The organism is Klebsiella sp. 2-CIP_Kleb., assembly GCF_050378715.1.
Lineage (GTDB): Bacteria > Pseudomonadota > Gammaproteobacteria > Enterobacterales > Enterobacteriaceae > Klebsiella > Klebsiella quasipneumoniae.
Genome location: NZ_JBNRLG010000005.1, coordinates 55,918 through 286,603, shown reverse-complemented (window position 1 = coordinate 286,603; position 230,686 = coordinate 55,918). Strand labels below are relative to the sequence as shown.

The window sequence follows — 230,686 nt, the reverse complement described above, 5'->3', positions numbered from 1 at the left end:
AATGTGCTGCTGGTGGGCGACTCGCTGGGAATGACGGTGCAGGGTCACGACTCCACCCTGCCGGTCACCGTAGAAGATATCGCCTATCACACCCGCGCCGTCCGCCGCGGCGCGCCGAACAGCCTGCTGCTCGCCGATCTGCCGTTTATGGCCTACGCCACGCCGGAGCAGGCCTTCGAAAATGCCGCCGTCGTGATGCGCGCTGGCGCCAATATGGTCAAACTCGAAGGCGGCGCCTGGCTGGCCGAGACCGTGAAGATGCTGGCGGAACGCGCGGTGCCGGTTTGCGGCCATCTCGGCCTGACGCCGCAGTCGGTGAACGTCTTCGGTGGCTATAAAGTGCAGGGACGCGGCGATGCGGCGCAGACCCTGTTTGAAGACGCGTTAGCGCTGGAAGCGGCAGGCGCGCAACTGCTGGTGCTGGAGTGTGTCCCGGTCGCCCTGGCGAAACGCATCACCGAAGCCCTGACCATTCCGGTGATCGGTATCGGCGCGGGCAACGTCACCGATGGGCAGATCCTGGTGATGCATGACGCTTTCGGCATTACCGGCGGCCACATTCCGAAATTTGCCAAGAATTTCCTTGCCGAGGCGGGCGACATCCGCGCCGCGGTGCGGCAGTATATTGCCGAAGTCGAATCCGGGGTCTATCCGGGCGAAGAACACAGTTTCCATTAAGGAGTCTTGTTGTGCTGATTATAGAATCCGTGCTGCTGCTGCGTCAGCATATCCGCCGTCTGCGTCAGGAAGGCAAGCGTATCGCGCTGGTCCCGACGATGGGCAACCTGCATGATGGTCATATGAAGCTGGTTGATGAAGCCAAAGCCAGCGCGGACGTGGTGGTGGTCAGTATTTTCGTCAATCCGATGCAGTTTGACCGCGCCGATGACCTGGCGCGCTACCCGCGCACCCTACAGGATGATTGTGAAAAGCTGAACAAGCGTCATGTCGATTTTGTCTTCGCGCCGACGCCGGCGGAAGTCTACCCACAGGGCACCGAAGGCCAGACCTATGTCGACGTCCCCGGCCTGTCCACCATGCTGGAAGGCGCCAGCCGCCCGGGCCATTTCCGCGGCGTATCGACCATCGTCAGTAAGCTGTTTAACCTGGTTCAGCCTGACGTCGCCTGCTTTGGCGAGAAAGACTTCCAGCAGCTGGCGCTTATCCGCAAGATGGTTGCCGACATGGGCTACGATATCGATATTATCGGCGTGCCGATCGTCCGCGCCAAGGATGGCCTGGCGCTAAGCTCGCGTAACGGCTACCTGACCGCCGACCAGCGCAAAATCGCTCCCGGCCTGTATAAAGTGCTGAGCGCGGTGGCGGAAAAACTGGCCGCCGGCGACCGTCAGCTCGACGAAATCATCGCTATCGCCGAACAGGAGCTGAACGAGAAAGGTTTCCGCGCCGACGACATTCAGATCCGCGATGCCGACACCCTGCTTGAACTGACCGACGCCAGCCAGCGCGCGGTCATCCTGATGGCCGCCTGGCTCGGTCAGGCCCGCCTGATCGACAACCAGATCGTCACGCTCGGTCAGTAGACAGCGGGTAAAAATCGGGCAATACTTGCCCGGGCTTTTCTCAGGGCGGACGTCGTGTCCGCTCTGCTACATTAAGGTTGAAGGGTAGAAGTTATGATGCGTAATATGCTGCAGGGCAAGCTCCACCGCGTAAAAGTGACGCAGGCTGACCTGCACTATGAAGGTTCCTGCGCCATTGACCAGGACTTCCTGGATGCGGCCGGTATTCTGGAGAATGAAACCATTCACCTCTGGAACGTCACCAACGGCAACCGTTTCTCCACCTACGCCATTGCCGCCGAGCGAGGCTCCAGAATCATCTCCGTTAACGGCGCCGCCGCGCACTGCGCCAGCGTCGGCGATATCCTGATCATCGCCAGCTTCGTCACCATGTCTGACGAAGAGGCGCGCCGCTGGCAGCCCAACATCGCCTACTTTGAAGGCGACAACGAAATGAAGCGCCAGGCAAAAGCGATTCCGGTGCAGGTCGCCTGATGACCACGGCGCCGCACTCAGGTGCAGCGCCGAAGTTTACCCCTGCGGCTGGTTACTGATCAGCCGCGACATCGTCTCCAGCGAATCCGTGCGTAAGATATATAACCGCTTTAGCAGAAACGGATTGTCCCCCGGCTTCACCTTCCCACGCACCGTCGTCACCGCCATATGAAACCCGGCGTCATTCGCCGCCTGCACCGCCGTGGCGTTATAGCCGCCGAAGGGATAGGAAAGGTAGAGCACATGTGGATTAAACTGGCTCAGCGCCCGACGCGAGCGGGCAAAATCAAACAGAAGATTATGGTAGTTGCGGCTGAATAAGATCGGCCGCCGGCTGGCGTCCACCCGGTGGAGAAAGTGGGTATGCGACTGAATGTCAAAGACGTCCTGGATCTGCCGGAGCTCAGAAATGCTCATGAACTGCAGCGATTTCGGATCCCATTGCTGCGGATGACGCTTAATACGCGATGAAATAATAAAGGCGGTGGCGTGGAAGCCATACTGTTTCAGCACCGGATAGGCGTAGAGATTTACCGATTTCAAGCCGTCATCGAAGGTGATGGCGACTGCCCGCGCCGGAAGGTTGATTTTATTGCGCACGTAGCCTTCCAGCTGATAGAGGGTCAGCGTGGTATAACCCTGATCCCGCAGCCAGGTCATCTGGTTATTAAAGGCGCGTACCGAGGTGGTGGTCGAGGTATGGCGGAAACGGGTGTTCTCTTCGTCACGCAGAATATGGTGATAGGTCAGCACGGGGATCCCGTTATCCTCCTGCGCATCCAGACTGCTGACCCACGCCAGCCGGTCGCCAATGCGGATCTGAAACCAGGTCTGATTGAGCCGGTCCTTCAGCTTGCTGAGGATCGGATAGCGCAGATTATTGGCCAGCGTGCCGAACGGCGCGCTGCTCACTGAGGGAGCGTCATAGAGCGGCGTATCTTTCCAGGTGAGTAAATTCTGGTTACTCAGCGGCTTATTGAGATCCCCAAGACGGTCCTCCACCCGCTGCTTACCCTGCACTGGTTCCAGATGACCCTTGTCAATAAACCCGGTGCCGAAGCCGAAGCGAAACTCATAGTAATCAGCCGCCGTCGGGACAACCGCGAGGATTTGCCCGGCACGCACATTGCCGACGCTGACCACATGGTTCCCCACCTGCGCCCAGATAACCGCGTCTTCGGTGGTTTGCATATAGCGCACAGGCTTGCCCTGCTGGCTAAGCAGACTGGCGGAGGCGCTGAGTGAGGTCAGTAAAAGAAGCAGAGTAAAAAATCGGGCAAGCATGCGCATCGAACCGGTAAACCATCAACGGCGGTTATTGTAACAAAAGCGGCATCTGTCCCGCTGCTTAATTTCCAAAAGTATCATGACGCAACCGGAACGGGGGGTTCTTCTGCTGCTGATGCCACAGGCTGCTCACCATCGGACCGCCCGCGCTGACGATAGCCTGGCGAAACGCCTCGCTGCTTAACGTATTCCGCAGCAGATACATTCGCTCAAGTAATGAATAGCTGACGCCGGAGATCACTTCGCAGTGGGTATGTTTGTGGCTCATCAGCGCCGCGGCCCGATAAGGCGCCGCGCCGGTTCTGTCGGTAAGGAAAATGACCCCGTCCCCGGAGTCGGTGGCATGCAGCGCATCGCACATCATCCGGCTCAACATATTGCTGCTGAGATTGCGCCAGTAATTGACCGCCCGGCACTGGGCCAGTGGACCAAATTTTTGTTCAAGACGATCCAGCATCTCCTGCGCCAGCTCATCGTGGCAGGTAATGACCCAACCAAGCATGCTTCCCTCCTTAGCCAGCCAACAATGTAGCAAGGGGAAGATGGCGTATCGGTGATGGCGGTCAAAGATAAGCGGTTAGCGCTTCGCGTATTGGCGTCCGGAAGCGCTAAACCGTGATGAGTATCAGCTACGCAGGCCGCGGCCGCGCTGGATTAACGACCAGCAGAGGAGATAGAAGGCGACGATGAAGACCACCAGCACCGCAAAGGTGGTCACCAGCGGCACATCGTTGATACCGAGGAAGCCGAAGCGGAAACCGCTGATCATGTAGACGATGGGGTTCAGATGCGACAGCCCCTGCCAGAACGGCGGCAGCAGGGTCAGCGAGTAGAACACCCCGCCGAGATAGGTCAGCGGCGTCAGCACAAAGGTCGGGATCAGGCTGATGTCATCGAAGGTCTTAGCAAACACCGCGTTCAGCAGCCCGGCCAGCGAGAACAGCACCGCGGTAAGGAGCAGCGTCAGGGCGACAAACAGCCAGGAGTGAACCTGGAACGGCACAAAGAACAGCGACACCGCGGTCACCAGGATGCCCACGCACAGCCCGCGCGCCACCCCGCCGCCCACGTAGCCGGCGATAATCACGTGCGTCGGCACCGGTGCCACCAGCAGCTCCTCAATGTTGCGCTGAAACTTGGCGCTGAAGAACGACGAGGCGACGTTGGCGTAAGCGTTGGTGATCACCGCCATCATGATCAGGCCCGGCACGATAAACTGCATATAGGTAAAGCCATGCATCTCGCCGATGCGCGAGCCGATCAGGTTGCCGAAAATCACGAAGTACAGGGTCATGGTGATCACTGGCGGCACCAGCGTCTGCACCCAGATGCGCATAAAACGATGGATCTCTTTGGTCCAGATGCTTTTCAGCGCGACCCAATAAAGCTGCATCATGCTGACTCTCCTTTTCGCTCATGCACCAGGGTGACAAACAGCTCTTCCAGACGGTTGGCTTTGTTACGCATACTCAGTACCTGCACCCCCTGGGCGCTCAGCTGCGCGAAGACGCTGTTAATCCCCTGCTCGCGCAGGACCTCCACTTCCAGCGTCGAGGTATCGACCAGCTGATACTGGTAGCCCTCGAGCTTCGGCACCGGGCTTTTTGGCGCGAGGTCGAGAATAAAGGTCTCTGACTTCAGCTTCGACAGCAGCGCTTTCATCGAGGTGTTTTCCACCAGCGTACCGTGCTGGATGATGCCGATGTTGCGGCACAGCATTTCGGCCTCTTCGAGATAGTGGGTGGTCAGAATAATGGTGGTTCCGCGATCGTTGAGATCCTTGAGGAAGCCCCACATCGAGCGGCGGAGTTCGATATCGACGCCGGCGGTCGGCTCGTCGAGGATCAGCAGCTTCGGCTCATGCATCAACGCGCGAGCGATCATCAGGCGGCGCTTCATCCCGCCGGAGAGCATCCGCGCGCGTTCGCTGCGTTTTTCCCATAGATCGAGCTGTTTTAAGTACTTTTCGCTGCGGGCGATGGCTTCTTTACGCTCAACGCCGTAGTAGCCCGCCTGGTTAACGACGATCTGCTGCACGGTCTCGAACGGGTTAAAGTTAAACTCCTGCGGCACCAGGCCAAGCTGGCGCTTGGCGTTGACGACATCTTTCTCCAGATCGTAGCCAAAGACATTGACCTGACCGGAGGTTTTGTTCACCAGCGAGCTGATGATGCCGATCGTCGTGGATTTTCCCGCCCCGTTCGGGCCCAGCAGGGCATAGAAATCCCCCGCTTCAACCTGTAGGTCGATTCCCCGCAGAGCCTGAACCCCGCCGGGGTAGGTTTTTTTGAGCTGTTTTAATTCCAGAGCAATGGTCATTAAATATCTCTTCTCGTGTCATGACACGTCATTAACCCGCCTGACTGACGTTTGCGCTGTACTCGCGCGGCCAGCGCATCTGCAGCCTGAAGTATCACGGGTTAAGATGGTTTTAAAAAAGGTGAGCTTACCCTATATTAGCGCAACGCACTTACTTGGTTACAGGCCGATAACGTCCATGAATGATATAGATACACTCATCAGCAACAATGCACTATGGTCAAAAATGCTGGTGGAAGAGGACCCCGGCTTTTTTGAGAAACTGTCGCAAACGCAGAAACCGCGCTTCCTGTGGATTGGCTGTTCTGACAGCCGCGTTCCCGCTGAGCGACTCACCGGCCTGGAGCCAGGCGAACTGTTTGTGCATCGTAACGTGGCGAATCTGGTGATCCACACCGACCTCAACTGCCTGTCGGTGGTACAGTATGCCGTCGATGTCCTTGAAGTTGAGCACATCATTATCTGCGGCCACTACGGCTGCGGCGGCGTGCAGGCGGCGGTGGAGAACCCGGAGCTGGGGCTCATCGACAACTGGCTGCTGCATATCCGCGATATCTGGTTTAAACACAGCTCGCTGCTGGGGGAAATGCCGGAGGAGCGCCGTCTGGATACTCTTTGTGAACTGAACGTGATGGAGCAGGTATACAACCTGGGACATTCGACGATTATGCAATCCGCGTGGAAGCGCGGACAGAAAGTCACCATCCACGGCTGGGCTTACGGGATTCACGACGGACTGCTGCGCGATCTGGATGTCACCGCCGTGAGCAGGGAAACCCTCGAACAGCGCTATCGCCACGGGATCTCCAACCTCAAGATCAAGCACATCAACCACAAATAGCCTTCAGACTTAGCCACTCAGGCGCGCGCCTGAGTGGAATATTCCCTTACTCGTCCAGCAGGGTGACTTTGCCGATATACGGCAGATGGCGGTAGCGCTGAGCGTAGTCGATACCGTAGCCCACCACGAACTCGTCCGGAATGGCGAAACCGACGAACTCAACCGGGACATTCACTTCGCGGCGGCTTGGTTTATCCAGCAGCGTACAAATGGCCAGCGACTTCGGCTCGCGCAGACTGAGGATCTCACGCACTTTAGACAGGGTATTGCCGGAGTCGATGATGTCTTCCACGATCAGTACGTCTTTACCACGGATGTCTTCGTCCAGATCTTTGAGGATTTTCACATCACGGGTGGTGGACATGCCGCTGCCGTAGCTCGAGGCGGTCATAAAATCGACTTCATGCGGCACCTGCACTTCACGGCACAGGTCGGCCATGAACATAAACGAGCCGCGCAGCAGCCCCACCAGCACCATTTCGCTGCCGCTGTCCTGATAATGTTCGTTGATTTGACGACCCAGTTCCGCGATACGCGCTTTGATCTCGGATTCCGGGATCATCACTTCTACAGTATGTTTCATAAGACTAACCATTTGATTCTAAATATAAATCATCAAAGCCGCTGCTTTCGCCCCGACGATGACCGGCAAGCCATCCAGTATACCAGCAAAAAGAAATCTGCGGTGCAGGGATTAATAAAGCCATATTTGTGATTCCGATCACACTTGTTAAATCCTATAATTAATTGCAGTTAAAAAATTAACAAACACATGAGTAACTTTCTATGGCTGAAACAAAGTCTCAACAATCAAGGCTCCTGGTGACGCTGACTGCGCTATTTGCAGCGTTCTGCGGCCTCTATCTTTTAATCGGCGGAGCATGGCTGGTCGTGCTTGGCGGCTCCTGGTACTATCCCATCGCCGGTCTGGTGATGCTGGGCGTGACCGTGATGCTGCTGCGCGGCAAGCGCGCTGCGCTGTGGCTGTACGCCGCACTGCTGCTGGCGACCATGATCTGGGGCGTCTGGGAAGTCGGCTTCGACTTCTGGGCGCTGACGCCGCGTAGCGACATCCTCGTCTTCTTTGGTATCTGGCTGATCCTGCCTTTTGTCTGGCGTCGTCTGCCGGTGCCTTCCGCTGGCGCCGTAGGCGCGCTGGTCGTCGCCCTGCTGATCAGCGGCGGCATGCTGACCTGGGCTGGTTTTAACGACCCGCAGGAGATCAACGGCACCCTGAGCGCCGACGCCACCCCGGCCGCGCCGATCTCCACCGTTGCCGACGGCGACTGGCCGGCCTATGGCCGCAACCAGGAAGGTCAGCGCTTCTCCCCGCTGAAGCAGATTAATGCCGACAACGTGAAGAACCTGAAGGAAGCCTGGGTGTTCCGCACCGGCGACCTGAAACAGCCGAACGATCCGGGTGAAATCACTAACGAAGTGACACCGATTAAAGTCGGCGACACGCTCTTCCTGTGTACCGCCCATCAGCGCCTGTTCGCGCTTGACTCCGCCACCGGTAAAGAGAAATGGCATTTTGACCCGCAGCTGAACGCCGACCCGTCATTCCAGCACGTCACCTGCCGCGGTGTCTCGTATCACGAAGCGAAAGCGGATAACGCCCCTGCTGACGTCGTGGCCGACTGTCCGCGCCGCATTATCCTGCCGGTGAACGATGGTCGCCTGTTCGCAGTAAACGCCGACAACGGTAAGCTGTGCGAAACCTTTGCCAACAAAGGTATTCTCAACCTGCAGACCAATATGCCAGTGACCACGCCGGGCATGTATGAACCCACTTCCCCGCCGATTATCACCGATAAGACCATCGTGATTGCCGGCGCAGTCACCGATAACTTCTCTACCCGTGAGCCGTCAGGCGTGATCCGCGGTTTTGATGTGAATACCGGGAAACTGCTGTGGGCCTTCGATCCAGGCGCGAAAGATCCGAACGCCATCCCAAGCGATGAGCATCACTTCACGCTCAACTCACCGAACTCCTGGGCGCCTGCCGCCTACGACGCCAAACTGGATCTGGTCTATCTGCCGATGGGCGTGACCACTCCGGATATCTGGGGCGGCAACCGCACGCCGGAGCAAGAGCGCTATGCCAGCTCGATTGTCGCGCTGAACGCCACCACCGGTAAACTGGCCTGGAGCTACCAGACCGTCCACCACGACCTGTGGGATATGGACATGCCTTCTCAGCCGACGCTGGCTGACATTGAAGTCAATGGCAAAACCGTGCCGGTCATCTATGCTCCGGCGAAAACCGGCAACATCTTCGTGCTGGATCGTCGTAACGGCGAGCTGGTGGTCCCGGCCCCGGAAAAACCGGTCCCGCAGGGCGCCGCCAAAGGCGATTATGTGGCCAAAACCCAGCCCTTCTCCGATCTGAGCTTCCGTCCGAAGAAAGATCTGACCGGCGCGGACATGTGGGGCGCCACCATGTTCGACCAGCTGGTGTGCCGCGTGATTTTCCACCAGATGCGCTATGAAGGTATCTTTACCCCGCCGTCTGAGCAGGGCACCCTCGTCTTCCCGGGTAACCTGGGGATGTTTGAATGGGGCGGCATCTCCGTCGATCCGAACCGTCAGGTGGCTATCGCCAACCCAATGGCGCTGCCGTTCGTCTCTAAACTGATCCCACGCGGCCCGGGCAACCCAATGGAACCGCCGAAAGATGCGAAAGGCTCAGGCACCGAGTCCGGCGTGCAGCCGCAGTACGGTGTCCCTTACGGCGTCACCCTGAACCCGTTCCTGTCGCCGTTCGGCCTGCCGTGCAAACAGCCGGCATGGGGCTATATCTCCGCGCTGGATCTAAAAACCAACGAAGTGGTATGGAAAAAACGTATCGGTACTCCGCAGGATAGCCTGCCGTTCCCGATGCCGGTTAAACTGCCGTTCACCATGGGTATGCCGATGCTGGGTGGGCCAATCTCCACGGCGGGTAACGTCCTGTTCATCGGCGCGACCGCGGATAACTACCTGCGCGCGTACAATATGAGCAATGGTGAGAAACTGTGGGAAGCCCGTCTGCCAGCCGGCGGCCAGGCGACTCCGATGACTTACGAAGTGAATGGCAAACAGTATGTTGTCATCTCTGCCGGCGGTCACGGCTCGTTTGGTACAAAAATGGGCGATTATATCGTCGCCTATGCGCTCCCGGATGAGGCGAAATAAAACGCAAAACGGCAACGAAAGTTGCCGTTTTTTTTGTCTTTATCCCCTATTTCCACGCGCCAGGGCTATACCGCCCTAAACCGTGAATCCCAACATCATCCCGGTGTCTTCATGTTCCAGCAGGTGGCAGTGGGCCATATAGGCAAACTCCTTCGGCGCCGGATGATCAAACTTCACTAATACTTCACTCACGTCCCCTTCCACACGAACGGTGTCTTTCCAGCCGCTACGATGCGCCGCTGGCGGCTTGCCGTTTTCGCTAAGGATGCGGAACTGGGTGCCGTGAATGTGGAACGGATGTAGCATCATGTCGCCCTTGCCGGAGATGACCCAGCGTTCATACTCTCCTCTGGCGGCGGCAAACATCGGCACATTCATGTCGAAGGCTTTGCCGTTGATGCGGTTGGCGTTATGGAAATCAAACCCCTTAGCCGACGACATACCATGATTCATGCCGGACCCGTGGTTCATGTTGCTCATGTCGCCGTGGTGCATACTCCCCATGTCGCCCATCCCGCCGTGCCCCATCATGCCGTGATCCATTCCGGCCATCGCCTGATCGCCATATTTCTCCATCAGCGCCTGCATGCCCATCCTGTCAAGCATCGGATCCATCGACAGCTGGAGCTGACGCTGCGTCAGCCCCGTCAGGGACGGTAGCGCCGGCAGAGCGGCCAGGGTATCCAGCAGCTTACCGGAGGCAGGAATAACCAGCGGCTGGACGCGCAGTACCGGCTGTGGTTTATCGAAAGGCGCAATGGCCATGCCCATCTGGCTCACCGGCAGGGTCACCAGATCAAAAGGTTTACCGTCGCTGGTGTCCACCAGCACCTCAAAACGCTCCCCCATCAAGACCGGCAGTTCATTGACCTTCACCGGCTCCGCCAGCAGACCGCCGTCGCTGGCCACCACGTACAGCGGGCGCTTATCACTGGTCGCAAAATTGAGGGAACGGGCATTACAGCCGTTCAGCAAGCGCAGACGTAGCCAGCCGCGCGGGGCGGCATGTTCAGGATAGAGAGCGCCATTGGTCAACAGCGTATCGCCAAACCAGCCGACGGCGGCGCTCATGACATCCAGCTGATAATCAATTTCGCCAGCGGCGGTAAACTTCTTGTCCTGTACGATAACCGGTACATCATCGATTCCCCACTGCTTCGGCAACAGCAGGCGTCCGCTCTCTTCATCCTCGATCAGCACCAGCCCCGCCAGCCCCATCGCCACCTGCCGACCGGTGGTCCCGTGCTGATGGGGGTGAAACCAGCAGGTGGCCGCCCGTTGCGTTGGCGTGAAGCTCACCGTCCGAGTGGAGCCCGGGGCGATAACCCCCTGCGGTCCCCCGTCGACCTCGCCCGGGACCTCCAGACCATGCCAGTGCAGCGTGGTCTCTTCTGCCAGCTGGTTAGTAATGTCCACCGTGATGGTCTTCCCCTGCGTCAGCTGCAGCGCGGGCCCCAGCAGCGAGCCGTTATACCCCCATGTGGTGGCGTTCATCCCGCCAAATTGCGTTTTGCCCGCCTGGATGGTCAGCGCGATACGGTTGCGCGCATCGGCCGTCAACAGCGACGGTACCGGCAGGGCCGGGCGACTGGCTGCAAAGACCGCACGGCTCCAAAGCGGTAACGCGCTGGCCATGCTGACCGCGGCGGTCAGTTTGAGGAAGTCTCGACGTTGCATATTCACATCCTTTTATTCTGCGGGCGAATATTTGAGCTTAAACCCTACCGTAACGGGAAGGTCAAGCAGAAGAGTGAGAATAAAGATCGGCGCTGTGTAAAGAAGTATGCTAATTTGAAGCGTCGGTGATCTAACGGTAGAAAAAATGAAGACGCTTTTCAGAACAATGGTACTCGGCAGCCTGCTTACTCTCTCCGCCAACAGCTACGCGCTCAGCGAATCCGAAGCGGAAGACATGGCTGATTTAACCGCGGTTTTTGTGTTTCTGAAAAATGACTGTGGCTACCAGAACCTGCCCAACACACAGATCCGGCGCGCTCTGGTGTTCTTTGCCCAACAGAACCAGTGGGACCTGAGCAACTACGACAGCTACAACATGAAAGCGCTTGGCGAAGACAGCTATCGCGATCTCAGCGGCATTAACCTTCCGACGGCGAAAAAATGTAAAGCGCTGGCCCGCGATTCACTTAGCCTGCTGGCTTACGTCAAATAATTTCCCGCGCGGGCGGCAACGCGCCGCGCTTTTCCCCTCCTCACCCGCCTCTAATATTTACCATTATTATTTTATATAAAATAAACCTTATATATATCGCAATACATCAATCCAATAAATAAATTAAACCCGTACTAACAGCCTTTCCAGAAAAAAAACAATAAAATATCCCTAGTGATATATTGCAAAATAAAAATCAGCCTTTTAGAATCCGTTGAAAATATATCTACTTCATGGACTGAAATTGTGAATATCTCGCTGACTCTTCGTATTATTCCACTCGCCGCTATGTTATTAGCCGGCTGTAGCAATACCGCCTCTCGCCAGCAGGTAAAACCGCTCACCACTCCGCTAACGTCACAGCAGCAGGCAGAGCAGGAGCGCGCGGCTAGCGAACAAGCGCGCATTGAATCCTGCCGACAGGCGCTGGACTCGCTAAAAGAGGTTAACCCACAGCAGGCAACCAAACTCAGCAATGACTTCAATGCCTTAGTGCGTGCGGCATCACAATACAACAGCGTGCGCGAGAAAGTGGCGGATCCCACCCGGCTTGGCATTGACTCCATGTATCAGTTTAAATCCATCAAATTGTGCGCCGATATTCAGAAAACGCTAATCGATAGCCTGGTACAGCGGGGTGAAAGCAAGCAGCCATGAACAGAGCCGCCACGCTGACCCTCAACGCGCCCCTGCTGATGCTCGTCGCGGCGCTGGCGCTTTCAACACCTTTCTTCGCCGGCGCCGCGCCGGCGTTTCTTGACTACGCCCAGCAGCAAACCCAGGCGCATGAAAAAAGCGATGCTGCAACCGCAAAGCAAACGTCAGGCGATCGTCAAAATGCGGATAATAAAAAAAAGACGCCTAATACCGCGCAATTGCAAAAAAGAATCGCCAGCCAGCAGGCGACCATTGAGCAAAAAAATAAAACTATTCAGCAATTAAAAAAACAGCTTGCTAACACTCCGGCCACAGAAACCTCCATCGCGAATGAGCATGCGGCCTTAAATAACAAAATAAAAGAATTACAGATCGCCTTAACCGCCGCCACCGCGAAAAATGAGGCGTTAATTAAAAAAGAAGGCGCAGTCCAGAATACGACTCGGCAGCAAAGTCAGGCCGCCGCGCTGAAGCAGATCCAACAATTAACGTCACAGCTTCAGCAAGCCGCAGCTGAAAATAAACGGCTCAGCGCCAGCCTCACCGCTCTGAATACAGATAAGCAGACGCTGGCTAACCGGCTCGCCGCGGCAGAGAAGGCGCAGCAGACCACCCTCGACCAGGTCAAAACCCTTAACGCCGACAAACAGCCGCTGGTCAACCGGCTGGCGGCGACGGAAAAAGAGAAGCAGACCGCCCTCGACCAGGTCAAAACCCTTAACGCCGATAAGCAGTCGCTGGCTAACCGGCTGGCGGCGGCGGAAAAAGAGAAGCAGACCGCCCTCGACCAGATCAAAGCACTTAACGCCGACAAACAGCCGTTGGTCAACCGGCTGGCGGCGGCGGAAAAAGAGAAGCAGACCGCCCTCGACCAGATCAAAGCCCTTAACGCCGATAAGCAGTCTCTGGCTAACCGGCTCGCCGCAGCGGAGAAAGCGCCATCGAGCCGCGCCGATGCCGCCGTGGCGGCAAAAGATGAGCCCCCCGAGATGGCGGCCATAGTGGCGGCCTATCGCCTGCAGGCGGACAAAGATAACGCCCAGCTGCGGATGAAAGAGGATGAAATCCAGCTGCTGCGGACGCAGCTGACGGTCCCGCCGAGAAATACCACCGGCAAAACCGCCGCCAAACTCAGCGCGCCAGGTGAACAGCAGGCTTACGCCATCGGCGCCTCGATGGGTACAGAGGCGCTTAATGTCCTCACGACTCGTCGCACTCAGGGGGTTAACGTCGACGCTGGCCTGGTGCTGCAGGGCATCGAAGATGCTTTCAGCGGCCAGCTTCGCCTCGGCGAACAGGAGCGTAACAAAGCGCTGTTTGACATTTCCCAGCAGGTTTTCCAGAACCTGAATAAAATCGAGCAGAAAAACATCAGTGCCGGTAAGAAATACCAACAGGCGTTTGCGCGCAAAAAAGATGTCGTCTTTAAAGAGGGCGTCTACAGCCGTATCGATTACCCGGGCAAAGGGAAAATTAGCGGCAACGACCTGGTGACTGTGGTGATCAAAGAGATGCTGACGGACGGGACGGTGATCAATGATATGGAGGCGAAAGATCAGGCGCTCACCCAGAAACTGGATGCTTATCCCCCGGTATTTCGCGGCCCGCTAAAGCGCCTGCAGAACCACGGCTCCGTGACGCTGGTCGTCCCGCCCGACAAAGCCTATGGCAGTAAAGGGTTGCCTCCAAAGATCCCCCCAGGCGCCACCATGGTCTATTCCGTGCGGATAGTGGATAGCCAACCCGCGCCAACAAAATAGTCCCGTCCCCCCACCGCCCTCTCCGGGCGGTGCTGTTATTCCTGCCGCATTGCTGCAATAACCGCCGTGCATCCTCATCTATAGTTGTCTATGATGTTGCACTCGTTTTACGGGTGTAACAGATGTTAACGAAGGAGGAGCCTCACCGTGGCCGATAATCCACTGTGGCATGAAACGCTGCATGACCATTTTGGTCAGTACTTTAGCGTTGATAACGTGCTGTACCACGAAAAAACCGATCATCAGGATCTGATCATCTTTGACAACCGCGCCTTTGGCCGGGTAATGGCGCTGGATGGCGTCGTGCAGACCACCGAACGCGATGAGTTTATCTATCACGAAATGATGACCCACGTGCCGCTGTTGGCTCACGGCAACGCGAAGCATGTCCTGATCATCGGCGGCGGCGATGGCGCGATGCTGCGCGAAGTCTCTCGTCACCGCAGCATCGAAAGTATCACCATGGTGGAAATCGACGCCGGAGTGGTCTCATTCTGCCGCCAGTACCTGCCCAACCATAGCGCCGGCGCCTATGACGATCCGCGCTTTACGCTGGTGATTGATGATGGCGTCAATTTTGTTAACCAGACGACGCAAACGTTTGACGTGATCATTTCGGACTGTACCGATCCTATCGGCCCGGGGGAAAGCCTCTTCACCTCGGCTTTTTATGAAGGCTGCAAACGCTGCCTGAAGCCGGGAGGAATTTTCGTTGCGCAGAACGGCGTCTGCTTCCTGCAGCAGGACGAAGCGGTGGGCAGTCATCGTAAGCTGAGCCACTATTTTCGCGACGTCAGCTTCTACCAGGCGGCGATTCCGACCTATTACGGCGGGATCATGACCTTTGCCTGGGCGAGCGACAACGAGGCGCTGCGCCATCTTTCCAGCGAAATCATTCAGGCGCGCTTTCACAAAGCCAACCTGACCTGCCGTTACTACAATCCGGCAATCCATACGGCGGCCTTCGCCTTACCACAATATCTGCATGATGCTCTGTCCGCACCGTGAAGCGAAATAAGGGGGTGAACTAAATTGAAAAAATTGAAGCTGCACGGCTTTAACAACCTGACCAAAAGCCTGAGTTTTTGTATCTACGATATCTGTTACGCCAAAACGGCAGAAGAGCGCGACGGCTACATCGCCTATATCGACGAACTCTATAACGCCAATCGCCTGACAGAGATCCTGACCGAAACCTGCTCTATTATTGGCGCTAATATCCTGAATATCGCCCGCCAGGATTATGAACCCCAGGGCGCCAGCGTGACCATTCTGGTTAGCGAAGAGCCCGTCGACCCGCGGCTTATCGACCAGACCGAACACCCCGGCCCGCTGCCTGAAACCGTGGTCGCCCATCTCGATAAAAGCCATATCTGCGTGCATACCTATCCGGAGAGCCACCCGGAAGGCGGCCTGTGCACCTTCCGCGCCGATATCGAAGTCTCTACCTGCGGGGTTATTTCACCGCTCAAAGCGCTGAATTATCTGATCCACCAGCTGGAATCGGACATTGTAACCATTGACTACCGCGTGCGCGGCTTTACCCGCGACATCAATGGGATGAAGCATTTTATCGATCATGAAATCAACTCAATTCAGAACTTTATGTCTGACGATATGAAGTCGCTGTATGACATGGTCGACGTCAACGTTTACCAGGAAAATATCTTCCATACCAAAATGTTGCTCAAGGAGTTTGACCTTAAGCACTACATGTTCCATACCCGACCGGAAGAGTTGACCGCTGAAGAGCGCAAGGTCATTACCGACCTGCTGTGGAAAGAGATGCGCGAGATTTACTACGGCCGCAATATTCCTGCCGTGTAATGCCTCAAATGCCCGGCGGCGCTTGTGCTTGCCGGGCCTGGGTTCTGCGCCGGCTGGTAGCCGGGGCAAGGTACTCGTCGCGACCCGGGGATGTGCCCTGCGCACGCGACGCTTAGCAAGGCTACGCTTTTCCGCAGCCCGGCGCAAAATAAGTCATCAACGCTGCTGCATAAATTCACGATAGGCGGCAACTACCTGCAGGAAATCCTCAATGCCGCACAGAGAGAGGCTTTCTTCATCGTAGTAGCTCATCCCCTCCTCGATTTCGTCGCCGGAAAATTCCAGCTGATTGGCGCGGATCATCACCTCTTCGCCATCCAGCCACAGCGTATATTCATGTCCGGCACGCTGCCAGGAACGTTCACTGCCTTTCACGGTGCGCGCAGCCTGCTCCACTTCGTCAAGCAGAGCAAGATTGTCTTTCACCTCCTCGTTGAACCAGTGGCCAATCGCCTCATGATCCATCGACATTCGCACCTTTACCACTCCGGTAATATCGCGCAGAAATTCGTAGTCCATCGTCTTTTCCTCTGCAAGGGCAATGCGTCACCGCTGCACTGTACCCATGGAGTAATTATCGCAGCAGACCGAAAGAAAAAAAGCGTAACAGGCAGGAGGTTTGGAAATAAAAATGCCCGGTGATGCAATGTTCACCGGGCATTGGGGAGTTTGTAGCCAAACGGTCAGCCAGGCTGACCGATTGGTTTTACACCGCGGTCTGGAAGATCACGCCGTCAGCTTTTTCAGTGTACTGATCCAGCTGGTTGAAGTTCAGATAGCGATAGGTATCTTCCGCTGTCTTATCCACCTGCGCCACGAAGGTCTGGTACTCTTCCGGCGTCGGCAGTTTACCAAGCAGAGAAGCCACCGCTGCCAGCTCGGCAGAGGCCAGATAGACGTTAGCGCCGGTACCTAAACGGTTCGGGAAGTTACGGGTAGAGGTGGAAACCACCGTCGCACCGTCGGCGACGCGCGCCTGGTTACCCATACACAGGGAACAGCCAGGGATTTCGATACGCGCCCCGCTCTTACCAAATACGCTGTAGTAACCTTCTTCGGTCAGCTGCGCGGCGTCCATACGGGTTGGCGGCGCCACCCACAGGCGAGTCGGCAACTGGCCTTTGTGGCTGTCCAGCAGCTTACCGGCGGCACGGAAGTGGCCGATGTTGGTCATGCAGGAGCCGATGAACACTTCGTCGATTTTCTCGCCCTGTACGTCAGACAGCAGGCGGGCATCGTCCGGATCGTTCGGCGCGCACAGAATCGGCTCTTTGATATCCGCCAAATCGATGTCGATTACTGCCGCGTATTCCGCGTCAGCATCGGCTTCCAGCAGCTGCGGATCCGCCAGCCATTTTTCCATACCCTGAATACGACGCTCCAGAGTGCGGCGATCGCCGTAGCCTTCGGCAATCATCCACTTCAGCAGGACGATGTTGGAGTTCAGATACTCAACGATCGGCTCTTTGTTCAGCTTGATGGTGCAACCTGCAGCAGAACGTTCAGCAGAGGCATCGGTCAGCTCGAACGCCTGCTCCACTTTCAGATCCGGCAGGCCTTCAATCTCAAGGATGCGGCCAGAGAAGATGTTTTTCTTACCTTTCTTCTCAACGGTCAGCAGGCCCTGCTTGATGGCGTACAGCGGGATAGCGTGAACCAGGTCGCGCAGCGTAATCCCCGGCTGCATTTTACCTTTGAAACGCACCAGCACCGATTCCGGCATATCCAGCGGCATCACGCCGGTCGCGGCGGCGAAGGCCACCAGACCAGAGCCCGCCGGGAAGGAGATCCCGATGGGGAAACGGGTATGGGAGTCGCCGCCGGTACCCACGGTATCCGGCAGCAGCATGCGGTTCAGCCAGGAGTGGATAACGCCATCGCCCGGACGCAGCGAGACGCCGCCGCGGTTCATAATGAAGTCCGGCAGAGTATGGTGCGTGGTGACGTCAACCGGCTTCGGATAGGCCGCGGTGTGGCAGAAGGACTGCATCACCAGGTCAGCGGAGAAGCCCAGGCACGCCAGGTCTTTCAGTTCATCACGGGTCATTGGACCGGTGGTGTCCTGAGAACCGACGGAGGTCATTTTCGGCTCGCAGTAGGCGCCCGGACGGATACCGGCAACGCCGCAGGCGCGGCCAACCATTTTCTGCGCCAGAGAGAAGCCGCGGGTGCTTTCCGCCACGTCTTTCGCCTGACGGAAGACATCGCTGTGCGGCAGACCCAGCGCTTCGCGCGCTTTGGTAGTCAAACCGCGACCAATGATCAGCGGGATACGGCCGCCGGCGCGCACTTCATCGATCAGCACATCGGTTTTCAGCTCGAAGCTGGCCAGCAGTTCGTTGGTTTCGTGGTTACGCACTTCGCCTTTGAACGGGTAAACGTCAATCACGTCGCCCATGTTCAGGTTTGACACATCCACTTCGATAGGCAGCGCGCCTGCATCTTCCATGGTGTTGAAGAAGATTGGCGCGATTTTGCCGCCCAGGCACAGGCCGCCGCCACGCTTGTTCGGCACGTTCGGGATATCGTCGCCCATAAACCACAGCACCGAGTTGGTGGCCGATTTACGTGAAGAGCCGGTCCCGACCACGTCGCCAACGTAGGCCAGCGGGTAGCCTTTCTGCTGCAGGGCTTCGATCTGTTTGATCGGGCCAACCACGCCCGGCTGATCCGGTTCAATGCCTTCGCGGGCGTTTTTCAGCATCGCCAGGGCGTGCAGCGGGATATCCGGACGCGACCAGGCATCCGGCGCCGGAGACAGGTCATCGGTGTTCGTTTCGCCAGTCACCTTAAAAACGGTAACGGTGATTTTCTCTGACAGCTGCGGGCGGTTCAGGAACCACTCAGCGTCGGCCCAGGATTGCATGACCTGTTTTGCGTGCTCGTTACCTGCTTTCGCTTTCTCTTCCACGTCGTAGAAGTTATCGAACATCAGCAGGGTATGGGAGAGCGCTTTCGCGGCGATCGGCGCCAGTTTCGCGTCGTCCAGGGCATCGATCAGCGGGTGGATATTGTAACCGCCCTGCATGGTGCCCAGCAGTTCAACGGCTTTTTCAGGGGTAACCAGGGGGGAGGACGCTTCGCCTTTGGCGATCGCGGCAAGGAATCCAGCTTTAACATAGGCGGCTTCGTCAACGCCCGGCGGTACACGATTAATCAGCAGGTCTAACAGGAATTCTTCTTCGCCCGCAGGCGGGTTTTTCAGCAGTTCTACCAGCGCGGCCATTTGGGTTGCATCTAAGGGTTTGGCAACAATCCCCATGGCGGCACGCTCAGCTACGTGCTTACGGTATTCTTCTAGCACGACGGTTCTCCTCGCTTCTCATTGTCATAATGCGGCCTACACGTCTTCAATCAATCTGCTTCGGTATTGGCAGTTTGCCGCCTTGACGCATCTTGAAGGATTTAGTGGCTGGGCGATTTTCTTCACGCTCCTGTGAGACAGCAGTTTGTAGGGTAAATGCCCGATACCGCGTCGGCAGCATAGCAGGATTTTTGAAAGGTGTTAATCTGTTTACAAAAAAGCAACATTAAAATTTAGCTGAATCGTTAAGGGCAGGATATTGCAGGCTTTCTGTTCAAATCCCGCGACAAAAATTCCTTTCCACGTACAACGCCATGGGCCGATCCCAACAATCATCAATAAAAAGCCATACCGCTTACTTATACTCAGCAAACGCGCCGTTTTCGCCGATACTTTAGCGAGATGGGTTACTTTTTGGGTCAGGAGCTTCTATGTCACTGCCGTTCAAACCCCATATTATCGCCCTGCTCTGTAGCGCTGGTTTACTCGCGGCGGCGGGAACACTCTATGTGCAAAGCCGTACTCCAGAGACGGTCACTGAGCCGACGGCGCAGGCTGCGCCGGCACCCACTCCAGCCACACAGCCAGTCGCCGCGCAGCCGGTAGCCACCACCTACACCCAGGCGCAGATTGATCAGTGGGTTGCCCCCATCGCGCTCTATCCGGACAGTCTGCTGTCGCAGGTGCTGATGGCCTCCACCTACCCGGACAACGTCATGCAGGCGGTGCAGTGGTCCCAGGATAACCCCACCATGAAAGGGGATCCCGCCGTTCAGGCTGTTGCCAGCCAGCCGTGGGATCCCAGCGTTAAATCGCTTGTCGCTTTCCCGGCCCTGCTGGCGATGATGGGCGAGAATCCGCCCTGGGTGGAAAATCTCGGTAATGCGTTTTTGGCCCAGCCGCATGATGTGATGGACTCGGTGCAGCGTCTGCGTGCCATCGCCCAGCAGACAGGGACACTGAAATCCACGCCGCAGCAAAAAGTGATTGTCGCCGCAGCGGCGCCTGCGCCGGCCTCCACCTCGAAAAGCAGCACGGTAACAACGTCAACGACCAGCGCGGCGGCGCCCGCACCGACGCAGGTCATAAAAATAGAACCGACCGATCCACAGGTGGTCTATGTTCCCAACTACAACCCCTCCACCGTCTATGGTACCTGGCCGAACAGCGCCTATCCTCCGGTCTATCTGCCGCCGCCTCCCGGGGAGCAGTTTACCGATAGCTTCGTCAAAGGCTTCGGTTACAGCCTGGGCGTGGCGACCACCTGGGCGCTGTTCAGCAGCATCGACTGGGATGATGATGATGACCACCACCATCACGATGACGACTACCACCGCGGCGATTACTCGCATAACGGCGATAACATCAATATCAATGTGAATAACTTTAACCGCATTACCGGACAAAACCTGCCGGGCGACCGCGTAAACTGGCAGCACAACCCCGCCTATCGCGGTCACGTGCCATACCCCGATAATACCCTCGCTCAGCGCTTTCATCAGACCAACGTATCCGGCGGACTGAGCGCCACCCAGCATGCGCCGGTCGATCGTGAGGCGCAGCGCCAGGCGGCGATGACCCAGCTTCAGCAGCGCAGCGCGTCGACCGCCACGGCGGGCAACCTGGCGGCAAACACCGCCTCGCGCGATGCCCAGCGTCAGGCGGCCTCGGCGCAGTTGAAACAAGCCACCCAGCGCAGCAACTACCGCGGTTACGACAGCGAGCCGACATCGACCCAGCAGCGTCGAGACGCGGCGAAAGCGCAGTTGAAAAACCCGACGCCGCAGCAACAGCAGCGTAGGGAAACCATTAAGAGCCGCGAGCAGAATACTACACCGCAGCAGCAACAGCGCCGGCAGCAGCTCCAGTCTGCCACGCCAGCCCAGCGTCAGCAGACGGTCAGTCATCTGCGCGCCAGCGCCCTTAGCGGCAACGAAAGCCGCGCCCCCTCCTGGCAAGCGCAGCAGGAACGGGGACGGCAGAGTCGTCAGTTTTCCAGCGTAAACCGCGAGCAGCGCGACGGCGCCAGAGAGCGTCTTTCTGAACACCATGAACTACGCCGCCGCTGAGGATGAGCAGAATGAGAAACCCATTACCAATTGCCCTGTTCACGTTAATGCTGTCGCCGCTTGCCGCCTTCGCCCAGCAGCAGTATGCCACCCCCGAGCAGGCCGCAAGCGCGCTGGCCGAGGCGATCGGCCAGCAAAATGACGCGGCGCTGAGTGAAGTGCTTGGCGATAACTGGCAGCATTTTTTACCCCCCGACGGGATCGACCCCACTGCCGTCGACCGCTTCCAGCGCGACTGGCAGGTGAAACATGTGATTGTGCAGCAGGGTGAAAAAGCCTGGCTCGACGTCGGTAGCGAAGCATGGCGGCTGCCAGTCCCCATCGTCAAAGCATCCCAGGGCTGGCGCTTTGATATGGCGGCTGGCGAAGAAGAGATCCTCACCCGCGCTATCGGCCGTAATGAACTGTCGGCGATAGCCGCCATGCATGCCTACGTTGACGCCCAGCAGGATTACTATCAACTGAACCACCGCTGGGCGCAGAAAATCATCAGTAGCGAAGGCAAAAAAGATGGTCTGTACTGGCCCACCTCGCCGGGCGAAGCGCCAAGTCCGCTTGGGCCAGCCTTTAGCCCGACGGTTCCCGGCAGCGGCTACCATGGCTACCGCTTCCGCATTATCACCGGTAGAGATGAACAGAGCGTCGCCTTGCTGGCGTGGCCGGTGGCGTGGGGGGAAACCGGCGTGATGAGCTTTATGATCGATCAGCACGATACCGTTTATCAGGCCAATCTCGGTGAAGAGAGCGCGGCAAAGGCCCAGGCGATAACGCGCTTTGCCCCCGACGCTGACGCCGGCTGGCAGGAGGTCAACCCATAAAAAAACGCCCGGTTACGTACACGCAACCGGGCGTTTTCATTCACTTAGCCCTGGTGGGGCATCAGCGACGGATCGCCGGCAAAGGCTGGTTTCGTACTGGACAATGCCGATTCGTCAGCGCTGATGCTGCCGGAATTCGCCGCCCATACTCCTTCACTGGTCTTGGTCACTTGCTGATGCTGAGCATTCAGATCCTGGCCCATCGCCGCAATATGGGTCGTTTCCGTACCACCGCTGTTATCCGCCCACGGAATCGTGGCGTCAGCCGCGCAGGCGACACCGGATAAGCACGCTGCTGCGACCAGCGCTGTGGTTAAAAAGCGTTTCATCACACACCTCATTGATATCGTTAACTGCCTATAAGTTTACAGAGTGACTATTTACAAAGTATGTATGAGGTGTAGCGGTTTATGAATAGCGACATAGTTCTAAACATCAGGCATAAAAAAAGCGGCTCCGGGAGCCGCTTATGCTTTTTGCCTGAAAGAAAAAGTTACTTTTTCTTCGCTTTGGCGTTCGGCAGGTCGGTGATGCTGCCTTCGAAAACTTCTGCCGCCAGGCCAACAGACTCGTGCAGAGTCGGGTGAGCGTGGATAGTCAGCGCGATGTCTTCAGCGTCACAGCCCATCTCGATAGCCAGGCCGATCTCACCCAGCAGCTCGCCGCCGTTGGTGCCGACAATCGCGCCGCCGATAACACGGTGGGTCTCTTTGTCGAAGATCAGTTTGGTCATGCCGTCTGCGCAGTCGGAAGCGATAGCACGGCCAGAAGCAGCCCACGGGAAGGTGGCGGTTTCGTAGCTGATGCCTTTCTCTTTCGCTTCTTTCTCGGTCAGACCGACCCATGCCACTTCTGGCTCGGTGTAGGCGATCGATGGGATCACTTTCGGATCGAAGTAGTGCTTCAGGCCGGAGATAACTTCTGCGGCAACGTGACCTTCGTGGACGCCTTTGTGCGCCAGCATCGGCTGACCGACGATATCGCCGATAGCAAAGATGTGCGGCACGTTGGTGCGCATTTGTTTGTCAACGCGGATGAAGCCACGATCGTCAACTTCCACGCCCGCTTTGCCTGCGTCGAGGTTTTTACCGTTCGGTACGCGGCCGATAGCCACCAGCACGGCGTCGTAACGCTGTGCTTCCGCCGGCGCTTTTTTGCCTTCCATGGAAACATAAATACCGTCTTCTTTTGCTTCAACGGCAGTCACTTTGGTTTCCAGCATCAGGTTGAATTTCTTGCTGATGCGTTTGGTGAAGACTTTCACCACATCTTTATCGGCAGCCGGGATGACCTGGTCGAACATTTCAACCACGTCGATCTCTGAACCCAGCGCATGGTATACGGTACCCATTTCCAGACCGATGATACCGCCGCCCATGACCAGCATGCGTTTCGGCACAGATTTCAGCTCCAGGGCGTCGGTGGAGTCCCATACGCGCGGATCTTCATGCGGAATAAATGGCAGTTGAATCGGACGGGAGCCCGCCGCGATGATGGCGTTGTCGAAGTTGATCACGGTTTTGCCGTTTTCGCCTTCCACTTCCAGGGTGTTAGCGCCGGTGAATTTACCCAGACCGTTAACCACCTTCACTTTACGCCCTTTGGCCATGCCAGCCAGACCACCGGTCAGCTGAGTGATGACTTTTTCTTTCCAGGTGCGGATCTTGTCAATGTCAGTTTTCGGTTCGCCGAAAACGATGCCGTGTTCGGCCAGCGCTTTCGCTTCTTCGATAACTTTTGCCACGTGCAGCAGCGCTTTAGAAGGGATACAACCCACGTTCAGGCACACCCCACCGAGGGTGCTGTAACGTTCTACGATGACGGTTTCCAGACCTAAATCAGCGCAACGGAAGGCTGCAGAGTAGCCTGCAGGACCTGCCCCAAGTACCACGACCTGAGTTTTGATTTCAGTACTCATCATGACCTCTGTAATTTATATCCGGCGGGTCTGACGCTATTATTTTTACGCCCAAGTCCACCGGGACGTTCTATCCGCGTGTATTTTACAAAATTGTTAACAATTTTTAAACAACAAACGGCAAACGATTTTGTCCTTTGTTGCTGATAATCCCAAACAGCCTGAGGTTATCAGAAAAAAGCCGGCCGTCAGGCCGGCTTTTTCAATTACATCACCAGGCGGCGAATGTCGCTCAAGGTGTTGTTGATGATGGTAATGAAGCGGGCACCATCAGCACCGTCGATGACGCGGTGGTCGAAGGACAGAGAAATCGGCAGCATCAGACGCGGCACGAACTCTTTACCATTCCATACCGGCTCCATCGCGGACTTAGACACGCCGAGGATGGCCACTTCCGGCGCATTAACAATCGGCGCGAAGTGGGTGGTACCCAGGCCGCCGATGCTGGAGATGGTGAAGCAACCGCCCTGCATTTCGCCCGCCGTCAGTTTGCCATCGCGCGCTTTCTTCGAGATGGTGGTCAGTTCACGAGACAGCTCGGTGATGCTCTTCTTGTTCACGTCTTTAAAGACCGGAACCACCAGACCGTTCGGGGTATCCACCGCCACACCGATGTTGATGTATTTCTTCAGTGTCAGACGCTGACCATCTTCGGAGAGCGAGCTGTTGAAGCGCGGCATCTGCTCAAGCGCAGCGGCCACGGCTTTCATGATGAAGACAACCGGGGTGAATTTCACGTCCAGTTTACGCTTCTCAGCTTCGGCGTTCTGCTGCTTACGGAACGCTTCCAGATCGGTGATATCGGTTTTGTCGAAGTGGGTAACGTGCGGGATCATGACCCAGTTACGGCTCAGGTTGGCACCAGAAATTTTCTGGATACGGCCCAGCTCCACTTCTTCGATTTCGCCGAACTTGCTGAAGTCAACCTTCGGCCATGGCAGCATGCCCGGGATACCGCCGCCAGCGGCAGCCGCCGGTGCGGATTCAGCACGCTTAACAGCGTCTTTCACGTAAGCCTGAACGTCTTCGCGCAGGATACGACCTTTACGGCCGGTGCCTTTCACTTTCGCCAGGTTAACGCCGAACTCGCGCGCCAGACGGCGAATCAGCGGAGTGGCGTGGACGTAAGCGTCGTTTTCAGCGAATTCGGTTTGACCTTCCGCTTTCGCAGCCGGTGCCGCGGCAGGCTTAGCGGCCTGAGCCGGAGCTGCAGCCGGTGCCGGCGCAGCCGCTTGAGCCGGTGCGGCGGCAGGCGCAGCGCCTTCCACTTCGAAGACCATGATCAGGGAGCCGGTTTTGACTTTATCGCCGGTGCTGATTTTGATCTCTTTGACGGTGCCCGCGAACGGCGCCGGCACTTCCATAGACGCTTTGTCGCCTTCGACGGTGATCAGGGACTGCTCAGCAGCCACTTTATCGCCGACTTTTACCATCACTTCGGTCACTTCAACTTCGTCGCCGCCGATGTCCGGTACGTTAACGTCTTTCGCACCGCCAGCCGCAGCTGGAGCAGCCGCCGCCGGAGCAGCAGCCTGAGCAGGTGCGGCAGCAGGCGCAGCGCCCGCCACTTCGAAGATCATGATCAGGGAGCCGGTGGACACTTTATCGCCGGTGTTGATCTTGATCTCTTTCACGGTACCCGCGAACGGCGCCGGCACTTCCATCGAGGCTTTATCGCCTTCGACGGTGATCAGAGACTGCTCAGCCGCAACGGTATCGCCCACTTTCACCAGAATTTCAGTGACTTCAACTTCGTCACCGCCGATGTCCGGCACATTCACTTCTTTCGCTGCCGCGGCAGCTGCTGGAGCAGCGGCGGCCGGAGCGGCTTCTTTCTTCTCTTCCTGCGCAGGTGCAGCGGCTGCTGCACCCTCGGCGGAATCGAAAATCATAATCAGTTTGCCAGTCTCGGTTTTGTCGCCGACGGAGACTTTAATCTCTTTCACGACGCCAGCCTGCGGAGACGGGACTTCCATAGAGGCTTTATCGCCTTCTACGGTGATCAGCGACTGTTCAGCTTCAACTTTGTCGCCCACTTTGACCAGAATCTCGGTGATTTCAACTTCATCAGCCCCGATGTCCGGTACTTTGATTTCGATAGCCATTATTCTTTTACCTCTTACGCCAGACGCGGGTTAACTTTTTCTGCATCGATGTTGAATTTGGTAATTGCGTCCGCAACCACTTTCTTATCGATTTCACCACGTTTAGCCAGTTCGCCCAGCGCTGCAACGACCACATAGGAAGCATCGACTTCGAAGTGGTGACGCAGGTTTTCACGGCTGTCGGAACGACCGAAGCCATCGGTACCCAGTACGCGGTAATCGTCAGCCGGTACGTAGGTACGAACCTGCTCGGCGAACAGTTTCATATAGTCAGTGGATGCCACTGCCGGAGCGTCGTTCATCACCTGAGCGATGTACGGCACGCGCGGTGTTTCCAGCGGGTGCAGCATGTTCCAGCGTTCGCAATCCTGGCCATCACGCGCCAGTTCGGTGAAGGAGGTGACGCTGTACACGTCAGAGCCCACGCCGTAGTCTTTCGCCAGGATCTGCGCTGCTTCACGGACGTGACGCAGGATAGAACCGGAGCCCAGCAGCTGAACTTTACCTTTGCTACCTTCGATGGTTTCGAGTTTGTAGATACCTTTGCGGATACCTTCCTCGGCGCCTTCCGGCATGGCCGGCATGTGGTAGTTTTCGTTCAGGGTAGTGATGTAGTAGTAAACGTTCTCTTGTTTCTCACCGTACATACGCTCCAGGCCGTCATGCATGATGACCGCCACTTCGTAGGCGTAGGAGGGATCGTAAGAGATACAGTTCGGGATAGTCAGAGACTGAATATGGCTGTGGCCATCTTCGTGCTGCAGACCTTCGCCGTTCAGCGTCGTACGACCGGAAGTACCACCAATCAGGAAGCCGCGAGCCTGCTGGTCGCCAGCCTGCCAGCACAGGTCACCGATACGCTGGAACCCGAACATCGAGTAGTAGATGTAGAACGGGATCATCGGCAGGTTGTTGGTGCTGTAAGAGGTCGCCGCAGCCAGCCAGGATGCGCCTGCGCCCAGCTCGTTGATCCCTTCCTGCAGGATCTGACCTTTCTCGTCTTCTTTGTAGTATGCAACCTGCTCACGGTCCTGCGGGGTGTACTGCTGGCCGTTCGGGCTGTAGATACCGATCTGACGGAACAGACCTTCCATACCGAAAGTACGCGCTTCGTCGGCGATGATCGGCACGAGGCGGTCTTTGATGGATTTGTTCTTCAGCATCACGTTCAGGGCACGAACGAACGCGATAGTGGTAGAGATCTCTTTATTCTGCTCTTCCAGCAGCGGGCGGAAATCTTCCAGCGTCGGCAGCTCCAGCTTCTCAGTGAAGTTCGGCTGACGGCTCGGCAGATAGCCGTGCAGTTTCTGACGCTGAGCGTGCAGATAGGTGTGCTCTTCGGAACCTTCCGGGAAGGTGACGTACGGCAGTTTTTCCAGATCGGCATCGGCAACCGGCACGTTGAAACGATCGCGGACGTAGCGAACGCCGTCCATGTTCATTTTCTTAACCTGGTGAGCGATGTTCTTACCTTCAGCAGTGTCACCCATGCCGTAACCTTTGATGGTATGGGCGAGGATAACGGTCGCTTTGCCTTTGGTTTCCTGCGCTTTTTTCAGAGCAGCATAAACTTTCTTCGGATCGTGGCCACCGCGGTTCAGGGCCCAAATCTGCTCGTCAGTCCAGTCGGCAACCAGCGCAGCGGTCTCCGGATATTTACCGAAGAAGTGCTCGCGCACATAAGCGCCGTCTTTGGATTTAAAGGTCTGGTAATCGCCGTCAACGGTTTCTTCCATCAGCTGAATCAGCTTACCGCTGGTGTCTTTACGCAGCAGCTCATCCCAACGACCGCCCCAGATAACCTTGATAACGTTCCAGCCAGCGCCCGCGAAGATGCCTTCCAGTTCGTTAATGATTTTGCCGTTACCGGTGACCGGACCGTCAAGACGCTGCAGGTTACAGTTGATAACGAACACCAAGTTGTCGAGCTTCTCACGGGTTGCGATGGTGATCGCGCCTTTAGATTCCGGCTCGTCCATCTCACCGTCGCCCAGGAACGCGTAAACGGTTTGTTTGGAGGTGTCTTTCAGACCACGGTGTTCCAGATATTTCAGGAATTTAGCCTGATAAATCGCCCCGATTGGGCCCAGGCCCATAGAAACGGTCGGGAACTGCCAGAATTCCGGCATCAGTTTCGGGTGCGGATAAGAGGACAGACCTTTACCGTGAACTTCCTGACGGAAGTTGTTCATCTGCTCTTCAGTCAGACGACCTTCCAGGAACGCACGCGCATAAACGCCCGGAGAGATGTGACCCTGGAAGTACACCAGGTCGCCGCCATCCTGCTCATTGCGTGCGCGGAAGAAGTGGTTGAAGCACACTTCGTAGAAGGTTGCGGAAGACTGGAAAGAAGCCATGTGGCCGCCCAGTTCGAGATCTTTTTTCGATGCGCGCAGAACGGTCATGATGGCGTTCCAGCGGATCGCAGAACGGATACGACGTTCCAGATCCAGATTACCCGGATATTCCGGCTCATCTTCAACGGCAATAGTGTTGACGTAACCGCCGGTCGATGCGCCAGCAGCCACTTTCACCCCGCCTTTGCGGGCTTCAGAAAGGAGTTGGTCAATAAGATACTGAGCGCGCTCAACACCTTCTTCACGGATGACCGATTCGATCGCCTGTAGCCAGTCGCGAGTTTCGATCGGATCCACGTCATTTGGTAAACGTTCTGACATGGGGGGTATTCCTTATCTATCTAATCGTTGATTAATCTGGAACCTGTCCCATTGAACTCTTCGTTCTTCACGCTGGAACAACCAAAAATTCAATAAGACAGGTTCTGCGTTTAGTTGCCGCGCTCTAAAAATGGCGCTTAAGAACCGGAGTTCTCGTCCTTTCGTTGCTGTAAACGACGCAGTGAGCGCTCTCGACGGCTCTGCTCACGACTACGATCCAGCAAAATTTCCTCAATGAACGCCAGGTGACGGTGCGACGCTTCACGCGCCTGCTCCGGCTCCCCAGCCATTATCGCCTCGAAAATGCGAGTGCGATGGTTGCTGACCAACGGGAGCATTTCCCGCCGGGCATACAGCAATTCAAAGTTCTGACGCACGTTTTGCGCCAACATCGGCTCCATACACCTTAGCAGATGAAGCAACACCACATTGTGTGCCGCCTCGGTGACGGCGATTTGATACTGGACGACGGCGCCGGACTCAGCGTCCAAATCGCCCGACTGCTGAGCGCGTTCAATAGCCTGATGCAGCTCACGGATACGGTCGCGATCCTCATCATTGCTGCGCAGCGCCGCGTAATAGGCCGCGATGCCTTCCAGCGCGTGACGGGTCTCAAGCAAATCGAATTGGGATTCAGGGTGATCGGACAGCAGCTCAACCAGCGGATCGCTGAAGCTCTGCCACAGGCGGCTCTGAACAAACGTTCCACCTCCCTGACGACGAAGCAACAGGCCCTTGGCTTCGAGGCGTTGAATCGCCTCACGCAGCGAGGGGCGGGAAACGTCGAACTGTTTAGCCAGTTCGCGTTCAGGCGGGAGTTTTTCACCGGGGCGCAAGGTCCCCTCAAGGATCAGAAACTCCAGCTGCTGCTCTATCACATCGGATAATTTTGGTTGGCGGATTTTGCTGTAGGCCATATTCCCTGTCTCTGCCATTAGCCCGGAGTCAATTGGTCTTACCAATTTAAAGTTCGTAGCGCTAAAGTAACAAAGTATTCACCTTCTGTCCATACAGGTTTTGATTGAAATCAGTAAACGACGGACATTTTAACAACCTTACAGAAATAACATTTCAGAAATGTAACCTTGCACAAATGTTACGTTTACTCATAAAGAGGTAGCATTAACTTAATGGAAACGAAAAATTACGCTATCTGAACCGATTCAACGACCCAATAAATGAATACAAAGACAATACAATTGAATAAATAATCAAAAAGAAGCAATGCATCGGAATAATACAGAATGTGTCTATTGATGTCTTTTTAGACACATGGTCATCATCCCTTCATAAAGCAGGTGCATTCAAACGCGCTTACCACTATTCTCCCTGAGACGAAAGGCCTTTTTCTGAATTACCGCACCGCCTTCCGTAAACAAAACAATACAGAAACGGAAGTCGCTACATACACAAACACAACAATATGTGCGCGCCATCACTCAGGTAAAAAGTGGGCCACTTCGCCCAAATTTTCGCTGGCTATGCTTTCTGGCAGGGACAGCAGTGAAGCAGCAACCTGACGGATGACGTACACAAAAAATAATCACACACGAGGTTTCATATGGAAGGTCAACAGCACGGCGATCGGCTGAAGCGCGGCCTGAAAAACCGCCACATCCAGCTCATCGCGCTGGGCGGGGCTATCGGCACCGGCCTGTTTCTGGGGAGCGCGTCCGTCATTCAGTCCGCCGGCCCGGGTATCATTCTTGGTTACGCGATTGCCGGTTTTATCGCCTTTCTGATCATGCGTCAGCTGGGCGAAATGGTGGTGGAAGAGCCGGTAGCCGGTTCGTTTAGCCACTTTGCTTATAAATACTGGGGCGGCTTTGCCGGCTTCGCCTCCGGCTGGAACTACTGGGTGCTGTATGTCCTGGTGGCCATGGCGGAACTCACTGCCGTCGGCAAATATATCCAGTTCTGGTGGCCGGAAATCCCAACCTGGGCCTCAGCGGCGGTCTTCTTCATCGCCATCAACGCCATTAACCTGACCAACGTGAAAGTGTTCGGGGAAATGGAGTTCTGGTTTGCCATTATCAAAGTGGTCGCCGTTGTGGCGATGATTTTGTTCGGCGGCTGGCTGCTGTTCAGCGGTAACGGCGGCCCGCAGGCGACAGTACGTAACCTCTGGGATCAAGGCGGGTTCCTGCCGCACGGCTTTACCGGGCTGGTAATGATGATGGCGATCATCATGTTCTCCTTCGGCGGTCTGGAGCTGGTGGGTATCACCGCGGCGGAAGCGGATAACCCGGAGCAAAGCATCCCGAAAGCCACTAACCAGGTTATCTACCGTATCCTGATCTTCTATGTTGGCTCGCTGGCGGTCCTGCTCTCGCTGCTGCCGTGGACGCGTGTGACTGCGGACACCAGTCCGTTCGTCCTGATTTTCCATGAGCTTGGCGATACGCTGGTGGCAAACGCCCTCAACGTAGTGGTGCTGACGGCGGCCCTGTCGGTGTATAACAGCTGCGTCTACTGCAACAGCCGTATGCTGTTCGGTCTTGCCCAGCAGGGGAACGCACCGAAAGCGCTGCTCAGCGTCGACAAACGCGGCGTGCCGGTGAATACCATTCTCGTCTCCGCCGTGGTCACCGCCCTGTGTGTGCTGATCAACTACCTGGCGCCGGAATCCGCATTTGGCCTGCTGATGGCGCTGGTAGTCTCCGCCCTGGTGATCAACTGGGCGATGATCAGCCTCGCGCATATCAAATTCCGTCGCGCCAAACAGCAGCAGGGCGTCACCACTCGCTTCCCCGCCCTCTTCTACCCGCTGGGTAACTGGGTGTGCCTGCTGTTTATGGCCGCGGTGCTGGTAATTATGCTGATGACCCCGGGGATGGCGATTTCCGTTTGGCTGATCCCGGTATGGATCGCCGTGCTGGGCGTGGGCTATCTGTTTAAACAGAAAGCCGCCGCCACCATAAAAGCACAATAATACATCTCATCAATAATTCTCTTTGCTCTGCGCCCCTCCCTGAATGACGGGCGCAGAGCATTGTTATCTGCTTCACACTTTCCCCTCCATAGCTTTTTTATCCATATCGTCAACGCGTTCCTGCAACGTAATTCTCTCGATAGCAGCCAATAATTCTCTCCATACTGCAACGGAGAGACCGCACATGGCAGACAATAGACTTTCAATAAAAGAAAAGATTGGTTATGGGATGGGGGATGCCGGATGCAATATCATCTTTGGCGCCATCATGCTGTTTGTTAACTATTTTTATACCGATATTTTCGGTCTGGCGCCGGCGCTGGTGGGCGTACTGCTGCTATCGGTGCGCGTCATCGATGCGGTGACCGACCCGATCATGGGCGCCCTCGCCGACCGCACCCGCAGTAAATATGGCCGCTTTCGTCCATGGCTGCTGTGGATTGCTTTCCCCTACGCCCTGTTCAGCGTCCTGATGTTCACCACTCCTGAGTGGACCTATAACAGCAAAGTCATCTATGCGTTTGTCACCTACTTTCTGCTGTCGATTACCTATACCGCGATTAACATCCCCTACTGCTCGCTGGGAACGGTGATGACCGCCGATCCGAAAGAGCGCGTTGCCTGCCAGTCTTATCGTTTCGTGATGGTGGGTATCGCCACGCTGTTGCTGTCATTAACGCTGCTGCCAATGGCCGACTGGTTCGGCGGCGCCGATAAAGCGAAGGGCTATCAGATGGCGATGACCGTGCTGGCCTTCATCGGCATGTGTATGTTCCTGTTCTGCTTCGCTACCGTGCGCGAACGCATCCACCCGGCGGTACAGACCAATGATGAACTGAAAAAAGATCTCAAAGACGTGTGGAAAAATGACCAGTGGGTACGCATCCTGCTGCTCACGCTGTGCAACGTCTGTCCGGGCTTTATCCGCATGGCCGCCACCATGTACTACGTCACCTGGGTAATGGGGCAAAGCACCCATTTTGCCACTCTGTTTATCAGCCTCGGCGTGGTCGGGATGATGATTGGCAGCATGCTGGCAAAAGTCCTCACCGACCGCTGGTGCAAACTGCAGGTCTTCTTCTGGACCAATATCGTGCTGGCGATCTTCTCCTGCGCCTTCTATTTCTTTAATCCGCATGCCACCACGCTGATTATGGTGCTCTACTTCCTGCTCAACATCCTGCATCAGATTCCCTCCCCGCTGCACTGGTCGCTGATGTCCGATGTTGACGACTACGGCGAGTGGAAAACCGGCAAGCGCATCACCGGCATTAGCTTCTCCGGCAATCTGTTCTTCCTCAAAGTCGGCCTGGCGGTCGCCGGGGCGATGGTCGGATTCCTGTTGTCATGGTACGGCTACGACGCTGGCGCCAAAGCGCAAAGCGCCTCCGCCCTCAACGGCATCGTGCTGCTGTTCTCGGTTATCCCCGGCGTCGGCTACCTGATCACCGCCGGCGTGGTGCGCCTGCTGAAAGTTGACCGCACCCTGATGCGCCAGATCCAGAGCGATTTAGAGAAGCGCCGCAGCAACTACAGCGAGCTGAATGAATACCAGGAACTGAAAACCAGTGAACACGTAAGGAAAGCCTGATGAATAACTGGCCCAACCCCTTTATTGAACAGCGCGCAGATCCCTTTATTCTGCGCCACCTTAATCACTACTACTTTATTGCCTCGGTGCCGGAATACGACCGGCTGGAGATCCGGCGCGCGGCGACCCTTGAAGGATTACGCGATGCGGAGCCGGTAGTGGTCTGGCGCGCACCGCAAAGCGGGCCGATGAGCCAGCTGATTTGGGCGCCGGAGCTACATGAGATAGACGGGAAGTGGTATATCTATTTTGCCGCCACCCATACCCACGATCTGGATGCGCTGGGCATGTTCCAGCATCGTATGTTCGTGATCGAGTGCGCCGACAACGATCCGCTGACCGGCCGCTGGCAGGAAAAAGGCCAGGTGATCACGCCTTTCGATACCTTCGCCCTCGATGCCACCACCTTTATCCATCAGGGCAAACGCTGGTACCTGTGGGCGCAAAAATCGCCGCATATCGAGGGCAACTCAAACCTGTATCTCGCTGAAATGGCCAACCCGTGGACGCTAAAAGGCGAGCCGGTCATGCTGAGCAAGCCGGAGTTCGACTGGGAGTGTCGGGGATTTAAGGTCAATGAAGGACCCGCGGTGCTGGTGCATGGCGATAAGCTGTTCATCAGCTATTCCGCCAGCGCCACCGACGAAAACTACTGCATGGGGTTGCTCTGGATTGACCGGCAGGCCGATCCGCTGCAGCCGGCAAACTGGCATAAAGCCCCGCAGCCGGTGTTCCGGACCAGCTATGAAAACCGCCAGTATGGCCCGGGCCATAATAGTTTTACCCAAACGCCGGCGGGGGAAGATGTGCTGGTCTACCACGCGCGGAATTACACCGAGATTGAAGGCGACCCGCTGTATGACCCCAATCGTCATACCCGGCTAAAACTCGTCAGCTGGAGAGAGGAGGGCATGCCCGACTTCGGCATCCCGCCGGCGGATACGCTGTAGCGGTTCGGTATGCGGCCCGCTGGCGCGGGTTCTCCAGGCCGGGTCAGGCGAAACCGCCGCCCGGCAACATGCCAGGTACGGCGTCTGATATAGAACCCGGCGCCGCTGTTGCTTGCCGGGCCTGCGCAGTGTGGGTCTCCAGGCCGGATAAGCACAACGCCATCCGGCAAATAACGCCCCAGATGTGAGAGTATCGTGGCAGGTAGAGTACGAGCGCAGGCCGTTACACCAGGGTGCCGTAAATCGTCAGCAGCGCCATGATCACCACCACCACCAGCGAGGTTTTCTTGGCCATCGACACCGCGGCCTTCGGGGTCGCCACTTTATCCACGTGCGGTTCACGAGCCAGGGAATACTGCGCCAGGCGGGTCAATACCTGATACTGCGACGAATGGCGGTCGCCTAACGATGCAAACCACGCCGGGAGCGCTTTCTCTCCATGCCCCACCAGAGCATAGACAACCCCCACCAGACGCACCGGCAGCCAGTCCACAATATGCAGGATACCATCGATTCCGGACTGCAAACGATGATGCGGCGTCTGGTAACGCGCCAGCCACGTCTGCCAGGCACGCAGGACGCTATAGGCGATAAGCGTCAGCGGCCCCCACGCCCCACCGACCACAAACCAGAAGAGTGGCGCCAGGTAGTAACGATAGTTAATCCATAGCAGCGCATTTTGCAGTTCGCTAAGGTACTCGCGCTCATCACAGCCCGGGGGGACGCCGTGTATCAACGTCAGCTCGCTAGCCATCGCATCGCAGGCGCGGCTGTCATTGCGCGACGCCGCTTTCAGATAGGCATGATAGTGCAGCCGAACCTTACCGGCGCCGATGCACAGCAGGCCTAGCAAAATCCAGAACACCAGCAGCGGTACGTTGAACAGCTGCCCCTGCAGCAAGCGCTGAATAATGTAGACCACCGCGACGGCGACCAGGGTCATCAGCAGCGTTCCCGGCAACGAGAAATGTTTTATCCGGCGGAACGCCACCTCCAGCCGATGATCAAGCTGCCAGTGTTCGCCCAGTTTAAACAGGCGTTCAGCGATAAGCACCAGCAGCGTAGTAAACAGCGTCATGAGGTCTCCTTTTCGGACGGCGCGCTGAGCAGCGCACGAAATTTTTTCCAGTCAAAGGCCGGTCCCGGGTCCGTCTTGCGCACGGGCGCGATATCGCTATGGCCCGTGATGTTTGCGGCGATGGCAGGATAAATCGTGATAAGCAGATCCGTCACCGCCGCCAGCTGCTGGTACTGCGCATCGGTATACGCCAGGGTATCCGTGCCTTCCAGCTCAATACCGATGGAAAAGTCATTGCAGCGTTCACGCCCCTGATAGCTGGAGACACCCGCATGCCATGCACGCTTATCGAAAGGCACATACTGCACGATTTCACCATCACGGCGAATCAGACAATGCGCCGAAACGCGCAGATGAGCGATCTCGGCAAAGAAAGGATGCGCGTGAGGATCCAGGGTGCCGGTGAACAGCGCGTCAATCCATGGACCACCAAATTCACCTGGCGGCAGGCTGATATTATGCACCACCAATAAGGAAGGGGCCTCTTCATCCGGACGGCAGTCATGGTGCGGCGAGGGAACCCGCCGCGCGCCGACCAGCCATCCCTCGTTCAACTGCATGCGGGATCTCCTTTCGCGAACTCATGCTTCCGGGCCACACGCCGGCCCAAAGGATGAAGTGTGTATGGTACTGAAACGTCGTTCAGGTTAGCATGTTTCCCACTTCTGAATCTTATCTATCTGGAGCTTTATCATGTCGCCTCGTCGTTACAACCCCGACCGCCGCCGTGACGTGCTGCTGGAACGTATTAATCTCGATATTACCGATGCTGTCGCACACTCCCTGCGGGAAGATTTGGGCGGCGAAGTCGACGCCAGCAACGATATTAGCGCACAATTATTGCCGCAGGATGCACGCTCCCATGCGGTGGTCATTACCCGCGAAGATGGCGTCTTCTGTGGTAAACGCTGGGTGGAAGAGGTCTTCATTCAGCTCGCCGGTGACGACGTGAATATCACCTGGCACGTCGCCGATGGCGATGCGGTCAAAGCCGATCAACCCCTGTTCGAGCTGGAAGGCCCATCGCGCATTCTGCTCACTGGCGAACGTACGGCGCTGAACTTTGTGCAAACCCTCTCCGGCGTCGCCAGCGTTGTCCGCCGCTATGTCGACCTGCTGGCGGGCACCAAAACCCAACTCCTGGATACGCGCAAAACGCTGCCAGGGCTGCGAACCGCTTTGAAATACGCGGTTCTCTGCGGCGGCGGCGCCAACCACCGCCTTGGGCTGTTCGACGCTTTCCTGATTAAAGAAAACCACATCATCGCCTCCGGCTCGATCCGTCAGGCGGTGGAAAAGGCGTTCTGGCTGCATCCTGATGTGCCGGTGGAAGTGGAAGTGGAAACGCTGGATGAGCTGGAGCAGGCGTTAAAAGCCGGGGCCGATATCATTATGCTCGATAACTTCACCACCGACCTGATGCGCGAGGCGGTGAAAATCACCGCTGGCCAGGCGGCGCTCGAGGTCTCCGGCAACGTCACCTTTGACACCATCCGCGAATTTGCCGACACCGGGGTCGACTATATCTCCGTCGGGGCCCTGACCAAACATGTGCAGGCGCTCGACCTGTCGATGCGTTTTCGCTGAAGATTGGGCCTTCACGTTTCCGGCGTGAAGGCCTGAATTTGCGACCCGACTCGCAGCCGCTCTTGCTCACCATGCAATCCCGCTAAAAACCCTGGAACCCGGTTTCCCGGATCGTTTTCGTCTCCTCGCCTGTCCCCCTGAATCCCGTCACAGTGCTTCTGTCACAACAAGGAGCGACTTATGGATAAACAACGAGGTTTTACCCTGATTGAACTGATGGTGGTCATCGGCATCATCGCCATTCTCAGCGCCATCGGCATCCCGGCCTACCAGAACTACCTGCGTAAAGCCGCCCTCACCGATCTGCTGCAGACCTTTGTCCCCTACCGGACGGCAATTGAACTTTGCGCGCTCGATCATGGCGGCCTGACGACATGCGACGGCGGCAGCAATGGCATCCCCTCGCCAACCACCACGCGCTACCTCTCCGCCATGAGCGTGGCAAAAGGGGTCGTTACCCTCACCGGCCAGGAAAGTCTCAACGGACTGGGCGTCACCCTAACCCCGACCTGGGATAACGCCGAGGGCGTCACCGGCTGGCAGCGGGTCTGCACTATCACCGACAACAGCGCGCTTCAGCAGGCCTGCGAAGACGTCTTCCGCGTGAAGTGAGGGCGACAACATGAAAACAGAACAGCTGATCCCTCTCTGTCGTCGCCATCACGCCCTGCTGCTGCACAGCGATGAGCAGACGATATCCATTGCGGTGGTCGATACCCCGCCGACGGAGCTAATGGAGGCGCTACGTTTCGCGACGCAAAAACGGATCGATATTGAATGCTGGAGCCAGGAGCAGATGGATAAGCGCCTGCAAGTCCAGGAAAAGCAGGCGCTGCTGGCGCAAAATGCAGGCCCGGAAAACATCGCCGAACGGGTCAATCAGATCCTCGAGCAGGCCCTGCGTCAGCGGGCCTCCGATATTCATATCGAACCCACGGAAACGCACTTACGGATCCGCCTGCGTGTCGATGGCGTGCTACACGCCCTGCCGCTGCTGGCGCCCGAGCTGGCCGCGCCGGTTATCGCACGACTCAAAGTGATGGCCAGTCTCGATATCGCCGAGCATCGTTTGCCGCAGGATGGTCAGTTCGCGCTGAACCTCGCCGGACGGCAGCTCTCCTTTCGCATCGCCACTCTGCCCTGCCGCTATGGCGAGAAAATTGTCCTGCGCCTTCTGCATCAGGTTGACCAGGCGCTGGATCTGGAGGCGCTCGGCCTCTCATCCTCTCAGCTGGCGGCCTTCCGCCAGGCGCTGAATCAGCCGCAGGGGCTGCTGCTGGTCACTGGCCCAACCGGAAGCGGGAAAACGGTAACCCTCTACAGCGCCCTGCAGGCGCGAAACCGGGAGCAAGTGAACATCTGTAGCGTCGAGGATCCTCTGGAGATCCCCATCGCCGGGATGAACCAGACGCAAATCAACCCGCGCGCCGGGCTGACCTTTCACAGCGTACTGCGCGCCCTGTTACGTCAGGACCCGGATATTGTGATGGTGGGTGAAATCCGCGATGCCGAAACCGCTGAAATCGCGCTGAAAGCCGCCCAAACGGGTCATCTGGTGCTCTCTACTCTGCACACCAATTCCACCAGCGAAACCCTCACCCGCCTGCAGCAAATGGGCATCGCCCGCTGGATGATCTCCTCTGCGCTCTCGCTGGTTATCGCCCAGCGTCTGGTCCGCAAGCTGTGCCCCCACTGCCGGCGCAATGCCGGCAGTGCCGCCGACCTGCCGCACAGTCTGTGGCCCCGTCCGTTGCCGCGCTGGCAGGCCGCGGGCTGCGAACACTGTTATCACGGGTATCACGGCAGGCTGGCGCTGTTCGAGGTCTTGCCTGTCACTCCGGGGCTACGTCAGGGGATAGTCCAGGGGCTCAACGCCATTGAGATCGAATCTCTGGCGCGAGCCGCGGGCATGATGACGATCTTCGAAAGCGGATGTCAGGCTATTGAACAGGGCTTGACCAGCCTCGAAGAGGTGGTGCGGGTGTTGGGGATCCCCCATGGCGACTAAGCGTCTCTGGCGCTGGCGAGGCGTCGATGCGCAAGGCGCTCCTTGTCAGGGGATGCTATGGCAAGCCAGTCGTCCGGAGGTGCTGCATCACCTCCAGCAGCAGCGCATCCTGCCGTTGGCTATACGCCGCTGTACGGTGAAGCAAAGCCTGTGGCACCCGCGCTACAGCAGCGAAACAATCCGCCAGTTGGCAACCCTGCTGCAGGCCGGGCTACCGTTGGCGGAAGGGTTATCGCTGCTGGCGCAGCAGCAACCGCATGGGCAGTGGCAGGCGCTGCTTGAGGCGCTGGGCCGCGAACTGGCCCAGGGCGTGACTTTCTCTGCCGCACTGGCGCAGTGGCCGCAGGCTTTTCCGCCACTGTATCTGGCGATGATTAGCACTGGCGAACTGACGGGCAAGCTCGATATTTGCTGCCAGCAGCTGGCCAACCAGCAGCAGGAGCAGCAGCGGCTCGCCGGCAAGGTCAAGAAGGCGCTGCGCTACCCGCTGATCGTGCTCGCACTGGCGCTGCTGGTGGTGCTGGGGATGCTCTATTTTGTCCTTCCTGAATTCACTGCCATCTACCAGACGTTCAATACGCCGCTGCCGTTATTAACGCGAATGGTTATTGCGGCAGGGGACATGCTGAGCCGCGGCTGGCCGTTACTGCTGGCCTTTCTGCTGAGCCCGCTGCTGCTCAACCAGCTGGTCCGGCAGCGCGCCGACTGGCTGCTGCGTCGCCAGCAACTGCTTAACGCGCTCCCTCTCATCGGCCCCCTGATCGGCGGCCAACAGCTGAGCCTGATATTCACCGTTCTGGCGTTAACCCAAAGTGCCGGTATCAGCTTTCTACAGGGGCTGCAAAGCGTTGAAGAGACCCTGTCGTGCCCGCTGTGGCGCCAGCGCCTGGCGCAGGCCCGCGCGCTGATCGTTCAGGGGGATCCGATCTGGCAGGCGTTAAGCCGCTGCGGCGGTTTTACACCGCTGTGTCTGCAGCTCATCCGCACGGGGGAAAGCGCGGGGGCACTGGATCAGATGCTGGAAAACCTGGCGCATCATCATCGTGAGCAGACCCATCAGCGAGCCGACAGTCTGGCTGCGCATCTGGAACCCCTGATGCTGGTGATAACCGGCTCGCTGGTCGGGCTCCTGGTGGTGGCGATGTATTTGCCCGTTTTTCATCTGGGCGATGCCATTGGCGGGGCGGGAGGATAAGCAACGCTGGCACCGCGCAGGCGCCAGCGCAGCCGGTTACAGGCTATTGAATACCCGGTTCTCTTGTTCCTGAACGCGGATAAAGGTGGTGCGTTTGGTCAGCTCTTTCAGTCGCGAGGCGCCAACGTAGGTGCAGGCAGAGCGCAGGCCGCCGAGAATGTCGCGCGCGGTATTGTCCACCGGGCCACGCAGCGGCAGCTTAACGGTTTTCCCTTCCGCCGCGCGGTATTTCGCGACACCGCCCACATGGCGGGTCATCGCCGATTCGGAGCTCATACCGTAAAACAGCATGAATTTTTCACCGTTCTCTTCAACCACAGTACCGCCGCTCTCTTCGTGGCCCGCCAGCATACCGCCGAGCATCACGAAATCAGCGCCGCCGCCGAAGGCTTTCGCCACATCGCCCGGCATGGTGCAACCGCCGTCGCTGATGATCTGGCCGCCAAGGCCATGTGCGGCATCAGCACACTCGATCACGGCGGAGAGCTGCGGGTAGCCGACACCGGTTTTGACGCGGGTGGTGCAGACGGAGCCCGGGCCAATGCCAACTTTGACAATATCGGCGCCGGAGAGGATTAGCTCTTCACACATTTCACCGGTGACCACGTTCCCGGCAATAATGGTTTTTTGCGGCCAGGCTTCGCGCGCCTTCGCCACAAACTGGACGAAGTGTTCAGAGTAGCCATTGGCGACGTCAATGCACACAAAGTTCAATTGTGGGTTCTGAGAGAGGATCTGTTGCGTTTTATCAAAATCCGCATCGGAAGTACCGGTGGAAACCATCACATGCTTGAGAACGTCTGCGGATACGCTCTGGACAAACGCCTGCCATTCTTCCGCGGTGTAGTGCTTGTGTACTGCCGTCAGAATGCCAAAAGTGGCCAGCGCTTTCGCCATGCTGAAGGTGCCGACGGTGTCCATGTTAGCCGCAATAATCGGCACACCGGACCAGGTCAGGCCTGAATGTTTAAAGGTGAATTCACGTTCCAGCTCAACATCAGAACGGCTTTTGAGGGTAGAGCGTTTCGGGCGGATAAGAACGTCTTTGAAACCAAGCTTCAGATCTTCTTCAATACGCATGTGCGAATTCCTGGGGTTAATGGCATTAATGTGAGAGCACAACTCCAGTGACGTTATCATACGCACGAATCAGGCCCGCGCAAGACTGCGATTTTCACTTTTTTTACGCTACAATCGTATAAATTTACCTGGTGAATGGAGAAAAAAGCGCTTATATCTCCACCCGCCAGCGCATTATTTTTAACCATTTGATTTGCTTGATTAAAAGAAACAGAATAGCGGACGGCGCTCCCGGCTGGCACGGGGCCATCACGATAAGATCGCTCTCGCCTCTCCGGCATACTGCCCGTCCTCGCTGTCTGAATACCAAAAATACGAGCAATCCGTTTCAGGGTCAGAAGATATGGGGTACACAGTCGCGTTAACAGGCGGGATTGGCAGCGGTAAAAGTACGGTCGCCGACGCCTTCGCGCAGCTCGGGATTAAGGTTATCGATGCCGATGTTATCGCCCGCCAGGTGGTCGAACCCGGCACCCCGGCGCTCCAGGCCATTGCCGGCCACTTCGGGCCACAGATGATTGCCCCCGACGGCACGCTAAACCGCCGTCTGCTGCGGGAAAAAATTTTTGCTCAGATGGAGGAAAAAGCCTGGCTCAACGCGCTGTTGCATCCGCTGATTCAGCAGGAAACGCGCCGCCAGATGCAGGCCGCCACCTCCCCTTATCTCCTCTGGGTCGTACCTTTGCTGGTCGAAAACCGCCTGTCCAGCCAGGCCGATCGCGTACTGGTCGTCGATGTGCCAAAAGAGACGCAAATCGAACGCACCATGCTGCGCGATAAGGTCAGCCGCGAACATGCTGAACATATTCTTGCCGCCCAGGCCACGCGCGAGCAGCGCCTGGCCATCGCGGACGATGTTATTGAAAACACTGGCACGCCGGATGCAGTGGCATCGGATGTTGCCCGCCTGCACGAAAAGTACTTAACGCTGGCATTGCAGGCCGCCTCACAGGAAAACTCGTAATGCATACCCCCGTTCTGTTTGAACATCCTCTTAATGAGAAAATGCGCACCTGGCTGCGCATCGAATTTCTGATCCAGCAAATGGCTTTCCATCCGATGATTGCCAGCCATGCCGATGCGCTCCATTTTTTCCGTAACGCCGGCGATCTGCTGGATGTCCTGGAGCGCGGCGAGGTGCGTACCGATCTGGTCAAAGAGCTGGAGCGCCAGCAGCGTAAGCTCCAGTCCTGGGCAGAAGTGCCGGGAGTCGATCAGGAGCGCATTAACGCGCTGCGCCAGCAGCTCAAGCAGTCTTCCAGCACCCTGATGGCCGCGCCGCGCATTGGTCAGTTTCTGCGTGAAGATCGCCTGATTGCGCTAGTGCGCCAGCGCCTGAGTATCCCTGGCGGCTGCTGCAGCTTCGATTTACCGACCCTGCATATCTGGCTCCATATGCCGCAGGCGCATCGTGACGAGCAGGTGGCCAGCTGGCTTGCCAGCCTCGATCCTTTGGTCCAGTCCCTGAGCCTGATCCTCGATCTGATTCGTAACTCCGGACAGTTTCGCAAACAGACCAGCCTCAATGGCTTTTATCAGGATAACGGCGAAGATGCCGATCTGCTGCGCCTGCGTCTCGATCTGGCCCACCAGCTTTATCCGCAGATCTCTGGCCATAAGAGCCGTTTCGCCATCCGCTTCCTGCCGCTGGACAGTGAGTATGGGATCGTGCCGGAGCGCTTTGATTTTGAACTGGCCTGCTGTTAAGGAGATAACATGTCAGAAGAGACTATCGTCAATTGTCCGACCTGCGGCAAAAATGTGGTTTGGGGCGAACAAAGCCCCTATCGTCCGTTCTGCAGCAAGCGCTGCCAGCTGATCGATTTGGGAGAATGGGCAGCAGAGGAGAAGCGCATCCCCAGCGCGGGCGATCTCTCCGATAGCGATGACTGGAGCGAGCAGCAGCCCTGATTTGACGGCACGCTAACCCAACGCCTGTTGGGTTAGTCTCCCGACCCGGGGCTCAGCCCTGGGCGATAAGTTTGCGGATAACCGGTTCATTCGCCGGGGGAAACGCCGCCGGATCCAGCGCCTGCCGCGCCATCCACTGTCCCGGCTGCCCCTCTTTGCCCCAGGGCTCGCCTTCCCAGCTTTCCACGAGGAAAAACCACAGCGTAATGTGGCGATCGGGGAACTGATACTCCAGCTTATCAAATAGTGAAAAGGTAGTGGCCGTAATCCCCACCTCTTCCTGTAGCTCGCGGATCAATGCCTGCTCTGGCGTTTCAGCAGATTCAATCTTCCCGCCCGGGAACTCCAGTTTATTCGCCATATGGGCATCGGCGGCGCGCTGGGTAATAAAGATGTCGCCTTCTGGATTGCGAATTATCCCTACGGCGATTTGCAGTTTTTTCATTGAATCAGCTCCATAAAAAAGGCGCAGAACTCTGCGCCTTTGTTTTTTTATCAGCCCTTAGCTCAGACGGCCATGGCACTGTTTGTATTTTTTACCGGAACCGCACGGGCAAGGATCGTTACGCCCCACTTTACGTTCGCCGGTTTGTGCCGCCAGATCCTGTGCAGCGGCTTCATCATCGCTCTGATGGCTGAGCTGCTGCATCTGCGCCAGGCGCTCGGCCTCTTCACGACGTTGCTGCTCCATCGCCTCGACTTCTTCCGGCATCCGCACCTGCACTTTGCTCAGGGTGCTGATCACTTCATACTTCAGTGACTCCAGCATCGCGGCAAACATAGAGAACGATTCGCGCTTGTACTCCTGCTTCGGATCTTTCTGCGCATAGCCGCGCAGGTGGATACCCTGGCGCAGGTAGTCCATCGCCGCCAGATGTTCTTTCCACAGTGAATCCAGAGTCTGGAGCATCACGCCTTTCTCGAAGTGGCGCATCATTTCAGCGCCGACCACTTCTTCTTTACGCTGGTAGGTCTCTACCGCGCTCTGCAGAATACGTTCGCGCAGGGTCTCTTCATGCAGCTCCGGCTCTTTATCCAGCCACTCTTTGATTGGCAGGTCGAGGTCGAAGTCGTTTTTCAGACGCTCCTGCAGGCCTTCGATATCCCACATCTCCTCCAGCGACTGCGGCGGAATATGGGCATCGATAGTCGCCTTAAACACGTCTTCGCGGATGCTGTTGATGGTTTCGCTGACGTCAGACACGTCCAGCAGTTCGTTACGCTGGGTGTAAATCGCCCGGCGCTGGTCGTTGGCCACATCATCATATTCCAGCAACTGCTTACGAATATCGAAGTTACGGCTCTCAACTTTACGCTGCGCGTTGGCGATAGCCTTGGTGACCCACGGGTGCTCAATGGCTTCGCCGGGTTTCATCCCCAGTTTACGCATCATGCCGGAAACGCGATCGGAGGCGAAGATACGCATCAGGGCGTCTTCCATCGACAGGTAGAAGCGGGAAGAACCGGCATCCCCCTGACGACCGGCACGGCCGCGCAGCTGGTTATCGATACGGCGTGATTCATGACGCTCGGTACCGATAATGTGCAGGCCGCCTGCGGCCAGTACCGCATCGTGGCGCACCTGCCAGTCGGCTTTGATTTTTTCAATCTGCTCAGGCGTTGGATTTTCCAGCGCCGCGACTTCCGCCTGCCAGCTACCGCCGAGCATAATATCGGTACCACGGCCCGCCATGTTGGTAGCGATGGTCACCGCGGAAGGATAGCCTGCCTGAGCGACGATATCCGCTTCGCTGGCATGGAACTTGGCGTTCAGAACGTTGTGCTTAATGCCGGCTTTGGTCAGCTCACGGGAAACCACTTCCGATTTTTCGATCGAGATTGTCCCCACCAACACCGGCTGACCGGCTGCGGTACGGGTTTTGATATCTTCGATAATCGCCTGAATTTTTTCCGCTTCGGTCATATAGACCAGATCCGCCATGTCTTTACGGATCATCGGACGGTTGGTCGGCACGACCACGGTATCCAGCTTATAGATAGAGCTGAATTCAAAGGCTTCAGTATCGGCGGTACCGGTCATCCCCGCCAGTTTCTCATACAGACGGAAATAGTTCTGGAAGGTGATAGAGGCCAGAGTCTGGTTCTCGTTCTGGATCTCCACGCCCTCTTTGGCCTCAACGGCCTGGTGCAGACCATCGGACCAGCGCCGGCCCTGCATTGTACGACCAGTGTGCTCATCGACGATGATAACTTCGCCATCTTTAACGATGTAGTCAACGTCGCGGGTGAACAGCGCATGGGCGCGCAGCGCGGCGGTGACGTGGTGCATCAGCATAATGTTGGTCGGGGAGTACAGGGACTCACCTTCATCCATAATGCCTTCCTGTACCAGCAGCTCTTCAATCAGCACCAGACCACGTTCGGTCAGGTTAACCTGACGCGCTTTTTCATCCACCGAGAAGTGGCCTTCGCCGGTGAAGGTGTCCGAATCTTCTTTTTCCTGACGGATCAGGTGCGGAATGATCTTGTTGACCTTACGGTACATTTCAGAGCTGTCTTCCGCCGGGCCGGAAATGATCAGCGGCGTACGCGCCTCATCGATCAGGATGGAGTCCACCTCATCCACCAGCGCATAGTGCAGTTTACGCTGAACGCGCTCTTCCGGGCTGAAGGCCATGTTGTCGCGCAGGTAGTCGAAGCCGTATTCGTTGTTGGTGCCATAGGTGATATCGGCAGCGTAGGCTTCACGCTTCGCCGGCGCCGGCAGGCCGGACATGTTGATGCCAACCGTCATGCCCAGGAATTCAAACAGCGGGCGGTTATTTTCGGCGTCACGCTGCGCCAGATAGTCGTTGACGGTCACCACGTGAACGCCTTTGCCGGTCAGCGCATTGAGGTAGGCCGGCAGGGTCGCGGTCAGAGTTTTACCTTCACCGGTACGCATCTCGGCGATGCAGCGATCGTTAAGCACCATACCGCCCAGCAGCTGGACGTCGAAGTGGCGCATGCCGAACACACGCTTACTGGCTTCGCGAACGACGGCGAACGCTTCAGGGATCAGGTTTTCCAGCACTTCGCCTTTTTCCAGGCGCGCGCGGAATTCAGCGGTTTTCGCTTTCAGCTCGTCATCAGAGAGTTTTTCCATCGCCGGTTCCATACCGTTGATGATATTGACGACTTTGCGCATACGACGCAGCGTACGGTCGTTACGGCTGCCGAAAACCTTAGTTAACATTTTAATAAGCATAATAAAATCTCAAACGCCCCGCGGTGCGGAGTCACAAAAAATAGGATGGTCCGTGGTTATTTTCAGCTGAGACGTTGAGGGCCTGCGCGGATCCCCGCTACCTGGCTTATCCAGGCGCTGACGCGGAAGGCAGAATATGAGGAAGGGATATACGCCGCCTGGCGGATCACTACCGGCGGCGTACTGTCCTGCGTCAGCAGCGCGCTGAGCGTGTCGAGCAGCGCCAGATGCTGCGCCTGCAGCGGAGACGCTTCTTCCGCCACCGGCAACGCCTGCGGCGCCATGGCGAAAGAGAGATGACGAATAACGGTGCGAATGGCATGCTGATGCCAGTAGTCGACGGTAAAGTTGGGCCGGCGATTCGTCTCCAGCAGCGCCAGCTGGGAGAAATTAACTTTACTCGGGTTGTGGTTGCTGGCGGTCGCCTTTGCTGGCGTCGCGGTCGCATGGCCGTTGCTTAGCGCAGGCAGGCCGAGGCTGGCCGCGACCATCCCCAACAGGAGATGCGGCCAAAAATACCGTCTGCCAAACTGTCGCCAGCGCGTCAGCAATCCACTCACGTTCATTACCTTTCTTTGGTATACCCGTCGTCGTTCAGGCTGTCTCTTTATTGACGTTTTTCGCAGGACAACCTGATGTCCACGGGGTAAAGCAACCCGGAGAAATAATTTTGCGCTCAAATACTAACATTAATAGCGCGCTGAGGCAGCATGAATGAAGGCCGTTGCCCGGGGAAAACGCTTAATAAAGCAGCGAACGCGCGCTAATTATTACCCAGCGATCGCAGTGAAAAATAACGGGAAGAGGCTATAAAAGAAAAACGACTGGTTCCCTGGTCGGAGAGAGTACCAGGTTACCAGTCGAATTTACTGAATGGTCAGGCTTACGCCAGAACCATCGACGGTGCGCGGAACGCCATTGGCAATTTTGCGTCGTCTTCGAAGGTCACATACTCCCAGGCTTCCTGTTTTGCCAGAACAGCCTGCAGCAGTTTGTTGTTCAATGCGTGACCCGATTTGTACGCCGTGAATGCGCCGATAATGTTGTGACCACACATAAACAGGTCACCGATCGCATCCAGCATTTTGTGGCGAACAAATTCGTCTTCAAAGCGCAGACCGTCTTCGTTCAGTACGCGATAATCGTCAACAACGATGGCACAATCGAAGCTGCCGCCCAGGCACAGGCCACGGGATTGCAGATATTCGATATCGCGCATGAAACCGAAGGTACGCGCACGGCTAATCTGACGCATGAACGCATCGGCCGAGAAGTTCAGCGTATAGCGCTGGGTGCTGGCATCAATCGCCGGATGGTTAAAATCGATGGTGAAGTCCAGCGAAAAACCATTGTACGGTTTGAATTCAGCCCATTTGTCGCCATCTTCGACGCGAACCGTCTCTTTGATACGTACAAATTTCTTGGCGCAGTTCAGTTCATCGATGCCGGCGTCCAGCAACAGATAAACGAACGGAGCCGCACTGCCGTCCATAATCGGGATTTCCGGTGCATCGACTTCAACAATAATGTTGTCGATACCCAGGCCAGCCAATGCGGCGTTCAGGTGTTCAACCGTAGAAATCCGCACGTCATGCTCATTAACCAGGCAAGTACAGAGCATGGTATCACGCACAGATTTGGCATCAGCCGGAAAATCTACCGGTGGATTCAAGTCGGTGCGACGATAGATGACCCCGGTATTTGCCGGCGCAGGGCGTAACGTCAGTGTGACTTTCTTGCCGGTATGCAAACCGACACCAGTCGCCTGAACGATACGTTTAAGAGTCCTTTGTTTGATCATCGTATAATCTCGCCAATTTACCTATCCAACCGAAGTGTACACCACTATCGGGAGGCCAGTTTAGCACAAAGAGCGCAGATGCCCAACTTCCAGTCGATTCTTAATCGGCTTGCTTACGCAGGAAGGCTGGGATATCCAGATAATCCGGCTCTTTCGCGGTTTGCGGCGTATTGTCGTTCACCACTTTTGCCGCCGGCTTCTGCTCTTGCGTCAGCGGGGACATACCGTGCTGCTGGTAGCGATCCATCACCGGCTGCTGAACCTGTTTGTTGGTCACCAGGGTAATTTCCGGACGCTTGTCCATGCCGATACCGGTCGCCACTACGGTGACGCGCAGTTCGTCGTTCATATCCGGGTCCAGAGAGGTACCGATAACCACGGTGGCGTTATCCGAGGCAAATGCGCGGATAGTGTTACCCACGGTTTCGAACTCATCCAGACGCAGGTCGAAGCCCGCGGTGATGTTAACCAGCACGCCGCGCGCACCGGACAGGTCGATATCTTCCAGCAGCGGAGAAGAGATGGCCATTTCAGCCGCTTCTTCCGCACGGTCTTCACCGCTCGCCACGCCGGAGCCCATCATCGCGTAGCCCATTTCAGACATCACGGTACGGACGTCCGCGAAGTCAACGTTCATCAGACCCGGACGGGTGATCAGTTCAGCGATACCCTGCACCGCGCCTTTGAGGACGTCGTTTGCCGCGCCGAACGCGTCAAGCAGAGAAATACCGCGGCCAAGTACTTTCAGCAGCTTGTCGTTTGGGATGGTGATCAGTGAGTCAACGTGCTTGGACAGCTCGGTGATCCCCTGCTCAGCAAACGCCATGCGCTTCTTACCTTCAAAATTAAACGGCTTAGTGACCACCGCAACGGTGAGGATCCCCAGATCCTTAGCCACTTCGGCAACAACAGGCGCCGCGCCGGTACCGGTACCGCCGCCCATGCCTGCCGCGATGAACACCATGTCTGCGCCATCAAGGGCCGCACGCAGCGCTTCACGGTCTTCGTCCGCCGCATTACGGCCGACTTCCGGGTTCGCGCCAGCGCCCAGACCTTTGGTAATACCGCTACCGATCTGGATAGTCTGGCCAACAGCCGTTTTACGCAGCGCCTGCGCATCGGTGTTCACCGCGAAGAATTCAACACCCTCAATGCGCTCGCGCACCATGTGTTCAACGGCATTACCGCCGCCGCCACCGACGCCGATGACTTTAATCACCGCGTCGTTGGTCAGTTCCATAGGTTCAAACATAGTTTCTCTCCGTCTTGTGCCTGTCGCCTGAGAACGCTAATTGTCTGCGTTCTCTTAAAAAATTAAAACTCTTTTCGCAGCCAGCTGTTGAGTCGCTTAATCCACGAGCCCACCGACGCCGTCACGCGTTTTTCGACTTCCGCTTCACCACTCAGATGTGACTCTTTTCCGTAGTGCAGCAGCCCCACCGCCGTCGAATAATACGGCTCCTGGGCATAGTCCGTTAAACCGGTGATGTTCAGCGGCGCGCCAATGCGCACCTGGGTATGGAACACGCGCTGCGCACAGGCCGCCAGACCTTCAATTTGCGCCGCGCCGCCGGTTAACACAATCCCCGCCGCCAGATGGTGTTTCACCCCCTGCTGGCGGAGCTGTTCCTGCAGCTGCAGGATCTCTTCATTGACCAGATTAAGCAGTTCGGTATAGCGCGGTTCAATCACCTCAGCCAGCGTCTGACGTTGCAGGCTACGCGGCGGCCGTCCGCCTACGCTCGGTACTTCGACGTTTTCGTCTTTACCGACGATGGAACCCAATGCGCAACCGTGACGAACCTTGATGGCTTCGGCGTCGCTCGGCGGCGTCCCGAAGGCATAGGCGATATCGCTGGTCACCACGTTGCCCGCGTACGGGATCACTTTGGTGTGACGCAGCGCGCCGCCGGTATAGACGGCGATATCCATTGTACCACCACCAATATCCACCACGCAGACGCCCAGCTCACGTTCGTCTTCTGTTAATACGGAATAACTGGCCGCTAAACCGGCGAAAATAAGTTGGTCAACTTTCAGACCACAACGTTCCACCGCTTTAACAATGTTTTTCGCCATATCGTTATGGCAGGTAATCAGATGCACCTTCGCCTGCATGCGCACGCCGGACAGCCCAACCGGGTTTTTAATCCCTTCCTGGTAGTCAATGGCGTATTCCTGCGGAATCACGTGCAGGACGCGATGCTCATCGCGGACGCGAACCGACTTCGCGGTATGGACCACGTTTTCGACGTCGTCCAGCGTCACTTCTTCTTCCGAAATCGGTACCATCCCGATTTCATTCTGACAGCTTATATGTTTACCCGAAAGAGCCAAATAAACTGATGAAATCTGGCAATCCGCCATCAGTTCGGCCTGGTCGATGGCGCGCTGTACGCATTTCACCACCGACTCGAGGTCGTTCACACCGCCTTTATCCATACCACGCGATGGGCAACTGCCCACGCCGATGATATTAATCATGCCGTCGGGCAGAACTTCCCCTACTAAAGCGGCCACCTTGGCGGTGCCAATCTCCAGTCCAACTACCAGTTTTCTGTCCGTCGCCTTGATCATTGTTGTTCTGCCTGTGCCTGATTCTGTTGTTGATTAGTTTCCTCTGCGGGAGCAGGTACCCAGCCCACTGCCGCACCCGAGTCATAACGCAAATCAACGTAGCTAATCCGTTTGCCGTCGGTCTGCGCCTGCTGCTGAAGAACCGGGTAGAGTTCCATAAAGCGCTGAAGCCGTTTCATGGTGTCGCCACGACCAAGGTTGAGCTTAATGTCATTATTAAGCGTCAACTGCCAGGAGCGACGGGCGGTCATCGCCGCCACTTTCAACGTGAATTTATCCTTTGCCAGCACCTGCCCCATGTCACGATACCCTTGCAGCACTTCGTTCTCGCTGCCTTCCGGGCCGTATAACATCGGTAAATTCTGTTTGCTGGTGCGATCCGCCGGCACGCTGAAGGCATTTCCCTCTGCATCCACCATATGTTGATCATTCCAGCGCGCAATCGGCACATATTCAACCAGATGAATCTTCAATTCATCGGGCCACTGCTTTCGGACGCTCGCCTGCTTAATCCACGGCAGACGTTCAATCTGACTCTGAATGATGTTCACGTCCTGAGTCATAAAGGTGCCCGGCGAACCCAGCGCCAGGATCGCCTGGCGGATGTCATCATTGCGCGTATAGTGACGCTCGCCGGTCACCACCATCTTCGACAGCGGTAAACGCTGCGCGTCCTCCATCCAGCCAAGAACCATCCACCCGCTGACCAGCACGGTAAACAGCACCGCCAGCAGGAAAACGATCCCTGCCAGCCGCGTTCCATTACTCCGACGCGAAGAAGAAACGTCCTCTTCATGGTTCCGCGTATTCAGCGCAGCCTGCGACATATCACCCCGCCAGGTCCAGAATTCGTACAACAAGCTGGGAGAAGCTCATTCCTGCCTGACGCGCCGCCATCGGTACGAGGCTATGGCTGGTCATGCCCGGAGAAGTATTCGCTTCCAGCAGATAAAACTGGCCATCGCTGTCCAGCATGACGTCAATACGCCCCCAGCCTTTGCAACCCAGAACATTCCAGGCTTTAAGCACCAGGCTTTGAATGGCTGCCTCACGCGCTGGATCCTCCAATCCTGGGCAGAAATATTGCGTCTCATCAGAGAGATACTTCGCCTCATAATCATAGAAGGTTCCAGCCGTCTGGATACGTATTGACGGTAAAATTTCTTCACCGACGATGGCGACGGTAAATTCCGGCCCACTGAGCCATTTTTCGACTAAAACTTCATCATCATGCTGAAAAGCCAACGCCAGTGCACTCGCTAAATCACAGCTTTCGCTGACTTTCGACATCCCAACGCTGGAGCCTTCGCGGCTGGGCTTGATGATGAGCGGCAGACCCAGCGCCGCAATCTGCTGTTCGACATCAGCAGACAATCCGGCGCTAAACTGGGCGCGGGTCAGCGCCACCCACGGCGCGACCGGTAATCCGGCCCCCTGCCACAGCCATTTGCTGCGCAGTTTATCCATTGAAATCGCCGAAGCCATCACGCCGCTGCCGGTATAAGGCAGCTGGATCAGATCCAGCACCCCCTGCAGCGTGCCATCTTCCCCGCCGCGACCGTGGAGGGCAATAAACGCTTTCTTAAAGCCCAGCTTTTTCAACTGGGTAATATCGACATCGCGCGGGTCAACCGGATGGGCATCCACCCCGGCTTCACGCAGCCCGGCCAGCACCGCGGCGCCTGAATTCAGCGACACTTCACGTTCAGCGGAGGTTCCACCGAAAAGCACCGCGATTTTATCAGCCATGGCGCTCCTCCTCCGTTTTTTGCGGGATCAGTTTGATTTCAGCCAGGTGACGGGCGATTTTTCCAATGTTTCCGGCCCCCTGCACCAGCACTAAATCGTTGCCGGTCAGCACCGACGCCAGCATCGCCGCGGCCTGCGTCGGGTCGGACACCAGAATCGGGTCAACTTTACCGCGACCACGGATTGTACGGCACAGCGAGCGGCTGTCGGCACCCGGGATCGGCGCTTCGCCTGCCGGGTAGACATCGAGCATCAGCAGCGCATCGACCTGGGTCAGCACGTTGGCGAAATCATCGTACAGATCGCGAGTACGGGTATAACGGTGCGGCTGGAATACCATGACCAGATTTTTATCCGGCCAGCCGGCACGCGCCGCTTTGATAGTGGCGTCGACTTCCGTCGGGTGGTGGCCATAGTCATCGATCAGCATCGCGCTGCCCGCTTTGCCGTTGACTTCCGTCAGCGGATATTCGCCAAGGAAGTCGAAACGACGGCCGGTACCCTGGAAGCTTTCCAGCGCGCGCAGGATCGCCTGATCGTCAATCCCCTCTTCCGTCGCCACGGCGACCGCCGCCGCCGCGTTCAGCGCGTTATGGCGTCCCGGGGCATTGAGCGTCACCTGCAGCAGTTCTTTATCCTGACGCACCAGGCGGAAATGCCCCTGCGCTCCAACCTGACGGTAGTCTTCTACGCGGACGTCGGCGTCGTCGCTAAAACCGTAGGTGGTGATCTGCCGGCCGACGCGCGGCAGCAGTTCCCGGATCACCGGGTCATCCACACACATCACCGCGCGTCCATAGAACGGCAGGTTGTGCAGGAAGTTAATAAAGGTCTGCTTCAGATTCTCGAAATCGCCATGGTAGGTGTCCATGTGGTCGGCTTCGATGTTGGTAACAATGGCCACCATCGGCTGCAGGTGCAGGAACGATGCATCGCTCTCATCCGCTTCCGCAATCAGGTAACGGCTATGGCCGAGGCGCGCATGGACGCCCGCCGCTTTCACCAACCCGCCGTTGACGAAAGTCGGGTCCAGCCCGGCTTCGGCGTAAATACTGGATACCATCGCGGTGGTGGTGGTTTTGCCATGGGTCCCGGCAATGGCGATCCCGTGACGGAAGCGCATCAGCTCCGCCAGCATTTCCGCACGACGGATCACCGGGATACGCGCCTCGTGCGCGGCGACGATTTCCGGGTTATCGGCGGAAATCGCGCTGGAAACTACGACCACGCTGGCATCGCGCACGTTTTCCGGGCGATGGTTGAAATAAATAGTGGCGCCAAGCTGCGACAGCTGCTGGGTCACCGGATTCGGCGCCAGGTCGGAGCCGCTGATCTGATAACCTTCGTTAGCCAACACTTCGGCAATACCGCCCATACCGGCACCGCCGATGCCGACAAAGTGAATGTGCCGGACGCGACGCATCTCGGGCACTATGGAACGCAGTTTTGCCAAATCTTGTGTATTCATTCTTTACGCCATCAACTTCTGTATTCGGGCGGTGAAAATCACCGCAATTAGCGCGCCAAAGCTACGGCGCTGACCTCTTCTGCTACCCGCTCGGTAGCGTCCGGAATCGAAGCGCCACGCGCTCGTTCCGCCATATCCAGCAAGGTTTCCCGATCCCAGCTCGCCAGAGTAGAGGCTACCGCCTCAACCGTGAACGCCGGCTGTTCGAGAATTTTCGCCGCGCCGGCTTTTTCCAGCGGCAGCGCATTCCAGTACTGCTGACGATCTTTGTGCTGGAACGGTACAAACAGCGCCGGTAAGCCCGCAGCCGCGATTTCGCTAACCGTCAGGGCGCCGGAACGGCATACCACAACATCCGCCCAGGCATACGCCGCGGCCATATCATCAATAAATTCCGTCACTTTATGCTGCGGCTGCCCCGCGGCGGCATAGGCCTGCTGTACGGTTTGCTGGCCGCCTTTACCGCTCTGATGCCAGATGGTCACCGTATCGCCGAGCTTCGCCGCCACCTGCGGCATGGTCTGGTTCAGGACGCGCGCGCCCTGAGAGCCACCGACCACCAGCACGCGAATAGGCCCCTGACGGCCCACCAGACGCTGCCCCGGCAGCGGCAGCGCCAGCACATCGGTGCGCACCGGATTCCCGACGACGTCCGCATGCGGAAAGGCGCCGGGAAACGCCTGCATCACTTTCTTCGCAATCTTCGCCAGCCATTTGTTGGTCAGGCCGGCAATGCCGTTTTGTTCGTGGAGGACCACCGGGATCCCCAGCGACCACGCCGCCAGGCCGCCAGGCCCGGACACATAGCCGCCCATACCCAGCACCACGTCCGGCTGGAAACGCTTCATGATCGCCCGCGCCTGACGCCAGGCGTTGAAGATCCGCACCGGCGCCAGCAGCTGTGCTTTGATCCCTTTGCCACGCAGGCCGGAGATACGGATAAAATCAATCTCGATGCCGTTTTTCGGCACTAAATCCGCTTCCATACGATCGGCGGTACCCAGCCAGCGAACCTGCCAGCCCTGGTCCATTAGATAGTGTGCGACCGCCAGTCCCGGGAACACATGCCCGCCGGTACCGCCCGCCATCACCATCAACCGCTTTTCCTGACCTCTCATCGAACACCCCGTGTAAACGCCTGGGCTTTTTCCAGACGCGTTTCATAATCAATTCGCAACAACAACATGATGGCCGTCGACATAATCAGCAGACTGGAACCACCATAACTGATCAGCGGCAGCGTCAAACCTTTCGTCGGCAGCATCCCCGCCGCCGCCCCGACGTTAACTAACGCCTGGAAGCTAAACCAGATACCAATCGCACAGGCGAGGAAGCCGGAGAAGCGATGATCGATCTCCAGCGCTTTTCGGCCAATCGACATGGCGCGGAAAGCGACGAAGAATACCATTAAAAGCGCCAGTACCACACCGATATAACCGAGTTCTTCGCCGATGATGGCGAAGATAAAGTCAGTGTGCGCTTCCGGCAAATACTCCAGTTTTTGCACCGAGTTGCCGAGTCCCTGCCCCCACATCTCGCCACGGCCAAAGGCCATCAGCGACTGGGTCAGCTGATAGCCACTGCCGAACGGGTCTTCCCACGGGTTCCAGAAGGAGGTCACGCGGCGAATACGGTACGGTTCGGCGAGGATCAACAGGACCACCGCCGAGATGCCCATGCCGATAATAGCGATGAACTGCCACAGCTTGGCGCCGGCGAGGAAAAGCATCGCCAGCGTGGTGACGAACAGCACCACCACCGTACCGAGGTCAGGCTGCGCCAGCAGCAGGATGGCCAGTACGAAAATCACGCCCATCGGTTTTAAGAAGCCGCGCAGGTTGTTGCGCACTTCGTCGGCTTTGCGCACCAGATAGTTGGCGATGTAGCAGAACAGCGACAGCTTGGTGAACTCCGCCGGCTGGATGCGCAGCGGACCGAGGGCGATCCAGCGCGATGCGCCGTTTACCGAGCTACCCACCACCAGCACGATCAGCAGCATGACGATCGAGGCGATCAGCATCGCGGTACTGTGGCGCTGCCAGAAATCCATCGGCAGGCGCAGCGTCACCAGCGCGAGGACAAAGGCCAGCACAATGTACAAGCCGTCACGTTTGGCGAAGAGGAAAGGATCGTTCGCCAGGCGCTGCCCCACCGGCATTGACGCCGAGGTCACCATAATAAAGCCGATCGCCGCCAGGCCGAAGGTCAGCCACAGCAGCATCCGGTCATACATCACCAGACTGTCGTTATCTTTTGGGCGCGAGCCCATCACCCAGCCTTTCAGCGCGGCGAACAGCCAGGCGAAGATAAACATCCCCGGCAGTCGCGGCAGTCTCAACCGAGGCAAGCTCAGCTGCGGCATTCTCAGGCGTGGGAGAGAGAAACGCATCAACCTAACTCCTTCGCCAGGCGGGCAAACATCTCGCCCCGTTGTTCAAAGTTCTTAAACTGATCCAGGCTGGCGCAGGCCGGCGACAGGAGAACCATATCGCCCGCCTTCACCAGGGGCGCTATCTGACGCATCGCCTGCTCCATGGTTTCAGTTTGTACCGCCACCTCAGGACGCAGCTCGGCGAGCTCGGCGCCGTCGCGACCAAAGCAGTACAGACGGATACGATCGCCGCCAAGGTAGCGCTTCAGCGGAGTGAAATCAGCGGACTTGCCGTCGCCGCCCAGCAGCAGATACAGCGTGCCATCAAGCTGCAGGCCGTTCAGCGCCGCCTCGGTACTGCCGACGTTGGTTGCCTTCGAGTCGTTAATCCAGCGCACGCCGTTGTGATCCAGCACCAGCTGGAAGCGATGCGCCAGGCCGGTAAAGGTGGTCAGCGCCTTCAGGCTGCTGGCACGCGGCAGACCCGCGGCATCGGCCAGCGCCAGCGCCGCCAGGGCGTTGCTGTAGTTATGCTGACCCGTGATAGACATCTCTTTCACATTGAGGACTTTCTCACCTTTTACGCGCAGCCAGGTCTCGCCCTGCTGACGGTTAAGGTGGTAGTCACCGACATCGACGCCAAAGCTGATGCAGCGATCGTCCGCGCCGCGTACCGGCATGGTGAGCGCATCGTCCGCGTTGACCACGCAGGTCTTCGCATTCTCGTAAATCCGCAGCTTCGCGGCGCGATACTGCTGCAGCCCCAGCGGGTAGCGGTCCATATGGTCCTCAGTCACGTTGAGGATGGTTGCCGCCACCGCCTGCAGGCTGGAGGTGGTTTCCAGCTGGAAGCTGGAGAGCTCCAGAACATACAGCTCACGATCGGTATCCAGCAGCATCAGCGCCGGCAGGCCGATATTGCCGCCCACGCCGACGTTAACCCCGGCCGCTTTCGCCATCTCGCCCACCAGGGTGGTGACGGTGCTTTTGCCGTTCGAGCCGGTAATGGCGATGATCGGCGCCTGCGCTTCGCGGCAGAACAGTTCGATATCGCCAACGATCTCTACGCCAGCGTCCGCCGCCGCGCTCAACGAAGGATGAGCCAGCGCGATGCCGGGACTGGCGACAATCAGATCCGCCGCCAGCAGCCAGGTATCATTGAGGCCGCCGACATGGCATTCGACCGATTCAGGCAATTTATCCAGCCCGGGAGGCGCGACGCGGGTGTCCATCACGCGCGGGGTTACGCCGCGCGCCATGAAAAAGTCCACGCATGACAGGCCGGTCATGCCCAGCCCAATAATGACGACTTTTTTACCCTGATAATCTGCCATGATTAACGTACCTTCAGCGTCGCCAGGCCAATCAGCACCAGCATCAGCGAAATAATCCAGAAGCGCACGATAACGCGCGGCTCCGGCCAGCCTTTCAGTTCATAGTGGTGGTGGATCGGCGCCATGCGGAAGATACGCTGACCGCGCAGCTTAAAGGAGCCGACCTGCAGGATCACCGACAGGGTCTCCACCACGAAAACGCCGCCCATAATCACCAGCAGGAATTCCTGACGCAGCAGCACGGCGATAATGCCCAGCGCGCCGCCGAGCGCCAGCGAACCGACGTCGCCCATAAAGACCTGCGCCGGGTAGGTGTTAAACCACAGAAAGCCTAGCCCCGCGCCGACGATCGCCGTACAGACGATCACCAGTTCGCCGGCGTGGCGCAGATAAGGAATGTGCAGGTAGTTGGCGAAATTCATGTTACCGGTCGCCCACGCCACCAGCGCAAAACCCGCCGCGACGAAGACGGTGGGCATGATCGCCAGGCCGTCGAGACCGTCGGTCAGGTTAACCGCATTGCCAGTGCCGACAATCACGAAGTAGGCCAGCAGGATATAGAACAGCCCCAGCTGCGGCATGACGTCTTTAAAGAACGGCACCACCAGCTCGGTCGCCGGGGTGTCTTTCCCCGCCAGATACAGGGCAAAGGCTACCCCAAGGGCAATCACCGACATCCAGAAGTACTTCCAGCGGGCGATCAGACCTTTGGTGTCTTTGCGCACCACTTTACGGTAATCATCAACGAAGCCGATGATGCCGTAGCCGATCAACACCGTCAGCACGCACCAGACGTACGGGTTGGACGGGTAAGCCCACAGCAGCACCGACACAGTGATCGCGGTGAGGATCATGATCCCCCCCATGGTCGGGGTACCGCGCTTACTGAAATGAGACTCCGGACCGTCGTTACGAACCACCTGGCCGAAGGAGAGTTTTTGCAGACGAGCGATCATGCGCGGGCCCATCCACAGAGAGATGAACAGCGCGGTCAGCAGGCTGACGATGGCGCGAAACGTCAAATACGAAAAGACGTTAAAGCCGGAATAATATTTGACCAAATGTTCGGCCAGCCATACTAACATGTCCCAGTCTCCTGTAATGCGCGTACTACCTCTTCCATGGCGGCACTACGTGAACCCTTCACTAAAATGGTCATTATCTTATGCTCCGCCAGCAGCTCGCGCAGGCGAGCCACCACGGCGGCTTTATCGTTAAAATGTTCGCCCACGCCGCTGGCGCGGCTGATATCCGCGCTCAAGACGCCGACGCTGAGAACGCAATCCAGCCCTGCCGCTTTCGCCGCTTCGCCGACTTCACGGTGGCAAGCCGCGCTTTCCGCGCCAAGTTCGGCCATATCGCCGACCACCATCGTCCGGAAGCCCGGCATCTCTGACAGGACCTGCACCGCTGCGGTCATCGAACCGACGTTAGCGTTATAGGAGTCATCCAGCAGCAGCTGGCTCTCGGTCAGGCGGATCGGGAACAGACGTCCCGGAACGGCCTGCAGCTGCGCCAGACCGGCTTTCACCGCCGCCAGATCGGCGCCTACCGCCATCGCCAGCGAGGTCGCCGCCAGCGCGTTAGCGATGTTGTGGCGTCCCGGCAGCGGCAGCAGTACATCAACGTTACCGGTTGGAGTCTGCAGCGTAAATTCGGTGCCGTGGCTGGTGATCTGCACGTTAGTCGCAGTGAAATCGCTGTTGGCCGCATTCGGTGAGAAGCGCCACACTTTGCGATCGCCAATCACTGCCTGCCAGTTCAGCCAGTCGTTGTTGTCGGCATTGAGAATGGCGATGCCGTTTTCCGGCAGACCGGTATAGATTTCGCCCTTCGCCTTCGCCACGCCCGCCAGCGAGCCGAAACCTTCAAGGTGCGCGGCGGCAAGGTTGTTGACCAGCGCCGCTTCAGGACGCGTCAGGCTGACGGTCCAGGCGATTTCGCCCTGGTGGTTGGCGCCGAGCTCAATCACCGCGTACTGATGTTCTTTGGTCAGACGCAGCAGAGTCATCGGTACGCCGATATCGTTGTTCAGGTTGCCGGCGGTATACAGCGTGTTGCCGCACTGGCTGAGGATCGCCGCGGTCATCTCTTTGACCGAGGTTTTACCTGACGAGCCGGTTAGGGCGACGACGCGGGTCGGCACCTGCTGACGGACCCAGGCGGCTAACTCGCCGAAAGCCTGCCGGGTATCTTTCACGATCACCTGCGGGAGATCGCAGGCCAGCGGACGGCTCACCAGCAGCGCGCCGGCGCCTGCCGCTTTCGCCTGTTCGGCAAAATCATGGGCGTCGAAACGCTCGCCTTTTAGCGCCACAAACAGGCAGCCCGCTGTGACTTTACGGGTGTCGGTGGTCACCTCGTCGATAGCGATATCGCTACCCTGCCGTTCGCCATGGGCGATCGCGGCGAGCTGGCTTAACGTAAAGCGAATCATGCTACCGCTCCCAGCAGACGCGCGACGGTGACGCGGTCGGAATAATCCAGACGACGGTTACCGACGATCTGGTAATCTTCATGGCCTTTACCCGCCACCAGCACCACGTCGTTCTCCTGCGCCTGCATCACGGCGTTGGTCACCGCTTCCGCACGGCCTTCCATCACTTTTGCATGACCTGCATCGAGCATGCCGGCCAGAATATCGTTGATAATCGCCCGCGGTTCTTCGGTACGCGGGTTGTCGTCAGTGACGACCACGATATCGGCGAACTCTTCTGCAATCGCCCCCATCAGCGGACGCTTGCCTTTGTCACGGTCTCCGCCGCAGCCGAAGACGCACCACAGCTTGCCGCTGCAGTGCAGGCGCGCGGCCTGCAGTGCTTTTTCCAGCGCGTCAGGGGTATGGGCATAATCCACCACCACCGCCGGTTTACCGGGCGCGCTGAACACTTCCATACGGCCGCATACCGGCTGTAAACGCGCCGCAGTTTTCAGCAGATCGGCCAGCGGATAGCCCAGCGCCAGCAGCGTGGCCAGCGCCAACAGGAGGTTGCTAACGTTAAAGGCGCCCATCAGGCGGCTTTCGATTTCACCGTTGCCCCAGCTGGAGTCAAACTGGATGGTGGCGCCGCTGTCGTGATAGTTGACCGCGGTGGCCTTCAGCCAGCGGCCGTGGCAGTTCGGATTGATATGATCTTCCATCGACACCGCCACCGCGTCCGGCAGCTTCGCCAGCCAGCGACGACCGACTTCATCGTCAGCGTTGACGATGGCCTGGCCGCAATGGTGGGTGGAGTACAGCAGCCATTTCGCCGCTTCGTAGTGCGCCATGTCGCCATGGTAGTCGAGGTGGTCGCGGCTCAGGTTGGTAAATACCGAGGCAGCAAACTGCAGGGCCGCCACGCGGTGCTGCACCAGCCCGTGGGAAGAGACTTCCATCGCGCCGAAGGTTGCCCCCTGCTCGACCAGACCGGAAAGCACGTGCTGAACATCGACCGCAGAACCGGTGGTGTTTTCGCTCGGCACCACTTTATCCAGCAGGCCGTTGCCGACGGTCCCCATCACCGCGCTGGTTTCGCCGAGCAGTTTCGCCCATTGCGCCAGAAGCTGGGTGGTGGTGGTTTTGCCGTTGGTACCGGTCACGCCCACCAGACGCAGCTGCTGCGACGGCTGATGATAAAAACGCCCGGCCAGCGCCGATAAGCGTTCGTTAAGCTGGCTCAGGTAAATAACCGGCACGCCGTGCATTTCACGGATCTCACCGTCTTTAGCTTCGCCCTGGGCTTCAGCAATAATGGCAGCCACACCTTGCGCTATCGCCTGCGGGATATAACGACGCCCGTCCGCCTGATGACCCTGTACCGCGATAAAGAGATCGCCGGAAGCAGCCACCCGGCTGTCCAGCGTCATCTCTCGCAGAATGCGCTCCGGTGCGTTTGGCACCCATGGAGCGAGAAGGTCGCGCAAATTACGATCTGCCACCTGTTCCCTCGCCTTGATTAATTACAAATTCACTTTTTTCGCCCGTTGCCAGCGCATCCGGCTCGATGTTCATGGTGCGCAATACGCCGCCCATGATGGCACCGAACACCGGCGCGGAAACGGCGCCACCGTAGTATTTACCTGCCTGCGGGTCGTTGATCACCACCACCAGCGCAAAGCGCGGATGGCTGGCGGGCGCAACGCCTGCGGTGTAAGCAATATATTTGTTGATGTAGCGGCCATCCGGCCCCACTTTTTTCGCCGTACCGGTTTTAATCGCGATGCGATAGCCTTTGATCGCCGCTTTCACGCCGCCGCCGCCAGGCAGCGCCACGCTTTCCATCATATGAACGACGGTACGAACGAGTGATTCCGGGAAGACACGTTCGCCCGGAACCGGTGGATCAACTTTGGTAATCGACAGCGGGCGATAGATGCCGTAGCTGCCAATCGTTGCGTAGACTCGCGCTAACTGTAACGGGGTTACCATTAGCCCGTAGCCGAAAGAAAAGGTGGCCCTCTCTATGTCAGACCACCGTTGTTTTTGAGGATATAAGCCACTGCGTTCTCCGACCAACCCCAAATTGGTCGCCTTTCCAAGCCCAAAACGTGAGTAAGTATCTACTAACGCTGAGGACGGCATCGCTAACGCCAGCTTAGAAACACCGACGTTACTCGACTTCTGTAGTACCCCGGTCAGGGTCAATTCGCTGTAGCGCGCCACGTCTTTAATTTCGTGGCCGTTAATTCGATAAGGCACGGTATTGAGCACGGTATTTTCGTTGACGATACCGCGCTGCAGCGCCGTCATCACCACCATCGGCTTCACCGTCGAACCCGGTTCGAACACGTCGGTGATGGCGCGGTTACGCATGGTGTCTTTCGCCGTGCCGGCAAAGTTGTTTGGGTTGTAGGACGGGCTGTTGGCCATCGCCAGCACTTCGCCGGTGTTCACGTCCACTAACACCGCGCTGCCGGACTCGGCTTTGTTAAAGGCCACGGCGTTGTTCAGCTCACGATAGACCAGCGCCTGCAGACGCTCGTCGATACTCAGCGCCAGGTTGTGCGCCGCCTGGCTGTCGGTGGAAGAGATGTCTTCAATTACCCGGCCATAGCGGTCTTTACGCACGATACGCTCGCCCGGCTGGCCGGTGAGCCATTTATCAAAGCTTTTTTCGACCCCTTCAATCCCCTGGCTGTCGACGTTGGTAAAACCGATGAGGTGAGCGGTCACTTCCCCGGAAGGGTAGTAACGACGGGATTCTTCACGCAGATGAATGCCCGGCAGCTTCAGTTTTTTGATGTAGTCGGCCATGTCAGGGTTAACCTGACGCGCCAGATAGATGAAACGCATCCGCGGATTGGTATTGATGCGCGTCGCCAGCTGATCCAGCGGCATATTGAGGGCATCCGCCAGCGCCTTCCAGCGCGTATCCAGGGTTACCCCGCCGGCATCATGAAGTTCTTTTGGATCGGCCCAGATAGCCTTCACCGGCACGCTGACCGCAAGCGGACGACCGGAGCGGTCGGTAATCATCCCGCGCGCGGTGGATACTTCCTGTACGCGCAGAGAACGCATATCGCCCTGGCGCACCAGCATGTCCGGGCTGACTACCTGTAGCCAGGCAACCCGCCCCAGCAGAAAAGCCAGCGCCAGTAGAATACAGCCGCACAGCAACGCAAAACGCCAACTGATAAAGTTGGCCTGTTCTTCCTGACGTTTTGCTTTAGGCGTTTTTGGCGCTGCTTTCATCCGTCGCAATAATCCTTATTTCTGTACAACGATATTTTCTTGGGATGGATCGACGTGCTGCATCTGCAACTTCTCGGTCGCGATCCGCTCAACCCGACTGTGATCGCCGAGCGCGTTCTCTTCGAGGATCAGGTTGCGCCATTCAATGTCCAGGGCGTCGCGTTCCAGAACCAGTTGTTCACGCTGCGCGGTCAGCAGGCGCGTGTGGTGCGCGGTGGTGACCACGGTAATCGCCGTAATAATGATGCAAATGAACAGGCAGAGTGGCAGTTTCCCAAACCGCAGAAGGTCGTCCCCGATCACGCCAGGCAAAGCATGGCGCTCGTTGCTTCCAATCGACCCTTTAACCTTGCTTAAGGCCTCTGTCACTCTGCCGATCATGCGTTCGTCCTCTCTGCAATACGCAGCACTGAACTACGGGCGCGTGGATTCTCTGCCACCTCTTCTTCGCCCGGCATCAACTTGCCTAGTGCTCGTAACTCACGGCCGCCCAGTTTTTTGAGCTGCGATTCGGTCATCGGTATTCCCGCCGGAACCTGCGGACCGCGGCTTTGCTCGCGCATAAAGCGCTTTACAATGCGATCTTCCAGCGAATGAAAACTAATGATCGACAGCCGCCCGCCTGGGGCCAGCACGCTGAGCGAGCTTTTTAGCGCCTGCTCTATCTCCTCCAGTTCACTGTTTACCCAAATGCGCACCGCCTGGAAGGTACGGGTCGCGGGATGTTTGTGCTTATCTTTTACCGGCATAGCCGCGGCGATGACCTCCGCCAGCTCTTTGGTGCGAGTCATCGGTGCAATGCGATTACGTTCGACGATCGCGCGGGCGATCCGTTTGCCGAAACGCTCTTCGCCGAAGGTTTTAATCACCCAGGCGATATCCGCTTCTTCAGCGGTCTGCAACCATTCGGCCGCAGACTGACCGCGCGTCGGATCCATGCGCATATCCAGCGGTCCGTCGCGCATAAAGGAAAAACCGCGTTCCGCATCGTCAAGCTGTGGGGAAGAGACGCCGAGATCGAGCAGAATGCCGTCGATCTTACCGGTAAGATTGCGCTCGCCGACATAATCAGCAAGCTGTGAAAATGGACCATGTACGATGGAAAAGCGGGGATCATCGATGGTTTGCGCGACGGCAATCGCCTGTGGATCGCGATCGATTGCCAGCAAGCGTCCTTCCGCTCCCAGCCGGGAGAGGATCAGGCGCGAGTGACCGCCGCGACCAAAGGTACCATCAATATAGATACCGTCTGGACGAATATTGAGGCCGTTGACGGCTTCATCCAGAAGTACCGTAGTGTGTTTAAAATTTTCCATCATTTTTATAAAGACAAATCCTGCAGGCGCTCCGACAGTTCACCGGTCGCGGACTGCTCAGCGTCGATATCTTCCTTGACCCGTTGATACCAGGTCGTTTCGTCCCACAGTTCAAATTTATTAAACTGCCCGACCAGCATCACTTCTTTTGTCAGCCCGGCATGCTGCCGTAACACCGGCGCAATCAGCAAGCGACCAGCATTATCCATCTGACATTCGCTGGCATGACCCAGAAGCAAACGCTGTACGCGCCGCTCAACGGGATTCATGCTCGATAAACGCGACAATTTCTGCTCGATGACTTCCCATTCAGGCAATGGATAAAGCAGCAGGCACGGGTGATGAATGTCAATGGTGCATACCAATTGACCGGCAGCGTCCTCGATCAGCCCATCGCGATAGCGCGTTGGCACGGCCAGGCGGCCTTTGCTGTCGAGATTGACTAACGTTGCTCCACGGAACATGCCAGCCTCACCCCTTTTCGCCACTTTATCCCACAAATTCCCACCAGAAGGAGTTTACGGAGCGGAGGAAAAGCTTGTCAAGCCAGCACGAATGCCAACGGAGCTCAAAAACCCATTATTTACAGCCGACATTAGCCCTGATGAAAAAATCATCAACAGGCGAGGCAAATTAACGTTATGAATACGTGTAAGAAAATAACCAACAAACTCGTAACAGTTATAAACAACAAAATATCTTCGGCGGGAAAATATAAAGTGTCAGTTTGCGACGCGAGCGGCATTTTAGGCCATTATGCCGGCCGTTAACAGTACCTGTTGCTGCCTGAGGGGTGGACCAGGCGCGGGATAAGGCAGGGGAGAACGGTGGTGGCGAACAAAATGGGTGTTAATTCAGCAATTAACCTGGTGAATGTAACAAAATAATACAATTAAAGCCTGCACAATCATTTTTTGTGTCCTGTTTTGAGTCACAAAACGATTGCCAGGGAATAAAATAAAATAACGCGTAAAGAAGTTTAGGGATTTGTCTGAAATATATTCAGTTTTGCATTCTGGACGTCAGTTGCCTGATTTATCGCCAGCGGCCTGCTCTCTGGCAGGCCTGCCAGGAATAATCCTGGATGCTGACGATATTGCGCCCTTAACGGCGATTCAGGCTGCCGCGGCGATAAAGATTACGACGAATACGGCTGAGGCCCGGCTTCGGCTTGCGCGGTTCATCGAGGCTAGCGAGGACGATCTCGAGCACCCGCTCAGCAACATCGCGATGGCGCTGGGCCACGGCCAGTACCGGACACTGCAGGAAATCGAGCAGCTCATTATCGCCGAAGGTGGCGATCGCCAGCTCGGAAGGCAGTTTACCCTCACGGCGCAGCGTCACATCCATGACGCCCTGCAGCAGCGGGAAAGAGGTGGTAAACAGCGCCTGCGGCATCGGATGGGTTTCAAGCCATTTTTCAAACAGCTGGGCCGCCGCTTCTCGCTCATAGCTGTTGGCATAGAGATAATGCACCTCACGCGGATCGTCCTGCCAGGCTTTACGGAAGCCTTGCTCGCGCAGGAAGCTCACCGACAGTTCCGGCAGCGCGCCAAGATAAAGCACCGTTTCGCCTGGAAAAGTCCGCAGCTCGGCGGCGAGCATCTCGGCGTCATCCTGATCAGCGCCGACGACGCTGGTGAAGTGCTCGCGATCAAGGGCGCGGTCGAGGGCGACAATCGGAAACGGATCGTTAGCCCAGCGCTGGTAGAAAGGGTGCTCCGGCGGCAGCGAGGTGGAAACAATGATGGCGTCCACCTGGCGCTGTAGCAGATGCTCGATACAGCGCATTTCGTTATCGGGCTGATCCTCCGAGCAGGCAATCAGCAGCTGATAGCCGCGCTGGCGCGCCTGCCGCTCCAGATAATTTGCAATGCGGGTATAGCTGGTGTTTTCCAGATCCGGGATCACCAGACCGATAGAGCGTGTGCGTCCTGCACGCAGGCCAGCAGCGACCGCATTCGGATGATAGTTGTGCTCTCGCACGACAGCCATCACCTTTTCGACCGTCTTGTCGCTTACGCGGTACTGCTTCGCTTTGCCATTAATCACATAGCTCGCGGTGGTTCTTGAAACACCGGCCAGCCGGGCGATTTCATCCAGTTTCACAATTGCCCCTTGGGTAAGAAGTGCCAAACATAACCATTATTCAGGTATGGAACCCTTTTTATAACATCTAAGCGCAGAATAGTTAGCGCAGCAACCGCTTTCGCTTACAGTTCCTACTGATTTCGCAAAAAAAAAGCCCGACAGTCGCTGCCGGGCTATTTTTGCATCAGTTCCCGATCCTCAGCGCATGATTTTATCACCGCGAGACAGGCCGACCACGCCGGAGCGAGCCACTTCCACGATCCGAGCGACATCGCGCAGGGAGGCCAGGAAAGCGTCGAGCTTATCGCTGGTGCCGGCGAGTTGAACGGTATAGATAGAAGGCGTCACGTCGATAATCTGTCCACGAAAGATTTCGGTGTTGCGCTTCACTTCTTCACGGCCGTAACCGCTGGCCTGGACCTTCACCAGCATGATTTCGCGTTCGACATGAGCCCCCTGCCCCAGCTCGCTGACCCGCAGGACATCCACCAGCTTGTGCAGCTGCTTTTCAATCTGCTCGATCGCTTTTTCATCGCCCACGGTCTGGATGGTCATCCTGGAGAGGGTCGGATCGTCCGTCGGGGCGACAGTCAGGCTTTCTATATTATAGCCGCGCTGGGAAAAGAGGCCGATAACGCGGGACAATGCGCCCGATTCGTTTTCCAGTAATACCGATAATATCCGGCGCATAATCAGGTCCTCTCCGTTTTGCTCAACCACATTTCATCCATGCCGCCGCCGCGGATCTGCATGGGGTACACATGCTCACTGCCGTCGACGGTGACATCGACAAACACCAGCCGGCGCTGTCGCACCTGCTCCAGGGCTTCTGCAAGCTTCGTCTCCAGCTCCTGCGGCTCGCTGATGCGGATCCCAACGTGGCCGTAGGCTTCCGCCAGACGAACGAAGTCCGGCAGCGACTCCATATAGGACTGCGAGTGGCGCCCGGAATAGAGCATATCCTGCCACTGCTTCACCATCCCCAGATAGCGGTTGTTGAGGTTAAGCACCAGGACCGGCAGCTCATACTGCAGCGCAGTAGAGAGTTCCTGAATGTTCATCTGGATACTGCCGTCACCGGTCACGCAGACGACCATTTCGTCCGGCAGAGCCATTTTGACCCCCAGCGCAGCCGGTAGGCCAAAGCCCATGGTGCCGAGGCCACCGGAGTTAATCCAGCGCCGCGGCTTGTCGAAGGGGTAATAGAGGGCGGCGAACATCTGGTGCTGACCCACATCGGAAGTGACATAGGCATCGCCCTGAGTCAGGCGCCAGATAGTTTCTATCACCGCCTGCGGTTTGATCTTGTCGCTCTGGTCGTCGTAGCGCAGGCAATGGCGGGCGCGCCACTGCTCAATCTGCTGCCACCAGTCGCGAATGTCGTCCAGCGGCTGCTGCGCCTCTTCCTGCTCCAGCAGCTCCAGCATCTGTTCCAGCACCAGCCGGGCATCGCCGACGATCGGCACATCTGCCGGCACGGTTTTCGAGATTGAGGTCGGATCGATATCAATATGCAGCACAGTCGCGTTCGGACAGTATTTGGCCAGGTTATTGGTGGTCCGATCGTCAAAGCGAACGCCGACGGCAAAAATCACGTCTGAATGGTGCATGGTCATGTTGGCTTCATAGGTGCCGTGCATGCCCAGCATCCCCAACGCCTGCGAGTGCGTCGCCGGGAAAGCGCCCAGCCCCATCAGGGAGGAGGCCACCGGCAGCTTCAGCTTTTCCACCAGTTCGCGCAGCTGTGGTTCGCATTGCGCATTGATCGCCCCGCCGCCGACGTAGACGACCGGCTTGCTCGCCGCCACCAGGGTCTGCAGGGCGCGTTTAATCTGGCCTTTATGGCCGCTGGTCGTCGGGTTATACGAGCGCATGCTGACCGCGTCTGGCCAGACGTACGGCAGTTTCTTCGCCGGATTGAGTATATCCTTCGGCAGATCGACCACCACCGGCCCGGGGCGACCGCTGGCCGCTAACCAGAAGGCTTTCTTCAGCACGCCGGGAATATCTTCGGTCTGCTTCACCAGGAAACTGTGCTTCACCACCGGGCGGGAAATCCCCACCATGTCGCACTCCTGGAAGGCATCGTAGCCGATAAGCGATGTCGCCACTTGCCCTGAGAGGATCACCAGCGGGATAGAGTCCATATAGGCCGTCGCGATACCGGTGATGGCGTTCGTCGCCCCAGGCCCTGAGGTCACCAGCACCACACCGACCTCCCCGGTCGCTCGCGCCAGACCATCCGCCATATGCACCGCCGCCTGCTCGTGGCGAACCAGCACATGATCGATACCGCCAAGGGTATGTAACGCATCATAGATATCGAGGACTGCGCCTCCGGGATAGCCGAATACTTGCTTGACGCCCTGATCGACAAGCGATTGGACGACCATCTCGGCTCCTGACAACATCTCCATGGTTTGCCTCCAGGCTTATTGTTTTACGACAGCGGAACTCAATTTCCGCGCGCTCGCACGATGCGAAGGGGTACCCCTCCGCACTGAGGTGAATGGACTGCATGCCACTACCATAACTGCTCGCCAGCAGGCAGGCAATTCGCCACGACAGGGGCTTTCTAAGTGGAATAAGAAGAAAAACAAGCGGAGAGAGGAAAATATGGTGGAATGCTTCAGAGATAAGAAAAGAGAATAGTAAATACTCGGAGAAAAGGCGCGATAGCAGGAATTGATCCATTTTTTGTTAACGGGCGGAGAGCAACTGAAAGGGTAAACAGCATAAAATTCTGCATTCTTGTAATTCAATCATATAAAAAAAGGAGCCGAAGCCCCTTTCATGATCATTGCCATCGGCTCAGCGCTGACAAATATCCACCAGCAGCTCTTCCATCCACTGATGGCCTTTATCGCGACCCGCCGCTTCGTGCCAGGAGAGATAGCAGGTCCGGCTATTCACCTTCAGCGGCAGAGGTAATATTTGCAGCGCTAACTTATCGGCAAACTCATTTGCCAACCAGCGCGGCGCAATGGCCACCATCTGTGTTTGTGACACCACGTTTAATACGCTGACCATCGCATTACCTTGATATGCGATGCGCGCTTGTTTATCGGCCGTGTCATACCACGGCAGACTGAATGAGGCATACCGATCGAGAGCCACCGCGGCATGCTCCTCGCGATAAATATCAGCCTCCATCACCGGTCCGGAGATACGCGGATGGTTGCGACTGGCCACCAGAACCATTTCATCTTTGAATAGCGGCACACAGGCAAACTCAGGGCGACGGAACTCTTCATAACCGATCACAAATTCCGTTTCCTGATAACGTAGCTGATGTTCCGTATTTTGATTAAGCGCTGATTTAAAGACTAAATGAATATTGGGCGCGATTTCAGCGACTTTATTAAATATCACCGACGTCAGGATGTTATCCAGCGGGCTACAGACGCACAGATTGAAAACACGCTCACTGCTCAGTGGTTCAAAACCGGAGCCTGGCAATTCGTTTTGCACCAGCTGCAGCGCCTGGCGCACTGAGCCAAAGAGCTGATAGGCCCGCGCCGTCGGCTGAATACCGCGGCCATAGCGCACAAACAGTTCATCATTAAACATCACTTTCAGACGTGAAACCGCGTTGCTCACCGCCGGTTGAGACATGCCTAGCGTATGGGCGGCACGGGTAATATTCTGTTCCTGCATAACCGCATCAAAAACGGTAAGCAGATTGAGATCAACCATCCGTAGTTGAGGTTTTACGACTTCCTGTCCGGGGGCTGATTTATATTCTGGACTTTCAATTAACATATCTAGTTCCGCCGTCACGATGAATTCCCTTTACTAAACCGCTATGATTAGCGGCGAAAATATCATTTATCATGCTAATGACATTTGCAAAATAGCAAAGGTGTATTTTAGGAATATATCAAGGCTATGAGTGGCAGTGTAAATCCGGTACCGCCGGAATAGGTGAACTGCTCAAACCATACTAGTTACTTAATGATGATGAGTTTAACCATAATTCAGAAAAATAAAAACAACACCAATGATTAACTGTAACTTAAGCAATAATAAAGCATTTTATTTTCCACCCCATAAAATTAACAACCATTTATCATTGAAAAAAGAGCCGTTAAGGGGTGGAGATATTCACACGAAAAATAAATATAATCTTTTCATTTAGATAGCGATTTTTTGCCGCCTCGCTCGCGGTGCATCGTGAGCGAAGCCTTTAATGCAAAGTACATTGTCAAATGAAACATATCCCAGTGCGCTCCCGCAGGGCCAAAAAAGGATCTTCGGCAAAAAAGGGCAAACATCAGCACAATTAGCTAATTCACGCCGTGGACCAAAAACGCTTTTTCCATGCCAGGGGTTGACTTTGAAACGGCTATCCAGTAACTCTAAAAGCATAACGATTTCATCTGGAGTTTGACGCAATGATTCGCACCACTCGCATCACCAGCCTACTACTACTAAACGCATGCCATTTGCGCGGTAGGCTGTTGGGCGACGTTCAGCGTTAAGTCATCTTCCAGCAAGACTATAAAACCCGCGCCTTGGCGCGGGTTTTTTTATGCTCGTCAACAAGGCGCCAGGACACAGACTAAGGATCCAAACCATGAGCCAGCAAGTCATTATTTTCGATACGACCTTACGTGATGGCGAACAAGCGTTACAGGCAAGCCTGAGTGTCAAAGAGAAGCTGCAGATCGCTCTGGCCCTCGAGCGCATGGGTGTTGACGTGATGGAAGTCGGTTTCCCGGTTTCTTCTCCGGGCGATTTTGAATCCGTGCAGACCATCGCGCGCACCATCAAAAACAGCCGCGTATGCGCTCTGGCGCGTTGCGTTGAGAAAGATATCGACGTGGCGGCGGAATCCTTAAAGGTGGCCGAAGCGTTCCGTATCCACACCTTCATCGCCACCTCGCCGATGCATATCGCCACCAAACTGCGCAGCACCCTGGATGAAGTCATTGAGCGAGCGGTTTATATGGTGAAGCGGGCGCGCAATTACACTAACGATGTCGAATTCTCCTGTGAAGACGCCGGCCGTACGCCAATAGCTGACCTGGCTCGCGTCGTGGAAGCAGCGATTAACGCTGGCGCCACCACCATAAATATTCCGGATACCGTCGGCTACACCATGCCGTTCGAGTACGCCAACATTATCAGCGGCCTGTATGAGCGCGTACCGAATATCGACAAAGCCATTATCTCCGTTCACACCCATGATGACCTGGGCATTGCCGTCGGCAACGCCCTCGCCGCAGTCCACGCCGGAGCTCGCCAGGTAGAAGGCGCGATGAACGGTATCGGCGAGCGCGCCGGCAACTGCGCGCTGGAAGAGGTCATCATGGCGATTAAAGTGCGCAAAGACATCATGAACGTGCACACCAATATCAACCACCATGAAATCTGGCGCACCAGCCAGACCGTCAGCCAGATCTGCAACATGCCGATCCCGGCGAACAAAGCCATCGTCGGCACCGGCGCCTTCGCCCACTCCTCCGGTATCCACCAGGACGGCGTGCTGAAGAACCGCGAAAACTACGAGATCATGACCCCGGAATCCATCGGTCTGAACCAGGTGCAGTTGAACCTGACCTCCCGTTCCGGCCGCGCGGCGGTGAAACACCGGATGGAAGAGATGGGCTACCAGGAGAGCGATTACAACCTGGATCATCTGTATGACGCGTTCCTGAAGCTGGCGGACAAAAAAGGACAGGTCTTCGATTACGATCTGGAAGCGCTGGCCTTTATCAACAAGCAGCAGGAAGAGCCAGAGCATTTCCGCCTGGATTACTTCAACGTTCAGTCCGGCTCCAGCGATATCGCCACCGCCTCGATCAAACTGGTCTGCGGGGATGAGATCAAAACTGAAGCCGCCAACGGCAACGGTCCGGTCGATGCTATCTACCAGGCGATTAACCGCGTCACCAATTACAACATTGAATTAGTGAAATATGGCTTAAGCGCGAAAGGCCACGGCAAAGACGCCCTGGGCCAGGTGGATATCGTCGTTGACTACAACGGCCGCCGTTTCCACGGCGTTGGTCTGGCAACGGATATCGTAGAGTCGTCAGCCAAAGCGATGGTTCATGTGCTGAACAACATCTGGCGCGCCGCCGAAGTCGAAAAAGAATTGCAACGCAAAGCTCAGAATAAAGAGAACAATAAGGAAACCGTGTAATGTCGAAGAATTACCATATTGCCGTTTTGCCGGGTGATGGCATTGGCCCGGAAGTGATGAACCAGGCGATGAAAGTACTGGAAGCCGTGCGCCAACGTTTTGCCATGCACATTACCACCAGCCAGTACGACGTCGGCGGCGCGGCCATCGACCGCCATGGAACTCCCCTGCCGCAGGCGACGGTCGCCGGATGCGAGCAGGCGGACGCGATCCTGTTCGGCTCCGTTGGCGGCCCGAAGTGGGAACACCTGCCGCCCGCAGAACAGCCAGAGCGCGGCGCCCTGCTGCCGCTGCGTAAACACTTCAAACTGTTCAGCAACCTGCGCCCGGCCAAACTGTATCAGGGGCTGGAAGAGTTCTGCCCGCTGCGCGCCGACATCGCCGCCAACGGCTTCGACATTCTCTGCGTTCGCGAACTGACCGGCGGCATCTACTTCGGCCAGCCGAAAGGCCGCGAAGGCAGCGGTCAGCATGAGAAAGCTTTTGATACCGAGGTGTATCACCGCTTTGAAATCGAACGTATCGCGCGCATCGCTTTTGAATCTGCCCGTAAACGTCGTCACAAAGTGACCTCCATCGATAAAGCCAACGTTCTGCAGTCCTCTATTCTGTGGCGCGAAATCGTCAGTGAGATCGGCAAAGAGTATCCGGACGTTGAGCTGGCGCATATGTATATCGATAACGCCACCATGCAGCTGATTAAAGATCCGTCTCAGTTCGACGTGCTGCTGTGCTCCAACCTGTTCGGCGACATCCTCTCCGACGAGTGCGCAATGATCACCGGCTCGATGGGTATGCTGCCGTCCGCCAGCCTTAACGAACAAGGTTTCGGCCTGTACGAGCCTGCAGGCGGCTCGGCGCCGGATATCGCTGGCAAAAATATCGCTAACCCGATTGCGCAGATCCTCTCCCTGGCGCTGCTGCTGCGCTATAGCCTTGACGCTAACGAGGCGGCGAGCGCAATTGAAAGCGCGATTAACCGCGCTCTGGAGGAAGGGGTTCGTACCGGCGACTTAGCGCGCGGCACGGCGGCGGTCAGCACTGATGAAATGGGCGATATCATTGCCCGCTATGTCGCAGAAGGGGTGTAATCATGGCGAAGACGTTATACGAAAAATTGTTTGATGCGCACGTGGTGTATGAGGCGCAAAACGAAACCCCGCTGTTGTATATCGACCGCCATCTGGTGCATGAAGTTACCTCCCCGCAGGCCTTTGACGGCCTGCGCGCCCACGGCCGCCAGGTGCGCCAGCCGGGTAAAACCTTCGCCACCATGGATCACAACGTCTCGACGCAGACCAAAGACATTAACGCGTCCGGCGAGATGGCCCGCATTCAGATGCAGGAGCTGATTAAGAACTGTAAAGAGTTCGGCGTTGAGCTGTACGACCTGAATCACCCGTACCAGGGCATCGTTCACGTAATGGGCCCGGAACAAGGGGTGACCTTGCCGGGGATGACCATTGTATGCGGCGACTCCCATACCGCCACCCACGGCGCGTTCGGCGCGCTGGCCTTCGGCATCGGCACTTCCGAAGTGGAACATGTGCTGGCGACCCAGACCCTGAAACAGGGTCGTGCGAAAACCATGAAAATCGAAGTGCAAGGCAAAGCGGCGCCGGGCATCACCGCCAAAGATATCGTGTTGGCGATCATTGGTAAAACCGGCAGCGCCGGCGGCACCGGCCACGTGGTGGAATTCTGCGGCGAAGCGATCCGCGATCTGAGCATGGAAGGCCGCATGACCCTGTGCAACATGGCGATCGAGATGGGCGCCAAAGCGGGCCTGGTCGCGCCGGATGAAACCACCTTCAATTACGTACGCGGCCGTCTGCACGCGCCGAAAGGCAAAGATTTTGACGATGCGGTGGCGTACTGGAAAACCCTGAAAACCGACGACGGCGCCACATTTGACACCGTGGTGACGCTGCAGGCGGCGGAAATTGCTCCGCAGGTGACCTGGGGCACCAACCCAGGCCAGGTGATTTCGGTCACCGATAATATCCCTGATCCTGCGTCATTCAGCGACCCGGTGGAACGCGCCAGCGCTGAGAAAGCGCTGGCCTATATGGGACTGAAATCCGGCATCCCGCTGACGGAAGTGGCTATCGATAAAGTGTTCATCGGCTCCTGTACCAACTCGCGTATCGAAGATTTGCGCGCCGCGGCGGAAATCGCCAAAGGGCGTAAAGTGGCGCCGGGCGTCCAGGCGTTGGTGGTACCGGGTTCCGGTCCGGTGAAAGCGCAAGCGGAAGCGGAAGGCCTGGATAAGATCTTTATCGAAGCCGGCTTTGAGTGGCGCTTACCGGGCTGCTCGATGTGTCTGGCGATGAACAACGACCGCCTGAACCCGGGCGAGCGCTGCGCCTCCACCAGCAACCGTAATTTTGAAGGCCGTCAGGGCCGCGGCGGACGCACGCACCTGGTGAGCCCGGCAATGGCCGCGGCGGCGGCTGTGACCGGCCATTTCGCCGATATCCGTAATCTGAAGTAAGGAGACCATCATGGCAGAGAAATTTACTCAACATACCGGCCTGGTGGTTCCGCTGGATGCTGCAAACGTCGATACCGACGCGATCATTCCCAAGCAGTTTCTGCAGAAAGTGACCCGCACCGGCTTTGGCGCGCACCTGTTCAACGACTGGCGCTTCCTCGATGATAAAGGTCAACAGCCGAACCCGGAGTTCGTGCTGAACTTTCCTGAGTACAAAGGCGCCTCTATCCTGCTGGCGCGGGAAAACTTCGGCTGCGGCTCCTCCCGCGAGCATGCGCCGTGGGCGCTGACCGATTACGGTTTTAAAGTCGTTATCGCCCCAAGCTTTGCCGATATTTTCTACGGCAACAGCTTCAACAACCAGCTGCTGCCGGTGACGCTGAGCGATGAGCAGGTCGACGAGCTGTTCAGACTGGTGCAGGCCAACCCGGGCATTACGTTTGAAGTGGACCTGGAAGCGCAGGTGGTGAAAGCGGGGGATAAAACCTACAGCTTTAAGATCGACGATTTCCGTCGCCACTGCATGCTTAATGGCCTGGATAGCATCGGCCTGACGCTGCAACATGAAGCGGCGATTTCCGACTATGAGCACAAGCTGCCGGCGTTTATGAATTAAGCTTCGCGCCCGGTCATTTGACCGGGCTTTTTAATTTATTGCGGCAGAAAATTGAGATCTCACGCACAAAAAACAATATTAATTCTTCGAACGTCAGCCCATGACGTTGGCCTGCCCCACGCGATAAAGACGAATGATTTCGCTTTCTTCCCCCTGACCTGCGCGGTTTATGTATTAACCCTTCACTGCAAGTAAAAATAAGGTATGAGTGTTTAATATAAAAATATAACAATGTGAAAGAAGCGTTAATCTCATAGAGAACCCCTATAGCTCACAGCAAAAAAAAACATTATTTTTCAATTTTTCCCCTCGCTATCTTTTTCCACAGAGAAATATTAACTAAGGACACGCCCGGGCCCCCGCATAGCGGCCTCCCGGCCTCCTGTGGAGAGAAGAGATGAGCCACTATCCGCACCTTTTCAGTCCGTTGACCATCAACGGCATGACGCTAAAAAACCGCATTATTATGCCCCCGATGGGCACCAATATGGCTACGCTCAATGGCGAGGTCTCGCAGGAACAGCTGGAATACTACGAACTACGGACCAAAGGCGGCACCGGTCTTATCACCATCGAAAACATCTGTATTGATTTCCCTTTCGCTTCCAACGGCACCACCCAACTGCGGATCGATAACGATCAATATATCCCGCGGCTGTTTAAATTAACCGAGACCCTGCATAAACACGGCGCCTGCGTATCCATTCAGTTAAATCACGCTGGCGCTTCCGCTTATGCCTACCGCCTCGAGGGTCAGACACCGCTCTCCTCCTCGACGACGCCCTCGAAAAAGCACGGTAATATTCCGCGGCCAATGACCCATGAGGAAATTTATCACGCGGTGGAAAAATTCGGGGACGCCGCAGAGCGCGTTCGTCGCGCGGGTTTTGACTGCGTCGAAATTCATGCCGGCCACTCCTATTTAATTAGCCAGTTTTTATCGCCGTTATTTAACAAACGCACCGATGAATTTGGCGGCAGCGTCGAAAACCGCACTCGAATATTAGGTCTGATTGTCGATAAAGTTCGCGCCTGCGTCGGGCCACGTTTTCCGGTCAGCCTGCGCATCAGCGCCGACGACTTCCTCAAAGGCGGCAATACCCTCGAAGATTCCTTGCGCATCCTTGAGCTCTGTCAGGAGAAGGTCGATATCATCAACGTCTCGGCGGCGCAGAACGACAACCTGAATCTGCAAATCGACCAGATGTCGCTGGAGGATGGCTGGAAGCGTTACCTCTCCCGCGCGGTGCGCGATAAATTCCATAAGCCCACGGTCATCGCCGGCAATATCCGTACCCCGCAGGTGGCCGAGGATATCCTCGCCAGCGGCGATGCCGATCTCATTGCCATTGGTCGCGGTCTGATTGCCGAGCCGGAGTGGGTCCAGAAGGTGCAAAGCGGTAAAGAGCGCGTGATGCGCAAATGCATCTCCTGCAACATCGGCTGCGCCGACCATCGCATCGCCCGCTCGCGTCCGCTGCGCTGTTCAATTAACCCGGACATCATTCACGGCGATGCCTACAAAACGCGGCGCGTTAATCGCGAAACGAACGTGGTCGTCATCGGCGCCGGCACTGCCGGGATGGAGGCCGCCTGCACCGCGGCGGAAGTCGGCTGCCACACCTGGCTGCTGGAGGCGAAAAATCACGTCGGCGGTCTCGCCAGCGATATCGCCCGTCTGCCGGAGAAAAAACGCATCGCGGATTTCCCGCAGTTTATGAAAAACCGCATCGCCGCGCTGGACAACCTGATGCTGCAGGTCGGCAAACGGGCAGACGTGGCCTCGGTTTCCGCCCTGCGTCCACATCTGATCGTCAATGCCACCGGCTCAACCCCCCTGCTGCCGCCCATTGCTGGACTGCGGGAGAATATTGACGCCGCGGAAGGCAAAGTCTTCTCCATTACCGGCATGATCGACAATCTGGCGAAATTTACCCATGTCGAGGGCAAACGCATCGCCGTTGTCGGCGCGGGCGCCGTTGGCCTCGACGTCATCGAATACTTTACCGCTCGCGGCGCGCAGGCGGTCTTAATCGAAATGCAGGACGCCGCCGGTCGCGATCTCGACATCATTACCAAGAATGCCATGTTGACCATGCTCGACGAGCACCAGGTCGAACAGCACATGAATACGCAACTGATGGCGGTGGCTGCCGACCATTTCCAGGTGAAAAATACACAGCACACCTTCGATATCCCCTTCGACTACGGCTTTGTCTGTCTGGGGATGCGCGCCAACCGGACGGGTCTCGACGAGATCGAACGCTGGGCCAATGCCAATAACGTCAAAATCATGAATATCGGCGACAGCGTGATGGCGCGACGCATTATCGACGGCATCCGCGAAGGCCGCAACGTGCTGGACACCCTCGAAGACATGGGTGCGCTGGGCAGCCGCGAAGCACAACGAATTCCCTTTCTAACTTATTGAGGATTTTTGTCATGGCAGAACGTATTACTGGACACACTGAGCTGATTGGTCTGATAGCCACCCCGATTCGCCACAGCATGTCGCCCACCATGCACAACGAGGCTTTCGCCCATCTCGGGCTGGACTACGTCTACCTGGCTTTTGAAGTCGGTAATCAGGAGCTGAAAGACGTTGTCCAGGGCTTCCGGGCTTTGAAGCTGCGCGGCTTTAACGTCTCTATGCCGAACAAAACCGAGATTTGCCAGTATCTCGATAAGCTGTCGCCGGCGGCGCAGCTGGTCGGGGCGGTGAATACCGTGGTCAATGACGACGGCGTCCTGACCGGGCATATCACCGACGGCACCGGCTATATGCGCGCCCTTAGCGAAGCGGGTATCGATATCATTGGCAAGAAGATGACCGTGCTCGGTGCCGGCGGTGCGGCGACCGCACTCTGCGTCCAGGCGGCACTGGATGGCGTGAAGGCGATCTCCATCTTCAACCGTCGCGATAAATTCTTCGCCAACGCCGAAGAAACGGTCGCCAAGATCCGCAACAACACGCGCTGTGAGATCCATCTGTTCGATCTTGACGATCATGACAAACTGCGTGCCGAAATCGATAGCAGCGTGATCCTGACCAATGCCACCGGGGTCGGCATGAAGCCGTTCGAAGGCCAGATGCTGCTGCCGGACGACAGCTTTCTGCGTCCGGATCTGATCGTCTCCGACGTCGTATACAACCCGCGCAAAACCCACCTGCTGGAAGTGGCTGAGAAAAAAGGCTGCCGCACGCTAAACGGCCTCGGGATGATGCTGTGGCAAGGCGCGCGCGCGTTCGAAATCTGGACGGGTAAACAGATGCCGGTTGATTACATCAAAAGCATCCTGTTCTAAGGGGCAAGCGATGAAAAATAAATACATCCCTACCGCGGCAGGGCTGTACCTCAACTACCTGATTCATGGCATGGGGGTGCTGCTGATCACCCTCAACATGGCTCATCTTCAGGAGCAGTGGGGAACAGATAAAGCCGGCGTATCGATCGTTATCTCCTCGTTAGGTATTGGTAAGTTAGCGACCATCGTGACCGGCTTTCTGTCGGATCGCTTTGGTCGTAAGCCCTTTATCTATCTGGGGATCCTCAGCTATCTGATCTTTTTTATCGGCATTCTGCTGACCAAAAATATCTATCTGGCCTATGTCTTCGGCATTATGGCGGGCCTGGCGAACAGCTTCCTCGACTCCGGCACCTATCCGGCGCTGATGGAATCTTTCCCGCACTCCGCCAGCCGGGCCAACGTGCTGATCAAAGCCTTCGTTTCCGCCGGGCAGTTCCTGCTGCCGTTCATTATCAGCTTCCTGATCTGGGCGAATCTATGGTTCGGCTGGTCGTTCGTGATTGCGGCGGCGCTCTTTGTACTGAGCGGGATTTACCTGCTTAAAATGCCATTCCCTGACAGCCAGGCAGCGAAAAAAGAGGAATCTCCTGAACCACAGGCGGAAACGTTCGCCCGTCCGCAGGCCAACAAACTGGATATGATGATCTTCACGCTGTACGGCTATATCGGCATGGCGACGTTCTATCTGGTCAGCCAGTGGCTGGCGCAGTACGGCCAGTTCGTGGTCGGGCTGCCCTATGCCTCGGCGATTAAGCTGCTCAGCATCTATACCGTTGGGTCGTTGGTCTGCGTCTTCGTGACTGCTGCCTTCGTCAAAGAGGTGTTCAGCTCTGCCGTCGCCATGATCATCTATACTGGCCTGTCGATGGTCTCGCTGCTGCTGGTGTGCCTGTTCCCGACGCCGATGATGGTTACCGGCTTCGCCTTTGTCATCGGCTTTGCCGCCGCGGGCGGAGTGCTACAGCTGGGAGCGACGATCATGGCGATGAGCTTCCCGAACGGGAAAGGCAAGGCAACCGGGATCTTCTACACCGCCGGCAGTATCGCCAGCTTCACGATCCCGCTGATCACCGCCAAACTTTCGCAGATCAGTATTGCCAGCATTATGTGGTTTGATTTTGCGATCGCCGTGATCGGCTTTGTGATCGCCCTGTACATCGGCTATCGTCAACTGCAGGCTCGGGCGGCGCAAAAAGTATCACGCACCGCAGTCACCGCCTGAGGTTCAACGCGAATAATAATGGATGCCTACATGACAAATGCAGTTACCGTAAAGAACATCACCTTCCAGGAAGGGGAAACCTTAATTTGTGTACCGCTGATCGGCAAAACGCTGGATGAAATACTGGGTAACGCCCACGGCCTGGTCGACGCCGGCGCCGATATCATCGAATGGCGCGTTGATCACTTTACGCAGGTCAGAGAGATGGCCCAGGTGATGGCCGCGCTGGCGGAAATCCGTGGTGCGCTGAAAGCCCTGCCGTTGCTGTTCACCTTCCGCAGCAAGAAAGAAGGCGGCGAGACCGAGCTCAGCGACGATGCCTACTTCGCGCTCAACCGCGAAGCGGCGCGCAGTGGACTGGTTGATGTCATCGATGTCGAGCTGTTCAATGATGAAGCGCAGATCCGCGCGCTGGTTGACGATGCGCATGCCGCGGGCGTCAAAGTGATCATGAGTAACCATGATTTTCATAAAACCCCCGCCCAGGAAGATATCATCTATCGCCTGCGCCGCATGCAGGATCTGGGTGCCGATCTGCCGAAGATCGCGGTGATGCCGCAATCGCCGCAGGACGTTCTGACCCTGCTCGCCGCCACGCTGACCATGAAAGAGAAGTATGCCACCCGCCCGCTGATCACCATGTCGATGGGAAAATCAGGCGGCGTCAGCCGGGTGACCGGGCGTCTTTTTGGCTCAGCCATGACCTTCGGTACCGTGGGTCAAGCTTCCGCGCCGGGACAGATCGCCATCAATAAGCTGCGTGAAGTGATGGATATTCTCTCCTGATAACCCCTTAGCCCGGAGGACCACTCCGGGCTATTCGCTAACAGATCTTCTGGCTGTCGTGGATGACCACATTTTTAAACGACTGCAGCGCCGGGGAAAGTCCCCGGTCTTTCATGGTCGCCAGATAGATATAGCGCGGAGGGAGGGTGTTTTTAATCTTCAGGATATGGACGTTGTAATGGGAGAGCGCCGAGATCCGCGGCATGATCGCGATCCCGTAGTCAATGCTGACCAGCCCGGCCATCGCGGTATCCTCTTCCACGTAGCAGGCAATCTCCGGCACCAGCTTTTGCTGCATAAATACATTATCGATAAACGGACGTAAGCCGCTATTTTCTGAAAAATAGATATAGGGATAATGAATCGTCTCCACGAGGTCGACTTCATGTTCATACAGGCGGGCCAGCGGATGATCCCTGGCGGTCACCACCACCAGCTCCTGCTGAATAACCGGAATAAAATCGATATCTGGCTCATCGGCAATATAAGAGCAGATCGCCAGATCGACTTTTCCCGCTTTCAGCTCCTGCAACAGCGTCAGCGAGGTCCCTTGAGTAAAAGAAAAAGTCACATTGTGAAACTCAGGTGAAAGAGAATATTTATTAATTAACTGCGGAACAACATATTCGCCCATCGTGTAAATAAAGGCGATACGAATGTTTTCTTTATTTTCAGCGCCGTTTTTTTGCAAAACTGTGCGGCCATTTTCCAGTGAGGCCAGGGCATCTTCGACATACGGCAGAAAACGCTTGCCGTTTTGCGTAATTTTAACGTTCCGTCCCTGTCTGGCGAACAGCGCGACCCCTAACTCCTTCTCCAGCTCTGATATCGCATGGCTTAGCGAAGGCTGAGTGATGCACAGACTGGAGGCCGCTTCGGTATAATGTTCAGTTTCAGACAGACGTTTAAAATAATAAAGTTGCTTTAGGTTCATTATTTTTGCCCGTATAATATAAGAATAAATCCACTGATGCTAATATACCATGCAAGCCACCAATAATGCGCATGAGCGGGTAAATATCGGCGGCATATCAAATATTATTTTCTGAAGCGTATGAATGTGCCACAAAGCGTTGCCATTCATAGATACTACCTATAGTTCCCGGAGATATTTTTGCATATACAAATATATGCAAAAATATTTTAAACTTTAAAGGATCTCGCTATGAGTATGTCAAACTCTCAGGAAGTCCTCACTTCCTCATCAGGGACGAAAAAAAGAAGCCGCGTTCGGATAGTTATTTTACTTCTGTTGTCCGTCGGAACGATGATCAATTATCTCGACCGCACCATCCTCGGTATCGTTGCCCCACAGTTAACCCAGGAAATTCATATCGATCCGGCGATGATGGGCATCATTTTCTCCGCCTTTGCCTGGACCTATGCCCTGGCGCAGATCCCCGGCGGCATGTTTTTAGACCGCTTCGGCAACAAACTGACCTATGCCCTGTCAATTTTCTTCTGGTCGCTGTTTACCCTGCTGCAAAGTTTCACCCTCGGGCTTAAATCTCTGCTGCTTCTGCGCCTGGGACTTGGCGTCAGTGAAGCGCCCTGCTTCCCGGCCAACAGCCGCATCGTCAGCACCTGGTTCCCGCAGCATGAGCGCGCACGTGCGACGGCAACATATACGGTTGGTGAATATATAGGACTGGCGGCCTTCTCACCGCTGTTATTTTTAATCCTCGAACATCACGGCTGGAGAACGCTTTTTTTCCTCACCGGAGGATTAGGTATTTTATTTACTTTGGTGTGGTGGCGTTTTTATCACGAACCCCATGAATCGCGCACGGCTAATCAGGCGGAGCTGGATTATATCGGCGCAAACGGTATTAACAATAAAATCCAGAACGTTCCATTTAACTGGCGTGACGCCAGGCGCCTGCTGGGCTGTCGCCAGATCCTCGGCGCCAGTCTGGGTCAGTTTGCGGGCAACACCACGCTGGTGTTTTTCCTGACGTGGTTTCCCAGCTATCTGGCCAACGAGCGCCATCTTCCCTGGCTGCACGTTGGCTTCTTCGCCACCTGGCCGTTTCTCGCCGCCGCCATCGGCATCCTCTTCGGCGGCTGGATCTCGGACCGACTGCTGAAGCGAACCGGCTCCGTCAATATCAGTCGGAAGTTACCAATAATTTCCGGATTATTACTCTCCAGCTGTATTATTGCGGCGAACTGGGTGAGCGCCAACAGCACCGTTATTATTATTATGTCAGTGGCATTTTTTGGTCAGGGAATGGTTGGTCTGGGCTGGACGTTAATTTCTGATATTGCCCCGGAAAATATGGCAGGCCTGACCGGCGGGATATTTAATTTCTGCGCTAATATGGCGTCGATTATAGCCCCACTGATAATTGGCGTGATTATCTCCGCAACGGGTAACTTCTTTTACGCACTGATCTACGTCGGCCTGACGGCGCTGATCGGCGTGATTGCCTACATTTTTATCATCGGCGACATCAAGCGAATCGAACTGAAGTAAAGACGGCGGCCCCGGCGAATTGCACGCCGGGGCGAAGAGGACGGTCAGATATCTTTCACCTTGCTGGTTAAAAACAGCGTCACCAGCGAAATCGCGGCGATCGTCCAGTAGACGCTGGCGTGGCCATAGCTCTGCGACAGCGCCCCCTGCATCACGCCGGCGAGGATCACGCCAGTGGAAATACTGTTGGTAAACAGGGTGGTCGCCGCCCCCGCGCGTCCCGGCATTAAATCCTGGAACCACAGCATGCCGATCCCGGCGATTATGCCGATAAAAATGGCGTTGAACAGCTGCAGGGCCAGCAGCGCCGTTCGGGCATGAAACAGGATCAGCCCCAGATAAAACAGCACACCGGCCGCCACCGCCGCTACCATCATTTTACGTTTACCAAAGCGCTTCACGTAGTAGCCGGCGAGGATCATCGCCGGAATCTCCAGGCCGGCGGCGGTGCCCATCAGGATCCCGGCCAGACTGTCGGGAAGCCCGAGATCGCTGCTGATCCACAGCGGCATATCAATGATATACATGGTGTTGCAGGTCCACATCAGGGTGGAGGCGATAAACAGCATCCGCACATTCTTGTCCTGCCAGCCGCCGGCCTGCGCCAGCGCCTCCGCCTCTTCCGAGGGCTGTTCCACGCGCGGAACCGAGGGCAGTTTGACCGTAATCAGCGCCAGGCTGATCGCAAAGATGCCCGCCGCAATAGAGAACATGGTGGTAAAGCCATAGTTGAGCGCCAGCATAAAGGCCAGCGGCGGGCCAATCACCCACGCCAGAGACAGCTGGGCACGCATGACCGAGCTGAACATCACCACTTCCCGCGCCGAGCTGTCGGCATATTCCCGCGCCAGGGCAAAGAGCTGCGGCATGGCGGCGTTAGCGATGGATGCCAGCATCACCCCACAGGTGATCAGCGTCAGATAGTGGCGGTTGAAGGCAAACAGCAGCGCATTGCCTACCGCCATCAGACAGCAGAACATAATTAACCGCCGCCGGTCGCCGCGGCTATCGGAGCGCTTGGCCAGCGCCAGACTCACCAGGATCCCGGCTATCGCATTCACGGTGTAGAACAGGCCCACCCAGAACGGCTGCGCCCCCACTTCGCGGCTGAGAAACAAACTCAACGTCGGCGCCTGCAATGCGCCCGCCACGCCCATCATAAAAGCAACCAGCATAAAGGCGGCATAGACGCCGTTTAGCCGTCGTCCCATCGTCATCAACCACAGCATGAAATGTCCTTAACACACGCGAAGTAAACGAAAAAAGCCAGCAGAGGCTTTCTGCTGGCGGGTGATTCTATACTCTGTGGATTTCACGTTGCAGGACAAACGGTTAACCGTTTTGCGCAGCGCTTACGCTGGCTCCGAAAGGGTGAGTCCCGTAGGGGCGATTCACGCGGCCAGAACATAGGCTCTGGGAGCATCGACAGCGATAGACCCGGGCAAGCGCGCGCACCTGCAGCTTGAAAAACGACGAGTATAACACCAATACCCAGTCACACATGATGTCTGCAAGTCAATGATCAGAGGTCTTTGACGTCACTCCCCACTGCATCAGTTCGCCCAGGATTTCCTGCTGTCGTCCTGCCATCAGGCGGGCCAGCCAGGACGCTTCTTGCGTCGCAGAAAAGTAGCGCTGGTAGAACGATTTTGCGGTAGACCTCATCATATTCACCTCCTCGCTTCATCGGGATTCATTATTGGCTTAATATGGGGAGTAATAAATTGCTGAGTTTTGCGCAGGAGTTCCCCTTTTATGTCTTCCGGCCGTCTGCAACAACAGTTCATCCGTCTATGGCAGTGCTGCGACGGCAAGTCGCAGGAGACCACCCTCAACGAGCTGGCGGAAATGCTGAGCTGCTCGCGCCGCCACATGCGCACCTTGCTCAATATGATGGAGTCCCGCGGCTGGCTGACCTGGGAGGCGGAGGCTGGCCGCGGAAAACGCTCGCGGCTGACCTTTCTCTATACCGGCCTCGCCCTGCAGCAGCAGCGTGCCGAAGATCTGCTTGAACAGGATCGCATCGATCAGCTGGTGCAGCTGGTCGGCGATAAAGCCGCCGTCCGTCAGATGCTGGTCTCGCATCTCGGGCGCAGCTTCCGCCAGGGGCGGCACATCCTGCGCGTGCTCTACTACCGGCCGATGAAGAATTTACTGCCCGGCAGCGCGCTGCGACGTTCGGAAACCCATATCGCCCGGCAAATATTCAGCGCGCTGACGCGGGTAAATGAGGAAAATGGGGAACTGGAAGCTGATATTGCCCACCACTGGCAGCAGTTGACGCCCACCCACTGGCGCTTTTTCCTCCGGCCAGGCATCCATTTTCACCATGGCCGTGAGCTGGAGATGAGCGATGTGATCGCTTCTCTGCAGCGCAGCAATGCCCTGCCGCTCTATTCGCATATCGAACGCATCGAGTCGCCCACCGCCTGGACCCTGGATATTCATCTGCGCCAGCCCGACCGCTGGCTGCCCTGGCTGCTGGGCCAGGTGCCAGCGATGGTGCTGCCGCAGGAGTGGCAGACCATGAACCACTTTTCTTCGATGCCGGTCGGCACCGGCCCGTATGCCGTGGTGCGTAACAATCAGAACCAGCTCAAGATCCACGCCTTTGAGGACTATTTTGGCTACCGGGCGCTGATCGATGAGGTGAACGTCTGGGTGCTACCGGAAATTAGCGAAGAGCCCAACGGCGGCCTGACGCTGCAGGGCAATACCGAAAGCGAAAAGGCGGTGGAGAGTCGCCTGGAAGAGGGCTGCTATTACCTGCTGTTCGACTCGCGAAGCCCGCTGGGGGCCAACGACGCGGTGCGCCGCTGGCTAAGCTATCTGTTTCAGCCCGCCAACCTGCTCTACCATGCGGGCGAACACTACCAGGGCAACTGGTTTCCCGCCTACGGCCTGCTGCCGCGCTGGCATCATGCCAGCAACCACGCCTGCGAGAAGCCGGCGGGGCTGGAGACAGTCACCCTCACCTATTACCGCGATCACGTCGAACACCGGGTGATCGGCGGGATCATGCGCGACCTGCTGGCCGCGCATCAGGTGAAGCTGGAGATCCAGGAGCTGGAGTACGATGCCTGGCATCGCGGCGAGGTAGTCAGCGATATCTGGCTCAACAGCGTTAACTTCACCTTGCCAATCGAATTCTCGCTATTCGCCTATCTGTACGAAGTCCCGCTGATTCAGCGCTGCATCCCCATCGACTGGCAGGAAGACGCCAGCCGCTGGCGCGCGGGAGAGTTTAATCCGGCCACCTGGAGTCAGCGTCTGCTGGCCAGCCAGCATATCGTGCCGCTGATCCATCACTGGCTGATGATTCAGGGCCAGCGCAGTATGCGCGGCGTGCGGATGAACACCCTCGGCTGGTTCGATTTTAAATCCGCATGGTTTGCGCCGCCGGAGCCGTAAGCCTTTCCGTCATCTGACAAAATCATTACACTAAGGCCGTTCTCAACGGGGTGCTAATAAACATACGCAATATCATTCAAGTTGCATCAAGGCAGCAAGCGGGTGAATCCCCTGGAGCATAGATAACTATGTGACTGGGGTGAACGCGCGAAGCTAACGCAGATGCGGCTTGAAGGATGAAGCGTATGGGCTGAGAAAATACCCGTCGAACCTGATCCGGATAACGCCGGCGAAGGGATTTGAGGCTCACTCAAAATCCTTTGCCCCCCCTTTTTTCTGAGGTGCAAAGTGTTGAAAAAATTACTCCCGCTGCTGGCGCTGGTCGCCATGCCCGCTCTGGCTAAGCCTGTCCTCACCGTCTATACCTATGACTCCTTCTCTGCCGACTGGGGCCCCGGCCCGGCGGTCAAAAAAGCGTTTGAAGCGGACTGCGGCTGCGAGCTGAAGTTCGTCGCGCTGGAAGATGGCGTTTCGCTACTGAATCGCCTGCGCATGGAAGGCAAAAACAGCAAGGCCGACGTCGTGCTGGGCCTGGATAACAACCTGCTGGAAGCCGCGGCACAGAGTCAGCTGTTCGCTAAAAGCCAGGTTCCCGCCAGCGCGGTCAGCGTGCCGGGCGGCTGGGATAACGACACCTTTGTCCCCTACGACTACGGCTATTTCGCCTTCGTCTATGACAAAAACAAACTGGCCAACCCGCCGAAGAGCCTGAAAGAGCTGGTCGAGAGCCCGCAAAAATGGCGGGTCATCTATGAAGATCCGCGCACCAGCACCCCGGGGCTGGGGCTGCTGCTGTGGATGCAAAAGGTCTATGGCGATAAAGCGCCCGAGGCCTGGCAGAAGCTGGCGGCGAAAACCGTTACCGTCACCAAGGGCTGGAGCGAAGCCTACGGTCTGTTCCTGAAAGGGGAAAGCGACCTGGTCTTGAGCTACACCACCTCGCCGGCCTACCACATGATTGAAGAGAAGAAAGACCACTATGCGGCGGCGAACTTCGCCGAAGGCCACTATCTGCAGGTCGAAGTTGCCGCCCGCACCGCCGCCAGCAAGCAGCCGGAACTGGCGGAAAAATTCCTCAAATTTATGGTATCTCCTGGCTTCCAGAACGCCATCCCTACCGGCAACTGGATGTATCCGGTGACCCAGGTCACCCTGCCGGCCGGGTTTGATACCCTGGTGAAGCCGCAGACCACCCTGTCCTTTACCCCGCAGCAGGTCGCCAGCGAGCGTCAGACCTGGATTAGCGCATGGCAACGCGCCGTCAGCCGCTAAACCTGAGCGGGCTGCTACCGGGCCTGTTCGCCGCTACGCTGCTCTGCGCCGTCGCGCTGGCGGCGTTTCTGGCGCTGTGGTTCAGCGCGCCCGGCGCGGGCTGGCGGACGGTCTTCAGCGATAGCTACCTCTGGCATGTGGTGCGCTTCTCCTTCTGGCAGGCGTCGCTGTCAGCGCTGCTCTCGGTGGGGCCGGCTATCTTTCTCGCCCGCGCGCTTTATCGGCGTCGCTTCCCCGGCCGCACGTTGCTGCTGCGTCTGTGCGCGATGACCCTGATCCTGCCGGTGCTGGTGGCGGTGTTCGGCATCCTCAGCGTCTATGGCCGCCAGGGCTGGCTGGCCTCGCTGTTTCACACTTTCGGCTGGCAGTGGGATTTCTCACCTTACGGCCTGCAGGGCATCCTGTTGGCGCACGTCTTTTTCAATATGCCGATGGCCACCCGCCTGCTGCTGCAGGCGCTGGAGAACATTCCCGGCGAGCAGCGGCAAATTGCCGCCCAGCTTGGCATGCGCGGCTATGCCTTCTTCCGCCTCGTCGAATGGCCATGGATGCGCCGGCACATTCCCGCCGTCGCCGCGCTGATTTTTATGCTCTGCTTTGCCAGCTTCGCCACCGTGCTGTCGCTGGGCGGTGGCCCGAAGGCCACCACGATTGAGCTGGCTATCTACCAGGCGCTGAGCTTTGACTACGATCCGGCGCGAGCGGCAATGCTGGCGTTGATTCAGATGCTCTGCTGCCTCGGGCTGGTGCTGCTCAGCCAGCGCCTCAGTAAAGCGGTGGCTATCGGCGTCAGCCATGTCCGCGGCTGGCGTGACCCTGACGATCGCCTGCATAGCCGGCTGAGCGATGGGTTGCTGATCGGCGCCGCCCTGCTGCTGCTGCTGCCGCCGCTGCTGGCGGTCATCGTCGACGGGGTCAACCGCAATATGCTGGACGTGCTGGCGCAGCCCGCCCTCTGGCAGGCATTAACGACTTCCCTGCGCATCGCCATCGCCGCCGGGCTGTTGAGCGTGACCCTGACAATGATGCTGCTATGGAGCAGTCGCGAGCTGCGCGCCCGTCAGCGGCCGCTGGCCGGGCAGGCGATGGAGCTGAGCGGCATGCTGATCCTTGCCATGCCGGGCATCGTGCTGGCTACCGGCTTCTTTCTGCTGCTCAATAACAGCATCGGCCTGCCGGAGTCCGCCGACGGCATCGTCATCTTTACCAACGCTCTGATGGCGATCCCCTACGCGCTTAAAGTGCTGGAAAACCCGATGCGCGACATTGCCGTCCGCTACAATATGCTGTGCCAGTCGCTGGGGATCGAAGGCCTGACGCGACTGCGGGTCATCGAACTTCGCGCGCTCCGGCGCCCCCTAGCCCAGGCGTTAGCCTTCGCCTGCGTGCTGTCGATTGGCGACTTCGGCGTGGTGGCGCTGTTCGGCAACGAGGCGTTCCGCACCCTGCCTTTCTATCTCTACCAGCAGATAGGCGCCTACCGCAGCCAGGACGGCGCCGTCACCGCTCTGCTTCTGCTGCTGCTCTGTTTCTTACTATTTACGCTGATTGAAAAACTTCCGGGGCGTGATGCTAAAACTCAATGATGTGACCTGGCTGTACCAACATCTGCCGATGCGCTTTACTCTCGACGTCGCGCGCGGCGAGCGCATCGCGGTGCTCGGCCCCAGCGGCGCCGGAAAGAGCACCCTGCTGAATCTGATCGCCGGTTTTCTGCCGCCCGCCAGCGGCAGCCTGCAGATTAACGGCGAGACGCATCACGCGACGCCGCCGGCGCAGCGTCCGGTCTCGATGCTGTTCCAGGAGAATAACCTGTTTAACCATCTGACCATTCGGCAGAATATCAGCCTCGGGATCCACCCTGGCCTGAAACTGAGCCGCGAACAGCAGCATAAAGTCACGGCGATTGCCGCCCAGATGGGAATTGATGCCCTGCTTGACCGCCTGCCGGGAGCGCTCTCCGGCGGTCAACGGCAGCGCGCGGCGCTGGCCCGCTGTCTGGTGCGCCAGCAGCCGGTGCTGCTGCTGGATGAACCCTTCTCGGCGCTCGACCCGGCGCTGCGTCAGGAGATGCTGGCGCTGGTGGCGGATGTCTGTGAACAGCAGCAGCTCACCCTGCTGATGGTTTCGCACAGCGTGGAAGATGCCGCGCGCATCGCGCCGCGCTCGATTGTGGTCGCCGAAGGGCGCATTGTCTGGGATGGCGCTACCGCCGAGCTGTTAAGCGGCCGCAGCAGCGCCTCGCATCTGATGGGGATCAGCGCGCGATAACCTTGTGCAGGATCGCCAGATAGACCGGCATCAGCGGATGGCAGAAGACAAATGTTAACGCCGTTGCCGCCAGCGCGACCATACACGGCGCCAGCCACAGCAGACGCCCGCGCGGCAGCCAGCGGGACAGCCGATCGCCAGACGTTTTCGCGCTCCGCCACAGCCGCCAGCACAGCCACCCCGCCAGCCAGGCCAGCAGCGCCGCCCCCAGCAGCAGCCATTGAAAGCTGGCGCTGTTTTCATCGGCCGGAATATCAATCGCCGCGCCGGCGAGAATCCCCGGCAGGAAATAGAGCGGCGGCCAGAGCAGGCAGCCGATAATATTCGGGAGCACGAATTTGGCCACCGGCAGGTCGAGCATCCCGGCGACCATCGGCACCAGCGGACGCGTCGGCCCGACAAAGCGGCCAATCAGGATGGTGATCATGCTGTGCTGGTGCAGCGCATGCTCGGTTTTTTCCAGCAGGGCGCGGTTTTTCTTCATGAACGACCAGCGGTGCAGCGGCTTTTTAAAGCGCCAGCCGAGCCAGAATGAGATCCAGTCTCCCAGCAGACAGCCCACGATCCCCGCCAGCCACGCCTGCCAGAAATTAACCTCACCGCCGCCAATCAGCGCCCCAAGGCCGGCCATCATCACCGTTCCGGGTAAAATAAGCCCCACCAGCGCCAGCGACTCGAGAAAGGCCACCAGCATCACGGCTAACAACGAGTAGACCGTGGATTGGGTAATAAAGTGTTCGAGCAATGCTTGCATAATGTACCCGGTTAAAAAACGAAGCCCGGATTCTCCGAAGCCATCGCGCCGTCGTCAAGCCAACAATTGTCTTAATAGTTTACTGGCTGTGACATTTAAGCGGGTCATCATTTCACTTTCTTTACTTTTTATTCACATCCCGCGCGGAATTCGCTCGGGCTGGCGCCGGTGCATTTTTTGAATACGCGGGAAAAATAAAGCTGATCTTCAAAGCCGACGTTGCGCCCGACGGTGGCGATCGGCATCCGCGTGGTGCTCAGCAACAGTTTGGCCTGGCTGATGCGCTGATCTTCACGCCAGCCGAGCACGCTGATCCCTAACTGCTGGCGGAACAGGTGCGACAGACGCGAGGGCGACAGGCAGACGTGCTGGGCGACGCTGGCGATATCAAAATGGCTGTCCGCCAGATGGTCGCTGATGTACTGGCAGGCGTCGCGCACCCGGTTATCCAGCGGCGGATGCAGCGATTCGTTGATCGCCTCCATCCGCCGCAGCAGGAGCTGTTCCAGCAGATTAATCGCCAGCAGTTCGGAATAGCGCCCCGCCCCCTGTCCGGCATCGACTATCTGGCCGAACAGCTCGCCAAAGCGCGCCTGCCACTGCTCGTCCGGACGGAAAAAGCCGGTCTGGGCGAAGATGGTCGGCCAGTTGAGCCACTCGTGCCAGTAGGCGCGCGGGCGGAAGTAGACCCACTGGTGATACCACTCGCTGGCGTCGGGATGGCGGCCGTAGTGATGGATCTCCCCCGGCGGGAACAGCAGCATATCGCCCGGCCGGCAGACAAACTGCTCGCCGTGGTTGTTGATCACCCCCTCGCCGCGGATCGTCAGGTTGAGGATATAGCCTTTCATACCCAGCGGGCGGTCGATAAAAAAATCCAGGTATCCCTGCGCCTCAATCGGCGTCAGACCGGTGACCAGATGAGCGTTAAAAGAGTAGCCCGGCAGCAGCGGATCGTTTTGCGTTTCGGCCATACGCGTGGTTCTCCCCGAAGGTATTAGTGACACCAATTGTCCATATTCATCATTTTATCGCTCTCGGCCCTGTCACGACTGCGACGGCAGTGGGAATTTCGCTAAAAAGCCGCACAGCAAGCGAAAAAAGCGCCAGCGGCGTGCATTCCACCGTGATATGCCGGGTAACAAAAGTGTCTATAAATACGGCAGGAAAGTCCACATCGAATATTTGCACGGCGTCACACTTTGCGAGGTGACAGCAAAATAATCCATAAGATTAGCGAATCCGGCCTGACGGATTTTGCCGGGGATATCTACTGTTGCTGCATGAATGATTTCTGCATGGAGTAACAAGATGGCAATTGCGATTGGCCTCGACTTTGGTAGTGACTCAGTCCGCGCCCTGGCGGTGGAATGCGCCTCCGGCGCAGAACTGGCGGCAAGCGTGGAGTGGTATCCGCGCTGGCGGGAAGGACAGTATTGCGATGGCGCTAACAACCGGTTCCGCCACCACCCGCGAGATTACATCGAGTCCATGGAAGCGGCGCTGAAAAGCGTACTTGCCTCCCTGAGCGCCGAACAGCGCGCCGACGTCGTGGGCATTGGCGTCGACAGCACCGGCTCAACCCCGGCTCCCGTTGATGCCGAGGGCAACGTGCTGGCGCTGCGCGAAGAATTCGCTGACAACCCTAACGCCATGTTTGTCCTGTGGAAGGATCATACCGCGGTCGAGGAAGCCGAGGCGATCACCCGCCTGTGCCACCAGCCGGGCAAAGAGGATTACTCGCGCTATATTGGCGGGATCTACTCCAGCGAATGGTTCTGGGCCAAAATCCTCCACGTCACCCGGGAAGATAGCGCCGTCGCCCAGGCAGCCGCCTCGTGGGTGGAGCTTTGCGACTGGGTGCCCGCCCTGCTCTCCGGCACCACCCGTCCGCAGGATCTGCGCCGCGGCCGCTGCAGCGCCGGGCATAAATCCCTGTGGCATGAGAGCTGGGGCGGTCTGCCGCCGGCCAGCTTCTTCGATGAGCTTGATCCCATCATTAACCAGCATCTGGCCTGGCCGCTGTTCACCGATACCTGGACGGCCGATGTGCCGGTCGGCACGCTGAGCGCAGAGTGGGCCCAGCGCCTGGGCCTGTCGCAGACCGTGGCCATCTCCGGCGGCGCCTTCGACTGCCATATGGGCGCCGTGGGCGCCGGCGCGCAGCCTAACGCGCTGGTGAAAGTCATCGGCACCTCCACCTGCGACATTCTGATTGCCGATAAAGAGAGCGTCGGCGACCGCACGGTCAAAGGCATCTGCGGCCAGGTCGACGGCAGCGTGGTCCCGCACTTTATCGGTATGGAGGCAGGCCAGTCCGCCTTCGGCGATATTTACGCCTGGTTTGGTCGCATTCTCGGCTGGCCGCTGGAGCAGCTAGCCCAGCAGCAGCCAGCGTTGCGGGAGCAAATCAAAGCCAGCCAAAAACAGTTACTGCCGGCGCTCACCGAAGCCTGGGCCAACAATCCATCGCTGGAGCATCTGCCGGTGGTGCTTGACTGGTTCAACGGCCGTCGCACGCCGAATGCCAACCAGCGCCTGAAAGGGGTGATCACCGACCTTAACCTGGCCACCGACGCGCCGGCGCTGTTCGGCGGTCTGATCGCCGCCACCGCCTTCGGCGCTCGCGCCATTATGGAGTGCTTCACCGAGCAGGGGATCCCGGTTAACAACGTCATGGCGCTCGGCGGTATCGCGCGGAAAAACCAGGTCATCATGCAGGCCTGCTGCGACGTGCTGAACCGTCCGCTGCAGATTGTCGCCTCCGATCAGTGCTGCGCGCTGGGGGCGGCTATCTTTGCCGCCGTCGCCGCCGGCGTCTATGAGGATATTCCAGCCGCCCAGCAGCGGATGGCAAGCCAGGTGGAAACCACTCTGCAGCCGCGCCCGGCGCAGGCACAGCGTTTCGAACAACTCTATCAGCGCTACCAACAGTGGTCGGTCAGCGCCGAACAACACTATCTCCCTTCGGCTGCAAAGGCGGAAAAAGCCCCGCAATCTCAGGCAGCGCTCACCCATTAAGGATACGAAAATGACGATTTTTGATAACTATGAAATATGGTTCGTTATTGGCAGCCAACATCTGTACGGCCCGGAAGCCCTGCGCCAGGTGACGAAGCATGCCGAACATGTGGTGAACAGCCTGAATGCGGAAGCCAAACTGCCGTGCAAACTGGTCCTTAAGCCGCTGGGCACCACCCCGGACGAAATCACTCACATCTGCCGCGACGCTAACTACGATGACAAATGCGCCGGGTTAGTGGTCTGGCTGCACACCTTCTCGCCGGCAAAAATGTGGATCAACGGCCTGACCATTCTCAACAAGCCGCTGCTGCAGTTCCATACTCAGTACAACGCCGCGCTGCCCTGGGACAGCATCGATATGGACTTTATGAACCTGAACCAGACCGCGCATGGCGGCCGCGAGTTCGGCTTCATCGGCGCCCGTATGCGCCAGCAGCACAGCGTGGTGACCGGCCACTGGCAGGATAAAGAGGCCCACCAGCGCATCGGCGGCTGGATGCGCCAGGCGGTCTCCAGACAGGATACCCGTCATCTTAAAGTGTGCCGTTTCGGCGATAACATGCGCGAAGTGGCGGTGACCGACGGCGATAAAGTCGCGGCGCAGATCAAGTTTGGCTTCTCGGTGAACACCTGGGCGGTCGGCGATCTGGTGCAGGTGGTCAACAGCATCAGCGACGGCGATATCAGCGCCCTGGTCGATGAATATGAAAGCAGCTACCGTCTGACCCCGGCGGCGCAGGTTCACGGCGACAAGCGTCAGAACGTGCTGGACGCCGCGCGCATTGAGCTGGGGATGAAACGCTTCCTCGAACAGGGCGGTTTCCACGCCTTTACCACCACCTTTGAAGATCTCCACGGCCTGAAACAGCTCCCGGGGCTCGCCGTACAGCGCCTGATGCAGCAGGGCTACGGCTTTGCCGGCGAGGGCGACTGGAAAACCGCCGCTCTGCTTCGCATCATGAAGGTGATGTCAACTGGTCTGCAGGGCGGCACCTCCTTTATGGAGGATTACACCTACCACTTCGACAACGGCAACGATCTGGTGCTCGGCTCGCACATGCTGGAAGTGTGCCCGACGATCGCCACCGCCGAGAAACCGATCCTCGACGTCCAGCCGCTGGGCATCGGCGGCAAAGCGGATCCGGCGCGCCTGATCTTCAATACTCAGACCGGCCCGGCGATTGTCGCCAGCCTGATCGACCTGGGAGACCGCTTCCGTCTGCTGGTCAATACCATCGAAACCGTCCCGACCCCGCACGACCTGCCGAAGCTGCCGGTGGCTAACGCCCTGTGGAAAGCGCAGCCGGATCTGCGTACCGCTTCGGAAGCCTGGATCATCGCCGGCGGCGCGCACCATACCGTCTTCAGCCATGCGCTGAACCTCGACGATATGCGCCAGTTCGCCGAACTGAATGATATCGAGCTGACTGTCATCGACAACGACACCCGTCTGCCGGCCTTCAAAGACGCGCTGCGCTGGAATGAAGTCTATTACGGTTCAAAACGCTAAGAGGTCGCCCCCTCACCCTACCCCTCTCCCCGCCGGGGAGAGGGTACCGGCCTGGCGCGATACCGCCTTTCTCCCTCTCCCGACGGGAGAGGTTCGGGGTGAGGGATACCCGACTCGCCTGCTATTCGGAGCACACTATGTTAGAAGATCTTAAACGCCAGGTGCTGGAAGCCAACTTAGCGCTGCCGCAGCATAATCTGGTGACCTTAACCTGGGGCAACGTCAGCGCCGTCGACCGCGACCAGGGCGTTCTGGTTATCAAACCCTCCGGCGTGGATTACCGCGTGATGACCGCCGACGATATGGTGGTGGTCAGTCTGGAGAGCGGCGAAGTGGTGGAGGGTAAGAAGAAACCCTCGTCGGATACCCCGACCCATCGCCTGCTGTATCAGGCCTTCCCGACGCTGGGCGGCATTGTGCATACCCATTCGCGCCACGCCACCATCTGGGCGCAGGCCGGGCAAGCTATTCCGGCGACCGGCACCACCCACGCCGACTATTTCTATGGTCCGGTGCCCTGCACCCGGCTGATGACCGATGCGGAGATCAACGGCGAATACGAATGGGAAACCGGCAAGGTGATTGTCGAAACCTTCCGCCAGCGCGAGATCGACCCGGCGCAGATGCCCGGCGTGCTGGTTCATTCCCACGGCCCGTTCGCGTGGGGTAAAAACGCCGAAGACGCGGTGCATAACGCCATCGTGCTGGAAGAGATCGCCTATATGGGCATCTTCTGCCGCCAGCTGGCGCCGCAGCTGCCGGATATGCAGCAGACGCTGCTGGATAAACACTATCTGCGTAAGCATGGGGCCAAAGCCTACTACGGCCAATAATCACCCTGCTCGCGCTGCGTTTAGCAGGGCTACGGCTCTGCACCGTCTGGCAGACCGGATAAGGCGCAAGCCGAAATCCGGGGCCACCTCAGCGCCGAATACCTGTATAAAATCCCAGCACCCATTGAGAAACCAGGCTATAATCAGGCCTGGTTTTTTATCATCGAGAGCACCCGTGACCCAGCCACGAGCAGGTTTTCTACTCACCCGTCACTGGCGGGACACTCCGCAAGGCACCGAGCTTTCCTTCTGGCTGGCCACCGACGACGGCCCGCTGCAGGTCACGCTGCCGCCGCAGGAGTCCGTCGCCTTTATCCCCGAAGCGCAGCGGGCGCAGGCTGAGCGACTGTTGCAGGGTGAGAAAGGCTTCCGCTTCGCCCCGCTGGCCCTGAAAGATTTCCACCGCCAGCCGGTTGTCGGCCTCTACTGCCGCGCCCATCGTCAACTGATGCGTCTGGAGAAGATGCTCCGCGACAGCGGCGTCACCCTCTATGAGGGCGATATCCGTCCGCCGGAGCGCTACCTGATGGAGCGCTTTATTACCGCCCCGGTGTGGGTGGAAGGCGAAACGCGCGGCCCACAGCTGGTTAACGCGCGCATGAAACCTAATCCTGACTATCGCCCGCCGCTGAAATGGGTGTCGCTGGATATCGAAACCAGCCGCCACGGCGAGCTGTACTGCATCGGCCTGCAAGGCTGCGGTCAGCGGGTGGTCTACATGCTGGGCCCCGAACCGGAAACGCCGCCAGACGTCGATTTCGATCTGGTCTACGTCGCCAGTCGCCCCCTGCTGCTGGAAAAACTCAACGCCTGGTTTGCCGATCACGACCCCGACGTGCTGATCGGCTGGAACGTGGTGCAGTTCGATCTGCGCGTCCTGCAAAAGCATGCCGAACGCTACCGCATCCCGCTAAGGCTCGGCCGCGGCAACAGCGAGCTGGAGTGGCGCGAGCACGGTTTTAAGAACGGTGTCTTCTTCGCCCAGGCCCACGGCCGGCTGATTATTGACGGCATCGACGCGCTGAAATCGGCGTTCTGGAATTTCTCCTCCTTTTCGCTGGAGGCGGTGGCCCGCGAGCTGCTGGGCGAAGGCAAAGCCATCGACAACCCATGGGATCGGATGGACGAGATCGATCGCCGCTTCCATGAAGATAAACCGGCGCTGGCCATCTATAACCTACAGGACTGCGAGCTGGTGACGCGGATCTTCCACAAAACGGAGATCATGCCATTTCTGCTCGAGCGGGCGACGGTCAACGGCCTGCCCGCCGATCGCCACGGCGGCTCGGTCGCCGCCTTCAGTCACCTCTATTTTCCGCGCATGCACCGCCTGGGCTACGTGGCGCCGAACCTCGGCGACGTGCCGCCCCAGGCGAGCCCCGGCGGCTATGTGATGGACTCCCGCCCCGGCCTGTATGACTCGGTGCTGGTGCTGGACTACAAGAGCCTGTATCCGTCGATCATTCGCACCTTTTTAATCGATCCTGTCGGCCTGGTGGAGGGCCTGGCGCAGCCCGATGACCAGCACAGCATTGAGGGCTTCCTCGGCGCCCGCTTCTCGCGAGACAAGCACTGCCTGCCGGGGATTGTCAGCCAGATCTGGCACGGCCGCGATGAAGCCAAGCGCCAGCACAATAAGCCGCTCTCCCAGGCGCTGAAGATCATCATGAACGCTTTTTACGGCGTGCTGGGCACCAGCGCCTGCCGCTTCTTCGACCCACGTCTCGCCTCGTCGATCACCATGCGCGGCCACGCGATCATGCGTCAGACTAAAGCGTTAATTGAAGCCAATGGTTATGACGTCATCTACGGCGATACCGACTCCACCTTCGTCTGGCTTAAGCGCCCGCACAGCGAAGCGCAGGCGGCGGAGATCGGCCGGACGCTGGTGAACGACGTCAACGCCTGGTGGGCGCAGGAGCTTGGCAAACTCCAGCTAACCAGCGCCCTGGAGCTGGAATACGAAACCCACTTCTGCCGCTTTTTGATGCCGACGATCCGCGGCGCCGATACCGGCAGCAAGAAGCGTTACGCCGGAATGATTCAGGAGGGCGACGGCCAGCGCATGGTTTTCAAGGGTCTGGAAACAGTGCGCACCGACTGGACGCCGCTGGCCCAGCAGTTTCAGCAGGAGCTGTACCTGCGCATCTTCCGCAACCAGCCCTATCAGGATTATGTGCGGGAGACTATCGCCAGGCTGATGAACGGCGAGCTCGATGAGCAGCTGGTTTATCGCAAACGCCTGCGTCGGCCGCTGGCGGAGTATCAGCGCAACGTGCCGCCGCATGTGCGCGCCGCGAGGCTTGCCGATGAGCACAACCTGAAGCGGGGTCGGGCGCAGCAGTATCAGCAACGCGGCACCATCAAATACGTCTGGACCACCGGCGGTCCGGAACCGGTGGATTATCAGCAGTCGCCACTCGATTACGACCACTATTTGTCAAAGCAGCTGCAGCCGGTAGCGGAAGGGATCCTGCCCTTCGTCAACGACGACTTTGCTACAATAGTGACAGGACAGCTGGGGCTATTTTGATTTTTTCTCACCCATTCCGCGGGCGCAGAAGCCTGAAAATGAACCGTGAGGAGGACGTGACGAACGTTCTGCCATCCAGTAATATAGCGCCCTTTCCATTCCTGGCCCCAATTTTGACGCATCTCCGGTTGTACATGGAGATGATCAACTATTGCCTGCAATTAAAGAACTAAAGAGCCGAACATATATGCCTTTTACACTTGGTCAACGCTGGATTAGCGACACAGAGAGCGAACTAGGATTAGGGACGGTGGTAGCGCTGGATGCGCGCATGGTCACTCTCCTTTTCCCCGCCATCGGCGAAAACCGTCTGTACTCACGCAACGATTCCCCGATCACTCGCGTGATGTTTAACCCGGGCGACACCATTACCAGCCACGAAGGCTGGCAGCTCCACGTTGACAAAGTGCATGAAGAGAATGGGCTGCTGTCCTACACCGGCACCCGCCTCGATACCCAGGAAGCGAACGTCACCCTGCGTGAAGTGCTGCTCGACAGCAAACTGGTGTTCAGCAAGCCGCAGGACCGTCTGTTCGCCGGCCAAATCGACCGCATGGACCGCTTTGCCCTGCGCTACCGCGCGCGCAAGTTCCAGAGCGAGCAGTACCGCATGCCGTGGAGCGGCCTGCGCGGCCAGCGCACCAGCCTGATCCCGCATCAGCTGAACATCGCCCACGACGTGGGCCGTCGTCACGCGCCACGCGTCCTGCTGGCCGATGAAGTGGGCTTAGGTAAAACCATCGAAGCCGGGATGATCCTGCACCAGCAGCTGCTCTCCGGCGCCGCCGAGCGCGTACTGATCGTGGTCCCGGAAACCCTTCAGCACCAGTGGCTGGTGGAGATGCTGCGCCGCTTCAACCTGCGCTTCTCGCTGTTTGACGACGAGCGCTACGCCGAAGCGCAGCATGACGCCTACAACCCGTTCGAAACCGAACAGCTGGTGATCTGCTCTTTAGACTTCGTGCGCCGCAGCAAGCAGCGCCTGGAGCACCTGTGCGACGCCGAGTGGGACCTGATGGTGGTCGATGAAGCGCACCACCTGGTGTGGAGCGAAGAGGCGCCGAGCCGCGAATATCAAGCCATTGAACAGCTGGCCGAGCGCGTGCCGGGCATTCTGCTGCTGACCGCGACGCCGGAACAGCTGGGGATGGAGAGCCACTTTGCGCGCCTGCGCCTGCTGGATCCGAACCGCTTCCACGATTTCGCGCAGTTTGTCGAAGAACAGCAGAACTACCGTCCGGTGGCCGACGCTGTCGCTCTGCTGCTGGCGGGCAACAAGCTGAGCGATAGCGAACTCAATACCCTCGGCGATCTAATCGGCGAGCAGGATATCGAGCCGCTGCTGCAGGCCGCCAACAGCGATCGCGAAGACGCTCAGGCCGCGCGCCAGGAGCTGGTCTCGATGCTGATGGACCGCCACGGCACCAGCCGCGTGCTGTTCCGTAACACCCGTAACGGCGTCAAAGGTTTCCCGAAACGCGAGCTGCACACCATTCGCCTGCCGCTGCCGACCCAGTACCAGACCGCCATCAAAGTATCCGGCATCATGGGCGCCCGCAAAACCGCGGAAGAGCGCGCGCGCGACATGCTCTACCCGGAGCAGATCTATCAGGAATTTGAAGGCGATACCGGCACCTGGTGGAACTTTGACCCGCGCGTCGAGTGGCTGATGGGCTACCTGACCAGCCATCGCTCGCAGAAGGTACTGGTGATTTGTGCCAAAGCCGCCACCGCGCTCCAGCTGGAGCAGGTGCTGCGCGAGCGCGAAGGTATCCGCGCCGCCGTGTTCCATGAAGGGATGTCGATTATCGAACGCGACCGCGCCGCGGCGTGGTTTGCCGAAGAAGACACCGGCGCCCAGGTGCTGCTGTGCTCTGAGATCGGTTCCGAAGGACGTAACTTCCAGTTTGCCAGCAATCTGGTGATGTTCGATCTGCCGTTTAACCCGGATCTGCTGGAGCAGCGTATCGGCCGTCTCGACCGTATCGGCCAGGCGCACGATATCCAGATCCACGTCCCGTACCTGGAAAAGACCGCGCAGTCGGTGCTGGTGCGCTGGTATCACGAAGGCCTCGACGCCTTTGAACATACCTGCCCGACCGGACGGACCGTCTACGACAGCGTCCATGACGAGCTGATCAACTACCTTGCGGCGCCGGAATCCACCGACGGCTTTGACGATCTGATCAAATCCTGCCGCCAGCAGCATGACGCTCTGAAAGCGCAGCTGGAGCAGGGCCGCGACCGTCTGCTGGAGATCCACTCCAACGGCGGCGAGAAAGCCCAGGCCCTGGCGGAGAGCATCGAAGAGCAGGATGACGACACCAGCCTGATCGCCTTCTCGATGAACCTGTTCGATATCGTCGGCATCAACCAGGACGACCGCGGGGAAAACCTGATCGTCCTCACCCCTTCCGACCATATGCTGGTGCCGGATTTCCCGGGCCTGCCGGAGGACGGTTGCACCATCACCTTCGAGCGTGACGTGGCGCTGTCCCGTGAAGACGCGCAGTTCATCACCTGGGAACACCCGCTGATCCGCAACGGCCTCGACCTGATCCTCTCCGGCGATACCGGCAGCAGTACTATTTCCCTGCTGAAGAACAAGGCGCTGCCGGTCGGCACTCTGCTGCTGGAGCTGATCTACGTGGTCGAAGCGCAGGCGCCGAAGCAGCTGCAGCTCAACCGCTTCCTGCCGGCGACCCCGGTTCGCATGCTGCTGGATAAAAACGGCAACAACCTCGCCGGCCAGGTGGAGTTTGAAAGCTTCAACCGCCAGCTGAGCGCGGTCAATCGCCACACCGGCAGCAAGCTGGTCAACGCGGTGCAGCAGGACGTTCATGCCATTCTGCAGCAGGGCGAAGCGCAGATCGCCAAGGCGGCGCAGGGGCTGATCGACGCGGCGCGTAGTGAAGCCGACGATAAGCTGACGGCGGAGCTCTCCCGTCTGGAAGCGCTGAAGGCGGTCAACCCGAACATCCGTGACGACGAACTGGCGGCGATTGAAAGCAACCGCCAGCAGGTGCTGGAGGCGCTGGGACAGGCCGGATGGCGTCTGGACGCGCTGCGTCTGATCGTCGTCACTCACCAGTAACGGAACGCGAAATGGCGATGGAAAACTACAATCCGCCGCAGGATCCCTGGCTGGTGATCCTGTATCAGGATGAGCACATCATGGTGGTCAACAAGCCGAGCGGCTTGTTGTCCGTGCCGGGTCGTCTTGATGAGCATAAAGACAGCGTGATGACGCGCATTCAGCGCGACTTCCCGCAGGCCGAATCGGTGCATCGCCTTGATATGGCCACCAGCGGCGTGATTGTGGTGGCGCTGAATAAGGCGGCGGAGCGCGAACTGAAGCGCCAGTTCCGCGAGCGCGAGCCGAAGAAGCAGTACATCGCCCGCGTCTGGGGCCATCCGCAGCCGGCGGAGGGCCTGGTGGATTTACCGCTGATTTGCGACTGGCCGAACCGGCCAAAGCAGAAGGTGTGTTATGAAACCGGCAAAGCGGCGCAGACCGAGTATGAGGTGCTGGAGTACGCGGAAGATAATACCGCCCGCGTGCGCCTGAAGCCAATTACCGGACGGTCACACCAGCTGCGCGTGCATATGCTGGCGCTGGGACATCCGATCCTTGGCGACCGCTTTTACGCCACGCCGGAGGCGCTGGCGATGGCCCCGCGCCTGCTGCTTCACGCCGAGACGCTCACCATCACCCACCCCGCCTACGGCAACGCGATGACCTTCCGCGCGCCGCTCGACTTTTAGGACCTCCCCGGCAGCGCTCTGCCGCCGGGGAATGCTAACCCGTTAATCGCGGGCAAACCACGCGTCAATCATCTGCTCAACGCGGGCAACGACGAGATCGGTATCGTGACGACGGCTACGCGCGCAGGCGTGCGCCGGCTCATCGCACAGCAGGCAGCGGCGCTGCGACTCGCCCAGCGACTGGCGTCCCACCTGCCCGCTCTGCGGACAGATCACATCGATATCCCACAAGCGTCCCAGCGGATGGCTCTGCTCCAGCGTACTGCACATCGCTTTGATTTCGCTGGCCGGATGCGCCACGCACCACAGCGCTTCAGGCCCGGTCGGCAGCCACAGCACCTGACGATCCAGCGTTTGCCAGCGGTGCTTCCAAAGCAGCTGATCGCAGGCCTGGAGGGCTACGCCCATCATGTTGCGATAGCGAATGCTGTCCTTCACCGCCCCGGGGGTTACCAGGGTCAGGGAAATAACAGGCTGCTGATAATGGGCCAACCAGTCGGCCTGGCGGGCTGCACGCTGCTCTTTCGCCGCCAGCAATGCGTCGATGCTGACGCCCGCCTGGGCGGGAGTATCCACTGACATTAATTCCTCTCCTACATATGATAAATGCGACAGCGCCTGGACTGTCATAATGATGGTTGCGATAGCCGATCGCGCGCTGATTGTAACGCTAAATGCGGAGCATTTAGGATACAGAACGCAGATATTTTCGGCGTTCTGTAGCGGAAAATAGCAGTTTTATCGCTGAGCGTAGCGTTATATCACGCCAGATAGTGGCTGAGGAACAGCAACCCCAGAGAGACATTTATCGCCCCGCCAATCCGGGTAGCGATCTGCGCGAACGGCATCAGGCTCATGCGGTTACCAGCGGTCAGGATCGCCACATCGCCGGTGCCGCCCTGCCCGCTCTGGCAACAGGAGACAATCGCCACATCGATCGGGTGCATCCCTATCTTTTTACCGACCAGGAAACCGGTCGCCACCAGCGCGGAGACGGTGCTGACGATCACCAGCAGATTGGTGAAAGTGAAGGCGTTCACCAGCTCCTGCCACGGGGTGATCGCCACACCGACGGCAAAGAGGATCGGGTAGGTGACCGCGGTGCGGAAGAATTTATACACCATCTGCGATCCCTCCTGCAGGCGCGGAGACACCACATTAGCCAGCTTTAACAGCACCGCGAGAAACAGCATGCCCACCGGCGCCGGCAGACCAATCAGTTTGTGGCCGAGCATTCCCATCATATACAGCAGTACCGCCAGCAGCGCGCCGGAGGCCAGCGTCCCGACGTCGGTTTTACCGCTCATGCCTTCACTCTCGCCGAGGCTGCGGGTTTCATGGCTGCGGTTCGGCATCAGTTGCCCTTCGCCGGTCAGATGCGGGAAGCGCTTGCCGAGCTGGTTGAGGCAGCCGGAGATGACGATCGCCGTCAGGCTGCCGAGCATCACCATCGGCAACACCCGGCCCAGGGCCACCCCCTGCTCCATATGCATCAGCGCGGCATAGCCCATCGACAGCGGGATCGCCCCTTCCCCCACGCCGCCGGCCATGATCGGCAGCACGATAAAGAAAAACACCTGAAACGGCTCCATGCCCAGCAGCGTGCCAACGCCGATGCCCACCAGCATGCCGACCACCTCGCCGCACAGCATTGGGAAGAAGATCTTCAGGAAGCCCTGAATCAGGGTGGTACGGTTCATACTCATGATGCTGCCGACGATAATGCAGCAGATATAGAGATAGAGGATGTTGGTGGATTTATAGAATTTGGTGGTGGATTCCACGACCACGTCCGGCAGCAGGCCGTAATGGACCAGCGCGGAAGGAATAAAAGTGGCGCAGATCGCCGCCGCGCCGAGTTTCCCCAGCACCGGCAGGCGTTTACCAAACTCGCCGCAGGCGAAGCCAAAGAAAGCCAGAGTGGCCACCATCACCACGATATCGCTCGGCAGTTTACCGCCAAGGCAGTCGAGGGCAATCAGCCCCCCGGCCAGCAAAAACAGCGGCAACGGGACGATCCCTACCTTCCAGTTATCCATGATGTGCCACCAGCGCTGCCTGAGCGTGGCTTTCGGCGTATTGATCGGTTCAAGGGTTGCAGAGAATGCATTGTCTGTCGTGCTCATAAATTCAGCCCTGTCGTTATTATTCATTTTCAGCGTAAAGGGACAGCGGCGTCGTTAATGTGAAGCTCCCCGAATTAAAAAAGAAGTTTTAATGGTCACTATGGTTTTTATGGTTTCTATTCGCTGTTCCGCGCAGGGGGTGATATATCTCTGATTTATTATCGTGGTTTTTATGGTTTTTATTTCCCATCACGCCTTATATCCACTGCAACCGCTGGCGGCAGCCCGCGCCTGCGCCGCTGATCACAACTTTCCTTTAACATTTACGTCACGTGACAGAAAAATGATAGAGTGCCGGTATGGTGTATACGTCGTCCGGGACCTATGAAATTATCTTTTCAATATAAGCTGTTTATTTCGCTGGTCGCTTTTTTCTCAGTCCTCTTTATCGCGCTGGGTATTTATTATTACTTTGACGCCAGCCGCCAGCTTTATCAGGAAATGAGCGCCCGGGCCAAAATTCAGGCCGAAGAGATAGCCCTGATGCCAAATTTACGTCAGCAGGTCAGCCGGCATGACCCACAGGCGATTCAGGCGTTTATGCAGCAAATCGCCGCCCATAGCGACGCCAGCTTTATCGTCATCGGCGACCGCCAGGGGATGCATCTGTTTCATTCGGTCCATCCGGAGTGGGTTGGCACGCGGCTGGTTGGCGGCGACAACCAGGCGGTACTGGAGGGAAAATCCATTACCACCATTCGCAAAGGCGGACTTGGGGTCTCGCTGCGCAGCAAAACACCGATCGTCGATGACGAGGGGCGGGTGATCGGCATTGTCTCCGTCGGCTACCTCACCAGCTATCTCGACAGCATTACCCTGACCAAAGTGATCAATATTTTTATCGCCGCCGTCCTGCTGCTCATCGCCCTGTTTATCTTCTCCTGGTACTTTACCCGCAGCATCAAAAAGCAGATTTTTTCGCTCGAGCCGCGGGAGATAGGCCTGCTGGTGCGACAGCAAAAGGCGATGATGGAGTCGATCTTTGAGGGGGTGATCGTCATCGATCGCCAGCGGCGCATTGAGGTGATAAACCATGCCGCCCGCAGCCTGCTGGGACTCAGCCAGCCCGCCAGTCAACTGCGCGGTCAGTCGATTGACAGCGTGATTTCCCCGCAGCCCTTTTTCGCCAGCGGCGACATGCTAGAGCGCGACACCCACGATGAGCTGTGCCGCTTCAACCAGTTGACCGTGCTCGCCAGTCGGGTGCGCATTATGCTGGAGGATACCCTGCAGGGCTGGGTGATCACATTCCGTGACCGCAATGAAATCAATGCCCTCACCGCCCAGCTGAGCCAGGTGAAGCGCTATGTCGACAATCTACGCATCATGCGCCACGAGCAGCTCAACCGGATGACTACCCTCTCCGGCCTGCTGCATATGGGCCATTATGACGAAGCGATCCGCTATATTCAGGCCCAGTCGGAACATGCTCAGGAGCTATTGGACTTTATCTCCTCACACTTCCACTCGCCGACGCTATGCGGTCTGCTGCTCGGCAAAGCCACCCGCGCCCGCGAAAAAGGCGTGGCGCTGAGCTTCGACCCGGCCTGCCGCATTGACCGTCCCCTGCCGTCGCTGATGGAATCCGAGCTGATCTCCATCATCGGCAACCTGCTGGATAACGCCATCGAAGCCACGCAGCGCGCCGAGCTTCCGCATGAGCCGGTGGAAGTCCTGATCCAGCTCAACGCCCGGGAGCTGATTATCGAAGTGGCCGACCGCGGCGTCGGCATCCGCCCCGATATCCGCGAGCGCATTTTTGAACGCGGCGTCACCACCAAAACCCGTGGCGATCACGGCATTGGTCTGTATCTTATTGAACATTATGTCACTCAGGCGGGCGGCACCATCGAAGTCGCCGATAACGCGCCGCGGGGAACGATCTTCACCCTGTTTATCCCGGCCGACGCACCTGCCCGTCCGCACCCGGAGGCCCACGATGCATCATGACCTGGTCGATGTGCTAATCATTGAAGATGAGAGCGAGCTGGCGCGCCTGCACGCCGAGCTTGTGCAGAAACACCCGCGCCTGCGGCTGGCGGGCATGGCGGCCTCCCTCGCCCAGGCCCGCCAGTTGCTCCACGCCACCCCGCCGCAGCTGGTACTGCTGGATAACTATTTGCCGGACGGCAAAGGGGTGACGCTGATGACCGATCCGGCGCTGGCGACCAGCCAATGCTCGGTGATCTTTATCACCGCCGCCAGCGATATGGAAACCTGCAGCCAGGCTATCCGCAACGGCGCCTTCGACTATATTCTTAAGCCGGTATCATGGAAGCGGCTGAGTCAGTCGCTGGAGCGTTTTATCCAGTTCAACGATCAGCAGCGGGAGTGGAAAATCGTCGATCAGCAGAACGTCGATTCCCTCTATCAACTGCAGGCGAAGAACTATCGCGTAGATAGTGGCAGCAAGGGGATTGAAGAGAAGACGCTGGCGCTGGTGCAGGGTCTGTTTAGCGGCCGGGAAGCGCACTGCTTTTCCGTTGATGAGGTGGTCAGCGCCGCCGGACTCAGCAAAACCACCGCCCGCCGCTATCTTGAACACGGCGTTGAGACCGGGTTTCTGGAGGTGGAGATGCTGTATGGAAAAATCGGCCATCCGCGGCGGCTGTATCGCCGCGCACAGGCCAAACGCTAACCCCTCTCGCCGGGCGAGGGGCTGAAAAACTCAGAAGCCGCGCTGTTCTTTGATCAGCTCCCAGGCCTTCTGGATCTCCTGGGCTTTCTGTTTGGCCATCTCCATCATCTCCGGCGGCAGCCCTTTCGCCACCAGCTTGTCCGGATGGTGCTCGTTCATCAGCTTACGATAGGCGCGCTTCACCGTCGCCGCGTCGTCAGTCGGTTTCACCCCCAGCACGTTGCAGGCGTCCTCCAGCGTTGGCCCGCGCTGCGCCTGCTGCCAGCCGGCGTTGCCGCCGTGCTGACCATAAGATTGCTGCTGCGAACCGCCGCCAAACTGGGCGCCGCCCTGCATCATTCGCAGGAATTGATCGAACTGGGCGCGAGAGATGCCAAGCTCATCGGCGATGACGAACAGCACTTCACGTTCGTTAGGGTGCAGTTCGCCGTCAGCGAACGCCGCCTGCAGCTGAATTTCCAGAAACATCCGAATCAGATCGAAGCGGCCAAAGCAGACGCTGCGCAGCTGGCGCATCTTCTCACGCAGCGGATAATTGTCGGCTTTGCCGTCGCGAAACGCCTGCTGCGCCGCGGTACGCGAAGCGCCGTGCAGATTCATGCGATCCATCAGCACATTGGCGACGTGAATATCCGCCTCGGTAACGCGGCCCTTGGATTTGGTCAGATGCCCCATCACTTCAAAGGTGGTGGAAAAGAAGAGCGACTGACGCTCCTGCTGATTGGCAAAGAGATTCAACCGGCGGCTGCGCGCCCGGTCAAACATATGGCCGACCAGGAAGCCGAGCACCACGCCCCAGAACCCACCGCCCATCAGCAAAGCTACTGCCACGCCAATCACTTTACCCAAATACTGCATAGACTCCCCAACTGTTTGTCGCCGTTAAGCACGAATATGACCGCACGTTACCCGGCACTCGCGCCTCGGTCAATTGTGGGACATAGCCTATAATTTGCTTTATCATACTCGTCATTCAACAGGGTGCCTAACGCTCGGGCTCGAAACGGGCAGGATTAACACTAGCGTGATAAAGTTGAGTAAGTTAGGCTCTGACCGTTTGCAAGCCGCTGCCACAAGATGATGGAACAATAAATACAACGTATGAAAAAACGTATTCCCAGCCTCCTGGCTACGATGATTGCCAGCGCCTTGTATAGCCAACAAGGCCTCGCTGCCGATCTCGCAACGCAATGTATGCTTGGCGTGCCAAGCTTTGATCGTCCGCTCGTGGAAGGGCGGCCTGGCGATCTGCCGGTGACGATTAACGCCGATCATGCGAAGGGCAATTACCCGGACAACGCCGTCTTTACCGGCAACGTCGATATCAACCAGGGGAATAGCCGCCTCCGCGCCGACGAAGTTCAGCTGCATCAGCAGCAGGCCGCGGGCCAGGCGCAGCCGGTGCGCACGGTGGACGCGCTGGGCAACGTGCATTACGACGATAACCAGGTGATCCTCAAAGGACCAAAAGCCTGGTCGAATCTGAATACCAAAGATACCAACGTCTGGCAGGGCGATTATCAGATGGTCGGACGCCAGGGACGCGGTACTGCTGACCTGATGAAACAGCGCGGTGAAAACCGCTATACCATTCTGGAAAACGGCAGCTTTACCTCCTGTCTGCCGGGCTCCGACACCTGGAGCGTCGTGGGCAGCGAAGTTATCCACGATCGCGAAGAGCAGGTCGCCGAGATCTGGAACGCCCGCTTCAAGCTTGGCTCCGTGCCGATTTTCTACAGCCCCTACCTGCAGCTGCCGGTGGGCGATAAGCGTCGTTCAGGCTTCCTGATCCCGAACGCGAAATACAGCACCAAAAACGGCGTGGAGTTCTCCCTGCCGTACTACTGGAACATCGCGCCAAACTTCGATGCCACCATCACCCCGCACTATATGAACAAGCGCGGCGGCGTGATGTGGGAAAACGAATTCCGCTACCTGACCCAGCTCGGCAGCGGCTTAACGGAGTTCGACTACCTGCCGTCGGATAAAGTCTACGAAGATGACCACTCCAGCGACAGCAACAGCCGCCGCTGGCTGTTCTACTGGAACCACTCCGGGGTTATCGATCAGGTGTGGCGTCTGAACGCTGACTACACCAAGGTCAGCGATCCTGACTACTTCAACGATTTCAGCTCGAAGTATGGTTCCAGTACCGACGGCTATGCGACGCAGAAATTCAGCGCCGGGTATGTCAATCAGAACTTCGACGCCACGGTCTCAACCAAGCAGTTCCAGGTCTTCGATCGGGAGTCGAGCAACTCCTACTCGGCTGAGCCGCAGCTCGACATTAACTACTACCAGAACGATGTCGGTCCGTTCGATACCCATCTGTACGGCCAGGTCGCCCATTTTGTTAACTCGAATAACAACATGCCGGAAGCGACCCGCGTTCACTTCGAACCGACGATCAACCTGCCGCTGTCGAACGGCTGGGGCAGTCTGAATACCGAAGCCAAGCTGCTGGCGACCCACTACCAGCAGAGCAACCTCGATAAGTACAACGCCGCCAACGGCACGGACTACAAAGAGTCCGTTAGCCGCGTGATGCCGCAGTTTAAAGTCGACGGCAAAATGGTCTTCGAGCGCGACCTGCAGGAGGGATTCACCCAAACGCTGGAACCACGCATGCAGTATCTGTATGTGCCGTACCGCGATCAGAGTGAAATCGGCAGCTACGACTCCACGCTGTTGCAGTCAGACTACTCCGGCCTGTTCCGCGACCGTACCTATAGCGGTCTCGACCGCATCGCGTCGGCCAATCAGGTCACTACCGGTATCACCTCGCGCGTGTACGACGCCGCCGCGGTGGAACGTTTTAACATTTCCGTTGGTCAAATCTACTATTTCACCGAGTCACGCACCGGTGATGACAACATCAACTGGGAGAACAACGACACCACGGGTTCACTGGTATGGGCCGGCGACACCTACTGGCGCATTGCCGATAACTGGGGTCTGCGCGGCGGGATCCAGTACGATACGCGTCTGGATAACGTCGCAACCGGTAACGGCACCATTGAATACCGTCGCGATGAAAACCGCTTAGTCCAGCTTAACTATCGTTACGCCAGCCCGGAATATATTCAGGCCACACTGCCGTCATATTCCACCGCGGCGCAATATAAAGAGGGTATCTCGCAGGTGGGGATGACCGCCAGCTGGCCGATCGTCGATCGCTGGTCCGTGGTCGGTGCCTACTACTACGATACCAATACCCGAAAAGCAGCAAACCAGATGTTGGGTGTCCAGTATAACTCCTGCTGCTACGCCATCCGTCTTGGCTACGAACGTAAAGTCAACGGCTGGGATAGCAACAACAACGGCGGCGAGAGCAAATACGACAACACCTTCGGAATCAATATCGAATTGCGCGGTCTGAGCTCTAACTACGGCCTCGGCACCCAGCAGATGCTGCGTTCGAACATTTTACCGTACCAGAGCTCCCTGTGATGCGGCTGGTTTACAACATCATCCGCATTTGCGGTTAATCGAAATGGAAAAAGTATGAAGAACTGGAAAACGCTGCTTCTCGGTATCGCCATGATCGCGAATACCAGTTTCGCTGCCCCCCAGGTGGTCGATAAAGTAGCGGCCGTCGTCAATAATGGCGTCGTGCTGGAAAGCGACGTCGATGGTTTGATGCAATCGGTTAAGCTCAATGCTGGTCAGGCTGGCCAACAGCTGCCGGATGACGCGACCCTGCGCCATCAGATCCTCGAAAGACTGATCATGGACCAGATCGTGTTACAGATGGGGCAGAAGATGGGCGTGAAGGTCTCTGACGACCAGCTCGATCAGGCCATCGCCAACATCGCTAAACAAAACAACATGACCATGGATCAGATGCGCAGCCGTCTGGCCTATGAAGGCATCAACTACAACACCTACCGTAACCAGATCCGTAAAGAGATGCTGATTTCGGAAGTGCGTAACAATGAAGTGCGTCGTCGCATCACCGTGCTGCCGCAGGAAGTGGAAGCGCTGGCCAAACAGATCGGCGACCAGAACGACGCCAGCACCGAGCTCAACCTGAGCCACATCCTGATCCCGCTGCCGGAGAACCCGACCTCCGATCAAGTCGCCGCGGCCCAGGAGCAAGCGAATGCTATCGTTGAGCAAGCGCGCAACGGCGCCAACTTCGGTAAACTGGCGATCACCTACTCCGCCGACCAGCAGGCGCTGAAGGGCGGCCAGATGGGCTGGGGTCGTATCCAGGAGCTGCCGGGCATTTTCGCTCAGGCGTTAAGCACCGCGAAGAAAGGGGATATCGTCGGTCCGATCCGTTCCGGCGTCGGCTTCCACATTCTGAAAGTGAACGATCTGCGCGGCGGGACCCAGAACATCTCCGTCACTGAAGTACATGCCCGTCATATTCTGTTGAAGCCATCGCCAATCATGAACGATGCGCAGGCTCAGGCGAAGCTGGAGCAAATTGCCGCCGACATTAAGAGCGGGAAAACCACCTTCGCTAAAGCGGCGAAAGCGTATTCTGAAGATCCGGGCTCGGCGAACCAGGGCGGTGATTTAGGCTGGGCCACGCCGGATATCTTCGACCCGGCGTTCCGCGATGCGCTGATGCGTCTGAACAAAGGGCAGACCAGCGGACCGGTACACTCCTCCTTCGGCTGGCACCTGATCGAACTGCTGGATAGCCGTCAGGTCGACAGAACCGACGCCGCGCAGAAAGATCGTGCTTACCGTATGCTGATGAACCGCAAATTCTCTGAAGAAGCGGCAACCTGGATGCAGGAACAGCGCGCCAGTGCGTATGTTAAAATTCTGAGCAACTAATATCGATGCCTGATACCCATAAAGTTGTTATCACTCCCGGCGAACCCGCCGGGATTGGCCCTGACCTGGTCGTGCAGCTTGCCCAGCGCGACTGGCCAGTTGAGCTGGTGATCTGCGCCGACGGCGCCCTGTTAACTGACCGAGCCCAAAGGCTCGGTCTTCCTTTATCTCTCCTGCCATACGATCCTGCGCAACCGCCCGTTCCGCAGCGTGCCGGTACGTTGACGCTGCTTAACGTCCCGCTGAGCGTCCCGGCGGAGCCCGGCGTGCTGAACGTACAGAACGGCGCCTACGTGGTCGAGACGCTGGCGCGCGCCTGCGACGGCTGCCTGAGCGGCGAATTCGCGGCGTTAGTGACCGGCCCGGTGCACAAAGGCAACATCAACGACGCCGGCATCGCCTTCACCGGTCATACCGAGTTCTTCGAAGAGCGCGCGCAGGCCAGCAAAGTGGTGATGATGCTGGCGACCGAGGAGCTGCGGGTGGCGCTGGTGACGACCCATCTGCCGTTGAAAGCCATCAGCGAGGCGATAACGCCCGACCTGCTGCGCGAGATCATCACGATTCTCGATCACGACCTGCGCACGAAATTTGGTATTGCCCAGCCGCACGTGCTGGTTTGCGGGCTTAACCCGCATGCTGGCGAAGGCGGTCATATGGGAACGGAAGAGATAGATACCATCATTCCGGTGCTGGAAGAGATGCGCGGGAAGGGGATGAACCTCAGCGGTCCGCTGCCAGCTGACACCCTTTTCCAGCCCAAATACCTTGACCATGCCGATGCAGTACTCGCGATGTACCACGATCAGGGCCTGCCCGTGCTAAAATACCAGGGCTTTGGCCGCGGCGTGAACATTACGCTCGGTTTACCTTTTATTCGTACCTCCGTCGACCACGGCACCGCACTGGAATTAGCGGGCCAGGGAACAGCGGACGTCGGCAGTTTTATCACGGCGCTTAATCTCGCCATCAAAATGATTGTTAATACCCAATGAATAATCGAGTCCATCAGGGCCATTTAGCCCGTAAACGCTTCGGGCAGAACTTCCTCAACGATCAGTTTGTGATCGACAGCATCGTCTCGGCGATTAATCCGCAGAAAGGCCAGGCGATGGTTGAAATCGGCCCCGGTCTCGCCGCGCTGACCGAGCCGGTTGGCGAACGCCTTGACCAGTTGACCGTCATTGAGCTGGACCGCGATCTGGCGGCACGCCTGCAGACGCATCCGTTCCTCGGGCCGAAGCTGACCATCTATCAGCAGGATGCGATGACCATGAACTTCGGCGAACTGGCGGAGAAAATGGGTCAGCCGCTGCGCGTCTTCGGCAATCTGCCGTACAATATTTCGACCCCGCTGATGTTCCATCTGTTCAGCTATACTGATGCCATTGCCGATATGCACTTTATGCTGCAGAAAGAAGTGGTGAATCGTCTGGTTGCCGGACCGAACAGTAAGGCGTATGGTCGGTTAAGCGTGATGGCGCAATATTATTGCCAGGTGATCCCGGTACTCGAAGTGCCGCCGAGCGCGTTCACCCCGCCGCCTAAGGTCGATTCCGCGGTGGTCCGTCTGGTGCCGCACAGCACGATGCCGTATCCGGTCAAAGAGATCCGGGTGCTGAGCCGCATCACCACCGAAGCGTTCAACCAGCGCCGCAAGACCATCCGCAACAGTCTCGGCAATCTGTTCAGTGTGGAAGTGCTGACCGAGCTGGGCATCGACCCGGCCATGCGTGCAGAAAATATTTCCGTGGCGCAGTACTGCCAGATGGCCAACTGGCTGTCTGACAATCTGCCATCGAAGGAGAGCTAACCATGATTAATTCGCCTCGTGTTTGCGTCCAGGTGCAAAGCGTCTATATCGAATCGCAATCTTCTCCGGAAGAAGAGCGCTACGTCTTCGCTTATACCGTCACCATTCGCAATCTGGGGCGGAGTCAGGTTCAGCTGCTTGGCCGCTACTGGCTCATCACTAACGGCCACGGTCGTGAGACTGAAGTTCAGGGTGAAGGGGTGGTCGGCGAGCAACCGCATATTCCCGCCGGCGGTGAATATCAATATACCAGCGGCGCGGTCATTGAAACGCCGCTGGGAACCATGCAGGGTCATTATGAGATGATCGATATCGACGGCGCGCCCTTCCGTATCGAGATCCCTGTTTTCCGTCTCGCAGTTCCAACGCTCATTCATTAAAACAATGTCAACATACCTTATTGGCGACGTTCACGGTTGCTACGATGAACTGATCGCATTATTAGCGCAGGTTGAATTCGACCCGCGGAGCGATACGCTGTGGCTGACCGGCGATCTGGTAGCCCGTGGCCCGGGGTCGCTGGAGGTTCTGCGCTATGTCAAATCTCTGGGCGACAGCGTGCGACTGGTGCTGGGCAATCACGATTTACACTTGCTGGCGGTCTTCGCCGGCATCAGCCGCAACAAGCCGAAGGATCGTCTGAAATCACTGCTGGAAGCGCCGGATGCCGATGAGCTGCTTAACTGGCTGCGTCGTCAGCCGCTGCTCCAGGTGGACGAAGAGAAAAAGCTGGTGATGGCCCACGCCGGCATCACCCCCCAGTGGGATCTGGAGACCGCCCAGCAGTGCGCGCGCGATGTTGAAGCGGTGCTCTCCAGCGACTCCTACCCTTTCTTCCTCGATGCCATGTACGGCGACATGCCGAATCACTGGAGCAACGAGCTGAGCGGCCTGGCGCGCCTGCGCTTTATCTCTAACGCTTTTACCCGCATGCGCTACTGCTTCCCGAACGGCCAGCTGGATATGTACTCGAAAGAAGCGCCCGAGGACGCCCCGGCGCCGCTGAAGCCGTGGTTTGCCATTCCTGGTCCGGTCAGCAGTGCCTACAGCATTGCCTTTGGCCACTGGGCGTCGCTGGAGGGACGCGGTACGCCGGAGGGCATTTACGCGCTGGATACCGGCTGCTGCTGGGGCGGTGAACTCACCTGCCTGCGCTGGGAGGATAAGCAGTACTTTACCCAGCCGTCGAACCGGCAGAAAAGCCTCGACGAAGGCGAAGCCGTCGCGTCCTGAAGAAACAGGCGCACTCCCCCGGGCCCGCGCAAGCGCAGCGCTGCCGGGCAAGAACTGCGGACGCGGAGCCGCTTTTGTGTCGGGTGGCGGCTAACGCCTTACCCGACCTACGTTTAGGTGCCATTTGTCAACCGGGCAGCACTCTGGAAAGACGCATCCCGCGACGGGTAACATGGCGCAGTCCCGTAGGCCCGCGCAAGCGCAGCGCCGCCGGGCAAGAACTGCGGGCGCGGAGCCGCTTTTGTGTCGGGTGGCGGCTAACGCCTTACCCGACCTACGTTTAGGTGCCATTTGTCGCCCCGGGCAGCGCTGCAGAAAAACGCCTCCCGCGACGGGTAACATGGCGCAAAAAAGTAGTGGCAGCGTCATCGGCGCTGAATTCACGCCAAAGAAAACCCCGGTCACGCCAGACGCGACCGGGGTTTTTCATTGCTATCCTTCCCGCTTAACGGCGTTCGAGGATCTCAAAGCAGTAGCTGTGGGAGTTCTGCGCGTCGGCGTCATGAAACTCGCTGAACACCGATTCCCACTGGTCCGGATCGTAATCCGGGAAATGGGTATCGCCTTCCACTTCCGCATCGATATGGGTCAGATAGAGCTTCTGCGCCTTTGGCAGGAACTGCTCATACACCCGACCGCCGCCGATCACCATGATCTCTTCCACATCGCCGCAGGCGGCAATCGCTTCGTCAACGGAGGAGACCCACTGCACGCGATCGTCGCTGCCTGGCTTGCTGCTGATCACGATATTTTTACGCCCCGGCAACGGGCGCCCAATGGATTCCCAGGTCAGACGCCCCATCACTACCGGCTTATTTAATGTGTTGCGTTTGAACCAGGCGAGATCGGCAGGCAGGTTCCATGGCATGGCGTTTTCCATACCAATGACGCGATCTACCGCTAACGCCGCAATCAGACTGATCATTCATTCATTCCTGAGTACAAAAAATTGTCGCCACTATACGGAAAGCGTACAACTTCGTCGACTGGCCGGAGGGTAAAGAATAAGAAAATTTTCTGATTTGCTGGCAAGCCCACGTTCACACCGTGGGCCGCCAGAACAGGATCCAAACGAAAACAGAATGTTACTGATTAGCGTCAGGCGGAGGGCTTATTTCCCGGCTCATCGGCGATATCGCCGGTATGCCTGCCCTCTTCCGTCCCCTGCCAACCGTGCCGCTGCACCAGCGACAGATGATGACGATCTTCGTTGATGATGCCGGTCAGCATATCGCTGGTCCGCTTGAAGACCGCCACCCGCGACGCCGCGTCGTTTTCCGCCATCGCCACCATCTCTTCGACCATCTGCAGGTTGAAACGACGGAACAGATCGGCCCGCTCGCGCGCTTCATACGCGCCGAGCCCCAGCGCCTCCAGGGTCATTCGGCCGGATTTCAGTGCCGCCTCGAAGGTTTCACGCTCCGGGGCATCAACGCCAGCCTGACGCAGCTGGATATAGTGATCGACATCGCGGGCGCGGGAGATAATCTGCAGATGCGGAAAATGCTCTTTTACCCTCGCCACCAGCTCCAGGCTGACGTGCGGATCGTCAATGGCATTGATCAGTACCTCCGCCTTTTCGGCGCCGGCCGACTCCAGCAGATCGACCCGGGTGGCGTCGCCGTAGAAGACCTTCATATCAAATTTGCGCAGAGTATCGACATGGTCCGGGTCATGATCGAGGATCACCATCTTCACCCCGCTGGAGAGCAGTAGTCGCCCGGCGATCTGCCCGAAGCGGCCAAAGCCGGCGACAATCACCCGCGGCTGCTCTTCATCAATCTCGTCCGCATCCCGCGCCTGGCCGCTGGACGATTTCTCCAGACGGGTCAACAGCACCAGCAGAATGGGGGTTGCCGCCATCGACAGCGCCACCGCCAGGGTCAGCGCCTTTGCCCATTCGCCGTCCAGCACCTCCGCCATCCGCGCGGCGCCAAAGACCACAAACGCGAACTCACTCCCCTGCCCCAGCAGCACCGCAAACCAGCGGCGCTGAGCGCGAGGCACGCCAAGCGGCCTGGCGATAAGCCACAGCATCAGCATTTTTATCGCCAGGAAACCCACCAGCAAAATCACGATACGCAGCGGATGGGTGACCAGGGTGCCGAAATCAATCGACATCCCGACGCCGATAAAAAACAGCCCCAGCAGCAGGCCTTTAAACGGCTCAATATCGCTTTCCAGCGCATGGCGATACTCGGAGCTGGCCAGCAACACCCCGGCGAGAAACGCCCCCATCGCCATCGACAGCCCCACCTCCTCCAGCAACAGCCCAAAGCCGAAGACCAGGAACAGGGCCACGGCGCTGAATACTTCGCGCAGACCGGAACGGGCGACAAAACGCAGCAACGGACGGGTCAGATAGCGCCCCAGCACCACCACCAGCGCCAGCGCCGCGGCCACCTTCAGCGCGGAAAGGGCAAAAGCCATCAGCGAAGTGGCGCCGCCGCTGGCCGCCAGCAGCGGGATCATGGCCACCAGCGGGATCGCCGCGATATCCTGGAACAGCAGCACCGCGAAGGCGCTGCGCCCCATCTGCGATACCGTCAGATTGCGCTCATTCATCGCCTGCATGGCGATCGCGGTTGAGGAGAGCGCCAGGGTCATACCGATCAGCTCGGCCACCTGCCAACGCAACCCCAGCAGCATGCAGAAGAGGCCGATCAATACCCCACAGGCCACCATCTGCAGCGCACCGCCGCCAAACACCGAAGCGCGCAGCTTCCACAGACGCTGCGGATCCAGTTCCAGACCAATGACGAACAGCATCAGCACCACGCCAATCTCGGCAAAGTGCAGAATCGCCTCGGCATCGGTCACCAGCCGCAGCCCCCACGGCCCAATAATACAGCCGGCGATGAGATAGCCCAGCACCGACCCAAGCCCAAGGCGGACGGCGATGGGCACAATCAGCGCCGCGGCGCCCAGGTAAATCAGCGCCTGTATCAGCGTATGGCTATCCATTCTGATGTGCCTCCTGCCAGTCGATTAAGCGTTGACGATAATGGCGGGCCTGCGCCTGCAGCGTTTCGTCATCGCAGATAAAGGTGCAGTGCATGGCAAACGGCGGCAGCCATTTCATCCCGCAGTAGAGCGCCGTGGCCTGCAGCGGCTGCGCCAGCACCGGGAAACCGGGAAACGAACCGATATCAAAGTGGCTTTCACCGCCGCCGGTGGTCACCGCCCACATCAGCGATTTACCGCGCAGCGCAATACCGTTATGGCCATAGGCCCAGCCGTGCGACAGCACTTTGTCCATCCACAGCTTCAGCAGCGGCGGCACGCTATACCACTGCATCGGGTGCTGCCAGATAACCAGATCGGCACGGGCGAGCGCCGCCTGCTCGGCGGCGACATCGATATTAAAGTCGGGATAGAGTTGATAGAGGGAGCGTATCTCTACGCCTTCAAGCGTCCCTGCTTGTTCAAGCATTCGCTTATTCGCATGCGAATGCTGCGGATAAGGATGCGCATAAATTATCAGAATCATTGATTGGCCTGCGTTAGCTCTTGTCGTAATCAGCAAGAGTGTAGACAGTTAAATGAACCGCTTACAATGATAACTGTGATTTATGTCGCGGTGGTGGATACAACGCGCGCCTGAATGGCAAACGTCAGGCCTTAATTATCCAGCTCATCCATAGATTTCACCTGATCGCGGTTAATCTGCTCCACGCGTCCGGTTTCGGCATTTTTGTAAGAGACCAGACCGGTATCATCATCCACCTGCGGTTTACCGCTGGTGACAATGGTCTTGCCGTCGGTGGTTTTGATCGACTGATTCGATGAGCAGCCGGCCACGAACATGATTGCCGTCGCTGCCAGTGCGGATGCCACCAGAATATTGTTCCGCATTGTATCCTCCTGTCTTTTCATCAATAGGTATCGTTATGGTGCTAACTATAGTTAGCCTGACCCGACAGGGGGTTAAAAGCAGAACTCTCTGAAGATGGCCGCGGCCAAAAAAAATGGGCTGACGAAGTCGTCAGCCCAGGTGTGTTGCTATCCGGCCAGGCCGGAGCGCTTATTTGGTGATTTGCGCGTGCATTTCCTGAACCGAAATCACCTTGTCGGTGGCGTCAGCGTTCAGCGCCATCGCGGTGGCAAAGCCGCCGTTCAGGGTGGTGTCATAGTGCACCTTGTACTGCAGCGCGCTGCGGCGAATCAGCTTGGAGTCTTCAATCGCCTGACGACCTGCGGTGGTGTTGATGATGTAGGTATATTCGCCATTCTTGATACGGTCCTGAATGTGCGGACGACCTTCATGCACCTTGTTCACCAGACGCGGGTTGATGCCCGCTTCGCCCAGCACAATCGCCGTGCCGTGAGTCGCATCCAGCTCGAAGCCAAACTTCAGCAGCTTCGCTGCCAGGTCGACCACTCGCTCTTTGTCGCCTTCGCGGACGGAGAGCAGCGCGCGACCCTGTTTCTTCATGGTCGAGTTGCTGCCCAGCTGCGCTTTGGCGAACGCTTCGGCAAAGGTACGGCCAACGCCCATCACTTCCCCGGTGGAACGCATTTCTGGCCCTAACAGCGGGTCAACGCCCGGGAATTTGTTGAACGGCAGGACCACCTCTTTCACCGAGTAGTACGGCGGGATGATCTCTTTGGTCACGCCCTGCTGCGCCAGCGTCTTACCGGCCATCACGCGCGCCGCCACTTTCGCCAGCGGTACGCCGGTGGCTTTGGAGACGAACGGCACGGTGCGCGCCGCACGCGGGTTGACTTCAATCAGATAGACTTCGTTATCTTTCACCGCGAACTGGACGTTCATCAGACCGCGAACCTGCAGCTCGAAGGCCAGCTTCTGCACCTGCTCGCGCATCACATCCTGAATCTCTTTGCTCAGGGTATAGGCTGGCAGGGAACAGGCGGAGTCGCCGGAGTGGACGCCTGCCTGTTCGATATGCTCCATGATGCCGCCAATCAGCACCATTTCGCCATCGCAGATGGCATCGACATCCACTTCAATCGCGTCGTCGAGGAAGCGGTCCAGCAGCACTGGCGCGTCGTTGGAGACGCTGACCGCAGTCTGGAAGTAGCGGCGCAGATCCTGCTCGTCATAGACGATCTCCATCGCCCGACCGCCGAGCACGTAAGACGGACGCACCACCAGCGGGTAGCCAATCTCTTTCGCTTTCTCTACCGCCTGCTCAATGGCGGTAACGGTGGCGTTCGCCGGCTGCTTCAGCTTCAGACGGTCAACCGCGTGCTGGAAGCGCTCACGATCTTCCGCCCGGTCGATAGCGTCCGGGCTGGTACCGATAACCGGTACGCCTGCGGCTTCCAGGGCGCGCGCCAGCTTCAGCGGAGTCTGCCCGCCGTACTGCACGATAACGCCTTTTGGCTTCTCGATGCGCACGATTTCCAGCACGTCTTCCAGGGTAACCGGCTCGAAGTACAGACGGTCGGAAGTGTCGTAGTCGGTAGAGACGGTTTCCGGGTTACAGTTGACCATGATGGTCTCGTAACCGTCTTCGCGTAGCGCCAGCGAGGCGTGTACGCAGCAGTAGTCAAATTCGATACCCTGACCGATACGGTTCGGGCCGCCGCCGAGGACCATGATTTTATCGCGGTCAACGGACGGGTTGGACTCGCACTCTTCTTCATAGGTGGAGTACATGTAGGCGGTATCGGTGGCGAATTCCGCGGCGCAGGTGTCCACGCGCTTGTAGACAGGGTGCAGGTCATACTGGTCGCGCAGTTTACGGATTTCCGCTTCCCGCACGCCCGCCAGCTTCGCCAGACGCGCATCGGCAAAGCCTTTACGTTTCAGGGTGCGCAGGAAGTCAGCGTCGAGGCCGTTGATGCCCACTTCCGCCACTTTCTCTTCCAGACGGACCAGCTCTTCAATCTGCACCAGGAACCAGCGGTCGATGTTGGTCAGGTTGAAGACGCCGTCAACCGAGAGGCCCGCGCGGAACGCGTCGGCGATGTACCAGATACGCTCAGCGCCGGCGTCTTTCAGCTCGCGGCGGATTTTGGTCAGCGCTTCCGGATCGTCGAGGCTCACTTTCGGGTCGAAGCCGGTGGCGCCCACTTCCAGACCGCGCAGCGCTTTCTGCAAGGATTCCTGCTGGGTACGGCCAATCGCCATCACTTCGCCGACGGACTTCATCTGGGTGGTCAGACGGTCATTGGCGCCGGCGAATTTTTCGAAGTTAAAGCGTGGGATTTTAGTGACCACGTAGTCGATGGACGGCTCGAAGGAAGCCGGGGTACGGCCGCCGGTGATGTCGTTCATCAGCTCGTCGAGGGTGTAACCTACCGCCAGCTTGGCTGCCACTTTGGCAATCGGGAAACCGGTGGCTTTGGAGGCCAGCGCCGAGGAGCGGGAAACGCGCGGGTTCATTTCAATAACGATCAGGCGACCGTTTTTCGGGTTGACCGCGAACTGAACGTTAGAGCCGCCGGTTTCGACGCCGATTTCACGCAGCACCGCCATCGAGGCGTTACGCATGATTTGGTATTCTTTGTCGGTCAGGGTCTGCGCCGGCGCAACGGTAATGGAGTCACCGGTATGGATCCCCATGGCGTCGAAGTTTTCGATAGAGCAGACGATGATGCAGTTGTCGTTCTTATCGCGCACCACTTCCATCTCATACTCTTTCCAGCCGATCAGCGATTCATCAATCAGCAGCTCGTTGGTAGGAGAGAGATCCAGGCCGCGGGTACAAATCTCTTCAAACTCTTCGCGGTTATAGGCGATGCCGCCGCCGGTGCCACCCATGGTGAACGACGGACGGATGATGCACGGATAGCCGACGTCAGCCGCTACCGCCAGCGCCTCTTCCATCGTATGGGCGATACCTGAACGCGCGGTGTCGAGACCAATTTTTTTCATCGCGATATCGAAACGGCGACGGTCTTCGGCCTTGTCAATCGCATCGGCGGTGGCGCCAATCATGGTCACGCCGAATTCAGCCAGCACCCCCTGACGCTCCAGCTCCAGCGCGCAGTTCAGCGCCGTCTGGCCGCCCATGGTCGGCAGCACCGCGTCCGGGCGCTCTTTTTCGATGATTTTGCGCACCACTTCCCAGTGAATCGGCTCGATGTAGGTGGCATCGGCCATTTCCGGGTCGGTCATGATGGTCGCCGGGTTAGAGTTCACCAGGATAACGCGGTAGCCCTCTTCGCGCAGGGCTTTACAGGCCTGGGCGCCGGAGTAGTCAAACTCGCACGCCTGACCGATAACAATCGGGCCCGCGCCCAGAATCAGGATACTTTTTATGTCTGTACGTTTTGGCATGGCTCTTTTACTCCTGATTATTTCGCGGACTGACGGTATTGCTCAATTAACTCGATAAAGTGGTCGAACAGCGGCGCGGCATCGTGCGGCCCCGGGCTCGCTTCAGGGTGGCCCTGGAAGCTGAACGCCGGCTTGTCGGTGCGATGGATCCCCTGCAGGGTGCCGTCGAACAGCGACTTGTGGGTCACGCGCAGGTTGGCCGGCAGCGTCGCCTCATCCACGGCGAAACCGTGGTTCTGGGCGGTGATCATCACCACGTTATTATCAATATCTTTCACCGGGTGGTTGCCGCCGTGGTGGCCGAACTTCATTTTAATGGTCTTGGCGCCGCTCGCCAGCGCCAGCAGCTGATGGCCGAGGCAGATGCCGAACACCGGAATATCGGTCTCCAGGAATTTTTCAATCGCGTCGATAGCGTAATCACATGGCGCCGGGTCGCCAGGACCGTTGGAGAGGAAAATGCCGTCCGGATTGAGCGCCAGCACATCCGCCGCCGAAGTCTTCGCCGGCACCACCGTCAGGCGGCAGCCGCGGTCAACCAGCATGCGCAGGATGTTGCGTTTCGCGCCGAAGTCATACGCGACGACGTGGAACGGCAGCTCGCTTTCCGCTTTCGCTTCCGGCAGGTCGCCCGCCAGGGTCCAGCTGCCTTGCGTCCAGCTGTAGGTTTCTGCGGTGGTCACTTCCTTCGCCAGGTCCATGCCGTTCAGGCCCGGGAACGCTTTCGCTTTTTCCAGCGCCAGCTGGGCATCCGGGCTGTCGCCCGCGATGATGCAGCCATTCTGCGCCCCTTTCTCACGCAGCAGACGCGTCAGCTTGCGGGTATCGATATCGGCAATCGCCACGATGTTATGGCGCTTCAGATAGGAAGAGAGGTCTTCGGTACTGCGGAAGTTGCTGGCAATCAGCGGCAGGTCGCGAATAACCAGACCCTGAGCATGTACCTGAGAAGATTCTTCATCGGCGGCGTTGGTGCCGACATTACCAATATGAGGATAAGTAAGAGTGACGATTTGGCGGGAATAGGAAGGATCAGTGAGGATTTCTTGATAACCGGTCATTGAAGTATTGAAAACGACTTCCCCAACCGCCGTGCCGGTTGCCCCGATGGCCCGACCGTGAAACTGGGTTCCGTCTTCCAGAACCAATAGCGCTGACTTAATCAAAACATCCTCCAGAGAATATCCACTCACTTTATTTGCATATTAATTCATAAACACGATCTGAATCAATGCAAATCTGTTGCCCGCAGATTTTTGGCAAACGGCGGCATTCTGGAGAGATGTCGGATAAAAGTCAACTTAAAGCGGAGATTTTTAATGTCATTTTACGCCACTGGCGCATAACACGTGATTTTTACGCCAAAAAGATCAACAAACCTGGCTGAGAAAACGCTTGCGGACGGCGAAGAGTGTAAAATCTGGCGCTGGACGGCAAAAAAGTGGACCAGATGGTCAAAATTTACATTTCATTCACTTAAAAACCGAACAATACCCTAACTTATAGCCCATTCAGAAAAATAACAACCTAAAGCGGCCAAAAATAAAAAAGGGCAACAAAATATTGCCCCTTGCATCAATAACTTATTGATAGCAATAACCACATCACGATGGGTAATAATCGTTATAAACTATTCAGATCCAGCACGTCACGCATATCAAAGAGTCCGCTTTTTTTGCCTTTCAGCCACAATGAAGAGCGAACCGCGCCATTAGCAAAGGTCATTCGACTGGAGGCTTTATGGGTGATCTCGATACGTTCGCCAATATCAGCAAACATCGCCGTATGCTCCCCGACGATATCCCCCGCGCGGACGGTGGCGAAGCCAATGGTGCCCGGGACGCGTTCGCCAGTGTGGCCTTCACGGCTGTAGACCGCGCAGTCCTTGAGATCTTTGTTCAATGCTCCGGCGATCGCTTCGCCCATCGCCAGCGCGGTGCCTGACGGCGCATCCACTTTATGCCGATGGTGCGCTTCGATAATTTCGATGTCGGTGTAGTCGCCCATCACCTTCGCCGCCTTCTCCAGCAGCTTTAACAGGACATTGACGCCGACGCTAAAGTTAGCGGCGAAGACAATGGCAATCTCCTGCGCGGCGTCGCGAATCGCCTGCTTGCCGGCGTCGTCAAAACCGGTGGTGCCGATGACCATCCCTTTGCCGTGGTCGCGGCAAAACGCCAGATGGTTCAGCGTGCCTTCCGGGCGGGTAAAATCGATCAACACGTCGAAATCATCTTTTACCGCCGTCAGGCTGCTTTGCACCGTGACGCCCGCTTTGCCGGCACCCGCCAGCTCGCCGGCGTCGCTGCCCACCAGGCTGGACCCTTCGCGCTCCAGCGCCGCGCCCAGCGCCACTCCATCCATCTGCAGCGCAGCCTGAATTAACTGGCGTCCCATCCGGCCGCCCGCGCCGGCGATGGCCACGCGGATTTGTGCATCATGCATAGCTATTCTCTTTTGTTAACATTACGTAAATTGTTTTCAGAGTAACCAGCCCGTCAGCGGGCCGCTACTCAAAAACGCCGATAATTAGAAATTTATGACAAACGGCGGACGATATCAGTAAAAACTATACGATTGTGCCGCAATTCCTCGTTTACGCAGTGATAACCAGGATGGCGAATGATGATGCCCCGCCCGCCGGTGCGGGCGAAGGCCATGTTGCAGAGGGTTACAGCGGGAAAAGCGCGCCGGCGGGAAACGCGGATAAAAACCAAGTCACCGCCAGCAGATCGGCGCTACCGCCGGGGCTGAGGTGGCGAGCAATCAGATCGTCATCAAACTGGCGCAGCGCCTCCAGGCCACCGTCAGCCAGTACGCCGCCCTGCCACAGCAGCCGCTGCGCCTCCTGCTGGACATAGTTCAGCCCGGCCAGCCCGCCGCGAGACACCAGATTGGTGTCATCATTCCATGCCATCAGATGCAGCAGGGTTTGCAGCAGCGCCAGATTGCTGTCGCCAGTCTCCTCCATCATGCGGTTAAAGACCGGTAATGCCTGGGTGCGCACGGTCAGGAATCCGCTCTCCGCCTCGCCGCGGGCGCCGGAGAAGCCGTAACGCAGAAAATGCATCTCGCCTTTGCTCAGCCGTTCCCCACTGGCGGAGGACAATTCCTGCATAACCATGCCGCGACAGAAGCGCGCCACCTGGTCGCAAAGCCGGTGCTGCTCTATCGGCTCGCCTTTCGAGACCAGCCTGCCCGCTGCCGCGCTGAGCAGGCCAAAAGCGAAGATCGCCCCACGATGGGTATTCACCCCGCCGGTGACCTCCAGCATATCGTTCTCGCAGGCCATTCCCACCGGACGCAGCATCATCAACACCTGCTCCGGCGCGACCGCCGCGGTATCGTGGCCCATGATAAAAAACTTCTCCATCCACGGCGCCACCACCACGGAACTGGCCTCAAACGAGGCCAGATCCATATCCCGGTGCGCGCCAGCGTTACGAATATCCACCAGCCCGGGCTTAGGGGTCAGGCGAACTTCGGTCAACAGCGCGCGCTCTACCGCGCTGACCACCTCTTCGGCGCTCAGTGGTTTCCCGCGTAGCACACGCGGAGGTTGAATTAACACGTCGCTCATAGCCTTTCCCCTCTGCGCTTAGTCGCTGTTTTTCACCTGATGGATCACATCGATGACCGAACCGTCGCGATAGCGGACTACCGCCACCACCCGATCGGTAAATTCGATCGCTTTCGGTTTGCCCGTCAGCAGCTCCGCGCGCTGCTGCAGTTCCTCAATGGTCATCAGCGGAATACCGGCGTTGCGTAAATTGTCGATCAGGTCCTGGCGCGCCGGGTTTACCGCAATGCCATGGTCGGTGACCAGCACATCCACGCTGGCTCCCGGCGTCACGCGGGTCAGCACTTTTTCCACGACGCAGGGAATGCGGCCGCGAACTAACGGTGCGGTAATGATGGTCAGATCCGCGCCGGCGGCGGTATCGCTATGTCCGCCTGACGCGCCGCGCAGCACGCCGTTGGAGCCGGTCATCACGTTGACGTTAAAGTCGGTGTCAATTTCCAGCGCGCTGAGCATCACTACGTTTAAGCGCTCGCAGGAGGCCCCTTTGGAACCCGGGCTGGCATACTGATTAGTAGAGATTTCGACGTGGTTCGGGTTCTGCGCCAGCGAGCGCGCCGCATCGCCATCGAACGATTGGGTGTCGAGCAGCGTTTTAATCAGCCCTTTCTCATGCAGGTCGACCATCGTCCCGGTGATGCCGCCAAGGCCGAAACTGGCGGTAATGCCGTTGCGGCGCATTTTGTCTTCCAGGAAGCGGCTCACCGCCAGCGAGGCGCCGCCGGTGCCGGTCTGCAGCGAGAACCCCTCTTTAAAGTAACCGGAATGTTCAACCACTTTCGCCGCCTGGCGGGCGATCAGCAGCTCACGCGGGTTGCTGGTCAAACGAATGGCGCCCGCGGTGATTTTTTGCGGATCGCCCACTTCGTCCACCTGAACGATCAGATCCACCTGATCCTGGGCGATACTGGCCGGGTAGTTAGGGTAATTCACCCACTCTTCGGTCAACAGCACGACGCATTTGGCATGTTCCGCATCAACGCGCGCGTAGCCCAGCGAGCCGCAGCGCGACTTACCGCTAAAGCCGTTGGCGTTGCCAAACTCATCGCAGCAGGGAACGCCGAGGAACGCCACGTCAATGGACAGCTCACCGCTTTGGAGCAGCTGTACGCGACCACCGTGAGAGTGGATCTGCACCGGATTTTCCATCAGGCCGGCGGAGATCTCCTCGCCAAGCTTGCCGCGCAGACCGGAGGTGTAGATCTGACGGATCACGCCGTTTTTAATATGCTCAATCAGCGGCCAGTGGGCGTCGATCAGCGAACTGGACGCCAGGGTCAGATCGCGAAATCCCATCTCCGCTAGCTTCGCCACCACCATATTGACCACTTTGTCACCGCCGCGAAACGCGTGGTGGAACGAGATGGTCATGCCGTTTTGCAGGCCGGAGCGACGGATTGCCGTTTCCAGCGAGTCGCAGATTTTACGCTGACGCTTTTCCGTCTCACTAGCCAGCCACGGACTTTTCGCCGTCACGCCGTTGTAAGGGGTCAATCCTTCCGGCATCACGTACTGCTGATTAAGCATTGCTACTGTCTCTTTCATCTTATTCCCCTTAATCACGAATACCGGAAGCCGAAAGCGCCACCACTTTGCGCGCGTGGTCGATAATCGGTCCATCGATCATCTTACCGTTCAGCGACACCACGCCCAGACCGCGCGACTCTGCCTCTTCCGCCGCGGCAATCACCTCCAGCGCATGGTCGACCTCTTTTCGCGTCGGGGCATAGACCTGGTGCAGCAGTTCGATCTGGCGCGGGTTGACCAGTGATTTCCCGTTGAAGCCGAGGTTCTTCGCCAGATTCGCTTCCGCAAGAAAGCCCTCTTCATTATTAATATCCGACCACACCACGTCATAGGCGGCGATGCCGGCAACCCGCGCAGCATGTAGCACGGCGCAGCGGGCATAGAACAGCTCAGTGCCGTCGCCGCGGGAGGTGCCCATATCCATCACGTAATCGAAAGCCGCCAGCGCGATGGCCGACAGACGCGGGCTGGCGCGGGCGATCTCGACCGCGTTTACCACCCCCAACGCCGACTCGATGGCCGCCATGAGCCTGGTGCTGCCCACTTCGCGGCCGCACGCACGCTCAATACGCTCAACGTGAGCTTCCAGCTCATGGATATCTTCTTTGCTGTCGGTTTTCGGCAGGCGCACCATATCCACGCCCGCACGAACCACGGCTTCCAGATCGGCCAGTCCAAACGGGGTATTTAGCGGGTTAATACGCACCACCGTTTCGATATCCTGATACAGCGGGTGCTGCAGCGCCTGATACACCAGCAGACGAGCGGTATCTTTCTCGCGCAGCGAAACGGCATCTTCAAGGTCGAACATCACCGCATCGGCGCCGTAGACGAATGAAGTACTTAACATGGCGGCATTGGCGCCGGGGATAAACAGCATACTGCGACGTGGTTTCATAGCTGGCTCCATTGCAATTGAGACTGTTGCGCCGCGCGCAGGGCCGCAGCCTGAACTCGGGCGCGCAGAACGCACTCCAGCGCCCCTTTATCATCCACCACCACGTTGGCCTGGCTAACGCCGAGCTGCATCAGGGTTTCTCTGACCACTCGCTCAATCGCATCGCCAAACTGCTGCTTCACAATGCTGTCGATCTCCAGTTGAATGCCCGGCTGCGTCGCCGGCCCAATCCTGACCATCACATCGCTGGACTCCAGCGTGCCGGCCAGGGCGTCAATCTTCATTTCCATAGAGGCAAATCCTTTGTTATGGCGTAAAAATCAGGCGGTTTGATGTTCGCTTTCCGCCAGTTGCATCAGAAAAGAGAGGGTTCCCGGCGGCACCAGCGCCGCCACCGCCTGCCAGTTGCGCTGCCGGTACAGTTCGCGCACCCTGGAAGCCGATATCGGCCCGCCGTTTTTTTCGATCCGCGCCAGCTCAACGACCTCAACAGGCGGCGCGTCGCCCGGCGCTGCCAGCAACGCTTTCATACGCTGGTTGTAATGGCGGGTCAGCGAACACAGCGGCTCGGTGCCGACAAAACGATGGGTTATCTTCAGCGCCGGGGCTAAATGTTCGCGGAACAGCTGGAGATCGATCTGGTTGTGGCAGTCATCCACCACCCCCTGTTCTTTGAGGAAGTAGCCGGGGAAGGTGGCCCGCGAGATGAGGTATGCCGAACCGGGATGCAGCGTCACTTTGTCGATGCCGGCAATCCCTTTTTCGATTAGCGTGTAGCGATCCTGATACGTGAAACGGGAGGCATCCTCTTTCACCACAAACAGGTGTAGCCAGTCGCATTGACGGGCCGCCTGCTCCACCAGCCAACGGTGGCCGAGCGTGAACGGGTTGGCGTTCATCACGATAGCGCCGATTTTGCGTCCCGGCTGACGGTACATCGCCAGCTGGCGGCAGTAGCGGGTCAGCCGTTCGCGGCTATTTTCCAGTAACACGGCGAGATTGCCGGCCTGCGCAATTGGCCAGAAGCCGGCGCCGGCAAAGAGCGCGGCGTTACAGGGCTTAGTGAATAAAAACAGTTCGCTGCGCCCCAGTTCGTAAGCCAGGGTGAGTAATTCTGTCAGTAGCTTAAGGCTCAGCCCCTCCCCCTGCAGCGAGGGGTCGATAGCGATGCACTTCAGCACGTTGCCGGCGATGGCGCCGCAGCCGACCAGCCGCTGCCGGTACTCGGCGATAATGGCCATTTCGCAATCAGCCTCTAATGAGAGCTGATGCTGACGGAGAAAGAGGTCAATCGCCTCTCGCCGCGATTTATCCTTCCGTAGCTGAACGCGTTTTAATATCAGAGTCATTTTTTAGCGCTTCGTTATTCCAAAACGACCTGTATTTCGCCAGCGTTCGGCTATCGATTCTTGTATTTAAATCACAGTTTTTCTCGTCGCTTAATTGGCTTTATGGTTTTTATGTTGTTAATTCATTCAGCATAATAAAAATAATTAAATTAATTAAAAACACGAGTATTCAGTGAAGGTTATCACACCTTAACACTGAGTCTATTTATTACTATGCGCCGGTCTTATTACTTCATTGATAAACAGGATAACGTTTATGACTAACATGAGCCAGGCTCCGGCGACGGAGAAAAAAGGCGTGAGCGACCTGCTGGGATTTAAAATCTTCGGCATGCCGTTACCCCTTTATGCGTTTGCGTTAATTACGCTATTACTTTCCCACTTCTTTAATGCGTTACCCACCGACCTGGTTGGCGGCTTTGCCATTATGTTTATTATCGGCGCCCTGTTTGGCGAAATAGGTAAACGCCTGCCGATATTCAACAAATATATCGGTGGTGCGCCAGTGATGATCTTTCTGGTGGCAGCATATTTCGTTTATGCCGGTATTTTCACGCAGAAAGAGATCGATGCCATCAGTAACGTCATGGATGAGAGTAACTTCCTTAACTTATTCATCGCCGTATTAATTACCGGCGCGATCCTGTCGGTAAACCGTCGTCTGCTGCTGAAATCGCTGCTCGGCTACATCCCGACCATTCTGATGGGCATTGTCGGCGCGTCGATTTTCGGTATCGTCATCGGCCTGGTGTTCGGCATCCCGATGGATCGCATTATGATGCTGTACGTCCTGCCGATCATGGGCGGCGGCAACGGCGCGGGCGCGGTACCGCTGTCGGAAATTTATCACTCCGTTACCGGTCGGTCTCGCGAAGAGTACTATTCAACCGCTATCGCTATTCTGACCATCGCCAATATCTTTGCCATCGTCTTTGCCGCCGTACTCGATATCATCGGTAAAAAACACACCTGGCTGAGCGGCGAGGGCGAGCTGGTGCGCAAAGCCTCGTTTAAAGTCGAAGAAGACGAAAAAGCGGGCCAGATCACTCATCGCGAAACCGCCGTCGGCATGGTGCTGGCCACCACCTGCTTCCTGCTGGCCTACGTGATGGCGAAGAAAATCCTGCCCAGCATTGGCGGCGTATCGATTCACTATTTTGCCTGGATGGTGCTGATCGTCGCGGCGCTGAACGCCTCTGGCCTCTGCACACCCGAAATCAAAGCTGGCGCCAAACGCCTGTCGGATTTCTTTTCCAAACAGCTGTTGTGGGTGCTGATGGTCGGCGTCGGCGTCTGCTACACCGACCTGCAGGAAATCATCAACGCTATTACCTTCGCTAACGTCGTCATCGCCGCGGTTATCGTCGTTGGCGCGGTGGTTGGCGCGGCCCTGGGCGGCTGGATGATTGGCTTCTTCCCGATTGAATCAGCGATCACCGCGGGTCTGTGCATGGCCAACCGCGGCGGTTCCGGTGACCTGGAAGTGCTCTCTGCCTGTAACCGTATGAACCTTATCTCTTATGCGCAAATCTCCTCCCGTTTGGGTGGCGGTATTGTGCTGGTCATCGCCAGCATCGTGTTCGGCATGATGATTTAACCCATTTGCACGATGGCGCCGTTGAACGGACGACGACTAGCATCGCCAGGGTCCAATGCCGGGAGCGGCAGAGGGAAATCCACCCTGCTCCTTAGCCGGGAATGCCAGAAACGTCGCCAGGCAGCGCGCCATCGTGCCCCTATTTTGAGAGGTATACATGACTGATGCTGCGCTGCTAGGCGAAGGCTTCACCCTGATGTTTCTCGGCATGGGCTTTGTGCTGGTGTTCCTGCTGCTGCTCATCTTCGCCATCCAGGGGATGTCCCTCGCCGTTAACCGTCTGTTTCCCGAGCCGCTTCCGGCGTCAAAACCGGCACCGGCCGCCGTCGCGCCCGCCGACGACTTCGCCCGCTTAAAGCCGGCGATTGTCGCCGCCATTCACCACCATCGCCGTTTGCACCCTTAATTCACGGAGGAATTCATGACCGTTGCCATTACCGATGTCGTCCTGCGCGACGCCCACCAATCCCTGTTCGCCACCCGCCTGCGCCTCGACGATATGCTCCCCGTCGCCGCTCAGCTTGACGACGTCGGCTACCGCTCCCTCGAGTGCTGGGGCGGGGCCACCTTTGATGCCTGCATCCGCTTTCTCGGCGAGGACCCGTGGGTCCGCCTGCGCGAGCTAAAAAAAGCGATGCCGAAAACCCCGCTGCAGATGCTGCTCCGCGGCCAGAACCTGCTCGGCTACCGCCACTACGCCGATGACGTGGTGGCGCGCTTCGTGGAGCGCGCCGTCAAAAACGGCATGGACGTCTTCCGTGTCTTCGACGCCATGAACGACCCGCGCAACATGCAGGCCGCCCTGCAGGCGGTGCGCAGCCACGGCGCCCACGCCCAGGGCACGCTTTCGTACACCACCAGCCCGGCGCACACCCTGCAGACCTGGCTCGACCTCACCGAACAGCTGCTGGAGACCGGCGTCGACTCCATCGCCATCAAGGACATGTCCGGCATTCTGACGCCGCATGCCGCCTTTGAGCTGGTCAGCGAAATCAAAAAACGCTACGACGTCACCCTGCACCTGCACTGCCACGCCACCACCGGCATGGCGGAGATGGCCCTGCTGAAGGCCATTGAAGCCGGGGTCGACGGCGTGGATACGGCGATTTCGTCCATGAGCGCCACCTACGGCCATCCGGCAACCGAAGCGCTGGTGGCCACCCTCGCCGGCACGCAATATGACACCGGGCTGAATATCCACAAGCTGGAGAGCATTGCGGCCTACTTCCGCGAGGTGCGTAAGAAGTACCACGCCTTCGAAGGGCAGCTGAAAGGCACCGACAGCCGTATCCTCGTCGCCCAGGTGCCGGGCGGGATGCTCACCAACCTCGAAGGCCAGCTGAAGCAACAGAGCGCCGCCCACCGTCTGGATGAAGTGCTGGCGGAAATCCCTCGCGTGCGCGAGGACCTCGGTTTCATCCCGCTGGTCACCCCGACCTCGCAGATTGTCGGCACCCAGGCGGTGCTCAACGTCCTCACCGGCGAGCGCTACAAAACCATCGCGAAGGAGACCGCCGGCATTCTGAAAGGTGAATACGGCCACACTCCGGCGCCGGTGAACGCCGCCCTGCAGGCGCGGGTACTCGAGGGCGCAGAGGCCATCACTTGCCGCCCGGCGGACCTGCTGAAGCCGGAGCTGGCGCAGCTGGAAGCCGACGTCAGACGCCAGGCGCAGGAGAAGGGCATCACGCTTGCCGAAAACGCCATCGACGACGTGCTCACCGTGGCGCTGTTCCCGCAAATAGGCCTCAAGTTCCTCGAAAACCGCCACAATCCGGCAGCCTTTGAACCGCTGCCGCAGCTGGAAGAAGCCAGACCTGCCGCGAAGGCTGAGAAACCAGCCGCCTCCGGCGTCTACACCGTGGAAGTGGAAGGCAAGGCCTTTGTGGTGAAGGTCAGCGACGGCGGCGACGTCAGCCAGCTCAGCGCCGCGCCGGTGGCCGCTACGCCTGCTGCCGCCCCGGCCCCGGCCGGCGCCGGCACCCCGGTGACCGCCCCGCTGGCGGGCAATATCTGGAAGGTGCTGGCCGCGGAAGGCCAGGCGGTGGCCGAAGGCGAGGTGCTGCTGATTCTGGAAGCCATGAAGATGGAGACCGAAATCCGCGCCGCGCAGGCCGGCACCGTGCGCGGTATCGCGGTGAAGTCCGGCGACGCGGTGGCGGTCGGCGACACCCTGATGACCCTGGCGTAAGGACGAGGAGCGGAAATGGAAAGTCTGAACGCCCTGATTCAGGGGATGGGGCTGATGCACCTGGGGTTCGGCCAGGCGGTGATGCTGCTGGTCAGCCTGCTGCTGCTCTGGCTGGCGATTGCCAGGAAGTTCGAGCCGTTACTGCTGCTGCCGATTGGCTTCGGCGGCCTGCTCTCCAATATTCCGGAGGCCGGGCTAGCGCTCACCGCCCTGGAGAGCCTGCTGGCCCACCACGACCCGGCGCAGCTGGCGGTGATTGCCGCGAAGCTCCACTGCGCGCCGGACGTCCACGCCATTAAGGACGCGCTGGCCCTGGCCCTGCCGTCGGTGCAGGGGCAGATGGAGAGCCTGGCGGTGGACATGGGCTACTCCGCCGGGGTGCTGGCCATCTTCTATAAGGTGGCGATTGGCTCGGGCATCGCGCCGCTGGTAATTTTCATGGGCGTCGGGGCGATGACCGATTTCGGCCCGCTGCTGGCCAACCCGCGCACCCTGCTGCTGGGGGCGGCGGCGCAGTTCGGTATCTTCGCCACCGTGCTCGGGGCGCTGACGCTGAACTACTTCGGCATCATCAGCTTCACCCTGCCGCAGGCGGCGGCCATCGGCATCATCGGCGGCGCCGACGGCCCGACGGCTATCTACCTGTCGGGCAAGCTGGCGCCGGAGCTGCTGGGGGCCATCGCGGTGGCGGCCTACTCCTACATGGCGCTGGTGCCGCTGATCCAGCCGCCGATCATGAAGGCGCTGACCACGAATAAGGAGCGGAAGATCCGCATGGTGCAGCTGCGTACGGTGAGTAAGCGGGAGAAGATCCTCTTCCCGGCGGTGCTGTTGCTGCTGGTGGCGCTCCTGCTGCCGGACGCCGCGCCGCTGCTGGGGATGTTCTGCTTCGGCAACCTGATGCGCGAGAGCGGGGTGGTGGAGCGGCTGAGCGACACGGTGCAGAACGCGCTAATCAACATCGTGACCATCTTCCTCGGGCTGTCGGTGGGAGCCAAGCTGGTGGCGGACAAGTTCCTGCAGCCGCAGACCCTGGGGATCCTGCTGCTGGGGGTGATCGCCTTCTGCGTGGGCACCGCGGCCGGGGTGCTGATGGCGAAGCTGCTGAACAGGTTCAGTAAGAACCCGATCAACCCGCTGATCGGTTCAGCCGGGGTGTCGGCGGTGCCGATGGCGGCGCGGGTGTCGAACAAGGTGGGTCTGGAAGCGGACGGGCAGAACTTCCTGCTGATGCACGCCATGGGCCCGAACGTGGCTGGGGTGATCGGCTCGGCGATCGCCGCCGGGGTGATGCTCAAGTACGTGCTGGCGATGTAGGCCGGCATCCTCTCCGGAGGCGTGGCCGTTACCTCGCCTCCGGGTCAGGATTAACAGCGCCCCCTTGCCATCGATCACTTTTCTGAAATTAGCGGTTCTGTGCGCCATCTGCGGGTTCTCGGGCCGCGAAACGGGGAAACTAATCATTTAATGTCTATTGGCGCTATGTATACCCGAAAAATCACCCACTGGTTTGCCAGGCGATCGTTTCAGAATCGCATCTTCCTGCTGATCTTATTCACCTCGACGATCGTTATGCTGGCGATGTCATGGTATCTGACCGACATTACCGAAGAGCGTCTGCATTACCAGGTCGGGCAGCGGGCGCTGATTCAGGCAATGCAGATTTCGGCGATGCCGGAGCTGGTCGAAGCGGTTCAGAAACGCGATCTCGCCAGAATCAAAGCGCTTATCGATCCCATGCGTTCGTTCTCCGACGCCACCTATATCACCGTCGGTGATGCCAACGGCCAGCGCCTCTATCATGTTAATCCTGATGAAATCGGCAAATCGATGGAGGGCGGCGATAGCGATGAAGCATTGTTAAACGCGAAAAGCTACGTGTCAGTGCGCAAAGGCTCGCTGGGCTCCTCGCTGCGCGGTAAATCACCGATTCAGGACGAGACCGGCAAGGTGATTGGCATTGTGTCGGTAGGCTATACCATTGAACAGTTAGAGAACTGGCTCAGCCTGCAGATAAGCTCGCTGCTGATCCCGATGGCGATCATGTTACTGCTCCTGCTCTACTGCGCCCGCCGCTTCTCGTTGCATATCAAAAAGCAGATGCTGAATATGGAACCTCAACAGCTGTCGCAGCTGTTGATCCAGCAAAGCGTGTTGTTTGAATCCGTGTTCGAAGGGCTCATCGCCATCGACTCCCGTTACAAGATCACCGCGATTAATCAGACTGCCCGCCGGCTGCTCAACCTGAGCCAACCGGAACCGACGCTTATCGGTAAAGGGATCAGCAGCGTTATTTCTCAGGAGGCTTTCTTCTACGATGCGCCGCAGACCAATAAAAAAGACGAGATCGTCACCTTCAATCATATCAAAGTGATCGCCAGCCGGATGGCGGTGATCTTAAATAATGAGCCACAGGGCTGGGTGATCAGCTTTCGTAGTAAAGACGATATCAACACCCTCAGCCTGCAGCTCAGTCAGGTGCAACAGTATGCCGATAACCTGCGCGCCGTGCAGCATGAGCATCGCAATCTGATCTCCACCATCGCCGGCCTGCTGTTTCTTAAACGCTACGATCATGCGCTGGATCTGATCCAACAGCAGTCGGAAAGCCACCAGAAAGTGATCGATTTTATCGCGCGGAATTTCCAGGATAACCATCTGGCCGGGCTGTTGATCGGCAAGTATTACCGCGCCAAAGAGCTCGGTCTGGAACTGGTTTTCGATCCGGCCTGCTTCGTCGACAGATTACCCACCGCCCTTTCTCACAACGAATGGATCTCGATCGTGGGGAATCTGCTTGATAACGCCTACAATGCCAGCCTGCAACAGCCGCAGGGCTCAAAGCAGATAGAGTGCCTGATCAACAGCGACGGCCACGAAGTGATTATCGAGGTCGCCGATCAGGGATGCGGCATTGACGAGACGCTGCGCGATCGGATCTTCGAGCGCGGCGTCACCAGCAGCGTCAGCAAAGATCATGGCATCGGACTCTGGCTGGTTCGCAGCTACGTGGAACAGGCAGGCGGCAGCATCGTCGTCGAAAATAACCTTCCCTTTGGCACCATCTTTACTCTTTATATTCCCCTGACCCGAGATGAACATCATGGATAGCATCACCACTCTTATCGTTGAAGACGAACCTATGCTGGCGGAGATCCTGGTGGATAACATCAAACAGTTTCCCCAGTTCGACGTCATTGGCATTGCGGATAAACTCGAGAGCGCCAGGAAACAACTCAGACTGTATCAACCGCAGCTGATCCTGTTGGATAATTTCTTACCTGATGGCAAAGGTATCGATCTGATCCGCCATGCGGTCAGTACCCATTACAAGGGGCGGATCATCTTTATTACCGCTGATAATCATATGGATACCATCAGCGAAGCGCTGCGCTTGGGGGTGTTCGACTATCTAATTAAGCCGGTGCATTATCAGCGCCTGCAGCACACCCTGGAGCGCTTCGCCCGCTATCGCAGCTCGCTGCGTTCCAGCGAACAGGCCAGCCAGATCCACGTCGATGCGCTGTTTAATATTCAGGCTCGGGAACAGACGGAACCGGCCAGCGCACCGCTACGCGGGATCGATGAAAGCACCTTTCAGCGCGTACTCCAGCTGTTTGCCGACCCGGCGGTGGTACATACCGCCGACTCGCTGGCGCGTATCCTTGGCAGCAGCAAAACCACCGCTCGCCGTTATCTGGAACAGGGAGTGAAGAACGACTTTCTGGAAGCGGAAATCAGCTACGGCAAGGTTGGCCGACCGGAGCGTATTTATCGCGTCAAACAGACCTACCCTGAGCAGAACTGAAACGTTTACGTCAGGGAATAGCTGATCACCAACTGCCCCTTCTTCATCTTAATCTGACTAATGACAATGTCGCCCAGCTCCGCCAGACGGGCGACGTGGGTGCCACCGCAGGGATAGGCGGGCAGCTCGCCGAATCCCACTTTGCGCATGCCGTCAGCGAACGTCACCTGACGCGGTAAATCCTGCGCCTGCCATGCCTTTACTAGCGCCAGTAGCGCACTGGCGTCCGGCAGCGCGGCGCTATTCCTGCTGGCAAAGGTTATCCGCCCTTCGCCGGGCCAGTGGTGCGCTTTCACCGGTTGCCAGCCAAGCTGTTCGCCCGCCATGCCAAGCAGGTGGCCGGCAGAATGCAGACGAGCATGCAGCTGTCTCGCGGGGGCATCAATTTTCATTTCCACTTCACCGAGGGGAAGCTGTTGCGACAGAATATGCAGCACCCTGTCGCCGCGCACAACCACCGTCTCAACGGCCTGTCCGGCAATCCAGCCGCAATCCGCCGGTTGACCGCCCCCTTGCGGGTGAAACAGCGTCCGATCCAGTTCGATGGCGTAACGGCCATCCGCTTCTGCAGTGCAGGCGATGATCTGGGCGCGCCCGTCGGTAGCATCGCTGGTGTAATAAACCCGTTCAGTCATAGTGATTCTCCTCTCTGTTCGCCCAGTATATTATTAATACCGACAGCGATAATCCCATCATCCGCCAATGCACTCTTGCTCCAGGGGCACAAATGAATCTGAACCTCCTGCCCGACCTTGCCCTCTTCGTACAGATTGTCGACCAGGGCAGCTTCTCCGCCGTCGCCCGCCAGAGCGGCATTACCCCTTCCGCGGTTAGCCGCAGCGTGTCACGGCTGGAGCGAGAGATGGGCTGCAAACTGCTGCAGCGTACCACTCGCAAGCTGCGTCTGAGCGATGCCGGGGAAACGGTTTACCAGCATGCCCAGCAGATGCTGGAAGCGGCGCGACAGGCGATGGATTCCGCCGGCAGTCGCCAAACGGTCGCCCAGGGAAAGCTGACGCTCAGCGTACCGAAAGCCATCGGCCGCTTTGTGATCCATCCGCTGATGATGGCGTTTTTTCACCGTTACCCGCAGGTTGACGTCTGCCTCCGGCTGGAAGATCGCCCTCTGGATTTTATCGATGACGGTATCGATCTGGCGCTACGCATCACCGATACCCCCTCGCCCGGCCTGCATGGCAAACCGCTGATGCCGGTCACGCACGTTATCTGCGCCACTGAAGCCTATTTACAGCGCCACGGTATGCCGCACACGCCGCAGGAACTGCGGGCGCACAGTTGCATCAGTCTTGGCGAAACGCCTGCCGACGCGCGCTGGAAGTTCCGTCGGGAAGGGAAAACCGAAACGGTGCAAACATACGGGCGGTACGCCGCCAACCATACCGCCGTGCGCCTCGACGCGGTTAAGCAGCATCTGGGGATCGGCAGCCTGCCGCTGTTCACCGCCCGCGAGGCGCTGGCGAATGGCGACATTGTGCAGGTGCTGCCCGAGTGGGAATTTATCAGCAGCTATTCCGGCGATCTGTGGCTGCTGTGGGCGGGAGATAAGCATATGCCCGCCAGAATGCGGGCGATGATTGATTATCTCAGCGAGACGGTGCCTACGCTGAACGCAGGCAGCACAGAGCCAGCGAAATAACCGCAAACCACGGAATGATAACCCCCAGCACGAACCAGATCCCGGAGCGGCCGATGTCATGCATCCGCCGGCAGCCAACTGCCAGCAGGGGGATCGCCATCAATAGCAGCCACAGCGCCGCAAAGGGTATGACCACAAAGCTGAGGATGCCGTAGCGAGGGTCTAGGCGGGTTGCCAGACACCAGACGGCCAGCGGCGCGCTGGCGATCAGTAGATTGATAAGAAAAAACGTCCAGAACTGCTGTCGGCTGGCCCGGCCGCTAAAATTAAAGGTCTCTTTCCAGCCGCTCAAATACGCCTGTCCATAGGTCATTGCTTCTCTCCTTGAAGATTGGGTGGGTATTACGGCGCCAGGGCAATCACCTCCGCCGCCCAGCGCTGAAACCCTTCCACGTCGATATCCAGCGCCACCTGGGCGTTCGCCGGCTGACCCAGTCGTCCTTCAATATCCACCACCGTGGTGCCGGCGGTCCAGGTGCCCTGCGTCTCCACCGCCACAAAACATGGCTGCAGAGTGAACAGTTCCGGGCGGGCCAGCCATGCGATAGCGCAGAGATCGTGCATTCGCAGACCACTGCTCATGCTGCCGCTGCGATAGTGGCTAAACAGCGCATGGAGCATTTTACCGGTCTGGTTCAGCGTCGGCAGGGTTGCCAGATAATCCGCCGTCAACAGCGCCCGATTGGTGACGTCCAGCCCGCACATCACAATCTCCAGCCCGCTGTGGAAGACTTTCGCGGCAGCTTCCGGGTCGATGGCAATATTGAATTCGGCATTCGGCGTAAAGTTGCCGCGGCCCGCCGAGCCGCCCATGATCACCAGCCGGCGAATGTTGAATACGCATTCCGGATACTGGGTCAGCAGCAGCGCAATATTGGTCAGCGGGCCAATCGCCACCAGAGTGATCGGCTCGGCAGCGTGCATAAGCGCATCACGGATCGCCTGGAAGGCCGGCTTCGCCAGCGGCTGACGTTGATGCTCAACAAAGTCATACCCTTCCATACCGGATTCGCCATGCACCGAAGCGGCATCGCGCAGGGGACGCACCAGCGGCATCGAAGCGCCCTGCGCCAGCGGCACATCGGCATGCCAGAAGTGCAGCAGCTGCAGCGCGTTACGGGTCGTCTTCTCCACCGAGACATTGCCCGCCACGGTGGTCATTAGCTGCAGATCCAGCTCGGGAGCGAACAGCGCCGCAGCAATGGCGGCAGCATCGTCGATGCCCGGGTCAGTATCAAGAATGATCGGTAAGCGCATGGTTTCTCCCTAAAAAAAATGCCAGACGTTAAGTCTGGCATCTTCTCATATTGCAGGCGGAAAGAACTTACTCTACTTCACGGACATCCACACGCAGCTCTTTCGGCACTTCAAAAACGATATTCTCTTCTCGGCCTTCCAGCGGCACCGCTTCGCCACCGCCCAGCTCCTGCAGCCGGGTGATAACGTTCTGCACCAGAATATCCGGCGCCGATGCGCCCGCCGTCACGCCGACGCAGGCCGCATCCTTGACCCAGGCTTCCTGAATATCGGAGGCATCGTCAATCAGGTAGGCTGCCTTACCCATCCGCTGCGCCAGTTCGGCGAGGCGGTTAGAGTTGGAGGAGTTTTTCGAACCGACCACCAGCACCACGTCAGCCTGCTCCGCCAGCGCGCGCACCGCTTCCTGACGGTTAGTGGTGGCATAGCAAATGTCGTCTTTGCGCGGGCCGACGATTTTCGGGAAACGCGCGCGCAGCGCGTCAATCACATCAGAGGTATCGTCCACCGAGAGGGTGGTCTGGGTCATAAACGACAGCCGGGCGTCGTTTTTGACTTCCAGCTTGAGAACATCTTCCGGCGACTCGACAAGGTACATGCCCCCTTGCGGGTTATTGTACTGCCCCATAGTGCCTTCGACTTCCGGGTGTCCGGCATGGCCGATCAGAATCGACTCTTCGCCACGGCGGCTGGCGCGGGCGACTTCCATATGCACTTTCGTCACCAGCGGACAGGTGGCGTCGAACACCGTCAGGTCGCGGCTCTTCGCTTCATTCCGTACCGCCTGCGATACGCCGTGAGCGGAGAAAATCAGGATCGCGCCGTCCGGTACTTCGCTGATCTGTTCGATAAATATGGCGCCGCGCTTGCGCAGGCTATCCACTACATAGCGGTTATGCACCACTTCATGACGAACATAGATCGGCGCGCCGTACAGCGTCAGCGCGTTTTCTACAATGCTGATAGCGCGGTCAACGCCAGCGCAAAAGCCGCGCGGGTTAGCCAACAGGATCTGCATGTTACTCCTCCAGCGCCGGATCGATCTCCAGCACTTCAATATCAAAATGAACGGTGCGCCCGGCCAGCGGATGGTTGAAGTCGACGGTGATGGAATCGCCGTTCACTTCACGGATCACGCCAGGCATTTCGCTGCCATCCATTGCGGTAAAGAGCATAATCGCGCCGATCTCCGGCTCGCCGGCGTCGATAAACTCGCGGCGAGAGAAATACTGAATCAGGTCCGGGCTCGGGACGCCAAAAGCGGCGTCAGGCTCCAGCGAAAAGGCCTTTTTCTCGCCCTCTTTCAGACCAAGAAGCTGTTGCTCCAGCCCTTCAGACAGGGAGGTGTCGCCGAGGCGAAACAGCGCCGGTTTGCCATTGTTACGGGTGGACTCGGCGGTGGATCCATCGTCCAGCTTCAGCGTGAAGTGAACGAGAACCGCGCTGTTGCTCTGTACGGATTTAGACATGCAAATTGCTCGCTTGTTTTAGGTCACCTGTTGCCCGGAGGCGCTACGCTTACCGGGCGACGGGAGACCACACATTCTGTAGGCCGGGCAGGCGTGGCGCCACCCGGCATTAACATTTACACCTGCTCTTTTGCGGTCGGTTTCGGCAAGAAGCCTTCCAGCACAATCATCGCCGCGCCGATGCAGATAGCGCTATCGGCGAGGTTGAAAGTAGCGAAGTGCCAGTCGCCGACGTAGAAGTCGATCATATCGACCACAAAGCCGTGCCACAGGCGATCGAACAAGTTGCCCAGCGCGCCGCCGATAATCAGGGCGTAGGCAATATTGTTCAGCTTTTGCGACGCCTTCGAACGGTACATCAGCACCGTCAGCACCACGCAAATGCCGATCGCGATCCCGGAAAAGAACCAGCGCTGCCAGCCGCCGCTGTCGGCGAGGAAGCTAAAGGCCGCGCCATAGTTGCGGGCATAATGCAGATTAAGCGACGGGAACAGCGGAACCGTCTCCCCCAGAGCGAAGTTCTGGAGGATCAGGAATTTGCTGCCCAGATCGATAATCAGCACGGCTACGACCACCCACAGCCAGCGTAGCCCCGTTGAACAGATCGATTTACTCATCAGGCGAATTTACGTTGCTCGCCGTCACCGGCGACGTTGCTCACACAGCGTCCGCAGATTTCCGCGTGTTCCGCCACCTTGCCGATATCGGTGGTGTAATGCCAGCAGCGCGGGCATTTCTCACCTTCAGCTTTACTCAATGCGACTTTCAGCCCTTTGAGCAGTTCGCTCTGCTGCGCATCAGCAGATGCGCTCGCATAGTCTGCGACGTTCGCCCCGGAGGTCAACAGGACAAATCGCAATTCATCCCCCAGTGCGTTGAGCTTAGCGGCCAGGTCGGCATCAGCATACAGCGTCACCGCAGCTTCCAGCGAACCACCGACTTTCTTATCCGCACGCGCCTGCTCGATCACTTTGTTGACTTCGCCACGGACTTTCAGCAGCTCATCCCAGAAGCCGTCATTCATCGCTTCGTCGTCGGCCAGGCCGAAGAGACCCTGATACCATTCGCCGGTAAAGACGTATTTCTCACGCTCGCCCGGCAGGTAACCCCAGATTTCGTCCGCAGTGAAGGACATGATCGGCGCCATCCAGCGCACCAGCGCTTCCACGATGTGGAACAGCGCGGTCTGGCAGCTGCGACGCGCCACGCTGTCCGCCTTAGCGGTGTACTGGCGGTCTTTGATGATGTCGAGGTAGAACGAGCCCATCTCAATGGAGCAGAAGCGCATCAGGCGCTGCACCACTTCGTGGAAGTCGTAGGATTCGTAGGCTTTCAGGATATCTTCCTGTGCCGCCTGCGCGCAGCCGACCGCCCAGCGATCCAGCACCACCATCTCTTCCGGTTTGACCATGTCTTTTGCCGGATCGAAACCGTTCAGGTTCGCCAGCAGGAAGCGCGCGGTGTTACGGATACGACGATAGCTGTCCGCGGCGCGTTTGAGGATCTCGTCAGAGACCGCCATTTCGCCGGTGTAGTCGGTGGAAGCCACCCACAGTCGCAGGATGTCGGCGCCCAACTTGTTCATCACGTCCTGCGGGCTAACGGTGTTGCCGATAGACTTGGACATTTTGCGCCCCTGACCATCGACGGTGAAGCCGTGGGTCAGTACCTGACGATATGGCGCTTTGCCTTTCATCGCCGTGGAAATCATCAGCGAGGACATGAACCAGCCACGATGCTGGTCGGAGCCTTCCAGATACATATCGGCGGCGTGACCGGCGAATTCCGGACGCACGTCAACCACGGAAGAGTGGGTCGATCCGGAGTCAAACCAGACGTCGAGGGTATCCGGCACTTTCTCGTAGCTGTCAGCGTCATCGCCAAGGATGTCGCGGGAATCGAGATCCCACCACGCCTGGATGCCGTCGACTTCAACACGCTTCGCGACTTCTTCCATCAACTCAAGGGTACGCGGGTGCAGTTCGTGGGTTTCTTTATGCACGAACAGCGACATCGGCACGCCCCAGGTACGCTGACGGGAGATACACCAGTCAGGACGGTTGGCGACCATCGATTCGATACGCGCCTGGCCCCAGTCCGGGATCCACTGCACGCCTTTGATCTCTTTCAGCGACTGCGCGCGCAGACCTTTCTGATCCATGCTCACGAACCACTGCGGGGTGGCGCGGAAGATGATCGGCGACTTGTGGCGCCAGCAGCACGGATAGCTGTGCTGCATTTTTTCCACATGCAGCAGCGCGCCGCGCTCACGCAGCATCTCAACGATGATATCGTTGGCTTTGAAGACGTTGATACCGTCCAGGGCCGGATAGGTGCCTGGCAGATAAGCTCCGTCCGGGCCAACCGGGTTAGCGATTTCCAGACCGTATTTCTGGCTGATCGTGTAGTCGTCCGGACCGTGGCCGCCGGCGGTATGCACCGCGCCGGTACCGGCATCCAGCGTCACGTGGTCGCCAAGGATCGCCGGCACGTCGAAATCCAGGAACGGATGCTGGAAACGCATCAGTTCAAGCTCGGCGCCGTTCACCGCCGCCAGGATGGTGTAATCGGCCGCGCCAACGCGCTTCATCACGCTCTCGACCAGGTCTTTCGCCAGGATCAGCGCCTGACCGTCAACCTGCACCAGCGCATAGTCGAACTCCGGCGACAGGGAGATGGCACGGTTAGCCGGCAGGGTCCACGGAGTGGTGGTCCAGATAACCAGCGACACCGGGCCGTTGACGTCGGCGACGCCGAATTTCGCCAGCACCGCGGCTTTATCTACCGCGTGGAACGCCACGTCGATGGATGGGGAAGTCTTGTCGTAATACTCCACTTCCGCTTCCGCCAGCGCGGAACGGCAGTCTACGCACCAGTGCACCGGCTTGGCGCCTTTATGCAGATGGCCGTTGCCGATGATTTTGCCCAGCGCGCGAATGATATTGGCTTCGGTTTTGAAGTCCATGGTCAGGTACGGATGCGACCAGTCGCCCAGCACGCCGAGGCGAATAAAGTCTTTACGCTGGCCGTCGATCTGCTCGGCGGCATATTCGCGGCACTTGGCGCGGAATTCTGCTGCGGTGAACTTCTCACCCGGCTTGCCGTATTCCTGCTCTACTTTCAGCTCGATCGGCAGACCGTGGCAGTCCCAGCCCGGAACGTAAGGCGAGTCATAGCCCGTCAGTCCTTTGGACTTAACGATAATGTCTTTCAGAATCTTGTTTACCGAGTGACCAATATGAATGCTGCCATTCGCATAAGGAGGGCCATCATGCAGAATGAAGGTTTTTTTGCCTTTTTTGGCTGCACGAATGATGCCGTACAGGTCATCATCGGTCCAACGCGCCAGCATTCCCGGTTCGCGTTTGGCGAGGTCGCCACGCATAGGGAACCCTGTTTCCGGCAAATTCAGGGTCGATTTATAGTCACTCATCAGATTCTCGGTTCCGTATTTCGGTTTGATAAACACCAGTGGCTCAGGCCTGGCTGGTCAGCCCAAATAATTCGCGGGCCGTTAACTCATCACGTGCGATTTGCGCCTTCAGCTCGTCCAGCGACGCAAACCGCTGCTCATTACGTATCTTTTTACGCAGTACTACATTGATATGGCGACCGTAGAGGTCCATTACAACGTCCAACAGATGCACTTCGAGCTGCTGACGCACGCCCGCTACCGTTGGACGGGTGCCAATATTGGCGACACCGGCGATCGGTTTGTCGCCCAGACCTGTCACTTCTACCGCATAGACCCCTTTAACCGGGGAAACCTGACGACGCAGCGGTAAGTTCGCCGTCGGAAAACCTATGGTACGGCCCAGTTCGTCGCCATGCACGACGCGTCCGGAAATGCTAAACGGATGGCCGAGCAGCGTCTCCGCAAGAAGAAGATCGTCATCGGCCAGCGCCTGACGCACCGCCGTGCTGCTGATCCGCACCCCGCCTTCGCAGAAGGTTTGGGTGCTGGTGACGTCGAAGCCGTATTCCGCCCCCGCCTTTTGTAATAACAAGAAATCCCCCTGGCGACCAGCGCCAAAGCGGAAATCGTCACCGACGGCAAGGAACTGCACGCCCAGGCGGCGCACCAGCAGTTCACTGATAAAATCCTGCGCCGTCAGCGCGGCGAACCGGCGGTCGAAGCGAACGCACAGCACATAGTCGACCCCGCTTTCAGCCAGATAGCTCAGCTTTTCACGCAGGCGGGTCAACCGCGCCGGGGCTTTATCGGCGGCAAAAAGCTCGAGCGGCTGGGGTTCGAAAATCATCACCACCACCGGTAAACCGCGCTGGCGGCCCTCTTCGCGCAATCGCTGCAGCAGCGCCTGATGCCCACGATGCACGCCGTCAAAATTGCCAATGGTCAGCACGCACCCGTGCGGGGCCTGACTGAGATTATGTATGCCGCGTATCAGCTTCATGTCTGGCTCAAAACAGTGAAAATCGTCCGAGTATACCTTGTACAACTGTCAACGTTAACCAGCGATTGCTCCTCGGCAACGAAAGTTCTCAGGAATTCATTCACTCAGCGCGGGTAAGCGGGAAAACCGCCCGCCCCCGGCGATTTTTATGGTGGAAAAGCTGTATTCGCCTGCAACAAGCTGGTAGAATCTTGCGCCATCACTACGTAATGAAGCGCTGTGGTGTTAAACGGCGCTTATTTGCACAAATCCATTGACAAAAGAAGGCTAAACGGGCATATTCCTCGGCCTTTGAATTGTCCATATAGAACACATTTGGGAGTTGGACCTTGGCTAATATCAAATCAGCTAAGAAGCGCGCCGTTCAGTCTGAAAAGGCTCGCAAGCACAACGCTAGCCGTCGCTCTATGATGCGTACTTTCATCAAGAAAGTATACGCAGCTATCGAAGCTGGCGACAAAGCTGCTGCACAAAAAGCATTTAACGAAATGCAACCAATCGTGGACCGTCAGGCTGCTAAAGGTCTGATCCACAAAAACAAAGCTGCGCGTCATAAGGCTAACCTGACCGCTCAGATCAACAAACTGGCTTAATCGCTGCTTGTTGTCGCTTTGTGAAAAAACCCGCGAAAGCGGGTTTTTTTATGCCTGTCATCTTCCCCGCCCTGGCGCGACCTGAGCCACGCCAGCCACGCTTTCCGGCTATCTGGGTTCAGTAAACAGCGACGAATAATCGCGATTGCAGATGCGCTGTACCGCCGGATGCTGAATCATCCGTTCGGCGAAAATAGCGTGATACTCCTCCATCACGCTATCCATGCGGCCAATTTCGACAATCGATTCATCATGATAGAAATCATGCGCGTAGAGCGTCGGCGCGACAAATATCGCATTATGCGCAGCGCCAAAGGCTTTCATGAGCGCCGCGTCGTCAAACTCGCCGAGAATCTCCACCTTCAGACCCTGCACATTAATCCAGTTCAGCAGCTTACGTCCCAGCATCGATCGTCGGCCGGGGATTAGCAGCCGTCGCTCTTCGAGACAAGCCGGGAACGGCTTCGTCGGCGCCGGGTTCATACACCAGAAGCTGACGCTACACTCGCCAATCTTCACCGAAAACAGCCCTTCCTGCTGCGTCGAGTCGATCGGGCAGTCAGAGATAATCATATCGAGCTTATGCTGGCTCAACTGCTCCAGCAGCAGCTCATGGGTGGATTCAAAACAGCGCAGATGAATCTGCTCGCTTTCGACAACGGCGGCATCCAGCACGCCGCTGACCAGCCGCTTCGAGAGCGCATCGGCCACGCCGACGTCAAACAGCAGATTAGACTCTTTGCGATAGTTGACGATGTCGAGCATCTCCTGGCTCAGGGTAAACATCCGGTCGGCATAGCGGAAGACCAACTCCCCGAGCTCGCTCGGCTCCAGCCCTCTTCCCTTGCGCTTGAATAATTTACCCTGCAGACGCTCCTCCAGCGCTTTGATCTGCCCGGTAATGGTCTGCGGCGTCAGAAACAGCGCCTCCGCCGCGCCCACGACAGACCCTTCTTTATAGACGTGCCAGAAGTAGTACAGATGGTTGTAGTTGATATGTGACATGCTTCTCTCCCTGATAATGTCCTGGAGGGCCGGAGAGGCCCTCCGCAGAAAGGTTATACCGCGAGGCGAGTATCCGTCGCGCGCTGACGCAGTATGAGGTATCCGGTGACGGCCGATAACACTGAGCCGATTAAGATGCCAAGCTTGGCCCAGTTGATCAACGCGGGATCCACGTTGCCAAAGGCGAGACTGGCGATAAAAATCGACATCGTAAAGCCAATCCCGCACAGGATACCCACCGCCATAATCTGCCCGCAGGTGGTCCCCTCCGGCAGCGAGGCCCACTTCAGCTTCAGGGCCAGCCAGCAGAACAGGCTGATCCCCAGCGGCTTACCGATAAACAGGCCGGCCATGATGCCCAGAGGCAGCAGCGACGTCAGTCCATCAAGTGTGACCCCTTGCAACGAGACACCCGCGTTGGCAAAGGCAAACAGCGGTAGGATCATAAACGCGACCCACGGGTGCAGGACATGCTCAAGCGCTTTGGCCGGGGATTTACCCTGCTTTTCCTGTAACGGAATCATAAAGCCGACGATGACTCCGGCAAGCGTCGCGTGAACGCCGGACTTCAGCACCGCCGTCCACAGTACCGCGCCGACCAGAATATAGATCCCAGTGCGCCGCACGCCGCTCAGATTCAGGGCCACCAGCACCGCAATCGCCGCCGCCGCCACGCCCAACGAGAGCATTGACAGGTCGTGGGTATAAAACAGCGCGATAATCACGATAGCCCCCAGGTCATCAATGATCGCCAGCGCCATCAGGAAAATCTTTAGCGCCGTCGGGACGCGGCTGCCTAACAGCGCCAGCACGCCAAGGGCAAAGGCAATATCCGTCGCTGCCGGGATCGCCCATCCCTCTCTGGCGACAGGATCCTGAGCGTTAAAGGCAAGATAGACCAGCGCCGGGACGATCATCCCGCCGAGCGCGGCAATCACTGGAAAGACCGCCTGACGACGACTCGCCAGCGAGCCCTGAATCAGCTCGCGTTTGACCTCGAGGCCAATCAGCAAGAAGAACACCGCCATCAGGGCATCATTGATCCAGAGCAGCATATTCTTGTTGATCTCCAGCGCCCCCACCCGCAGCTGTACAGGCGTATCAAGGAAGGAGTGATACAGACCGCTGGTCACGCTGGTATTGGCCATGACCATCGCCAGCACCGCGGCGATGATTAAGACAATGCCGCCGGAAGCATCGCTACTGAAGAATCGTTGCAGATGTTTCACTTTTACTTTCATCCTGTTGGTGAATAACTCGATAAAAGCATAATACACAAACTGATAACTCGAAAAAATCAGATTTAAGTTGAGTAAACATTCGATTTTTACGTATCAAAGAGGAGCGATAAGACAAAAAAAGCCCGGGCAGCAAAGGCCCGGGCCAGGAGTCAGCGAAAGCGGAATTAGCGGGTCAAATCGTCGAAGAACTTCTTCACACCGTCGAAGAAGCTTTTCGAACGCGGGCTGTTGTTTTCCCCGGTCGGGCCGCCGAAGCTTTCCTGCAGCTCTTTCAGCAGCTGCTTCTGCTTCTCGTTCAGCCCCACCGGCGTCTCCACCACCACCCGGCACAGCAGATCGCCCTGCGCGCCGCCGCGAACGGATTTCACGCCTTTGCCGCGCATGCGGAACAGTTTGCCGGTCTGGGTTTCGCCCGGAATCTTGAGATTGACGCGGCCGTCGAGCGTCGGGACCTCAATCTCGCCGCCCAGCGCTGCCATGGTGAAGTTGATCGGCACTTCGCAGTACAGGTTATTGCCTTCACGCTCAAAGATAGCGTGCTGCTTCACCTGAACCTGAACGTACAGATCGCCTGCCGGTGCGCCATGCTCGCCGGCTTCACCTTCACCCGCCAGACGGATCCGGTCCCCGGTATCCACGCCCGCCGGGATTTTAACCGACAGGGTTTTGGTCTTCTCAACGCGGCCGTGACCATGACATTTATTGCACGGATCTTTAATCAGCGTACCGCGTCCCTGACAGTGCGGACAGGTCTGCTGTACCGCAAAGAAGCCCTGACGCATCTGTACCTGGCCTGCGCCATGACAGGTCGGACAGGTTTGCGGTTTGCTGCCTGCTTTGGCGCCGCTGCCGTGGCAGACGTCGCACTCTTCCAGCGTCGGAATACGGATCTCTTTGGTGACGCCACGTACCGCTTCTTCCAGCGTCAGCTCCATGTTGTAACGGAGATCGGCGCCGCGCGCCGCGCGCTGCCGGCCACGTCCGCCGCCAAAGATATCGCCGAAAACATCGCCAAAGATATCGCTGAAGTCCGCACCGCCGCCAAAACCGCCGCCGCCGCCCATGCCGCCCTGCTCAAAGGCCGCGTGGCCGTACTGATCGTAGGCCGCACGCTTCTGGGCATCAGTCAGGATTTCATACGCTTCTTTGATTTCTTTAAATTTGGCTTCGGCCTCTTTATCACCCTGGTTGCGGTCCGGGTGATACTTCATGGCCAGGCGCTTATAAGCCTTTTTGATTTCACGCTCTTCCGCTGTTTTGGAGACGCCTAAAATCTCGTAGTAATCTTGCTTTGCCATCGGTGTTTTTCAGCCCCTTAACATGCGTGCACGGGCGGAGAGGAAACCTCTTCGCCCGTGCCAGTGTTTTACCCGTTCAAAGGGCGATTATTTTTTATCTTTCACTTCTTCGAACTCAGCGTCGACAACATCGTCGTCTTTCGCGTTGCTCGCCTGAGCGTCAGCGGAACCCGCCTGCTGCTGAGCATGCTGCTGCTGGGCGATTTCCATCAGCTTCTGGGAAGCCTGCGCCAGCGCCTGCATTTTCGCTTCGATGTCCGCTTTGTCTTCACCTTTCAGCGAAGTTTCCAGCGCGGTCAGCGCAGACTCGATGGCAGTTTTGTCGTCAGCCGGCAGTTTATCGCCTGCTTCTTCAACCTGCTTGCGAGTGCTGTGCAGCAGATGGTCGCCCTGGTTGCGGGTCTGTACCAGCTCTTCGAACTTACGGTCAGATTCGGCGTTAGCTTCCGCTTCGCGAACCATTTTCTGAATTTCTTCTTCATTCAGACCGGAAGAGGCTTTGATGGTGATCTTCTGCTCTTTACCGCTGTTTTTGTCTTTCGCGGAGACGTGCAGGATACCGTCAGCATCGATGTCAAAGGTCACTTCGATCTGCGGCATGCCGCGCGGCGCCGGGTTGATACCATCCAGGTTAAACTGACCCAGAGATTTGTTATCAGACGCGCGTTTACGCTCACCCTGCAGCACATGGATGGTGACCGCAGACTGGTTGTCTTCAGCGGTAGAGAACACCTGGCTGTGCTTGGTCGGGATGGTGGTGTTTTTGCTGATCAGCGCAGTCATCACGCCGCCCATGGTTTCGATACCCAGCGACAGCGGGGTCACGTCGAGCAGCAGAACGTCTTTCACATCACCAGTCAGTACACCGCCCTGAACGGCAGCACCGATCGCCACGGCTTCATCCGGGTTAACGTCTTTACGCGGTTCTTTACCAAAGAACTCGGCCACTTTCTTCTGCACCATCGGCATACGAGTCTGACCACCAACGAGGATCACGTCGTTGATATCGGAAACGGACAGACCGGCATCCTGCAGGGCTACTTTCAGCGGCTCGATGGAACGGTTAACCAGGTCTTCTACCAGGCTTTCCAGTTTCGCGCGAGTCACTTTGATGTTCATGTGTTTCGGACCGGTCGCATCTGCAGTGATGTACGGCAGGTTAACGTCGGTCTGCTGAGCAGAAGACAGTTCAATCTTCGCTTTCTCAGCGGCTTCTTTCAGACGCTGCATCGCCAGCGGGTCGTTGCGCAGGTCAATGCCCTGATCTTTCTTAAATTCATCAACGAGGTAGTTGATCAGACGGGTATCGAAGTCTTCGCCGCCCAGGTGGGTGTCACCGTTGGTCGCCAGTACTTCGAAGGTTTTTTCGCCATCCACTTCGTCGATTTCGATAATAGAGATATCGAAAGTACCACCACCGAGGTCGTAAACCGCGATAGTACGGTTGCCCACTTCTTTATCCAGACCGTACGCCAGCGCGGCCGCGGTCGGTTCGTTGATGATACGTTTGACTTCCAGACCGGCGATACGGCCAGCATCTTTGGTGGCCTGACGTTGCGCATCGTTGAAGTAAGCCGGTACGGTGATAACCGCTTCAGTTACCGGTTCACCCAGGTAATCTTCAGCCGTTTTCTTCATTTTTTTCAGCACTTCAGCAGAGATCTGCGGCGGTGCAGTTTTGGTGCCTTTCACATCCAGCCATGCGTCGCCATTGTCTGCGGCAACAATTTTGTATGGCATGATAGAAACGTCACGCTGAACTTCTTCGTCCTGGAAGCGTCGGCCAATCAGGCGTTTAATCGCAAACAGGGTGTTTTGCGGGTTTGTCACTGCCTGACGTTTAGCCGGCTGACCAACCAGAGTTTCACCATCCTGGGTATAGGCAATGATAGAAGGCGTGGTGCGATCGCCTTCGGCGTTCTCCAGCACGCGTGCAGTAGTGCCATCCATAATCGCTACACAAGAGTTGGTAGTACCCAGGTCGATACCAATAATTTTACCCATCTAAACGTCTCCACTAAAAATTCGATCAACATGTGGTTGTGAACCTGTAATAAGGGCGAAACCTGCGGTTTCAACTGCCCAGACATCATTTTTTTTCAGGTTCTTCACTGCGGTTGACTACAAGATGGGGTCGCCCACCCCGGCATCAAGGGGCAAGTAGAAAAATTTTTTGCCGGGGACCAGCCGACGCCCTCGCCCCCTGTCGCCGATGGCTCAGCAAAGGATATTGCCGGGCGGCAAAAAAGATGGCGAATCACCCATACAAATAGCGAATAAAAAAACCAAATATATTCATAATATCATTGACATAAAACGCAATACTTGTGCGCTAAAAGCCCCGTTTTCGCAGTGATAAGATCCCCGCCCTCGCACTTTACTTATTCAGGGGACAGATTAATGAAATCACTATTCCGGCTTTCAGCGGGGCTTATCCTTAGCGTGTCAGTTATCACCTCAGCGGCCGCCAACGACCATAAGATCCTCGGCGTGATCGCCATGCCGCGCAATGAGACCAACGATCTGACGCTGAAGCTCCCCGTCTGCCGGGTGGTCAAACGTATTCAGCTCAGCGCCGAGCGCGGCGATATACAGCTCTTCGGAGCAACCGTCTACTTTAAGGCCAGCCACGGCGCCAGCCACACGCTGAACGTGCCCGCCGGGATCAAAGAGGGCAACACCACCGGCTGGATCACCCTCAACAGCGATAACGACAACAAGCGCTGTGTGAAAAAAATCGCCTTCTCAGGCCACACGGTCAATTCCTCAGATATGGCCTCACTGAAAATTATCGGCGACGACTAACGTCGTCCCCTGCCCGAGAGAAAACGTTATGCGTATTAATTATCTGGATGATGACGATCTCGCCTTTCTGCCTGAGTGCAGCGAGGCGCATCTGGAAGCGTTTACCCGTATTCTGACCCACGGGGAAAATGGCAAACCCCGTCTCTCCAGTACGCTGCTGCGCAACGAAACCTTTCTGTCTATGGAGGGCCACCCGGAGCGCTATCGCCGCAACTGGCAGTTGATCGCCGGCGAGCTACAGCATTTCGGCGGCGACAGCATCGCCAATACGCTGCGCCGCCATGGCAAATTTTATCGCGCCATCCTGCTGGATGTGTGTAAGAGGCTGAAGGCAAAGGTCGATAAACAGATGACGACGCCGCAGATCGAGCAACAGTTGTTGACGCATTTTCTGCAGCACAGCTGGAATAAGCTGGATGCGGAACAAAAAACGCAGTTTCTCGCCGCGGTGGAGTGCCGGAGTCATGAGCTGGAAAGCCTGCTGCCCCATCTGTTGAGACGCCGCAAGCTGAGTGAAGGCGTTGCCCTGCTACTGGATGAGCGGTTAACCGCCATCCTGCGCACGCACGCCGCCGTGAGCGTCATCGGTCATGGCCTGGTACGCGGCGCCGGGCTGGGGGGGCCGCTTGGCGCCGCGCTGAACAGCGTGAAAGCGGTGAGCGGCAGCGCTTATCGGGTCACCATCCCCGCGGTCCTGCAAATTGCCTGTTTACGACAAATGCTCCACTCGTCGCCGGGCGCAACTGAAATTGGTGAAAAATACCCCGCCAGATCATAGACAGCCTTTACGCGCCTCATTATTATGCCGCGCCCCGCCGCCAAGTCGCGGGGTAATGCTTCCCTTTTAATGATAATTTTGAGGAATTATGGGCAACACTAAGTTGGCTAATCCGGCACCGCTGGGCCTTATGGGCTTCGGCATGACCACTATTCTGCTTAACCTGGCGAATAGCGGCCTCTTCGCATTCGATGTAGCTATCCTGGCGATGGGCATTTTTTACGGTGGCATTGCGCAAATTTTTGCCGGCCTGCTGGAATACAAAAAAGGCAACACCTTTGGCTTGACCGCTTTTACCTCCTACGGCAGCTTCTGGCTGACGCTGGTTGCTATCCTTCTGCTGCCGAAAATGGGCCTGGCTGATGCGCCGAACGCGCACTTCCTCGGCATGTATCTCGGCCTGTGGGGTATTTTTACGTTGTTCATGTTCTTCGGCACGCTGAAAGCCGCACGTATGCTGCAGTTCGTGTTCCTGAGCCTGACGGTGCTGTTCGCGCTGCTGGCGATTGGGCATCTGGTAGATAACGAAGGCATCGTGAAAGTAGCCGGCTGGATCGGCCTGATCTGCGGCGCCAGCGCCATTTACCTGGCGATGGGCGAAGTGCTGAACGAGCAGTTCGGCCGCACCGTGTTGCCGATCGGCGAACCGCGTTAATCTTCCGCCGCCGCCCTGTGACAGGGCGGCGGCTGGTCATCATCGGTAAACCCTGCTTAGCGCTGCAGCTCCCCTTCCGGCAACCTCGCAGCCGTCAGCCCCTGACGCAGCCAGATACCTAATCCCAAGCCCATCAGCGACAAGGCCAGCACATACCAGGCCGGGGCCATCGGCGACACCCCCATCAGCATCGTGACGGCAATCGGCGTCAGGCCGCCAAAAATCGCGTACGACAGATTGTAGGAAAAGGAAATGCCGGTGAAGCGCACTTCCGCCGGGAAGGCCCGCACCATGACATAAGGCACCGCCCCCACCACGCCCACGCAGAGTCCCACCGTACCGTACAGCAGAAACAGCCGCTGCGGGCTGGCGCCGGACAGGTGATAAAATGCCCAGCTGGCAACCGCCAGCAGCAGGCTGCCGACGATAAAGGTGCGGCTGGCGCCGAAGCGGTCCGCCGCCAGCCCGGCGAGCAGACAGCCGATGCACAACATAATCGTGGCAATGCTGTTGGCCTGCAGGGTCATCGCCGGGGCGAAGCCATAGTGTTTCTGCAGCCAGACCGGCGACATCAGGATCACCACCACCACGCCTGCCGACAGCAGCCAGGTCAGCAGCATAGAGACCGCCACCGCCTTCTGGTGCTTGAGGACGACCGCCTTTACCGGCAGTTCCTGCGCCAGCGCTTTGCGCTGCTGCATCGCAAGAAAAATCGGCGTCTCCTGCAGCCAGCGGCGCAGATACATCGCCACCAGGCCAAATACGCCCCCCAGCAGGAAGGGGATCCGCCAGCCGCCGTCGTGGATCCCCTGCGGCGTCAGGCTGGTGTTGATAAGCGTCGCCACCACCGATCCCAGCAGGATGCCTACGGTCAGGCCGGCCGTCAGCGTGCCGCAGGCGATACCAATGCGTTTTTCCGGAACATGCTCGGCGACAAACACCCAGGCGCCAGGCACCTCGCCGCCGATCGCCGCCCCCTGCAGAATACGCATCAGCAGCAACAGCAGCGGCGCGACGATACCCACCGAGCTGTAGGTCGGCAGCAGACCAATCGCCAGGGTCGGCACCGCCATCAGCAGAATGCTGAGGGTAAACATTTTTTTACGCCCTACCAGATCGCCAAAGTGGGCCATGATGATCCCCCCCAGCGGACGCGCCAGGTAACCGGCGGCGAAAATGCCAAAGGTCTGTACCTGGCGCAGCCATTCCGGAATATCCGCGGGGAAGAAGAGCTCGCCGACGACGGCGGCGAAGAAAACGAAGATGATAAAGTCATAAAACTCCAGCGCGCCGCCAAGGGCGGCCAGCGTTAGCGTTTTATAATCCTGGCGGTTGAGCGGTCGGTTTGCATATGACATAACGCGATTTCATCCTGAGGTGTGCAGCGTATTTTATAGTGTGTAAAGTAAACAGCACTATATCGTAAATAAAACGGCACACCATCAGCGATGCAGGTTATGTCACAAATGCATCAAATTCAGGATAAAGTTTCGCGTCTGGCGCTTTTTGGACGAAATGCTTCTACCACACGGCCATCGGTTTCCACATAAGGCCCCTCCAGCAACTGTACACAATAAGGTACACTTGCGAAAATACCGTGCACCAGCACGTTGCCGTCAGCATCTTTCACCCCTTCCAGGGTCTCCTGAATCGCTTTCGGTTGTCCTGGTAGATTGAGGATCAGCGCCTGCTTGCGGATCACCCCGACCTGCCGGGAAAGGATCGCCGTCGGCACAAAGTGTAGGCTAACCTGGCGCATTTGCTCGCCGAAGCCCGGCATCTCGCGATCGGCAATCGCCAGCGTGGCGTCGGGCGTCACATCGCGACGCGCAGGGCCGGTTCCGCCGGTGGTCAGCACCAGGTGGCACCCCATCTCGTCAACCAGTTCGCACAGCGTTTGCTCAATAATGACCTGCTCATCCGGAATCAGGCGAGTCTGCAGTTCAAAAGGGGTGGTGAGGGCACGCGCCAGCCACTCTTCCAGTGCCGGGATGCCTTTGTCCTGATAAACGCCGCTGGAGGCGCGATCGGAAATGGAAACTAAGCCGATTCGTAAGGTATTCATGGTTATTCCGTTCAAACTGTAGCGTTAAACGAAATGATACACTGCTGCTGGCGGGACAGACAGTGTAATGTGGCCGACGGGCGTCGGCCACCTGCGGGATTACAGCAGTTCGCCGATCATTTTTTCCAGTTTTTCCTGGTCGATCGCAAACTTACGGATACCTTCCGCCAGTTTGTCTACCGCCATCGGATCCTGGTTATGCTGCCACAGGAATTCAGATTCGGTAATACGCTCCGGACGTGCTTTCACTTCACCGGTGTACACCAGTTTACGCTCAACGGCCCCTTCGCTCTCGGACAGCTCTTTCAGCAGCGCTGGCGCGATGGTCAGGCGGTCACAGCCAGCCAGTTCGAGAATTTCACCAACGTTACGGAAGCTGGCGCCCATCACTACGGTTTCATAACCGTGCTGCTTGTAGTACTCGTAGATTTCGCTGACGGAAACCACGCCCGGATCTTCTGCCGGCGCATACTCTTTCTTATCGGTGTTGGCTTTGTACCAGTCGAGGATACGACCAACGAACGGCGAAATCAGGAAGACGCCCGCTTCGGCGCAAGCACGAGCCTGAGCGAAGGAGAACAGCAGGGTCAGGTTGCAGTTGATGCCTTCTTTTTCCAGCTGCTCAGCGGCGCGAATGCCCTGCCAGGTGGAAGCCAGCTTGATCAGAATACGATCGTTGCTGATGCCCGCGTCGTTATACAGCTTGATGATGCGCTTAGCTTTGGCGATAGACGCTTCGGTGTCGTAGGAGAGACGTGCATCCACTTCGGTGGAGATACGGCCCGGGATCAGTTTCAGGATTTCGAGACCAATGTTCACCGCCAGCTTATCGGAAGCATCAAGGATCTGCTGCGCGCGATCGCTGCTCTGGCTACGAGCCCAGGCCACAGCGTCATCAATCAGCTTACGGTACTCAGGGATCTGAGCCGCGCCGAGGATCAGGGAAGGGTTGGTGGTGGCATCCTGAGGCTGATACAGCTTCATTGCCGCAATATCTCCGGTGTCAGCGACGACAGTGGTGTACTGACGCAGAGAAGTTAATTTATCCGTCATGATATATTTCTCTTAAACAGCAGTTAAGGGGATGTAACCGGTCTGCCCAGATGATAACACGCTGCCGGGTCAGCGCAACCGCCGACGAGAGAAGAGCGCAGAGTGTGATAAACTATGCAGATTAATTTGCTGAAAGCGCAAGGATTGTCACTTAATTGGTAACGCTTACACTGGCGTGCCGGCATGGACAAGAGGATGTTTAATGCCTGATTTTCTCTCATTTATCAATGAAATACTCTGGGGCTCAGTGATGATTTATCTGCTACTGGGCGCCGGCATCTGGTTTAGCTGGCAAACCCGGGGTATTCAGTTCCGTTACGTGCGCAAATTTAGCCGCAGTCTGAAAAAAAGCCTGCACCCGCAGCCGGGCGGTTTAACCTCTTTTCAGGCGTTATGTACCAGTCTTGCCGCCCGGGTTGGCAGCGGTAATCTTGCCGGCGTCACGCTGGCCATCGCCGCCGGCGGACCAGGAGCGGTATTCTGGATGTGGGTCTCCGCCCTGCTCGGCATGGCCAGCAGCTTCGCCGAATGTTCCCTTGCCCAGTTGTATAAAGAACGCGATAGCCGCGGCCAGTTTCGCGGCGGCCCGGCCTGGTATATGGCGCGCGGGCTCGGCATGCGCTGGATGGGCGTGCTGTTTTCGATCCTCCTGCTGCTGGCCTATGGTTTTATCTTCAATACCGTGCAGGCTAACTCCGTGGCCCATGCCCTGCGCTATGCGTTCGATCTGCCGGCGGCGGTCAGCGGCGGCGTGCTGGCCGTTGTCGTTCTGCTGGCCATCCTCCGCGGTTTACGCGGCGTGGCGCGCCTGATGCAGTGGATAGTGCCCATCATGGCGCTGCTATGGATCGCCACCAGTCTGCTTATCGGCCTGTGGCATATCACCGCTCTGCCGACGATTTTCGCCACCATCTTTCGCTGCGCCTTCGGCTGGCAGGAAGCCGCCGCCGGCGCGGTGGGCTACACCATCAGCCAGGCGCTGACCAGCGGCTTTCAGCGCGGCATGTTCTCCAATGAAGCAGGGATGGGCTCTTCGCCTAACGCCGCCGCAGCCGCCGCCTCATGGCCGCCGCACCCGGCGGCGCAGGGTATCGTGCAGATGATAGGCGTGTTTATCGATACCATCGTGATCTGTACCGCCAGCGCGATTATCGTCATGCTGGCGCCGCGGCCCGACAATGAATATACGCTCAATGGTATTCAGGACTTGCAACACGCGATGAGCGTGCTGGTCGGCGGCTGGGGAGCGGATTTTATCGCCCTCATCGTGCTGCTGTTCGCTTTTAGCTCTATCGTGGCCAACTACGTGTATGCGGAAAATAATCTGATCTTTCTGCATCTGGATAAGCCGCGTTATATCTGGGGTCTGCGAATACTCACCGTCCTGATGGTGCTGTTGGGGACCCTGGTTAGCCTGCCGGTCGTCTGGCAGAGCGCGGATATCATTATGGCGCTGATGGCGATGACCAACCTGACGGCCATCCTGCTGCTCTCCCCGACGGTGCGAATTATCGCCAGTGATTATCTGCGTCAGCGCCAGCTGGGCATCCAGCCCACTTTTGATGCATCGCGCTATCCCGAGATTCACCAGCAGCTGGCCCCGGGCGCGTGGAATGAACTGCCGCGCGAATAGCGCGGCAATCGCAGCTATCGATCCCACCATGCACTTTTTTTGTTAAAATTCGTCGAAATTACCTGCAAGGACTGGATATGCTGATTCTGATTTCACCTGCTAAAACGCTCGATTATCAAAGCCCGCTGGCAACGACTCGCTATACCCAGCCCGAACTCCTCGAGTATTCTCAAGAGCTTATCAGCATCGCCCGTCAGCTGACCGCGCCGCAAATCGGCAAGCTGATGAGCATCAGCGACAAGCTGGCGGATCTGAACGCCACCCGTTTCCACGACTGGCACCCTGACTTTACGCCGCAAAATGCCCGCCAGGCGATCCTCGCCTTTAAGGGCGATGTCTACACCGGCCTGCAGGCAGAGACGCTCACTGAGGACGACTTTGACTTCGCCCAGCGACACCTGCGCATGCTCTCCGGCCTGTATGGCGTGCTGCGCCCGCTGGACCTGATGCAGCCCTACCGCCTGGAGATGGGGATCCGTCTGGAAAACCCGCGCGGTAAAGATCTGTACCAGTTCTGGGGCGATACCATTACCGAGAAGCTGAATCAGGCGCTGCAGGCTCAGGGCGACGATATCGTCATCAACCTGGCTTCCGATGAGTATTTTAAATCGGTGAAAACGCAAAAATTGCAGGGCCAGCTGATCAAGCCGGTCTTCCTCGATGAGAAGAACGGCAAATTCAAAGTGATCAGCTTCTATGCCAAGAAAGCCCGTGGCCTGATGAGCCGCTACATTATTGAAAATCGCTTAACCCAGCCGGAGCAGCTGAAATCCTTTAATAGCGAAGGCTATTTCTTTGATGCGGAGGCTTCGGAGAAAGGCGAACTGGTGTTTAAACGCCACGAGCAGTAAGTAAGCGTCCCCCTGCGGCGTTCGAGGCGACAGGGGGACGGTAAGGATTTAGCCCATCATCAGCTTACGCAGCGCGGCGAAATCCGCCGGCAGGTTGTGAGACAGCAGCGGCAGGTCGGCGCGGTCGGCCAGCTCTTTCGGCAGCGGCAGGGTCTCCTGCAGGATCTCCTCCACGCTCTCTTTGAACTTCGCCGGATGGGCGGTGCCGAGGAAGAGACCGTACTCTCCCGGCTGCAGCTGATCGCGCAGCGCGCGCCAGGCAATCGCCGCGTGCGGCTCAGAGATGTAGCCGATGGCCTTCAGCTCGCGCATTGCCGCTTTGGTGGTCTCATCATCGACCGCGGCATAGCCCAGCTCGCTGAGACGCCAGATTTTACGGCGGAACAGCTCTTCGACACGCGGCCAGTTGTTCGGCTGGCTGACGTCCATGGCGTTGGACAGCGTCGCCTGGGTGGCTTTTGGCGCCCACTCGCCGCCCTGCAGATAGCGCGGAACAGTGTCGTTGGCGTTGGTGGCAGCGATAAAGCGTTTGATCGGCAGACCCAGCGACTTCGCCAGCAGACCGGCGGTCAGATCGCCGAAGTTGCCGCTCGGCACAGAAATCACCAGCTGATTGCGGGCTTCCTGCGGCAGCTGCGCCGCCGCTTCGAAGTAGTAGCAGATCTGCGCCAGCAGGCGGCTGATGTTAATGGAGTTAGCCGAGTTCAGCCCCAGCGTCGCCTTCAGTTCTTCATCGTCAAACGCCTGCTTCACCAGCGCCTGGCAGGCGTCGAAGTCGCCGTCAATCGCCACGGTTTCAATGTTGCCGCCGAGAGTACAGAACAGCTTCTCCTGCAGCGGGCTGATCTTGCCGCGCGGATAGAGGATCACCACCTTAACGTTCGGCAGACCATAGAAAGCATGCGCCACCGCCGCCCCGGTATCGCCAGAGGTCGCCGTGAGGATGGTGACCGGCTTGTCGCCCGCAATGTGGGTCAGCATCTGCGCCATAAAGCGGCCGCCGAAATCCTTGAACGCCAGCGTGGGGCCATGGAACAGTTCCAGACAGCCGACATCCTCCTGAACCTTGCTCACCGGCGCCGGAAACGCAAACGCCGCGCGGACCCGCTGCTGCAGGACATCCTGCGGGATCTCATCGCCGATAAAGGCGGATAAAATTTTGGCGCTGCGGGTGACAAAGTCCTGCGCCAGCATATCGTCGATTTCAGTCAGGCTGAATTCCGGCAGATCGTGCGGAAAGAACAGGCCCTGATGCTTGCCAAGTCCCTGGGTAACGGCCTGCGCAAAGCTGACCTGCTCATTGTGATCTTTTAAGTTATACAGTTTCATTGGTTATCCCACTACGCGTGCGCCCGCCGTGTCCAGCCGGCAAATATGAACAAAGCCTTCCTGATTCTGTAGATAGTGCGCGCCAAGCCAGTCGGCGACGCGCTGTGCGGTGTCCGGCTTATCGCACAACGCGAATAGCGTTGGGCCAGAGCCGGAGATGCCGCAAGCCTGGGCGCCCATCTCCATGGCCGCCTGACGCGCTTCGCTAAAGCCCGGCAGCAGTTTGGTTCGGTACGGTTCGGCAATCACATCTTTCATCAATTTTGCCGCCAGCTGCGGCTGGCGGGTGTAGCAGGCATGAATAAAGCCCGCGAGGTGGCGACCATGGGCGATACAATCCTGACGGCGGTACTGCGCCGGCAGAATCGCCCGCGCTTCGGCGGTGGAGACTTTAATCCCCGGATAGGCCAGCACCCACAGCCACTCATCAAACCCGGGCACCTGCTGGCTGATAATCCCGTTCTCTTCGATCATCAACTGCATGCCGCCAAGATAGCACGGCGCCACGTTGTCGTAGTGAATGCTGCCGGAGATACGCCCTTCCATCTCCCCCATCAGCGCCAGCATGCGCGTCTCGTTCAGCGGCTTACCGCAAAACTCGTTCATCGCCACCAGCGCGGCGACCACCGAGCAGGCGCTGGAACCCAGCCCGGAACCAATCGGCATGTTTTTTTCCAGCGTCATCGCCACCGGCACCGTCTTACCGATCTCCCGGCAAAAGCTTTCCCAGCACTGGTAAACAATGTTCTCCTGCGGCGCCGTCGGCAGTTTGCTGGCGAAGCGTCCCAGATTCTGCAGGCTGAATTGCTCCGCCGCTTCGACAGTGACGTTGTCGCCAAGCAGCGTGCCATCGACCGGCGTGACCGCCGCGCCCAACACATCAAACCCGACGCTCATATTGGCACTGGAAGCCGGGGCATATACTTTGACCATCTTAAACTCCTAACTTCCAGGAAAGGGTGCGCAGCAGGTCGGCGAATACGCCGGCCGCCGTGACGTCGTTCCCGGCACCATAGCCGCGCAGCACCAGCGGCAATGGCTGATAATAGTGGCTGTAAAAGGCCAGCGCGTTCTCGCCATTTTTGACTTTGTACAGCGGATCGTTACCGTCAACGGCGGCAATTTTCACCCGGCAGGTACCATCCTCTTCGATGTTACCGACATAGCGCAAGACTTTACCTTCATCGCGCGCCTTAGCGATCCGCGAGGCGAACCCATCATCCAGCGACGGCAGGCGGGCCATAAAGGTCTCGACATCACCGCTGGCGTCGAAGTCCGCCGGCAGCGCCGACTCGACGATAATGTCCGACAGCTCCAGTTCACGCCCGGTCTCACGGGCCAGAATCAGCAGCTTACGCGCGACGTCCACCCCGGATAAATCGTCGCGCGGATCCGGCTCGGTATACCCCATCTCACGGGCCATTGCCGTCGCCGCCGAGAAACTCACGCCCTCATCCAGCTTGCCGAAGATAAACGACAGCGAACCGGAAAGGATCCCGGAGAAATGGCGCAGTTCATCGCCGGCGTTGAGCAGGTTCTGCAGGTTCTCAATCACCGGCAGGCCAGCGCCAACGTTCGTGTCATAGAGGAACTTGCGGCGCGAGCTGCTCGCCGCGTGGCGCAGCTGATGATAGTAATCCAGTGAAGAGGTATTGGCCTTTTTATTCGGCGTGACCACATGGAAACCTTCGCGCAGGAAGTCGGCGTACTGATCGGCGACCGCCTGGCTGGAGGTACAGTCGACGATCACCGGATTCAGCAGGTGGTACTCTTTTACCAGGCGGATCAGGCGGCCAAGATTAAAGGGTTCTTTCGCCTCCGCCAGCGCTTCACTCCAGTTTTCCAGATTCAGACCATGCACGCTGGTCAGCAGCGCCTGAGAGTTGGCCACGCCGCAAACGCGCAGATCGATATGTTTGCTCTTCAGCCAACTCTGCTGGCGTTTGATCTGCTCCAGCAGCGCCCCGCCGACGCCGCCGACGCCGATGACGAACACTTCGATCACCTGATCGGTGTTGAACAGCATCTGATGGGTCACACGCACGCCGGTGGTAGCATCGTCATTGCTAACCACTACCGAAATGGAGCGCTCGGAGGAGCCCTGAGCAATCGCCACGATATTGATATTGGCGCGAGCCAGCGCGGCAAAAAACTTTGCCGAGATACCGCGCAGGGTGCGCATCCCGTCGCCTACCACCGAGATAATAGCCAGACGCTCCATAATGGCCAGCGGCTCCAGCAGTCCCTCTTTCAGCTCGAGGTAAAACTCATCTTCCATCGCCCGTTTAGCTCGCGCGCAGTCGCTCTGCGGCACGCAGAAACTGATGCTGTACTCGGAAGAGGATTGGGTGATCAGCACTACCGAGATGCCGGCGCGGGACATGGTGGCGAAGACGCGGGCCGCCATGCCGACCATGCCTTTCATCCCCGGCCCGGAGACGTTGAACATCGCCATGTTGTTGAGGTTAGAGATGCCTTTAACCGGCAGATCGTCCTCGTCGCGGCTGGCGCCGATGAGCGTTCCCGGCGCCTGCGGGTTGCCAGTATTTTTAATCAGACATGGGATTTGGAATTGGGCGATAGGGGCGATGGTGCGCGGGTGCAGCACTTTCGCGCCAAAGTAGGAGAGCTCCATCGCCTCCTGATAAGACATCGATTTCAGCAGACGCGCATCCGGCACCTGGCGCGGGTCGCAAGTGTACACTCCGTCGACATCGGTCCAGATTTCGCAGCAATCGGCGCGCAGGCAGGCGGCCAGTACCGCAGCCGAATAGTCGGAGCCGTTGCGCCCCAGCACCACCAGCTCCCCCTTCTCATTGCCAGCGGTAAACCCGGCCATCAGGATCATATGGTCTGCCGGGATCTGGCTGGCGGCGATGCGGCGGGTGGATTCGGCGATATCGACCGTGGACTCCATGTAGTGACCAACGGCAAGCAGTTTTTCCACCGGGTTAATGACACTGACTTTATGACCACGGGCTTCCAGCAGACCCGCCATGATGGCGATGGAGAGCTTTTCGCCTCGGCAGATCAGCGCGGCATTGACGCTATCCGGGCACTGACCCAGCAGGCTAATACCGTGCAGGACATGCTTAATCTGAGCAAACTCCTGCTCAACAAAGGCTTTCAACTGGGCGAGCGGGAAAGCGGGCTGGGCGTCGGCAAGGCCCTGAAGAAGTTCGGCAAAAATGCGTTCAGCGTCGGCAATATTGGGGAGGGCATCCTGGCCGCCAATGGTCTTTTCAATCATCGCTACCAGATGGTTAGTGATCTTCGCCGGGGCAGACAGGACGGTCGCTACCTGCCCCTGCCTGGCATTACTCTCCAGAATATCGGCAACCCGCAGAAACCGTTCCGCATTTGCCACTGATGTACCGCCGAACTTCAACACTCGCATGGTTCTTACCCCTTGATCTCTTGTCAAAAAAAAAGCCCGCACTGTTCAGGTGCGGGCTTTTTTCTGTGTTTCCTGTACGCGTCAGCCCGCACCGTTACCTGTGGTAATGGTGGTGGTGATAATGGTGGTAATCATGCCGATGCGATTCATGGATGTTGTGTACTCTGTATTTTTATCTGTCTGTGTGTCCTGCCTATATTGGTTAAAGTATCTGCCGTCTTAAGTCAATGAATTTCTCAATTAACCCCATTTCAGCCGGCTTACGTATTGCGCCACCCCGACAAGAAAAAACACCCAGATTGGCGGAACACCTCCCGCAAAAACAGTACATGCAACCATAAATAAAAAATATGACAGAACTTTATTCTGGTAGGTTTTTTTCAATATCATGCAGCAAACGATGCAACATTGCCGTGTCTCGCTGCTGCAGCAGCCCCAATCGTTGCGACAGCCAGTCGGCCAGTTTGGCATCGTCCTCCACGCCCAGACGCGAAAGCAAGGCCATGGTGCGGAGGCGCAACGCCTGCAGCTGATGATGGTCTGCCGCGGCAGCGGCGGGAGCCGATTGTTGCATAAGCGATGCTAATTGATAGCAGTAAACCATCACCGACTGACCGAGGTTCAGCGACGGATAATCCGCGACCATCGGCACGCCGGTCAGCACATCGGCCAGGGCCAGCTCCTCATTGGTCAATCCGGCGTCTTCACGGCCAAATACCAGCGCGGTATGGGTCATCCAGTTCGCCTTCTCCTCCAGCAGCGGCAACAACTGCTGCGGCGTGGCGTAATAGTGAAACCGCGCGCGACTGCGGGCGGTGGTGGCGACGGTAAAATCGACGTCGTGCAGCGCCTCAGCAAGGGTGGAATAGGTGGTGATGCCATCGAGGATGTCGCCTGAGCCGTGCGCCACCCAGCGTGCCGCCGGCGCCAGATGGGCTTCACTGTCCACGATCCGCAGATCGCGAAATCCCATGGTTTTCATCGCCCTGGCGGCGGCACCGACGTTCTCGGCCCGGGCAGGACCGACCAAAATAATCGTTAAACGCATTGCGGTTTCATTCTCTCTCTCAGGCGTTGTCTGAGGCGCGGAGCCCCCCATTTTACGCGGTGAAAATTTACAAATTTGCAACAAAAATCACTAAAATTGCGTTTTCTTACCCATAAAAAAATCTAAACTGTTTTCAGGAGGCCATGACAAGGAGTATGTTAACAGAACCCATTTATCCATATGATGGGCAATGAAATTTCATCTGACGCATCGTTCCAGACATTGGATTCACTGTATTTATTAATTTATCCACGCAACTAGTTGAGCCGGGTAAAGATTGTGACTATAAAGAGCATGGCGATGCAATGATTTCACAAGACTGTTAACGTGCTACAATTGAACTTGATATATGTCAACGAAGCGTAGTTTTATTGGGTGTTCGGCCTCTCTTAGCCTGTTATGTTGCTGTTAAAATGGTTAGGATGTCAGCCGTTTTTGACACCGTCGGGTCCAGAGGGAAAGTACCCACGACCAAGCTAATGATGTTGTTGACGTTGATGGAAAGTGCATCAAGAACGCAATTACGTACTTTAGTCATGTTACGCCGCGCATGTTAATTTGCGACATGCACCAGGCAGGTCAGGGACTTTGGTACTTCCTGTTTCGATTTAGTTGGCAATTTAGGTAGCAAACATGCAGACCCCGCACATTCTTATCGTTGAAGACGAGTTGGTAACACGCAACACGTTAAAAAGTATTTTCGAAGCAGAAGGTTACGATGTATTCGAAGCGACCGATGGCGCGGAAATGCATCAGATCCTGTCTGAAAATGATATCAACCTGGTGATCATGGATATCAACCTGCCGGGTAAAAATGGTCTTCTGCTGGCGCGCGAGCTGCGCGAGCAGGCCGACGTCGCGCTGATGTTCTTAACCGGCCGCGACAACGAAGTGGATAAGATCCTTGGCCTCGAAATCGGCGCTGACGACTATATCACTAAACCGTTTAACCCGCGTGAACTGACTATCCGCGCGCGCAACCTGCTCTCCCGTACCATGAACCTCGGTACCGTGAGCGAAGAGCGTCGCAGCGTGGAAAGCTACAAGTTCAACGGCTGGGAACTCGATATCAACAGCCGTTCCCTGGTTAGCCCGAACGGCGAACAGTACAAGCTGCCGCGCAGTGAATTCCGCGCGATGCTGCACTTCTGCGAAAACCCGGGCAAAATTCAGTCTCGTGCCGAGCTGCTGAAGAAAATGACCGGTCGCGAGCTGAAGCCGCATGACCGTACCGTTGACGTGACCATTCGTCGGATTCGTAAACACTTCGAATCCACTCCGGATACTCCGGAAATCATCGCTACCATTCACGGTGAAGGTTACCGTTTCTGTGGCGATCTGCAGGAATAATGCGAGTTATTCCGCAGCTATGATGTGAAAACGGCGCCCCGAGGGCGCCGTTTTTTTATGCCGTCACTCTTTCCACAGGCGCAGTTTGTCGTCATCGGCAGACGGCGGCGGAGGCGCACTGCCTTTCGGTAACGATAACGCATACCAGTCCACTCGCCGGGTCAAAAACATCAGAATGCTCAGCGCCAGCGCCAGCACACCGGTCCCTAACAGCAGCGCGCTGTCCTCGGAGTGCAGCAGAAACCACATCACCCCATCCAGCAGCAGCAGCGCGGCGACAAACAGCAGGCTGTTGCGCCATCCCCTGAGCACCGCCTGGAGGTAGATCCCATTCATCACCGCGCCGCACAGACTGGCGGCCAGCCAGGCGGCGGTAAAGCCAATGTGCTCCGAAAGCGCCAGCAGCACCAGGTAAAACAGCACCAGCGATAAGCCCACCAGCAAATATTGCATCGGATGCAGGGGTCGATGGGTCAGGCTCTCGAAAGCGAAAAAGGCCATAAACGTCAGCCCGATTAACAGGATGGCATATTTTGTCGCCCGATCGGTTAGCTGGTACTGGTCGGCAAGCGACATGACATCGGCACTGAACGCCGGTAAGCGCGACCACGGGATCTCCATATCATCCTTGAAATAGCTGCCCATATCATTGGCGAACCAGCTGCTTTGCCAGTGGGCGCGATAGCCGGCAGCATTCACTTCGCGTTTCGTTGGCAGGAAGCTGCCGAGAAAGCCGGGATGCGGCCAGTTACTGGTCAGCTGCAGCTCGCTGTTGCGCCCGAGCGGCGCCAGTGAAAATGCGCCCGTTCCGTTCAGATCGAGCGAAAAAGCAATCTCAAGCGGCTTGTTGTCCTCCGCCAGCGCAGGCATCGGCATATGGATGCCCGCCCCATCGCCGCTGATCCCCAGCCCCGGCTCCACGCTTAATACGTTACCATTGACCTCCGGGGCATGGATGGCGCCAATGCCGCGGGCATCGCCGACGCTCACCACCAGCCGCGGCAGGCCCAGGGTGATATGCGTTTTTCGCAGCGACGCCAGACGCAGCGGATCGAAGGTGGCCTTAATCTGCAGGGCGTTATGCCATACCTGCCCGCTGTAGATGCCCACCCTTCTCGACTCCACGGTCTGTTTGCCGGTGACCGCCAGCGACTCCGGCAGCCAGTAGTACACCCAGCTACGCTGATAGGCGACCTCTTTTTGGTTCTCCCTGCGGGTCAGCGTCTCGGTTACCGGAATAGCGATCAGCGGCCCGGCAAGTTTTTGCGAACCGCTGGTGCTCTGCTCAATGGCGTCCACTACCTCGCTGCGATAATCAGCCCGCTCATTGATGAGCTCCCTGACCATCATTAAAGGTAGAGATAACAGCACAATACAGCCTATTAGCGTGGTGATTTTCCAGAATAACGGTGATTTCAACATAGCTTTCTCCCTATCGTGATGGCCTCACCATAGGGCGGCTGTGTGGGGAGAATTTGAAGCTATGTGAAGGGACGGTGAAGTCTCAGCGTAGCGACCACGCCGCCTTCGGGCCGATTGCGCAGACGGATATCGCCATGATGCAGGCGCGCCACTTCACGAACGAAGGCCAGCCCAAGGCCGCTGCTCTTGTGGCCGTCTTCACGCGGTAGCGAGTAGAACCGCTCAAAGATCCGCGTCAGGGCATAGTCCGGAATACCGCATCCGTTATCCGTTACGCTCAGTTGCACCTCTGCATTTCGTTTCTCTACCCCCAGGGCGATCTCGCCGCCCTGGGGGGTAAAATCAATCGCGTTGTCGAGCAGATTACCCAGCGCCTGGGCCAGCAGTTCGCCATCGCCATTGACCAGCATCCCACTCGCCTGCCAGCGCAGAGTAATGGCTTTCGCCGCCAGGGCGATGTCGCGCTCCTCCGCCAGGCGTTGGTATAGCGCATCTATCGACACCGGCTGTAGCTTTATCTCCAGCCGGCTTTCCAGTCGCGCCTGCTGGAGTAACCGCTCCACCAGCAGCTGCATGCGGGTGTTCTGCGCAAGGATATTCTCAGTAAACCGCGCCGCCACCGCAGGCGGCGGCCCTTCGCGCAGAATCTCCGCCGCACCGCGAATAGCCGCCAGCGGACTTTTCAGCTCGTGCGTCAGGTCATAGACATAGTTTTCGATGGCGTTTTTGCCTTCGAGCTTCACCCGCATGCTCTCCAGCGCCTGGGCCAGCTTACGCAGTTCGCTGCTGCCGACCTCCGGCAACGGCAGCGGGCGGTCAGCGGTCACGGAGTCCGCATAGCGCACCAGCTTACCGATAGAGAAATTGATCCACCAGACGACGCCGCAGCCGATCAACAGCGCAATGCCCAGCAGGGCGCCGCCGGCCCAGAGGATCCGCCGCTCGCTGCGCTTAATGACCGGCGTCATCGCCAGGTTGGGTTTACCGACGCTCAGCACGCCGATAATCCGCCCCTTATCCATCACCGGCGCGGCGATATACATCACCGAGCTGGCTTCATCATGCGGATCGCTGCGCGAACTGCGCGCGCCATACTGCCCGCGCAGGGTGAGCCAGACGTCGTTCCAGCGTGAATAGTCCTGCCCTGTCGCCTCTCCACTGGAGTCAAACACGACCTTGCCCCGGGCATCGGTCAGATAGACGCGGTACTCATTACGCACCTTTTTAATTCCGCCAATGTTGGCGTTTAGCCGCTGCTGGTTGAGCTGTTGAAAGGCCTGCGCCAGCCTGCCCTGCTGCGGGTTTGCCGCCAGCAGGTCCTCACGCGCCAGCGCCGCCAGCAGGGTGGCGGTATCGTTGAGGGTCCCCTCCGTCGCCCGGCGCACGCCCGGCTTCACTTCCTGGACAAAGATCGACAGTACAAACCACGCGGCGATCGCGACGATAAGGAAATAGCCCAGCAGCAGGCGCATGCCGATGCGCATCAGCTGCGCCCCAGGCTGTAGCCCATCCCGCGATGGGTATTGATTGGCGACAAATCAGGATTCACGGCCCGTAGTTTAGCGCGCAGGGTTTTGATGTGGGTGTCGACGGTGCGGTCGAGGCTTTCCCAGGCATCGCTCCATACCCGCTCCATCAGCTGCTGACGGGAGAAAACGCGACCGGGCGCGTGAAGCAAAGTTTTCAACAGCAGAAATTCATAGCGCGTCAGGTTCAGGGGCTGGCCGAACCAGCTTATCGACGCCGCCTGCTCGTCAAGCACAAACTCGCCGACGCGAACTACCGACGAAGGCGCGGCAAATTTTTGCAGCCGTCGCAGCACGCTGCGCACCCGCGCGCAAACTTCGCGCGGCGAAAACGGCTTGGCGATGTAATCGTCAGCGCCGATTTCCAGCCCCAGCAGCTTATCGACCTCATCGCTCCGCGCCGTGAGAAACAGCACCGGCAGCGCCGGAAAGCGCGTCAGCAGGCGCCGACAGAGCTCGAAGCCGCTGATATCCGGCAAGCCAACGTCGAGGATGGCGACATCGGGTGCCTGATACGCCGCAGCCTCCAGCGCGGGCAACCCGCGGTCGAAGACGGTGACCTGGAAGCCCTCCTGCTGGAGCATATAAACCAGGGTATCGGCAATACTCTGTTCATCCTCAACTAACCAAATCCGTGGCTGCTGCATGCGCGCTCCCGTTTATTTATTCCAGGGCATAATCGGCACGGCGCTGATGGCGTTCTTCGGCGAACCATCAACTACTTTATCCGAATAGGTCAGGTAGACCAGCGCATTGCGTTTCGCATCATAGAAGCGAACGACCTGTAGCTTTTTAAATACTAACGAGGTGCGCTTCTGGAACACCACGTCGCCCTGGCTTTTGCCATTTTTGATTTTGTCCGTCAGCTCAATCGGCCCGACCTGCTGGCAGGAGATGGCCGCGTCGGAGGTATCCTCCGCCAGCCCCAGGCCGCCTTTGATCCCGCCGGTTTTCGCCCGGCTGATATAGCAGGTCACGTTCTGGACATCCGGATCGTCAAAGGCTTCGACGACAATTTTGTGATCTGGTCCTAACCATTTGAAGACCGTATCCACGGAACCAATCTGCTCCGCCTGAGCAATCTGACAGCCGGCCAGCAACAGCAGGCCCATCGCAAACTTCTTGTATTTCATATTGTTACCATTATTAAAAAATATAGCTAAGTGATTATCACGGACTTAGCAGAAAAGGTTTATAGATCACAGCTTTACAAAATTATCGTTCAGATCCACTGACCTACCGCATTTAAAAGCAAAAAAAACACTGAATGCTAAAACATCAAAAAATGCTATTATCCGCTACTTTAATATCAGGCACCTGTGTTTAAGGATGGGGACATTTTATGGATCAAGCAGGGATTATTCGCGATCTCCTTAGCTGGCTGGAAGGTCACCTGGATCAGCCGCTTTCTCTGGACAATGTGGCGGCGAAGGCAGGTTATTCCAAGTGGCATCTGCAGCGAATGTTTAAGGATGTCACCGGCCACGCTATCGGTGCCTATATTCGCGCGCGCCGGTTGTCGAAATCAGCTGTCGCATTACGCCTTACCGCCCGTCCAATCCTTGATATTGCGCTGCAGTACCGTTTCGACTCCCAGCAGACCTTCACCCGGGCGTTCAAGAAGCAATTCTCGCTGACGCCGGCTCTCTACCGCCGCTCGCCGGACTGGAGCTCGTTCGGTATGCGTCCGCCGCTACGTCTTGGCGAGTTTACCCTGCCGAAACATGAATTTGTCGCCCTACCCACGACTCAACTGCTCGGTGTGACTCAGAGCTATACCTGTAAGCTGGAGGAAATCTCCGACTTCCGCAACCAGATGCGGGTCCAGTTCTGGCGAGATTTCCTCGGCAACTCGCCGTCGATCCCCCCGGTGCTCTACGGGCTGCATGAACCGCGTCCGAGCCTGGAGAAAGACGATGAGCAGGAAGTGTTCTATACCACCGCGCTGACGCCGGAGATGGCTAACGGCCACCTGCAGAACGCCCATCCGGTGACGCTGGAGGGCGGCGAGTATGTCATGTTTACGTATGAAGGGCTGGGTACCGGCCTGCAGGAATTCATCCTGACGGTCTACGGCACCTGCATGCCGATGCTGAACCTGACGCGTCGCAAGGGGCTGGATATTGAACGCTTCTATCCTGAAGATGAAAGCCGGGATCAGGCCACGCCGATTCAGTTGCGCTGCGAGTATCTGATCCCGATCCGCCGTTAACGCTGCAGCTCGTCCATCGCGGGGGCGTCAAGATGCGAGACGTCGCCCGCCGTTTCCACCACCCAGCCGGAAGCCAGCCACGGGCTTTGCTGATAATCGACGCGCGAGATCGAGCAGTTGCGCAGGCGCAGACGACGCTCTGCGTATGCCGGCAGCCCTAAAATCGTACTCACCAGGCAGCCCAGCGCGATACCATGACTCACCAGCAGCGGTCGACTACCGGCCGGTAATTCCAGACAGGCGGCCAGCGCCGCATGCATACGTTCGCTAAGCTCCTGCATCGATTCGCCCTGCGGAATGCGACCATCCGGCGTGCCGTTGACCAACTGGCGGCGCCAGCCCTCTTCTTCTTCGCTGAGCGAGTCAATATGGCGCTTCTCCAGCACTCCCATATCCAGCTCGCGCAGGCGCGCATCAGCGATCACGCTGCAGCCGCAGGCTTCGGCGATAATCTCTGCTGTGCGACGGGTTCGCCCCAGATCGCTGGTAATGATATGGGTGATCCCCAGCGTTCTGGCGCGCTCGCCAACCTGCCAGGCCTGGCGCTCACCGTGTGCGGTCAGCGGGCTGTCGGACTGACCCTGAATACGTCGCTCGGCGTTCCACTGCGTTTCACCGTGGCGAACAAGGTATACCTGTAACATGCTTTTTTTCCGTTCTGAACTCGTTATCGACCGCTTGCGGGCATTACCGACTGCCCTGGGGGTGATTTAGAGTATACTGCGATGACGTTAGTTTATTCTGAGTTGTTTTGATTATGCACCATGTTGTCTCAGCGACCACTAATCCCGCCAAAATTCAGGCAATTCTGCAGGCTTTTGACGAGATTTTCGGCGAAGGATCCTGCCACATTGAGTCCGTCTCCGTCGAGAGCGGCGTGCCGGAACAGCCCTTCGGCAGCGAGGAAACGCGCGCTGGCGCACGAAATCGCGTCGCCAATGCGCGCCTCGCCCAGCCCCATGCCGATTTCTGGGTCGCCATCGAAGCCGGAATTGACGATGACAGTACCTTTAGCTGGGTGGTCATCGAAAGCGCCAGCCAGCGCGGAGAAGCGCGCTCAGCCACGCTGCCGTTGCCTGACGTTATTCTTGAGCAGGTTCGCGCTGGCGAAGCCCTCGGGCCGGTCATGTCGCAGTATACCGGCATCGATCAGATTGGTCGTAAAGAGGGAGCGATTGGGGTTTTCACCGGCGGCAAATTAACCCGCAGCAGCGTTTACCATCAGGCGGTCGTGCTGGCGTTAAGCCCGTTCCACAACGCTATTTATCGCTAGCCAACAGCGTCTGCTCCAGCCACTGGCGCAGCTCAACCGGCGCCGACTTCAGGCTGTTGGACCCGCGGGTAATGGTCGCAATGCCGGCACCGAGCTCATTTTTCAGCTCGCGCTGGCTCATCTCACCGCGCAGCAGCTCTTCGATAATGCGCACCCGAGTCCCCAGCGCTTCACGCTCATCAGGGGTCAGCATGAGCTGCAGCAACGGTAGATGCAGATCCTGCGCATAGGCCTGCTGTAGCAGCGCCACAAAGCGCAGCCACTCCTGATGACGTTGTTCGGCAACGGCCGCGGAATAGGGAGATTGTTGGGTCATATCGCGCCACCATATTGAGACGGGCAGCTTACGCTGCCCGTCGAATGTACTCATCAACGAGTACAAAGCATAACATACTTCCCGGCGATCAGTAACGCTGCCGCCACTCCGCATCGCTGAAGAGCTTATCCTGCTGTCCCATAAAGTAGCGATAGTAGGCGTCATAGGAGAGGACATTCTTCACGTAGCCGCGTGTTTCCGAGAACGGAATACTCTCGACAAACGCCACGGCGTCGATCCGTCCGGCGCTGTTCCCCTGCCAGGTGCGTACCCGACCCGGCCCGGCGTTATAGGCCGCCGAGGCGTAGATGCGGTTATTACCGAACTGCTGGTAAACGTACTGCAGATAGCTGGTGCCGATGTTGATGTTGGTTTCCGGATCCAACAGCTGCGACGGGCCGCTGTAGCCGGGAATGCTGAACATGCTGACGGTATGCGTCGCGGTGCCCGGCATAATCTGCATCAGCCCGCTGGCGCCGACCGGCGAGCGCACTTTCGGGTTCCAGGCGCTCTCCTGGCGGGCAATCGCCATCGCGTAGCTCTGCGGAATATCTTTACCGCTGATATAGCGGGCAAACAGATCGTTATAGGCCAGCGGGAAGCGCTCCTCCAGCTGATCCCACAGTTTTCCGGCGATCGTCGCCTGCACGCTCAGATCCCACCAGTGTTGATCAAAAGCGTAACGCGCGAGCTGCGCCTGCTGGGATTTACTACGGCTGGTGACCAGGTTCGCCCATTCAGTGCGCGCGGTGTTATCCATATTCCAGTACATCAGCTCACGCACCCGGGCCATCTCCGGACCGGAGGCCAGCGCCGGATCGAGCGTGCCAATCGCTTTATCAATGCGGAAGGTATACTCCTCGCCGAGACGCTGCGCAGCAACCATCGGGTAGAAACCCCGCTGCTGCATCAACGACCGGAGGATCGCCTGCGCCTCCTCGTCCCTGCCGCGCTCCAGCAACAGGTCCGCCTGCCAGTAGCGCCATTCGTCTTTCTCTTTCGCCTCCATCGGCAGGCGCGCCAGCCAGGTATTCAGACCATGGCGATCGCCCGTCCCCAGCGCCATCCGTACCCGCCGCTCCACCAGCGGCGTGGACTGCGAGCGCATAATCGCATCGTCGCGCCAGATGGCCTGCTCTTCGGTCACATCGTTCCCCATCAGGCGCCAGGCGACAATATCGCGTAGCTCCTGGGTCTGATCCTCATTGAGCTGCTGGGCCTGCACCAGCGAAGGGATCATCAAACGGGCATTTTCCACATCCTGACGGGCGACGCTGGCGAAAGCGACGGCGGCCATCTGGCGGGTAAAGTCCGTCGCCCCGGTGGTGCGGGCAAAGGTCAGAACGCTGTTAGGATCGTTAGCCAGGGCGACCACGGCGCTGGCGATGCTCTGGTAGTTGGCAGGCATCTGCTGGGCCAGCGATTTCACCAACCCAATATTGCCGGCCTTCATCGCCAGGCGGATCCGTTCGAGATAGGCCAGCGGATCCTGTTGGCCGGAGTCGCGCCAGGCGCTGAACAGCGGTTCACAGGCGCCGGGCTGGTTCTTGCCCGTCAGCCAGAGCGCTTTCGCTCCGCTCCAGGCCTCCTGCGACTGACCCACGCTCAGTTTGGCGTAGTAGTAGTTGCACTGCGCCTCGGTGCTGGTCGGCTTATCGGGGCTAAACGCCAGCAAGCCGCGCCAGTCGCTGCGCCGGGCCAGTTCATTCACGAAACGCGAACGTAATGAACGCGCCGGGGGCAGCGTCGGGTTGGCGTCAATAAAGTTTTTCACCACCAGCGCCGGCTGGTTCATCAGATCGTCGGTAATCTGCCGGTACTGCAAATAGGGATACAGGGGATAGGTGCTTAACGTGGGCATCAGCTGGTCAACCACATCCATCTGCCGGTTATCCCACGCCTGCTTAATTTGTGCGTAGCGGCTGCGCTGTTCATCCAGTGAATCCGCATGCGCCAGCTGACTCAACGCCAACAGACCAACGCTGGCAGCCAAAAGATGCCACGCCATTTTTTTGGCTTTTTCCACAAGCTCTTCCTCTTTCAGGTGCATTTTCGCAGCATCGTGCCGCTTAAAAGCCCCTGCCGGTTCGGCAGGCGGCTTTACTTATGCTAATCAGACAACGCTAAACGCGCCATGTCCTGAACATTTTTTTACGCTTCTGTGAATCCTGTCGCCTCGCTGGGATTAGCGCGCGAAAAAGGCTACACTTCGGCTTTGAACTATCTATCAAAATAGAAAGAGGCGAAGTCCAACGTGGCTCAATTCGTTTATACCATGCATCGTGTCGGCAAAGTGGTTCCGCCGAAACGTCATATTTTGAAAAATATCTCCCTCAGCTTTTTCCCTGGCGCGAAAATCGGTGTGCTCGGTCTGAACGGCGCCGGTAAATCTACCCTGCTGCGCATCATGGCCGGTATCGACACCGAGATCGAAGGTGAAGCGCGTCCGCAGCCCGGCATTAAAATTGGCTACCTGCCGCAGGAGCCGCAGCTCAACCCGGAGCACACCGTGCGCGAGTCCGTGGAAGAAGCGGTCGCCGAAGTGGTTAACGCGCTGAAGGGTCTGGACGAAGTCTATGCCAAATACGCCGAGCCGGATGCGGACTTCGATAAGCTTGCCGCACAGCAAGGCAAGTTCGAAGAGATTATCCAGGCGCACGACGGCCACAACCTGAACGTGCAGCTGGAGCGCGCGGCCGACGCCCTGCGCCTGCCGGACTGGGATGCGAAAATCGCTAATCTTTCCGGTGGTGAACGCCGCCGCGTCGCGCTGTGCCGCCTGCTGCTGGAAAAACCGGATATGCTGCTGCTCGACGAACCGACTAACCACCTCGACGCCGAGTCCGTCGCCTGGCTGGAACGCTTCCTGCACGACTTCGAAGGCACCGTGGTGGCGATTACCCACGACCGTTACTTCCTCGATAACGTCGCCGGCTGGATCCTCGAACTTGACCGCGGCGAAGGTATTCCGTGGGAAGGCAACTACTCCTCCTGGCTGGAGCAGAAAGATCAGCGTCTGGCGCAGGAAGCTTCTCAGGAAGCCGCACGTCGCAAATCCATCGAGAAAGAGCTCGAGTGGGTACGCCAGGGCGCGAAAGGCCGTCAGTCTAAGGGCAAAGCCCGTCTGGCGCGCTTTGAAGAGCTTAACAACGTTGAATACCAGAAACGTAACGAGACCAACGAACTGTTCATTCCGCCAGGCCCGCGTCTGGGCGATAAAGTTCTGGAAGTCAGCCATCTGCGCAAATCCTACGGCGACCGCGTGCTGATCGACGATCTGAGCTTCTCGGTACCGAAAGGCGCTATCGTCGGCATCATCGGTCCGAACGGCGCGGGTAAATCCACCCTCTTCCGCATGATGTCTGGCCAGGAACAGCCAGATTCCGGCACCATCACCCTGGGTGAAACCGTTAAGTTGGCTTCCGTCGATCAGTTCCGCGACGCGATGGACAACAGCAAAACCGTGTGGGAAGAAGTGTCCGGCGGCCTGGATATCATGAAGATCGGCAACACCGAGATGCCGAGCCGCGCCTACGTGGGCCGCTTTAACTTCAAAGGCGTCGACCAGGGTAAACGCGTTGGCGAGCTGTCCGGCGGTGAACGCGGTCGTCTGCACCTGGCGAAGCTGCTGCAGGTCGGCGGTAACGTCCTGCTGCTCGATGAACCGACCAACGACCTGGATATCGAAACCCTGCGCGCGCTGGAAAACGCCCTGCTGGAGTTCCCGGGCTGCGCGATGGTTATCTCGCACGACCGCTGGTTCCTTGACCGTATTGCCACCCACATTCTGGATTACCAGGATGAAGGTAAGGTGGAGTTCTTCGAAGGTAACTTTACCGAGTACGAAGAGTACAAGAAACGCACTCTCGGCGCCGACGCGCTGGAGCCGAAGCGAATCAAGTACAAACGTATCTCAAAATAAAATGCAAAAAGGCAACGCAAGTTGCCTTTTTTAATGTTTGCTCCCTCTCCCTGTGGGAGAGGGCCGGGGTGAGGGCAAGGTAAAAGTAAAAAGGCAACGCAAGTTGCCTTTTTTAGGGTTTGCTCCCTCTCCCACCGGGAGAGGGCCGGGGTGAGGGCAACAGCCCGCAGAGGACCTACCCCTGCTCCCCCATCAGCTGCTTCACCAGCTCGACGCAGCGCAGGAAGCGCGTATCGTAGTCCGACTCCTTAACATGGACGAACTCGATCTCATTCTCTTTCAGCAGCGACACCAGCAGCGACTGAAACTCTTTACGATCCACGGAACTCCCAAGACTGCGTAACCCATCAGCCACCCACGGGGTGTTGTTCTCCAGCAGAATCACCAGGTCAAAGCGGTATTCATCAATCAGCGCCTGCACGAACGGGTGCTCACGCCCCTCGTACTTCAGACAGAACGCCTGAGTGCTGACGAAGTCGGTATCGATAAATGCCACCTTGTTGGCATATTTCACTGCGAAATCAATATACTGGGCATGACCGAGGGCAATTTTATCGTAATCAGAATACTGGAGCGCCATCTCATCGCCGCCGAGATGCGAAAAGACATAATCCCGGCCATATTCCCAGGCGCTGGTAGTATTGAAGATATTGGCGAGCTTATTGACCAGCGTTGATTTACCGCTCGACTCGCCGCCGAGGATCGCCACCGTCCGCACAAAGAACGGTTTCACTTCCGTCGGAATATATTCCCAGTAGCGGAACGGGTTCTCGCGGATCTGGCCGCCGCTAATATTCATAAAGGTCCGCTTAGGATCGATAAGCACCGTCTCGATCCCCAGATGCTCAAGGTACTGCGGCGCATCGGCCTCTTCCGAGGTATAGATCCGGTTCGGCTCGATCCCTTTTTCGCTCATAAAAGCGCGGATCCCATGACTCCACACATCCCAGCCGTGCGGATAGGGCTCCATCCCCTCTTCATTGAACGCATGGATGCGAATATTCTTCTGATATTTAAAGGTCTGTAGCAGCCAGCGCAGGCGGTCAGGCACCGTTGGCTGCTGCGACATGGCGCTCTCTTCAAACAGCTCGCGGTCGCGAGTATCGTCGTAGCCCATGATGATATGCAGCTCATCGACCTGGCTACAGGCGCGTTGAATCAAATAGATGTGCCCGGTATGCAGCGGGTAAAACTTACCAAACACCACGCCGACGCTTTTCTGTCGGCGGGGAAACTCCAGCCCGAGGAAGCGATGCAGCGCTTCAAGCTTCTGCGCGCTCGGGCTTTTGATTTTGGCGTTCAACAGCTGGCTGAGATACCCCTTGGTCATCCCGCTGGCTTCCGCCACCTGCTGCAGGGTACAGCCTTTCTGCTTTATGGCGCTTTTTAAATAGTCAAATGACGACATCGCTAATCTCCTTTTAACTTATTATAAGTCGTCAAAAACGCTTAGCGCGTCTGAAAGCTTTTTCACACCAAAGATTTGCATGCCTTCCGGCACTTTTTTCGGCACATTGGCCGCCGGGACGATGGCGCGGCGGAAGCCATGCTTCGCCGCTTCGGAGATACGCTCCTGACCGCTCGGCACCGGGCGAATTTCGCCGGCCAGCCCCACTTCGCCAAAGACCACCAGATCCTGCGGCAGCGGGCGATCGCGCAGGCTGGAGACCATCGCCAGCAGCAGCGCCAGATCGGCGCTGGTTTCCGTGACCTTCACCCCGCCGACCACGTTGACGAAGACATCCTGATCGGCCATCTGCAGGCCGCCGTGGCGATGCAGCACCGCCAGCAGGATCGCCAGACGGTTCTGTTCCAGCCCCACCGCCACACGGCGCGGGTTGGACATCATCGAGTGATCCACCAGCGCCTGGATCTCCACCAGCAGCGGGCGGGTCCCTTCCCAGACCACCATCACCGAGCTGCCGGAGGTGATTTCATCTCCCCGGCTGAGGAAGATAGCGGACGGGTTGCTGACTTCGCGCAGCCCCTGCTCGGTCATGGCGAAAACGCCCAGCTCATTCACCGCGCCAAAGCGGTTTTTGTGGCTGCGCAGAGTGCGGAAACGGGAGTCGGCATCACCGTCCAGCAGCACCGAGCAGTCAATACAGTGCTCCAGCACCTTCGGGCCGGCCAGCGAACCGTCTTTGGTGACGTGGCCGACCATAACGATCGCCACGCCGCGAGTTTTGGCAAAGCGCGTCAGATAGGCCGCCGTTTCACGTACCTGGGCGACGCTGCCCGGCGACGACTGAACGTCGGCCATATGCATCACCTGGATTGAGTCGATCACCATCAGCTGCGGTTTTTCTTCATCGGCAATCTGACAGATCTGCTCAATGCTGGTTTCCGAGAGCATGTTCAGGTTCGCCGTCGGCAGCCCAAGGCGATGGGCGCGCATCGCCACCTGCTGTAGGGACTCCTCCCCGGTGACGTACAGCGTTTTCATCCCTTCCGCCAGCTTGCACAAAGTCTGCAGCAGCAGGGTCGATTTCCCCGCGCCGGGGTTGCCGCCAATCAGGATCGCGCTGCCCGGCACCACGCCGCCGCCGAGTACGCGATCGAACTCTTTAAATCCGGTGGAGAAACGCGGCAGCGCTTCCAGGCTGATGTCTGACAGCTTCTGCACCTTCGAGACGCCGGCGTTACCGGCGTAGCCTGACAAACGCTCGTTTCTCGCCACCTGCGGCGACGCGGCGATGCGCATCTCGGTGATGGTATTCCAGGCATGGCAGGCGCTGCATTGCCCCTGCCACCGCGGATAATCCGCACCACATTCATTACAGACAAATGCGCGTTTTGGAGCTTTCGCCACGTTTACCTCTTACTTTTGGTTCATGCTGCCCGAGAGAATACAGAATACCCCCATCAGGTCAGCGTGGCGGATAGTCACTTCCGCCTGTTCATTCACTTTAGGCTTCGCATGATATGCGATGCCAAGCCCGGCAGCTTTAATCATCGGCAGGTCGTTGGCGCCATCGCCGATGGCCACGGTCTGCGCCGTTGGGATCTCATACTTTTCCGCCAGCTTGCGCAGCGTATTGGCTTTGTATTTGGCATCGACGATATCGCCGAGTACGTTGCCGGTAAGCTTACCGTCGCGGATCTCCAGTTCGTTGGCGAACACCGCGTCGAGATGCAGTTTGTCGCGCAGATACTCCGCAAAGAAGGTAAAGCCGCCGGAGGCGATCGCCACCTTCCAGCCCAGCGTTTCCAGCTTGAGCACCAGCTGCGCCAGGCCCGGCATCAGCGGCAGCGCGTCGCGAACCTGCAGCAGAATGTTGGCATCGGCGTCTTTTAGCGTCGCCACGCGCTGGCGCAGGCTGGCGGTGAAGTCCAGCTCGCCACGCATCGCCCGCTCGGTCACTTCCGACACCAGCTCGCCGGTGCCGGCCAGTTTCGCGATCTCATCGATGCATTCAATTTGGATCGCCGTGGAGTCCATATCCATCACCAGCAGCCCTGGGGTGCGCAGATGGGGGATTTTACCCAATGGCGCGACGTCCAGCCCCGCCTCATGCGCCAGTCGCGTCGCACGCGGGGTAAGCGAGCCCGCCAGGCGGATCACCTGGTAATCCTCGACCACCCAGGAGGCGACGATCACTAACGCGGCGCCCAGCTCGCGCTGCCACGCCGTCAGACGGCGTTTATCCAGCCCACGTCCGTACAGCAGCCAACCGCTGCGCCCGGCGTGATAATCCAGCGGCATGACCTCGTCACCGCTCAGGGAAAGCGGCAACCCAGGCCACAGGGAAACGTCTTCAGGCAGGTCGCACCAGGTCAAACTGTTAGGCATTACGGCTCCACATCTCTTCATTCAGGCGAGGAAAATAACGCATGAGGCTACCTTGTAACCAGCGCTTCTGGCAACATTAAGCTGCAAATTTTCAAAGGTGGAATATGGTTCGCGCAAAACTGAAATTCCGGCTGCATCGTGCGGTCATTGTCCTTATCTGTCTCGCCCTGCTCGTCGCGCTGATGCAGGGCGCCTCGTGGTTCAGTCAGAACAGTCAGAAACAACGCAATCCGCAGCTGGAAGAGCTGGCCCGCACGCTGGCGCAGCAGGTGGTGCTGAATCTCGCGCCGCTGATGCGCAGCGAGACGCCGGACGAGAAGCGCATCCATCAGCTGTTGACGCAGCTCACCCACAACAGCCGCGTACTTGACGCCGGGGTATATGACGAACAGGGCGACCTGGTGGCGCGCTCTGGCGAAAGCGTCGAGGTTCGCGACCGGCTGGCGCTGGATGGTAAGAAAGCCGGCGGCTACTTCAACCAGCAGGTTGTCGAACCGGTGCCGGGAAAAAATGGCCCGCTGGGCTATCTGCGTCTGACCCTCGATACCCATACTCTGGCGACCGAGGCGAAGCAGGTGGATAATACCACCAATATCTTACGCCTGATGCTGTTGCTGTCCCTGGCCATCGGCGTGGTACTGACCCGCACGCTGCTGCAGGGCAAACGCACCCGCTGGCAGCAATCGCCCTTCCTGCTCACCGCCAACAAGCCGGTTGAGGATGAAGACGATGAAAAGAAAGGAAATCTATAATGTCCACACTGCGCCTCCTGCTTTCTGACTCTTACGACCCGTGGTTCAACCTGGCGGTCGAGGAGTGCATCTTCCGCCAGATGCCCGCCACCCAGCGGGTGCTGTTCCTGTGGCGCAATGCCGATACCGTGGTCATCGGCCGCGCGCAGAACCCGTGGAAGGAGTGTAATACCCGCCGAATGGAAGAAGATCATGTGCGGCTGGCCCGTCGCAGCAGCGGCGGCGGCGCGGTGTTCCACGACCTCGGCAATACCTGCTTTACCTTTATGGCTGGCAAACCGGAGTACGACAAAACCGTCTCCACCGCTATTGTGCTGGCGGCGCTCAATTCACTCGGCGTAACCGCCGAAGCCTCCGGGCGCAACGATCTGGTGGTCAAAACCGACAGCGGCGACCGCAAAGTCTCCGGCTCCGCCTATCGTGAAACCATGGACCGCGGTTTTCACCACGGCACCCTGCTGCTCAACGCCGATTTAAGCCGTCTTGCCAACTACCTCAACCCGGACCAGAAAAAGCTGCAGGCTAAAGGCATTACCTCGGTGCGCGGGCGAGTGGCGAATCTGGTTGAGCTACTGCCGGGCATTACCCATCAGCAAGTTTGCGAGGCGATCCAGGAGGCGTTCTTCAGCCATTACGGCGAACGGGTAGACGCCGAGGTGATCTCCCCGGACAACACGCCGGACCTGCCGAACTTTGCCGACACTTTCGCTCGCCAGAGCAGCTGGGAATGGAACTTCGGCCAGGCGCCCGCCTTTTCCCATCTGCTGGACGAGCGCTTCCCCTGGGGCGGCGTCGAGCTGCATTTTGACGTTGAGAAAGGCCATATCACCCGCGCGCAGGCCTTTACCGATAGCCTGAATCCGGCGCCGCTGGAGGCGCTGGCGGCACGCTTAGTCGGCTGTCAGTATCGGGCTGAGGTTTTGCAGCAGCAGTGTGAGGCGCTGGTCGGCGATTTCCCGGAGCAGAAAGCGGAACTGAAAGAACTGTCGGCATGGATTGCCGGCGCGGTGCGCTGATAAAAAAAGCCGGATGGCGGCTGCGCCTTATCCGGCCTACAGATTTGACTCAAGCCCGGTAAACAAAGCGCCACCGGGCTATACCACGCTTACTCCTGGTCGCCCAGCAGTACCGATTCCAGCGCGATTTTAATCATGTCGTTGAACGTGGTCTGACGCTCCGCGGCAGTGGTCTGCTCGTGGGTACGAATATGGTCAGACACGGTGCAGATGGTCAGCGCTTTCGCCCCGAACTCCGCCGCCACGCCGTAGATACCCGCCGCTTCCATTTCCACGCCCAGGATGCCGTATTTTTCCATCACGTCGAACATGGAAGGGTCCGGGGTATAGAACAGGTCTGCGGAGAAGATGTTGCCGACGCGCGCGTCAACGCCCAACGCTTTCGCCGCGTCTACCGCGTTACGCACCATGCCGAAATCGGCAATCGCCGCGAAGTCATGGTCTTTAAAACGCAGACGGTTCACTTTGGAGTCGGTGCAAGCGCCCATGCCGATCACCACGTCGCGCAGTTTGACGTCTTCGCGCACTGCGCCGCAGGAGCCAACGCGGATGATTTTCTTAACGCCGAAATCGGTGATCAGCTCTTTGGTGTAGATAGAGCAGGACGGGATACCCATCCCGTGGCCCATTACGGAGATTTTGCGGCCTTTATAGGTGCCGGTGAAGCCCAGCATGCCGCGCACGTTATTCACTTCACGCACGTCTTCGAGGAAGGTTTCGGCAATGTGCTTGGCGCGCAGCGGGTCGCCCGGCATCAAAACTACGTCAGCGAAATCGCCCATTTCTGCGTTAATGTGAGGAGTTGCCATCTTCAGTTCCTTTTATATTGTTGTTTTTGCCGGGTGGCGGCTACGCCTTACCCGGCCTACAAAATAGTAGGCCCGGATCGCTGTGCGCCACCGGGCAATGACCTCAGAACATGGCTTTGCCATATTCCATGTCAGACGTACCAAAGTATTTCGCGATAGTCTGGCCGATATCCGCGAAGGTTTCACGGTGACCGAGCGAACCTGGTTTCACTTTCGGGCCGTACACCAGCACCGGAATATGCTCGCGGGTGTGGTCGGTACCGGTCCAGGTCGGGTCGCAGCCGTGGTCGGCGGTGAGGATCAGAATGTCGTCTTCCCCTACCAGCTCCATCAGCTCCGGCAGACGACGGTCGAACAGTTCCAGACCCGCCGCGTAGCCGGCGACATCGCGACGGTGGCCCCAGGAGGAGTCAAAGTCGACGAAGTTGGTGAAGACGATAGTCTCGTCGCCAGCTTCCTTCATCTCTTTAATGGTTGCGTCGAACAGCGCGTCCAGCCCGGTGGCTTTCACTTTTTTGGTGATGCCGCAGTTGGCGTAGATATCCGCTATCTTACCGACAGACACCACGTGGCCGTTCTTCTCGTCAACCAGCTTCTGCAGCACGGTCGGCGCCGGCGGTTCGACCGCCAGATCGTGACGGTTGCCAGTACGCTGGAAGTTGCCGGCTTTATCGCCGATAAACGGACGGGCGATGACGCGGCCAATGTTGTAGCCGCCTTCGGTCAGCTCTTCACGGGCGATTTCGCACAGCTCATACAGTTTGTCGAGGCCAAAGGTCTCTTCATGACAGGCGATCTGGAATACGGAGTCAGCGGAGGTATAGAAAATCGGTTTACCGGTTTTCATATGCTCTTCGCCGAGCTGATCGAGGATCACCGTCCCGGAAGAGTGGCAATTGCCGAGGTAGCCCGGCAGGTTGGCGCGTTTCACCAGCTTATCCAGCAGCTCCTGCGGGAAGCTGTTTTCGTGATCGCTGAAGTAGCCCCAGTCAAACAGTACCGGCACGCCAGCGATTTCCCAGTGGCCGGACGGCGTATCTTTACCAGACGAGAGTTCATGCGCCCAGGCATAGGCGCCAATCACTTCGGCATTGCCATCCATTCCGGCGGCAATTTTACCGGTGGAGCCTTCATGCGCTTTCACCAGCCCCAGACGGGTCAGGTTCGGTAAATTCAGCGGGCCTTTGCGGCCGTGGTCAGCTTCGCCTTTGGCGCAGGCTTCCGCAATGTGACCCAGCGTATCGGCGCCGACGTCGCCAAAGCGGTCTGCGTCTTCCGTTGCGCCAATCCCAAAGGAGTCCAGCACCATGATAAATGCACGTTTCATCTTGTTCTCCATACATCTTGCGCTGCAAAAAAGCGATCAGATCAGTATATCGCTATTCAGTGATACGGCGATAGACTGTCGGTGTAATTTCCGGAGCTTTATCGTCCAGTTTAATGGCCGCTTTGACCGCTTTCGCGGCCTCCTGCCAGCTGTTCTCGTCTTTGGCATGGATCACCGCCAGCGGACGCTGTCCGTCCACGCGGTCACCCAGACGCGCCATCTCGGTAAAGCCAACGCTATAGTCAATGGTATCTGATGCCTGACGGCGGCCGCCGCCCATAGAAACCACTGCCATGCCCAGCGCGCGAGTGTCCATTGCGCTGATAAAACCTTCGGTATCAGCATAGACTGCTTTGCTCAGCATCGCCGTCGGCAGATAATGATCATAATTCTCGACAAAGTCGCTCGGTCCTTTCTGCGCCGCGACCATGCGACCAAAGACTTCTGCCGCTTTACCGTTATCCAGTACCGCCTGCAGCTTCGCGCGCGCATCGGTATCGTCCGCCGCCAGATTGCCGGAAATCAGCATCTCCACACACAGCGCCATCGTCACGTCGAACAGGCGCGGGTTGCGGTATTCGCCGGTCAGGAACTGAACCGCTTCGCGAACTTCAACGGCGTTCCCGGCGCTGGAGGCCAGCACCTGGTTCATATCGGTCAGCAGCGCGGTGGTGCGCACGCCGGCGCCGTTGGCGACCCCGACGATCGCTTCCGCCAGCGCGGCGGAAAGCTCATAAGTCGGCATAAACGCGCCGCTGCCGACTTTAACGTCCATCACCAGCGCATCCAGCCCTTCCGCCAGCTTTTTGGCAAGGATCGAGGCGGTGATCAGCGGGATGGAGTCCACCGTCGCGGTAATATCGCGGGTGGCATAGAAACGTTTGTCCGCCGGAGCGAGGGAGCTGGTCTGCCCGATAATCGCCACGCCGACGTCTTTAATAATCTCGCGGAAGCGGTTGTCGTCCGGGAAGATATCGAAGCCCGGGATCGCTTCCAGTTTATCCAGGGTACCGCCGGTATGGCCGAGGCCGCGGCCGGAAATCATCGGCACATAGCCGCCGCAGGCGGCCACCATCGGCCCCAGCATCAGCGAAGTGACATCCCCGACGCCGCCGGTGGAGTGTTTATCGACGATGGGGCCGTTAAGGTTTAGGCTTTTCCAGTCCAGAACGGTACCGGAATCCCGCATCGCCATGGTCAGCGAAACGCGCTCCGGCATAGACATATCATGGAAGAAGATGGTCATCGCCAGCGCGGCGATCTGCCCTTCTGAGATAGTATTGTCGCGGATGCCGTTGATGAAAAAGCGGATCTCTTCATCGCTTAATGCCTGACCATCACGTTTTTTACGAATAATTTCTTGTGCGAGAAACACGGTAACCCCCATGAGGAATCGGGTGAATGGTGGCGGGTGGCGCTACGCTTACCCGCCCTACGATCCTGTAGGCCGGATAAGTGAAGCCTCATCCGGCAATGTCTGACAATCAGTAGCTGCTGGTGCTCTTGCCGTCGCCGTGACCCAAGGCTTTCAACAGGCTGGCCAGCAGGCTGGAGGCGCCAAAGCGGTAGTGACGAGCATCGGCCCAGTCGGCGCCAAACAGCTCATCGGCGATCGCCAGGAACTGCTGCGCATCTTCCGCGCTGCGCACGCCGCCCGCCGGTTTGAAGCCAACGGTTTTCTCAACGCCCATATCACGAATGACTTCCATCATGATGCGCGCGCTTTCTGGCGTGGCATTCACCGGCACTTTACCGGTCGAGGTTTTGATGAAATCGGCCCCGGCTTTGATAGAGATTTCAGACGCTTTACGGATCAGCGCTTCTTCTTTCAGCTCACCGGTTTCGATGATCACTTTCAGCAGCACGTTGGCCGCCGCGCAGGCCTCTTTACAGGCTTTCACCAGCTCGAAGCCGACCTGTTCGTTACCGGCAATCAGCGCGCGGTACGGGAAAACCACGTCCACTTCATCAGCACCGTAAGCGATCGCCGCGCGGGTTTCCGCCAGAGCAATGTCGATATCGTCATTACCGTGCGGGAAGTTGGTGACCGTGGCGATGCGGATATCCGGCGTTCCCTGCTCGTTCAGCGTTTTACGGGCAATCGGGATGAAGCGCGGATAGATACAGACCGCCGCGGTGTTACCCACCGGGGTTTTCGCCTGATGACACAGGGCAATCACCTTCTCATTGGTGTCGTCGTCGTTCAGGGTGGTCAGGTCCATCAGTTTTAACGCGCGCAGGCTGCTTGCTTTTAAATCAGTCATTTCATACTCCGCCGGCGCAGTGCCGGTTCAATAGTTTGTTCACCTTGCGAGTCTGTTACTATTGTAACATTCACTCGCCGTTACACTTCGACATTCATCACAGTTAATGAAAACTACTTACTAATTTGCATTACTGTAATGTGATTTTAATCACGAAACATCGGTGCGTACCGCGACAATTATCATCACGCCCCTCTTAAGCATAATCAAAACTCTGCAACCAATGGGGATGTGACAATTCTAACACATAATGACAGTGCCACTCGACAACGTGGCGCACATTTTGTCCGCACTGCCGGTGATAAAATGATTATCATTTGAAATGTAAATGGTTTTTCTGAAAACCAGAAATGATGGAATTTTCACAAACTCAATAAAACCAGCGACGCGACGGCCGCTGGTTCAGGTAACAGGTTTAGAGGGCGAGGAAAACCCCGGCGATGGTGGCGCTCATCAGGTTAGACAGCGTCCCCGCCGCCACCGCACGCAGCCCAAGCTGGGCGATATCCTGACGCCGGTTGGGTGCCATCCCCCCGAGGCCGCCAATCAGGATGGCGATCGATGACAGATTGGCGAATCCGCATAGCGCGAAAGAGATAATGGCTTTGGTGTGATCTGAAATGACCTGCAGCCCGGCCGCCGCCACCTCAGCGTCCGCCTTCAGATACTCGCCAAAGTTCATATAGGCCACGAACTCGTTAATGATCAGCTTCTGGCCGATAAACGACCCCGCTACCGTCGCTTCGTGCCACGGCACGCCGATCACCCACGCCAGCGGTGAGAAGACCCAGCCGAGGATCATCTGCAGCGACAGCTCCGGATGGTTAAACCAGCCGCCGACGCCGGACAGAATGCCGTTCAGCAGAGCGATCAGCGCAATAAACGCCAGCAGCATTGCGCCGACGTTGAGCGCCAGCTGCATACCAGACGCGGCGCCGGAGGCGGCGGCGTCCAGCACGTTGGCCGGTTTATCCGCATCCGCGCTCTGGCGGTCATGAGCTGGGTTATCGTCCGGTTTCTCCGTTTCCGGTACGATAATTTTGGCAAACAGCAGTCCACCCGGCGCCGCCATAAACGACGCGGCAATCAGGTACTCCAGCGGAACGCCCATCTGCGCATAGCCCGCCAGCACGGAACCCGCCACCGAGGCCAGGCCGCCGCACATGACCGCAAACAGCTCCGAGCGGGTCATGGTGGCGATATAAGGACGCACCACCAGCGGCGCTTCGGTCTGACCAACGAAGATGTTCGCCGTGGCCGACAGCGACTCGGTACGCGAGGTCTTCAGAACCGCCCGCAGCGCGCCGCCGAGAATGCGAATGACCAGCTGCATAATGCCCAGGTAGTAAAGCACGGCAATCAGCGACGAGAAGAAAACGATCACCGGCAGCACGCGCAGGGCAAAGACGAAGCCGCCGCCGCCAAATACCTCGAACATTTTATCGGAAACCAGCCCGCCGAAGATGAAACTAATCCCTTCATTGCCGTAGGCAATAACGCTGGCGACGCCGTTCGACATCGCTAACAGCGCCGAGCGCCCGGCCGGTACATACAATATTAACGCGCCGATACCCACCTGGATTATCCAGGCGCCGAGCACGGTACGCAGGTTAATGGCTTTTCGATTATTGGAGAGCAGCACAGCAATGGCCAACAGCGCCACCATGCCGATAAGTCCCATGAGGATTTGCATACAGATTCCCTGTGTTTTGATAGTCCAGCACTAACGGAGTGATTATATCGGCCCGAAACTATCCTGCCCGCCTGGCTTCACACATTTTAAGCAAATCAATGATATGGATGGACAATTATGAGAATTCGATCACCATACAGTGGCTGAGGGTAAGGAAAACAAGGCGAGTGTGTTGCGCATTATCCCTTCGGCTATGGCTGCCGGAGGCTCAGGGCGCAGTTCGCACAGGGCCTCAAATACCCGCGCAGCTTGCTCCGGGCGATTGGGCAGTCCCTGAAAGCCATTGAGCGGCATATCCGGGGCATCGGTCTCCAGCAGCAGGGCTGAAAGCGGCAGACGCGCCATCACCTCGCGGGTTTTGCTGGCGCGGGGATAGGTAATGGTGCCGCCAACGCCGATCTTATAGCCAAGCTGCACAAAGCGCTCGGCCTGCTGCAGACTGCCGGCGAAGCCATGTACCACCCCAGTACGCGGCAGGGCATGTTTTTTCAGCAGCATCGCCAGCTTATCGTGGGTGCGTCGGGAGTGGAGGATCACCGGCAGATCGTAACGCTTCGCCAGACGCAGCTGCGCTTCCAGCAGCGCCTGCTGACGATCGAACTGCGGCTCGTCGCGATAGAGATCGAGACCAATCTCCCCCACCGCCACCAGTTTTGGCGGGCGCTGCGCCAGCGACGCCTCCAGTTGCGCCAGCCCCTCATCGGTATGCTGCTCAATGACAATCGGATGCAGGCCCAGCGCGGCATACAGCGCCTCGTGCTGCGCCGCCAGCGCCAGCACGCGGCTAAAACGCTCAGCGGAGATGGCCGGAACGATAATTCGTCCGACGCCGGCCTGCGCCGCACGCGCCAGGCTGGCGACCTCATCTTCCGCGAAGGGGGGAAAATCGAAGTGGCAGTGGGTATCGATAAAACGGTGCGTCACGCCAGATCCTCATGATTAAAGCTTGCGTCATTGGCCTGCGGCGCAGCGATGATGGTCGCCTGCGGCGCTTCATTGGCCACCGGCACCGGCGGCACCACCACCGGCGAGGGCCGGGCAACACGCGGCGCGTGGCGCAACAGCGGCGGCCGGTCAGCCAGCAGTTTACCCACGGTGGCCAGGAAATAACGGCCGCACTGGCGTCCGGTTTTGTAGTCCTCCAGCAGCGCCGGCAGTCGGCTGCCAAGCGCCATGCTGCGCAGCGGCCGCTGGGGATAGATTTCGAAGATCCGCAGCTTACCGGGCGGTTTCTCGATGAACTGCTGGATGGCGCGATAGGTGGTTTCGTGGTGATGCACCAGATTGACCAGCGGCTGCAGGCTGCTCTCCCCCAGCCAGCGCTCCATCCGCTTAAACCACTCCGGGGTATAAAACATCTGCGAGGGGACGGTGCGGATCACCACGATGGTCTGAGCGCCGCGGCGGGCCGCCTCCTGAACCGGGATCGCATCGCTGACGCCGCCGTCAAGGTAGCTGACGCCGTCAAGCAATACGCCGCTGCGATAAAATCCAGGGATGGCGCTGGAGGCGCGGATCAGATCCAGCCAGGTTTGCGGCGTTGGTGAAAAATAGCTGGCGGAGTAATCGTCGCCGCGACAGGCGCACATCCACAGCTCTTTTCCCTGCGCGAACTGCGTTTCAGCATAGTTCATGGCCAGCGGCATCTGCTGCGAGGTGGCCTCGACCAGCCAGTCGAGATCGATAAGGTTGCCGCCGCGCACAAAGCGCATCGGATCGAAAAACTGGCGTGAGGTGGTGTAGCGGGTGATGACTTTGCGGGCATAGCCTTGCTGATTACACATGTAGGCGGAGAGGTTTTGCGCCCCCGCGGAAGTCCCCAGCATCAGGTCAAAGGGGTTAAATCCGGCGCGCATGAATTCGTCCAGAACCCCGGCGGTGAAAATCCCTCGCTGTCCCCCGCCTTCACACACCAGCGCCAGCTTGCCTGGTCGGAAGGGTTTAACCGCCAGCGGGGCGATATTGCCCAGCGTGACGGGAATGCGTTGCCCCACCCTGCTTTCCTGTTCGATTGGTCTTCTCCTGACAAGGTAACGCAATTTGCCCGCCGCTTAAACCGCGAAAGCCAGTCCGCAGGACTGGCTTTATGTAAGACGACGTGTCAGTAAAAATGCTCAGGCTTCAGCATCGCCCGCATCGCGGGCCACCTAAGGACGTCTGCGTCCAGTAAACAGGCTCACCAGGAACAGGATAATCCCGACGACAAAGACGATTTTCGCGGCGCCAGCGGCAGTACCCGCCAGACCACCGAAGCCCAGGGCCGCAGCAATTAATGCAATGACCAGAAAAATAATTCCCCATCGAAACATACTTTTCTCCTTACCATAATGGACGGTGAACAGCGGTTTGCGCACCCTTTCTGTCTAGCTCATCGCTCAGTGGATGCTGCTATTCGTTCGGCAACCTTGGCCAGACAACACTTTTGTTAATAACTCGATTTACTTCACGCTAAGATCGTTGCGGACGCTTTTCACACCGGAGACCGCTTTCGCAATCTCTGCGGCGCGCTCAGCCTGCGCAGCGGAAGCCACCGTACCGGTCAGATGCACGTCGCCGGCGTTAGTTTCTACTTTCACATTGCGCGAAGGGACAATGTCATCCGCCAGCAGCTTGGCTTTCACTTCGCTGGTAATAGCGGTATCCCCGGCATAGCCTTTCAGCGTCGCCGTCTCGCTCGACGATTTGTGCTGCACCGTCAGTTTGTCGTTAACCTGAGAGACGCCTTCGACCGCTTTTGCCACGCTCAGCGCCTGACTTTTCTGTTCAGCACTGGTGACGTCGCCGCTGAGGGTGACCACTTTGTTTTCCGTTTTCACCGAAATATCGCCGGAGTTAATATCCTTATGGTCGATCAACGCCGCCTTTACCCGCGCGGTAATGGTGCTGTCGTCCATAAAATCGCCGACTTTATTAATCGAATTGTCTACCGCCTCTCCCGCATTGCTGGCAGCTGACTTCGCACTGTCTACCGTTGTTTTTTCCGTCTCTGCCGAGGCGTTCAACGCGGCTAAGCCTAAGAAGAGCGCCAGCAACATATTGGCATTCTTTAGTCTGGTCATCGTGATGTCCTCGTTTTTTCACCAGCGCTGGCGTCTTATCGCAGTGAATTACGCCAGCATTTTTAAAAACACGAATTAAATATAGTAGACAGGCGAAGGGGTTGCGGAGGATATGGATAAAAAACAGACGAATTAGCGGCGTTTTAAGAACTTTCCAGAAGGAAGGAAGCGCGGGCAGAAGAAGAAAAAAGCGCGGCCTGCGCCGCGCTTCGTCAGGGATTAGTGCTCGCGCGTTTTGCGGAACACCACGTCAGGATAACGCTCCTGCGTCAGGTTCAGGTTGACCATCGTCGGAGCGATGTAGGTCAGGTTATCGCCGCCATCCAGTGCCAGCTGAACTTCGTTTTTACGCTTGAACTCTTCGAATTTCTTCACGTCAGTGGATTCAACCCAGCGCGCGGTGGCCACGTTGACCGATTCGTAAATCGCTTCAACGTTGTATTCGCTTTTCAGGCGCGCCACGACGACGTCAAACTGCAGCACCCCCACGGCGCCGACGATCAGATCGTTATTGGCGATCGGACGGAAGACCTGCACCGCGCCCTCTTCAGAGAGCTGAACCAGCCCTTTCAGCAGCTGTTTCTGCTTCAGCGGATCCTTCAGGCGAATACGACGGAACAGTTCCGGTGCGAAGTTCGGAATACCGGTGAACTTCATCATCTCGCCCTGGGTGAAGGTATCGCCAATCTGAATGGTGCCGTGGTTATGCAGGCCGATGATATCCCCAGGATAGGCTTCTTCAACGTGTGAACGGTCGCCGGCCATAAAGGTCAGCGCGTCGGAGATCACCACGTCTTTACCGATGCGCACCTGACGCAGCTTCATGCCTTTCTCATATTTACCGGACACCACGCGCATGAACGCCACGCGGTCGCGGTGTTTCGGGTCCATATTGGCCTGAATTTTAAACACGAAGCCAGTGAACTTCTCTTCCGTGGCGTTGACTTCACGGGTGTCGGTGTTACGCGGCATCGGCGCCGGCGCCCACTCCACCAGGCCATCCAGCATATGGTCAACGCCGAAGTTACCTAATGCGGTCCCGAAGAACACTGGGGTGATTTCCCCGGCCAGGAACAGATCTTTATCGAACTCGTTCGACGCGCCCTGCACCAGCTCCAGCTCGTCACGCAGCTGCTGCGCGAGATCTTCCCCCACCGCCGCGTCAAGATCCGGGTTGTTGAGCCCCTTCACGATGCGCACTTCCTGGATGGTATGGCCTTTACCGGTCTGATACAGGTAGGTTTCATCTTTGTAGAGATGATAGACGCCCTTGAACAACTTACCGCAGCCGATAGGCCAGGTAATCGGCGCGCAGCCAATTTTCAGCTCGTTCTCGACTTCATCCAGCAGCTCCATCGGATCGCGGATATCACGGTCGAGTTTGTTCATAAAAGTGAGGATCGGCGTATCGCGCAGACGGGTGACTTCCATCAGCTTACGGGTCCGATCTTCGACGCCTTTTGCCGCGTCAATCACCATCAGGCAGCAGTCCACCGCCGTCAGGGTACGGTAGGTATCTTCGGAGAAGTCTTCGTGCCCCGGGGTATCCAGCAGGTTCACCAGACAGTCATGATACGGGAACTGCATTACCGAGGTGGTGATCGAGATACCACGCTGCTTTTCCATCTCCATCCAGTCGGATTTCGCGTGCTGGCTGGAGCCACGGCCTTTTACGGTACCGGCGGTCTGAATCGCCTGTCCGAACAGCAGCACCTTTTCGGTGATGGTGGTCTTACCGGCATCCGGGTGAGAGATAATGGCAAAAGTGCGGCGTTTGGCCACCTCTTGCAGATAAGGAGACAACGTCATAATTAATCTTCTAAGTAAACGCGGCCATGGGCCACGCATGTGGAATACGAAAAATTGCGGCTATTTTACCCATCAACGGGGGGGAGGCAATCAGTGTTTACACAGGAGCTGCTCCAGTTCGCTTAACGAGGTCACCGTCCAGTCCGGCTCGAGGTCCGCCGGCAGCTCGCGCTGATGCGCATTGAGCCAGCAGGTCGCCAGTCCGGCGTTCACGCCGCCGCGAATATCCGACTCGGCGGTATCGCCGACCATCAGCACCCGCGAGCGCGGTGGGTTACCCGCCTTCGCCAGCGCGTAATCGAAAATGCGCGCGTCCGGTTTAGCGACGCCCACTTCTTCAGAAATAATTAGCAAATCAAAGTGATCGCGTAAACCGGTCCGCTCCAGACGAGTCTGCTGCAGCGAGGTAAAGCCGTTGGTGATGATGCCCATTTTGACCTTGCCCTGCAGCGCGTTGAGCAGAGAGACCGCACCCGGCAGCGGCGCACAGATTTCCGCCATCGCATTCATAAACGCGTCGTTGAGCTCCCCCGGCGGCACATTCAAACGTTGCGCCCAGTTGTCAAAACGCTGGTGCTGCAGCTGCAGCGAGGTGATGGCGCCGTTTTGGTAATCCACCCATAGCGGCTTATTCACGGCCTGATAGTCCTGAAAATCTTCGGCGGTAAAGGTCACGCTGTAGTCGAGAAACATCCGCTGTAAGCCGCTGAAGGAATCAAACGTAAACAGCGTTTCATCGGCATCAAAGAAAATCCAGTCCCATTTCATCGTATCACCTTGTCTTACATACTGATTGGCAGAGCCATAACAATGGCGTCTTCGCGCCCGTCGGCCGTCGGGTAGTAGTTGCGGCGAATCGTCGCTTCATTGAAGCCTAAGCTTTCATACAGCGCGAGGGCGGCAACGTTGGAGGCGCGCACCTCCAGCCATAGCGTGACGACGCCGAGCTTTTCGACTTCATCAATGACATGTTCCAGCAGCGCTCGCCCCAGGCCACGGCGCTGGTAAGCGGGATCGACAGCGATATTGAACAGCGTCGCCTCATCCAGCACCACTTGCGTAATGGCGAAAGCCGCCATTTCGCCATCCACCGACAGCTGATAGTTGCGATAGCGTTCCCCCTGGTTACTGGCCAGGGTCTGTTCGCTCCACGGGAAAGCGTGGGCGCGGGTTTCGATTTGCCAGGCTCGGGTTAAATCAGCCGTGCTGAGGGTAGAAATCGTGTTCATGTGCGCAGATTTGTTGCCAGAGCGCCCTGCGAGCCGGCGCGCTGGTCTGGAGTTCATCAAAAGCGGGGGTGGACACCTGGGCGCCCGCCAGCGGCAGCGACGCCTCTGTGCCCAACCGCCAGCTGTTACAGCGGCTGTCCTGCGGCAGCATCGCCACCCGCTCCGGGGTCAGCTGCAGGACCTGATCTGGCGTTACGGCCAGCGCGCGCAATACGTCGCCAATCAGCGGCTCTGTCAGCGACGGCGGGGTTTCCGCCACCATCACCAAACGAATATGTTCAGGAAGCGAGATAGCGATTTCGCCCTGTAACGCCCCCGGTCGGCGCAGCGACCACTGGGTAATGCCCAGCTGCTGTAGTTGCCAGTCTCGTCGGGATGTCATAGCGAAACACTCCTGTTAAACAAGCGCGCAATATAGCAAATCCGTCGTATCTGCGCCAACAAACTACTATAATCGGCGCCAGTCTTAATGAAGGAGTGTTTCATGTCCGCTTTTACCCCGGCAAGTGAAGTCTTGCTGCGCCACAGTGATGATTTCGAGTCCGCCCGCGTTCTGTTTGCCGGTGACCTGCAGGATGACCTGCCTGCGCGTCTGGATACCGCGGCCAGCCGCGCCCACACCCAGCAGTTCCACCACTGGCAGGTCCTCAGCCGCCAGATGGGTGACACCGTCCGTTTTAGCTTAGTGGCTGAGGCGGCTGACGTCGCCGAGTGCGACACCCTGATCTACTACTGGCCAAAGAACAAACCAGAGGCGCAGTTCCAGCTGATGAACCTGCTCTCTCTGCTGCCGGTGGGAAGCGACATTTTCGTCGTCGGTGAAAACCGCAGCGGCGTCCGCAGCGCGGAGCAGATGCTGACTGAATACGCGCCATTAAACAAAGTGGATAGCGCTCGCCGCTGTGGCCTCTATCATGGCCGTCTGGAAAAGCAGCCCGCCTTCGACGCCGAAGCTTTCTGGGGCGAATACACACTGGATAATCTGACGATTAAAACCCTACCGGGCGTCTTCAGCCGCGACGGTCTGGACGTCGGCAGCCAGCTGCTGCTCTCCACCCTCGAGCCGCATACCAAAGGGAAAGTGCTGGACGTCGGCTGCGGCGCGGGTGTGCTGGCCGCCGCGCTGGCCAGCCATTCGCCGAAAGTGCGCCTCACCCTGTGCGACGTCAGCGCCCCGGCGGTTGAAGCCAGCCGCGCGACGCTTGCCGCCAACGGCCTGGCTGGCGATGTGTTTGCCAGCAACGTCTTCTCCGAGGTCAATGGTCGCTTCGACATGATCATCTCCAACCCGCCATTCCATGACGGCCTGCAGACCAGCCTCGAAGCTGCCCAGGCGCTGATCCGCGGCGCGGTTCGCCATCTCAACAGCGGCGGCGAGCTGCGCATTGTCGCCAACGCCTTCCTGCCGTATCCGCAGGTGCTGGATGAGACGTTCGGCTTCCATGAGGTGATCGCCCAGACCGGACGTTTTAAGGTCTATCGCACCATCATGACCCGTCAGGCGAAAAAATAATCGTCTTTTCACGCCGGCGGCCCGCTCCTGGTGCCGCTGGCGCTTCCCGCGGGCAAATCCGCCCATTTTTGCAGCAATCGATACAACCTGCATAATTAACTATTGACGTGTCGCCGAAAACCACTAGAATGCGCCTCCGTGGTAACGATACTTTCATAGTGTCGATGGTATGCGAAGGTGGCGGAATTGGTAGACGCGCTAGCTTCAGGTGTTAGTGTCCTTACGGACGTGGGGGTTCAAGTCCCCCCCCTCGCACCATAATCCACGAAGATATTGCTCGCACTGGGCGAAGGTGGCGGAATTGGTAGACGCGCTAGCTTCAGGTGTTAGTGTCCTTACGGACGTGGGGGTTCAAGTCCCCCCCCTCGCACCAACGAGGCAATATCCAAAGAAAGAATACTGTGCGAAGGTGGCGGAATTGGTAGACGCGCTAGCTTCAGGTGTTAGTGTCCTTACGGACGTGGGGGTTCAAGTCCCCCCCCTCGCACCAATATTCTTCCCTCTCCCGGCGTTATCCTCTCAGTTTGATATCCACCATCATCAGCATTATCCCACCAATCAATGCAACGCACGATGGCAGCAGGATAAAATGGCGCAGTTGACGATGCCATATCATCACCGCGGACATCAGCATGCCCACGGCGACCAGCGTCCGCCATACGTCAGCCGACACCCCGGCATACCCGAGAGCGACAATCAGCGCGCCGGGAACGACGACTGCCCAACCGCTTCCTAATGCTCGCTGCAGCATGGTTATACCTCTCACAACGATAATGATAACCAATACCATATGATAATTTTTATCATTTGTCATTTGCTAAGTGCTCTGCGCCTTATTCTTTACGTTCGCGGTAATGACATACATTCATGAAGGTGATAAATTAAGCGGATTATCGATATATATTAAATATTTTTCTTATTTTGCAAATAACCTTTTTTTGCACATTGTTATCAGACTCTTCATTTTTGGCTTTCATCATTTTGAAATTTAACGACTAATAATGATTCTTCCGATATGACTGCACAAACCTGGCGAGCACACTACGCACAAAAATATCAATATTCCTTACGGCTTTTTTTACTGCTTAATTTCATTTCTTCCTCTCTGTCGCTGGTCACCCCCCTATTTACGGTAGTTCGTTTCACGCTGCCCTGCGCCCTGATCGTGGCCTGCAGCGGGTTGCTGCTACTCTGGCACTGGAAATGGCCGCAATCGAAAATAAATATTTCCGCTATCTCGTTGTTATTTGGCATGCTATGGGCATGGCACGTAGTGACAAAGGCGATGCTATTGACACCGCCGCATTTTAACTATCTGGTGATCGCCCTATTAAGCATTCTGTTTATCGGCACCATCGCTTTTTCCAATAATATCACTGCCTTTACCCTCCACTCTTTACCGACTTTCCTTGCCTGCCTGATAATGGCGGAGGGAGAACAATGGTTGCGCATGACTTACTGTTTTATGCTGCCTATTGCCGGTATTACCCTGCAAAATATTATCCAGAAGCGCAGCGATGCCTTTACACAAGGATTAATGGATAAACTGATGCAGGAACGCAACACCCTCAACGATCTCAGTATGCTGGATCCCCTGACCGGTTTGTATAATCGCCGCGGACTGCAGAATCGCCTCGATACCCTGCTGGCGCTGGACGGCGATAACCACTTCGTGCTGCTCCTCGATATCGATCATTTCAAAGCCTATAACGATCACTACGGTCATATGATGGGCGATCAGGCGCTCATTCGCGTCTCTGCTGCCATTCGTAACGCCGTACGCTCGCGCGATATTGTCGCCCGCTTTGGTGGAGAGGAGTTTATGGTGCTGCTGACCAATAGCAGCGAAGAAACGGCCTGGCAGGCTGCCGAACGAATTCGACAGCGGGTCTATGACCTGAAAATCCCGCATATGTTTAATGAGAGCGTCGCCACCAACGTGACCATCAGTATTGGTCTGACGCCGCTCATTGATGACAATATTGAGCAAGCGCTGGCGCGAGCCGATGGCGCACTCTATGAAGCTAAAAATAAAGGCCGCAACATTATTTTGGCCAGTTAACCCGCGCGCGCTGCGGCATCGTGGCGCCGACAAAATTCTTGCCATGCCGCCTGCAAACAACTAATATCAGGAATCATTATCATTTAGATTTGTATCTGGAAATCGAATGGCCTGGCGTTCCCTTCCTCTCAGCGATGAACTTATCTGGCGGGCCCCTTTGCCGACGGCTGAGCGCGCCCTGGCGGAGAGTATTCGGGAAAAAATCGCCACCCTGCGCCCCCATCTGCTCGATTTCCTGCGCCTGGATGAATCCGCTCCCGGTCACGCGTTGACGCTCGCCGAGTGGTCGCAACCCACCGCCTTACGCTCCCTGTTGGCCACTTATTCCGATCATATCTATCGTCATCAGCCAACGCTGACACGGGAACAGAAACCTCTGCTCTCGCTCTGGGCGCAATGGTATATCGGTCTGCTGGTGCCGCCGCTGATGCTGGCGTTGCTCAATGAACCACAGGGTCTAAGCCTGGCGCCGGAACATTTCCACGTCGAATTTCACGAAAGCGGGCGGGCGGCCTGTTTCTGGATTGATGTCCATAGTGATGCCGGCATCGAGAGACTGTCACCGCTGTCGCGGATGGATGCCCTGGTGATGCGCACCCTGCAGCCGGTTATTGAGGCGCTGGAAGCGACGGGCGAAATCAATGGCAAGCTTATCTGGAGCAATACAGGCTATCTGATTAACTGGTATCTTGGGGAAATGCGCGCGCTGCTGGGGGATGAGCAGCTTGCCGCCCTGCGCCAGCACTGTTTCTTTGAAAAACAACTCGCCGATGGTCAGGATAACCCACTATGGCGAACGGTCGTGCTGCGTGAAGGGCAGTTAGTCCGACGCACCTGCTGTCAGCGCTATCGCCTGCCGGACGTCCAACAGTGCGGCGACTGCACGTTAAAATAACGCCCTGTTCCCAATAAGCTACGGGCAGCCTGTGGCCGCCCGGTCACTATTTATGCGGTCTGCTGACTCTCCTGTTCCGCCCGTTCGGCCTCTTCCGCTTCCTGAGCAAGCAGCTGTTTCTCATACACCTTAAAGAACGGGAAGTAGATAATCGCCGACACGCAGGCCAGAACGATGACCAGAATTGCCGCCCGGAAATCCCAGCCCAGCGCCCAGGCACCGCCAATCGGCGCCGGCGCCGTCCACGGCACCACGGAGATGACGCGGCCGATCAGATCCAGCTTCATTGCCGCCCAGGCCAGCACCGCATTCACCATCGGCGCCAGCAGGAACGGAATAAAGAACACCGGATTCATGACAATAGGCGTCCCAAAGATGACCGGCTCGTTAATGTTAAACAGGCTTGGCACCACGCTCAAACGACCAATGGAGCGCAAATGCGCTGAACGACTGCGCAGATAGCAGAACACCAGCCCCATGGTGGCACCAGAACCTCCGACCACGATAAAGAAGGTCCAGAACGCCTCCATAAAGATATGCGGCAGAGGTGCGCCCTGGGCCAGCGCCTGCTGGTTCATACCGAGGTTGGTCAGCCAGAACATCTGCAGCATCCCGGAAACGATCGCCGCACCGTGGATCCCGGCAAACCACAGCAGGTGGCCGATGAGGACCGCCAGCAGGATCGCCGGCAGGGAATCGGCCGCCGAAACCAGCGGTTTGAAAATCGCCATAATGGCCTGCGGGATCAGCATGTCAAAATGGTGTTGAATAAACAGGCTCAGCGGATAGAGCGTCAGCACAACCACCAGCACCGGGATCAACAGATCAAAGGAATTTTTGATCATCGGAGGGACCTGATCCGGTAGACGGATACCGATGTTATGTGCCTTGAGAAAACGCATCATCTCCACACAGTAGATCGCCACCAGAATGGCGGTAAAGATCCCTGTTCCGCCGAGGCTATCCACCGGCAGCGTGCCATTCGTCTTCGGCGCGGCAATCAGTAAAAAGGCCATGATCGACAGCATCGCGCACATAAAGGGATCGAGCTGATTGGATTTCTCGTAGTGCTTACCGAGGTTGTAAGAGATTGCCGCGCAGATGTAGATCGACATGATCCCCATTGTCATATCAAAGGGGGTCAGAATGCGCCCCTCGAACTCTTTTGCCAGATCCAGCCAGGCGCGGGCGAAACCCCAGGTGGTATCCGGGGAAAAAGGAGGATAAGCAAACACCAGCAGAAACGATCCGACGATCATAAACGGCATCGCGGAGATAAAACCGTCACGGATAGCCATGACGTGACGCTGCGATGAGATCCGCCCTGCTATGGGGCTTATGTAATTTTCTACAAAGCGAAATATCAAATTAAACGCAGCATGGTTAGCAGACATAGTAGCCCTCCTGACAGGCTATTGATACTGGCCCAACAACGATTACCCTGCCGTTACGATGACCGCTTTTTGATGCAGCAGGCCGCGTGTGGATGACCGGCTATACTGCTCATAACACAACGATTCATACACGGCTCTTTTGTTATAAATAAAAGGAGAAGTGACTGTTCCAGTATTCATCTCAATGCAGATAACCGCAACCGGTTACAGTAACCGGTTACGGTGAATGTGAAGGAGATCGACAAAATAGAAAGAATCTGGATTGTCCGCGCCGATATTTACACTCCGCCAGGCTTGTGACAGATTTAACCAGGCTTAAATCAGGAGAATCCAATGAGTCTGCAGTCTGTACGGCAGTTCTTTGCCGAACACGCCCCCGATATCGAAATTATTGAGTTAAACCAGAGTACCGCCACCGTGGCGCTCGCCGCTGCCGCGCACAACGTTGAGCCGGGACAAATAGCCAAAACGCTGTCGCTCAAGATCAAAGATAAAATTGTACTGATCGTCGCCAGGGGCGATGCGCGGCTGGATAATAAAAAGCTGAAAGAAACCTTTGGCGCAAAAGCGCGTATGTTGAGCAGCGATGAGGTGGTGACCTGGACCGGCCATCCGGTCGGCGGCGTGTGCCCGTTTGGTCTGGAAAATCCGCTGGACGTCTTCTGTGACGTCTCGCTCAGGCACTATCAGGAGGTACTACCCGCAGCGGGGGCTATTCACAGCGCCGTTCGCATCGAACCAGAACGAATGGCGCAGCTCACCGACGCAACATGGGTAGACGTATGCATATAGCCGCGTTATGCCACCTGTTTAACGGCGCTGGTCGGGCCGTTTATCGGTAAATGCAGCAAGATATCCGCCGCGTTTAATAAACCAATGTCAGAGCGAACCCCGAGCTTGGTCATGGCGTTGAACTTATGCGCGCGGATGGTTTTAATGTTCCGGTTCAGCTGCACCGCAATTTCCGAAAGCGAATATCCCCACGACATATACCGAAGAATAGCGTGCTCCGTCGGACTTAGCGGATCGTTGCATGCCTCTCTGCCGCAAAAATGCTCTTTGCCGGCGAGGGAATGATTATCCAGCAGCTGTAATAAATGCTCCTGCAACCCGCGTCGCGGCGCAGATTTATTTAATATACCGTGCAGGCAGGACGGCATTAAATGGCCGATCAGGCGCATTTCGCTTTCATTATTAGCCAGAATAATCGTTTGGACTTCCGGTCGGATCCTCGCCATCTCGTGAAGAAAAAGCAGGCTCTCGGCTCTGGACGAACGACTCCCTGAAAGTGAAAAGATCATTGCTGACCATGGGAACGACGCTTCCACCGCCCTGAGCAAATTGATATTGTTAAAAAAATGAATGCGGTATTGGCTGTTATCTTCACGGCTAAAGATATAGCGCCAGGCCATTTCCGTCATCACACATTTTTCTACGATGGCGACATGACGGGTGGTGCTATTTTTTTCCATTCCATTTGCTCCCCGTAAGCTGAATTGATATTCAGCTCTTGCATTCCCTGCGCGCTGTTGATCCAGGCATACATTTCAGCGTTGCTGCGTAGCGATAAACGACGCATTGCGCTATTTTTCTGCGCGCTGATCGTCTTATTGCTCTTTTTCAACAGCGCGGCGATCTGGTTAATTCCCCATCCCTTCGCCAGAAGGCGCAGAACTTTTCGCTCTGATAGGGTCAGCATCGCCGCAGAGTGGTAGCTTGCGAAATCGCTGTCCTCATTCCCGGTAAACAGCGTACGGCTAATCTGCTCAGCCGCACGGCTACCGGCACAAATCACCTCAATCAGCCGGTTTACCGGCTCGCTCTCGGAGATGAGCGAGCTTTCGGGACGAATTAATAGCTCAACGGCTAATGGATAGAGGCTGTCGCTGACCATAAAAACCCAGTGAATATCACGATACTGGGTCATGAGGGCGTAATAACGCTCGCAGACGGCCCGGGGTTGCGCAATCTCGCCGGAGATATCCGCAACGACCAGCACCGCCCGCCGCAGTTGTAAAAGGGTGAGCTCATCATGAGAGCGACAAAAACTGAGTTCGTAATCCGGGAGGTTCTCATTGAAGATCACCTTTAACCCTGACTGCATGACGGGGATTTTACTAATAACGACGCCAAACTTACCTTGTCCTGGTAACATAACACCTCCGCTTCCTGTCGAAGTTCCTTCGCTTGCCCGTAAACGTTCGGCGAGTGACTCGATCGCCATACCATTTACTGGATGAATATTAAAAACATATTCATGGCCCGCGTACACGATATACTGAATGACCGAACCGTGGTCATACCGTGTAAATATTATTCCTGTGTATACTTGCGATGAATATTAGCACAGACGCCTCTGCGCTAATAAATTAGAAAAGATAAAACTATTATTTAGCAAAAATAATTTCAGGCTTGAAAATTATGAAGCATTCTCTTTAATTGCTTCTCTAAATGCTTTAGGCGACATGCCACTGTAGCGGCGGAAAAAGCGAGAAAAATAGGCGGCGTCGCTAAAACCCAAATAATCAGAGAGTTGCGTTACCGTCATGCGAGTGTACTGCAGGTTACGCCGCGCCTCAAGCATCAGTCGCTGATGCAGTACCCCGAGAGCGCTACAGCCATAGAACTCGCGACATAAATAGTTTAAATGCGTGACCGACAGCCCAATCAACTTCGCATACTCCGCCAGCGGGAGATGCTGCCGGTAGTGGCTCTCAATAAGCCGGGAAAAATGACGCATCATACTGCGCTTTCGCTCCGCTTTGTCTTCCGCGGGCGGTGCGGGGCGGCACTGCCGGTTCAGCCAGACCAGCAGCGTCCCCAGCAGCGAATAAAGCATCATTTCCCGTGCGTCATGATCGGCACTGTACTCCTCGCGAAGCGCTGAAAACAGCGTATGCATACGCCCCCGGGAACGCCCCACCGGCAGACACTGCGCTACGCTAAGCACATCCAGCGGCCGGCCGAACTGATTTTCAAAGCGGCTCAGCAGCGGCAGCGCCAGGGAGAGCACAAATCCGTGCGTCCCGGGTGAAAAATGAAAGCCATGAATGCAGAGGGCGGGCACCACCTGGATGCAGGATTCCGTCATCACCGCGGTGGTGCCTTCAATTTCGATCTCCGCCCGACCTTTGTGCAGATAGAGGAGCTGGACCATTTCGGCGTGCTGGTGGACGCGAATATGCCACTGATACAGGCTGCTGCGCTGCAAAATCGATTCGCAGTGCAGCAGGTCCGGCGTCGGCCAGCCGCGCTCCTCGCCATAGAGCTTAAATACCGGAACAGTTTGGACGGGCGACATAGTTACTCCTGTTCAGTCAGACGACGCGCTCCATGGGCAGGCCCACGTAGTTTTCCGCGATGGTGGTCAGCCCGGCGCGCGAGCCCAGATAGTAGCGGCGATCGGCCGCCTGCATTTTGGCGTCGAATTCGTTCTGCTGCGGGAAATCGTGCAGCAGGCGGGTCATGAACCAGCTAAAGCGTTCCCCTTTCCAGACCCGATCCAGCGCCAGTCGCGAATAGGTCGCGAGCAGATCGCTCCGGCCATGATGGTAGTATTCGCGAAGGATCCGCCACAGATAGTTCACGTCCGATGCCGCCAGGTTCAACCCTTTAGCGCCGGTCGGCGGTACGATATGCGCGGCATCCCCCACCAGAAACAATCGCCCATATTGCATCGGCTCTACGACGAAGCTGCGCAAGGGAGCGATGCTTTTCTCAAGTGAGTGACCAGTCACTAACTTTGATGACAGATCCGCCGGCAATCGGCATTTCAACTCCTGCCAGAAGCGTTCGTCCGACCAGTCTTCCACTTTATCGCTCAGCGGAACCTGCAGATAGTAGCGGCTGCGAGTAAGTGAGCGCTGACTACATAAAACGAATCCCCGCTGATGATGCGCATAGATCAGCTCCGGATTGACCGGCGGCGTATCCGCCAGCAGGCCTAACCAGCCGAACGGCCAGACGCTCTCGTAAGTCTTGAGGATGTCAGCGGGAATACTTTGCCGCGACACGCCATGGAACCCGTCGCAACCGGCGATAAAGTCACACTCCAGGCGACAGAATTCTCCTTCGCTAAGATAGGTGATCGTCGGCCGGTCGCTTTTCGCGTCATGGATAGTCACTTCGCTCACGCCGTACACGATCGGCGCGTCGCTGTCGGCCCGGGCAGCCATCAGATCGCGGGTCACTTCAGTCTGGCCGTAAACCATCACGCTCTTGCCGTCGGTCAGCTCGCTCAGTGAGACGGGCACCCGCTGGCCGTCAAAGAGAAACTCCACCCCATGATGCACCAGGCCTTCGACGTCCATTCGCTGCGCCACGCCCGCTTCGCGAAGCAGATCGACGGTACCGCTTTCCAGAATTCCCGCGCGGATGCGCCCCAGCACATACTGCGGCGTTTGACGCTCAAGAATGACCGTGTGGATGCCGGCGTTGTGCAGGAGCTGCCCCAGCAGCAGTCCGGAAGGGCCAGCGCCAATAATCGCGACCTGTGTTTTCATAGGATTGTCTCACTTTTGCAGGGTTAATTATTTGTATATTTTTTGTTTAATAAAAGTGCTTTCCTGCATTTTTGATAAGTCAGACGGGAAAAAGAAGGGATGAATGGCGACAAAAATTGCACTTTTCACCAAACTGGCAAAAGTGTGGGAAGCTTCAAATTCTGCCCCTCCGGCGGGCGGGAAATTTTTGCACATTATTTGATCCCACCCCCCTCAGCCGCCCAGGCGCTTCAGGTTAAAGTATCGGCAGATACCAGGCGTCGCGGACAGCAGAGGAAATATGCAGGTTGATCGGGCACAGCAGCGGGCAATCACACGATTATGCATCCAGTGTGGTCTTTTTTTGTTACAGCACGGCGCCGAAAGCGCGTTGGTGGAAGAGCTTTCAACGCGTCTCGGGCTGGCGCTGGGGATGGACAGCGTCGAAAGCGCCATTTCCTCCAACGCTATCGTCCTGACCACCATTAAGGATGGCGAATGTCTTACCTCCACGCGTAAGAATGTCGACCGCGGCATTAATATGCATGTGGTGACGGAAGTGCAGCATATCGTGATCCTCGCCGAGCATAAGCTGCTGGACTATCGCGACGTCGAGAAGCGCTTCGCGCAGATTAGGCCCCTGCGCTATCCCCGCTGGTTGCTGGTGATCATGGTGGGCCTCTCCTGCGCTTGTTTCTGTAAACTGAATAACGGCGGCTGGGATGGAGCGCTGGTCAGCTTCTGCGCCAGCACGGTGGCCATGTACATTCGCCAGGTGCTGACCCACCGTTCCATGCATCCGCAGATCAACTTCTGCATCACCGCCTTTGTGGCCACCACGATCTCCGGGCTGCTGCTGCGCCTCCCTACCTTTGCCAGCACCCCGACCATTGCCATGGCCGCCAGCGTCCTGCTGCTGGTCCCGGGCTTTCCGCTGATCAACGCCGTCGCCGATATGTTTAAAGGGCATATTAATACCGGCCTCGCCCGCTGGGCGATCGCCAGCCTGTTAACCCTTGCCACCTGCATTGGCGTAGTGATGGCAATGACCGTATGGGGGCTGCGGGGATGGGCATAATTTCGTTTATTTTCGCGCTGGCGGAAGACATGCTGCTGGCGGCGATCCCTGCCGTCGGGTTTGCGATGGTCTTTAATGTCCCGCGGCGCGCCCTGCGCTGGTGCGCGCTGCTGGGGGCCATCGGCCACGGTTCGCGCATGGTCATGATGAGCGCCGGTTTTAACATTGAATGGGCCACGTTCCTCGCCGCCCTGCTGGTGGGCTGCATCGGTATCCAGTGGTCGCGCTGGTATCTGGCGCATCCGAAGATTTTTACCGTTGCCGCCGTGATCCCGATGTTTCCCGGTATTTCCGCTTACACTGCGATGATCTCCGCGGTAAAAATCAGTCATTTTGGCTATTCTGAAGAGATGATGATTTTGCTGCTGAGCAATTTTTTAAAGGCCTCTTCAATCGTGGGCGCCCTCTCCATCGGCCTGTCGATACCCGGTCTGTGGCTGTATCGTAAGCGCCCTCGCGTCTAACCCCGGCGTCGCGGTAAAGCCGCGACGCTCCTTCCGCGACGGGCTCTGTGCTACTATGTGCAGATCACCCCACTCTTTGCAGTTCAGAGTTGAGATAGAGTTATGTCTTCGCGAATTTTAACCTCCCATTTTAGCGGCCTGGAAGAGTTCCTCCAGCAGCACGCGGCGCTGCTGGCGAAATCGACTGACGGCACTGTCGCCGTTTTTGCCAACAACGCCCCGGCGTTCTATGCGCTGACCCCAGACCGGCTGGCGCAGCTGCTGGAACTGGAAGCCAGGCTGGCGCGCCCCGGCAGCGACATCGCGCTTGACCCGCAGTTTTTCGACGAGCCCGCGGCGGCGCCCGTTGCGGTGCCGATGGGCAAATTTGCCATGTATGCGGCCTGGCAGCCGGACGCCGACTTTCAGCGTCTGGCCGCGCTGTGGGGCATCGCCCTGAGCCAGCCGGTCACCCCGGAAGAGCTGGCCGCTTTCGTCGCTTACTGGCAGGCGGAAGGTAAAGTGTTTCACCACGTGCAGTGGCAGCAGAAACTGGCTCGCAGCGTGCAAATCAGCCGCGCCAGCAACGGCGGGCAGCCGAAGCGCGATGTGAACAGCGTGAGCGAACCCGACAGTCATATTCCGCGAGGTTTCCGAGGATGAGCATGAAAAACGTTGGCGATCTGATGAAGCGCCTGCAGAAAATGATGCCGGCTCATATCGAACCGGCGTTTAAAACCGGCGAAGAGCTGCTGGCCTGGCAAAAAGAGCAAGGCAAGCTGCGTTCCGAAGCGCTGGAGCGGGAGAACCGCGCGATGAAAATGCAGCGCACCTTTAACCGCTCGGGGATCCGCCCCCTGCATCAGAACTGCTCCTTTGATAACTATCGCGTCGAGTGCGAGGGGCAGATGAACGCCCTCGCCCGGGCGCGTCAGTACGTGGAGGAGTTTGATGGCAATATCGCCAGCTTTATCTTCTCCGGCAAACCGGGCACCGGCAAAAACCACCTCGCGGCTGCTATCTGCAACGAACTGCTGCTGCGCGGGAAATCGGTCTTAATTATCACCGTGGCTGATATTATGTCAGCCATGAAAGATACCTTCGGCAATCGGGAGACGAGCGAAGAGCAATTACTGAGCGATCTCAGCAAGGTCGATCTTCTGGTGATTGATGAAATTGGTATGCAGACGGAGTCTCGCTATGAAAAGGTCATTATCAATCAGATAGTTGACCGCCGCTCTTCCTCCAAACGGCCTACCGGTATGCTAACCAACAGTAATATGGAAGAGATGAATAAGCTGCTCGGCGAACGGGTGATGGACCGTATGCGCCTGGGCAACAGCCTGTGGGTTATCTTCAACTGGGAAAGTTACCGGCACCGCGTCACCGGCAAGGAGTATTAAGAGATTTCCGGACAACGGCGGCGTTATACTAAAGTGATTCTTCAGTCACGCTTATGAGTCCGTCTATGAAATCGTTAAAAAATGGCTTACTTGCCGCGCTTACCCTCAGCGCATTTACCCTCTCCGGGGCCCACGCTGCCTCCTGGCAGGATTCTCTCAACAGCGCCGCCAGCCAGCTCAGCGGCGGCAGCACCCAGGCTGGCAGCGGCGGCATGTCCGTCTCCTCGCTAACCAGCCTGCTCAGTGGCAGCAGCCAGTCGCTGACCGCCAGCAGCATGAATAATGCGGCCGGGATCTTGTCATATTGCGCGCAACAGAAGCTGGCCTCCGTGACCAGCGCCGATAACGTCAAAAACCAGGTGCTGGATAAACTAGGACTCAGCACGCCGGAAAAACAGAAACAAGACACCAACTATCTCGATGGCCTGCAGGGGTTGCTCAACAGTAATAACGGCCAGCAGCTGGACCTGAATACGCTTGGCAACAGCTCGCTGGCGAAACAGGTGAAAACCAAAGCCTGCGATCTGGTCTTAAAACAGGGCGTTAACTTCCTCTCCTGATACGTACTGCTAATGCCGCGTTTGTCGCCTTCGCGACGGCAGCGCGGCCTGAAACGGCTTTTTTCTCCTTTTTCTCCTTGCGCTTCCCCGCCACGCCGGCTGCGACGCCGATCAAAAAAAGCAACTTCTAAACCAATTCTGAATAACTGCACACTTTCATGACGCTAGAATTGCAGCAAGATGGCGCTGCAATTACAGTGTGGCTTGAAAAGTAATCTGTTCTGCCAGCCGATAACTGGCGTTAATGAGGATGAGCTGTGTCAGAGTTGTTATCCATCGCCTTATTTTTAGCTTCGGTGGCGCTTTATGCCTGGAAAGCGGGTCGTAACACCTGGTGGTTTGCCGCCACGCTCACGGTGTTAGGCCTGTTCGTGGTGCTGAATATCACCCTCTACGCCAGCGACTACTTTACCGGCGACGGCATCAACGACGCGGTACTCTACACTCTGACCAACAGCCTGACCGGCGCCGGGATCGGCAAATACATTCTGCCGGGCGTCGGCGTGGCCGTCGCGCTGGTTGCCGTTTTTGGCGCCCTGGGGTGGGTGCTGCGCCGCCGTCGGCATCATCCTCATCACGTCGGCTACAGCCTGGCGGCGCTGCTGCTGGCGCTGGCCTCGGTCGACGCCAGCCCGGCCTTCCATCAAATCAGCGAGCTGGTGAAATCGCAATCACGGGAAGGAGACCCGGACTTTGCCGCGTACTACAAAGAACCGTCGAAGCGTATCGACAATCCGCAGCTGAATCTGGTCTATATCTATGGCGAAAGCCTTGAGCGCACCTATTTTGATAACGATGCGTTCCCCAACCTCACCCCTGAGCTTGGCAGAATTAAAGATGAGGGCATTGATTTCAGCAATACCATGCAGCTGCCGGGGACCGATTACACCATCGCCGGCATGGTCGCGTCACAGTGCGGCATTCCGCTGTTTGCGCCGTTTGAAGGCAACGCTTCGGCCTCCGTATCCAGCTTCTTTCCGCAGAATATCTGCCTTGGCGATATCCTGAAAAACTCCGGTTACGAAAACTATTTAGTGCAGGGAGCTAACCTGCGCTTTGCTGGCAAAGACGTCTTTCTCAAGTCCCACGGCTTCGATCACCTGTTCGGGGCGGAAGAGCTCAAAACCACGGTAGCGGATCCCGCCTACCGCAACGACTGGGGCTTCTATGACGACACGGTACTTGAGGAGACGTGGAAAAAATTCGAAGAGCTGTCGCAGTCCGGAAAACGCTTTTCGCTGTTCGCCCTGACGGTGGACACCCACCATCCCGACGGCTTTATTTCGCGCACCTGCGAGCGTAAACGCTATGACGTGGACGGTAAGAAAAACCTCTCCTTTAGCGCCGTTAGCTGCAGCCAGGAACATATCGCCGCGCTAATCGAGAAGATCAAAGCCTCTCCCTATTTCAAAAACACGGTCATCGTGGTCTCTTCCGACCACCTGGCCATGAAGAACAGCGCCTGGGATTACCTCAACAAGCACGATCGCAGCAATTTGTTCTTTGTCCTGCGCGGCGATCGGCCGCAGCAGGAGACCCTGGCAGTGAAACGCAACACCATGGATAACGGTGCGACGGTGCTGGATATTCTCGGTGGCGATAACTATATCGGCCTCGGGCGCAGCAGTCTCTCTGGCCAGTCGCTCTCCGGTATTTTCATCAATATGAAAGAGAAGATCCTGGCCTGGAAACCCGACGTGATCCGCCTGTGGAACTTCCCGAAAGAGATTAAAAACTTCACCATCGACTCGCAGAAGAACATGATCGCCTTCTCCGGCAGCCATTTCCGTCTGCCGCTGCTGCTCCGGGTGTCGGATCAGCGCGTTGAACCGCTGCCGGAGAGCGAATACTCGGCGCCGCTGCGCTTCCAGCTGGCCGATTTCGCACCGCGGGATAATTTCGTGTGGGTCGATCGCTGCTATAAAATGGGCCAGCTGTGGTCTCCTGAGCTGGCGCTCTCCACCGACTGGTGCGTCTCGCAGGGCCAGCTCGGGGGTGAGCAGAAGGTTCAGCACGTTGATAAGCCACAGTGGAAAGGCAAGACCGCCTTCAGGGACACCCTTATCGATATGGAGCGCTATAAGGGCAACGTCGATACGCTGAAAGTTGTCGACAACGATATTCGCTATAAGGCCGACAGCTTCGTGTTTAACGTTGCCGGCGCGCCGGAAGAGGTGAAACAGTTTAGCGGCATTTCGCGCCCCGAGTCCTGGGGTCGGTGGTCCAATGCCCAGCTGGGCAGCGACGTGAAGATTGAATATAAAGAGCCGCTGCCGGAGAAATTTGATCTGGTGATCACCGCCAAAGCCTACGGTCCCAATGCCAATAAGCCGATCCCGGTGCGGGTTGGTCAAAGTGAGCAAGTGCTTACTCTGGTCAATGATGTGACCACCACGACGCTGCATTTCGACAACCCGACGCGCAGCAACACGCTGACCATCACTCCGCCGGACCCGCAGTCCACCAACGAGGGCAATATCCTCGGCCACTCCCCGCGTCAGCTGGGGATCGGTATGGTGGAGATCAAAGTGGTGAAAAGCGAAGGTTAAAGCCACCTTGCCCGGCGGGTTTTGGCGCCGGGCAACGGTTTGGGTGGCGGGGTGTTAGCAATACAGCGGCTTGAGCTCGTCAGCCGACAGTCCGGTAATCTTCTGTACCGTCTCTTTGTCGAGGCCATTCTGTAACATGCTGCCGGCAATGCGCAGCGCCTCACGCCGGCTCCCTTCCTGTAAGCCCTCAAGGCGCCCTTCCTGTCGGCCCTCATGCCGACCTTCCTGTCGACCTTCCTGCTTAAGCTTTTGCGCGATAGACATCAATGTCTCCTCATACTGTGGCAGACGGCGGGCCAGCCGGCGGAGAAACACGCCCGGCTCGGCCGTGTTACCGTACTGCAGCATATAGTGAAACAGCATTCTCAACTGCCGGGGGCTAGTGTATCCCAGCATCACCACGGCCGCCAACGACTCCGTTATGTCGCTGAGATCGCGCTGGCGAATATGCTTTTGCATCAGCTCCAGCAGGGCGACCCGCCGATGCTGCACGATTTCATCGTCCGGCATGACCGTGACGTCGATCAATGGAAACTGACTGCCGTACAGCCTCTTCGCCAGCTGCGGGTCGGCAAATTCATCCAGCCAGTTGAGGGAAAAAGGATACGGACTGGTTGCGCCGTGATAAAACAGCATCGGCACCACCAGCGGCAGCGTTTTGTGCCCGGCGTCGAGGTGTCGCTGCATCGCGGCAATCGCATAGCGCATCAGACGAAAAGCCATATGGTTGTCCGGCGAGCTCTGATGCTCTATCACCACGTAAATATATCCCGCCCCGCAGGTGGTCCGCACCGACCACAGCACGTCCGAATACCAGGCGCGCAGATCCTCATCGATAAAACTCGCCGATTGCAGCCTCAGGGTAGCGAAATCGCACCGCTGGCGGATCGCTTCGGGAAGATAGAGCATGAGGAAATCATTCGCTGTCTCCGGGTGGCGAAGAAATCGTTTAAAGACCGCATCATGCGGCGTTGAGGTCATCCGTTTTTTCATGGCCATCCGCTTGCCTGAAAGAGAAGGAAAGCCGGACTCTACCACCGGTTTTTACCCGGCTGGATTTGACGATGATTTTCTGGGAAGCGCCTCGGAGAATAGCGGAGCGGCCAGTCTGACTGGCCGCCATGGGCAAGATTTAGTAATCAAACTGCCGGTAATAACGGCGGATATTCAGGTCGTGGCCGGTATGGTGCTCAAAGTGGGCCGCCAGCCGGTCCACCAGCAGAGTGGACACCACGCACGGCGCCATAATCCAGCGGAACGCATCATCAATGCCGTTCAGCGGATAGTCGCGTGGGTCGATCACCACCAGATGGTCAGTTATCTTTTCGGCAAAGCGTTCGACGCGCTCGTCCAGCGCCCGGCATTTCCCCTCGCCCTTCACCAGAAACAACGGGACCTCTTTTTCCAGCAGCTCCAGGGTGCCGTGGAAAAATTCAGCCGAGCTTACCGACTTCGTCCGCTTCCACTGCATCTCTTCGAGAATACACATCGAGAACAGGTAGACCTCACCCCACATTTCCGCGCCGCCAATCCACATCATATAGTCGCTGTCATGGTATTGCGCGGCAATGCTGTCCGCCTGAGGATCGAACTGGCGCTTGGTCTCTAGCAGATTTTCCGGCAGCAATTCCAGCTGGCTGGCAAAACGCGCATATTCAGCAAACTCACCATGACGATAAATGACGCGGAAGAATAACCAGTACAGCAGCATATATTCATATTCCACGCCGTTCTTGTGGCACATCGGAATATGCCAGCTGGCGGCGGCAGCCAATGGCGAATCGGCATGACGGGTAATGGCTACCACGCGTATCCCCTGCGCCTTGCACCATTCGGCAATGGCCACCGACTCTTTGGTATCGCCGGATTTAGAGAGCGTGACAACAACCGCCTCTTTATTTAATTTTTTATGCCCGCGATGAATTAATTCCGCCGCCTGCTCAAGATAAACCGGCACGCTGGTTAATTCTTTGGCAAACTCATTAATAGCCATCATCGGGGCAAGGGAACCACCAACCGAGGCAAAAAATAATGCGCTGCAGCCGCTGTCATAAATAGCGTCGGCCACGGTTTCAGCCTGTTTACGCGCAGCAATGATCTCGCGAGCACTGGTCAGGTACTCGTCCTGATTAAAACCCAACATAGTTTTCTCCTGAATAATCAGATTTTACTTTTTAATACGCGGTCAAAATCGTCGAAAATACGTATCGCCAGATCGATGCCTTTTAGCCCGGCGGTATGCCAGGCGAGCATCTGCACTGGGACAATCATCAGCAGCGGTGCCAGGTGATGCTCGCACGGGCAGTTAAGCGCCAGCGTTTGTTCATCCTCTTCGTCGCCCAGCGTCAGGGTAAAGGCCCGGGCAATGGACGGCGCCATATAGTCGCGCAGCGCCCGGGTTCGCCCGTCCGGCGTATCTTCAATAAACAGCATCACATGGCGGGCATTGGCTTCCAGATAGGGGCCGTGCATATAGGCTTCCAGCTCAAAGCCGCTGGAAGGCACGCGCACCGTCTCGGTAAATTTGGTTTCGAACTCCTTCGCCACGCCAACCAGCGCGCCGTAGCCGGTAGCGACAAAGCGCTCACCTCCCCGCAGCGCTTCGCTATGCTTGTCGATAAAACATGCGGTGCGGGCGGTAACTTCCGGGATCGCCGCCGCCAGCCGCTGGAATTCGGCAAGATAGTGCTGCTCCTCGACTTCGCTGGCCTTCCCCTGGCTGCGGGCAATCATCAGCGCCATCAGCAGCAGATTCAGCACTGTCGCGCTAAAGCCGCGGGTGACAAACCCTACGCTCTCGATCCCGGTATTGATATCGAGAACGCCATCGCAAGCGCGGGCTATCGGGCTTTGCGGGTCGGAGGTCAGGGAAAATACCGGCAGTCCTGAGGCCTGTACCTTACGCATCGCCTCCAGCGTCGACGCGCTTTTTCCGCTCTGTGAAATCGCCACCACCAGATCGGTATGCGGGTCGATAGCTTCGTAATGGGTAAAGTTGTACGGCTCTTTAATGTCAACCAGCACGCCGAAGCGTTGTTCAAAGAAATAGCGCGCGCACAGCGCGGCGTTCAGCGACGATCCGGTCGCCAGCAGCAAAATTCGGCGTACCGGGTGCTGGCGGGCAAAGGTCTCAATCGCCGCCAGCTTTTGCCGGTAGTCGCGCAGGATCTGCGCCAGACAGGCCGGCTCTTCGCTGATATAGGTCATCATTGTTGGTTGCATAGCTCACTCCCGTTAAAACAATCCGATCCACGAACCCAGAATGCCCACCACCGCCATTCCGCCGATAATAGAGAGCGGTTTAACCTTGCGCCCAAGCAGCCAGTAGACGATGCCGAAACTCACCAGCGGCAGCATGCAGGGCAGAATGTCGTTGATGATGTCCTGCACCTGGGTTTTGGCCTCCCCGGCGCCAAAGGAGACAGGGATGGTGATATCGATCATTGAGGCGGTCATCGCCCCGACCACCATCAGGCCGATAATCGATGCCCCGTAGGTCAGGCTCTCCATCATTCCGCTCTTCTGGATCCGCTGCAGGACGCCGGTGCCCAGCACGTAGCCCCAGCGGGTAAAACACCAGCGCGCCAGAATGTGCGGCACGTTAAATACCAGCAGAAACAGGATTGGCCCGAGAATATTGCCCTTCAGCGCCAGGCTGGTGCCGATACCGGTGGCGATCAGGCGCAGCGTCCCCCAGAAAAAGGAATCTCCCAGCCCGGCCAGCGGCCCCATCAGCGAAGCTTTGACGTTATCAATCGCATTGGCATCCATATTTTTCTGCTGGCTATTTTTCTCCTCCATCGCCGTCGTGATCCCCAGCAGCAGGGTGACGATATGCGGCGTGGTATTGAAGAACACCAGATGGCGTTTCAACGCCCCGGCCAGCTCCTCTTTGCGCGGATAGAGCTTCTTCAGCACCGGGATCAGCGCGTAAACAAAGGCGAGATTCATCTGTCGCTCATAGTTCCACGAGAACTCCATCTGGAAGGAGCGCCAGAACACCCGGCGTAAATCACGCGGCGTAATTCGCGTTTCTTCCTGCTCCTGCGGCTGCAGGGTCTCTTCAGAAATCATCTTCGTCGTCATCGCTGACTCCTTGTTCTGTCGTGGTACGAGGTGCGCTCAATGCGGTGACGTTAACCATCACCACCGCCACGATGGCGCCGAGAATGGCGATACCGGTCACCGGGATTTTCAAATAGGCCATCAATACAAAGCCGAGGAAAAAGTACGGCGCCACTTTCTTGTTAATCAGCAACCTGGCGAGCATCGCGAAGCCGAGAGCCGGAATGATCCCGGTGGCCACGCTGAGTCCGTGTTTGATAAATTCCGGGATCGCATCGAGCAGAGATTTCACCGCGTTGCTGCCCACCAGGAATGAGACGGTCACCACCGTGGCAAGCATCAGCGACAGGCCGAATCCGGCGATCAAATGCATCCGCTCAATGCCGCGCGTATCCGCCCGTTCCGCATAGCCGTCCGCTTTCTGGCTGAGCAACGGAATGAACATCCCCAGATAAACGTTTTTCAGGATCAGGGTCAGGGTGGCGATAGGCAGACCGAGCAACAGCGCCGTTTCCGTGCCCGCGCCGGAGGTGATGGCGAACGCCACGCCGAGAATACCGCCGGTCACCACGTCGGGCGGGATCGAGGCGCCAACGGAGAACGATCCGATAAACGCCAGCTCTAGCGTCGCGCCCATGATGACGCCGGTCTGCACATCCCCCAGCACCAGACCGGTCAGCAGCCCGGTGACGATAGGCCGGGAAATCAGCGACGTCCCTAAGGCATATTCCGATTGCGCGATAAACGCCACCAGACCCAGTAAGAGAGCCTCTACCATAATCTGTCCTCCGGAATTACACGCATTCCGTAAAAAGCTGTTTGCGATCGTTCGGGACCTGGCGAATTTCCACCTCGACGCCTTTGCCCACCAGTTGTTGCAACTGCTCTATTTCCTCCGGCAGTAAATTAATCGCCTTAGAAATATTTTTACTGCCCTCTTTGGCCTTAATCCCACCGAGATTAATACTTTTTATTTCCTCAACGGCGCTGGCAATACGCCAGGCGTCATTGACCGATTCCACAACAATAAATAAATTATATTTATCGGTAACCCCACTTGTTATCGCTTCAATAGAATCATTTATATTTTTAATCACCAGCTTTACCGAGGGTGGTTTAGCAAGCTTAATGGTGGTTTTCCGAAGTTCATCCTCAGGGACACTGTCGTTGGCGATTAAAATACAATCGGCACCGACATATTGGGTCCAGGAAAAGGCTACCTGGCCGTGAAGTAATCGATGGTCAACCCTTAATAACGTAATCATCATGCATCCTCATTTCAGAAGTCTTTATCCATAGTCATCGCCCCGGCAATACTCTGATTGCAGTACTGAATGCTCTCTTTGGCGTTGATTAATGCTTCAGAAATTAATTTTTCGGTATTCTCTTCCGCTGCAGAAATAAGCAGGTCAATAATTAACGGTAGATTTAACCCAGATAATAAATGAAAGTGCGGGCGCGATAAAAAACGCACAAACTCATTATTGACGCTGCCGGCGAAAATATCCGTAATCACTATCAGCTCATCCTGCGCCGGGAAACGCGCCAGCAGCGCCTCCACCTGCTGCGTCAGATCGACCTCCTCTTCTACATAGGCGCACAGAGTATGAATATCCGGCTGTTTACCGAGGATCAGCTCCACAGAGTTCAACAAACCGTTAGCAAAGGTGCCGTGGCTGGCAAAAATATAGTGTCGTTTCATCCTTACCTCGAAAGCGCATTCCACTGCTTTCTTAATTGCAACCGACGTGCCAGAAACAGTGGCGCGTCGGCTAACGTAAGGATAAAAGGGGGAGAAGCGTTAAAACTCTTGATCTTCCTGAATAAATTCCGTTTCCCGCGTCAGGATGTCGTGAATGTAATAGAGCTCGACAACGGGAATTTTGACACTATATCCGCTCTCTATGACACTAAAGGCCTCGCGCAGCGTAGCCAGCTCGCGATCCGGACACTGCCTTCCCGAATAATGGGTTGGGGAAGCGTGGCGAATTAACCGCTCTATCAGACAGCTGATGTGCACATACAGCGCCACCTTACGTTCGTTGGGCACCTCGTACCCGGCCAGATGCTCATAGCGCAGCAAAAACTGTTCAACCTGGTTAATCACCTTCGCGGTATCAAGGATCGTCACCGACTCAATCACTCTCCGCAGCGAGAAGTTTTTCAGGATCAGGTTGTTGATCTCGCTAACCTGCTCCGCCGTCGCCAGTTCGCCGAAGATACGCATCAGCGGGCGACTTCCTTCGCCGGAAATCAGCGAATCCAGCGAGATCCACGGGAGATCGGCAAGATGCGGATCGAGGGTGCCGACGATCGCCAGCACCTCGTAGCGGCTGAGCATCGGCTCCCGCCGCGCGGGATCGGCAAGGGTCTCCACATCACAGGCCACAATATCAATGCCAAGCGCTTCAGGGATGCTGGCTTTTAACAGCGCCGACAGGTTCGCCGCCGCGCCCAGTCCGGTGGCGCAGGTGGTCAAAATCGCCCGCGGTTTATCGGTCTGCGGGTAATAGAGCTGGTGCTCAACCGCCAGATCATCGCCGATCTCGCGGACGATATCTTCCAGCATATCGCCGTGCAAAATCCGCTCCCCGACGTACATCGCCATGCCGGTGGAGACATTGTTAATAATCGCCACCGGCGTGTTCAGACGACGATTAAAATGGCTGTGAATTGCGTTCAGGGATCCCATATCGACCAAAATGATCAGCCCTGACGCCAGCGCGTGGCGCTCAATGTAGGCCATCACCTGATTAGCGATAGCCTCCGGCGTCACATCGAGCGGCATGTCGAATGACTCAAACAGCGGGCTTTTCAGCAAGCGGTTCGCCACGCTGGCGATGCTGCTGGCGGTGGCGTAACCGTGAGCGAGAATAATCGCCCGGGTCACCTGCTGCTGGCTAATAGCGCCATTTTTCTGGAACCACAGCACCAGCAACAGCAGGTCAATACGTTGGGGCTCAATATCCAGCTTCAGCGCCAGCGCCTCGAGGATCGCTTCGCAAAAGCGATACAGCAGCGGGAATTTGTTTGCCAGAAAATCCGCCAGCAGACGGATTTTCTCATTGCTCATCGTGGACGGCGCCTGACGGGATCGATGGATCAGGTAGTGGCTCAGGGCGTAAAGACAGTTACCGTTAAACTGGATATTGAAGCGTTTTTCCAGGCGATAATACTCCTCCCGCACCTGATGGGCGATCAGCAGCAACATCTGCGAGCTACTGGCATCCTGGTTATCAAAGATCAGCCGATCGAAGAGGGTTTCAATCTCCTCCCCCATGCTTCTTTGCGCCTCTTCCCAGACCGTTTTTTTATTCAGCACCGCTTCATGCAGCGCCAAAATCCGACACTGAACGTCATAGATCAGCCCCTGAATCGGGTCGCGCGCCCGCAGCAGCCACACCAGGCTGGTCTGCGGCTCGATTAGCAGCGGCTCCTGCTGGCCCATCGCTTCACTGAGCGCCGGCGTCGCCGCCATGATCGTTTCCGGCAGATCATGCAGCGTCACGGTCAGCATCTCGCTGCCCGGAGACCTGGCCCAGGCTGATGCCACGGCGTACTTCACCACATTCTTCAGTTCGCCGACGTTGCCCCGATAAACGTACTGCGTCAGGACCTGCAAAAGCCGCGGCGTTAGCTGCAGCCGGGCGGCCAGCGTCCGGGCCTCCTGCCAGAAAAACTGCAGCGTTAGCGCCTCCTTCTCCTCTCGGCTGCGGTGTTGAAGATCGGGCAAGCTGACCAGGATCGGAATACGACGAAGAAAGGTGGTCAGAAAAGTGCTGTGAATCTCTTCGGTGGTGGCAAACACCAACCGCAGCGAAATCGGCAGGCCTTGAGCGGTCTCCCCCACCCGGTAGATCTCCTTGCGATCCAGCCAGGTAAACAGCTTCTCCTGCCCCTGAGCATCCAGGCGGTGGACCTCGTCGAGAAACAGCATCCCGCCGTTTGCCGCCTCGAACGCCCCGGCTTTATCGCTCTGCGCGCCGGTAAACGCGCCTTTGACGTAGCCGAACAGGTTGGCGGCCAGCAGCTCCGGATTACTGGCATACTGCGCGCAGTTGAAGCTCACGAAGGGCGCATCGGGCGCCAGCAGGCCCTGGGCGATCGCGAACTCGTGCATCAGCTCCGCCATATAGCTTTTACCGGTCCCGCTGTCGCCGGTGATCAGCAGCGGTAGCCCGCCGTTGGGATAAAATAGCGCGGTTTTCATCTGCTCAATCGGTTTACGCAGGCTGCCGTCATGGCCGGTCAGCAACGAAAAATGGTCCGCCTGTTCCGGCTGGCGGTCACTCTCCGCGAGCAGTTCCGCCATGCTGGCGTACTCGCTGCGGGAAAGGGGGAAGAACTGCTGGCAGAAGGCTTTTTTATGCAGGAAATAGACCGGCCGGGTATTGATCTTCACCAGCACGTCCTGGGCGACCAGCTGATTGAGATAATGGCTGGCGGTATTTCTTTGCATCGCGAAACGCTGAGCCAGCCAGCTGGCGGTGAACACTTCGCTCAGGTTATCCGGATCGAAAAAATCGGTCTGATTTTGCAAAAAAGCCAACAGTTCCGTTTTACGCATTACATCCCCCTCGTCGCCATTACGAAGAGATATGATGCGGCAAAAGAGAGGCCTATCGGCGCCCTGTGCTGTTTTTTGCGGCCCAGCGCACACTCCCGCTTAAGCGAACGTCGCTGCGTTCAACTCCATCGTCATTTCATACTGCTGTAGCGATAGCGGTGAATATCCCGCCGCGGCAAATAGCGGCGTAAAGGTTTCCGGGACCGTCACCGAAGTGCCGATACACGGGAACTGCTGCGCCAGCGCCATCAGCAGCGCCCGTGCCAGCCCCTGGCGACGGGCGGCGGGTTCAACCCATAAAAACTGCAGTACAGGCCGTGAACCCGAGGTGCCCAGTACCGCGAAGGCGCGCTGTTCCAGCGTCACGACGCGGCATGGCAGGGTGGCGAAGGTAAGCGGATCCATCAGCCAGGGGAGCTGACTGTTACTCTCCTCAACGGCGCGTCTAAGCAGCGCCAGGGTGGGATAAGGCTGTAACACGCCTGGCGCCGCAGCCTGAGGCTCTGCGCTCAGGTAGCCGCAGAGCCCATGGCGCCGCGTAAAGCCTAACGACTGATACAGCGCGACGGCCACATGGTTATCGCGGATCACCTCCAGGGAAACCGTCTCGATCCCCTGCTGCTGCAGAAGCATGAGCAGCTCCTGCATCAATTTCCGCGCAAGACCTTTGCCGCGCCAGGCCGGACGCAGGGCAAAGGCCGCCAGGCGAGCCATATTCCCCCGACGCGCGACGATCGCGATCGCCGCCGGTTCATCTCCGGCCAGCCAGACGCGGGAATCGATCAGGCTCATCCCCTCGGCGCTAAAGCGCTGAACAAATCCCTCCACCGACTGGGTCACCGGTACCAGATAGTCTGCAAAACAGGCGTTAAGAATATCCGTTAACTGCACGCTGCTGAACTGCGTGGCGGGAACGGCGGTCAGCTCCATACTTTTCTCCCGAAGGCTGCTATGCTGAGGTGATGAAAACTAACACTATAACTGCCGGTGCCGGATTACGCCTGACCGAGGAGAGTGATATCGCCCTTCTGCCGGCCATTGAACGTTCCGCCGCTCAGGCTTTTCGTCAGATCCCCGCTCTCGCCTGGCTGGCGGACAGCGAGGTGATTAGCGTTGCGCGTCATCATGATTATCTGGAAACCGAGCATAGCCTGCTGGCGGAAGCCGCCGGGCAGCCGATTGGCTTTATTCTGACCGAACCGCTCGACGATGCCTTATTTATCGTCGAAGTCGCCGTCCACCAGGCCTGGCAGCATCAGGGCATCGGGCGGATGCTGCTGGAGCAGGTTATCGACGGCGCCCGGCAAATGGCTTACCCGGCGGTGACCCTCACCACCTTCCGCGACGTGCCGTGGAATGCGCCGTTTTATACCCGTCTGGGATTCGCCATGCTCGATGAACTGACCCTGCCCGCCGGGCTGGCGGCGAAAAGAGAACAGGAGACCCGGCACGGCCTGCCGCCGGAGACGCGCTGCGCCATGCGCCTGGCGCTCTGATGTTCGGCCCCGCCGCGCTCTGCGCTTTGCTACGGCCGCAAGGCGCAAATCTCATCATATAAGGCGCGGCTGATAGCCACTCCCTGCTGCTCACTCTGCTGGCGACAGGCGAACCGCCGCTCGCCCGGTAACCGTGCCCCTTGCTCCTGCATCCCGCTGAACAGGGTTTCGGCGCGCGCGAGCTGCTCTTGTGCCTGCTCGCCGAGAAAGCGCTGCGGATCCAGCGCCAGAATCAGCTCTCCGCCGTAGGGTAAACCGCCCGCGCCGTTATCCCACGCCAGCGATTCGGCGCTGGTCATATCGCCGATAAGCGGCCCGGCCAGCAGCTCAACCATTGCCGCCAGCGCCGAGCCCTTATGGCCGCCGAAGGTTAACATCGCGCCGTTCAGCACCTCTGTGGCATCGGTGGTCGGCTGCCCCTGGCTGTCGATTCCCCACCCTTCCGGTAGCGCTTTGCCGGCGCGCTGATGCAACTGGATCTCGCCGCGCGCCGCGGCGCTGGTCGCCATATCAACAATAAACGGCGGCTTGTCCCGCCGCGGCCAGCCAAAGGCGATAGGGTTGGTGCCGAACAGCGGACGGGTGCCGCCCGCCGGGGCGACCCAGGCGTGGCTTGGCGTACAGGCGAGCCCCACTAGCCCTGCCTCGGTCAACGGCTCAATATCGGCAAACAGCGCGGAAAAATGGACGCAGCGGTTAATCGCCAGCGCCGCAATGCCGCTGTGCCGCGCTTTCTCCAGCAGCAGCGGCAACGCGCGCTCGTAGGCCAGCAGCGAAAAGGCGCCCCCTGCATCCGCCCGCACAATCGCCGGCGCCTGGTCGTGGATCTGCGGCTCGGCATCAGGCGATACCTTACCTTTACGTAAGGTAACGACAATGCCCAACAGCCTCCACAGGCCGTGGGAAGCGCAGCCGTCGCGCTCCCCGGCAGCCACGTTACGGGCGATGGCCGCCGCGTGGTCGGCGCTGAATCCATTGGCGCTGAGCACCGCCAGCGCCAGGTCATAAGCTTCTGGTAACGATAGAGTTACCGACTCCATACTGTTCTCCTTTACTCTTCTTCGTCTCCGCTAAAATTAGCCTGCGGCAGACAGCTGCGCGCGCCCCAGTAATAAATCCCCAGCGACATTGCCGCCACCAGCACCGTATCCCAGGGGTGACCAATAACATTAAGCCCGCCGAAGCTGCCCAGCCAGGAAAAGAGGATAATCAACGCATAAAAAGCGATCAGCCACAGCGAAGACTTCACCTGCTGCGCCAGACTCACGGTATGTTCCGGCACCTTGCCTTTGCACATCACGTACACCACAAACATCACGATCTGCAGCCCCAGCAGCCACGAGAGCGTATTCCAGCCGGACCAGTAGACGATCAGCGCCGAGACCATAAACGACACCGGGCCGATGATGGCGAAGGCGCGCACGCGGAACGGCCTCGGCAGATCCGGGGCGTTGCGGCGCAGCCCGGCGGCGGTCACCGGGGCGATGGCGTAGCTCAGCACCAGGGCAGCCGACACCACGCTAATTAACTGTTCCCATGAGGGGAATGGCAGCGTCCAGAAAATCGACAGCCCGAAGGTCAGCCACAGCGCCGGGCGCGGAATACCGGACGCTTTATCGATATGGGTAAAGGCTTTAAAAAAGGTGCCCGCCTTCGCCCAGCCGTAGATCACCCGCGGCGTCGCGTTCATGTAGATATTGCCGGTGCCGCTCGGGGAGATGATCGCATCGCTAATGACCATAAAGGCCAGCCAGCCCATGCCGAGGGTAATGGCGATATCGCGATACGGCAGCGAGAACTGTTTGCTCACCTCGGCCCAACCGCCGGCCAGCATCTCGGTGGGGATACTGCCAAGGAACGCCAGCTGCAGCAGCACGTAGATAATCGTTGACAGCACCACTGATAAAATCAACGCAATAGGGATAGTCCGCTGCGGCTTTTGCACTTCGCTGGCCACCGAGATAATCGGCGTCAGTCCCAGATAGGCGAAGATAATTCCTCCGGCGCTGATCGCCGCTTCCACCCCGGACATACCGAACGGCGCAATGCCCTGCGCGTGCAGGTTCTCCGGTTTAAAGAAGGCGAACAGCGTCACCACCACCAGCAGCGGCACCAGAAACTTGAGCACGCTGATGAAGTTGTTCGAGCGGGCGAAGGTCTTGACGCTGTAGTAATTCAGCGCAAAGAAGAAACAGAGCAGCAGGAACTGCACTACCCACCCCAGCAGCGTCGGCGAGCTGGAGCCCGGCTGGGTCAGCGCCGGAAACCAGGCTGCGGCGTATTGCCGGGCGGCGACGATTTCTATCGAGATCAGGCTGGAGAAGGCAATCAGGGTGATGAACCCCAGCAGATAGCCCATCAGCTCGCCGTGGGAAAAGACCGGGTAGCGGATAATGCCGCCGGCGCGCGGCAGCGCCGCCCCCAGCTCACAGTAGACAATCCCCAGCAGCAGTACCGCAAAGCCGCCGATCACCCACGACGCGATCCCGGCCGGACCGGCAATGGATGCGACGTGGCTGGCGGCGAATAACCATCCCGAGCCGAAAATCGCGCCCAGGCCGATAAAGGTGAGGTCGGTCAGGGTCAGCTGTTTTTTAAACTTACCCGACTCAGCAACGCGGGTTTGACTGTTATGCGTAGTGTGAATGGTCATGGTGATGCCCTTGCGTCAATGAGAGGAGGAAATCGCTTCCCGGGTCCACTGGCCGTTGACCAGGCGCAGCAGGTTCAAAGGGTTCGCATCCTGCAGCGCCGGCGGTAACAGGGCGGCCGGCGCATTCTGCAGGCAGACCGGGCGCAGAAAACGCTCAATCGCCCGGCTGCCGACCGACGTCCCGCGCGCATCGGTCGTCGCCGGCCACGGGCCGCCGTGGACCATCGCATCGCACACTTCCACGCCGGTGGGATAACCGTTAAACAGCACCCGTCCGGCCTTCTCGCACAGCAGCGGTAGCAGGTTCGCCGCCAGCGGGCCGTCGTCCGCTTCCGCGTGTAGCGTCGCGGTGAGCTGTCCCTGCAGCGCTTTCACCACCGCCTGTAGCTGGACCGCGTCGTCCACTTCCACCAGCAACGATAGCGGGCCGAAAACTTCGGTCTGCAGCAGCGTATCCTGCGCCAGCAGATCCTCGACCTGAGCCTGCCACAGCTGGGTTTGCGCCTGCCCGGCGCCGGCGGCAAGGCCGCTCGCCAGCCTCTCGATACGCGGGTGCGCCGCCAGGGCCGCCACGCCCTGGCGGTAGTGCTGGAGAGTCGGCGCATTGAGCAACACCTGCGGCGCAGAGCCCGCTACCGCCGCGCACAGCGCCGACTTAAAGCGTTCCAGCCCGGCGCCGCGCAGCGCCAGAATCAGCCCCGGACGGGTACAGAACTGGCCGCCACCGAGGGTGAATGACGCCACCAGCTCGTTCGCCAGCGCCTCGGCCCGCGTCTGCAGCGCCTGCGGTAGAATAATCAGCGGGTTAATCGCCGACATTTCAGCAAACAGCGGGATTGGCTGCGAACGCTGCTGCGCCAGTTGATACAGCGCCTTACCGCCGGCCAGTGAGCCGGTAAAGCCAACGGCCTGAATCGCCGGATGGCGGACTAATTCGGCGCCGATATCAGTCCCGAAAATCATATTGAAGACGCCGCCGGGTAACCCGCATCGCGCGACCGCCCGGACGATCGCTTCAGCGGTCAGCTCGGCGGTGGCCATATGGCCCGGATGGGCCTTCACCACCACCGGGCAGCCCGCCGCCAGCGCCGAGGCGGTATCGCCGCCAGCGGTGGAAAAGGCCAGCGGAAAGTTGCTGGCGCCAAACACTGCCACCGGCCCTAACGCCTGCTGATACTGGCGCAGGTCCGGGCGCGGCAGCGGTTGACGGTCGGCTAAGGCAGTATCAATACGGGCGGCGAAGGTATCCCCGCGCTGGATCACGCCAGCAAACATCCGCAGCTGGCCGCTGGTGCGCGCCCGCTCGCCCTGCAGCCGCGCCAGCGGCAGCGCGGTCTCCTGTTCGGCGAGTGCAAAAAACGCTTCCCCCAGCGCGTCCAGCTCATCGGCAATGGCGCAGAGAAAGCGCGCCCGCTGCTGCGGCGTGGTTTGTGAATAAACGGCAAACGCCTGCTGTGCCGCCTCCGCGGCCTGGGCGGCCTCCTCGCGTGAAGCCGGATAAAAGCGATGGCCGGTGGCTTCCCCATCCACCGCCCGCAGGCTCAATAGCGTCGCCTCGCCGCTGGCAACGCGGCGGCCGGCAATAAACTGCCGTCCCGCCATGTTCTGAGATGCATTCATACTGACTCCTGGATTCAGAGGCCGACGTCCGGCAGGGCTGGACGAGTCGCCAGCGCCTGTTCCACGATCGCTACCACCTGCTGGCGCGTTTCCCCTTCCAGCGCCAGACGCGGCGGACGGGTCACGGCGCTGCCGCGTCCGAGTAGCTCTTCGCACAGCTTGATGCACTGCACCAGATCCGGACGCGCATCGAGATGCAGCAGCGGCATGAACCAGCGGTACAGCGCCATCGCCTCTTCGTAACGCTGTTGGCGGGCGAGACGGAATAACGTTTCCCCTTCGCGCGGGAAGGCGTTGGACATTCCGGAGATCCACCCTTCCGCGCCGACGGCGATACTTTCCACCACCACGTCATCCAGCCCGGCAAACAGCACGAAGCGATCGCCAACGGTGTTACGCAGGTCGATAAAGCGGCGGGTATCGCCGGAGGAGTCTTTAAAGCAGACGATGTTGTCGCAATCGGTCAGGGTGGCGAGAATGTCCGGCGTCACGTCGTTTTTGTATATCGGCGGGTTGTTGTAGACCATGATCGGCAGGTCGGTGGCGGTGGCCACGCTGCGGAAGTGGGCGGCGGTTTCATGCGGTTTTGAGGAGTAGACCAGCGCCGGCATCACCATGATCCCGTCGACGCCGACGCGCTCCGCCTCTTTCGCCATCTTCTGGGCAAAGGCGGTGGTGAACTCGGCCACCCCGGCGATCACCGGAATTTTGCCGCCGGCGGCATCTTTCGCCACTTCGATAATCTGCAATTTTTCATCAGTGCTCAGGGAGGTGTTCTCCCCGACGCTGCCGCACACCACCAGCCCGGAAACGCCATCTTTGACCAGGTTTTTCATCACCGCGTGGGTGGCGTCTAAATCGAGGGAGTAATCGCTACGAAACTGCGTGCTAACCGCCGGGAATACGCCGCTCCAGTGAATCGCTTTATTGCTCATGCTCGGTTCCTTGTCGTCATTTTGTTAAGTCGAGGTGAATGATTGGTGAATATTCACTGACAGATTGACGCGTCGCGGAACCGGCGGCTTGTCGGTTTTCCCTTAATCCGATGACGAAATTAGCACAGTCGACAAAAGTGTGAGCCAGCCGTTATCCCTGCAGCGTCAGGCGAAAATCGCGCGGCGTCGAGCCGGTCATCGCTTTGAACTGGCGGCTGAAGGCGCTGTGATCGGTATAGCCGCACTGCAAGGCGATATCGGTAATCGGCGTATCGCCGGCCAGCAGTTCGGTGGCTTTTTCCAGACGCACTTTGTGGATCATCTGCCGCGGGGTGAGATGAAAGATCCGCTTGCAGTAGCGCTCGATCTGCGCAATCGACATCCCGCTTAGGGCGGTCAACTCTTCCATGGCGATCGGCCGGTGATAGTGGCGCCGGATATGATCGTCGACGATCGCCAGCCGCTGCCACGCCGGATGGCGGGCGTGGGCCTCCTGCAGATCGTGAGAGATCCCGGCCATGCCGATCACCTGACCGCGGACATCGCGCAGCGCCAGCTTCTGCGTCAGGCACCAGCCTCGTTCCCGGCCATTGTAGAGATGCATTTCCAGCTGGTCGCGCAGGGTCACGCCCTCCCGTAATACCCGAAGATCCTGTTCGGTGTACCCCTGCCCCAGCGTGGAAGGAAAGACGTCGGCGGAGGTTTTCCCCAGCAGCGAGGAGACGGTTTTGAAACCGCAGCGGCGGGCCAGCGTCAGGTTCGCCAGCAGATAACGCGCCTCGCGGTCTTTGATAAAAAAGACCACGTTGGGGATGGCATTGAGCAGGGGGGCGATCAGCGCCAGGGCATTGAGCAGCGCCGGCATATTCTCCGGCCGCTGGCGCGCCAGCCCTTCGCAGATCTGGCTCAGCTCATCGACCGCCAGCTCCGGTTGATTAACAGCGCGCGGCGGCGCCGCTTCAGAAACACCGATCATAGGGCTTCCTCATGGTAAGTGACCGAAGGATATTTATTCACTTCCTGTTAACACCTCAAGCGGTAACCGCCGGTTTTGCGATCCTGGATCCGCTTTACGCCTTCCCCTGGTTTATCCACTGGCGCAATCGCCACTTTCGGTTTACCACGCCATTAACCAAATGATTAATAAGAAATAACTATGCAACGTATGCACATCACCCCGGCACGATTATGCCGATTTCGTCATTATCTCTGCCGAAAGTGCTCAAGCCGCCCGCCCCGGGTTGCGCCAGCATGATGAAACATGTTGTTAACTTTCGGAGAGCAGAATGACCGCGCCACGCCCCCCTATTGCGCTGAGAGCCATTGATTCACACACCGGCGGTGAACCCACCCGCCTGATCGTTGACGGCTTCCCCGACCTCGGCGGCGGCAGCATGGCGCAGCGCCGCGACCGTTTCGCCCGTGACTTCGATCGCTGGCGTCAGGCGGTGATTCTCGAACCGCGCGGCAACGATGTGCTGGTCGGCGCGCTGCTGTGCCAGCCGGTCTCGGCGGCGGCCACCGCTGGCGTCATTTTCTTCAACAACGCCGGTTTTCTGAATATGTGCGGCCACGGCACCATCGGGCTTATCGCCTCGCTGGCGTGGCTTGGCCGTATCCAGCCAGGCGTACATCTGATTGAAACCCCGGTCGGCGACGTAAGCGCAACGTTGCACGACGATGGCAGCGTATCGGTGCAAAACGTCCCGGCCCGCCGCTGGAAAAAGCAGGTCCGCGTGGAGACCGCGCTCGGCCCCGTCGTCGGCGATATTGCCTGGGGCGGCAACTGGTTTTTCCTGATCAACGATCACCCGTTCGCCATTACCCCGGAGCACATCCCACAGCTCACCGACTACGCCTGGGCGGTGCGTGAGGGGCTGGAAGCCGCGGGGATCCGCGGCGACGACGGCGGCGTTATCGATCATATCGAGCTGTTCGCCGATGACGATGCCGCCGACAGCCGCAGCTTCGTACTCTGTCCGGGAAAGGCCTGGGATCGTTCGCCGTGCGGCACCGGCACCAGCGCCAAGCTGGCCTGCCTGGCGCAGGATGGCAAACTGCAGCCGGGAGCGATCTGGCGCCAGGCCAGCATCATCGGCAGCCAGTTTACCGCCAGCTACCAGCGCGCCGCCGCGGGCATCATCCCCACGATCCGCGGCGAAGCCTGGGTGTGCGGCGATAATCAGTTGATCCTCAACCCGGACGATCCCTTTTGCTGGGGGATCGCCCCGTGAAGTCGTGCGATGTCATCGTGATCGGCGCCGGGATCATCGGCGCCGCCTGTGCGTGGCAGCTGGCGAAGCGGGGGCAGAGCGTGACGCTTATCGACGACGGTCAGCCCGGCGCGACAGCGGCCGGTATGGGCCATCTGGTGTGCATGGATGACGACCCCGCCGAACTGGCGCTGTCGGCGTGGTCGCTGGCGCGCTGGCGCGCCATCACGCCGCGGATGCCCGACGCTTGCGCCTGGCGCGGCTGCGGCACGCTGTGGCTGGCGGAAAGCGAAGAAGAGATGGCCGTCGCGGGCGAAAAACAGCGGCGGCTGGCAGGCTATCAGG

207 protein-coding genes, 3 tRNA genes, 1 pseudogene and 1 other annotated feature (2 of these 212 running past the window's edge) are annotated in these 230,686 nt (G+C 57.8%); of the genes and pseudogenes, 86 read left to right on the top strand and 125 right to left on the bottom strand.

The genetic code is table 11. The features are described from left to right. The 3 genes from panB to panD form a co-directional block, all read left to right on the top strand. Nucleotides 1-678 carry the 3' portion of a 3-methyl-2-oxobutanoate hydroxymethyltransferase gene (panB, locus tag ACQUTP_RS18205; protein ID WP_004204400.1) on the top strand. Its footprint begins 114 nt before the window's first position, so the window shows 678 of its 792 coding nt (coding positions 115-792); the start codon falls outside the window, past its left edge; the stop codon is at nucleotides 676-678. 11 nt (nucleotides 679-689) lie between these two features. Beyond that, a complete protein-coding gene (gene panC, locus ACQUTP_RS18200) occupies nucleotides 690-1,544 on the top strand; it encodes a pantoate--beta-alanine ligase (protein WP_004204399.1) in 855 nt (284 codons plus the stop codon). 93 nt (nucleotides 1,545-1,637) lie between these two features. Then, nucleotides 1,638-2,018 carry an aspartate 1-decarboxylase gene (gene panD / locus ACQUTP_RS18195; RefSeq protein WP_004204397.1) on the top strand — a complete coding sequence of 127 codons (381 nt, stop codon included), beginning with the start codon at nucleotides 1,638-1,640 and terminating at the stop codon, nucleotides 2,016-2,018. Between the two features lie 36 nt (nucleotides 2,019-2,054). Here panD and ACQUTP_RS18190 read toward each other — a convergent pair whose 3' ends face one another. From ACQUTP_RS18190 to ACQUTP_RS18175, 4 genes are all read right to left on the bottom strand, one after another. Next, a complete protein-coding gene (locus ACQUTP_RS18190) occupies nucleotides 2,055-3,308 on the bottom strand; it encodes a polysaccharide deacetylase family protein (RefSeq protein ID WP_428902419.1) in 1,254 nt (417 codons plus the stop codon). Between the two features lie 58 nt (nucleotides 3,309-3,366). Beyond that, nucleotides 3,367-3,807, bottom strand: coding sequence for a PTS sugar transporter subunit IIA (locus ACQUTP_RS18185; protein ID WP_004204391.1), 441 nt, complete (start codon nucleotides 3,805-3,807; stop codon nucleotides 3,367-3,369). A gap of 123 nt (nucleotides 3,808-3,930) precedes the next feature. Continuing rightward, nucleotides 3,931-4,701 (bottom strand): ABC transporter permease, encoded by a 771-nt coding sequence (locus ACQUTP_RS18180; protein WP_004204389.1) that lies wholly within the window; start codon nucleotides 4,699-4,701, stop codon nucleotides 3,931-3,933. After that, nucleotides 4,698-5,624: an ABC transporter ATP-binding protein gene (locus ACQUTP_RS18175; protein ID WP_004204387.1), complete on the bottom strand. Its 927-nt coding sequence runs from the start codon at nucleotides 5,622-5,624 to the stop codon at nucleotides 4,698-4,700. The genes ACQUTP_RS18180 and ACQUTP_RS18175 overlap by 4 nt, the downstream gene beginning before the upstream one ends. A 178-nt stretch (nucleotides 5,625-5,802) precedes the next feature. Here ACQUTP_RS18175 and can point away from each other — a divergent pair, with 178 nt between their 5' ends. After that, on the top strand, nucleotides 5,803-6,465 hold the full coding sequence (gene can / locus ACQUTP_RS18170; RefSeq protein WP_004204385.1) for a carbonate dehydratase: 663 nt from the start codon (nucleotides 5,803-5,805) through the stop codon (nucleotides 6,463-6,465). Nucleotides 6,466-6,511: 46 nt separating this feature from the next. On the opposite strand, the gene hpt is transcribed toward can, so the two are convergent. Continuing rightward, nucleotides 6,512-7,048, bottom strand: a complete 537-nt coding sequence (hpt, locus tag ACQUTP_RS18165; RefSeq protein ID WP_004204384.1) for a hypoxanthine phosphoribosyltransferase — start codon at nucleotides 7,046-7,048, stop codon at nucleotides 6,512-6,514. Nucleotides 7,049-7,052: 4 nt separating this feature from the next. After that, nucleotides 7,053-7,172, bottom strand: coding sequence for a hypothetical protein (locus ACQUTP_RS18160; RefSeq protein ID WP_032426021.1), 120 nt, complete (start codon nucleotides 7,170-7,172; stop codon nucleotides 7,053-7,055). A gap of 79 nt (nucleotides 7,173-7,251) precedes the next feature. Between ACQUTP_RS18160 and ACQUTP_RS18155 the strand changes: the two genes are divergently transcribed. Beyond that, nucleotides 7,252-9,642: a glucose/quinate/shikimate family membrane-bound PQQ-dependent dehydrogenase gene (locus tag ACQUTP_RS18155; RefSeq protein WP_062914380.1), complete on the top strand. Its 2,391-nt coding sequence runs from the start codon at nucleotides 7,252-7,254 to the stop codon at nucleotides 9,640-9,642. A gap of 75 nt (nucleotides 9,643-9,717) precedes the next feature. Here ACQUTP_RS18155 and cueO read toward each other — a convergent pair whose 3' ends face one another. Beyond that, nucleotides 9,718-11,319 (bottom strand): multicopper oxidase CueO, encoded by a 1,602-nt coding sequence (gene cueO / locus ACQUTP_RS18150; RefSeq protein ID WP_049116607.1) that lies wholly within the window; start codon nucleotides 11,317-11,319, stop codon nucleotides 9,718-9,720. Nucleotides 11,320-11,464: 145 nt separating this feature from the next. Here cueO and ACQUTP_RS18145 point away from each other — a divergent pair, with 145 nt between their 5' ends. From ACQUTP_RS18145 to speD, 5 genes are all read left to right on the top strand, one after another. After that, the gene (locus ACQUTP_RS18145; RefSeq protein ID WP_004204381.1) at nucleotides 11,465-11,812 is read left to right on the top strand and encodes a YacC family pilotin-like protein; all 348 of its coding nucleotides are present in this window, start codon (nucleotides 11,465-11,467) and stop codon (nucleotides 11,810-11,812) included. A gap of 246 nt (nucleotides 11,813-12,058) precedes the next feature. Further along, nucleotides 12,059-12,469, top strand: a complete 411-nt coding sequence (locus ACQUTP_RS18140) for a hypothetical protein (protein WP_004204380.1) — start codon at nucleotides 12,059-12,061, stop codon at nucleotides 12,467-12,469. 548 nt (nucleotides 12,470-13,017) lie between these two features. Then, the gene (locus ACQUTP_RS18135) at nucleotides 13,018-14,229 is read left to right on the top strand and encodes an FKBP-type peptidyl-prolyl cis-trans isomerase N-terminal domain-containing protein (RefSeq protein ID WP_167879661.1); all 1,212 of its coding nucleotides are present in this window, start codon (nucleotides 13,018-13,020) and stop codon (nucleotides 14,227-14,229) included. Between the two features lie 147 nt (nucleotides 14,230-14,376). Further along, nucleotides 14,377-15,237 carry a polyamine aminopropyltransferase gene (gene speE, locus ACQUTP_RS18130; protein WP_032455562.1) on the top strand — a complete coding sequence of 287 codons (861 nt, stop codon included), beginning with the start codon at nucleotides 14,377-14,379 and terminating at the stop codon, nucleotides 15,235-15,237. Nucleotides 15,238-15,261: 24 nt separating this feature from the next. Continuing rightward, nucleotides 15,262-16,056, top strand: a complete 795-nt coding sequence (speD, locus tag ACQUTP_RS18125) for an adenosylmethionine decarboxylase (RefSeq protein ID WP_023319740.1) — start codon at nucleotides 15,262-15,264, stop codon at nucleotides 16,054-16,056. Between the two features lie 156 nt (nucleotides 16,057-16,212). Here the strand turns inward: speD and yacL are convergent, their stop codons facing one another. Together yacL and acnB are read right to left on the bottom strand one after the other, a co-directional pair. After that, nucleotides 16,213-16,575, bottom strand: a complete 363-nt coding sequence (yacL, locus tag ACQUTP_RS18120) for a protein YacL (RefSeq protein ID WP_023319739.1) — start codon at nucleotides 16,573-16,575, stop codon at nucleotides 16,213-16,215. A 187-nt stretch (nucleotides 16,576-16,762) separates the two neighbouring features. Continuing rightward, the gene (acnB, locus tag ACQUTP_RS18115) at nucleotides 16,763-19,360 is read right to left on the bottom strand and encodes a bifunctional aconitate hydratase 2/2-methylisocitrate dehydratase (RefSeq protein WP_069135386.1); all 2,598 of its coding nucleotides are present in this window, start codon (nucleotides 19,358-19,360) and stop codon (nucleotides 16,763-16,765) included. Nucleotides 19,361-19,791: 431 nt separating this feature from the next. Between acnB and ACQUTP_RS18110 the strand changes: the two genes are divergently transcribed. Together ACQUTP_RS18110 and ACQUTP_RS18105 are read left to right on the top strand one after the other, a co-directional pair. Beyond that, a complete protein-coding gene (locus ACQUTP_RS18110; protein ID WP_285755747.1) occupies nucleotides 19,792-21,429 on the top strand; it encodes a DUF3300 domain-containing protein in 1,638 nt (545 codons plus the stop codon). A gap of 11 nt (nucleotides 21,430-21,440) precedes the next feature. Beyond that, a complete protein-coding gene (locus tag ACQUTP_RS18105; protein ID WP_062914376.1) occupies nucleotides 21,441-22,247 on the top strand; it encodes a DUF2950 family protein in 807 nt (268 codons plus the stop codon). Between the two features lie 44 nt (nucleotides 22,248-22,291). Here the strand turns inward: ACQUTP_RS18105 and ACQUTP_RS18100 are convergent, their stop codons facing one another. The 5 genes from ACQUTP_RS18100 to pdhR form a co-directional block, all read right to left on the bottom strand. Then, nucleotides 22,292-22,576 carry a hypothetical protein gene (locus tag ACQUTP_RS18100; protein WP_004204367.1) on the bottom strand — a complete coding sequence of 95 codons (285 nt, stop codon included), beginning with the start codon at nucleotides 22,574-22,576 and terminating at the stop codon, nucleotides 22,292-22,294. 164 nt (nucleotides 22,577-22,740) lie between these two features. Continuing rightward, entirely contained in the window at nucleotides 22,741-24,165 is a 1,425-nt protein-coding gene (gene lpdA, locus ACQUTP_RS18095; protein ID WP_002888731.1) for a dihydrolipoyl dehydrogenase, read from the bottom strand. Nucleotides 24,166-24,371: 206 nt separating this feature from the next. Further along, the gene (gene aceF / locus ACQUTP_RS18090) at nucleotides 24,372-26,270 is read right to left on the bottom strand and encodes a pyruvate dehydrogenase complex dihydrolipoyllysine-residue acetyltransferase (protein WP_141923079.1); all 1,899 of its coding nucleotides are present in this window, start codon (nucleotides 26,268-26,270) and stop codon (nucleotides 24,372-24,374) included. A 14-nt stretch (nucleotides 26,271-26,284) separates the two neighbouring features. Next, the gene (gene aceE, locus ACQUTP_RS18085) at nucleotides 26,285-28,948 is read right to left on the bottom strand and encodes a pyruvate dehydrogenase (acetyl-transferring), homodimeric type (protein WP_004204365.1); all 2,664 of its coding nucleotides are present in this window, start codon (nucleotides 28,946-28,948) and stop codon (nucleotides 26,285-26,287) included. Between the two features lie 137 nt (nucleotides 28,949-29,085). Next, the gene (gene pdhR / locus ACQUTP_RS18080; protein ID WP_002888699.1) at nucleotides 29,086-29,865 is read right to left on the bottom strand and encodes a pyruvate dehydrogenase complex transcriptional repressor PdhR; all 780 of its coding nucleotides are present in this window, start codon (nucleotides 29,863-29,865) and stop codon (nucleotides 29,086-29,088) included. Between the two features lie 644 nt (nucleotides 29,866-30,509). Between pdhR and aroP the strand changes: the two genes are divergently transcribed. From aroP to ACQUTP_RS18065, 3 genes are all read left to right on the top strand, one after another. Then, complete coding sequence (aroP, locus tag ACQUTP_RS18075; protein ID WP_017901172.1) at nucleotides 30,510-31,880, top strand: aromatic amino acid transporter AroP; 1,371 nt, start codon at nucleotides 30,510-30,512, stop codon at nucleotides 31,878-31,880. Between the two features lie 184 nt (nucleotides 31,881-32,064). Then, a complete protein-coding gene (locus tag ACQUTP_RS18070) occupies nucleotides 32,065-33,471 on the top strand; it encodes a glycoside-pentoside-hexuronide (GPH):cation symporter (RefSeq protein ID WP_017901173.1) in 1,407 nt (468 codons plus the stop codon). Further along, nucleotides 33,471-34,421, top strand: coding sequence for a glycoside hydrolase family 43 protein (locus ACQUTP_RS18065; RefSeq protein ID WP_285755751.1), 951 nt, complete (start codon nucleotides 33,471-33,473; stop codon nucleotides 34,419-34,421). The genes ACQUTP_RS18070 and ACQUTP_RS18065 overlap by 1 nt, the downstream gene beginning before the upstream one ends. A gap of 223 nt (nucleotides 34,422-34,644) precedes the next feature. Here ACQUTP_RS18065 and ampE read toward each other — a convergent pair whose 3' ends face one another. Beyond that, nucleotides 34,645-35,499: a beta-lactamase regulator AmpE gene (ampE, locus tag ACQUTP_RS18060; RefSeq protein WP_004204361.1), complete on the bottom strand. Its 855-nt coding sequence runs from the start codon at nucleotides 35,497-35,499 to the stop codon at nucleotides 34,645-34,647. Continuing rightward, nucleotides 35,496-36,059: a 1,6-anhydro-N-acetylmuramyl-L-alanine amidase AmpD gene (ampD, locus tag ACQUTP_RS18055; protein WP_017901175.1), complete on the bottom strand. Its 564-nt coding sequence runs from the start codon at nucleotides 36,057-36,059 to the stop codon at nucleotides 35,496-35,498. The genes ampE and ampD overlap by 4 nt, the downstream gene beginning before the upstream one ends. A gap of 133 nt (nucleotides 36,060-36,192) precedes the next feature. Here ampD and nadC point away from each other — a divergent pair, with 133 nt between their 5' ends. The 4 genes from nadC (at nucleotide 36,193) to hofC (ending at nucleotide 40,289) form a co-directional block, all read left to right on the top strand. Next, nucleotides 36,193-37,086, top strand: coding sequence for a carboxylating nicotinate-nucleotide diphosphorylase (nadC, locus tag ACQUTP_RS18050; protein WP_017901176.1), 894 nt, complete (start codon nucleotides 36,193-36,195; stop codon nucleotides 37,084-37,086). A gap of 180 nt (nucleotides 37,087-37,266) precedes the next feature. Continuing rightward, nucleotides 37,267-37,698 carry a prepilin peptidase-dependent pilin gene (gene ppdD / locus ACQUTP_RS18045; RefSeq protein ID WP_004204358.1) on the top strand — a complete coding sequence of 144 codons (432 nt, stop codon included), beginning with the start codon at nucleotides 37,267-37,269 and terminating at the stop codon, nucleotides 37,696-37,698. Nucleotides 37,699-37,708: 10 nt separating this feature from the next. Continuing rightward, nucleotides 37,709-39,094 (top strand): type II secretion system protein GspE, encoded by a 1,386-nt coding sequence (gene gspE / locus ACQUTP_RS18040; protein ID WP_069135391.1) that lies wholly within the window; start codon nucleotides 37,709-37,711, stop codon nucleotides 39,092-39,094. Beyond that, nucleotides 39,084-40,289, top strand: coding sequence for a protein transport protein HofC (gene hofC, locus ACQUTP_RS18035; RefSeq protein ID WP_163620335.1), 1,206 nt, complete (start codon nucleotides 39,084-39,086; stop codon nucleotides 40,287-40,289). The genes gspE and hofC overlap by 11 nt, the downstream gene beginning before the upstream one ends. A 36-nt stretch (nucleotides 40,290-40,325) precedes the next feature. Here hofC and ACQUTP_RS18030 read toward each other — a convergent pair whose 3' ends face one another. Continuing rightward, entirely contained in the window at nucleotides 40,326-41,369 is a 1,044-nt protein-coding gene (locus ACQUTP_RS18030; protein ID WP_004204353.1) for a GMP reductase, read from the bottom strand. Nucleotides 41,370-41,712: 343 nt separating this feature from the next. Here ACQUTP_RS18030 and coaE point away from each other — a divergent pair, with 343 nt between their 5' ends. Genes coaE through yacG form a run of 3 tightly spaced genes read left to right on the top strand, consistent with a single transcriptional unit; the run spans nucleotide 41,713 to nucleotide 43,280 of the window. Beyond that, entirely contained in the window at nucleotides 41,713-42,333 is a 621-nt protein-coding gene (gene coaE, locus ACQUTP_RS18025) for a dephospho-CoA kinase (protein ID WP_064183580.1), read from the top strand. Further along, nucleotides 42,333-43,076: a cell division protein ZapD gene (gene zapD / locus ACQUTP_RS18020; RefSeq protein ID WP_017901182.1), complete on the top strand. Its 744-nt coding sequence runs from the start codon at nucleotides 42,333-42,335 to the stop codon at nucleotides 43,074-43,076. The genes coaE and zapD overlap by 1 nt, the downstream gene beginning before the upstream one ends. A 9-nt stretch (nucleotides 43,077-43,085) precedes the next feature. Next, nucleotides 43,086-43,280: a DNA gyrase inhibitor YacG gene (yacG, locus tag ACQUTP_RS18015; RefSeq protein WP_004204348.1), complete on the top strand. Its 195-nt coding sequence runs from the start codon at nucleotides 43,086-43,088 to the stop codon at nucleotides 43,278-43,280. Between the two features lie 52 nt (nucleotides 43,281-43,332). Here the strand turns inward: yacG and mutT are convergent, their stop codons facing one another. From mutT to leuO, 23 genes are all read right to left on the bottom strand, one after another. Next, nucleotides 43,333-43,725, bottom strand: a complete 393-nt coding sequence (gene mutT / locus ACQUTP_RS18010) for an 8-oxo-dGTP diphosphatase MutT (protein ID WP_285755752.1) — start codon at nucleotides 43,723-43,725, stop codon at nucleotides 43,333-43,335. Nucleotides 43,726-43,782: 57 nt separating this feature from the next. Further along, nucleotides 43,783-46,488: a preprotein translocase subunit SecA gene (gene secA / locus ACQUTP_RS18005; protein WP_004204346.1), complete on the bottom strand. Its 2,706-nt coding sequence runs from the start codon at nucleotides 46,486-46,488 to the stop codon at nucleotides 43,783-43,785. Between the two features lie 62 nt (nucleotides 46,489-46,550). Then, the gene (gene secM / locus ACQUTP_RS18000) at nucleotides 46,551-47,048 is read right to left on the bottom strand and encodes a secA translation cis-regulator SecM (RefSeq protein ID WP_196611919.1); all 498 of its coding nucleotides are present in this window, start codon (nucleotides 47,046-47,048) and stop codon (nucleotides 46,551-46,553) included. Nucleotides 47,049-47,371: 323 nt separating this feature from the next. After that, nucleotides 47,372-48,289 (bottom strand): UDP-3-O-acyl-N-acetylglucosamine deacetylase, encoded by a 918-nt coding sequence (gene lpxC / locus ACQUTP_RS17995; protein ID WP_002888632.1) that lies wholly within the window; start codon nucleotides 48,287-48,289, stop codon nucleotides 47,372-47,374. A 100-nt stretch (nucleotides 48,290-48,389) separates the two neighbouring features. Next, complete coding sequence (gene ftsZ / locus ACQUTP_RS17990; protein ID WP_002888628.1) at nucleotides 48,390-49,541, bottom strand: cell division protein FtsZ; 1,152 nt, start codon at nucleotides 49,539-49,541, stop codon at nucleotides 48,390-48,392. Between the two features lie 62 nt (nucleotides 49,542-49,603). Continuing rightward, nucleotides 49,604-50,866, bottom strand: coding sequence for a cell division protein FtsA (gene ftsA, locus ACQUTP_RS17985; RefSeq protein WP_004204343.1), 1,263 nt, complete (start codon nucleotides 50,864-50,866; stop codon nucleotides 49,604-49,606). Continuing rightward, nucleotides 50,863-51,693: a cell division protein FtsQ gene (gene ftsQ, locus ACQUTP_RS17980; RefSeq protein WP_004204342.1), complete on the bottom strand. Its 831-nt coding sequence runs from the start codon at nucleotides 51,691-51,693 to the stop codon at nucleotides 50,863-50,865. The genes ftsA and ftsQ overlap by 4 nt, the downstream gene beginning before the upstream one ends. Nucleotide 51,694: 1 nt before the next feature. Continuing rightward, complete coding sequence (locus ACQUTP_RS17975) at nucleotides 51,695-52,615, bottom strand: D-alanine--D-alanine ligase (protein WP_114465197.1); 921 nt, start codon at nucleotides 52,613-52,615, stop codon at nucleotides 51,695-51,697. Beyond that, nucleotides 52,608-54,083 (bottom strand): UDP-N-acetylmuramate--L-alanine ligase, encoded by a 1,476-nt coding sequence (murC, locus tag ACQUTP_RS17970; protein WP_017901185.1) that lies wholly within the window; start codon nucleotides 54,081-54,083, stop codon nucleotides 52,608-52,610. Before murC ends, ACQUTP_RS17975 begins: the two co-directional genes overlap by 8 nt. A 47-nt stretch (nucleotides 54,084-54,130) precedes the next feature. After that, entirely contained in the window at nucleotides 54,131-55,201 is a 1,071-nt protein-coding gene (murG, locus tag ACQUTP_RS17965) for an undecaprenyldiphospho-muramoylpentapeptide beta-N-acetylglucosaminyltransferase (protein ID WP_285755754.1), read from the bottom strand. After that, nucleotides 55,198-56,472 carry a cell division protein FtsW gene (gene ftsW, locus ACQUTP_RS17960; protein ID WP_004204337.1) on the bottom strand — a complete coding sequence of 425 codons (1,275 nt, stop codon included), beginning with the start codon at nucleotides 56,470-56,472 and terminating at the stop codon, nucleotides 55,198-55,200. Before ftsW ends, murG begins: the two co-directional genes overlap by 4 nt. Continuing rightward, on the bottom strand, nucleotides 56,472-57,788 hold the full coding sequence (gene murD, locus ACQUTP_RS17955; protein ID WP_023291980.1) for a UDP-N-acetylmuramoyl-L-alanine--D-glutamate ligase: 1,317 nt from the start codon (nucleotides 57,786-57,788) through the stop codon (nucleotides 56,472-56,474). Before murD ends, ftsW begins: the two co-directional genes overlap by 1 nt. A gap of 2 nt (nucleotides 57,789-57,790) precedes the next feature. Then, nucleotides 57,791-58,873 carry a phospho-N-acetylmuramoyl-pentapeptide-transferase gene (gene mraY, locus ACQUTP_RS17950; protein ID WP_004204335.1) on the bottom strand — a complete coding sequence of 361 codons (1,083 nt, stop codon included), beginning with the start codon at nucleotides 58,871-58,873 and terminating at the stop codon, nucleotides 57,791-57,793. Then, nucleotides 58,867-60,225: a UDP-N-acetylmuramoyl-tripeptide--D-alanyl-D-alanine ligase gene (gene murF, locus ACQUTP_RS17945; protein WP_049004286.1), complete on the bottom strand. Its 1,359-nt coding sequence runs from the start codon at nucleotides 60,223-60,225 to the stop codon at nucleotides 58,867-58,869. Before murF ends, mraY begins: the two co-directional genes overlap by 7 nt. Further along, nucleotides 60,222-61,709 (bottom strand): UDP-N-acetylmuramoyl-L-alanyl-D-glutamate--2,6-diaminopimelate ligase, encoded by a 1,488-nt coding sequence (gene murE, locus ACQUTP_RS17940; RefSeq protein ID WP_017901188.1) that lies wholly within the window; start codon nucleotides 61,707-61,709, stop codon nucleotides 60,222-60,224. The genes murF and murE overlap by 4 nt, the downstream gene beginning before the upstream one ends. Continuing rightward, nucleotides 61,696-63,462, bottom strand: coding sequence for a peptidoglycan glycosyltransferase FtsI (locus ACQUTP_RS17935; RefSeq protein ID WP_004204330.1), 1,767 nt, complete (start codon nucleotides 63,460-63,462; stop codon nucleotides 61,696-61,698). Before ACQUTP_RS17935 ends, murE begins: the two co-directional genes overlap by 14 nt. 15 nt (nucleotides 63,463-63,477) lie before the next feature. Further along, complete coding sequence (gene ftsL, locus ACQUTP_RS17930; protein ID WP_002888550.1) at nucleotides 63,478-63,843, bottom strand: cell division protein FtsL; 366 nt, start codon at nucleotides 63,841-63,843, stop codon at nucleotides 63,478-63,480. Next, nucleotides 63,840-64,781, bottom strand: coding sequence for a 16S rRNA (cytosine(1402)-N(4))-methyltransferase RsmH (gene rsmH / locus ACQUTP_RS17925; protein ID WP_017901189.1), 942 nt, complete (start codon nucleotides 64,779-64,781; stop codon nucleotides 63,840-63,842). The genes ftsL and rsmH overlap by 4 nt, the downstream gene beginning before the upstream one ends. A gap of 2 nt (nucleotides 64,782-64,783) precedes the next feature. Then, nucleotides 64,784-65,242, bottom strand: a complete 459-nt coding sequence (mraZ, locus tag ACQUTP_RS17920; protein WP_004204327.1) for a division/cell wall cluster transcriptional repressor MraZ — start codon at nucleotides 65,240-65,242, stop codon at nucleotides 64,784-64,786. A gap of 640 nt (nucleotides 65,243-65,882) precedes the next feature. Next, nucleotides 65,883-66,887, bottom strand: coding sequence for a catabolite repressor/activator (cra, locus tag ACQUTP_RS17915; protein ID WP_004145952.1), 1,005 nt, complete (start codon nucleotides 66,885-66,887; stop codon nucleotides 65,883-65,885). Nucleotides 66,888-67,067: 180 nt separating this feature from the next. Next, nucleotides 67,068-67,559, bottom strand: coding sequence for an acetolactate synthase small subunit (gene ilvN, locus ACQUTP_RS17910; protein WP_002888536.1), 492 nt, complete (start codon nucleotides 67,557-67,559; stop codon nucleotides 67,068-67,070). A 2-nt stretch (nucleotides 67,560-67,561) separates the two neighbouring features. Continuing rightward, the gene (ilvI, locus tag ACQUTP_RS17905) at nucleotides 67,562-69,286 is read right to left on the bottom strand and encodes an acetolactate synthase 3 large subunit (RefSeq protein ID WP_049004284.1); all 1,725 of its coding nucleotides are present in this window, start codon (nucleotides 69,284-69,286) and stop codon (nucleotides 67,562-67,564) included. 394 nt (nucleotides 69,287-69,680) lie between these two features. Further along, nucleotides 69,681-70,649, bottom strand: coding sequence for a transcriptional regulator LeuO (leuO, locus tag ACQUTP_RS17900; protein ID WP_072140386.1), 969 nt, complete (start codon nucleotides 70,647-70,649; stop codon nucleotides 69,681-69,683). A 614-nt stretch (nucleotides 70,650-71,263) separates the two neighbouring features. On the opposite strand from leuO, the gene leuL reads away from it, so the two are divergent. The 9 genes from leuL (at nucleotide 71,264) to aroD (ending at nucleotide 81,444) form a co-directional block, all read left to right on the top strand. Further along, nucleotides 71,264-71,350 carry a leu operon leader peptide gene (leuL, locus tag ACQUTP_RS17895; RefSeq protein ID WP_017901192.1) on the top strand — a complete coding sequence of 29 codons (87 nt, stop codon included), beginning with the start codon at nucleotides 71,264-71,266 and terminating at the stop codon, nucleotides 71,348-71,350. A gap of 95 nt (nucleotides 71,351-71,445) precedes the next feature. Next, nucleotides 71,446-73,017, top strand: coding sequence for a 2-isopropylmalate synthase (gene leuA / locus ACQUTP_RS17890; protein WP_004204323.1), 1,572 nt, complete (start codon nucleotides 71,446-71,448; stop codon nucleotides 73,015-73,017). Beyond that, entirely contained in the window at nucleotides 73,017-74,108 is a 1,092-nt protein-coding gene (gene leuB / locus ACQUTP_RS17885) for a 3-isopropylmalate dehydrogenase (protein ID WP_249108095.1), read from the top strand. The genes leuA and leuB overlap by 1 nt, the downstream gene beginning before the upstream one ends. Nucleotides 74,109-74,110: 2 nt before the next feature. Then, on the top strand, nucleotides 74,111-75,511 hold the full coding sequence (gene leuC, locus ACQUTP_RS17880) for a 3-isopropylmalate dehydratase large subunit (RefSeq protein WP_004177417.1): 1,401 nt from the start codon (nucleotides 74,111-74,113) through the stop codon (nucleotides 75,509-75,511). 10 nt (nucleotides 75,512-75,521) lie between these two features. Next, nucleotides 75,522-76,127, top strand: a complete 606-nt coding sequence (gene leuD / locus ACQUTP_RS17875) for a 3-isopropylmalate dehydratase small subunit (RefSeq protein ID WP_004204321.1) — start codon at nucleotides 75,522-75,524, stop codon at nucleotides 76,125-76,127. A 397-nt stretch (nucleotides 76,128-76,524) separates the two neighbouring features. Continuing rightward, nucleotides 76,525-78,558 carry an FAD-dependent oxidoreductase gene (locus ACQUTP_RS17870; protein WP_428902418.1) on the top strand — a complete coding sequence of 678 codons (2,034 nt, stop codon included), beginning with the start codon at nucleotides 76,525-76,527 and terminating at the stop codon, nucleotides 78,556-78,558. A gap of 11 nt (nucleotides 78,559-78,569) precedes the next feature. After that, a complete protein-coding gene (locus tag ACQUTP_RS17865) occupies nucleotides 78,570-79,433 on the top strand; it encodes a shikimate dehydrogenase (RefSeq protein WP_017901194.1) in 864 nt (287 codons plus the stop codon). Nucleotides 79,434-79,443: 10 nt separating this feature from the next. Next, the gene (locus tag ACQUTP_RS17860) at nucleotides 79,444-80,658 is read left to right on the top strand and encodes an MFS transporter (protein ID WP_004204317.1); all 1,215 of its coding nucleotides are present in this window, start codon (nucleotides 79,444-79,446) and stop codon (nucleotides 80,656-80,658) included. Nucleotides 80,659-80,688: 30 nt separating this feature from the next. Beyond that, nucleotides 80,689-81,444, top strand: coding sequence for a type I 3-dehydroquinate dehydratase (gene aroD, locus ACQUTP_RS17855; RefSeq protein WP_004204316.1), 756 nt, complete (start codon nucleotides 80,689-80,691; stop codon nucleotides 81,442-81,444). Nucleotides 81,445-81,481: 37 nt separating this feature from the next. Here aroD and ACQUTP_RS17850 read toward each other — a convergent pair whose 3' ends face one another. Beyond that, entirely contained in the window at nucleotides 81,482-82,378 is an 897-nt protein-coding gene (locus tag ACQUTP_RS17850; protein WP_004204315.1) for a LysR family transcriptional regulator, read from the bottom strand. 231 nt (nucleotides 82,379-82,609) lie between these two features. Here ACQUTP_RS17850 and ACQUTP_RS17845 point away from each other — a divergent pair, with 231 nt between their 5' ends. After that, nucleotides 82,610-83,920, top strand: a complete 1,311-nt coding sequence (locus ACQUTP_RS17845) for an MFS transporter (protein ID WP_004204313.1) — start codon at nucleotides 82,610-82,612, stop codon at nucleotides 83,918-83,920. Between the two features lie 44 nt (nucleotides 83,921-83,964). Here the strand turns inward: ACQUTP_RS17845 and ACQUTP_RS17840 are convergent, their stop codons facing one another. Together ACQUTP_RS17840 and sgrT are read right to left on the bottom strand one after the other, a co-directional pair. Beyond that, the gene (locus ACQUTP_RS17840) at nucleotides 83,965-85,149 is read right to left on the bottom strand and encodes a sugar efflux transporter (RefSeq protein WP_285755755.1); all 1,185 of its coding nucleotides are present in this window, start codon (nucleotides 85,147-85,149) and stop codon (nucleotides 83,965-83,967) included. Nucleotides 85,150-85,435: 286 nt separating this feature from the next. Then, nucleotides 85,436-85,588: a glucose uptake inhibitor SgrT gene (gene sgrT, locus ACQUTP_RS17835; RefSeq protein WP_004204309.1), complete on the bottom strand. Its 153-nt coding sequence runs from the start codon at nucleotides 85,586-85,588 to the stop codon at nucleotides 85,436-85,438. Between the two features lie 87 nt (nucleotides 85,589-85,675). On the opposite strand from sgrT, the gene sgrR reads away from it, so the two are divergent. The 4 genes from sgrR to thiQ all read left to right on the top strand — a co-directional run bounded on the left by sgrR (nucleotide 85,676) and on the right by thiQ (nucleotide 90,874). Beyond that, entirely contained in the window at nucleotides 85,676-87,331 is a 1,656-nt protein-coding gene (gene sgrR, locus ACQUTP_RS17830; RefSeq protein WP_285755756.1) for an HTH-type transcriptional regulator SgrR, read from the top strand. A gap of 288 nt (nucleotides 87,332-87,619) precedes the next feature. Continuing rightward, nucleotides 87,620-88,603, top strand: a complete 984-nt coding sequence (gene thiB / locus ACQUTP_RS17825) for a thiamine ABC transporter substrate binding subunit (RefSeq protein ID WP_285755757.1) — start codon at nucleotides 87,620-87,622, stop codon at nucleotides 88,601-88,603. Then, nucleotides 88,579-90,189 carry a thiamine/thiamine pyrophosphate ABC transporter permease ThiP gene (gene thiP / locus ACQUTP_RS17820; RefSeq protein ID WP_004204304.1) on the top strand — a complete coding sequence of 537 codons (1,611 nt, stop codon included), beginning with the start codon at nucleotides 88,579-88,581 and terminating at the stop codon, nucleotides 90,187-90,189. Before thiB ends, thiP begins: the two co-directional genes overlap by 25 nt. After that, a complete protein-coding gene (gene thiQ, locus ACQUTP_RS17815) occupies nucleotides 90,173-90,874 on the top strand; it encodes a thiamine ABC transporter ATP-binding protein ThiQ (protein WP_017901198.1) in 702 nt (233 codons plus the stop codon). Before thiP ends, thiQ begins: the two co-directional genes overlap by 17 nt. Here thiQ and ACQUTP_RS17810 read toward each other — a convergent pair. Next, nucleotides 90,861-91,628, bottom strand: coding sequence for a DedA family protein (locus ACQUTP_RS17810; RefSeq protein ID WP_285755758.1), 768 nt, complete (start codon nucleotides 91,626-91,628; stop codon nucleotides 90,861-90,863). The two genes, thiQ and ACQUTP_RS17810, sit on opposite strands and share 14 nt — an antisense overlap. Before the next feature lie 128 nt (nucleotides 91,629-91,756). After that, nucleotides 91,757-92,602: an arabinose operon transcriptional regulator AraC gene (gene araC / locus ACQUTP_RS17805; protein ID WP_004204301.1), complete on the bottom strand. Its 846-nt coding sequence runs from the start codon at nucleotides 92,600-92,602 to the stop codon at nucleotides 91,757-91,759. A 337-nt stretch (nucleotides 92,603-92,939) separates the two neighbouring features. Between araC and araB the strand changes: the two genes are divergently transcribed. The 6 genes from araB (at nucleotide 92,940) to rluA (ending at nucleotide 103,293) form a co-directional block, all read left to right on the top strand. Continuing rightward, on the top strand, nucleotides 92,940-94,649 hold the full coding sequence (gene araB / locus ACQUTP_RS17800) for a ribulokinase (protein WP_017901200.1): 1,710 nt from the start codon (nucleotides 92,940-92,942) through the stop codon (nucleotides 94,647-94,649). Nucleotides 94,650-94,659: 10 nt separating this feature from the next. After that, nucleotides 94,660-96,162, top strand: coding sequence for an L-arabinose isomerase (gene araA / locus ACQUTP_RS17795; RefSeq protein ID WP_285755759.1), 1,503 nt, complete (start codon nucleotides 94,660-94,662; stop codon nucleotides 96,160-96,162). Nucleotides 96,163-96,299: 137 nt separating this feature from the next. Beyond that, on the top strand, nucleotides 96,300-96,995 hold the full coding sequence (araD, locus tag ACQUTP_RS17790) for an L-ribulose-5-phosphate 4-epimerase (RefSeq protein ID WP_017901201.1): 696 nt from the start codon (nucleotides 96,300-96,302) through the stop codon (nucleotides 96,993-96,995). A gap of 175 nt (nucleotides 96,996-97,170) precedes the next feature. Beyond that, entirely contained in the window at nucleotides 97,171-99,528 is a 2,358-nt protein-coding gene (gene polB, locus ACQUTP_RS17785) for a DNA polymerase II (RefSeq protein ID WP_049115496.1), read from the top strand. Between the two features lie 187 nt (nucleotides 99,529-99,715). Further along, a complete protein-coding gene (rapA, locus tag ACQUTP_RS17780) occupies nucleotides 99,716-102,622 on the top strand; it encodes an RNA polymerase-associated protein RapA (RefSeq protein WP_017901204.1) in 2,907 nt (968 codons plus the stop codon). A gap of 11 nt (nucleotides 102,623-102,633) precedes the next feature. Further along, nucleotides 102,634-103,293: a bifunctional tRNA pseudouridine(32) synthase/23S rRNA pseudouridine(746) synthase RluA gene (rluA, locus tag ACQUTP_RS17775; protein WP_004204288.1), complete on the top strand. Its 660-nt coding sequence runs from the start codon at nucleotides 102,634-102,636 to the stop codon at nucleotides 103,291-103,293. A 42-nt stretch (nucleotides 103,294-103,335) separates the two neighbouring features. Here the strand turns inward: rluA and citX are convergent, their stop codons facing one another. Both citX and ACQUTP_RS17765 read right to left on the bottom strand, forming a co-directional pair. Beyond that, entirely contained in the window at nucleotides 103,336-103,875 is a 540-nt protein-coding gene (gene citX / locus ACQUTP_RS17770; protein ID WP_004204286.1) for a citrate lyase holo-[acyl-carrier protein] synthase, read from the bottom strand. A 179-nt stretch (nucleotides 103,876-104,054) separates the two neighbouring features. Then, nucleotides 104,055-105,419 (bottom strand): 2-hydroxycarboxylate transporter family protein, encoded by a 1,365-nt coding sequence (locus ACQUTP_RS17765; RefSeq protein ID WP_004204284.1) that lies wholly within the window; start codon nucleotides 105,417-105,419, stop codon nucleotides 104,055-104,057. Between the two features lie 324 nt (nucleotides 105,420-105,743). On the opposite strand from ACQUTP_RS17765, the gene ACQUTP_RS17760 reads away from it, so the two are divergent. Together ACQUTP_RS17760 and ACQUTP_RS17755 are read left to right on the top strand one after the other, a co-directional pair. Then, the gene (locus ACQUTP_RS17760; RefSeq protein ID WP_265241025.1) at nucleotides 105,744-107,369 is read left to right on the top strand and encodes an ATP-binding protein; all 1,626 of its coding nucleotides are present in this window, start codon (nucleotides 105,744-105,746) and stop codon (nucleotides 107,367-107,369) included. Further along, complete coding sequence (locus tag ACQUTP_RS17755; protein WP_285755760.1) at nucleotides 107,359-108,057, top strand: response regulator; 699 nt, start codon at nucleotides 107,359-107,361, stop codon at nucleotides 108,055-108,057. The genes ACQUTP_RS17760 and ACQUTP_RS17755 overlap by 11 nt, the downstream gene beginning before the upstream one ends. Nucleotides 108,058-108,087: 30 nt before the next feature. Here ACQUTP_RS17755 and djlA read toward each other — a convergent pair whose 3' ends face one another. Next, nucleotides 108,088-108,915 (bottom strand): co-chaperone DjlA, encoded by an 828-nt coding sequence (djlA, locus tag ACQUTP_RS17750; RefSeq protein ID WP_008807470.1) that lies wholly within the window; start codon nucleotides 108,913-108,915, stop codon nucleotides 108,088-108,090. A 243-nt stretch (nucleotides 108,916-109,158) separates the two neighbouring features. On the opposite strand from djlA, the gene lptD reads away from it, so the two are divergent. Genes lptD through apaH form a run of 6 tightly spaced genes read left to right on the top strand, consistent with a single transcriptional unit; the run spans nucleotide 109,159 to nucleotide 115,894 of the window. Next, nucleotides 109,159-111,507 carry an LPS assembly protein LptD gene (gene lptD, locus ACQUTP_RS17745; protein WP_004204279.1) on the top strand — a complete coding sequence of 783 codons (2,349 nt, stop codon included), beginning with the start codon at nucleotides 109,159-109,161 and terminating at the stop codon, nucleotides 111,505-111,507. Nucleotides 111,508-111,561: 54 nt separating this feature from the next. Next, nucleotides 111,562-112,848, top strand: coding sequence for a peptidylprolyl isomerase SurA (gene surA / locus ACQUTP_RS17740; protein ID WP_004204278.1), 1,287 nt, complete (start codon nucleotides 111,562-111,564; stop codon nucleotides 112,846-112,848). 5 nt (nucleotides 112,849-112,853) lie between these two features. Continuing rightward, nucleotides 112,854-113,843 carry a 4-hydroxythreonine-4-phosphate dehydrogenase PdxA gene (gene pdxA, locus ACQUTP_RS17735; protein ID WP_101839073.1) on the top strand — a complete coding sequence of 330 codons (990 nt, stop codon included), beginning with the start codon at nucleotides 112,854-112,856 and terminating at the stop codon, nucleotides 113,841-113,843. After that, a complete protein-coding gene (rsmA, locus tag ACQUTP_RS17730; protein WP_004204275.1) occupies nucleotides 113,840-114,661 on the top strand; it encodes a 16S rRNA (adenine(1518)-N(6)/adenine(1519)-N(6))-dimethyltransferase RsmA in 822 nt (273 codons plus the stop codon). Before pdxA ends, rsmA begins: the two co-directional genes overlap by 4 nt. Nucleotides 114,662-114,663: 2 nt before the next feature. After that, nucleotides 114,664-115,041: a Co2+/Mg2+ efflux protein ApaG gene (gene apaG / locus ACQUTP_RS17725; protein WP_004204274.1), complete on the top strand. Its 378-nt coding sequence runs from the start codon at nucleotides 114,664-114,666 to the stop codon at nucleotides 115,039-115,041. Nucleotides 115,042-115,045: 4 nt separating this feature from the next. Beyond that, nucleotides 115,046-115,894: a bis(5'-nucleosyl)-tetraphosphatase (symmetrical) ApaH gene (gene apaH / locus ACQUTP_RS17720; protein ID WP_004204272.1), complete on the top strand. Its 849-nt coding sequence runs from the start codon at nucleotides 115,046-115,048 to the stop codon at nucleotides 115,892-115,894. Nucleotides 115,895-116,339: 445 nt separating this feature from the next. On the opposite strand, the gene folA is transcribed toward apaH, so the two are convergent. From folA to citC, 12 genes are all read right to left on the bottom strand, one after another. Then, nucleotides 116,340-116,819 carry a type 3 dihydrofolate reductase gene (gene folA, locus ACQUTP_RS17715; RefSeq protein ID WP_004204271.1) on the bottom strand — a complete coding sequence of 160 codons (480 nt, stop codon included), beginning with the start codon at nucleotides 116,817-116,819 and terminating at the stop codon, nucleotides 116,340-116,342. A gap of 173 nt (nucleotides 116,820-116,992) precedes the next feature. Then, entirely contained in the window at nucleotides 116,993-118,858 is a 1,866-nt protein-coding gene (gene kefC, locus ACQUTP_RS17710; protein WP_032455542.1) for a glutathione-regulated potassium-efflux system protein KefC, read from the bottom strand. Then, complete coding sequence (gene kefF / locus ACQUTP_RS17705) at nucleotides 118,851-119,384, bottom strand: glutathione-regulated potassium-efflux system oxidoreductase KefF (protein WP_004204269.1); 534 nt, start codon at nucleotides 119,382-119,384, stop codon at nucleotides 118,851-118,853. The genes kefC and kefF overlap by 8 nt, the downstream gene beginning before the upstream one ends. A gap of 131 nt (nucleotides 119,385-119,515) precedes the next feature. After that, a complete protein-coding gene (locus ACQUTP_RS17700; protein ID WP_002888059.1) occupies nucleotides 119,516-119,749 on the bottom strand; it encodes a YgdI/YgdR family lipoprotein in 234 nt (77 codons plus the stop codon). A 169-nt stretch (nucleotides 119,750-119,918) separates the two neighbouring features. Next, entirely contained in the window at nucleotides 119,919-123,143 is a 3,225-nt protein-coding gene (gene carB / locus ACQUTP_RS17695; RefSeq protein ID WP_004204267.1) for a carbamoyl-phosphate synthase large subunit, read from the bottom strand. A gap of 17 nt (nucleotides 123,144-123,160) precedes the next feature. Next, the gene (carA, locus tag ACQUTP_RS17690) at nucleotides 123,161-124,309 is read right to left on the bottom strand and encodes a glutamine-hydrolyzing carbamoyl-phosphate synthase small subunit (protein WP_023291945.1); all 1,149 of its coding nucleotides are present in this window, start codon (nucleotides 124,307-124,309) and stop codon (nucleotides 123,161-123,163) included. A 457-nt stretch (nucleotides 124,310-124,766) separates the two neighbouring features. Continuing rightward, nucleotides 124,767-125,588, bottom strand: a complete 822-nt coding sequence (gene dapB / locus ACQUTP_RS17685; RefSeq protein WP_117263578.1) for a 4-hydroxy-tetrahydrodipicolinate reductase — start codon at nucleotides 125,586-125,588, stop codon at nucleotides 124,767-124,769. A gap of 226 nt (nucleotides 125,589-125,814) precedes the next feature. Continuing rightward, nucleotides 125,815-126,723, bottom strand: a complete 909-nt coding sequence (gene citG / locus ACQUTP_RS17680; protein ID WP_428902417.1) for a triphosphoribosyl-dephospho-CoA synthase CitG — start codon at nucleotides 126,721-126,723, stop codon at nucleotides 125,815-125,817. 18 nt (nucleotides 126,724-126,741) lie between these two features. Further along, a complete protein-coding gene (gene citF, locus ACQUTP_RS17675) occupies nucleotides 126,742-128,268 on the bottom strand; it encodes a citrate lyase subunit alpha (RefSeq protein ID WP_080847993.1) in 1,527 nt (508 codons plus the stop codon). Between the two features lie 10 nt (nucleotides 128,269-128,278). Beyond that, nucleotides 128,279-129,148 carry a citrate (pro-3S)-lyase subunit beta gene (citE, locus tag ACQUTP_RS17670; protein ID WP_032455538.1) on the bottom strand — a complete coding sequence of 290 codons (870 nt, stop codon included), beginning with the start codon at nucleotides 129,146-129,148 and terminating at the stop codon, nucleotides 128,279-128,281. Continuing rightward, complete coding sequence (gene citD, locus ACQUTP_RS17665; protein WP_017901212.1) at nucleotides 129,145-129,438, bottom strand: citrate lyase acyl carrier protein; 294 nt, start codon at nucleotides 129,436-129,438, stop codon at nucleotides 129,145-129,147. The genes citE and citD overlap by 4 nt, the downstream gene beginning before the upstream one ends. A 30-nt stretch (nucleotides 129,439-129,468) precedes the next feature. Then, entirely contained in the window at nucleotides 129,469-130,497 is a 1,029-nt protein-coding gene (gene citC, locus ACQUTP_RS17660; protein ID WP_004204257.1) for a [citrate (pro-3S)-lyase] ligase, read from the bottom strand. Nucleotides 130,498-130,753: 256 nt separating this feature from the next. On the opposite strand from citC, the gene citS reads away from it, so the two are divergent. The 6 genes from citS (at nucleotide 130,754) to citB (ending at nucleotide 138,093) form a co-directional block, all read left to right on the top strand. After that, a complete protein-coding gene (citS, locus tag ACQUTP_RS17655; protein ID WP_004204255.1) occupies nucleotides 130,754-132,094 on the top strand; it encodes a citrate/sodium symporter CitS in 1,341 nt (446 codons plus the stop codon). 157 nt (nucleotides 132,095-132,251) lie between these two features. Beyond that, nucleotides 132,252-132,500: an oxaloacetate decarboxylase subunit gamma gene (locus ACQUTP_RS17650; RefSeq protein WP_004204254.1), complete on the top strand. Its 249-nt coding sequence runs from the start codon at nucleotides 132,252-132,254 to the stop codon at nucleotides 132,498-132,500. Between the two features lie 15 nt (nucleotides 132,501-132,515). Further along, nucleotides 132,516-134,285, top strand: coding sequence for a sodium-extruding oxaloacetate decarboxylase subunit alpha (oadA, locus tag ACQUTP_RS17645; protein WP_004204250.1), 1,770 nt, complete (start codon nucleotides 132,516-132,518; stop codon nucleotides 134,283-134,285). 15 nt (nucleotides 134,286-134,300) lie between these two features. After that, the gene (locus ACQUTP_RS17640; protein WP_004204249.1) at nucleotides 134,301-135,602 is read left to right on the top strand and encodes an oxaloacetate decarboxylase subunit beta; all 1,302 of its coding nucleotides are present in this window, start codon (nucleotides 134,301-134,303) and stop codon (nucleotides 135,600-135,602) included. 165 nt (nucleotides 135,603-135,767) lie between these two features. Then, a complete protein-coding gene (gene citA, locus ACQUTP_RS17635; RefSeq protein WP_048322953.1) occupies nucleotides 135,768-137,396 on the top strand; it encodes a citrate sensor histidine kinase CitA in 1,629 nt (542 codons plus the stop codon). Next, a complete protein-coding gene (gene citB, locus ACQUTP_RS17630; protein WP_004204247.1) occupies nucleotides 137,389-138,093 on the top strand; it encodes a citrate response regulator transcription factor CitB in 705 nt (234 codons plus the stop codon). Before citA ends, citB begins: the two co-directional genes overlap by 8 nt. Nucleotides 138,094-138,098: 5 nt before the next feature. Here citB and ACQUTP_RS17625 read toward each other — a convergent pair whose 3' ends face one another. Beyond that, the gene (locus tag ACQUTP_RS17625; protein ID WP_032455534.1) at nucleotides 138,099-138,728 is read right to left on the bottom strand and encodes a serine-tRNA(Ala) deacylase AlaX; all 630 of its coding nucleotides are present in this window, start codon (nucleotides 138,726-138,728) and stop codon (nucleotides 138,099-138,101) included. 92 nt (nucleotides 138,729-138,820) lie between these two features. Between ACQUTP_RS17625 and ACQUTP_RS17620 the strand changes: the two genes are divergently transcribed. After that, on the top strand, nucleotides 138,821-139,750 hold the full coding sequence (locus ACQUTP_RS17620; protein ID WP_049093225.1) for a LysR family transcriptional regulator: 930 nt from the start codon (nucleotides 138,821-138,823) through the stop codon (nucleotides 139,748-139,750). On the opposite strand, the gene ACQUTP_RS17615 is transcribed toward ACQUTP_RS17620, so the two are convergent. From ACQUTP_RS17615 to ACQUTP_RS17580, 8 genes and pseudogenes are all read right to left on the bottom strand, one after another. Then, a complete protein-coding gene (locus ACQUTP_RS17615) occupies nucleotides 139,713-140,063 on the bottom strand; it encodes a DUF805 domain-containing protein (RefSeq protein ID WP_049004272.1) in 351 nt (116 codons plus the stop codon). The genes ACQUTP_RS17620 and ACQUTP_RS17615 overlap by 38 nt on opposite strands. A 29-nt stretch (nucleotides 140,064-140,092) precedes the next feature. Further along, on the bottom strand, nucleotides 140,093-141,007 hold the full coding sequence (gene rihC, locus ACQUTP_RS17610; protein ID WP_004204242.1) for a ribonucleoside hydrolase RihC: 915 nt from the start codon (nucleotides 141,005-141,007) through the stop codon (nucleotides 140,093-140,095). A gap of 67 nt (nucleotides 141,008-141,074) precedes the next feature. Then, the gene (gene ispH, locus ACQUTP_RS17605; RefSeq protein ID WP_002887979.1) at nucleotides 141,075-142,025 is read right to left on the bottom strand and encodes a 4-hydroxy-3-methylbut-2-enyl diphosphate reductase; all 951 of its coding nucleotides are present in this window, start codon (nucleotides 142,023-142,025) and stop codon (nucleotides 141,075-141,077) included. Between the two features lies 1 nt (nucleotide 142,026). After that, nucleotides 142,027-142,476: an FKBP-type peptidyl-prolyl cis-trans isomerase gene (fkpB, locus tag ACQUTP_RS17600; RefSeq protein ID WP_004204241.1), complete on the bottom strand. Its 450-nt coding sequence runs from the start codon at nucleotides 142,474-142,476 to the stop codon at nucleotides 142,027-142,029. 116 nt (nucleotides 142,477-142,592) lie between these two features. Next, complete coding sequence (lspA, locus tag ACQUTP_RS17595) at nucleotides 142,593-143,093, bottom strand: signal peptidase II (RefSeq protein ID WP_004204239.1); 501 nt, start codon at nucleotides 143,091-143,093, stop codon at nucleotides 142,593-142,595. Further along, the gene (gene ileS, locus ACQUTP_RS17590; RefSeq protein WP_285755761.1) at nucleotides 143,093-145,909 is read right to left on the bottom strand and encodes an isoleucine--tRNA ligase; all 2,817 of its coding nucleotides are present in this window, start codon (nucleotides 145,907-145,909) and stop codon (nucleotides 143,093-143,095) included. The genes lspA and ileS overlap by 1 nt, the downstream gene beginning before the upstream one ends. Before the next feature lie 43 nt (nucleotides 145,910-145,952). Continuing rightward, nucleotides 145,953-146,891, bottom strand: coding sequence for a bifunctional riboflavin kinase/FAD synthetase (gene ribF, locus ACQUTP_RS17585; RefSeq protein ID WP_004204236.1), 939 nt, complete (start codon nucleotides 146,889-146,891; stop codon nucleotides 145,953-145,955). Nucleotides 146,892-146,898: 7 nt separating this feature from the next. Beyond that, a pseudogene (locus tag ACQUTP_RS17580) lies at nucleotides 146,899-147,104 on the bottom strand (DUF2575 domain-containing protein); the annotation flags it as partial. 116 nt (nucleotides 147,105-147,220) lie between these two features. Between ACQUTP_RS17580 and rpsT the strand changes: the two are divergent. After that, nucleotides 147,221-147,484 carry a 30S ribosomal protein S20 gene (rpsT, locus tag ACQUTP_RS17575; protein WP_002887965.1) on the top strand — a complete coding sequence of 88 codons (264 nt, stop codon included), beginning with the start codon at nucleotides 147,221-147,223 and terminating at the stop codon, nucleotides 147,482-147,484. A gap of 108 nt (nucleotides 147,485-147,592) precedes the next feature. Here rpsT and nhaR read toward each other — a convergent pair whose 3' ends face one another. From nhaR to dnaK, 4 genes are all read right to left on the bottom strand, one after another. Further along, nucleotides 147,593-148,489, bottom strand: a complete 897-nt coding sequence (gene nhaR / locus ACQUTP_RS17570) for a transcriptional activator NhaR (protein WP_002887961.1) — start codon at nucleotides 148,487-148,489, stop codon at nucleotides 147,593-147,595. Between the two features lie 53 nt (nucleotides 148,490-148,542). Then, entirely contained in the window at nucleotides 148,543-149,718 is a 1,176-nt protein-coding gene (gene nhaA, locus ACQUTP_RS17565; protein ID WP_017901221.1) for a Na+/H+ antiporter NhaA, read from the bottom strand. Between the two features lie 176 nt (nucleotides 149,719-149,894). After that, nucleotides 149,895-151,028, bottom strand: a complete 1,134-nt coding sequence (gene dnaJ, locus ACQUTP_RS17560) for a molecular chaperone DnaJ (protein WP_002887955.1) — start codon at nucleotides 151,026-151,028, stop codon at nucleotides 149,895-149,897. Nucleotides 151,029-151,115: 87 nt separating this feature from the next. Then, on the bottom strand, nucleotides 151,116-153,032 hold the full coding sequence (gene dnaK / locus ACQUTP_RS17555) for a molecular chaperone DnaK (RefSeq protein ID WP_004204234.1): 1,917 nt from the start codon (nucleotides 153,030-153,032) through the stop codon (nucleotides 151,116-151,118). 396 nt (nucleotides 153,033-153,428) lie between these two features. Here dnaK and ACQUTP_RS17550 point away from each other — a divergent pair, with 396 nt between their 5' ends. The 3 genes from ACQUTP_RS17550 to satP all read left to right on the top strand — a co-directional run bounded on the left by ACQUTP_RS17550 (nucleotide 153,429) and on the right by satP (nucleotide 155,266). Beyond that, a complete protein-coding gene (locus tag ACQUTP_RS17550) occupies nucleotides 153,429-153,833 on the top strand; it encodes a DUF2541 family protein (protein ID WP_049093221.1) in 405 nt (134 codons plus the stop codon). Nucleotides 153,834-153,861: 28 nt separating this feature from the next. After that, a complete protein-coding gene (gene msyB, locus ACQUTP_RS17545) occupies nucleotides 153,862-154,611 on the top strand; it encodes an acidic protein MsyB (protein ID WP_285755762.1) in 750 nt (249 codons plus the stop codon). An 88-nt stretch (nucleotides 154,612-154,699) separates the two neighbouring features. Continuing rightward, complete coding sequence (satP, locus tag ACQUTP_RS17540; RefSeq protein ID WP_049093220.1) at nucleotides 154,700-155,266, top strand: acetate uptake transporter; 567 nt, start codon at nucleotides 154,700-154,702, stop codon at nucleotides 155,264-155,266. Between the two features lie 56 nt (nucleotides 155,267-155,322). Here the strand turns inward: satP and ACQUTP_RS17535 are convergent, their stop codons facing one another. The 3 genes from ACQUTP_RS17535 to tal form a co-directional block, all read right to left on the bottom strand. Next, nucleotides 155,323-156,624: an MFS transporter gene (locus ACQUTP_RS17535; RefSeq protein WP_285755763.1), complete on the bottom strand. Its 1,302-nt coding sequence runs from the start codon at nucleotides 156,622-156,624 to the stop codon at nucleotides 155,323-155,325. A 119-nt stretch (nucleotides 156,625-156,743) separates the two neighbouring features. Further along, on the bottom strand, nucleotides 156,744-157,331 hold the full coding sequence (gene mog / locus ACQUTP_RS17530; protein ID WP_004204229.1) for a molybdopterin adenylyltransferase: 588 nt from the start codon (nucleotides 157,329-157,331) through the stop codon (nucleotides 156,744-156,746). A 99-nt stretch (nucleotides 157,332-157,430) separates the two neighbouring features. Next, complete coding sequence (gene tal, locus ACQUTP_RS17525) at nucleotides 157,431-158,384, bottom strand: transaldolase (RefSeq protein WP_004204228.1); 954 nt, start codon at nucleotides 158,382-158,384, stop codon at nucleotides 157,431-157,433. A 202-nt stretch (nucleotides 158,385-158,586) separates the two neighbouring features. On the opposite strand from tal, the gene ACQUTP_RS17520 reads away from it, so the two are divergent. Both ACQUTP_RS17520 and yaaA read left to right on the top strand, forming a co-directional pair. Further along, nucleotides 158,587-160,017: an alanine/glycine:cation symporter family protein gene (locus tag ACQUTP_RS17520; RefSeq protein ID WP_004204227.1), complete on the top strand. Its 1,431-nt coding sequence runs from the start codon at nucleotides 158,587-158,589 to the stop codon at nucleotides 160,015-160,017. A 77-nt stretch (nucleotides 160,018-160,094) separates the two neighbouring features. Then, on the top strand, nucleotides 160,095-160,868 hold the full coding sequence (gene yaaA, locus ACQUTP_RS17515) for a peroxide stress protein YaaA (protein ID WP_009309177.1): 774 nt from the start codon (nucleotides 160,095-160,097) through the stop codon (nucleotides 160,866-160,868). Nucleotides 160,869-160,916: 48 nt separating this feature from the next. Here yaaA and thrC read toward each other — a convergent pair whose 3' ends face one another. From thrC to yjjY, 6 genes are all read right to left on the bottom strand, one after another. After that, on the bottom strand, nucleotides 160,917-162,197 hold the full coding sequence (gene thrC / locus ACQUTP_RS17510; protein ID WP_002887863.1) for a threonine synthase: 1,281 nt from the start codon (nucleotides 162,195-162,197) through the stop codon (nucleotides 160,917-160,919). Nucleotides 162,198-162,200: 3 nt separating this feature from the next. Further along, entirely contained in the window at nucleotides 162,201-163,130 is a 930-nt protein-coding gene (thrB, locus tag ACQUTP_RS17505) for a homoserine kinase (RefSeq protein WP_002887853.1), read from the bottom strand. Nucleotide 163,131: 1 nt separating this feature from the next. Further along, on the bottom strand, nucleotides 163,132-165,594 hold the full coding sequence (thrA, locus tag ACQUTP_RS17500; RefSeq protein WP_080848000.1) for a bifunctional aspartate kinase/homoserine dehydrogenase I: 2,463 nt from the start codon (nucleotides 165,592-165,594) through the stop codon (nucleotides 163,132-163,134). A gap of 25 nt (nucleotides 165,595-165,619) precedes the next feature. Further along, nucleotides 165,620-165,737 (bottom strand) — a sequence feature (Thr leader region). Then, on the bottom strand, nucleotides 165,676-165,744 hold the full coding sequence (thrL, locus tag ACQUTP_RS17495; RefSeq protein WP_004222578.1) for a thr operon leader peptide: 69 nt from the start codon (nucleotides 165,742-165,744) through the stop codon (nucleotides 165,676-165,678). It overlaps the preceding feature by 62 nt. Nucleotides 165,745-165,955: 211 nt before the next feature. Further along, complete coding sequence (locus ACQUTP_RS17490; RefSeq protein WP_004204223.1) at nucleotides 165,956-166,642, bottom strand: tRNA/rRNA methyltransferase; 687 nt, start codon at nucleotides 166,640-166,642, stop codon at nucleotides 165,956-165,958. Between the two features lie 397 nt (nucleotides 166,643-167,039). Further along, the gene (gene yjjY / locus ACQUTP_RS17485; RefSeq protein WP_004146984.1) at nucleotides 167,040-167,180 is read right to left on the bottom strand and encodes a protein YjjY; all 141 of its coding nucleotides are present in this window, start codon (nucleotides 167,178-167,180) and stop codon (nucleotides 167,040-167,042) included. Between the two features lie 95 nt (nucleotides 167,181-167,275). Here yjjY and arcA point away from each other — a divergent pair, with 95 nt between their 5' ends. Beyond that, nucleotides 167,276-167,992 (top strand): two-component system response regulator ArcA, encoded by a 717-nt coding sequence (gene arcA, locus ACQUTP_RS17480; RefSeq protein WP_002887843.1) that lies wholly within the window; start codon nucleotides 167,276-167,278, stop codon nucleotides 167,990-167,992. A gap of 63 nt (nucleotides 167,993-168,055) precedes the next feature. Here the strand turns inward: arcA and creD are convergent, their stop codons facing one another. Genes creD through creA form a run of 4 tightly spaced genes read right to left on the bottom strand, consistent with a single transcriptional unit; the run spans nucleotide 168,056 to nucleotide 172,073 of the window. Further along, a complete protein-coding gene (gene creD / locus ACQUTP_RS17475; RefSeq protein ID WP_069135399.1) occupies nucleotides 168,056-169,414 on the bottom strand; it encodes a cell envelope integrity protein CreD in 1,359 nt (452 codons plus the stop codon). Nucleotides 169,415-169,473: 59 nt separating this feature from the next. After that, nucleotides 169,474-170,898 carry a two-component system sensor histidine kinase CreC gene (gene creC, locus ACQUTP_RS17470; RefSeq protein ID WP_017901225.1) on the bottom strand — a complete coding sequence of 475 codons (1,425 nt, stop codon included), beginning with the start codon at nucleotides 170,896-170,898 and terminating at the stop codon, nucleotides 169,474-169,476. Next, a complete protein-coding gene (gene creB / locus ACQUTP_RS17465) occupies nucleotides 170,898-171,587 on the bottom strand; it encodes a two-component system response regulator CreB (RefSeq protein ID WP_032455528.1) in 690 nt (229 codons plus the stop codon). The genes creC and creB overlap by 1 nt, the downstream gene beginning before the upstream one ends. A 12-nt stretch (nucleotides 171,588-171,599) precedes the next feature. Further along, complete coding sequence (creA, locus tag ACQUTP_RS17460) at nucleotides 171,600-172,073, bottom strand: protein CreA (protein ID WP_004204218.1); 474 nt, start codon at nucleotides 172,071-172,073, stop codon at nucleotides 171,600-171,602. 209 nt (nucleotides 172,074-172,282) lie between these two features. On the opposite strand from creA, the gene robA reads away from it, so the two are divergent. Then, on the top strand, nucleotides 172,283-173,152 hold the full coding sequence (robA, locus tag ACQUTP_RS17455) for an MDR efflux pump AcrAB transcriptional activator RobA (RefSeq protein WP_004204217.1): 870 nt from the start codon (nucleotides 172,283-172,285) through the stop codon (nucleotides 173,150-173,152). On the opposite strand, the gene gpmB is transcribed toward robA, so the two are convergent. Then, nucleotides 173,149-173,796, bottom strand: coding sequence for a 2,3-diphosphoglycerate-dependent phosphoglycerate mutase GpmB (gene gpmB / locus ACQUTP_RS17450; protein ID WP_004204216.1), 648 nt, complete (start codon nucleotides 173,794-173,796; stop codon nucleotides 173,149-173,151). The two genes, robA and gpmB, sit on opposite strands and share 4 nt — an antisense overlap. Before the next feature lie 113 nt (nucleotides 173,797-173,909). Here gpmB and yjjX point away from each other — a divergent pair, with 113 nt between their 5' ends. Next, complete coding sequence (gene yjjX / locus ACQUTP_RS17445; protein ID WP_004204215.1) at nucleotides 173,910-174,425, top strand: inosine/xanthosine triphosphatase; 516 nt, start codon at nucleotides 173,910-173,912, stop codon at nucleotides 174,423-174,425. Here yjjX and trpR read toward each other — a convergent pair. Then, nucleotides 174,412-174,741 carry a trp operon repressor gene (gene trpR, locus ACQUTP_RS17440; protein WP_004204213.1) on the bottom strand — a complete coding sequence of 110 codons (330 nt, stop codon included), beginning with the start codon at nucleotides 174,739-174,741 and terminating at the stop codon, nucleotides 174,412-174,414. The two genes, yjjX and trpR, sit on opposite strands and share 14 nt — an antisense overlap. Nucleotides 174,742-174,829: 88 nt before the next feature. Continuing rightward, the gene (gene sltY / locus ACQUTP_RS17435) at nucleotides 174,830-176,767 is read right to left on the bottom strand and encodes a murein transglycosylase (protein WP_004204212.1); all 1,938 of its coding nucleotides are present in this window, start codon (nucleotides 176,765-176,767) and stop codon (nucleotides 174,830-174,832) included. Nucleotides 176,768-176,995: 228 nt separating this feature from the next. Here sltY and ettA point away from each other — a divergent pair, with 228 nt between their 5' ends. Continuing rightward, nucleotides 176,996-178,663, top strand: a complete 1,668-nt coding sequence (gene ettA, locus ACQUTP_RS17430; RefSeq protein ID WP_004204211.1) for an energy-dependent translational throttle protein EttA — start codon at nucleotides 176,996-176,998, stop codon at nucleotides 178,661-178,663. 175 nt (nucleotides 178,664-178,838) lie between these two features. Here ettA and nadR read toward each other — a convergent pair whose 3' ends face one another. From nadR to serB, 3 genes are read right to left on the bottom strand one after another with little or no spacing between them, the layout of a single operon-like run. Continuing rightward, a complete protein-coding gene (gene nadR / locus ACQUTP_RS17425; RefSeq protein ID WP_004886547.1) occupies nucleotides 178,839-180,071 on the bottom strand; it encodes a multifunctional transcriptional regulator/nicotinamide-nucleotide adenylyltransferase/ribosylnicotinamide kinase NadR in 1,233 nt (410 codons plus the stop codon). 21 nt (nucleotides 180,072-180,092) lie between these two features. Next, a complete protein-coding gene (gene radA, locus ACQUTP_RS17420; RefSeq protein ID WP_002887800.1) occupies nucleotides 180,093-181,475 on the bottom strand; it encodes a DNA repair protein RadA in 1,383 nt (460 codons plus the stop codon). Nucleotides 181,476-181,484: 9 nt separating this feature from the next. Next, on the bottom strand, nucleotides 181,485-182,456 hold the full coding sequence (gene serB / locus ACQUTP_RS17415) for a phosphoserine phosphatase (RefSeq protein ID WP_004886545.1): 972 nt from the start codon (nucleotides 182,454-182,456) through the stop codon (nucleotides 181,485-181,487). 104 nt (nucleotides 182,457-182,560) lie between these two features. On the opposite strand from serB, the gene ACQUTP_RS17410 reads away from it, so the two are divergent. Both ACQUTP_RS17410 and lplA read left to right on the top strand, forming a co-directional pair. Beyond that, nucleotides 182,561-183,208, top strand: coding sequence for a YtjB family periplasmic protein (locus tag ACQUTP_RS17410; RefSeq protein WP_004886544.1), 648 nt, complete (start codon nucleotides 182,561-182,563; stop codon nucleotides 183,206-183,208). After that, nucleotides 183,208-184,224 (top strand): lipoate--protein ligase LplA, encoded by a 1,017-nt coding sequence (gene lplA / locus ACQUTP_RS17405; RefSeq protein ID WP_004886541.1) that lies wholly within the window; start codon nucleotides 183,208-183,210, stop codon nucleotides 184,222-184,224. Before ACQUTP_RS17410 ends, lplA begins: the two co-directional genes overlap by 1 nt. Before the next feature lie 89 nt (nucleotides 184,225-184,313). On the opposite strand, the gene deoD is transcribed toward lplA, so the two are convergent. The 13 genes from deoD to ACQUTP_RS17340 all read right to left on the bottom strand — a co-directional run bounded on the left by deoD (nucleotide 184,314) and on the right by ACQUTP_RS17340 (nucleotide 196,796). Next, the gene (deoD, locus tag ACQUTP_RS17400) at nucleotides 184,314-185,033 is read right to left on the bottom strand and encodes a purine-nucleoside phosphorylase (RefSeq protein WP_004886539.1); all 720 of its coding nucleotides are present in this window, start codon (nucleotides 185,031-185,033) and stop codon (nucleotides 184,314-184,316) included. Between the two features lie 103 nt (nucleotides 185,034-185,136). After that, nucleotides 185,137-186,360, bottom strand: a complete 1,224-nt coding sequence (gene deoB, locus ACQUTP_RS17395; RefSeq protein ID WP_004886536.1) for a phosphopentomutase — start codon at nucleotides 186,358-186,360, stop codon at nucleotides 185,137-185,139. Between the two features lie 52 nt (nucleotides 186,361-186,412). Continuing rightward, a complete protein-coding gene (gene deoA / locus ACQUTP_RS17390) occupies nucleotides 186,413-187,735 on the bottom strand; it encodes a thymidine phosphorylase (protein ID WP_043522291.1) in 1,323 nt (440 codons plus the stop codon). A 109-nt stretch (nucleotides 187,736-187,844) separates the two neighbouring features. Next, complete coding sequence (gene deoC, locus ACQUTP_RS17385; RefSeq protein ID WP_017901231.1) at nucleotides 187,845-188,624, bottom strand: deoxyribose-phosphate aldolase; 780 nt, start codon at nucleotides 188,622-188,624, stop codon at nucleotides 187,845-187,847. A gap of 415 nt (nucleotides 188,625-189,039) precedes the next feature. After that, nucleotides 189,040-190,317, bottom strand: coding sequence for a NupC/NupG family nucleoside CNT transporter (locus ACQUTP_RS17380; RefSeq protein WP_017901232.1), 1,278 nt, complete (start codon nucleotides 190,315-190,317; stop codon nucleotides 189,040-189,042). Between the two features lie 129 nt (nucleotides 190,318-190,446). After that, nucleotides 190,447-191,241, bottom strand: coding sequence for a metal-dependent hydrolase (locus tag ACQUTP_RS17375; protein WP_017901233.1), 795 nt, complete (start codon nucleotides 191,239-191,241; stop codon nucleotides 190,447-190,449). Further along, nucleotides 191,238-192,311 carry a patatin-like phospholipase family protein gene (locus ACQUTP_RS17370; RefSeq protein WP_004886521.1) on the bottom strand — a complete coding sequence of 358 codons (1,074 nt, stop codon included), beginning with the start codon at nucleotides 192,309-192,311 and terminating at the stop codon, nucleotides 191,238-191,240. Before ACQUTP_RS17370 ends, ACQUTP_RS17375 begins: the two co-directional genes overlap by 4 nt. Nucleotides 192,312-192,464: 153 nt before the next feature. Then, nucleotides 192,465-192,626 (bottom strand): DUF1328 domain-containing protein, encoded by a 162-nt coding sequence (locus ACQUTP_RS17365; RefSeq protein ID WP_002887716.1) that lies wholly within the window; start codon nucleotides 192,624-192,626, stop codon nucleotides 192,465-192,467. A 129-nt stretch (nucleotides 192,627-192,755) separates the two neighbouring features. After that, on the bottom strand, nucleotides 192,756-193,376 hold the full coding sequence (gene osmY, locus ACQUTP_RS17360; protein ID WP_032426007.1) for a molecular chaperone OsmY: 621 nt from the start codon (nucleotides 193,374-193,376) through the stop codon (nucleotides 192,756-192,758). A 219-nt stretch (nucleotides 193,377-193,595) separates the two neighbouring features. Then, entirely contained in the window at nucleotides 193,596-195,185 is a 1,590-nt protein-coding gene (gene prfC / locus ACQUTP_RS17355) for a peptide chain release factor 3 (protein ID WP_004886513.1), read from the bottom strand. Nucleotides 195,186-195,275: 90 nt separating this feature from the next. Then, a complete protein-coding gene (yjjG, locus tag ACQUTP_RS17350) occupies nucleotides 195,276-195,953 on the bottom strand; it encodes a pyrimidine 5'-nucleotidase (protein WP_004886511.1) in 678 nt (225 codons plus the stop codon). Between the two features lie 14 nt (nucleotides 195,954-195,967). Continuing rightward, a complete protein-coding gene (gene rimI / locus ACQUTP_RS17345; protein WP_004886508.1) occupies nucleotides 195,968-196,414 on the bottom strand; it encodes a ribosomal protein S18-alanine N-acetyltransferase in 447 nt (148 codons plus the stop codon). Further along, entirely contained in the window at nucleotides 196,383-196,796 is a 414-nt protein-coding gene (locus tag ACQUTP_RS17340) for a DNA polymerase III subunit psi (protein ID WP_004886506.1), read from the bottom strand. The genes rimI and ACQUTP_RS17340 overlap by 32 nt, the downstream gene beginning before the upstream one ends. A gap of 102 nt (nucleotides 196,797-196,898) precedes the next feature. Here ACQUTP_RS17340 and rsmC point away from each other — a divergent pair, with 102 nt between their 5' ends. The 4 genes from rsmC to ACQUTP_RS17320 all read left to right on the top strand — a co-directional run bounded on the left by rsmC (nucleotide 196,899) and on the right by ACQUTP_RS17320 (nucleotide 198,417). Then, a complete protein-coding gene (rsmC, locus tag ACQUTP_RS17335) occupies nucleotides 196,899-197,927 on the top strand; it encodes a 16S rRNA (guanine(1207)-N(2))-methyltransferase RsmC (RefSeq protein WP_065878081.1) in 1,029 nt (342 codons plus the stop codon). Nucleotides 197,928-198,098: 171 nt separating this feature from the next. Next, nucleotides 198,099-198,185: transfer RNA gene (locus ACQUTP_RS17330), tRNA-Leu, on the top strand. A gap of 28 nt (nucleotides 198,186-198,213) precedes the next feature. Next, nucleotides 198,214-198,300, top strand: a tRNA-Leu gene (locus ACQUTP_RS17325). A gap of 30 nt (nucleotides 198,301-198,330) precedes the next feature. Continuing rightward, nucleotides 198,331-198,417 (top strand) — tRNA-Leu (locus ACQUTP_RS17320). A gap of 21 nt (nucleotides 198,418-198,438) precedes the next feature. On the opposite strand, the gene ACQUTP_RS17315 is transcribed toward ACQUTP_RS17320, so the two are convergent. Then, on the bottom strand, nucleotides 198,439-198,678 hold the full coding sequence (locus ACQUTP_RS17315; RefSeq protein WP_025999141.1) for a DUF1435 domain-containing protein: 240 nt from the start codon (nucleotides 198,676-198,678) through the stop codon (nucleotides 198,439-198,441). A gap of 70 nt (nucleotides 198,679-198,748) precedes the next feature. Between ACQUTP_RS17315 and ACQUTP_RS17310 the strand changes: the two genes are divergently transcribed. From ACQUTP_RS17310 to fhuF, 3 genes are all read left to right on the top strand, one after another. Beyond that, nucleotides 198,749-198,919 (top strand): hypothetical protein, encoded by a 171-nt coding sequence (locus ACQUTP_RS17310; RefSeq protein ID WP_072096669.1) that lies wholly within the window; start codon nucleotides 198,749-198,751, stop codon nucleotides 198,917-198,919. Nucleotides 198,920-198,942: 23 nt separating this feature from the next. Continuing rightward, nucleotides 198,943-199,989: a GGDEF domain-containing protein gene (locus ACQUTP_RS17305; RefSeq protein WP_004886496.1), complete on the top strand. Its 1,047-nt coding sequence runs from the start codon at nucleotides 198,943-198,945 to the stop codon at nucleotides 199,987-199,989. A 106-nt stretch (nucleotides 199,990-200,095) separates the two neighbouring features. After that, nucleotides 200,096-200,884, top strand: a complete 789-nt coding sequence (fhuF, locus tag ACQUTP_RS17300; RefSeq protein ID WP_285755764.1) for a siderophore-iron reductase FhuF — start codon at nucleotides 200,096-200,098, stop codon at nucleotides 200,882-200,884. A 50-nt stretch (nucleotides 200,885-200,934) separates the two neighbouring features. On the opposite strand, the gene ACQUTP_RS17295 is transcribed toward fhuF, so the two are convergent. Further along, entirely contained in the window at nucleotides 200,935-202,278 is a 1,344-nt protein-coding gene (locus ACQUTP_RS17295; RefSeq protein WP_002887650.1) for a PTS cellobiose transporter subunit IIC, read from the bottom strand. A 333-nt stretch (nucleotides 202,279-202,611) separates the two neighbouring features. On the opposite strand from ACQUTP_RS17295, the gene ACQUTP_RS17290 reads away from it, so the two are divergent. Continuing rightward, entirely contained in the window at nucleotides 202,612-203,070 is a 459-nt protein-coding gene (locus ACQUTP_RS17290) for a YbaK/EbsC family protein (protein WP_004886490.1), read from the top strand. Between the two features lie 5 nt (nucleotides 203,071-203,075). Here ACQUTP_RS17290 and bglJ read toward each other — a convergent pair whose 3' ends face one another. From bglJ to pobA, 4 genes are all read right to left on the bottom strand, one after another. After that, a complete protein-coding gene (bglJ, locus tag ACQUTP_RS17285; protein WP_285755765.1) occupies nucleotides 203,076-203,750 on the bottom strand; it encodes a DNA-binding transcriptional activator BglJ in 675 nt (224 codons plus the stop codon). Next, a complete protein-coding gene (locus tag ACQUTP_RS17280; protein ID WP_285755766.1) occupies nucleotides 203,711-204,433 on the bottom strand; it encodes a helix-turn-helix transcriptional regulator in 723 nt (240 codons plus the stop codon). The genes bglJ and ACQUTP_RS17280 overlap by 40 nt, the downstream gene beginning before the upstream one ends. Before the next feature lie 264 nt (nucleotides 204,434-204,697). After that, on the bottom strand, nucleotides 204,698-205,579 hold the full coding sequence (locus ACQUTP_RS17275) for a helix-turn-helix domain-containing protein (protein ID WP_023319686.1): 882 nt from the start codon (nucleotides 205,577-205,579) through the stop codon (nucleotides 204,698-204,700). A gap of 16 nt (nucleotides 205,580-205,595) precedes the next feature. After that, nucleotides 205,596-206,780, bottom strand: coding sequence for a 4-hydroxybenzoate 3-monooxygenase (pobA, locus tag ACQUTP_RS17270; RefSeq protein WP_285755767.1), 1,185 nt, complete (start codon nucleotides 206,778-206,780; stop codon nucleotides 205,596-205,598). Nucleotides 206,781-207,060: 280 nt separating this feature from the next. On the opposite strand from pobA, the gene ACQUTP_RS17265 reads away from it, so the two are divergent. The 6 genes from ACQUTP_RS17265 (at nucleotide 207,061) to opgB (ending at nucleotide 212,792) form a co-directional block, all read left to right on the top strand. Next, the gene (locus ACQUTP_RS17265; RefSeq protein WP_004886474.1) at nucleotides 207,061-207,837 is read left to right on the top strand and encodes a threonine/serine ThrE exporter family protein; all 777 of its coding nucleotides are present in this window, start codon (nucleotides 207,061-207,063) and stop codon (nucleotides 207,835-207,837) included. Further along, on the top strand, nucleotides 207,828-208,301 hold the full coding sequence (locus ACQUTP_RS17260) for a threonine/serine exporter (protein ID WP_032455516.1): 474 nt from the start codon (nucleotides 207,828-207,830) through the stop codon (nucleotides 208,299-208,301). The genes ACQUTP_RS17265 and ACQUTP_RS17260 overlap by 10 nt, the downstream gene beginning before the upstream one ends. Nucleotides 208,302-208,403: 102 nt before the next feature. Continuing rightward, nucleotides 208,404-208,943, top strand: a complete 540-nt coding sequence (gene dnaT / locus ACQUTP_RS17255) for a primosomal protein DnaT (protein ID WP_017899103.1) — start codon at nucleotides 208,404-208,406, stop codon at nucleotides 208,941-208,943. A 2-nt stretch (nucleotides 208,944-208,945) separates the two neighbouring features. Then, a complete protein-coding gene (gene dnaC / locus ACQUTP_RS17250; RefSeq protein WP_025999144.1) occupies nucleotides 208,946-209,683 on the top strand; it encodes a DNA replication protein DnaC in 738 nt (245 codons plus the stop codon). A gap of 65 nt (nucleotides 209,684-209,748) precedes the next feature. Then, nucleotides 209,749-210,243 (top strand): DUF2501 domain-containing protein, encoded by a 495-nt coding sequence (locus ACQUTP_RS17245; protein WP_004886462.1) that lies wholly within the window; start codon nucleotides 209,749-209,751, stop codon nucleotides 210,241-210,243. 257 nt (nucleotides 210,244-210,500) lie between these two features. Further along, nucleotides 210,501-212,792 carry a phosphatidylglycerol--membrane-oligosaccharide glycerophosphotransferase gene (gene opgB, locus ACQUTP_RS17240; RefSeq protein WP_428902416.1) on the top strand — a complete coding sequence of 764 codons (2,292 nt, stop codon included), beginning with the start codon at nucleotides 210,501-210,503 and terminating at the stop codon, nucleotides 212,790-212,792. Between the two features lie 54 nt (nucleotides 212,793-212,846). On the opposite strand, the gene ACQUTP_RS17235 is transcribed toward opgB, so the two are convergent. The 9 genes from ACQUTP_RS17235 to ACQUTP_RS17195 all read right to left on the bottom strand — a co-directional run bounded on the left by ACQUTP_RS17235 (nucleotide 212,847) and on the right by ACQUTP_RS17195 (nucleotide 222,354). Continuing rightward, the gene (locus ACQUTP_RS17235; RefSeq protein WP_074384302.1) at nucleotides 212,847-213,791 is read right to left on the bottom strand and encodes an Rpn family recombination-promoting nuclease/putative transposase; all 945 of its coding nucleotides are present in this window, start codon (nucleotides 213,789-213,791) and stop codon (nucleotides 212,847-212,849) included. Between the two features lie 133 nt (nucleotides 213,792-213,924). Continuing rightward, nucleotides 213,925-214,935, bottom strand: coding sequence for an SIS domain-containing protein (locus tag ACQUTP_RS17230; RefSeq protein WP_285755768.1), 1,011 nt, complete (start codon nucleotides 214,933-214,935; stop codon nucleotides 213,925-213,927). Between the two features lie 17 nt (nucleotides 214,936-214,952). Further along, nucleotides 214,953-216,014 carry an SIS domain-containing protein gene (locus ACQUTP_RS17225; RefSeq protein WP_182948285.1) on the bottom strand — a complete coding sequence of 354 codons (1,062 nt, stop codon included), beginning with the start codon at nucleotides 216,012-216,014 and terminating at the stop codon, nucleotides 214,953-214,955. A gap of 12 nt (nucleotides 216,015-216,026) precedes the next feature. Next, the gene (locus ACQUTP_RS17220; protein ID WP_043522309.1) at nucleotides 216,027-216,878 is read right to left on the bottom strand and encodes a PTS system mannose/fructose/sorbose family transporter subunit IID; all 852 of its coding nucleotides are present in this window, start codon (nucleotides 216,876-216,878) and stop codon (nucleotides 216,027-216,029) included. Beyond that, entirely contained in the window at nucleotides 216,856-217,635 is a 780-nt protein-coding gene (locus ACQUTP_RS17215) for a PTS mannose/fructose/sorbose/N-acetylgalactosamine transporter subunit IIC (RefSeq protein ID WP_048294134.1), read from the bottom strand. Before ACQUTP_RS17215 ends, ACQUTP_RS17220 begins: the two co-directional genes overlap by 23 nt. 16 nt (nucleotides 217,636-217,651) lie before the next feature. Then, the gene (locus ACQUTP_RS17210; protein WP_004886443.1) at nucleotides 217,652-218,122 is read right to left on the bottom strand and encodes a PTS sugar transporter subunit IIB; all 471 of its coding nucleotides are present in this window, start codon (nucleotides 218,120-218,122) and stop codon (nucleotides 217,652-217,654) included. 14 nt (nucleotides 218,123-218,136) lie between these two features. Beyond that, nucleotides 218,137-218,559 carry a PTS sugar transporter subunit IIA gene (locus tag ACQUTP_RS17205; RefSeq protein ID WP_004886440.1) on the bottom strand — a complete coding sequence of 141 codons (423 nt, stop codon included), beginning with the start codon at nucleotides 218,557-218,559 and terminating at the stop codon, nucleotides 218,137-218,139. 99 nt (nucleotides 218,560-218,658) lie between these two features. Continuing rightward, on the bottom strand, nucleotides 218,659-221,424 hold the full coding sequence (locus ACQUTP_RS17200; RefSeq protein ID WP_285755770.1) for a sigma 54-interacting transcriptional regulator: 2,766 nt from the start codon (nucleotides 221,422-221,424) through the stop codon (nucleotides 218,659-218,661). 99 nt (nucleotides 221,425-221,523) lie between these two features. Next, nucleotides 221,524-222,354: a GNAT family N-acetyltransferase gene (locus ACQUTP_RS17195; RefSeq protein ID WP_306738389.1), complete on the bottom strand. Its 831-nt coding sequence runs from the start codon at nucleotides 222,352-222,354 to the stop codon at nucleotides 221,524-221,526. A gap of 32 nt (nucleotides 222,355-222,386) precedes the next feature. Here ACQUTP_RS17195 and ACQUTP_RS17190 point away from each other — a divergent pair, with 32 nt between their 5' ends. Then, on the top strand, nucleotides 222,387-222,920 hold the full coding sequence (locus tag ACQUTP_RS17190; protein ID WP_017899113.1) for a GNAT family N-acetyltransferase: 534 nt from the start codon (nucleotides 222,387-222,389) through the stop codon (nucleotides 222,918-222,920). Between the two features lie 29 nt (nucleotides 222,921-222,949). Here ACQUTP_RS17190 and ACQUTP_RS17185 read toward each other — a convergent pair whose 3' ends face one another. The 5 genes from ACQUTP_RS17185 to ACQUTP_RS17165 form a co-directional block, all read right to left on the bottom strand. Further along, complete coding sequence (locus ACQUTP_RS17185) at nucleotides 222,950-223,960, bottom strand: Ldh family oxidoreductase (protein ID WP_285755775.1); 1,011 nt, start codon at nucleotides 223,958-223,960, stop codon at nucleotides 222,950-222,952. A gap of 11 nt (nucleotides 223,961-223,971) precedes the next feature. Beyond that, nucleotides 223,972-225,573: an APC family permease gene (locus ACQUTP_RS17180; protein ID WP_023319672.1), complete on the bottom strand. Its 1,602-nt coding sequence runs from the start codon at nucleotides 225,571-225,573 to the stop codon at nucleotides 223,972-223,974. A 15-nt stretch (nucleotides 225,574-225,588) separates the two neighbouring features. Then, complete coding sequence (locus ACQUTP_RS17175; RefSeq protein ID WP_114506247.1) at nucleotides 225,589-227,193, bottom strand: aldehyde dehydrogenase (NADP(+)); 1,605 nt, start codon at nucleotides 227,191-227,193, stop codon at nucleotides 225,589-225,591. A gap of 14 nt (nucleotides 227,194-227,207) precedes the next feature. Then, a complete protein-coding gene (locus ACQUTP_RS17170) occupies nucleotides 227,208-228,128 on the bottom strand; it encodes a dihydrodipicolinate synthase family protein (RefSeq protein ID WP_004204197.1) in 921 nt (306 codons plus the stop codon). 151 nt (nucleotides 228,129-228,279) lie between these two features. Next, the gene (locus tag ACQUTP_RS17165; RefSeq protein ID WP_017899117.1) at nucleotides 228,280-229,104 is read right to left on the bottom strand and encodes an AraC family transcriptional regulator; all 825 of its coding nucleotides are present in this window, start codon (nucleotides 229,102-229,104) and stop codon (nucleotides 228,280-228,282) included. 310 nt (nucleotides 229,105-229,414) lie between these two features. Between ACQUTP_RS17165 and ACQUTP_RS17160 the strand changes: the two genes are divergently transcribed. Both ACQUTP_RS17160 and ACQUTP_RS17155 read left to right on the top strand, forming a co-directional pair. Beyond that, a complete protein-coding gene (locus tag ACQUTP_RS17160) occupies nucleotides 229,415-230,362 on the top strand; it encodes a 4-hydroxyproline epimerase (protein ID WP_004204193.1) in 948 nt (315 codons plus the stop codon). Continuing rightward, nucleotides 230,359-230,686, top strand: partial view of an NAD(P)/FAD-dependent oxidoreductase gene (locus ACQUTP_RS17155; protein ID WP_285755778.1) — the 5' end (the start) only. The gene runs 782 nt beyond the window's last position; 328 of the gene's 1,110 nt are visible here — the first part of the coding sequence; it begins with the start codon at nucleotides 230,359-230,361; its stop codon lies beyond the right edge, outside the window. Before ACQUTP_RS17160 ends, ACQUTP_RS17155 begins: the two co-directional genes overlap by 4 nt.

Coding starts and splice junctions, on each gene's coding strand:
- ACQUTP_RS17170 (WP_004204197.1), bottom strand. CDS start 228,128: ATGAGCAATAAAGCGATTCACTGGAGCGGCGTATTCCCGGCGGTTAGC.
- dnaJ (WP_002887955.1), bottom strand. CDS start 151,028: ATGGCAAAGCAAGATTACTACGAGATTTTAGGCGTCTCCAAAACAGCG.
- apaH (WP_004204272.1), top strand. CDS start 115,046: ATGTCAACATACCTTATTGGCGACGTTCACGGTTGCTACGATGAACTG.
- tal (WP_004204228.1), bottom strand. CDS start 158,384: ATGACGGATAAATTAACTTCTCTGCGTCAGTACACCACTGTCGTCGCT.
- nadC (WP_017901176.1), top strand. CDS start 36,193: ATGTCGCCTCGTCGTTACAACCCCGACCGCCGCCGTGACGTGCTGCTG.
- creA (WP_004204218.1), bottom strand. CDS start 172,073: ATGAAATACAAGAAGTTTGCGATGGGCCTGCTGTTGCTGGCCGGCTGT.
- dnaK (WP_004204234.1), bottom strand. CDS start 153,032: ATGGGTAAAATTATTGGTATCGACCTGGGTACTACCAACTCTTGTGTA.
- yacG (WP_004204348.1), top strand. CDS start 43,086: ATGTCAGAAGAGACTATCGTCAATTGTCCGACCTGCGGCAAAAATGTG.
- ACQUTP_RS17760 (WP_265241025.1), top strand. CDS start 105,744: ATGAAATTATCTTTTCAATATAAGCTGTTTATTTCGCTGGTCGCTTTT.
- ACQUTP_RS18175 (WP_004204387.1), bottom strand. CDS start 5,624: ATGACCATTGCTCTGGAATTAAAACAGCTCAAAAAAACCTACCCCGGC.
- ACQUTP_RS17410 (WP_004886544.1), top strand. CDS start 182,561: ATGGTTCGCGCAAAACTGAAATTCCGGCTGCATCGTGCGGTCATTGTC.
- lptD (WP_004204279.1), top strand. CDS start 109,159: ATGAAAAAACGTATTCCCAGCCTCCTGGCTACGATGATTGCCAGCGCC.
- nhaR (WP_002887961.1), bottom strand. CDS start 148,489: ATGTCACATATCAACTACAACCATCTGTACTACTTCTGGCACGTCTAT.
- rsmH (WP_017901189.1), bottom strand. CDS start 64,781: ATGATGGAAAATTTTAAACACACTACGGTACTTCTGGATGAAGCCGTC.
- ACQUTP_RS17245 (WP_004886462.1), top strand. CDS start 209,749: ATGAAATCGTTAAAAAATGGCTTACTTGCCGCGCTTACCCTCAGCGCA.
- ACQUTP_RS17365 (WP_002887716.1), bottom strand. CDS start 192,626: ATGTTTCGATGGGGAATTATTTTTCTGGTCATTGCATTAATTGCTGCG.
- mutT (WP_285755752.1), bottom strand. CDS start 43,725: ATGAAAAAACTGCAAATCGCCGTAGGGATAATTCGCAATCCAGAAGGC.
- ACQUTP_RS17235 (WP_074384302.1), bottom strand. CDS start 213,791: ATGGCCATGAAAAAACGGATGACCTCAACGCCGCATGATGCGGTCTTT.
- ileS (WP_285755761.1), bottom strand. CDS start 145,909: ATGAGTGACTATAAATCGACCCTGAATTTGCCGGAAACAGGGTTCCCT.
- lpdA (WP_002888731.1), bottom strand. CDS start 24,165: ATGAGTACTGAAATCAAAACTCAGGTCGTGGTACTTGGGGCAGGTCCT.
- ilvI (WP_049004284.1), bottom strand. CDS start 69,286: ATGGAGATGTTGTCAGGAGCCGAGATGGTCGTCCAATCGCTTGTCGAT.
- folA (WP_004204271.1), bottom strand. CDS start 116,819: ATGATCAGTCTGATTGCGGCGTTAGCGGTAGATCGCGTCATTGGTATG.
- ftsZ (WP_002888628.1), bottom strand. CDS start 49,541: ATGTTTGAACCTATGGAACTGACCAACGACGCGGTGATTAAAGTCATC.
- ACQUTP_RS18070 (WP_017901173.1), top strand. CDS start 32,065: ATGGCAGACAATAGACTTTCAATAAAAGAAAAGATTGGTTATGGGATG.
- ACQUTP_RS17840 (WP_285755755.1), bottom strand. CDS start 85,149: ATGCTGTGGTTGATGACGATGGGACGACGGCTAAACGGCGTCTATGCC.
- ACQUTP_RS17200 (WP_285755770.1), bottom strand. CDS start 221,424: ATGCGTAAAACGGAACTGTTGGCTTTTTTGCAAAATCAGACCGATTTT.
- citB (WP_004204247.1), top strand. CDS start 137,389: ATGGATAGCATCACCACTCTTATCGTTGAAGACGAACCTATGCTGGCG.
- ACQUTP_RS17160 (WP_004204193.1), top strand. CDS start 229,415: ATGACCGCGCCACGCCCCCCTATTGCGCTGAGAGCCATTGATTCACAC.
- ACQUTP_RS17290 (WP_004886490.1), top strand. CDS start 202,612: ATGAGTCTGCAGTCTGTACGGCAGTTCTTTGCCGAACACGCCCCCGAT.
- nadR (WP_004886547.1), bottom strand. CDS start 180,071: ATGTCGTCATTTGACTATTTAAAAAGCGCCATAAAGCAGAAAGGCTGT.
- ACQUTP_RS17185 (WP_285755775.1), bottom strand. CDS start 223,960: ATGGAGTCGGTAACTCTATCGTTACCAGAAGCTTATGACCTGGCGCTG.
- lspA (WP_004204239.1), bottom strand. CDS start 143,093: ATGAGTAAATCGATCTGTTCAACGGGGCTACGCTGGCTGTGGGTGGTC.
- gspE (WP_069135391.1), top strand. CDS start 37,709: ATGAAAACAGAACAGCTGATCCCTCTCTGTCGTCGCCATCACGCCCTG.
- creC (WP_017901225.1), bottom strand. CDS start 170,898: ATGCGCATCGGCATGCGCCTGCTGCTGGGCTATTTCCTTATCGTCGCG.
- deoB (WP_004886536.1), bottom strand. CDS start 186,360: ATGAAACGTGCATTTATCATGGTGCTGGACTCCTTTGGGATTGGCGCA.
- sgrT (WP_004204309.1), bottom strand. CDS start 85,588: ATGATGAGGTCTACCGCAAAATCGTTCTACCAGCGCTACTTTTCTGCG.
- ACQUTP_RS17230 (WP_285755768.1), bottom strand. CDS start 214,935: ATGTTGGGTTTTAATCAGGACGAGTACCTGACCAGTGCTCGCGAGATC.
- ACQUTP_RS17340 (WP_004886506.1), bottom strand. CDS start 196,796: ATGACATCCCGACGAGACTGGCAACTACAGCAGCTGGGCATTACCCAG.
- pdxA (WP_101839073.1), top strand. CDS start 112,854: ATGCCTGATACCCATAAAGTTGTTATCACTCCCGGCGAACCCGCCGGG.
- deoD (WP_004886539.1), bottom strand. CDS start 185,033: ATGGCAACTCCTCACATTAACGCAGAAATGGGCGATTTCGCTGACGTA.
- citA (WP_048322953.1), top strand. CDS start 135,768: ATGTATACCCGAAAAATCACCCACTGGTTTGCCAGGCGATCGTTTCAG.
- rihC (WP_004204242.1), bottom strand. CDS start 141,007: ATGCGCTTACCGATCATTCTTGATACTGACCCGGGCATCGACGATGCT.
- pobA (WP_285755767.1), bottom strand. CDS start 206,780: ATGAAAACACAGGTCGCGATTATTGGCGCTGGCCCTTCCGGACTGCTG.
- yjjG (WP_004886511.1), bottom strand. CDS start 195,953: ATGAAATGGGACTGGATTTTCTTTGATGCCGATGAAACGCTGTTTACG.
- araB (WP_017901200.1), top strand. CDS start 92,940: ATGGCAATTGCGATTGGCCTCGACTTTGGTAGTGACTCAGTCCGCGCC.
- surA (WP_004204278.1), top strand. CDS start 111,562: ATGAAGAACTGGAAAACGCTGCTTCTCGGTATCGCCATGATCGCGAAT.
- ACQUTP_RS17260 (WP_032455516.1), top strand. CDS start 207,828: ATGGGCATAATTTCGTTTATTTTCGCGCTGGCGGAAGACATGCTGCTG.
- carB (WP_004204267.1), bottom strand. CDS start 123,143: ATGCCAAAACGTACAGACATAAAAAGTATCCTGATTCTGGGCGCGGGC.
- ampD (WP_017901175.1), bottom strand. CDS start 36,059: ATGCAGTTGAACGAGGGATGGCTGGTCGGCGCGCGGCGGGTTCCCTCG.
- djlA (WP_008807470.1), bottom strand. CDS start 108,915: ATGCAGTATTTGGGTAAAGTGATTGGCGTGGCAGTAGCTTTGCTGATG.
- ampE (WP_004204361.1), bottom strand. CDS start 35,499: ATGACGCTGTTTACTACGCTGCTGGTGCTTATCGCTGAACGCCTGTTT.
- kefC (WP_032455542.1), bottom strand. CDS start 118,858: ATGGATAGCCATACGCTGATACAGGCGCTGATTTACCTGGGCGCCGCG.
- ACQUTP_RS18100 (WP_004204367.1), bottom strand. CDS start 22,576: ATGAAACGCTTTTTAACCACAGCGCTGGTCGCAGCAGCGTGCTTATCC.
- dnaT (WP_017899103.1), top strand. CDS start 208,404: ATGTCTTCGCGAATTTTAACCTCCCATTTTAGCGGCCTGGAAGAGTTC.
- thiQ (WP_017901198.1), top strand. CDS start 90,173: ATGCTAAAACTCAATGATGTGACCTGGCTGTACCAACATCTGCCGATG.
- yaaA (WP_009309177.1), top strand. CDS start 160,095: ATGCTGATTCTGATTTCACCTGCTAAAACGCTCGATTATCAAAGCCCG.
- ACQUTP_RS18180 (WP_004204389.1), bottom strand. CDS start 4,701: ATGATGCAGCTTTATTGGGTCGCGCTGAAAAGCATCTGGACCAAAGAG.
- deoC (WP_017901231.1), bottom strand. CDS start 188,624: ATGACTGATTTAAAAGCAAGCAGCCTGCGCGCGTTAAAACTGATGGAC.
- aceF (WP_141923079.1), bottom strand. CDS start 26,270: ATGGCTATCGAAATCAAAGTACCGGACATCGGGGCTGATGAAGTTGAA.
- robA (WP_004204217.1), top strand. CDS start 172,283: ATGGATCAAGCAGGGATTATTCGCGATCTCCTTAGCTGGCTGGAAGGT.
- aroP (WP_017901172.1), top strand. CDS start 30,510: ATGGAAGGTCAACAGCACGGCGATCGGCTGAAGCGCGGCCTGAAAAAC.
- mraY (WP_004204335.1), bottom strand. CDS start 58,873: ATGTTAGTATGGCTGGCCGAACATTTGGTCAAATATTATTCCGGCTTT.
- creD (WP_069135399.1), bottom strand. CDS start 169,414: ATGTTGAAATCACCGTTATTCTGGAAAATCACCACGCTAATAGGCTGT.
- ACQUTP_RS17625 (WP_032455534.1), bottom strand. CDS start 138,728: ATGACTGAACGGGTTTATTACACCAGCGATGCTACCGACGGGCGCGCC.
- ACQUTP_RS17220 (WP_043522309.1), bottom strand. CDS start 216,878: ATGACGACGAAGATGATTTCTGAAGAGACCCTGCAGCCGCAGGAGCAG.
- ilvN (WP_002888536.1), bottom strand. CDS start 67,559: ATGCGCCGGATATTATCGGTATTACTGGAAAACGAATCGGGCGCATTG.
- rapA (WP_017901204.1), top strand. CDS start 99,716: ATGCCTTTTACACTTGGTCAACGCTGGATTAGCGACACAGAGAGCGAA.
- citE (WP_032455538.1), bottom strand. CDS start 129,148: ATGAAACCACGTCGCAGTATGCTGTTTATCCCCGGCGCCAATGCCGCC.
- leuL (WP_017901192.1), top strand. CDS start 71,264: ATGATTCGCACCACTCGCATCACCAGCCTACTACTACTAAACGCATGC.
- ftsW (WP_004204337.1), bottom strand. CDS start 56,472: ATGCGTTTCTCTCTCCCACGCCTGAGAATGCCGCAGCTGAGCTTGCCT.
- fhuF (WP_285755764.1), top strand. CDS start 200,096: ATGGCCTGGCGTTCCCTTCCTCTCAGCGATGAACTTATCTGGCGGGCC.
- dapB (WP_117263578.1), bottom strand. CDS start 125,588: ATGCATGATGCACAAATCCGCGTGGCCATCGCCGGCGCGGGCGGCCGG.
- ACQUTP_RS17280 (WP_285755766.1), bottom strand. CDS start 204,433: ATGTTACCAGGACAAGGTAAGTTTGGCGTCGTTATTAGTAAAATCCCC.
- araC (WP_004204301.1), bottom strand. CDS start 92,602: ATGGCCGAAACGCAAAACGATCCGCTGCTGCCGGGCTACTCTTTTAAC.
- ACQUTP_RS17865 (WP_017901194.1), top strand. CDS start 78,570: ATGGCAGAACGTATTACTGGACACACTGAGCTGATTGGTCTGATAGCC.
- leuA (WP_004204323.1), top strand. CDS start 71,446: ATGAGCCAGCAAGTCATTATTTTCGATACGACCTTACGTGATGGCGAA.
- zapD (WP_017901182.1), top strand. CDS start 42,333: ATGCATACCCCCGTTCTGTTTGAACATCCTCTTAATGAGAAAATGCGC.
- ACQUTP_RS18185 (WP_004204391.1), bottom strand. CDS start 3,807: ATGCTTGGTTGGGTCATTACCTGCCACGATGAGCTGGCGCAGGAGATG.
- ACQUTP_RS17935 (WP_004204330.1), bottom strand. CDS start 63,462: ATGAAAGCAGCGCCAAAAACGCCTAAAGCAAAACGTCAGGAAGAACAG.
- citG (WP_428902417.1), bottom strand. CDS start 126,723: ATGAGCGACGTGTTAATTCAACCTCCGCGTGTGCTACGCGGGAAACCA.
- ACQUTP_RS18065 (WP_285755751.1), top strand. CDS start 33,471: ATGAATAACTGGCCCAACCCCTTTATTGAACAGCGCGCAGATCCCTTT.
- coaE (WP_064183580.1), top strand. CDS start 41,713: ATGGGGTACACAGTCGCGTTAACAGGCGGGATTGGCAGCGGTAAAAGT.
- ACQUTP_RS17295 (WP_002887650.1), bottom strand. CDS start 202,278: ATGTCTGCTAACCATGCTGCGTTTAATTTGATATTTCGCTTTGTAGAA.
- gpmB (WP_004204216.1), bottom strand. CDS start 173,796: ATGTTACAGGTATACCTTGTTCGCCACGGTGAAACGCAGTGGAACGCC.
- fkpB (WP_004204241.1), bottom strand. CDS start 142,476: ATGTCTAAATCCGTACAGAGCAACAGCGCGGTTCTCGTTCACTTCACG.
- ACQUTP_RS17180 (WP_023319672.1), bottom strand. CDS start 225,573: ATGACCATTCACACTACGCATAACAGTCAAACCCGCGTTGCTGAGTCG.
- can (WP_004204385.1), top strand. CDS start 5,803: ATGAATGATATAGATACACTCATCAGCAACAATGCACTATGGTCAAAA.
- ACQUTP_RS17225 (WP_182948285.1), bottom strand. CDS start 216,014: ATGCAACCAACAATGATGACCTATATCAGCGAAGAGCCGGCCTGTCTG.
- aroD (WP_004204316.1), top strand. CDS start 80,689: ATGACAAATGCAGTTACCGTAAAGAACATCACCTTCCAGGAAGGGGAA.
- rsmC (WP_065878081.1), top strand. CDS start 196,899: ATGTCCGCTTTTACCCCGGCAAGTGAAGTCTTGCTGCGCCACAGTGAT.
- ACQUTP_RS17275 (WP_023319686.1), bottom strand. CDS start 205,579: ATGTCGCCCGTCCAAACTGTTCCGGTATTTAAGCTCTATGGCGAGGAG.
- ACQUTP_RS18030 (WP_004204353.1), bottom strand. CDS start 41,369: ATGCGTATTGAAGAAGATCTGAAGCTTGGTTTCAAAGACGTTCTTATC.
- leuC (WP_004177417.1), top strand. CDS start 74,111: ATGGCGAAGACGTTATACGAAAAATTGTTTGATGCGCACGTGGTGTAT.
- sgrR (WP_285755756.1), top strand. CDS start 85,676: ATGTCTTCCGGCCGTCTGCAACAACAGTTCATCCGTCTATGGCAGTGC.
- lplA (WP_004886541.1), top strand. CDS start 183,208: ATGTCCACACTGCGCCTCCTGCTTTCTGACTCTTACGACCCGTGGTTC.
- secA (WP_004204346.1), bottom strand. CDS start 46,488: ATGCTTATTAAAATGTTAACTAAGGTTTTCGGCAGCCGTAACGACCGT.
- prfC (WP_004886513.1), bottom strand. CDS start 195,185: ATGACGTTGTCTCCTTATCTGCAAGAGGTGGCCAAACGCCGCACTTTT.
- ftsQ (WP_004204342.1), bottom strand. CDS start 51,693: ATGTCGCAGGCTGCGCTGAATACGCGGAACCATGAAGAGGACGTTTCT.
- citD (WP_017901212.1), bottom strand. CDS start 129,438: ATGGAAATGAAGATTGACGCCCTGGCCGGCACGCTGGAGTCCAGCGAT.
- ACQUTP_RS17870 (WP_428902418.1), top strand. CDS start 76,525: ATGAGCCACTATCCGCACCTTTTCAGTCCGTTGACCATCAACGGCATG.
- ACQUTP_RS17380 (WP_017901232.1), bottom strand. CDS start 190,317: ATGCAAATCCTCATGGGACTTATCGGCATGGTGGCGCTGTTGGCCATT.
- ACQUTP_RS18145 (WP_004204381.1), top strand. CDS start 11,465: ATGAAGACGCTTTTCAGAACAATGGTACTCGGCAGCCTGCTTACTCTC.
- ribF (WP_004204236.1), bottom strand. CDS start 146,891: ATGAAGCTGATACGCGGCATACATAATCTCAGTCAGGCCCCGCACGGG.
- ACQUTP_RS17265 (WP_004886474.1), top strand. CDS start 207,061: ATGCAGGTTGATCGGGCACAGCAGCGGGCAATCACACGATTATGCATC.
- ACQUTP_RS17205 (WP_004886440.1), bottom strand. CDS start 218,559: ATGAAACGACACTATATTTTTGCCAGCCACGGCACCTTTGCTAACGGT.
- ACQUTP_RS17765 (WP_004204284.1), bottom strand. CDS start 105,419: ATGAGCACGACAGACAATGCATTCTCTGCAACCCTTGAACCGATCAAT.
- citS (WP_004204255.1), top strand. CDS start 130,754: ATGACTAACATGAGCCAGGCTCCGGCGACGGAGAAAAAAGGCGTGAGC.
- ACQUTP_RS18160 (WP_032426021.1), bottom strand. CDS start 7,172: ATGGCTTTATTAATCCCTGCACCGCAGATTTCTTTTTGCTGGTATACT.
- yjjX (WP_004204215.1), top strand. CDS start 173,910: ATGCACCATGTTGTCTCAGCGACCACTAATCCCGCCAAAATTCAGGCA.
- ftsA (WP_004204343.1), bottom strand. CDS start 50,866: ATGATCAAGGCGACGGACAGAAAACTGGTAGTTGGACTGGAGATTGGC.
- yacL (WP_023319739.1), bottom strand. CDS start 16,575: ATGGACTACGAATTTCTGCGCGATATTACCGGAGTGGTAAAGGTGCGA.
- ACQUTP_RS17620 (WP_049093225.1), top strand. CDS start 138,821: ATGAATCTGAACCTCCTGCCCGACCTTGCCCTCTTCGTACAGATTGTC.
- ACQUTP_RS17535 (WP_285755763.1), bottom strand. CDS start 156,624: ATGTCATATGCAAACCGACCGCTCAACCGCCAGGATTATAAAACGCTA.
- ACQUTP_RS17190 (WP_017899113.1), top strand. CDS start 222,387: ATGAAAACTAACACTATAACTGCCGGTGCCGGATTACGCCTGACCGAG.
- cueO (WP_049116607.1), bottom strand. CDS start 11,319: ATGCAACGTCGAGACTTCCTCAAACTGACCGCCGCGGTCAGCATGGCC.
- citX (WP_004204286.1), bottom strand. CDS start 103,875: ATGTCAGTGGATACTCCCGCCCAGGCGGGCGTCAGCATCGACGCATTG.
- arcA (WP_002887843.1), top strand. CDS start 167,276: ATGCAGACCCCGCACATTCTTATCGTTGAAGACGAGTTGGTAACACGC.
- murD (WP_023291980.1), bottom strand. CDS start 57,788: ATGGCAGATTATCAGGGTAAAAAAGTCGTCATTATTGGGCTGGGCATG.
- ACQUTP_RS17975 (WP_114465197.1), bottom strand. CDS start 52,615: ATGGCTGATAAAATCGCGGTGCTTTTCGGTGGAACCTCCGCTGAACGT.
- ACQUTP_RS17700 (WP_002888059.1), bottom strand. CDS start 119,749: ATGCGGAACAATATTCTGGTGGCATCCGCACTGGCAGCGACGGCAATC.
- thrC (WP_002887863.1), bottom strand. CDS start 162,197: ATGAAACTGTATAACTTAAAAGATCACAATGAGCAGGTCAGCTTTGCG.
- ACQUTP_RS17640 (WP_004204249.1), top strand. CDS start 134,301: ATGGAAAGTCTGAACGCCCTGATTCAGGGGATGGGGCTGATGCACCTG.
- osmY (WP_032426007.1), bottom strand. CDS start 193,376: ATGACCAGACTAAAGAATGCCAATATGTTGCTGGCGCTCTTCTTAGGC.
- oadA (WP_004204250.1), top strand. CDS start 132,516: ATGACCGTTGCCATTACCGATGTCGTCCTGCGCGACGCCCACCAATCC.
- ACQUTP_RS17215 (WP_048294134.1), bottom strand. CDS start 217,635: ATGGTAGAGGCTCTCTTACTGGGTCTGGTGGCGTTTATCGCGCAATCG.
- ACQUTP_RS17860 (WP_004204317.1), top strand. CDS start 79,444: ATGAAAAATAAATACATCCCTACCGCGGCAGGGCTGTACCTCAACTAC.
- thrA (WP_080848000.1), bottom strand. CDS start 165,594: ATGCGAGTGTTGAAGTTCGGCGGTACATCAGTGGCAAATGCGGAACGG.
- ACQUTP_RS17175 (WP_114506247.1), bottom strand. CDS start 227,193: ATGAATGCATCTCAGAACATGGCGGGACGGCAGTTTATTGCCGGCCGC.
- araD (WP_017901201.1), top strand. CDS start 96,300: ATGTTAGAAGATCTTAAACGCCAGGTGCTGGAAGCCAACTTAGCGCTG.
- ppdD (WP_004204358.1), top strand. CDS start 37,267: ATGGATAAACAACGAGGTTTTACCCTGATTGAACTGATGGTGGTCATC.
- ACQUTP_RS17650 (WP_004204254.1), top strand. CDS start 132,252: ATGACTGATGCTGCGCTGCTAGGCGAAGGCTTCACCCTGATGTTTCTC.
- ACQUTP_RS17810 (WP_285755758.1), bottom strand. CDS start 91,628: ATGCAAGCATTGCTCGAACACTTTATTACCCAATCCACGGTCTACTCG.
- citC (WP_004204257.1), bottom strand. CDS start 130,497: ATGACTCTGATATTAAAACGCGTTCAGCTACGGAAGGATAAATCGCGG.
- araA (WP_285755759.1), top strand. CDS start 94,660: ATGACGATTTTTGATAACTATGAAATATGGTTCGTTATTGGCAGCCAA.
- rimI (WP_004886508.1), bottom strand. CDS start 196,414: ATGAACACGATTTCTACCCTCAGCACGGCTGATTTAACCCGAGCCTGG.
- ACQUTP_RS18190 (WP_428902419.1), bottom strand. CDS start 3,308: ATGCGCATGCTTGCCCGATTTTTTACTCTGCTTCTTTTACTGACCTCA.
- ACQUTP_RS17850 (WP_004204315.1), bottom strand. CDS start 82,378: ATGAACCTAAAGCAACTTTATTATTTTAAACGTCTGTCTGAAACTGAA.
- pdhR (WP_002888699.1), bottom strand. CDS start 29,865: ATGGCCTACAGCAAAATCCGCCAACCAAAATTATCCGATGTGATAGAG.
- ACQUTP_RS17615 (WP_049004272.1), bottom strand. CDS start 140,063: ATGACCTATGGACAGGCGTATTTGAGCGGCTGGAAAGAGACCTTTAAT.
- ACQUTP_RS18105 (WP_062914376.1), top strand. CDS start 21,441: ATGAGAAACCCATTACCAATTGCCCTGTTCACGTTAATGCTGTCGCCG.
- thrB (WP_002887853.1), bottom strand. CDS start 163,130: ATGGTCAAAGTATATGCCCCGGCTTCCAGTGCCAATATGAGCGTCGGG.
- ispH (WP_002887979.1), bottom strand. CDS start 142,025: ATGCAGATCCTGTTGGCTAACCCGCGCGGCTTTTGCGCTGGCGTTGAC.
- ACQUTP_RS17550 (WP_049093221.1), top strand. CDS start 153,429: ATGAAATCACTATTCCGGCTTTCAGCGGGGCTTATCCTTAGCGTGTCA.
- ACQUTP_RS17845 (WP_004204313.1), top strand. CDS start 82,610: ATGAGTATGTCAAACTCTCAGGAAGTCCTCACTTCCTCATCAGGGACG.
- rsmA (WP_004204275.1), top strand. CDS start 113,840: ATGAATAATCGAGTCCATCAGGGCCATTTAGCCCGTAAACGCTTCGGG.
- apaG (WP_004204274.1), top strand. CDS start 114,664: ATGATTAATTCGCCTCGTGTTTGCGTCCAGGTGCAAAGCGTCTATATC.
- ACQUTP_RS17305 (WP_004886496.1), top strand. CDS start 198,943: ATGACTGCACAAACCTGGCGAGCACACTACGCACAAAAATATCAATAT.
- leuB (WP_249108095.1), top strand. CDS start 73,017: ATGTCGAAGAATTACCATATTGCCGTTTTGCCGGGTGATGGCATTGGC.
- msyB (WP_285755762.1), top strand. CDS start 153,862: ATGCGTATTAATTATCTGGATGATGACGATCTCGCCTTTCTGCCTGAG.
- aceE (WP_004204365.1), bottom strand. CDS start 28,948: ATGTCAGAACGTTTACCAAATGACGTGGATCCGATCGAAACTCGCGAC.
- yjjY (WP_004146984.1), bottom strand. CDS start 167,180: ATGACTAAAGTACGTAATTGCGTTCTTGATGCACTTTCCATCAACGTC.
- rluA (WP_004204288.1), top strand. CDS start 102,634: ATGGCGATGGAAAACTACAATCCGCCGCAGGATCCCTGGCTGGTGATC.
- ftsL (WP_002888550.1), bottom strand. CDS start 63,843: ATGATCGGCAGAGTGACAGAGGCCTTAAGCAAGGTTAAAGGGTCGATT.
- ACQUTP_RS17195 (WP_306738389.1), bottom strand. CDS start 222,354: ATGGAGCTGACCGCCGTTCCCGCCACGCAGTTCAGCAGCGTGCAGTTA.
- lpxC (WP_002888632.1), bottom strand. CDS start 48,289: ATGATCAAACAAAGGACTCTTAAACGTATCGTTCAGGCGACTGGTGTC.
- creB (WP_032455528.1), bottom strand. CDS start 171,587: ATGCAGCAGCCACGGATTTGGTTAGTTGAGGATGAACAGAGTATTGCC.
- murG (WP_285755754.1), bottom strand. CDS start 55,201: ATGAGAGGTCAGGAAAAGCGGTTGATGGTGATGGCGGGCGGTACCGGC.
- ACQUTP_RS18110 (WP_285755747.1), top strand. CDS start 19,792: ATGTCACTGCCGTTCAAACCCCATATTATCGCCCTGCTCTGTAGCGCT.
- ACQUTP_RS17165 (WP_017899117.1), bottom strand. CDS start 229,104: ATGATCGGTGTTTCTGAAGCGGCGCCGCCGCGCGCTGTTAATCAACCG.
- panD (WP_004204397.1), top strand. CDS start 1,638: ATGATGCGTAATATGCTGCAGGGCAAGCTCCACCGCGTAAAAGTGACG.
- murF (WP_049004286.1), bottom strand. CDS start 60,225: ATGATTCGCTTTACGTTAAGCCAGCTCGCCGCGATCGCCCATGGCGAA.
- kefF (WP_004204269.1), bottom strand. CDS start 119,384: ATGATTCTGATAATTTATGCGCATCCTTATCCGCAGCATTCGCATGCG.
- serB (WP_004886545.1), bottom strand. CDS start 182,456: ATGCCTAACAGTTTGACCTGGTGCGACCTGCCTGAAGACGTTTCCCTG.
- ACQUTP_RS17315 (WP_025999141.1), bottom strand. CDS start 198,678: ATGCTGCAGCGAGCATTAGGAAGCGGTTGGGCAGTCGTCGTTCCCGGC.
- citF (WP_080847993.1), bottom strand. CDS start 128,268: ATGAAAGAGACAGTAGCAATGCTTAATCAGCAGTACGTGATGCCGGAA.
- ACQUTP_RS17210 (WP_004886443.1), bottom strand. CDS start 218,122: ATGATTACGTTATTAAGGGTTGACCATCGATTACTTCACGGCCAGGTA.
- hofC (WP_163620335.1), top strand. CDS start 39,084: ATGGCGACTAAGCGTCTCTGGCGCTGGCGAGGCGTCGATGCGCAAGGC.
- dnaC (WP_025999144.1), top strand. CDS start 208,946: ATGAAAAACGTTGGCGATCTGATGAAGCGCCTGCAGAAAATGATGCCG.
- trpR (WP_004204213.1), bottom strand. CDS start 174,741: ATGACCCAACAATCTCCCTATTCCGCGGCCGTTGCCGAACAACGTCAT.
- ACQUTP_RS17520 (WP_004204227.1), top strand. CDS start 158,587: ATGCCTGATTTTCTCTCATTTATCAATGAAATACTCTGGGGCTCAGTG.
- mraZ (WP_004204327.1), bottom strand. CDS start 65,242: ATGTTCCGTGGAGCAACGTTAGTCAATCTCGACAGCAAAGGCCGCCTG.
- mog (WP_004204229.1), bottom strand. CDS start 157,331: ATGAATACCTTACGAATCGGCTTAGTTTCCATTTCCGATCGCGCCTCC.
- thiP (WP_004204304.1), top strand. CDS start 88,579: ATGGCAACGCGCCGTCAGCCGCTAAACCTGAGCGGGCTGCTACCGGGC.
- hpt (WP_004204384.1), bottom strand. CDS start 7,048: ATGAAACATACTGTAGAAGTGATGATCCCGGAATCCGAGATCAAAGCG.
- murC (WP_017901185.1), bottom strand. CDS start 54,083: ATGAATACACAAGATTTGGCAAAACTGCGTTCCATAGTGCCCGAGATG.
- satP (WP_049093220.1), top strand. CDS start 154,700: ATGGGCAACACTAAGTTGGCTAATCCGGCACCGCTGGGCCTTATGGGC.
- bglJ (WP_285755765.1), bottom strand. CDS start 203,750: ATGGAAAAAAATAGCACCACCCGTCATGTCGCCATCGTAGAAAAATGT.
- ACQUTP_RS17755 (WP_285755760.1), top strand. CDS start 107,359: ATGCATCATGACCTGGTCGATGTGCTAATCATTGAAGATGAGAGCGAG.
- leuD (WP_004204321.1), top strand. CDS start 75,522: ATGGCAGAGAAATTTACTCAACATACCGGCCTGGTGGTTCCGCTGGAT.
- ACQUTP_RS17490 (WP_004204223.1), bottom strand. CDS start 166,642: ATGCGTTTAACGATTATTTTGGTCGGTCCTGCCCGGGCCGAGAACGTC.
- ACQUTP_RS18155 (WP_062914380.1), top strand. CDS start 7,252: ATGGCTGAAACAAAGTCTCAACAATCAAGGCTCCTGGTGACGCTGACT.